The following is a 230,686-nucleotide window of genomic DNA, read 5'->3' as shown; positions in this document are numbered from 1 at the left end:
GCACCAACCTCGTGTGCACGGTAGTAGGCCAGGACATTCCCAACCTCAAAGCGGGTGCTCTACGGGATGCGCAGGACATCGTGCGCAACTCCGAGCAGCTGCGCAGCTTGATCAAGTCCTACAACAAGAGTGAGCGCATCTACGAGTTTCACAATGGCTCGCTGATGGAGTTCAAGAGCTACGATGACTTTCAGGATGCTAAGTCAGGTAAGCGCGACTACCTCTTCGTGAATGAGGCCAACGGCATTGCCTACGCCGTGGTGAAGGAACTGATGCTGCGCACGCGCATTCGCACTTTCATCGACTACAACCCCAATGCTGAGTTCTGGGCCCACGAGAAGCTGCATGGCCAGCCCGATGTGCAGCTCATCATCAGCGACCACCGCCATAACCCGTTCCTCTCGCAGCTGACCCGCGACAAGATCGAGGCCTTGAAGACGGAAGATTTGGAGCTGTGGCGCGTGTATGCCCGCGGTAAGACCGGTAAGATTGAAGGCCTCGTGCTGCGCAACTGGAGCACCTGCCCTGAGATTCCCGAGGGAGCCAAGTACCTAGGCACGGGCATGGACTTTGGCTTTACCAACGACCCCACCACCGCCATTGACCTGTACTTGCAGAACGGGGAGCTGTGGGCTGATGAGCTGATTTACTCGACAGGCCTTACCAATCCGGATATCCATAAAGCGCTGCTGGCCATTGGGGCAGGCCGGCGCTATGATGTCGTAGCCGACTCGGCCGAGCCCAAGAGCATCGAAGAGCTACGGCGCCTAGGCCTGCCCATCGAAGGAGCGCAGAAAGGCCCGGACAGCATCAACGCCAGCATAGATGCCCTGAAGCGCTACCACCTCAATGTAACGCTGCGCTCCACCAACCTGCGCAAGGAGCTCAGCAACTACAAGTGGAAGCAGGACCGCAAGACGGGCCTCACCACGAACGTGCCCGTCGATGCTTTCAACCACACCATTGATGCCCTGCGCTACGTGGCCCTGAACCGGTTGCAGAAGCCCGCCCCGGCTCCCATCACCGTCTCCCAACACTTCGGCCCCAGCCGCCGCCCTCGCTAAGCCTATGCTCCCTCTCCACACACTACCAACCAACTGGGGTGACGTTACCCTAGGCCAAGCTGCGAAGCTGGAAGCCCTGGGGGAAGCCAGTATACAGGACTGCCTAGCCCTGCTGCTCGACTGCAGCATACCTGACCTGCTGCAACTGCGCGGGCCTGAGCTGGGCGCGGCCCTGCACCAGGTACTGTTCCTGGCTGGTGAGGAGAAGCCCGACTTCACGGCCTTCGTGCGGCCTACGGTTATCCGTTTGGGTGGCTCCATTGCGAGTGTTGAAGTACCCGTGCTCGACACCCTCGAAGACCTGAGCTTCGGGCAGGCCGCGGATATCGGGGCCCTGATGCAGGAGCTGGGCAGTGACATTCCCCAGCTACGCCTGCAGGTGCTGGCCACTATCCTACAGCCCGCTTACGATGGCACCGCCTACGACTCGGATCGGGTAGCCGTGCTGGAAGTGCTGTGCGCCGATATCAAGCTACGGGACGCGCTGCCACTGACGGATTTTTTTTTGCCGAGTACGACCGCATCCGCCGGGGCCACGCCGCCCAGCTCAAGCGCATCCCCCTCAGCCGTGCCGAGCAGGCTGCCAACATCGGCCGCTTTAGCGAAGAGTGGGATACCCTAGCCGTGGTCGATGCCTTGGCCGGGGGCGATAAGACCCGCTGGAACTACTTCTACCAGCTCAGCTGGGCCGAGGTCAACACCATGATTGAGCTGGAAAACCACAAAGCCTACTACCGTTACCAGGTGCACCTCAAGCAGGAGCAGCTACAGAAACGATAGGGCTAGTCATTAGTCAAGTGGCCGAATAGGTACAGCCATAAGAGCGCTGCCGCTGCTATGCCCGCAAATATCAGCAGAAGCACCAGTGCTAACCTCAATGTAATCACGACTACAGCAAGTAATACCTGGCGCATGCGCCCAAGATAGGAACCCTATGCAATATCCCATTCCAGCCCTACGCGCCGCTGCTCTGCTGGCCATTCCCGGCTGCCACTTCGCCCATGGCGAAAAGGAGGAAGAGAACATCCACCTCGATAAGCTCAAGTTCTCGGAAACGGTAGTGCTAGTGGAGCCCAAGATGCTCGTGGTGCCCACCGTCAACAAGTTTGGGGTACGCACCACGACCACGTTTCAGGCCACTATCAGCGTGCTAGCCTACGCCAAGCTTACCGATCAGGCGGATGTGCGTCTGGAGCGCATGAATGAGCTGCTGACGGCTGCCTATGCGCTGCTCAGCGCCCTGGAAAAGTCGGATGCCCTGGCCAAGGTGACGGCCCGCAACATCGTCTCATCCTACAATCAGTTCGACGCCAACCTCGATGGGGTGGTGATGCAGCTGGACATTACGCCTGCCGAGCGGGCTAGACTATGCTAACCATGAACCTAGCCCAGCTGCTGAAAACCGAAATCACCCGCACCCAGCAAGAGCTAGGCGACAGCATCACGGCCTCTGGCCAGCGGGCTACGGGCCGCACCATTGCCGCGCTGCGCAATGAGTCGGCGCCTGAACTGGCTAGACTCTACGGCCCAGCGCACCTCGGTGCCCTGGAAGAAGGCTCCGGCCCGGCTGCCGACCCCAAGGCCAAGCCCGGCCGGGCCATGATTGCCGACATCACCGCCTGGCTGCAAGCCCGCGGCTACGATGCTTCACCCTGGGCTGTGGCCACCTCCATTCTGCGCAAGGGTACCCGCCTGCACCGCAATCAGGACCCGCGCTTCGCTCGGCCTACGGGTACGCTACGGGACGTGCTAGCTGCCAGCCGCGCCCGCCTGCGCACCGATCTGGCCGCGGAGGTGCGCCGCTCCCTGCGCTCGGAGCTCTTCGCTGACTTCACCTCGAAAACCGCTTACTAATGCCCGCTCTCGATAGCCTCACCATTGGCCTGCAACATACCTGCCTGACGTCCGGGGGCGGGGCGGAGCTGCGCGTTACCCTACGCAGCACGGCTGCCGCCGATGGCTCGGAGTATGCCTACCTGAGCTGCACCATCAGCAATGACAAGGGTTTCAGTGATCAGCAGTCACTAGAAGGGCAGTTCACCAACACCTTCCGCTTTTCGCCCGTGCCTGATGGCATGTATACCATCACGGCCACCGATCAGGCCGGGCGGGAGGCGCTGAAGGAAAACTACGAGGTGGCCTGTGGCAGCCTTGGCACCGCCGATAGCTGCGACCTGAGCGTAACGGATCTGCGCGTATTTCAGCCCACCCAGGCAGGCGCCGCAGGCAGCCTGAGCGTGCAGGTGGCCACCTCGGCGCCCAGCTACACGGTATCGGTCACGCGCCTCTCCGATAACTTCACCGAGCAACTGGCCCCCGTGTATACTCCGGGCTTGTTTCAGCTCGGAGCCGTGAAAGCAGGCAGCTATCGGTTCAATTTCAAGGATGCCAAGGGCTGTACTGCCTCAGTGGATGTAACCATCAACGCGGCCCCCGCGCCACCGGTCGTCGTAGCGCCGCCACCGGTTTCCCTCTGGTTTGCGGTGGGTGGCTTGCAGCCCAGGCCCGCGCTGCTGGCTACGCCGGTCAGCGGCCTGCATGATCTCAACTTTGCCGCGCGGGTAGGCCTGCACGTGGTCGTAGAGCTACGGCGTCCTGAGCAGCCTGCCGGTGACTACTTCGCCCGTCTGCGCAAGACAGTGCGCCGCGAAGCCGAGCAGGTCGATATCTCCCAGGCCCTGCACACGCAGCTGCGGCCCGAGGCCCGCTACCCAGTAGGCCTTGTGGCGCATGATCAAGATGCTACGCTGGCCTTTCGGGCCCGGTACCGGGAAGTAGATCAGCAGGGCGCGGGCGAGTGGCAGGAAGAAGACGTGGTGCACTATGCCGTGCTTTCGGCCGTGCCCGCCCAGCTGCCAACGCGCACCTACCTGGCCGATGCCGCTAGCCCTGCGAAGCCCCTGAGTGCCTTTGCCAGTGGGCAAGCCGTGCATTGGGCGGGCCTGCCCTTAGACCTCACCGTGTGGCTGCCGGAGCGCGCGGCTGACGAGGTGTGGTATGCGGAGTTCCTCTACCGCAATGGCTTCCATCAGGAGCTGGAAATACGCTCGGTGGCGTTGCCTGCCTCGCTACGGCCTGGGGTAACGCGCATTCCCTTGCCGGACAAGCCCCCAGCCCAGGCCACGACGGTCACCGTCACGCTGCGCAACCCCTCGCGGCCCAACTCCGGTGGGGAGCCGCTGCCCACCACGCAGCCCAAGCACGATTTTAAGATTCCCGACTTCAACGATAACGACCTCCGCTAATGGCCTCGACCATTTCTCAAGTACAGAGCGAGCTGAGCCAGCTCAGCCAGGATATTACCAATACCCTGCAGACCGGGGCGGATGTATCTGGCCCACGACTAGCCGCGTTACTCGTGCGGCAAATAGCCCTCACCAACGATCTGGCCTCCCTGCAGGGGGCTGGTGCTTCTGCCTTACGTTATGGCGCCGGCCCACCCGCCAACAGTTTGGGCAGCAACAATGATATCTACCGTGACACGCAGACAGGCGACGAATACCAGAAGGTGGCCGGCAGTTATGTACTACGCCAAAACCTGAAGGGCAACCCTGGCTACACTCCGCAGAAGGGCAAGGATTACGTCGATGGCAACGATGGGCTCGATGGCAATGAGATTGTCGATAAGACCTACGCCCCTACGGCTGAAGACAACGCTGGCTACAAGGAAGGCGACCAGTGGTTTTACACCAAGAGCCTAGGCATCTATGAGCGGTATGCCCACATCAATGGGCAGTGGCGCCTAGTTTTTCGGAAAGCTGAGACAACGACGCCGCCTGTTTCAGCCGATACGCAGGCACCGAATCTCACCTTCACAGCCCCCGCCTCGGGCGCTACCGTGCCAGTCGGCACCCAGCTCACGCTCACGGCCACGGCGACCGATAACGTGGCCGTGACAGCCGTAGAGTTCCTGAATGGGGCTACGGGGGCAAGCCTAGGCCAGGGTGCGAAGAATGGCAACACCTATACGCTGCCGTACACCGTCACTACGGCTGGGCCACTCACCCTGCAGGCGAAGGCCAGCGATGCAGCAGGCAATGTGCAAATAGCTTCAGTGAGCATTACCGTGCAGGCACCTGCTGGCAATGTATTGCCCGTAGCTAATGCGGGCTCGGATGTGACACTGCAGCTACCCACCAATCAGGTAGCGTTGATGGGCACCGGCACAGATTCGGATGGCACCATCACGGCCTACGCATGGTCCCAGATCACTGGGCCAAACAATGCCACAGGCATACCGGCTACAAGCCAGAATGTGGTGGTAAGCGGGCTAGTCGCTGGTATCTACCAGTTCCGGTTGACGGTTACCGATGATAAGAATGGCCAGAAGTCGGATGACGTGCTGGTGACCGTCAATGCAGTTGCGGGCGAAGGTGTACTGAAGCTGTCCCAGCAGCCTGGCATATATCCGGCTGATGCCTCGCTCGGCAGCAAGCAATACGGCACCGACTCCACGGCCGGTCTCAATACATTATTTGCCAACAGCTCTGGTGCCCCCTTGGTGGTAGACTGGGACACGGATGTGTCGTTTTCGCACATCGTTATTGGTAGCAACGTCACCATTAACGCAGTAGCTAAGCCGGGCACCACTCGCAACTACGGCTTTATCCTGCGGGAGCAGAGCAACGGGTTTGCCGTGCGCAATGCCAACCCAGTGGGCATGAATGGTAGCAGCCTGGGTACTATCGTTGATAGCAATATCAACATCGGCCGCATTTACTGTAACCTCAATGCCTTCGATGTGGCAACAGGGGCCGAGTTGCAGCAGCGCGAAGCGGCGGTCGGGCCGAATGGTGAGATTATCTGGACCATTGGGTTCCGGCTGGCGGGTATTAAGAATTCCAGCTTTAACATGGAGGTGGTGAACCAGCGCACCTTCAGCTCCTACATTTCCAACTTCCAGAACATTTCCTGCCCGACCATTTCGGCCTTTGCGTACGTTTCTCCTAGTGGAGAGCTGGCCCGCAACTCGGATGGGTTTAAGTTCCACGCCGGTACCGGTCTGACCGTGGGCACCGTGTTCGGGCAAACAGGGGATGATTTGATCTCACTGGTAGGCCACGACATCTTCTTCCCGCAGTATCCGGCCCCCGTGGCTGGCCCCTCCGGGCAGACCGGCTATGACCCTTGGGCCGTCTACGGGAAGATAAGCAACGTGCGGATTGATACCATTGATTCGCGCAACTGCAAATACCTGCTTCGCTTGCTGGCCTCCGGTGGGCTGGAAGGGGCAGTGGATGACATCGTTATCAAGCGCATCATCGGCACGGTGCAGCAGCAGGGTATGCTACTCGACAACTACGCCGAGTCGCCTAACGACATCTTCACGGGTGGCAGCAATAAAACGGGCATCATCGGTTCCGTACGGGTGGACGAGTACACGGTGGAAATGACCACTACCGGCTCGTATAAGCCAGCCAACATGATGCTCGATTGCACCATACGCAACCTAAGCATAGGCCTGCTACGGCGTAACAACTATACCGGCAGCATTCATCCTACTGTACTCTATGGACCAAATGCCGTGGTGGATAACGCCACATTTGACCGGATTGAGGCTACCCCTAATAGTGCTGATAACCGCTCTATCATTGATATTCAGGGACGCGGCACAACGCTCACTATCAACGGGGGCACCATGAATCGCAGTGCGCACACTAGAGGGCCGGCACCTGTCGTTCGCTTCGCGCTCAGTCCAAACGGGCAAGATAACGGGCAGCTTGCGAATGTAAATTTTCCCGTCGAGTACAATGCTACCAACCTCAATAATGTGGTAGAGAACTACTATGGCAAGCTGAACAACTTCACCTTCGCAGCAATCAAAGCATCCGGCACCTTCACAATTTATGTTGGCGCGGGCAAAACGGTTACAAATGGCACCTCCAGCAACTCCGTAGGCATTGCGGGAGTTATGGATACTGCTGGCACTGGCACGGTAACCAATAAAATCGGTAACGACTGGGGCGGGGGAACAACACCCCCGCCTGCTGGTGGTACGGAAGGCTTTGAGGCTTGGGCAACCCGTGTAGCCGCCGATGGCGGTAGCGTGTCTGCCAGCGTTAAGAATGCGGGTGTGGCGCTTGAAACAACGCTACGCAATGCGGGTATCTGGAGCCGCCTGCGCACACTGTATGCGTTTGCCGGGGGTACGTTGGCAACTGCCAAGTACAATATTCTCAACAATCAGGACACGAACGCCGCTTACCGACTGGCTTTCTCGGGTAATTGGATGGTGGATAGTGTAGGTGTCAAGCCGGATGGGCAGGTTGGCACCCAGGCCAGAACTTTCTATCTGCCCTACGGTAAAACACCTGATACGACAGGTGCCCGTCACTTTGCGTTCTTCTCGTGTGAGGACATTGCCACCGGGCGGGATTTCGGCTACCTAACGCCTGGCACTTTTGGGGGAGATGGTATCAACCGGGGCGACAACTTGCACCTGGAATATACGGATGGCAACACCTACTGGGCCAGCGGTAAAGGCTCCAGCTCGGTAGCGGCGGGCAACACGAAGGCGTTGTATATCATCAACCGTACCCCTGATTATAAGGTAGCTATCTGGCGTTCCGTAGCTGGTCAACCTGCTGTCTTCCTCAAAGATTACCTGGAGCAGGAGGATAACAGCAACGGGGAATACTTCTTCGGTGACATCAACATCGTGGGCGGAGAAACGCCGGAAGTAACGCACCTGCCTTCTAGCCGAAAAGTAGGCTTTAGCACCACGGGCGAGCACTTCCGCACCGAGGCCGAACTCAATACTTACTGCACGGCGGTACATGAATTCATGGCCGCCAAAGGGTACCAGGCTTAGCCGGTTTCTTCTTTATTTTATTTAGTAGCTTGCCAATCTTCAGCCACGTTATTTAAGCAGGCAAGAACTAATAACACGTTGATTTTTCACGCGTAACCCTATGGAAGACAATTCAAGCGAAAGCACCTCACCACGGCCTACTAGAGCACCCCGCACGGTCTTCAATCCTTTTGGCCCTTCCGAGGTTGATAAGGAAATAGAAATGGGGGCACCATACGATCCTGTGATAGAACGCGCTTTGCTGCAAAGCAATAAGTTTGCAGGTTTCAAGGAGTTCACCAAAGCCATCGGCCCCGCTGTACTGGAATACTTGAAAGCCTCTGGCTTTTTAGACCCGACACAGATACGAGCTGATCTATTTGCTACCTCACTTGCCCTGCATCTTCAAAAAGAGGCAGAGATAACAAATAAAATCTTGAAGGAGACGCCTGAAGAACGAGAGGCCAGAAGGCAAGCTGAGAAACAGAGAGATATTCCCTACGAATAAGTGTTAATAAAAAGACCCTGCCACAATTGACAGGGTCTTTTTATTTGCATGTGTGGTTATTGCAGTAACTAAATTATTTTAATTAAATGGGGAAGCAAGCTAATATTTCATCGCACTCTGAGAAGCACTCAGTTTGCCCTTCGAAATAAAGTTTGGGCTTATAAGCGAGATGGGCAAATGTTTCAAGAATACTTTTTTCCCAATCATATACCGCCCCTGCATTAGTGGATTTATATTCGGCAAGAACTTCGTATTGATAAGGCATACGGTGTTTTTGACGAAAACGCTCCTTTACACTATGCGTTGTTATTCCAACCTTATAAAATTCTTCCTCCTCGGAAAATATCCTTAATAGATAAAGGGTGCTTTCCCTATTGCCTACCATTTCAATCCAGCTTGAACGCCCAGTAATCCAGCCACAGGCGCGGCAACCGTAGCCAGTTAAATGATTAGCAGGAGTCTGTTTAAAAACCCCGTGTATAGGGCAAATTATTTCAACCTTTACTGAGGCACGTTGATAATCTACAAGACTGTAATCGAATTTTTCCCCGTGCACAGCTTGAGCATCCGCAATAAAGGCTTCTAAACTTTTTATTTGCGAGGGCCGGTTTAATAGGCTGCATGCTGGACAGCCGACCCCTTTTATGTGGGAGTCAGGTGTTTGGCTAAATACCCCATGCTCAGGACATATAATATCGACCTTGTTAACGCCGAGTGTGTACACCACCTGCGAGTAGTCATATTTATTTTCATGTGCAGCCCTTGCCCTAGCCAAGAAGATTTCTTTGCCCAAATGCTTCTTCTTTGCTGCTGAAGTAATTCCGCATAGTCTGCATCCATTACCGAATGTATGTGCAGTTGCTTGCTGGGTAAAAGCCCCGTGCTCAGGACAAATAATTGTCACCTTGGCAAGCGCACTTTTATAAACGACTTGCGAGTAGTCGTATTTATTGTCGTGTACCTCTTGGGCTTTGGCTATAAATTCAGCGGTAGTCAACTTGGCTGTGCCTGCGCACTTCCGACAACCTTGTCCGCCTAAGTGGCCGTTAGGGGTCTGCTCAAAGGCACCATGTTCAGGGCATATGATAAGGACTTTGCTAGAATTATTCTGGTATACCACCTGCGAATAATCGTATTTATTTCCGTGAAGGGAACAAGACCTTTTTATAAAGTCCGCCTCAGTAGTCCTTTTATTTATAATAGCACAAGCAGCGCACCCGCGGCCTCTTAGATGTCCGTTGGACTCCTGTTCAAATAGCCCATGTTCAGGACATATAATATTTACCTTGGTTACTCTATTGATATACACCGTTTGCGAGTAGTCATATTTATCTCCATGCACGGCCTGCGCCCTGGCTATAAATTCCTCTGTGGTTATAAGCTTTCTTCTACACGTATCGCATCCCTTTCCATCTAAATGCCCGTTAGGCTTTTGAGTAAAAGCCCCATGCTTGGGGCATATAATTTCTACCTTATCCTTGTTGCTTGTGTACTCGACTTGCGAGTAGTCGTATTTATTGCCGTGTATTGCGCGGGCTTTGGCTATAAACTCAGTGGTAGTCAGCTTAATTGTTCCCGCACACACACGGCATCCTCTCCCCCATAAATGACTGCTGGGAATCTGCTCAAACGCACCATGTTCAGGGCATATTATAATGACTTTGCTAGAGCTGGTTTGATACGCAACCTGCGAGTAGTTATACTTTTCGCCATGTAGTGCTTGCGCCTTGGCTATGAATTCCTCTGCGTTTGATTGCTTACCCATTACCCTATCTCTTTCCCGTTAAATACAACATCTAATATACTGCGGTGGTAGGTACCCACCTTCCCGTATCGAGCATCTGACACCGCGCCCACGGCAACACCGCGTAGGCGGCTTAATTCCGCTGCCCGCCGCCCGTAGTGCTGAGCTAACACCCCCGGCAACGCAACCTTCTGCAAGGTCGCGTATCCCATAATCGAGAAGTAGTCACTATCCGACGTGACAATGTGCGCGGCTAGTTCGGCCACCTGCCCTTCCAGGGCCAATATCCGCCCCTCGTTAGCAACGTTTTGTTGCGCCAGCATCAGTATCAGCTCCGAAGGGGATGAAGGCAAGGCAGGTGCGTTTCGGGCCTGTCGTTCGCACTCTATGAAGTAGCGCCGGGCCTGCCTGCCTTTCTCATTATTTTCCACCATTGCCAGCTCCTTCGCTGTGTCCAGCGTGAGAGCGTAATCGGTTGTCTGTCTGTTGGCTTCGCTTCTCCCTAAAATTATGGAGAAGTCTACACCCTCCTGAAAGTCATACTTTTCTAGTCGAGCCTTTGCCCACGTAGTAAAATCTTGCCGACTTTCTAAAAAGCCATGTAAGAGGCGGGCCGAAACGACCGGCCCGCCCTCACTTTGGTTAATTGGAATTAGCTGTTCCATCTTGCGTAACGTGCTTAAGAATGAAAGTCTGTTTAGGTAGCAGGGCTAGAATAGCCGCCGCATCGGTAAAGCATTCGGTATGGCCCGCGAAGGGCAGCAAAGGCTGATAAGTCTGAGCAGCTAAGGCAGTGTGTAGCCGCTTCTCTAAGTCCCATACTTGCCCCGCATTGTAGGAGCTAAAGCGGGCGAAGGTGCGCAGGGCGTAAGGCAGACTGAGTCGTGTAAAGCGAGAGGAAAAGCAGAACGTAATGCCCACCTTGTAGAAGGTTTCCCCGTTGCCTGTGAGGCGCACGACATACAGAGTCGCTTTTCTGCCTTTCTGTTGTGCTACCCACGCCGCCCGGCCTACGCCACGCGGGGCGCAGGCCGGGGTGTTGGTGGTAGGCATCCTAGCGAGCCGGAATGCTGTTGTAATGCGTTACCCGATACAGGGCAAAGCCGGGATTTTCCCACTCAAACACGCAGACAATGCCGTTCGCTCGATTATCCAATGTGAGCAGTAGTCCGTCGCCAGTGCCGGAGTGAGCCCGTTCTAGCCTCCCAACGTGCCACTCCCCACAAGGTCGGGACCAGATATATACACCAGCGGGAAATGAATCACCTTGCGGATGCCTGTCTATCACCACAGAGCAGCCAGCCGGAAAGCGCGGGGCCATTGCGGTAGTGTGAAATTCCACAAGGGTCTTTACTCGAACGTCCTCATATGACAGCGTTCGGGTAACCCACGGTAAGCCGGGTTCAGTCCAATAGCGTTCATCGTTGGGCGTATAGCCAAAGAGTGTAGCCGGGTAGCCTGCTTGTTTGGCGGCTTGTTCGTTTGGCGTAGGCTCCGCCTGAGAAGCCCCCGTAGGGGCTTCCTGATTGTGCAGATTCTCCATCTAATAGCAGGCTTAGGCGGTGGCTACTGACAGTTGGATATAGCTACCATCGGCAAAGCCAAGCTGTAGCGAGCCTTCGCGCTCCTGATACACACGGTACACATTACGGAACCAACGCTGTAGCTGTGGAATGCTTTCGCACTGATACACGCTGTCATTGGTCAACAGACGCTCTGTGTCGGTGAACAAATGCGGGTCAGATACTAGGCCTGTGATGTTGGCCCGCATAGCCTGCAAGGCGGCCTGCTGTTCGGCGGCGGCGGCTTTTACTTCTGCCTGCCGCTTGAGGAAGTTTGCCAGCGGGCCGGTGTAGGCGGAGAGGTGGGCGGCAACCGTTGCCGTGGTTGCTTTGGTGGTGGTTGCAGTTTGCATACCTTTGTAGTGTAGTTTAAGAAATAGCCCTTGCCGGGGCTGTTTTGGAAATCGGAGGTCAGCCCTTGCCGGGGCTGGCCTCTTTTGCTTTGTTGATGAATCAAATATAAGGCATTTTCTTATATAAGAAAATATACAAGACAATTATTTCTTATTTATTTTCTTACACATGGTAATGCATATGATATTTATATCTTTGCCTCACTATGGAAGATCAACCAAAGAAGGCAGGCCGCCCTACCAAAGACAAGTCACGACTGAAAAAAGGCCGTAGTTTGTCTTTTACTGATGCTGAGTATGCCGAACTGGGCAAGCAGGCGGCGGCGGCTAGCCTGGGTTTGAGCGAATACATTGTAGAGAAGCTTAATCTCAAGCAACGCCCCAACCTCTAAAAGCCTTATTACTCGCATTAGGCTCGCTGGCTAAGTAGCTATATTACCCGTATATAAAATGCAGCTGCGCACGGGCGAAATCAGTGTAATTAACTGATAAACAAATGTATATAACGGTTTCCATCCACCACCTAGTGGTGGTTTTCCTTCTTAATTTACAAAGAGGCACTACGCCAAAGAATTAACTTGACAATAAAATACTTTCTGATTATCACGCGCGTTTCCTTATTCTACTGTCTACGGATAATGCTACCCTTTTCGTGAATTGATTCAACTTTTTTAACCGCAGGCTTGTTATCGCCGTACACGTCTGTAACTTTACAGTCTGAAATCGCAACAGGCTTTTTCCTAAACCCACACGCTTTGACACCCAGTCAAAGCCCCATAACCGCCCCAATTATGCCTCCTGTAATTGACATACAGAAAGCCACCGAGCGCGTTAAAAATGGTACCGATGTTATCAGTAACATTTTGCGCATGAAGAAAGAAGCTCGTCAAGCCATTATCAATGGCAGCACGGAGCAACTGGGTGAGGCTGGCTTTAAAGTTGTTCCCTTCAATGCCCCAGCCGTATAGTATAACGGACAAACAGGGCATCGCTTATTTCACAGCTGACAATCAAGCAATCTACAAAGCCCTCTTTCTGCAAGTTTCGTTTTCGGGCGAACCGCAGCTAGAGGGCTTTATTGTTGACTTTAGTTTCGACAGAGATATAACGAACTGCCCCGATACAACACGTAGGGCAAAAGATGGCTCTTTCAAAAAAAGAGTTGGAAATAAGGACGAGAGGATACAGGCAACAGTTAAGCAAATCGTAAGTAGCTTTTTTGAGAGTAACCCCTATCACGTAGTTTACTTTACCTGCGAATCCATTGATAGCAAACATAGAGGTAGAATACATATGTTTGAGGAGTGGTATCGGGAACACCAGGACACATTCACTAAAGTGCCTTTTATTATTCCTGGAGGCATAGTAGACGAAGAGATAACACCGGATACGTATGGTGGTGCCATTTTCATGAAGTCGCATCCCTTACATGAGCTGATCTACAACTTTGTTAATAGTGAAGTTTTAGTCTACACTTCATCGAAATCCATGATGTTTAATTCCTAATAGGTAAACGCAAGCTGTAAAAGCAAAAGCCCCGGCTCACGTCGGGGCTTTTTCGTGCCCGCTAGTTAATCTGCGCGATGTAGCGCGCTAGCCGCGCAGATTAACGCGTAGAAAAAGACTTGCCGACTAGGCAGCTACACTGCAACAAAAGACCCACCTAACTAAGTGGGTCTTTTGTGTTTTTTCGCAGTTTTAAGAACCCTGTTTGGGGCGTTGCAACAAAGGTTAGTGCTATTCAGTGATACCTAGAATGTGTGCTGGTACCTTCACTGAGTCCTAAATACTTTCCTTCTTCTCTCCCATTCACCACACTCATGCAATGGTACTGGTATACCCCGATTCGGGAGGTTATTGCGACGTTGGCACTAACCAATCTGACCAATGCCAAGCAGTTGCTCTACGATGCTATTACCTGGGCCAACGCTGACCCAGCCGTTGATAATGCGGAAGTGATCAGCAAGGATGGCAAGTTCCGGTGCACGCAGTACGTAGCCTCAGCAGGTGGTATTCTGGGGGCAGTGCTCGCAGGTGGTACCGATCCTACGCCTACCGTTGCCGAGCTGGTAGCGCCATTCGCCATTGAGGAGATGACATCCTTATCGGATGGCAGTCCTGCAATGAAATTTACGGGCCCTTGGGATCCCCAAGGAGGGAATCCTGATTTCTCAAGTGGTGCGGCTAAACTTATCCATTCAGCAGGTGGGCTTACAATCCCATTCCGATCAACCACCACCGACCCCTTCCAATGGTTCTCGGTTGTAAATCCTGACCTAGGTCAAGCCGAGGGTCGCATGGATGGAGGTGCGTGGGTGCCAATTAGCTACGCCAATGCCTCTGCCGTTCGGGACAAGAAGATTTATGATTCTGGTCCCCTTACTGTCGGCAACCACACCTTTGAGCTGCGCTGGGTATCGGGTTACATCATTGCCGACCGGGCCCAGGTAGGCACCACGGTAGTTACTCCCGACCCACCCACTGGTGGCACCTTCTCCCCCGCCCAGACCCGTGGTCTGCATACCTATTTCAGCTACAAGCAAGGGGTAAACTTCGCTTCTAACGGAATAGATGTACTCTCCTGGCAGGCGGCGGCGGGCAACCGGACTATGACGCTCAATGCCGACAGGACCACAGCTGTAACCGCCGTGCCTAACAAAGGAATGCTCTTACAAGGGCAGGAGTTTTCCATGCCTTCTGTGTGGACGGGTGCGCAGGCCCGCACGCTGGTAGTCGTGTACGAAGACGACACCATAACAGGCGAGTTTGTGCACAGCATTGCCGGGCAGTCTGATTCCGGTGCAAACAACGGGACGTGGTTCATGCTGCAAAAGCGCACCCGCTACGTGGTGGGCGACCCCTATGTAGCGGGCTACGGCGCTGATGCAGGGGGCGGCAAAACAGCGCCTACCGCTGGTCGCAAGTTTGCTGCCGCTACCTACGATGGTACCACGCTACGCCTGTATGGCACGGTGGGGGGCACGGTTACGCTGCTAGATTCTAGCCAGGTAACACTCAATACAACGGGCACTCTTTTCCGAGTTGGTCGGGATGTGCAGCATGGGACCAACGACCCAGCGGGAGGCGTGTTCAACACCGCCATGCAGGGGTATGTGCCTTACGTTGTCAATACAACCGAAGCCAATACCCTAGCCGAACTACAGCAGCTAGCCGACTTCTTCGCTGCTAATTGAAAACTTGAAAGCCCTGCCCATCCGGCGGGGCTTTTTTGTGCCTGCCACCAACCTAGTTACGTTTTCAGCAGCCGAGTTGCGTTTTGAGCCGAGCGCGTTTGCGGGCCTAGGGTAAGGGTCAGACCTTCAAGGCATGCAAATCTTCTCCCAGGCGTTTGTCTTGCAACTACAACCCGCTTGCCCAGGCCAGGGCGTGTACCTGCGCTGGCTGTCACCCCTAGGCAACTGGGAAGGCTGGCTGTTCGAAGGCGACATAGACCACACCACGACGCCCGAGGCGGGCAGCGTGTTCCGCCCCGCAGGCAGTGCGGCCCAGGTGCTGCAGCGGCCCGGCATACAGAAGCAGCTGCTCCGGGCGGGCAACCTGCTGCCTGGTCAGTGGGATGGACTAAGTACGCTGCTCACCAGCCCGCAGGTGTACAGGCAGGATGAGACCGGCACGCTGACGCCCGTAACGGTCATCGCCGGCCCGGCTACGCGCAGCTCATCGGAGACGCGCACCGAGTTTGATGTTGAGCTTGACCTAGGAGCACTCAACCCGCTAACGCGCATCTGATGGCGGCTTCTTTGATATTAGCCGATGGCCAGCGCTTGCCAGTTGCCGCGGATAGCCGGGTAGGCTTGACGGTGCAGGCCAATGATATTCTGAAAACTAGCTCGGTACAGTCGGACTACAGCAACACGCTCACCCTGGCTGACACGCCTGAAGTGCGCGCGGCAATGGAGCAAGCCCAGCACGGCATGAGCCTATCGGAGGTGCCCTATGCTCAACTGCCTTGTACCTTGGAAACCAGCGCCACCGAGGTGCTGCCCAACGCGGTGGCCATCGTGGAGCAGCATGAAACCGGCAAGGGCTTCGAAGCGCAGGTACTAGGGGGCAATAAGAATTTCTACGCGGCCATCGAGGGCAAGAAGCTGCGGGAGCTGGCTTTCAACTACAACACCGAGCACGACTGGGTGCTGCAGGCTGCGGTAGTAGGTGCAGGCCATAGTGATTACAGCCACGTCTACATCTACGACCTCTACGACCGGGGCAAGGGTGGCACTGCCGACAGCGATACCGTGCGCCTGTGGGAAGATGAGCTATTGCCCAGCGTGTACGCGCGGGCCGTGTGGCAGCAGATATTTGATGAAGCCCGCTTCAAGTGGGCTGGCCCCATGCCCAGCCTGTTTGACCGGTTAGTGCTGCCTACAGCCTCAGCGCTGGGCTACAGTGAAGACTTCCGAAAGTCGCGTAGGCTGCTGGCGGGCATCGATCACGCCGGCGGCAAGAACACTGACAGTGGCCGGCCCTACGAAGGCCGGCCCGAGGTGCAACGGGTGGTGCCGTTTGATTACACGGCCGCCCGCTACGGCTACGTGGCGCCGACGGCTGCGCTGGTCTGGAATCCTCAAGCCCATAGCTGGAAGGCCTTGGAGCCCTGCTACGTGAACGTGTCGGGCAGTGTGACCGTGAACCTGCAAAACCCCTATGGCAGCTCCCAGGCCCAGCTCTTTACCTACGTCAATGGCCAGGAGATTGGCGGCGGGCCGATTGTGGAGAGTAAGAAGGGCGCGGATAGCACCTATGTTACAGCCACCACTAATGCCAGCAAGCTGCTACTCAAGGCAGGCGATACCATCACGCTCAAGATCAAGCTCAACAAGGCCAAGGCTGGCATCTACGGTACCCACAAGTGGGGCTATGAGATGTTTACGGGGGCCGTGTATGTCATGGAAGGCAACCCCTTGCCACTGGATTCTTTCAGCGTAGAGGTGCTGGCTGACTTTCCACCTGGGGGCCGGGTACGGGTGCAGGATCTGCTGCCCGATATGACCCAAAAGGACTTCGTGAAAGGCCTCATTGGCCTGTTTGGCCTGACCCAGCAGACCGACCCGTACACGCGCCTGATCACCTTCACGCCTACGGGGCCCGCGCTGCAGCAGAATGCCCCAAATGCGCCTGATTGGAGCCATAAACTAGACAGCAGCCAGCCTGCGCCACGGCTGTTTCACCTCTCCGGACAGGCCCAGCAGAACTGGTTCCGCTGGAAAGAGGATGATACCAACCCAGAATCGGCCAAAGAGCTTGGCGATGGCATGCTGCCGTGTGCCGATAGCACCTTAGAGGCCAAGCGGGATGCCTTGGTGTTGCCGTGGGCAGCCACGACCACCGGCCCCAATGGTTTGCTCTTACTGCCCGTGTACAAAGCTCGAGTGGGCACCGTCTCGGTAGAGCAGCAATTCGATAAGCAGAGCCCCGCGCCCAGGCTCGTGGTGCAGACTGGCCAAACCCGACTAGTGAAGCTCACCGACGGGAAGACTACCGAAACCATCCGGCCGCTCATTACCACGTTCGGCGGGCTGGATTTTGCCAGTTCACTGCTGCCCGCCTACTACACGCACTTGGCTGCGGCCTACCGACGGCCTCTGGTGCTGAAGCCCTCGGTGCACCTACTGCCCCCTGAGGTAACGGACTTCAACCAGCTGCAGCCCGTGTGGCTGGAAGCCGAGGGTGCCATTTTTTACGCAAATAAACTCGATAACTGGGAGGAAGATCAGGCCTCTACGGTGGTCGAACTCATTCGCCTGACCTACTAAGCCATGGCCGACCAAACTGAAAAGGTCTTATTTGAAATCCGGCTGGGGGCCGAGCAGCTCAAAGCCGAGAGCGATGCCGTCCGGAAGAAGCAGGCCGAACTGGCTACGGCCATTGCCGCAACGCGCACTGAGCAGAAGCTGCTGGTGCAGGACTTCAAGACGGGCACCAAGAGCGAAGAGGAGTACGGCGTAGCGGCCCAAGCCCTGAGCGAACGGCTACGCGCCCAGACCAAAGAGCAGGCCGCCGCCACCAAGCAGCTCGAAAGCCTAACCAAGGTGGGCAACGAAGCCGAGGGCTCTATCAACCAACTGCGGGCTGAGCTGGCTCTTACTACCGCGTCCTACAATGCCCTCAGCAAAGAGGAGCGGGAAAACTCGGAAGCGGGTAAGGCCCTGCAGCTGCGCACCCGTGCTATCAGTGATGAGCTGAAAGAGCTGGAATCGGCTGTTGGGGACAACCGCCGTAACGTAGGCAACTACTCGGGCAGCCTGCAGCAGCTGGTAAAGGAGATGGTCAAGCTCCAGGCTCAGGAAAAGAACCTGGCGGAAGGCTCTAAGGAACTAGCTCAGAATCAGCAGCGCCAAATCGGCTTCCAGATTGCCGCGCAGAAGGCAGCGGCCCAGGCAGGTCAATCATACGAGGAAGCCGAGAAGACCATTACCAACTACGCCAAGGCTATCCGCCCGGCTGTAGAGAACCTGGTAGCTTTGGAGTCTGAGCAGGCCCGCATCGTAGAAACCGGCGACCAGTCATCAGAAGCTTACCGTAAGATTGGCTTTCAGATTGCTGCAGCCAACCAGAAGCTACAGGAAGCCAAGCCGGCTACTGAGTCGTTCACTGGTGCTCTGGTAGAAGCTGCTGGGGAAACTGAACTGTTAGGCGGTGCTGTGCAGAAGGCTACAGGAATTCAGGAAAAATACGTGCAGGTGCAGAACCTAGTACGCTTGGCCATGGGCGCCAGCACGGGGGCAGCCAAGATTCTGAAAGTGGCGTTGGCAGCTACTGGAATAGGGCTAATACTAGTAGCGCTTACCGCATTAGTTACTTACTTCACCCAGACCGCTGAGGGTGGGCGCATTCTGGAGCAATCATTAGCTCAAGTAGGCGCTACTATCGACGTGCTGACCGACCGTATCGGTACGTTCGGTAAGGCCGTGTTTCAATTCTTCAGTGGCGACTTCGAGCAGGCAGCCCAAACGGCGAAGGCTAGCTTCCGAGGCGTAGGCGACGAAATTCAGCGGGAAACTAAGCTAGCCCTCGATCTATCGAAAGCCCGGCAGCAGTTGGAGCGCGACCAGGCCAACAACATTGCTACCAATAAGCGTCTGCTCAACGATGTGGAGCGGCTGAAAAACATCCGCGATGATGAGAATAACAGCTTGGCCGTGCGCAACAAGGCCAATGATGATGCTTACAAAATTGAGCTGAAGCGGCAGAACACGCTGGCGGATCTGGCTAAGCGCAACCTCGACATCATTAAGCAGGATATCGAGCGACGGGGTGGCGATGCCAAGGCTACCGTAGAGCAGCTACGGCAACGTGGAGAGGCCGAAAACGAGTACTACGATATTCTGGAGGATAGTGCGGGGAAGCAAAACGAGCTCATCACCAACCGCTTTGCTTTGCAAAAGGAAGCTGAGGAGAAGCTACGCAAGCTGCGGCAGGACTTCCTGAATCTGGAAATAGCGCAGATCGATGCGCGCCTGGCGAAGGTCGTAGTTGGCAGCAATCAGGAGCTTGCTCTAGAGAAAGATAAGTTAGCCAAGCAACGGGCCCTGGCTCTGTCGGAAGCAGACCTGACGGCCAGCCAGAAAAAGGCCATTGAGGTCAAGTATCGTAGTGATATTGAGCAACTCGATCGGGAGCACTTGCAGAAGCTACGTCAGCAAGCTGCTGCGGCTCAGCAGACCGCCGTAGCTACCCAGCTAGCCCGCGCCCGCGAAGGCAGCCAGGAAGAGTTTGCGCTGAAGGCGGAAGCAGTACAGGCCCAGCTCACGGTAGCCATTGCGGGCATTGATACCCGCCAGAGCAAAGAAGATCAGGCCGCGGCGGAAGACAAGCTCCGGGCCGAGGCTACGAAGCAAACGGCTGAGTTGGAGTTTCAGCAGTCGCTGGCCAACCTCGACACGTTCCTCGCCCAGCAGCGCACCCTGACCAATCAACAGTACGCCGATGGGCAGCTCACCAAGGCCCAGCACGAAGCGGCCCTTGCTGCTATTGAACGGGCCGGGCAGGAAAGCCGCATTGTGACCTTGCAGGACTACGGCCGCACCACCACGAGCGAAGAGGAAGCTCAGAGCCAGCAGCGGGTGCAGGCAGCCGAAACCGAGGTAGAACGCAAGCGGGCTATTGCCGACCAGGAAGTGCAGGTGCGCCTGGCCGTAGTCGATGCCGTGCAGGACGGGACCGATACTATCATCAGCCTGTTTGGCGAAGAAAGCGCAGCCGGGCAAGCGGCGCTGGCCTTGAAGAAAGCCGCGGCCATTGCCGAGATCGAAATCAACCTGATGAAGGAAATTTCGGCTATCAATGCCAATGCCGCCGCTAACCCGCTCAACATTCCCACGGCTGGTATTGCCGGCATTTCCCAGTCCGCTCTTCTCACGGGTATTGCCATTGCCAAGGCTGCTTTTGCTACGGCCAAGGTGCTGGCCTTCGCCGAAGGCGGCGTGCTCTCGGGCCCCAGCCACGGGCAGGGTGGCATTCCGTTTACGGTGGCTGGGCGCCCTGGCTTCGAAGCCGAGGGCGACGAAATCATTCTCACCAAGGGCGTGCACCGCAATCCCGTACTGCGGCCATTTGCCAGCCTGCTCAATATGCTGGGGGGAGGTAAGCCCTTGTACCGCGACCCGATGCCGACACAGCTAATGGCCCGTTATGCTGAGGGTGGCGTAGTGCGCTACGATGCCAGCTATATGGCCGCGATGGCTGGGCGTAGTGGTGGTAGTCAGATTGATTATCAGGAGTTAGCACGTTCGGTAGCTCAGGAGTTGGGACCAGTTTTCTATGAGGCTAATAAAGCTTTGCCCCGTCCTGTGACTGTGCTTTCCGAACTCCGAGAGAAACAAGATAAAGTAGCTAGAAACGAAGCCCGCGCCGACTCATGAGAGTAATCGACATTCTGAATAAACTAGAAGAGGGAGGCCATCTAACCTCCCTCTACCAAGCTGGGGTAATCAACCTCAAGGCCTTTAGCCAGCGGGATATTTACCTGCGCTGGCAGACCCTGAAAGCCTCTCTTCGCTTCAGCCAAGACAATGCCGGCGCCGTGCGCAAAGTCGCGGAGGAAATGGAGGTGTCCGTTCCCTCTGTGTACCGGGCCATTGCGGGCATGGAAAAGGCCGCGGCCTAGGCTACAGCTTCACCTGCACTTGCATGGCTACGTGCGGCTTCGTACCCTTCTGCTCACCCCAGTAATGCAGAGGCGTGAAGCTTGTTTGATCGGCCCGCACTTTGCCGACGCTTTTGCCATCCGCGAAAATTTCTGCTTCTAAGTACTCCCCTGGTTGTGGTAGCGGATACAGGTTTTGTGCCCCGGAGTTGTAGTTGACGACCAAGTAGTACGTCTGCCCATCTTCCAAGGGGCCCAAGTTGTAGCGTTGCGTACCTGGCTCCATATCCTTGCGCCAATAAATGCTCTTGTGTCGAGCCTTGGCCGTTTCGTAAATAGAGTAGTCAAGCAAAAAGGCAGTACACTCGCCCGGCCCTTTCCCCACATTCGTCGTTTGAATTTCTACGGGAATCAGCTTGCGCGCTATGGGTGCCTGTTTGGCCGTGGTGGCACAGCCGTTGAGTAGCAGTAGGCCTGCCAGAGCAGCCAGTTGGAAGTAGGATTGCATCGGGCTAAGAATAGGCTAAGTAGTAAAACGCCCTTAAGATAACTTCCTGTATCAGAATGGTGATACAATAGCCCAACTTTCGCGGAATAGTCCTAGCACCTTCGTGGCATGTCCGAAGCGAAGGTTCTTATTAGCGGTCCGATTGTAGGCAGTGCCAGTGAGGCGGGTAATACCTACCCCTATACCATGCTGGAAGATGTCATCATGCAGCTCGAATGGCAGAAGCCATTTGACTCGGTGCGAGTGACCATCAATTCCGAAGGTGGGCGGGTAGATAAAGGCCTGGGCATTTATGACCACTTACGTAGCCTGGGCCCGGACATCACGGTAACTACCGAGGCCATTGGCCAGTGCTCCAGCATTGCCACCATTATCCTGCTGGCGGGTTCGCGCCGCTTAATTCACGAGCATACCGAGTGCCTGATTCACTTGCCCCGTGGTGGGTGCGACTGGGCTACCGCTGCCGAGGCGCAGCAGTGGGCCAACGACATGGCCGCTTGTCAGCAGCAACTGATTGATATAAGCGCCGAACGCACGGGCCAGCCTGCCGACGTGATTGCGGCCCGCATGGCCGAAGAAAAGCTGGTAACGCCCGAAGATATGGTGGCCCTCGGCTTTGCCACACTGGTGCTCAAGCCAGTAACGGCCCTTGCTACGCTGCCGATCAAGGCGGCTTCCTCTGCTTCCTCTGCTTCTTCTTCCACCGATGATACGCCCAACTGGGCGCAAACCCTCATGTCTAAATTTAACGCGGCCCTCGCCTTGATGACTGCTGCCGTTTCTGGTGCCAGCAAACCCGCCATCGCCCAAGCTTCTACTACCGCACCTGTTGCCCTCGCAGTAGAGTCTGATAAAGGTGAGCTCACCATTGACACTGGTGATCGGGATGCCTACCAAGTAGGCGACAAAGTAACGGGTGCAGATTCGCCCAACGACCCGATTGCCGATGGTGACTACGTGCTGACCGATGGCAACACCATCACCGTAGCCGCGGAGCTTATTACTGTCATCACCCCCACAGTGGATGCCAGTGCTACCGCCTCTGCTGATCAGGACGCTGCCATGACGCAAGTGCTGACGGCTATCACCAATCTGGCCAATGAGGTGAAGACGATCAAGGAAACCCAGGCCAGCACCGCCCGCCGCATTAACACCATTGCCGCTGCTACAGGTAGCCAGGGTGTGGTAGAGCCCGACACCGTCATCACGGCTTCCCAGCAGGGCAAAATGCAGATCATAGCTACCGGCCAGTCAGCGGCTGACCGCCGGGCCGAAAAGCAAAAGCAAAACCGTCGCCTGTAATCCAGGCCCGCTTCTTTCAACCTCTTATTTCACACGACTACAGCCATGGCTGACAAGATTCTGGATTACGCCTGGGTGACGGGTAACGCGCCCTTCTACGGCCCGGAAGAGTTCCGTGCCTTCATTCTCAAGTTCATTCAGGAAGATCCTGAGCTCAACGCCATCATGGTGATTGAGGATGGCATCAAAGCCAAGATGGACGTGCCCTTCGTGGGCCGCTTCGAGAAGGTAACGCACCTCGACCCCGGTTGCGGCGCGCAGCCTACCACGCCCCGTATTCCCTTCGACAAGCTGACCTGGGACCCCATGCCCATGCTGGCCTGGATCAAGGAATGCGCCACCGACCTGGACCGCACCTTCATGGCCTGGGGTCTGGATGTAGGCTACAAACGAGATGATCTGCAAAATGCGCTCATCAAGATCAAAACCGGCAACCTGGTACCAGGCGACGCCGGTACTGAGCAGACGGTAGACTACTGGAATGAGTTCGTGCAGGATATGTTCATTAGCGCTATCCGCCGCGACATCTACCGCTTCGCCCTGCTGGGCAATAAGGCCATCACGGCAGCTCAGCTCACGAAGGGCGCCGATGACGTGAAAAACTACAACGCCGTAGATGGCGCTTTCACCCAGGTGATTGCTGCCGGTGCGGAGAACCGCGCCTACGAAATCACGGCTAACCAGTCGGCTGATCAGGAGCTGCCCGCCGGCGAGTCCTACAAAATTTTCAAGGCGCTCGACAACGCGGCCGAAGGCGATCTGGAAGACGCTGACGATAAGGTGTTGCTGGTCACCAGCTCCATTGCCAAGAACTGGCAGGACTACCGCGAGTCGAATGACAAGGTTCAGGTGAGCTGGGAGCTGCAGGAGGGCCGCTTGGTGGCGCCCACCTTCCGCGACATTCCGATCATCAAGATCAAGGACCTTGACAAGCTTCTGAAGTCTGACTTCAAGCTGAACGGCAAAATCGACTTGCCCCACCGGGCCATCCTGACCACGCGCCGCAACCTGCGCGCGGGCTTCGATAGCTACGATGCCGCTACGGAGGTCGATGCCTTCTATGACCGCAAAGACCGCGAAACGCACCTGCGCGCCATGTTCAAGATGGACGTGAAGGTGATGAGCTCGGACTTGATGCTGGCTGCCTACTAAGCCTATCCTAGATGAAAACGCCCCGGCCACTTAGGTCGGGGCCATTCTTCACACTCATTTCATAGGAGACTCGACATATGGCATCCTGCCGTCAACTCAAAAAAGGCATGGCTGGCGCCTGCGAAACCGGTGTTGCCGGTATCAAGCCACTAGCCGTAATCATTCGCAAGGCCGATCTGGCTGGTGTTCAGCGTGACTCGACCTTGAAAAAGGCCGTTACGTTCACGCTGGCCGCGGGCAAGAAGGGTTTCTTGTTCGAAGGCATGGGCGACAGCAACGCCGCCCGTGCGGAACTGGTGCCTGGTCGCTACGGCCCCAGCTACAAGCATGAATTCGACACCGTGGCCTTCGACCCGGGCCCAGCCGGTGCCGAAACGATGGAAGATTTAGCCGCTGATACGGAAGGTGTTGTGACGGTTACGCCGGACAACAACGGCTACTACAAAGTACTGGGCCTCAACAACGGCCTGCGCCCTTCCGCCATGAAAAAGGATTCAGCAGATGCTGACCTCGGGGGCGCTATTTCTACCACGCTTTCTTCTGATAAAGAGAAGGGCCTGGAAGACTACTTCATGGTGCTGACAGATGGCGTCTACGATGCCGCCGCTACCAAAACTGCCTTCGAGGCGCTGTACACAGCATGAGCCAGATGAAGGGGGAGTGGGTGGATAGGGCTCGTCAGATCAAACTGGCGGGCCTGAGCCGCACCGAATCTTCCGAACTGGCCGCCGTACACGCCGCCCTATACCCAGCAGCGGAACCCGTGCGGGTGAGCTGCTATAAGTGCGTGGCAGAAGCCTTCCAGGCTATTCTGCGCTACCTGCGCACCACTTCAACGGATTCCTCCACTTCATTTCCTACTGTTATGTCCACTGCCACGCCCAGCGCAGAGCGCAAGTACTCGTTTACCGACAAGAGCAAAACCTACCGCCCGCACAACTCGCCAGTGGTCTTCTCCAATGAGAACCTGACGGATGCCCGCGTGGCCATGATCCTGAAGGCTGACCCCGCCGCCGCCGTGCACTTCGGTATTTCCGAAGACGAGGGCCAGGCATTCGTAGCGGAGCAAGCTGCGGCAGTAGAAGCGCTGAAGGTTGCCACTGAGTCAACGGGTACTGGCACCACCACTACCACGGTAACGACGACGGTGAACCCGCTGGCCAATGAGCAGAGCGACGAATACAAAGCCGAGTATGCCAAGCTAGATGGCCTCAAGCGGGAAGAGCTGGATGCGCTCTACACCGATGAGGTGAAGGAAGGCGACGCTAAGAGCTTCCCCAACAAAGGCGAGCTCATCAAAGCCTTGCTAGCCTTCCGCGCCAAGTAAGCCCCAGCTTCTTCTAAAGCCCGAAAAGGCCCGCACCGCACTTCGGGGCGGGCCTTTTTGCTACCCTCTGCCTACTTCTCTTCACTGTGTCCACTGCTTCTGAAACTCTTGCTCCCCTTGCCCAGGCTCAGCGGCAGGTGATTAAAGCCCAGGCACCCCTGCGGCCCGACATCATCACGCTCACAACCCCGACTGATTACCCCAAGTGGGGTGATGACAACCAGTATCCGCAGCGCCTACTAGCTGCCTATGCGGGCAGCGGCACGGCCACGGTATGTGCCGAGCGCAAGTCGCAGTTTATTGAGGGCAACGGCTTTACGGATCAGACCTTTTACCGGGCCGTGATTGACCGGGCCGGGGGCACTGTCGATGCGCTGCTGCAGCCCGTAGCCAACAATACGGGCTATCTGGAAGGCTGGGCGGTGCGCGTGAACATCAACGCCAACGGCTACCCCTGCGAGGTGCTGCACCAGCCGAAAGAGCAGGTGCGGCCATATTATCCGGATGCCGATGGCGTGACCCGCTGGGCGGGTCTGGTGCGCAATCCGGCGGCCGTGGCCCGGCGGGGTGCTACCTATGCCAGCCGTTCTGGGCTACAGAAGGTGCCCGTGTACAACCCGCGGGAAAAACCAGAAGCTCGCCTAGAGCGGGCCATCAACTGGCAGAATGAGAAGGGCGAAGTGGTGGGCCTGAAAGGCTACCCCGGCGAAATCTATTACTGGTTTCAGAAGCGCACGGGCGCTTACCTGCACCCCAGGCCGCTGATTGATGCCGTGCTCGATGACGTGTACTCGGAGCCCAACTTGAAGCGCAGCCGCGCCCGGGACCTGGATTCGGGTTACTCCGCTCAAGTCATGATTACCGAATATGGGAATGCTAATCCATCTGCGGAGATTTTAGAAGCTAATGGAGTCAAGTACGGGGTGTTTGTAGGCCCTGATGGTGGCCGTATTCTGGTGCAGTACGCTGCTTCCAAAGACTTAAAGCCCGATGTAGACACGCTTCAGGCCCCAGACGCCAGCAAGCGCTACGTGACGGATGAGGATGCCATTAAGCAGAATATCCGCGAAGCCATGCAGATGCCGGGGGTACTGCTAGGCCGTGAAATCTCGGGCAAGCTGGGTAGTCTACAGGAGCTGCAAGATGCGGTGCTCTACGTGCAAACGCTGGTGGTCAACTCGGCCCAGCGCGCCATTGAACGCGGCTTCGAAGCCGTGTTCCGCGACTTCCAGCGGGCTGATGGCTCTTTCCCCTTTCGCGACCTGAAGGATTTCTCGATTCAAAACCTGACGCTGGAGCAAGCGGCCAAGCTGGCCGGGGGCACCGCTGAACCTGCCCCGAACAATGGAACACCTGCTGTTTAGCCGCGATGATTTCGCTCCTTACCAGGAGCTACCCGAACTAGATGAAGGCCGCTTGGAGCCGCACATGCATGAAGCCCAGCGGCGCCTGAAAAAGGCCCTGGGTGAGCAGTTGTATGCCGAGCTGGTGCGCCTGCACAAGGCAGAAGAGTTAGGCAATGATTGGCTAGAACTGCATAGTCATGCGCTACCCGTGCTTGTGTATGGGGCGCTGGCTCAGTTCTGGCCTTTCTCGCAAACTTCGCTTACCCGCGCGGGCCTGCGGCAGAAAAATAGCGACTACTCCACATCTGTCGATGCGCGCACGCTGGCCAGCCAGGTAAGCATCTTCGATGGCCGCGCGCTGAGCTACGAGGTAGAGCTCCGCAGCTGGCTCATTGCCCACGCTTCCAGCTTTGCCGGCTTCTATCCGGACCGCGCCCACTGCGGCGACTCGCAGCCCGCCCTGCGCACGGCCTCGGTCGTGGTGCAGGCCATTGGCCGACCCGCCTACCGCCGCTAATTCTCGACCTGCCCAACACCTAGTGCCCCACTGTGCCCGCTTACCAACGCCTGCACTATGACCTATTCGATCTGCCTGCCTCGCTATGCCCCTCGGTACCCACTGCTCTGGCCTCCGCCCAGCTGGCAACAGGTGGTAGCCGGCTTCCCTCTTCTCCCAACCCCGTTTCTAGCTGCCTGTATCGCCGTGCTTCCTACTTATACCCTCTCTGTTGTGCTGCTGGATGCTGCGTTGGCCGTGCCGAACGTGGTAGTGGGGGGATTCATCACCGTGAGCCTAGCCTTCGTGCTGTGGTTCATCAACCGCAACCAGGCCACGACGGACGCCACCAACAAGGACACCAAGGAAGCGGTGCTGGCCCTGACCAAACTGGTGACGGAAATGCGGATGGAGCGCAAGGAAGACCGGGTTGTCGTCGACTACCTGAAAGAGCGGCAGGACAAGCTGGAAGAAGAAAATGAAGTCCTACGCAAAAGCGTGCATGCCTTTGATGTCTTCATCGAAGTGCAGAAGGCCAGTGGAAAATTCAAACCTAATCACTAATACACTATGCAACCCTCTCTTTTTAAGCGCCTCATCAGCTCGCTACGTAGCAACTGGCTCACCTTCGCTATCTTCTTCGCCATCGGCCTAGGCGTACTCTATGGCCAACAGGTACTGCTGCAGGTAACGGCAGCACTCAATGGCGTCGACCTGCACCAAGTAGCGCAGAAAGCCCCCGACAACATGACCAGTGCCGAGGTGGACACGGTGAAGCAGGCCAGCGGCTGGGTACCCGCCGGCACAGGCAGCAAATTTCTGTTCGCTGCTGGCTACTTCTTTCTGTTTATTGGCCTGGTGTGGCTGGCTCAGAGCATCACAGCAAAGCCTGCTAAGCGTTGGGCAAAGAAATATTATGCCCGCGAGTTCGGCTATCTAAGCGAGTACGAACGGTTCAAGGAATATCAGCAAGGCCGCTGGCAGCTCATTGCTTTGGCCTGCGCTTCCATCATTGCTGCTGCTCTCATTGTCTAAGGGTATGCGCATGATACTGGCAGATCATCACCGTTTTATATGGCGTGTGCTAGGCTTCTGGCTGTTCTACTCCTTGGTGGCGGTGTGGGCTGCTCAGGCCCAGCCCAGCCGAGTGGTGCAAGCGCAGAATGCAACCTGTACCACCAAGTGGCTCACTGCCAACCTATGGATACGTGAGGCCACCGGCCGCAACGATGGCCCAGCCGTTACCCGAATTATTCTGGAAAACGGCGGGGTGCGCGGCAATGAGTGGTGCGGCTTCACCCAGGCCGAAGCCCAGAAGCGTTGCGGGCTGCCTAGGCCTAAAGGTGCCGGCGGTTCCTACAACTGGTTCCTCGACTCGAAGCGCAACGTGCTTAAGGGCAAAGTAGGCAGCTTTGATAGCGTGCAGGTAGGCCACAAAATAGGCATTTACTCTGCCAGCCGGGGGCGCATTGCGCACATCACGGCCTGCGTGGAACTGGCCCGAGCCGTGCGCAAGGGCCGGCCTGCGCGCGGGGCTTGGTGCATTGGGGGTAATGAAGGGCGGGGCACCAATGCCGGTATGCATCGCACGTTTTACGCTGCTACTGACATCTACGCGGCGGCTAACTGGAATTACTAAGATGGATACACCTAAACTCAACGGCTACGGCCGCTTACTGCTACTCATTGTGGTGGGCATTCTTCTTCTCGGCTTTGGCCTTGGAATAGCTATTGGCCTAAGCAGCTGCGCCAGTGGTCGAAATGTAGCAACCGACACTGTGTCAGATGCAAGCTCGGAGGATACCACCAAGTACGTACGCGACCAGCCGTATAAGGCCGCTAACTACCAGAATCAGGTGGCCAAGTCTCTAAGCCCCCAACTGCCCAAGACCGCCGCCGGTAAAGTGCTAGCCAAGGTATTCGGCGGCTCGGGTAAGCAGAAGGTAAAGAACAGTACCATTATCTACCAGGTAGGCGAAGGCAACATGGCCGCCGTGCCTAGTAAGACCGAAGCCCCAGTGCAGCTGGGTGAGCAGAACAAGGCCACCGACAACCGGGAAGCCGGCGCTGATGGTGGAGCCGCGGGTATCGGCAAGGGCAACACGCCGACGGTCAGCACGAAAGAAGCGGGCCCGCCCTGGTACGTGTATGCTGGGCTGGTGCTGGCCAGCGCTACCGGTGGCTGGATACTACGCAATCGTGCCAGCAAGTGGGCCTGGGTACCGGCCCGCTGGAAGCTGGCCTAACAACATCACTGGCCCCGTTTTCATGGTGGCGACGTAGGCCAGGATACCTCTGCGGGAACGCACGCCCGCGCCCGAGGGTATATTCGGAGGGAAGCCGGGACTGCAGCCCGGCTTCTTCGTGTTAATATGTTGGTAAATTGTGGATAAATATACTGATTATCAATAGATTAACCCAATGATTATGCGTATATTTATACATGAGCAACGCCGTTCAAGTAGCCAAGATTGTAGAAGCCGCATTAGCTGGTGACACGCAAAAAGTGGTAGGCTATGCCGCCCTTATAGCCACGCATTTCGACCAAGAAGGGGACGCTAGGGCTGCACGAATTGTAAGGCGTTCTTATGGGGTGGAACCCACTGGCAATCCTGTTTGCTTAGACGCGCCGCCTGTTGTTGTTGATGCTTCAGGCGCAACTAGCAATCAAAGAAAAGGAGGTGTAATGCGTGAGGCATCGGCCTCTCTTTGGGATAACCCCAACCCGTGGCTGGCTACCTGTGGCGTGTGCCTTATGGTGGAGGACTTAGGTAAAGGCGTATTGATTCTGCCTGACCAATTAACTAATAAGGGCTGGGCAAACACAGGGCGCTTTGGGTATGTATGCCCTGGCTGCCAGAAGATTATGAAGCAACCAATTCTTACTACTAACACATAAGTATGGAGCAAATACTTCTGCACTTGTTGGGCGACTACGTGTTGCAAAACGATTGGATGGCACAGAACAAGACAAAAGCCCATTGGCCCGCCTTTGTTCACGCTCTGCTGTACGCGCTGCCTTTTACCCTAATTGCACCTTCGCCGCTGGCTTGGGCTGTCATATTTGGCACACACTTCCTGATTGACCGCTATCGGTTGGCGTTGTATTGGATACGAATATATAATCGGATTGAGGTAGTGGGGCCTTTTGGATATGCCGAAAGTAAGCCGCCCTACATGGCGTTCTGGCTTATGGTAATCATTGATAATACCCTGCATTTAACAATCAACTACGCAGCTATGCGCTGGCTGTAGCCCCCTTTTAGAATCAGACAAAGTAAGCTATGGACGACCACGACGATTACCTAGAAGGCTTAGTTGATGGCTTCCTGCTGTTCTTCAACCCCACCACGAAACTAGGCTGGCTTACCTATACAGTGATAGCCATTGCAGCTATCTGGTATTTTTGGTAACCTTACTCTCCCTTACCATAACGACAACAGAAAGCCCTGGCTACCCCAAGTAGCCAGGGCTTTTTCGTTACGCGCTTACTGCTTCCTTCACTAGGTACTCCTTAATTCCTTTTTTAAGCGATACTTTGGCATTCCACTCAGGAATGGTAGACCACACCTTATCGTAGTTCAGGAGTAAGACTGGCATGCTCTCGTCTCTGGTTTCCAGCGTACCGAGGGCGGGCGTGGCATCCTGCTCGAACAGGCCGAACAGCAGCTGCGCTACGTCAGCCATCTTAAACCGCTCTCCATTGCTGGCATTGTAGATACCAGCGGGGTAGCTGCCCGTTACAATAATATCCACCAAGCTAGCTACGTCGGTGGCGTGAATGTACTCGCGCACCTGCTGGCCTGCCGAGAGTTTCGGGGTGGTGCCTTCCTGTAGGCTGCGGATGATGTAAGGGATGAAGCGGTTCGGGTTTTCCCGCACCCCGTAGATCGTTGGTAGAATCAGGTGGTAGGCCAGCACCCCAACACTAGGCAGGGCGATGTACTGCGAGAGCATTCGTTTGGACTCGCAATACAGATTCGGCACGGGCCGCTCACTGCGTACTATTTCTTCCTCCGTGAAGCCGCGCATTTCCTCGTTGGTGCCAATCTCCCAAAAGGAACCGAAGCTAATCCACTTGCCCTGCCACTTGTGCTCTTCCAAGTAGGCCAGCAGACGAATCGGCAGCACGGCGTTTACTTCCTGGGTGATACTTTTCTCCTCGGGTGTTTTAGCCTGCACTCCCGCCGCGGCGCAGTAGATCACCACGTCTTGACCTAGTAAGGTAGCCGGGTCTAAGGGTTGCTCAGGTACGGAGAACGGCACGAACGCATGGCCGACCCCTGGGGTGGTGCGGCTAAACAAAGTGAGGGTATGGCCCTGGCCAAGGGTATCGATGAGATAGGAGGCTAGAAAGCTGGAAGCGCCGATGATAGCAATTTTCATAGAAGAAGTGTAGAATGGGCAGGCAATATACGCTATACCTGTTACCCCTAGACCGCTAGCCAGTCGTGCACCCGTTCCTGATCTCCCTAACTGAAGCCAATAAAAAGCCCGGGGCTTTTACATGCCATTCCACGCCGAGCGTAGCTCATCCTCAAAGTATACATCCCAGTACTCGTTATCCAGCCTGTACACGGGCCGACGGATACGGTCAGCACACAGGAGGGAGCCGCGCCACGTCACTTGCCACGCGTGCTTTGGGTCACTCGTCACCCGCACGACACTGCGCACCTCATACTGATAGCGAACAAAGGGAGGCATACTAGCTCAGTGCTACTCCCTCATCCGCTAGTGCTTGCCCGTTCGGGTCGCGTGGCGTCCAAGGTGCCGAAGCCGGCTGCCAGTAGCGCAGTAAATCAGCTAGACTGCTGTAGGGGTGGCCCTGCCTTCCCTCTTCACTGAGCCAGTACATTTCATTCTGGATAGAAACAGTCGTGCTGTATACCTCCCCTTGGTGAAAGTCCCCAGTTGTGGGCCCGATGTAGCGTAGATTTTCAGTCATGCTTTTCTATAATCGGCAGTAAAACTGGCAGTAGAAAACAAAAATCCCGCTCTACGGTAGCGTAAAGCGGGATTCAGTGGAGCTGCAGGGATTCGAACCCTGGTCCAGACAAGGAAGCCGTCGAGCTTTCTACGTGTGTATCTATGCTTGAATTTTCGAGACATCCCAGGCGCACATCAGGCCCTTGGTTTGTCCTTATCTGCTTGAGTTTCGCCTTGGAGTCGCAGCGCCCCCAAGACTATCCTACTACTTACGACGCCCCGAACTCACCCGTGAGAAGGAGGACGGATGCGGGACGATGGCATTTACCTAATACCTAGATTAGGCAGCCATGGCGTAGCTATACTCGCCGGTTGTTGTTTGGACGACTTTTTAACGGGAGATTCATCCAACTCCCGACACGCTTACTCGCGACCTGCACAAGCTGTCAATTCCGGTCAGCCCCAATTGGTAAAGAACGATTTCCGCCACAAATAGCGGGGTGCGAATGTACGCACATCAGGGAGAAAACGTTGCTTTTGCCCTAAAATGTTCCCGCTAGGCCAGTCTGTTTAGCGATAAGGCAGTAGACGGGAGTGACCTACAATCAGCGTATAACCTCAAGAGAAAGTACGTACTACTGAACTGGTCAAAGCATCTCTACCGCTGACTACTGACTGGCCTAGCGAAGCGGTAGAGATGCTTCGCCCTAACTAAACGTCGGCTACTTCATGGCGGCGCTTTTTGGCTGGAAACCGGGTTGTCCAGTTTGCCATAAGCTAAAGGCTAGCAGGTCGGCCATGGTCTCGAACTGCTTTTGCTTGGAGTCGCCGATGCCGTGGCCGGCTTCGTAGTCGGTGAAGAACAGGACAGGCTTGCCCGATGTGGTACTGGCCTGCAAGCGGGCGGCAAACTTGGCGGGCTGCCAGGCAATTACGCGCGGGTCGTTCATGCCGGCCGTTACCAGCGTAGCCGGGTACTTGGTGCCGGACACTAAGTGGTAGTAGGCATCCATTTCCAGCAGAGCCTTGCACTCATCGTCCTTCTGCACGGTGCCAAACTCGGGCGTATTCGCGGGGCCATTGGGGGAGTTTTCCATTCGAACGGCGTTCAGGCAGCCTACTTCCGGAATGGCGGCGGCAAACAAATCGGGACGCTCCGTCATGGCCCGGCCAATGAGGATGCCGCCGGCGCTGCCCCCGTTGATGGCAATCTTGCCTAGGCCAGTATACTGTTTCTGCACTAAGTAGTCGGCGCAGGCAATGAGGTCTTTCCAGGTATTAGGCTTGGTAGTTTTCTGCCCGGCTTTGTGCCAGGCCTCCCCTAGCTCACCGCCGCCACGCACGTGCGGCACGGCTAGCACACCGCCCTGCAGAGCCCAAAGCAAATAAGGTGGGTAGAAAAATGGCCCCGTAGACTTGGAATAGGCACCGTAACCTACCATCAGGGCCGGAGCAGAGCCATTGCGCGGCGTGCCCTTCTTATACACCAATGATAGCGGTACCATCACCCCATCATGCGAGGGTACCATTAGCTCCTCAACGGTGAAGTCGGCAAACTCAGGATACTCTACCTCCGTCGACAGGGGCTCAGAGGTGAACTGCCGGGTAGCCGGCGTGTAGCGGTAACGCTTCCGGTCGGTAGTCCAGCCCACCATATTCACCCACAAGTCCGACGACTGCGCGTTTTTGCCCTGCAGGGTGAGCGTACCCACGGTTTGGGGTAGCTTAATTTCCTGCACCGTTTTACTGCCCTTAGCCACAAAATACAGCTTGGCTTCAACGCCGTTGCGAGTGCGCACAAAATAGAGCCCGTCCTTAGTTGCTTTCAGTTCGCTGTCGTTGATGGCTTCGTTGGGGCTTTCGGGCACTAGCAGCTCCGCCGTGGCTACATCGGGCTTGGCGGCGGGCATGCGCATAATTTTCTCGCGCGGGGTATTCTTGGAGGTGGTGAAATAGATGTACTGCTGGTCTGAGACAAAATTGGTCACCTCCTGCTCGGGTTTGAAGAGCGGCTGCCACGGAATGGTGGGCTTGGTAAGAGTAGCGGCGGGGGCGTAGTAGCCGTACAGGTAGCGGTCAACGGTATACAAAACTCCGTAGGCCAGTTTCGTGTCGCGGTCCACGCCAGCGTAGGCGTACTCAGCCGGTTTGATGTTCAACTTCGGGTAAAGCTTAGCCGAGAAGATGGCCTGGTCCTGGCTTTGGGGCGTGCCCACGCGGTGCAGGTAGGCTTGCGTGTTGAGGCGGGCCGCCGGGTCTTTAACATCGGCGCTGTTGAGGGGCGTGTAGGTAAAGCTGGCGTTGTCTGGCAGCCACTCGCCACTGCCCCAGGGTCGCTCAATTACTTCTGGATACAGCTGCTGAGTTTTCACATCCAGAATGCGCACCACCCCTATTTCGCTGCCCTTTTCACTTAGCGCAAACGCCACCTTGCTGCCATCATGGGCGGCTGAAAACTCATTGATGGTATACACCTTGCCCGCCTCAAAATTTTCCGGATCGAAGAGCAGCTTTTCGGTGCCCCGGTATCCTTCGCGGTAGTAGAGCTTGGGCTGCTGGTCTTGGGGCCGGGTTTTAAGGTAGAAGTATCGGTCGTTGTCGGCAATGAACACCTGCCGGCCTACTACCGAAGCCTTGCGCTGGTCGAAGTCCTGCATCTTCTCAATGAGGCCTTGCCGGCCCGGTAAAGCATCCAGTATCTGGCGGGCGTAGGCGGCCTGGGCTTTCATCCAGGTTTGCACGGCGGGGTCGGTGAGGTTTTCCAGGTTACGATACGGGTCCGTCACCTTTACCCCAAAGTATGTGTCGGTGGCGGGTACCGATGGCGCGGCGGGCTGGCCTAGCGCGGCCGTGGCGGCCAGCAGAAGCGCCGGCACAAAACGTAGAGAGGGAAGCATAGCAGTTAAGTAGAAGTGAAGGGAAAGCGGCAGAGGTGGGCACCAGCGGCGGCAACGAGGTAAGGGTATTCTCTTGCGTGCCAGCTACTTCTTTCAAAACTACACGCTGCTATCATTCAGAAAATGAGTAATATTACCTATGCCCTATTCTTTATAAACCGTCACTGTTAGCCTTTCCTGCGCTGCCATGTTTCGTCTTCGCACCGCCGATTTTCTGCGTCTGAACCGGGCTATTGCCCTCGTCTATGCCGAGCCAGAGTCCGCTAGCTTGTTCGACCGACTTTCGGAGGCGGCGGCCTTGGCCATTGGGGGCGAAACGGCGTGCTTTGACGGGCATGACCCCAGCGGACGCGTAGGCCACCTAGGTGCTTTTCCGGAAGCCATGTTCTCCGCACTAGCTTTTCCGATGCTGGCCGCGCATTTGCCAGAGCATCCGTTGTTTCCGGCCATCATTGGGCAACACTACAACCAGCCCCTGCGCACCTCCGATGCGGGGCCGCTCCAACGCTTTCAGGGCACAGCACTGCATTATGAGTTCTACCGGCCACTGGCCATTACTCACCAGCTGATAGTCGGCTTGCCGGTGGTGCACTACGGCTGGATTACTTGCGCCGTTAACCGCTCCCACCACGACTTTACCCCAGCCGACCAGACGCTGTTGCAATTGCTGGTGCCTCACTTCCAGGCCGCCGTGCGCCTGCACCACACGTTGCAAGAGCTGCGCCACCCTCAACCCGCCGCAGCCCCGGCCGCTACCCAGAGGCTTACCCCACGCGAAACCGTGATTCTAGGCCACCTCATGCACGGGCTGGCGGATAAGGAAATTAGCCGCGCCTGTGGTATCAGCCCCCGCACCGTGCAGAACCATCTGCAGAAAATTTATGCAAAGCTGGAGGTAGACAACCGTACCGCGGCACTATGCCGGGTATTGGGGGTGGCGGGGCAATAAGGCACCGGCCTGGCTTCCAAACCCCGGCTTTTAGGGGTATCTTTGTAGCCAGGACTTATGGAGAATTTCGTTGTTTCGGCCCGGAAATACCGTCCCGCTACGTTTCGCAGCGTAGTTGGGCAGCAGCACGTTACCACCACGTTGCAGAACGCTATTGCTAGCCAGCATCTGGCGCAAGCGTTCTTGTTTTGTGGTCCGCGCGGAGTGGGCAAAACCACCTGCGCGCGTATTCTAGCTAAGACCATTAACTGCGAGTTTGTAGAGGAGCACGTGCGCAAAGGCCGGCCGGTTTCAGAGCTGTTGCAAGCTCAGCCTGAAATTGTGCCCGAGGTGCTGCAGCAGGCTGCCGACCCCGACAACACGCCCTTCGAGCTGGAAGCCTGCGGCAAGTGCAGCTCCTGCCGAGCCTTCCAGGAAAATGCCTCCTTCAACGTGCACGAGCTGGATGCAGCTTCTAACAACTCCGTGGAAGACATCCGGAGCTTGGTGGAACAGGTGCGCTACGCCCCGCAGCAGGGCCGCTTCAAGGTGTACATCATCGACGAGGTGCATATGCTCTCGAATGCGGCCTTCAACGCCTTCCTAAAAACCCTGGAAGAGCCGCCAAGCTACGCCATTTTTATTCTGGCTACCACCGAGCGGCATAAGATCATCCCGACCATTCTTTCGCGCTGCCAGATCTTCGACTTCAACCGGATTCGGGTGGAGGACATCCGGGGGCACCTGCGCTATGTGGCCACTCAGGAGCACATCAAGGCCGAGGACGACGCCCTACACCTGCTGGCCCAGAAGGCAGATGGTGGCCTACGCGACGCGCTGAGCATGTTCGACCAGATGGTGACCTTCTCAGGCCACGATCTGCGCTATAAAGACGTGGTGCAAAACCTGCACATTCTGGATTATGAGTATTACTTCCGGCTGGTTGATGCCCTGCTGACGGAGAACCTGTCGCAGACGCTGCTACTGCTGGAGGAAGTGGTGCAAAACGGCTTTGATCTGCACAACTTTGTGGTGGGCGCCGCCGAGCACCTGCGGGGCCTACTGGTGTGCAAAGACCCCGTGACAGTACAGCTGCTGGAGGTATCCGACAACATTCGGGCGCGCTACGTGCAGCAGGCCCAGGCTGCGCCGCTAGCCTTCCTGCTGTCGGCCCTAAACTTGGTAAGCCAATGTGACCGGGAGTTCAAGCAGGCCAAAAACCAACGCCTGCACGTGGAGCTGATGCTGATGAAGCTGGCCTACCTAAACGGCGCCGTGCAGTTTGCCCGCGACATGGGTGCCGGCCCCGCCTCAGCCAGCAACGGCGAGGCTAAAAAAAAAAGTAGCGTAGCCCCAGCGGCCGCCACTTCAACGCCTACAGATAGCCAGCTGATAGCCGATGGCACTGCTGAAGCTCCCGCTGCTTACGCCCGCCCCAGCGCACCCGCGCCAGCTCCGCCTACCAGCAATCAGCAACCAGCAACTAACAATCAACTAGCTCACGCCCCCGCCGACCCCGAGCCTATTGTGCCCGTGGAAAGTGGCGTGGAGGAGTTGCACAGCACCCCCAGCATAGAGAACGAGGAAGCCACCGTGGTACCTCCTACCCCAATGCCACGCGACACCGTGCCGCACGTGGAAATTGGTAAGCCCAGCGTAGCGGGCCACGAGCCCGGGCAAGTTCCGGTAACAGCCGCTCCTCTGCCGCCACCCCGCCCCGGCATGCCCACGGGTAAACCACTAGGCCTAGGCAGCAAAATTCCGGGCTTGGGCAGCCTCAACGCCCTGAAGGCACAATTGGAGCAGCAGGCCGCTGGTAAGGCCGCCGCGGTTGAGACGGAGCCGAGCGGCCCCACTACTGGCCTAGCGCCCGTGAACGATGCCGTATTACAGCGCGTGTGGGCCGAGTTGCTGGAAGAGCGTAAGCAAAGCAGCATGAGCGAGTACAGCGTGCTCAATCGCCCCGTGCAGGCCAACGAGCAGCATGTAATTCTGCTCCGCGTGGATAACCCCGTGCAGGAAGACCAGTTCAACGAGTTCAGGGCTGGTTTCTTGGGGGAACTGCGCCGCCGCACCGGTTACCCTCGCCTCAACGTGCAGGTAGAAGTAAACGAGCGTGTGGATACTGGCCGGAAGCTGTACACCTCCTCCGACAAGCTGGAGTACCTAATGGAGAAATACCCCATGCTCTCGGAAATGAAGCAGCGCCTAGGCCTCGACGCCGATTTCTAGGCCACTTAGCCGCGCTTACCTGCAACAGAATTTCCTTCTTCACGAGCCCACCTCTTGACCTAGTGGTGGGCTTGTTTATTAGAGCCACTACACCCCCTAATTACGCCTGTTTCTCATACGCAAAATTTCGCACTTCAGGGGCGTGGCGCCTTGGCCAGGCTTTTTATTCCAGGATGGGCCGCCTATCTTTGATTCCTTTATTCCTAGGCCCTGCTTGTTGCGTCCGCGTATATTGTGAAAAAACCCCTCCTGCTTTTCCTCCCCGCTTTCGCGGCGCTCAGTCTCACTCAATGCCAGACCAGCAAGCCTGCCGCTACTACTGCCACTACTGCTCCGGCCGCCGCTAGCGCCACTCCTGCGCAGAAGGAATACAAGTACCAAACCGTAGAAGGCGACCCGCTTAAAGCGCGCATCTACACCCTGGATAACGGCCTGACCGTTTACCTTTCCGACTACGACGACGCTCCCCGCATTCAGACCTACATGGCCGTGCGTGCTGGCTCCAAGAACGATCCGCACAACGCCACTGGCCTAGCGCACTACCTAGAGCACATGGTGTTCAAGGGCACTTCCCGGCTAGGTACCCAGAACTGGGCCGCCGAGAAAGTTGAGCTGGATAAGATTGAAGCGCTCTACGAACAGTACCGTGCCCAAACTGACCCTGCGCGCCGCAAAAAGCTTTACCACCAGATCGACTCGGTATCGAGCGTGGCGGCCAAGTACGCAGTAGCGAATGAGTACGACAAGGTGATGGGCGCCATCGGGGCTAAGGGCTCTAATGCGTACACCTCGGTGGAGCAGACGGTCTACCAAGAGGACATTCCGAGCAACCAGATTGAGAAGTGGGCCGCCATTCAGAGCGAGCGGCTGGGCGAGATGGTGCCACGCCTGTTCCATACGGAGCTAGAAGCAGTGTACGAGGAGAAAAACCGCGGCCTCGACAGTGACTTCCGCAAGGAGCTGGAGATGCTGAACCGCAACCTCTTTCAGAAGCACGAGTACGGTACGCAGACGACCATCGGGACGATTGAGCACTTGCAGAATCCGTCCATCACGGAAATCAAGAAGTATTTCGGGCAGTACTACGTGCCCAACAACGTAGCCCTGTGCCTCTCCGGCGACCTGGATTACGACCATACCATCCGCATCATCGACCAGTATTTTGGCAAGCTCCCCAGCAAGCCGGTACCGGCCTTTACGCCTGCCAAGGAGGCTCCCATTACGGCTCCGATCGTGAAGGAAGTAATTGGCCCCGATGCAGAAAACGTAATGATTGGGTACCGCTTCCCTGGCACGGCAACGCGCGATGCGCTGGTGCTGCGGATGCTGGACAAGATCCTGACCAACGGCCAGGCTGGCCTCATCGACCTGAACCTGAACCAGAAGCAGGTGGTACTGAGCGCCGCCTCGTTCACAGATATCAACAACGACTACTCTTCCCACATTCTGTACGCGACGCCGCGGCAGGGCCAGAAGCTGGAGCAGGTGCGTGACCTGCTGCTAGGCCAGTTAGAGAAGGTGAAAAAGGGTGACTTTCCGGAGTGGTTGATTCCGGCCATTATCAACAACGAGCAACTGCAGCGTACCAAAAGCTACGAGAGCAATGAGGCCCGCGCCGGCGCCTTCGTGGAGGCTTTTGTTGCTCGTGAGGATTGGAAAGACTATCTGAAGCAGTTCGACGACTTCTCTACCATCACAAAGGAGGAAGTAGTGCGCGTGGCCAACCAGTACTATGGCCCCGGCTACGTGGCCGTGTACAAGCGCACCGGCCAAGACCCCAACAAGGTGAAAGTGGTGAAGCCGGCCATTACCCCGGTGCCCGTGAACCGCGAGGTAGCCTCCGACTTCTACAAGCAGGTCACCAGCATGACCTCGCCGGAGTTGCAGCCGGTGTTCCTCGACTACAAGAAGGATATTCAGGAAACAAAGCTGACCTCGGACGTGCCAGTGTTCTACACCCGCAACGCCGAGAACAACCTGTTCAACCTGTATTACGTGCTCGATATGGGCACGAACAACGACCCGCGCCTGGGCTTGGCCGCCGATTACCTGCAGTACCTGGGTACCGGCAAGTACAACGCCGAGCAGCTCCAGCAGGAGTTCTACAAATTGGGTTGCTCCTTTGCCGTGAGCAGCGGCCAGGACCGTATTTTTGTGAGCTTGAGTGGCCTAGACAGCAACTTCGAGCCGGCGCTGCAGCTATTCGAAAGCCTGCTGAACGCTCCTAAGCCCGATGCTGCGGCTCTGCAGAACATGGTGGCCGGTGAGCTGAAGTCGCGTCAGGATGCTAAGCTCAACAAAGGCGTGATTCTGAATCAGGCCATGCTGAACTACGCGAAGTATGGCGCGAAGAACCCCTTCACCAGCCGCTTGAGCGAGAAAGAGCTGAAAGCCCTGAAGCCGGAGCAACTTACTTCACTCATCAAGCAGATTCCGACCTACCAGCACCGCGTGCTGTACTACGGTCCGCGCCCGGCTACTGGCCTAGTAACTACCCTGAACGCCGACCACAAAGTACCTGCCACGCTCAAGCCCGTTCCGGCCAATAAAGACTTCGCCGAGCAACCCATGAATGCGCGCAAAGTCTATTGGGTAGACTACAACATGGTGCAGGCCGAAATCCTGTTCCTGACGAAGGGCGACGTGTATGACCGCAATATTGTGCCGACGGTGAGCCTTTACAACGAGTATTTCGGGGGTAGCATGGGCAGCATTGTGTTCCAGGAGCTGCGCGAGTCGAAGGCGCTGGCCTACTCGGCTTCTTCGCGCTACGCTAATGCCGACAAGCTGGGCCGCAGCAGCTACAACCTTAGCTACATCGGCACCCAGAGCGACAAGCTGCCTGAGGCCATGGCCGGCATGGAAGCCCTGCTGAACGACATGCCCGTGGCCGAAGCCAACCTGCAGATTGCCAAGAACGCCATCCGCAACAGCATTGCTACGGAGCGCATCACCAAGTCGGACGTGCTGTTCAACTACGAGCGCGCCAAGCGCCTAGGCCTCGACTACGATGTGCGCCGCGACGTGTACGAGAAGACGCAGAACATGAGCTTCTCAGACCTGCAGAAGTTTCAGCAGGCTAAGGTGAAGGGTCAGAACCAGACCATTCTGGTTATTGGCTCCAAAGACCGCCTCAATTTCAAGGAACTGGCCAAGTATGGTCAGGTCCAGCAACTCACGCTGAAAGAAATTTTCGGCTATTAAGACCTATTCGCCGGTGGCCTTCTGGCTAACCGCGCGATACCACCAAACCCACAACTCCTAAAATAACTGTCACGTAACACCTGACATCTTTTTCCAATGGCAGAGAAAATCACGATCAAAAACGGCAAGCTGAACGTTCCAGACCAACCCGTTATTCCCTTCATTGAGGGCGACGGTACGGGTCCGGACATTTGGGCGGCTTCCGTGCGAGTATTTGACGCGGCAGTAGCGAAAGCCTACGGCGGGTCGCGGAAGCTAGTGTGGAAAGAGGTATTGGCTGGTGAAAAATCTTTCAAGCAGACGGGCAACTGGCTGCCCAACGAAACCCTGGATGCTTTCCGCGACTACCTGGTGGGCATCAAAGGCCCCCTGACTACTCCCGTGGGCGGTGGCATCCGGAGCCTGAACGTGGCCCTGCGCCAGGAATTAGACCTATACGCCTGCGTGCGCCCCGTGCGGTGGTTTGAGGGCGTGCCTTCGCCCGTGAAGCACCCCGAGCTGACCGACATGGTTATCTTCCGCGAGAACACCGAGGATATCTACGCCGGCATTGAGTACATGAACGGCACGCCTCAGGCCCAGAAAATGCTGGAATTCCTGCAGGACGAGATGGGTGTAAAGAAAATCCGCTTCCCTGAGACATCTTCGTTCGGCATTAAGCCTGTGTCAAAGGAAGGCACGGAGCGGCTGGTGCGCGCAGCCATTGAGTACGCCATTTCGCACAACAAGCCTTCGGTGACGCTGGTGCACAAGGGCAACATCATGAAGTTCACCGAGGGTGCCTTCAAAACCTGGGGTTACGAGCTAGCTGAGCGTGAGTTCGGCGACAAAGTATACACCTGGGCTCAATATGATAAAGTGCTGGCCAAGCAGGGCCAGGAAGTAGCCGACGCCCAGCAGAAAGCCGCGCTGGATGGTGGCAAAATCCTCATCAAGGACAGCATTGCCGATGCCTTCCTGCAGCAGATTCTGCTCCGCCCCGCCGAGTACTCGGTAGTGGCTACCCTGAACCTGAACGGCGACTATATCTCCGACGCCCTGGCCGCCATTGTGGGTGGTATTGGCATCGCGCCTGGTGCCAACATCAACTACCTGACTGGTCACGCCATCTTCGAAGCTACCCACGGCACCGCCCCCAAGTACGCCAATCAGGACAAGGTTAACCCCGGCTCAGTTATCCTCTCAGGCGCCATGATGTTCGAGCACTTGGGCTGGCAGGAAGCCGCTGACCTGATCTACAAAGGCCTCGAAGCTGCCATTGCCTCCAAGCGCGTTACCTACGACTTCGAGCGTCTGATGGAAGGCGCCACCTTGCTGAAGTGCAGTGAGTTCGCCGACGAGATTATCAACCGGATGTAGTGGCTTGGCAGTAGCCAATTAAACACAAGAAACCCCGCGTTGGCTGTAAGGCCGGCGCGGGGTTTTGTTTTGAAGTGATTGGTGCCGTGGTTAATGTAGCGTCATGCGCAGCAGCAAAAATCATCTGTCATGATTTCTATCGGCAAATATTACTTTAGCTCATTACCATCATTGCTTGATGCTTTTCATTCAAAAGCTGTTCGGCCGAAAAAAGCCTACTATTCACTCCCTGGTATTCGAAACGTTTGGCTGGTCAGAGCGCCAAGCTAGTGCAGAGTTGCGCGAATGGCAGCATCCGTCTATACCAGCTTTATTGTCACTGCATTTTTTCGACATACCCCCTGATTTACCGCCTGCTGCCGACGAGGTAAAGTTGCGCCAAAAGTACCGTCAGAGCCTAATCCAACAAGAGGGCGGCATATTGGAAGTGACACGTAGTGCAATAGAGGGTGCACCACTAATTCGAACGCTATTCAAGCTACCAACAAATTCTAATGGTGTGCTGTACGCTGGTTCACTTACAATTCCTTTCAAGAGTTGCAGTTATGTAATCAAAGTACAAGCCCGCGAGAGTGGTGTTACCGGCATGCGCGAAGCTGTGGTAGCCAACATGCTGCTGGGCACAGACCAACTAAAGATCGGTGATGATGGCTTTATTGGCTGGGCCGCTGATCCATATGAACCAACCTTCACCGCAGGGAAACTTATGAACTTGGCTGAGAGGCCTGAATATGACATCCAATTTCCTAACCATCCACTCACCTTGGTTCGGCAAACACTACGGGCTATAGAAACTCAGATACATCTACCACCTGAACGAATAGAAGCACTTCCATTCGTTTAGTTCAGCTTTACCAACTATTGGGGTGTGCTAGATTGCCCCGCTCCCTAAAGTTCCGGTTGTTCTTGCAGCCGGAGCTTTGTCTTTTCAAACGACTCGTTGTTAGGCTGACAACCGTACGGATGGGGTATTGGGGAAGTCCATCGACAAACAGAGCGCCCTGCTTAGGGCGCTCTGTGAGGTTTAAGCCAATTGTAAGGGTAGGCGCTAAGTATTAAAAACCAGTTCCCCTCCTCATCTGAGGAGGGGAACTGGCCTTAGCTTCGTACGTGGCCGTCAATTAGGGGCTTTCAGTATACCAATTCTGGCCTAGGTTTCTCGGCGCCGAAGCATTTGAGAGGCCTAGGCCAGATAGGTTTTCGAAGATTTAGCATTGGCATCTGCTGGCTTCTTCGGCAGGCTATTTCGCCTGTGTCTTTTTCAGATAGGCGGCAGCAGCGGTGTTTTTCGGGTTGAGCGCCAAGGCCCGCTTGTAGTTTTGAGTGGCAAGGTCCTGGTTGCCCAAGTCGGCGTAGGTTTCGGCGAGGCTGTCGTAGGTGTTGGCGCTTTGGGGGTAGAGGCTAACGTTGAGCTTAAACACTTCCACGGCCTCCCGCGCCATATTCTGCCGGAGCAGGGCGTAGCCCCAAGCGTTTACCTCATTCTCGGGCAACTGATAGGCGGCATTTTTCTTTTTCTCCTGTTTCACCAGCGCCGAAGCTTGCGCAAAGCCCCGCTTGCGGAGCTCGGTGTGCAGGGCCCGGATGGTGGGTGGCAGTCCAAACCCGGCCACGGCGCGCATATCGGGGAGGTAGTGGCCGGCTATTTCATCGATGAACAGGTCGGGGTTAGCCCCAATGAGGTTGGTCAAGACCACGATGGCCAAGTCGTTCTCGGGGTAGATGAACAGAGCAGAGCGCCCCCCTCCTACCGGCGCTACCGCGCGGTGCTCAGGGCGCGTTACGGTAGGCCAGCCCAGGGCGTAGCCGTTCAGCATCTGGCTGAAACCTCGCTGGGTACCGTTGTTGAGGTTGCCGGGTGTCCAGAGAACGGGGAGGCTGGCGGGTTTCAGCAACTGGCCCTGCTGCAGGGCAATGATCCAGCGAGCCACTTCCTCAGCGGTGGAGCTCATGCCGGCGGCCGTGCGCAGCATGGGCGGGAACGTCTCGAAGGTGTTGCGCAGCTGGTTGCCGCGCTGCATCCGGCCGTTGATGTTGTGGTAGTAGGTGTAGCCACGGGCGCCGTGGGGTAGCACGTCGTGGGCATCGCCGAAAGTCGTGCGGGTCATGCCTACTACTTTCAGCTGGCGCTGTTGAATAAACTCAATGAACGGCTGACCGCTGAGCGTATCAATAATTTTGCCCAGCAGCAGGTAATTGGTTTGATTGTAGGCGAACTTCTCGCCGGGCACGAAATCCATGGGCTGAGTTTGCACCTTAGCCCACGCCGCGCTTTCATTTTCCTCGGTCACCATCTCGTCGTCGGGCATAATGTCGGGCAGGCCGGAGGTGTGGGTGAGCAGTTGCCGGACGGTAACAGGTTGCCAAGCTGCGGGTAGGCCACTCATGTAACGCGACACGGGTGCTGTCAGATCCAGCTTGCCGGCTTCTACCAACTGCATCACCGCCACGCCCACAAACGCCTTGGTGATAGAGTTGATGGTAAACCGCGTCTGGTTGGTTACCGGTACCGAGTCCTGCACGTTGGCCAGCCCGTAGTGCGCCGTTTTGATGATGTTGCCATGCCGAATAACCGCCAGCTGCAAGCCCGGAATCCGGAGTTGGCGCATTTTGGCGGTCAGGAATAAGTCGAGGCTATCGGCGGGAGCTTGGGCGTTGGCGTGGCCGAAGCCGCTCAGCAGCAGAAGCAGCACTCCTGCGGCACGACTCAGCCAGGTGAGTTGGGATTTCATGACGATGAGAAAGTTGGGAGAGAAGGAATTTAGTGGCCTAGCGCCTGCAAGCGGCACGGGCCTTTAGTCAGACAGATGCGCCCACCTAGTATAGGGTTGCCTGAATACTATGCTTCTTTCCTACCCGCTCGCTAGGCCAGTTAGCCACGCTATAGAGTATCTTGCGGGCTCATACTACCATTTCTTGCGTGCAGACTTTATTGGGGCGCTTACGGGCTGTTGGAATCTTGGAAGGTATATCCTTTCTGGTGCTGTTGGGTATTGCGATGCCGCTGAAATACATGTTTGAGGAGCCAGCAGCCGTGCGCATTGTGGGCATGGCCCACGGGGTGCTATTCGTACTGTATGTGCTCTTGGTGCTGCAGGCTAGCCTTACCTATAGCTGGTCGTGGCGGAAGGTGCTGCTAGCGCTGATAGTTTCGGTGGTGCCGTTTGGCACTTTCTGGGCCGATAAGAAACTGTTTCGGGAGTAACACGGAGCCGAAGTGGCCTAGCGCAGTAAGTAAAGTCATGCCCTGGCTACATCTTGGTAGTAGGCCACATACTGTCTACTATCTAGGGTGGTGTGGGCTTGTTTTATTCTCATCCAACGAGTTGGACTTTTCAACTATCTAGGCCACCTGCTACCCTACTGCGAGTTAGATGTGCCTACAGCTCCGCTATTGCACAAAAGGCAGGGTATAGCATATAAGTTGCAGCATCTCTAGGGCATTACTTAGTGAGCTTTGCTGGCTGCGTTGGTATAGGTAAGTAGGGGGCTGGCAGTAATCTGCAATGACGTTTACGGATGAGGAATTTGCTAAAAGCAGGTGCAAATGGGCTATTGTCCTGTAGCTAACAGGCAGCTTTATATTAATTATCACACTATTAGTCATTTGAACATTTCCAATTATGTTATACCAACATATATCATTGTACTATTTTACTAATATTTATCCATTAGCCATAATTATTAACAATTTGGCAATAGTCAAGTCCTATAATCAGGCTAATTTTGCATTTCCGTAAGCCCTGATAATCAGCCCGGAACTAGTTCTCACGTTTTTTTCTTGCTGGTGTATGCCAAAATCTCTACGACGTGCTCTGCACTGTTGGTTGCTCCTGCCATGTCTGGCGCTTCATCCGCTGCTGGCCGCGGCCGATGTTCAAGAAACCTTTGACACTGGCAGCAAGCCAGATTATCCGACGGGCACAGTGGCCTTATCTACTGGCACCTGGACGCTGAACGACGCGGTGTTGGGCAGCTCTGAGGCAGACCGTAAGAATGGAGCCCAGGCCGTACGTCTACAGAAAAATGGCCGCCTGACCATGGATTTTTTTGCACTCAACGGAGCCTCAACCGTTACCGTGCAGCATGCCATTTACGGCTCCGATGCCAGTAGCAGCTGGGAGCTCTGGGCTCAGCCTGAGGCCTGCAACTGCAATAAGTGGACAAAAGTGGGCAGCACGGTTTTTACCACTAGCACCACCCTCCAAACGGCCGCCTTTACCGTGAATATTTCCGGCAAGGTCAAGTTCGAAATCCGCAAGACTTCCGGCGGCGTGGCTCGCCTGGACATCGACGATTTCAAGGTGGCGGATTACGGTATTGTACCGCCCACCACCGACAATGTCAACCTAGCCCTGGGTAACCCCAGCGGCGCCATTACCGACATCAACTTCCCCAATAACTATCTGCTCGTGAAGCCCCAGTATGTAGTGGGCTACAACCGCGACCAGGGCAAGCCCAACTGGGTGAGCTGGCACTTAGACGCCGCAGACCGCGGCGGCATCGACCGGCAGGACGACTTCCGCAACGACGCCTCTCTGCCGGCCGGGTGGTACCAGGTGACGGATAGAAGCTACAGCGGCTCGGGCTTCGACCGGGGCCATAACTGCCCTTCCGCCGACCGCACTTCGAGCATAGAGAACAACTCGGCGACGTTCCTGATGACGAACATGATGCCTCAGGCCCCGGATAACAACCAGGGTCCCTGGGCTAATCTGGAGAATTACGCCCGCACATTCCTGCCCTCTAATGAGGTATACATTGTGTGTGGCAGCTACGGCGTAGGCGGCACGGGTAGCAATGGCTTTGCTCAGACAATTGACGAAGGCCGTGTTACGGTACCTAACCGCACTTGGAAGGTGATGGTTATTCTGCCCGTGGGCGACAATGATGTGTCGCGCATTTCGGCTACCACCCGCGTCATTGCCATCGACATGCCGAACACCAACGGCATCCGCAATACCGATTGGGGCACCTACCGCACCAGCGTAGACGCTATTGAGGCTGCTACCGGTTACGACCTGCTCTCGGCTCTGCCCGTGGAAGTACAGGCGGCTATTGAATCGAAAGTTGATGCGGGCCCCACGAACTAGGCTTCGCTCTCAGTCTTACTTCTCCATCGGTTTTTGCGGCATTGCTGTCATCATATGAACAATACTTCTAATCAGTCTTCCCTCTTCGGGCGAACTAGAAAGCTGATTACCGGGCTCCTAACTGGCCTAGCCACTACGGGGCTTGTAGCTTCCTCGCTTTCTGCGCAAGCTCAGGGTCCTACTCCGCTGTCACTAACCAGCGCCACCCCCGTTACAGAAAACTTCAATGGCCTGGGCACCGTTTTAGGTGCCCAAGTGCCAAAAGGATTTGTGTTGGCCGTTAGCACTACCGCTAGCCCTAGCGTTACGTACGCTAACCCCGCTAACACAACAGCTACTACCCGCATAGGTGGCACTTCTGGCACCAATGCCATGAACAGCTCCTCGGCTGGTGGCGTCTACAACTTTGCCGATGGCGTTGCGGCCAGTGCAACTGACCGGGCCCTGGGCTTTTTGTCGAGTGGCTCGTTTGCTGCGCCCCGCCACCTGCTGCTGGCTTTGCAGAACAACACGGGTGCTACCATCACGGATCTAACAGTGGCCTACGATATTGAGAAGTATCGTAGCGGCACTACGGCCTTTGAGTGGCAGTTCTTCACGAGTTCTGATGGCGTTACCTGGACCCAGGATGCTAGTGCCACCGAGAAATACGTGGATGCCACCACGGCCTTGGTTACGCCTGTTAATTCAGTTACCAAGAACCGGGTTATCACTGGGCTAAACTTGCCCGCTGGTGCTACTACCTATCTACGCTGGTCTTACGTAGGGGCTGGCAATACCAATGCGGCCGGACTGGGCCTCGACAACCTCAGCATCACGCCTACCCTTTCCGGGAATCAGCCGCCAGCTCCCACGGCTACTATCACAACGGGTAGCGTATCTGCGGCTTCGTTCTGCGTGAGCCCTACGGCGGGCAGCGCGCCTTTTGAGGTGGCCTACACCAGCACGGGCACCTTTACGGGTACCTACAAAGTGCAGCTTTCTGATGCTACTGGGGTATTTGCGAGCAGCTCTACTGCCAACATCATCGGCAGCGGCTCCTCCTCTCCTATCTCGGCCTCTATTCCGGCGGGTACGGCCAGCGGCACCCAATACCGGGTGCGGGTCCTGAACGATGCTCCCGCGACGGTGGGCTCCACCAGCAGCTCCGCCCTGACGGTGAACCTCACCTCGGCCAGCAGCCCAGTTTCGGTTTCGCCTTCCTCCCCTCAAACCATTACCACTACGGGTAGCGGCGCCACGCTCAACGCTACTGCAGCAGCGGGCTCTACCATTGAGTGGCTGTATGGCACTAGCGACACCGGTACGTTTACCGCTATTAGCGGTGCTACTACTGCTTCCTATCAACTGAAAGGTGCCGATTTCCCTGGCGCTGGCACATACTACTTGGTAGCCCGGGCTACTACCTCCACAGCTTGTGGCAATATTGCGGGCCAAAGCAGCCCCATTATGGTAACGGTTGCTGCACCGGCCCCCTCCCCCGTACTTACGGTTTCGCAGAGCTCCTTGCCCAGCTTTGGCAATGTGGCGGTAGGCGAAGGTGGCTCGGCCAAAAGCTTTGTTGTAAGCGGCACCAGCCTAACTGGCAACGTCACCATTACACCTCCAGCGGGCTTTGAAATCCGGACGGGCACCAGCCCCTTTGCATGCTGCTCTATTGTGCTCTCGCCCGTGAATGGCGTAGTTCCGAACACCACTATTGATGTGCGGTTTGCTCCCTCGGATGCCCAAGCCGCCCAGGCCAGCATTCCCGTAACCACCACTGGCTCGGCCGATCAGGCCGTAGCTGTGAGTGGCACCGGCGTGGCTCCCGTGTACCCCGCTACCCTGGTTACCGCCGCCGTAACGAACCTTACGCCCACCAGCGCTACCACCGGCGGCACTATTGCTGATGATGGCGGCAGCGCAGTAACGGCCCGCGGCGTGGTATGGAGCAAAACCACCAACCCCACGCTAGGCACCACCCGCACGGCAGATGGCGCCGGCTCGGGTGAGTTCAGCAGCACCATTACGGGCCTGTTGCCCGGCACTACCTACTACGTGCGCGCCTATGCTACTAACGGTACCAGCACAGCCTACGGCGACGAGCTAACGTTTACCACGGTAGCCGTGCCATTGGCCCCAGAGCCCACCACTCCGGCTGCTCTCACGGCCAGTGCCGTCACTACTACCTCGCTCCAGCTAAACCTGACCGGCGGCAACGGCACGACCAAATACTTGGTAGTAGGCCACTTGGCGGCCCCCGTTGACGCTGAACCTACCGATGCCACCACTTACACTGCTGATGCAGCTTTTGGAAAAGGCAGCGTGCTAGGGAAAGGTAATTACGTGGTGTACAACAGCAACGGCTCTAGCGTAACGGTTACCAACCTGCGCGCCAACACGCCCTACTACTTCACTGTTTTTGCCTTCAACGACAACGACACGCCCTTTGCCGAAAACTACCTGACGACTACGCCTGGTACGCTGACGCAAACCACTGAGGCCGCAGCAATTGCGCTGCTGGTGGAAGAAAACTTCGAGTACTCAACTGGCACACTCCTGACGGCGAATAACTGGACGGCGCACAGCGGCACGGGTACTAAATCGGTGGCGGTAGTGGCCAAGCCGCTTTCTTACCAAGGCTACAGCGCCAACAGCGGCAACGCGGCCGCACTGACCGCTAGTGGCGAAGATGTGAACCGCACCTTCAGCCCGGTATACAGCCGCACGCCTGTGTACGCTTCGTTCCTGGTAAATGTGTCCAATGTTACCACCAGCGGCGACTACTTCTTCCACCTGGGTCCGCAGACGATTGGCAGCACGTTCCGCGGCCGGGTATTTGTGCGGAAAGATGCCAGCAACAAACTGCAGTTTGGCGTAAGCAGTGGCTCCGGTACAGCTGACTACACGCCCGCCCAGTATGACCTGAACACGACGTATCTGGTAGTGCTGAAGTACTCGTTTGACGAACTGGGCAACAGCGCCCAACTCTTCATCAACCCCACTACCACCAACCAGGAGCCGGCTACCCCTTCGGCTAGTGCTACAGAAACCGGCACCACGCCTGCCGCTCCGAACGACAACATTGGCTCGGTAGCGCTGCGCCAGGGCTCGGCTTCGCCCGTGCTGACGGTGGATGGCATTCGGGTGGGCAATACGTACCGGGTGGTGCGCACGGGCCTCACCTGCCTCGATCCGGTGCTGACGGTTCCGACCATTGCTACGGTTAGCACGTCGGCTGACCAGTGCGGGGCCTCCGTAGCATTTGCTGCCACGGCCACTGGCACCCCTGCGCCGGCCATTACTTACACCATCGTGAAAGATGGTGTGGTTACGCCCATCACCTCGCCTTACCTTTTCCCGGTGGGTACTACCACGGTTACGGCCAGCGCAACCAATGCCTGCAGCACCGATACGAAGACCTTCACGGTAATTGTAGAAGACAAGCAAGCTCCCATCGTGCTGACGCAACCTCTGACGGTGGCGCTGAGCAACGGCACGGCCACCATTACGGCGGCCCAAGTAGACAAAGGCAGCACCGACGCGTGCGGTATTGCTTCGCTGAGCCTGGACCGGACCACCTTTAGCTGCGAGAACATCGGGGACAACACCGTGACGCTCACTGTTACTGACATCCATGGCAACACGGCCTCGGCTACAGCCACCGTTACGGTAACGGGCGAAATTCCCAAGCCAGCCATTACAGTCACGCCTACTTCCAACGTGTACACGGGCGGCGTAGCCACCACCCTGTACTTAGGCTACGGACCGAAGAGCGCTACTCTTACCGCTACGGGCGGAGTGGCCTACAGCTGGACTCCGGCGGCGGGCCTCAGCAATGCCACGGTTGCCAACCCCGTCTTCACGCCTACCACGCCCGGTACCTTCACGTTCACGGTTACCGTAACCAGCGCCTCGGGCTGCACCGCCACAGAGAGCGTAACGCTAACGGTGATTGACGTACGCTGCGGCAACAAAGGCAATAAGGTAACAGTGTGCCACAAGGGCAATGCGCTGTGCATTGGTGCTGACGATGTAGCTGACCACCTGAAGCACGGCGACCAACTTGGCGACTGCCTGAAGAGCACCTCGCAGCAGAGCGCTGTGCTGGCAGGCGAGGCTACCCAGGCGCCGGTATTCGATGCTTACCCCAACCCCTTCACGGAGCGGACGGTAGTGCACTTCCGCGCGGCCGCAACGGGCGCTGCACAACTGCAGCTTTATAACTCGCTAGGCCAGGTAGTGAAGACCCTGTACAGCGGAGTAGCCCAGGCGGGCCAAGAGTATGAGTTTACGCTGGAAGGCGCTGGCTTACCGGCGGGTCTCTATACCGGCCGCCTCCTCCTCGATGGGCAAGTGCACACCCTACGCCTGGTGCTGAATAAGTAAGCGGCATTAACCTACAAGCAGAAAGCGGCGCCAGATAATTGGCGCCGCTTTTTTTATTATCACTTATTAGATAGCACACAATCCACTAATCTTACCCCTTATCAACCACTTAGCTACACTCACTATGCCTACCACCTCGCAGAAAGACAAGGGCGCCCAGCTCATATTCGTTATAGCTATTTGCTTGGTGGCTAGCGCCCCCCTCCCAATGTGGTTTAAGGGGCTGTTCGTGGAAGATTCCGGCAACTTCTCCATCGGCGTTACCGGCGTAGTGCTCTTGACGATGGGCATGCTGCGCCGCTGGCGCCCAGCCAGGAGTATTCTGCTGGGACTAACAATTCTATATCTATGCGTGGATGTGGTGGCCTTCACCCTTTCGCCCGATAAAGTAGGGTTTCTGCTCATCGGGCCACTGCACTTGCTGGCATTGTGTCTGCTGGCTTTCTCGCGCGATGTGCGCCAGTACGTTGAAGAGCCGGCTACTACTGCCTAAGCAGTGGCCTAGCCGCTTCTCGTAAATAAAAAAGAGCCCCGTGTCAGGGGCTCTTTCGGTTTTCAGTAAAGCCAGACTGGCCTAGGTATTCAGCACCTCACCTCCGTTGGGATGAATGGCCTGTCCCGTGATGTATGAAGCATCTTCCGAAGCCAAGAATACGTAGGCCGGAGCTACTTCCGAAGGTTGGCCGGGGCGCTTCATGGTGGTGTCTTTGCCGAACGCAGCTACCTTATCTGGTGGGAAGCTGGCGGGGATGAGGGGCGTCCAGATCGGGCCCGGCGCCACAGTGTTGGCGCGGATCTTCTTCTCGGCTAGCTGCTGGGCAATAGAGCGCGTGTAGGCCGTAATGGCTCCCTTGGTGGAAGAGTAATCGACGAGCTGCTGATTGCCACGGTAGGCATTGATGGACGACGTGTTGACGATGGAGTCGCCTTCCTTCATGTGAGGTAAAGCGGCCTGGGTCACGCGCACAAAGGAGAAGAAATTGACCTGGAAGGTGTCTTCAAACTGCGAGTAAGGTAGCTCGGCCACATCGGTGCTGGGGAACTGCTCGGCGGCGTTATTTACCAGCACGTTCAGGCCACCCAGTTCTTCCACGGTCTGGCTCACGATGTTCTTGCAGTAGTCATGGTCGCGCAGGTCGCCGGGCAGAGTGAGGCAGCGGCGGCCTTCGGCCTCTACCAGCTGGCGGGTTTCGTAAGCGTCCTGCTCCTCGTGGGGCATGTAGGTAATAGCCACGTCGGCGCCCTCGCGGGCAAAGTGTACGGCCACGGCGCGCCCGATGCCGGAGTCGCCGCCTGTAATGAGGGCCACTTTATCCTGGAGCTTACCGCTGCCTTTATAACCCGGCCGGATGTATTCCGGCTTCGGGGTCATTTCTTGTTCAATGCCCGGTTGTTGATCTTGGTGTTGAGGTGGCAGGGAGGTTGGTTTATTTTCCATAGCGTTTGGTAAAGATTGAGTCTTTACCAACGCGAGGCCGGCGCCGGGGTTACGGTTGAGCAGCCTAAACAGCAGGCCTACAGCACTCTTAGGCTAGCTAGTTTACTCCCGCTCTAAGGCAGAAAACTCCGCCAGTATTCGGGTTACAAACTGTTTGCCGCTCTCGGTGAAGGGCGTCAGCTTAGTCAGTACAGCCTGCCATCTTTCCAGCCTTTCCGCGTCCGTCAGGTCGTAGCTCCGTTGGTAGTTGCCCTCCTTCTCTACGAACTTGTAGGAGTTCTTGCGCCACACGTAATCCAGCAGAATCTCGTCGTTGCGTAGGCGCGACAGGCCGGTTCCGTCGTCTCCTATTTCGGCATAAAGAAAGGCCCCGTGGTAGTAGCACAGCACCCGGTAGCCTTCCTTGTCAGAAGAGGACATGGCGAATTCTCCGCTTTTCAACTTCTTAAGCAGCAATTGCTGGCACTCCACAATGGTAGACGCCTCAGGCCCGATAGGTGGTACTTGCACGGAAGGAACGGGGTGTTTCGACGGGGTAAAAATAGAGACCAGCCGCTGCCACATACGCATACGCTAGCGTAGGGCACTCTGCGCCACCCGCGCCGTTACCAGCAACTGGCCTACGTGCCGCGTGGTGTGCTCGGTGGCGTGGGTCAGCAACCCGATTACCGTGCTGGGCAGCCCTTGCCGCCCCACCGGCCGAAACTCAGGCAGCGTGGCTTCGGGGGTGGCGCGCAGTGTGCGCAGCATCTGCTCTACCGCCTCGTGGAAGCGCTGGACCAACGTTGCGGTAGTATCGGGGGTGCCGGGCACTACGGGGCCATCCTTCTCGGCGGCGAGGTACTGAAATTGAGCTTCAGAAAGAGGCTCGTGGCGGGCGTAGGCCTGCATCCGGTCGAGCACCCCAGCTAGGTGGCGCAGATGAAACCCCACGGACGCCACACCGGCCGGACGCGCCGCTAGCAGCTCGTCGGGGAAGTGGCCTAGGGCCGTAGCAACTTCATCGCGGGCTTGCAGTAGGGCGTGAGCTAGGGGCTGGAGCAGCGGTGGCACGTCGGGCAGCGGTCCGCGCAGCCAAACTTCGGGGAGAGTAGCGGGTGTCATGCAGCAGTAACCGCCAGACTGGCCTAGAGTTGTAGAGGGCAGTAATTCTAGATGGAGAAGCGGGCAGGTTACTGGCCTAGTGGCTGATTCAACGTCCTTGCCTTGCGTATAATGCGAGGTTAGAAATTGTAAGATTTCCGGCAGTGGTATCTGATTCTAAGCGGCCCAACCTAACTTTAAGGCCATGCTCCAACTTTCGCAGCGGGGCGTGGCCTTGCCCGCCTCCCCTTACCGCAAACTCAGCCCCTACGCCGATGCCGCTCGTCAGCGCGGCATCATCGTGCATCCCCTCAATATTGGGCAGCCCGATATAGAAACGCCTCCGGCCATGCTGGCGGCGGTGCAGCAAGCGGATATCCGGGTGCTGGAATACGGCCCTACGGCGGGCACGGTGAGCTACCGCCAAAAGCTGGCCGGCTACTATCAAAACCTGGGGCTCGACGTAACGGCCGATGATATTCTGGTAACTACCGGCGGCAGCGAGTCCATTTCCTTTGCCCTGCTGGCTTGCCTCAATCCCGGCGACGAGTTTATTGTGCCGGAGCCTTTCTACGGGCCTTACAACGCCTTCGCCATTGCTACCGGCACCAAGGTGGTAGCCGTGGCTTCGCACATTGAAAACGACTTTGCCCTGCCGCCCATCGAGGAGTTTGAGCGCAAGATTACCCCACGCACCAAAGCCATTCTGATCTGCAGCCCCAACAACCCTACCGGCTACGTGTACAGCCGCGAGGAGCTGGAGCAGATCAAGGACCTGTGCGTGCGCCACAACCTGTTTCTGCTCTCTGATGAGGCCTACCGGGAGTTTTGCTACGATGCCAGTTTCACCAGCGCCCTGCACCTACAAGGCGCCGACGACCACATTGTGCTGCTCGACACCATCTCGAAGCGCTACAGTGCCTGCGGAGCCCGCATTGGGGCGTTGGTTACGAAAAATAAAGCCCTGCGCGACGTGGTGTTCAAGCTGGCCCAACTACGGGTATGCCCCCCTGGCCTAGGCCAGCTGCTGGCCGAAGCCGCCGCCGACCTGCCCGAGGATTACTTCGACCACACCAAAGCCGAGTACCTGGCCCGCCGCAACTTGATGGTGAGCCGCCTCCAGGCCATGCCCGGCGTGCGGTGCCCCCTGCCGCGCGGCGCCTTCTACGTACTCTGCCACCTGCCCGTAGACGATGCCGACCGGTTTGCGAAGTGGCTGCTAGAGGAATTTACGTACCGCAACGAAACCCTCATGGTGTCGCCGGCCTCAGGTTTTTACGCCACTCCTGGCCTAGGCCGCCAGCAGATGCGCATGGCCTACGTGGTCAACCAAGACGTCATCAACCGCGCCATGGATTGCCTGGAAGTAGCCCTACGCGAGTACCCCGGCCGGCAGGTGTAATGAAAGAGAACGTCATGCTGAGCGGAGTCGAAGCATCTCTACCGCTTCTCTAGGCCAGTGGTTAGCCAGAGGTAGAAATGCTTCGACTCCGCTCAGCATGACGTTCTGTAAAACTTCTTATCTTCTGGGCTGATTATTGCCTTTCCTCGCCCATGAAGTGCTTTCTCCCTCTCCTCTTCTTACCGCTGCTGGGCGCAGCGACGGGTTCGGCCCGTCAGGATTCCAGTTCGGTGCGGCTGCTGACGCTGCGAATAAACGGGCAGGCGGTGGCCACCGACACCATCAGCTCCCGCTTTTTCCTGAGCGACACCCGTACGCTGCGCCTTAATATCATCCGCCGCGACGACCCCGATGGGGAAGGTCTCACCATCCTGATCGACCGGTTTCCAATTCAGGCGGGCACTTACAGCTTCCAAGAAATCCTGAGTGGGCGCAACCGCGACGCCTCCTACCGCTTCGGCAACACGGCCGCTTACTCCAAATCGTGCCCTGACAATCCCGGCTCCGTGACCATTACGGCCGTGAATGGCGAGAAGCATTGGCTGGCCGGCTCCTACCGCTGCACCGTCTGCGAATCGGGCCGCGGCGGCAAGCGGTTCACCATGGAGGGCACATTCCGATACCCGGTAGAGAAAGAGTAGCTGCTCACATGCAACGTATTACCCGCGGGCGGCCTCTTCCTAGCATGCGGCTATTCTACTCTTTACTTCAGACGGCGGGGGCCATGGGTGCCTGCGGTATGCTACTCACTGGCTGTTGCTGGGATGTACCCCGGGAAAGCACTGGTTTCGTGACCTTTCAGTTTGATACCGACACCACCGCTACTGGTCGGGGCTTCCGCAAGCAAGAGGTGCAGTCGGCATACGTGGTGCTCTACCTAGGTGCTGGCCTCACCCAGCCGACCGACACCATGCGCCAGATGCCCGGCAACCGCACGCTCAACCCCAATATTCTCACCATTTTCAACAATCCGCCCAACAGCCTGCAGCTCTCTTTCCGAGAAGCTGGCACGGGCGGATATCTATCGTACCGAATTGTGGTACCGGCCAGCCAGCGCAGCTTCGACATCGCGGATGGCGCGCTGGACCTCAAGGAGAATAATGACCGCTGCAAAAGCGTGTACGTGCAGCAGATACGTTTCACCCTGGATGGTCAGCCCCTTGAGCGCAAGCCATATGGTGAGCCCGTGGTACTAAGCAAGTAGCAGTTCACGCGGGCAGCCGGATTAATTTGGCACTTGGATGAAAAGGAATAGACGGGAGTCTGACTGTCGGCTATTAGCTTTAAGCTTTTCTGACGCGGCCATCACAGGCCGACAGCTTCTCTTTTTCTCTTTATGAATTTCTCCTTTCTCCGGACTGGCCTAGTGGCGAGTGGCCTCTTACTGGGCGTGATGGCGCAGGCTCAGAATACCTCAACCACCAATCAGTTCGTTACTGACAGCCTCGACAGCTACATCCGGCGCGGCATGCGCCAATGGCAAGTTCCGGGGCTGGCCATAGTAGTGGTGAAAGACGGAAAAGTGGTGGTGCAAAAAGGCTACGGCGTGCGCGAAGTGGGCAAGCCTGAGCCCGTGGATGCCAATACGCTGTTCATGATTGCCTCTAACACCAAGCTCTTCACGGGCACGGCACTGGCGAAGCTTGATGGGGAAAAGAAGATCAACCTTGATGAGAAAGTAACCAAGTACCTGCCCGATTACCGGCTTTACGACTCGGTGGCCTCGCAAATGGTAACGGTGCGCGACCTGATGAGCCACCACTTCGGCTTCAAGACTTTTCAGGGCGACTTCAGCTTCTTCAAGTCCAACCTGGAGCGCGGTGAAATCGTGCGCCGCATGCGCCTGATGAAGCCTGGTGGCCAGTTCCGGCGCGAATACGGCTATAGCAACTCAGGTTTTGTGGCGGCCGGCGAAGTGATACCCGCCGCAACGGGTGGTACCTCTTGGGAAAACTACGTGCAGCAGAATTTTCTGCAGCCGCTGGGCATGAGCAACACATACGTATCAGTAACGGGCTTTGCCCAACGCTCTAACATCGCGTATGCGTATTCCAACACGTTTGGGCCGCTGGCGAAAGTGCCGTTTGACAACTGGGACAACATAGCCCCGTGCGGCGGCATGGCATCTAATGTAACAGACTTGGGCAAGTGGCTGCGCTTCCAGCTGGATAGTGGCCGCTACGAAGGCCGGCAGGTGGTGCCGTGGGCGGCGCTGCGCGAAACCCGCGACGCTAACACCGTTGTCAGAAGCCGCAAATCAGCAGTGTTTCCTACGAATTTCGTAACCTACGGGCTGGGCCTGGTAGCGGCGGACTACAATGGAAAACAAATTTTCTGGCATACAGGCGGGGCTTCAGGGCAGGTCAGCAACGTGTGCTTTGTGCCCGAAGCTGGCCTAGGCATTGCCATTCTGACCAACAACGATAACCAGAGCTTCTACGAGCTGTTGCGCTACCAGCTCCTCGACAGCTACCTGGGCGTACCGTACGTAGACCGTAGCGCCCAGGGCTTAAAGCGTAAGCAACAGTATGAAGCCACTCAGGTTGATCCAACCAAGGCGCTGGCGGACCGGGTTGCCAAAAAGAATAAGCCGGCTTTGCCCCTGAACGCCTACGTGGGCGAGTTTGAAAACAAGCTATTCGGGCACATTACCATCAGCCAGAAAGGCAAGCAGCTGCTGATTCAATTCCCCACCCACCCAGGCCTCACCGCCACCCTCGACTACATGGATGGCCAGGAGTTCCGCACCACGTATTCTGACCTAGTTTTTGGGGTGATGCCGGCCAAGTTTGAGGTGGAAGGCAACAAGGTGAAAAGCGTAGAGCTCCGCGTAAACGACTACGTAGAGTACGACCCCTACGTGTTCGGGAAGCTGTAGCAATACAGGATGATATAGCACCAAAAAGCCCCTCACGCTTCGTACTTGAAGCATGAGGGGCTTTTTGATTACAGCTAAACCTAATTAGTGGCCTACCTAGTCCACTAGGCCACTAGGCCACTTAAATCGTAGCCAGATCTAGCACGAAACGGTACTTCACATCAGACTTGAGCATGCGCTCATAGGCCTCGTTGATGTAGTTCATGGGGATTACCTCCACGTCGGACATCACGTTGTGCTCGGCGCAGAAATCCAGCATTTCCTGGGTTTCCTGAATGCCGCCGATGAGCGAGCCGGCAATGCGGCGGCGCTTGGAAATGAGGTTAAAAGCGTGCAGTTGCGGTGCTTCTGGTGGCACGCCCAGCAGTACCATGGTGCCATCGAGGCGCAGGGTGCTGATGTAGGGCGTCAGGTCCATGGTGGCCGACACGGTGTTAATGATCAGGTCAAAGTAGTTCGATACCGATTTCATCGACTCCTTGTCCTTGCTTACCACGAATTTGTGGGCACCCAGGGCACGGGCATCAGCCTCTTTATTGGGCGAGGTGCTGAACACGGTTACCTCACAGCCCAGAGCGGCGGCAAATTTCACGGCCATGTGGCCTAGGCCACCCAAGCCCATTACGGCTACCCGGTCGCCGGCCTTGGCGTTCCACTGGCGCAGCGGCGACCACGTGGTGATGCCAGCGCATAGCAGCGGAGCCACGCGGGCCAGATCGAGCTTTTCAGACACGTGTAGCACGAACTTCTCGGTTACCACCACTTGGTTGGAGTAGCCGCCGTAGGTCACGGTGCCGTCGCGGTCAATGGCGCCATAGGTACCCACGAAACCTTCGTCGCAGTACTGCTCCAGGCCCTCGTTGCACTCGGGGCAATGCTGGCAGGAGTTTACCATGCAGCCCACGCCGGCCAGGTCGCCGGCCTTGAAGCTTTTCACGTGCGAGCCTACTTCCACCACGCGGCCCACAATCTCGTGGCCGGGTACCATGGGGAAGATAGAGCCTCCCCACTCGTCGCGCACCTGGTGCAGATCAGAGTGGCACACGCCGCAGTAGAGAATCTCGATGCGCACATCGTGGGCGCCCACATCGCGGCGCTGGAAATCGAAAGGAATGAGGGGCTCGTTTACGGCCGGAGCTGCGTAGCCTTTAGCGTCAGTCATACTGGTTGGTTGTAGAGGGGCAAAAAATGAGTGCGAAGCCTCTAAACTGGCTCAAGGGCCGTAAGGTTTGCGCAGCCCTGCAACCTTGGCGGCCGAACGGTTGTGTTTACCGCGCATAACATGCCTTTATCCTGTACCTTACCCCGCTCTGCCACTCCCCTCATTTTCTGATCTATGACTCCGCAAACCGAACAAGCGACGCCCACCACTGGCCTGAAACGCAATTCCCTGGGCCTACGCATCTGGCACTGGTCAAACTCAGCGCTGGTAATGGCTCAGCTGCTAACTATTTTGTTCCTGTCGGTGATTGTCAGGACCAAAACGCTGGCTCCTGAGTTCAGCAAGGTACTCGCCGAGAAAGGTGTGCAGATGAGCCCGGCCGATCTGCGCGGGCTCTCGCGCATTGTATCGCACCGCATCTGGGACTGGCACATCTGGCTTGGCCTGGCGCTGGCGGTGTTACTGGCCTACCGGGTGCTGGTGAGTTTCCGGCAGCGGGGCGGGCAGCGCACCGCCGCCAAGCTGGCCCGCCTAAAAGCCCGCACCGCCCAGGGCGACCCTACCGTGGGACTGGGTGTGTGGGTGCGCTACTCATACCGCGCCTTTTACCTAGTGCTGGCTGTGATGGTGGTTACGGGCCTGATTCTCGTCTTCGAGGATTACTTCCGTAGCATCGAGCACACGGCCAAGGAAATCCATAATGTCTCTATGTACATCGTCATTGCCTTTGTGGTGGCCCACATCCTGGGAGTATTCCGCGCCGAGGTAACGCACGAGCCCGGCATCACCTCCGACATGATTCATGGCGGCCGCCCCGTAGAGAACGACTAGCTCCTCCTGGCCTAGCGCCTGCTACCAGCCCACGGTCTGCCCCAGCGGGTGGCCGTGGGCTTCTTTCTTTTCCGTTGCTTTGTCTAGGCCACCTCTTTTGGCCGATAAGAATTCATGCAGGCACCTTCTTCAGCCGCACCCAATGCCTGGCGGGCCATTCTGCTGGGTACTCTGGGAGCTTGCTTCTTCTCCTCCACCTTTCTGCTGAACCGACTCATGGCCACCAGCGGCGGCCCCTGGATCTGGACGGCTGTGCTGCGCTATGGCTACATGGCCGCGCTGCTCACGGGGTGGCTGCTGGTGCGCGGGCAGTGGCCGGCATTTTGGCGTTTCTGGCGCAGCACCTGGCCTACGTGGGTGCGGTGGGGCACCATCGGCATTGGGCTCTTCTACTCGTTGGTGGCCGTGGCGGCGCAGTTTAGTCCGGCCTGGCTGGTGGCGGGCTCGTTCCAGTTGGTGCTGCTCTCGGGCCTGCTGATTACGCCTTTCGTGTACCCCGACCACCGCGCCCCGCTCAACTTCCGGGCCCTGCGGTTGGCCTCGCTGGTAGTGGTGGGCATTGTGCTGATGCAGGCAGACAACCTCCGCCAGGGGTTCTCGGCAGGTGCACTCTTCGGGTTCGTGCTGACGGTAATTTCCACATTTCTGTACCCATTGGCCAACCGCAAAATTCTGGTGTTTCTGGAGACCCAGCCGGTGCGCCTGAATGCGGGTCAGATGGTACTGGGCCTCACGCTCGGCAGCTTGCCTTTTTGGGCGGTGCTGTCGGCTATAGGCCTAGCTACGGGGCCGGGCCCCACTCCAGAGCAGTGGCGCTACACGTTCATTATTGCCCTACTGGCCGGAGTGCTGGCCACCAGTTTGTTCTACTACGCCCTGGCGTTGGTGGGCAACAATGCACCTTTGCTCGGGGCAGTGGAGGCTACCCAATCAGTAGAGCTGCTGGCTACGGTGGCTCTGGAGGTAACGCTGTTGGGGGCACCCCTCCCCTCCCCCGTCAGTTGGCTGGGCATGGGGCTAGTGGTGCTGGGTATTGGGCTGTACGCGCGGCTACGGTAGCAGCAGGAGTGGCCTAGAGGTGGGTTGGCGCTAGAATGTAAATCCATCACAGCCCGTCATGTCGAGCTGGTCGAGACATCTGGCGTGCTGACGCCGAAATGCTAACCAGACGGTGCGAGCGAGATGTCTCGACCAGCTCGACATGACGTTCTTGATTTCTAGCTTTAACTGTCTGCTCAGCCTAGGAAGTGGCTTTATCCATTTGCTCCTGCGCATCTTTTTGCGAAGCGGCTTGTTGCACAGGCGGGGCTTCCTGGGTGTCGGGCGTCTGCCACCCTTTCTGCAGCATCTCCTCCACCTGCGCCCGCAGCCGCTTCATCGACTGCCGCGCGAACCGCTTCTGGAGCATGCGCCCAAATAGCCGGAAACCAATCCAGTAGAATGGGTTGCGAATACGGCCGGTTTGAGAGTAAGAGTGAATGTGAAACACCACGCGGCCCGTGGTGAGGTTCTTATGGATGGTGAAGTCAATTTGTCCGCGCTCAAAATGGCCTTCCAGGGTGCGGTAGTTGTAGCCCCACACCTGCTCAGTTTCGCCGTTGGGCAGCGTGCGCTGCTCATCGGTAACGCCCCCGATGCGCACCCCAAACCAAAACGTAAAAAACAGGAATCGGCCCCGCAGCACCATTACGCGCTGCTCTAGGGGCTGATCGGGCAGAAATATGCCGGTGATGAGGTCGGGTGGCGGGAAAGTGTAGTTGCGCAGCACCTCACGGGCGGCGGCCCAGGAGCCGTGCTGCTCTGGCGGGCCAAGCCGCTCGGCGGGTAGCTCGGTTTCATTGTCGTCTATGCGCCAGCCATTTTCAGTGGTGTAGTCGGCGGCTCGCTCCAGGTCGAAGTTGACGCCAGCATTGGCATAGGCCTGTAGGCGGGCTTTTTGGCGCTCGGAGAGCGGAATGGGGTTAGGCATCGCGTGAGACGTTGGTTTCCGAATCAGACTGCTTTACCGTCTCTACGTGCACCGGGCCCAACAGGAGGCCCCCGCTTTTCTCGCCTACGCGCTGGCAGAAGGTTTCCCAGGTTTGCTGCTGCACACGCTTGCCCATGCCCAGCGTATCGTAGGTGAAGGCCACCAGGCCGTCGCGGGAGCGGGCCCAGGAGTGAATCTCGAAGCGAACGGTATCGGGCAAGGAAGGGTGCGGCACCAGCGAAAACCGGATGCGGCCCGCCTCAGGGTGGTTTTTCAGCGTCACCAGCTCAAAGTAGTCGGCCCCAATTTCCGACACGCGCACGTCGCCGTTCCAGGGGCCCAGAATCTTGATGCTGAATTCGTCATCCACGTTCAGCTCGTGCGCTTGGCCTTTCTCCTTATTGAAGTCGGCCAGCAGATCAGGAGAGTACTCCGGGATGTTGTCCTTAACGTGCTGAAACAGCTCCGGGGCCGACTGGCGCGGGTGCTGCACATCAATCCAGTAGCGGCGCTCAAAGAAGGGGCCGCTGCCGGTGTGGGCGGGTTGCTCGGGTTTGTTCATAGCGGGGAGAGTGCAGAGAGTCTGTAGGCCACTAACGTAGCCGCCCAAGCGGGGGTTAAGGCCCGGCTAGTGGGCAACGTGGCCTAGCGCCCGTTTCTAGTTAGGGCTAGGCCACTTTCTTAAAACCGACGAGCTATAGGAAGAACCTGCGCGGCCTTCTACGAGTACACTTCTACTCTCCTCATTCCGTGCCGCTATGCCCTACTTCCGCCCTTACACTCCCCCCGCCGACCCCACCATCGTCCGAGACCTCACGCGCCTGCAGGAAGACATGCGCAGCCGGGTGCACCAAGAGCCGCTGGCCAATGAGCCCACGCTTATTGCCGGCTGCGACTCGTCGTTTCCCACGCCCGAAACCATCCTGTCGGTGTTTGTATTACTGCGGTTTCCTTCGCTGGAAATCGTGGAGAAAGTCTATTCTACCAGCGTAGTAGAGCTGCCGTACATTCCGGGGCTGCTGTCGTTTCGGGAGGCGCCCAACGTGGTACTGGCCTACGAGAAGCTGCAGCAAAAGCCCGATGTAATAATGGTGGATGGCCACGGCATTGCGCACCCGCGCCGCATGGGTATTGCGGCCCACTTGGGCGTATTACTCAACAAACCCACCTTCGGAGTAGCCAAGCAAAAGCTCACCGGCAACTACGTGGAGCCTGGCCTCACCAAAGGCAGCACCTCACCCCTCACCGATAAAAATGGCGACCTGCTAGGCGAAGTCATCCGCAGCAAAGACAAGGTGAACCCGCTGTTTGTGAGCCCGGGCCACCGCTGCGACCAAGCCACGGCCACCCGGCTCACCCTAGCCTGCCTGCGCGGCTACAAACTCCCCGAGCCCACTCGCCTCGCCGACCACTGGGCCGAGGAATTCAAAAAAGAACTGCGCTAGCTATATCAACGCACCCCTGTTGGCCAGCCTGAAAAAGTAAAGCTCGTCATGTCGAGCTTGCCGCGACATCTCGCGTGCTGATGTTGTGATGGTAATCAAACCGGCTGAGAGCACTATTACAGCACATCATCCTGAGGGCAGCGAAGGATGATGTGCTGTATATGGAGTTACTATTCCAACGTCAGCAAGCAAGATGTCTCGGCAAGCTCGACATGACGACCTCCTAATATTACTTGCCAACAGAGCCAGCGGCCGGAGCACCGAGGGCTTTCAGACGCTGCGTGGCATTGATGTTTTGTGGCTTTAGCTCCAAGGAACGACGATAGTGTGCAATGGCCGAAGTGGTATCCTGGTTCTGCTCATCGGCCTCCGCCAGGCTATCGAAGAGATTGAAGCTGCCGGGATACACCTCAGTGCCGAAGCGGAAGATGGCTAGAGCAGCTGGCAGGTCGTGGACGTCGCGCATTAGCTGATAGCCCCAGGTGTTGATGGCCCCTTCAGGAAGAGCAAACGAGGCATTCTGCTGTTGCATGCGGCGGTAAATTTCCAACGCGTGCCCGAAGCCCTCTTTGGCCAGCGCAGCCGCAAAGCCCGCCTGCGTGGGTGCCGGTTCTTGCTGGGCAGGTAAGTGGTACTGGCGGGCCATATGGGCCGGCACGCCATTCTGCGCGGGCGTGCGGTCAAGAAACTGGCGGCCGTTGGCATCGCCTTTTATGTTGGCGTTCAGAAACTCCAGCGTGTAGCGGCAGGTCCAGTAGTAAGCCTTTTCCACTTCGGCTCTGGAGTACTCATTGGCTGGTTGGGGCTGAGCTACGCGCAGGCCTAACGACATAAAGTCGGGGTGCTCCATTGGGTTCATTACCACATGGTAGAGGTCAGCGTACTTGGCCTCGTTGAGTAGAATAGAAGAGGTTTCCATCCCGTTGGCGCTCAGTTCCCGCACCGATTCAGGACGGCGCTGTACGTACAGCCACGGCACGTTGAGTTGCGTACGGGATACTGCCTTGGCAAATTCCCGTTGCTGGGTACCGTCGAAGCTGACCAGTGCCTTGATGCGAGAATCGCGGGAGGCGGCCAAGGCATTGGCTAGGCCACCCCAGCTCCAGCCGGTGGCAGCTACATGGGCCATATCGGCCTGGGGCAGGGTTTGGGCATATGCCAGCAGAAACTCAATGTCGCGGGCAGTGCTTTCAAGGCCTTCCTCGTCGATATTTATGTTGCGGGTGCGGGTACCTAGGTTGCGGCTGGCCAGCACCAGGTAGCCGTGGCTGGCCAGGTATTCGCACAGGTCGGCATTTTCGTGCGCGGCCCCGCCACCCCCGGCCGCGTAAATAATCACCGGAAATTTACCTGCTACGGCAGGGGCATTGCGTACAGCCCACATGCGCTGGTCGAGCAGGGTCTGCGCTTGTTTTGGACCCACCTTAGCGCTAAACCATTGGCGTTTGCTGGCTAGAAACGCATCTGCTTGGGCTTCGGTAAGGGTAAAGTTTTCGTCGGTGGCTTCTGAGCGTACATACTCAGCATACCGAACAGGGGCCCCTCCTTTCTGGGCAGGATACCATACCAGTGTTTGCATAGGCCGTGCCCGCTCCCCCGTTGTTGGCTTTCCCGTAACCAGATCGGTGTTGCCTTTATACCCCCGCGCGTAGTCATACTGCTGCACAATGCGCACGCCCACGTGGTGCGGCCCCGGCGCTAGGCCTGCAAAGCCAGATTCAGCCTGAGCAGCATAGCCTACGCTGCATAGTAGAAAAAGCAAAACCATCCGGACTACAGAGGAGGTAATCATAGCGGTAAAGAAAGATGGGCTGGTGAGCCGTTAAACGTTCAATGAGCTAAATGTACGAGCACTACTATGCAAAACAAGGTACTGTATATACTATATTTTTATGGCTTCAAATGCCTCACCACACGTTGTTGATGTCCAGACCGATACAGTATTAAGCTCCATACTATCTAGGTATTCAGCCTCAGCCAAGAAGCCCTAGGCCATCTTGAAGGCCTTGCAAGGACTTACCCGCCTGCACCGACAGGCCTAGCAGTCGGGCAACGGCGGCGTACACCACCTGTGGGCCGCTGGCCTCCTCAACTATACCGCGCTGGTGGCCCGCCTGGGTTGATTTTGACAGCTTCTGCCCTTGCTCATCTAGCAGCAAGCCGTGGTGCAGGAACTGCGTCTGGTGAAACTGCTGTGCTTGTGGTAGGTACTGGCCTAGCCAGAGTTGAGCGGCTGTGCTGGGCAGCAGATCAAGCCCCCGCACAATAAACGTGATGCCCAGCCGCACATCATCCAGCACCGAGGCTACCTGGTAGGCGGCCGCACCATCTTTTTTGCGCACTACAAAATCGCCGAGCACCTGGTCTAGCGGCACGGTTACGGGGCCTTGCCAGAGGTCGGGGAAGGTGATGGAGGTGGTTTCCGGCACATGGGCGCGCCAAGCCGTATCGGGGGCATCGGCGGGCAAGGCCACGGGGCGACAGGTACCGGGGTAGCGGCCATCGGGCAGGGCTTGGCGGGCCAGCTCGGTGCGGGAGCAACGGCAGGTGTAGAACAGGCCAGGATGTGAGGCCAGCGTTGCCTGCAAGGCGGTTTCATACTGGCCTAGGAAATGCCGTTGCGAGTAGTGCCGCTCGAAGTCATCGGGGCCAGTGGGGCCGTGGTCGTAGTCGAGGCCCAGCCACTGCAGGGTGCGGAAGATGTTCTCCAGATAGGCCGGCCGAAACCGAGCGCGGTCGAGGTCATCGATGCGCAGGTGCAACTGGCCCTTTGCGCGGCGAACCAGCAGCCAGGTCAGGGTAAAGTTGACGGCGTTGCCCAGGTGCAGAAAGCCGCTGGGCGTGGGCGCCAGGCGCGATACAACGGGAGCAGCGGGAAACATCATGGGCAGGAGGGGTCCGGCAGGGCCATTCAGCAGGCAAAGCTACTCTTTGAAGGTCAGCTAGGCATGCAGGCATAGCAGAAGCTTACCAGAAAAGACGCCGCTGGTGGCCGCTAAAACATAGTATATATTCAATGTTATTTAAACCTAGTTGAGCCTCACTCGTCAAGGCCTAAACTTCGCTATATGCACAAACCGCTACTCTCCTTTTTCCTAGCCTTGCTGCTGGTGCTGGTGGCCGCCCCCAGCCGGGCGCAAACGGCGCTATACTTTCCGCCTAGCCCGGCGGACGGCACCTGGGCTACCACTTCGCCCCAGAGCCTGGGCTGGTGCCAGCCTCAGCTCGATTCGCTGCTGAGCTTCCTGGGGCGGCGTAATACCAAAAGCTTTCTAGTGCTGAAAGATGGCCGCCTGGTGGTAGAGCGCTACTACGGCACCTATACCGCCGACTCAATCTGGTACTGGGCCTCAGCGGGCAAGTCACTGACGGCAGTCCTGATAGGCCTAGCCCAGCAAGATGGCCTGCTTCGGCTCTCCGATAGTACCTCCCGCACCCTGGGCCGCGGCTGGACCTCGGCGCCCTTGGCCAAGGAGCGGCTGATTACGGTGCGCCACCAGCTCACCATGACTACTGGCCTCACCGACACCCCGCCCCCACCCTGCGACAACGAAAGCACGGCGGCCGCCTGCCTCACCTACCGCGCCGATGCCGGCACGCGCTGGGCCTACCATACTGGCCCTTACCGTTTGCTACAAGATGTAGTGGCGCGCGCCAGTGGCCTCACCCTGAATCAATTTTCTACCCAAAAGCTCACCAGCCGTTTGGGCATGAGCGGACTGTGGGTGAACGATGTGTACTACAGCCGGGCCCGCGACATGGCCCGGTTTGGGCTGTTCGTGCTGGCCCGTGGGCAGTGGAACGGCACCCCCATCCTGACCGATACCAGCTACTTCCGCCAGATGACCACGCCTTCCCAGAGCCTCAACCGCAGCTACGGCTATTTGTGGTGGCTCAATGGGCAGCCCTCCCATAAGCTGCCGGGCCCGCAGCAAACCACCTTCCAGGGGCCCATCATCCCCACCGCCCCCGCCGACCTGATTGCGGCCCTCGGCAAAAACGACCAGAAGATTTACGTGGTACCCAACCTGAGGCTGGTAGTGGTGCGGCAGGGCAAAGATGCCGGCAACCCCACGCTGGCCGTTTCCTCCTTCGACACCGACCTGTGGCGCTACCTCATGGCCGTAGTAAACTGCCGACCACTAGCTGCTAGGCCTGTCGTACCCCCGAGCGCCTGGCAAGTTTACCCCAACCCGGCCGCGGGTGTTGCGCAAGTGTTACTACCAGCTACTGCCCCCGCGGGTTCTCAGTTGCGCGTGCTGGATATGCTGGGCCGCGAACGATGGAAACAGCCGGCTGCTGGCGGTACCCCGAATGCCTTACCGCTGACTGGCCTAGCTTCGGGTGCATATGTAGTCCAATGGCTCGACCAAGCCGGCCGCATCCTGAGCACGAAACGACTGGTAGTAGCTGCACAGTAACAAGTTCAACTAAAAGCCCCATTAGTTTAAACCAAGGGCTTTTTCGTACGCTTTGCTCCTTCCTCTCCCTATCAGATATTGACCGTTATGGAAAGCATATATAAGAGAAGAGCGAACTTTTGACATCTAACCTATGTATGTACATATATTATTCGTATCTTTGACTCATTGATACTGGCCTAGGCCACTTTTCAACTCGCCATGCAAACCCTCCTTCATACCGCCAACTCGCGCGGACACGCCAATCACGGTTGGCTTAATTCTTACCACACCTTCAGCTTTGCCGGCTACAACAACCCGCAACGGGTGCACTTTGGCGTGCTGCGGGTGCTGAACGATGACATCGTGGCCGGTGGCATGGGCTTCGGCACCCACCCCCACGACAATATGGAAATCATCAGCATTCCGCTGTCGGGCACGCTGGAGCACAAGGATAACGCCGGCAACCACGGCATCATCCGCCACGGCGACGTGCAGGTGATGAGCGCCGGTACGGGCATTGCTCACAGCGAGAAAAACCACAGCCAGACCGAGGAGGTGAAGTTCCTGCAGATCTGGGTGTTCCCAAACAAGCGCAACGTGCAGCCTCGCTACGACCAGCAGACCTTCGAGGCCGCTGACCGCCGCAACAAGTTCCAGCAGGTGCTCTCCCCTAACCCCGACGACGCGGGCGTGTGGATTCACCAGGATGCCTGGTTCCACCTGGCCGACTTCGACGCGGGCTTTGGAGCCGAATACCAGGTGAAGAAGCCCGGCAACGGCGTGTATGTGTTCGTGCTGGAAGGCGACGCTACCGTGGCCGGCCAGTCCCTGCACCGCCGCGACGGTTTCGGAGTGTGGGATACAGCTTCCTTCTCGGTAAAAGGCGACTCCAACACCCGCCTGCTGCTGATGGAAGTACCCATGGACCTGCGCTAACCAGCGGTCCGCGGTTTGTTGTTTGGGCTAGGACAGTTGGCGCCGATGAATCGCGCCGAAACATTTAGGCCGGCTTTCGGGTGATGATACCGCTGTTCATGCACCCGCTACTTTTCACTGACTTTACTTGCTTCATTCCCGCTCTGGCCGGCTAGGCCAGGGCGCTGGAATGTTCTTCATCCCATGAAAGACGCCACCACTTCGTATCCCGTACAGGAGAACATCCGCAAGCGCTGGAGCCCCCGCTCCTTTGCCAACAAGCCCGTTGAGCAGGAAGCCCTAAATCAACTATTCGAGGCTGCCTCTTGGGCTGCCAGCGCCATGAATGAGCAGCCTTGGCGCTACATCTACGCCCACCGCTCCGACGAGGAAACTTTCCAGAAACTGGTCGACTGCCTGCTGCCCGGCAACCAGCCCTGGGCTAAAAATGCTCCCGTGCTCATCCTGTCATTGGCCAAAACTCACTACGACAACGGTACCCCCAACGGAGCCGCCCTGCACGACGTAGGTATGGCCAACGCCAACCTTATCACCGAAGCCACGGCACTAGGCCTGTACGGCCACTTCATGGGCGGCTTCGATCAGGCCAAAGCGCGGGAGGCGTTTAACCTGCCCGAAGGTTTGCAGCCCGTGGTAATTATTGCGCTGGGTTACATTGGCGAGGCCGAGCAGTTGGCCGAGCCTTTCCTTAGCCGCGAGAAAGCGCCGCGTGCCCGCAAGCACCACGCCGATATTGCCTTCCACCACCAACTGCCCGCTTAAGCTATGCCCTTCCGCATCACTTCCGCCGCCGACCGCGGCCTCAAAGACATTGGCTGGCTGCAAAGCAATTTCTCGTTGAGCTTCGGCCCCTACGCCAACCCCGAGCGCGCAGGCTTCGGGCTGCTGCGCGTATTCAACGATGATTTCGTGAAGCCGGGCAACGGGTTTGGCCTGCACGCCCACGCCAACATGGAAATCATCAGCATCATGCTGGCCGGCAGCATGAACCACATCGACTCCCTCGGCTATAAGGAAGTGGTGCACCAGGATTGGGTGCAGATTATGAGCGCCGGTAGTGGCCTACGCCACGAAGAGCACAACGTGGGCGAGGACGAGGTAAACTTCCTGCAGATTTGGATTGAGCCCAAGCTGCAGAACGTAACGCCCCGCTACCAGCGCCGCCACTTCCCGCGCGAGAAGCGCCGCAACCAGCTTACCACCGTGGTGAGCAATGAGGAAGGCACCGCACACTGCTGGATCAACCAGAACGCGAAGCTTTCCCTAGGCCACTATGATGCCGGCCAGAGCCTGGAGTACACCCTGAACGCGCTCAATAAGTGCGTGTTCATCTTTGTGATGGAAGGCCAGTTGACGGTAAATGGCCAAGCCGTAAACCGACGCGAAAGCATCGGGCTGTGGGAAACTGGTCACCTTGCCATTCAGTGCGAAGCCGAAAGCCAGTTCATCGTAATTGAAGCCCCCATCAACCACTAGTGGGTTGCGGAAATAACTCAGTAGAAAGCCTTTCCCTTACCGGAAAGGCTTTTTTGTATTCAGCCCGTATGCCACAAACCAGCCGCTTGGGGTGCAACTAGCTGATAGGTTGTAAGTATTAGTAGAAAATTTGGGGCAATGTTCCGTCCTTTGTGTAGGATTCTCGCTTGCTTCCCGAATTGACTCTATGAAAATACTTCTCCTCACAGTGGCTTTAAGCGGTGCTCTTGCTGGCGTGGCCCAGGCCCAGGAACTGCCTTACCAAATGCCTCCCCGCGCCATTGCCAACCTGGTAGACGCCGCTCCCATTCCGCGGGTAAGCTTTGCCTCGAATGGCCAGTGGATGCTGCTGCAGGACGTACAGGCCATGCCTGCCATTGCCGATGTGTCGCAGCCGGAGCTACGGCTGGCGGGCTTGCGCATTAATCCGCGCACCAATGGCAGCAGCCGCGTGAGCTACTCCACCAACTTGCGCCTGCGCAAGCTGCCCGATGGCAAAGAGCTCCTGGTGCAAGGCCTTCCGGCCAAAGCGCGCATCAGCGAAGTGCAGTGGTCGCCAGACAACACCAAGATTGCTTTTACCCACACCACCGACAACCACATTGAGCTGTGGCTGGTGGATGTTGCTACGGCCTCGGCCCGTTTGGTGCCCAACCTGTTTCTGAACGGCATCTTCGGCTCAAGCTACGAGTGGACTTCCGATAGCAAAACCATTATTGCCCGCGCGGTAGTAGGTGGCCGCGGCGAGGCCCCGAGCACCACAGCTACTCCCGCCGGCCCCGTAATTCAGGAAAACTCAGGCAAAGCTGCCGGAGCCCGGACGTACCAAGACTTGCTGCGCACCCCCGTAGATGAGCGCCTGTTCGACTACTATGGCCTAGCCCAGGTAGTGAAGGTAGGTCTCGATGGCCGGATGGCACCGCTAGGCCAGCCCGGCATTGTGCAGCAGGCCTCGCCCTCGCCCAACGGCCGCTTCATTCTGGTAAAGAAGCGCCACCGGCCCTACTCCTACACCCTGCCAGTGAGCAGCTTCCCCATGCGGGTAGAAATCTTGAACTTGGAAGGGCTGGTAGTGAAAGAGCTAGCGGAGCTGCCCCTAGCGGATAACGTGCCCACCAGCTTTGACGCCGTACCCACTGGGCAGCGCCGCCACGGCTGGCGCGAAGATGCTCCTAACACCGTGTTCTGGGTGGAAGCCCAGGACGGTGGCGACCCAAAAACGGCGGCGCCCGTGCGCGACCGAATCTACGCCCTGCCGGCGCCCTTCGATGGGCAGCCCCAAGAGCTGGCCGCCCTGCCCTTGCGCTTCCAGGACATTCACTGGGGCACCGATAAGCTAGCCCTGGTAGAAGGTAGCCGCTGGTCGGACCGCCACGAGACAATGTGGACGCTGGACCTGGCTACCAAGACCTCGCTCACCCCACTCTTCGACCGCTCAACCCAGGATACCTACGCCGACCCTGGCACCCCATATATGCAGCGCAATGCGCTGGGCCGCTACGTATTGGCTACCGATGCCACTAGCGAAACGGTGTATCTGCTCGGAAACGGTGCTTCTGCCGAGGGCGACCGCCCATTTGTGGATGAGCTAAACGTACGCACCAAGAAGAGCCAGCGCTGGTGGCGCTCCGAAGCCCCCTACTACGAGGTGCCTGTAGCCATCCTGGACCCCAACAAGCGCCAGTTTGTGACCCGTCGCGAGTCGGTTCAGGAGGCGCCCAACTATGTACTGCGCGACGCGCGCAGCACCAAAGTGACGCCCCTCACGAAATTTGGTAACCCCTACGCCAGCTTGGGTAACCTGCAGAAGCAGGTGCTGAAGTACAAGCGCGCCGATGGCGTGGAACTCACGGCTAACCTTTACCTGCCCCCCAACTACAAGAAGGAAGACGGCCCCCTGCCTACGCTGATGGAGGCCTACCCCGTGGAGTTTAAAAACAAGAAAGACGCCGGCCAGGTGAAAGGCTCGCCCTACACCTTTACCCGCCTAAGCTGGGGCTCGCCCGTGTTCTGGGTGACGCAGGGCTACGCCGTGTTGCAGGGCACCAGTATTCCAATTGTAGGAGAAGGCACTAAGGAGCCCAACGATACCTACGTGGAGCAGCTGACGGCCTCGGCCAAAGCTGCTATTGACGAGGGAGCCCGCCTGGGCGTGGTGGACACCAAGCGTGTAGCCGTAATGGGCCACAGCTACGGCGCGTTTATGACCGCCAACCTACTCGCGCACACCAATCTGTTTAAGGCGGGCATTGCCCGTAGCGGTGCCTACAACCGCACCCTCACGCCCTTCGGCTTTCAGGGTGAGGAGCGCACGTACTGGGAAGCGCCCGAGGTATACAACCAGATGTCGCCGTTCAACTTCGCCAACAAAATCAAGACCCCGATTCTGCTGATTCACGGCGAGGCTGACAACAACTCCGGTACGTTCCCCATTCAGAGCGAGCGGTTTTACAATGCCCTGAAGGGTCATGGTGCCACTGTGCGGTACGTAGTGTTGCCAGCCGAATCGCACAGCTACGCGGCGCGGGAGTCCATCATGCACATGCTGTGGGAGATGAACACCTGGCTTGATAAATACGTGAAGAGCCCCACTCCCCCGGCCGCCACGCCCGAGGCCAGCGCCGCCCCAATGAAATAAACCTGATCTGCTGCTTTTGCAAAGCCCCCGAACCTCTCCGGTTCGGGGGCTTTTGTTTGGCCCAGTGGCCTACAACTGCCTAACCAGTAGCCTGTCTACGGTTTCGGGCACTAACCGCAACCTGGACACTAGCACCTTCGTTTTAAGGCTAAAGTACCTTTTCTCCCTCTCAAAAACTCTCACGTTATGAAGACGTTCAAAGGATATATCGCCATGTTTTCGGCCGTTTTACTGTTAGGTGCTACTGCCGCTCCGCAAACCGCCGATGCCCAGACTACTCCTAAGAAAGGCTGGAGTAAAAAAGCGAAAGGGGCCGCCATCGGTGGCGGTGCAGGTGCCGTAACGGGCGCCGTAGTAGGTGGTGGTAAAGGCGCCGTAGTAGGTGGCCTAGTAGGTGCCGCCGCTGGTGGCGTAGTAGGCCGCAACAAAGACAAAAAGAAAGACCCCGCTCGTTACCAGTCGTACAAAAAGTAAGCTGAGTATCGACCACAACAAAATGCCGCTGACTGTTGTCAGCGGCTTTTTTGTTATTAACTACATATTCTGTAAGCTACCATGACGTGAACATCTTCCAAAAGAATTAAAAGGCACTAATATGAGATTTATTAATATTTGTTTATCGATACTAACACTTTCACTATTTACATGTTCTCAAAACAAGGACAATCTATTGTTAAATAAAGGTAACAGCCATTGGAATGTTCTGGTGTACAAACGTTGCAACAAGGATGTTCATGGAATGAAAATAATAGAGAAATGGATATTTAAAAATGATAAATATGAGATATATATCAGAAACAGAAAAAACAAATATGTCTTGTTAAGCTCTTTCAACCGCGATGTTATAGAGGAATATAAATGGCATTACAGCAAAGACACACTTTGTCTAAATAGAACTAAATTCTATGTAGAAAAAATAAACGCTGATTCATTAATCATTGTAAATAACAGTGATATGTGTACGAATTACAGAACTCTAGAACAAGATGATGCACCTATGCAAAGTGTTTATATAATGTCTAGACATAATAGATAAATACAATCTTCAATTTTCGATACTTTATTTGGCTTGTAATTTTAAGAACTATGTTAACTCAACATTAGTGCACGATATGTCACAACCAGTTCGAATCAACGGTCTAGATTTTCCTCAGAATGAAACCGCTTTAGTGGCTTAGCAGCCACAGGAAACGGCATCGGCAGAGCCAGTGCTATCCGAAGCCGGCGCGGGGCCGCAGGGGAACAGGCCAAAGTGCTGGTCTTTGTTGCCGAGAACTTTGAAGTGGGCACCATAACGTGTAAGGCTGACCATGTCGGCGGTGTTGCCGCATACTAGCATGGGGCGGCCGGTTTCAAAGCGGTGATGGTCGTCGAGCTCAAAAGCGTGGGGCTGGCCGGGTACGGTGCCTTGGTAGATGGCTACTTGGCCGTAGTCCTCACACTTGTCTTCGAGGTCGAGCTTGAAGGCCCGGACCGTGAGCGAGTAAAACTTAATGTTGCCGACTTTAGCCTCGATTTCAGGGTTGCCGATGCTGAGGCGGCGCTGGGCGGTGAGGCGGTAGTCGCGGATACCCAGGTTCAGGAGCAGGCGGCGGAAGTCATCAATGTAGAGCGCGCCGCTGAGGCACTCGCCATACAGTACGGGGTCTTGGCGCAGGGCTTCCGGCACGCGGCGGTCGGCGAATACGTCGGAGATGTGCAGCTCGCCGCCGGGCTTCAGCACCCGGAAAATCTCACGATAGGTGGCTTCTTTATCGGTGCTGAGGTTGAGCACGCAGTTGCTTACTACCACGTCCACGCTATTGTCGGCGAGGTCTGCGGTGTGCAGGTCTTCGATATAGCCGTGGCGAAACTCCACGTTAGGCTGGCGGTAGCCAAACTTCTCAGTGTGGGCCTGCACGTGGCGGCGGGCCACATCCAGCTGCTCCTCGGTCATGTCAACGCCGATGACGTGGCCCTGCTCTCCCACCAGTTTGGAAAGCAGGTAGGCGTCGCGGCCACTGCCGCTGCCCAAATCGAGCACGGTACAGCCTTCTACCGCCGGGGGCACGCACACCCCGCATCCGTAGTATTTCTCCAGCACCTCCGACTCTAGCTGCGCCAGAATCAGCTTGTGCTCGGCCGGAATATCATCGGTGCAGCACGCGTTGGTTTTCAGGTCTTGGCTGGTGCGCAGTTGCTGGCCGTAGTAGTCTTGGACTTGCTGTTGAATTTGTTCTTCCATGGAGTTGAGGGGCGGAGGTTGCTGAGACAAGGTACGTACCAACGAGTTAGTTCGGATTAACCGCTACCCGCGTATTCTTAGGTTAGGATTTGCTGGGGTGGCCCGTGCAACCATCGGCCCGGTTACGGTAGTATGGGACATATGCGTCTGTTTGTCTACCCTACCCTTTCCGACTCGGCTCGTGCCTTGTTGCTTCAACAACTTCCCTCCGATGTGGTTGTCACATTCCGCCAAGATGTAGCGCCGGAGCAGCAGCAAGCCAGCTTTCAACAGGCCGAAGTGCTACTCGGCAACCCACCCGTTGAGTGGTTTGTCGTGCCCCCGAGTGGCCTACAGTTCTGGCAGATAGATTCGGCGGGCATTGAGCGGTACCGCGCGGTGCAGGTGACTTGTCCGGTGGCTAACGTGGGTGACTTCTTTGCCTGGCCCTGCGCCGAAAACTATGCTGGCAGGGCTGCTGGCCATATACCGGTGCATTCCGCAGCTGGCCGTGTGGCAAACGGAAAAGAAATGGGTAGGTGCCCCCGTCCGGCAGCAAACGGGCCTCCTGCGCAACAAGCGGGTAATTATTCTAGGTAGCGGCGCCATCGGGCAGGCCGTGGCCCAGCAACTCTCGGGCTTTACCAGCAACATTCAGTTTCTCGCCCGCACCGACCCCAAGGCTCAGTTGCACTCCAAAGAGGAACTGCAAGCGGCACTACCCGAAACGGATATTGTGGTGAACTGTCTGCCCGGCAGCGCCGAGGGCTTTTTCTCCGCGGAGCTCATCGAAGCCATGACGCCCACCAGCATTTACGCCAGCGTGGGCCGCGGCAACACCACCGACGAACCCGCCCTGATAGCCGCGCTACAAGCCGGCCGCCTCGGCGCCGCCGTACTCGACGTAACGGCCCAGGAGCCCCTTCCCACCGACAGCCCACTGTGGGCCATGTCCAACGTGCTGCTCACCCAACACAGCGGCGGCGGTCAGCCGGAAGAGGACGAAGGCAAAGTGCGGATTCTGCTGCGCAACCTGCAGAATCTGCAACAGCAGCGGCCGCTAGAAAACCAAGTAGAGCTAAGCCGCGGCTATTGAGCACTAACCACCAGAGAAACCCAAGAACGTCATGTCGAGCTGGTCGAGACATCTCGCTCGAATCGTTGGAGTGGCCTGGTTCCGTCAGCACGCCAGATGTCTCGACCAGCTCGACATGACGGGCAGTTAAGCGCTGCAGATTTCCTCAGCACATCATCATGACGAAGGATCTTCTCACGTTTGAGTAAGGTCGTATAGGCTTTCTTTTTTGGAAGGATGTCATGCTGAGCGAAGCCGAAGCATCTCTACCGCTGGCTAATCAATTGGCCTAGCACAGCAACGAAGCGGTAGAGATGCTTCGGCTCCGCTCAGCATGACCTTCTATGGTTGTAAAGGCTTGCTGGTAATGCCCGCTAGGCCACATCGTAGCTAATACCTGCTACCTCCACTACTTCCTCTTTTGGGCCGAGGCGCAGCGTAACCGTTTTGCCCAGCTTGGCACCCTGCACGGCGCGGGCAATGGGCGCTACGAAAGCAACTTTGCCTTCTGCTACGGACGCTTCATCAACGCCTACGATGGTAAACCGTCGCTCCATACCGGGCTTGCCGCCGCTCTTGGTCACGAGGGTAACCGTGGCCCCAAAGCGTACTTCCTTGGCCGGTTGAGTGCGTGAGTCTACTACTTTGGCGCTGGCAATGCGGGCGTTGAGGGCGGTAAGGCGGCCGTTGAGTAGGGTGAGCTGCCGGGTACGGTCGGCTTCGTTTTCGCGGTTGGCTTCGGCTGCAGTGCGCTCCGCTTCCAAGGTCACCAGCTCGGCCCGGAGCTGCCCTAGGCCAGTTGGCGTCACGTAGTTGGGTGAGCCGGGCGGTAGGGCCGGCCGCGGCGGAATTATGGGGGCTTCGAGAGAATCGTCTTCTTTGGTAAATGCGCGGCTCATACTGTGTTATAACGCAGCTTTGAGTGCAGAGTTAAGAAACTCTGGCAGTAGCTTTCCGTGGGAGTTCGGTTGCCCTTTAACTAGTATCACTCTTGTTCTGACTGGCCTAGGCCACTACTTCCCCTGCTTCTCCGTGCCATGAAACTAATCGACAAAATTGCCTGGCTGCACCTGGAAGACGGCAAGCTCCTCAGCACTCGCAGCCGCGGCAAAGACCGGTACTACATCCCCGGCGGTAAGCGAGAACCAGGCGAAACTGACACGCAAACCTTGCTGCGCGAAATCAAGGAAGAGCTAACCGTTGACCTTGAGCCTACCAGCCTAACCTACGCCGGCACTTTCGAAGCTCCTGCGCATGGCCACGCGCCCGATGTACTAGTGCGCATGACCTGTTACCGTGCCCACTACGTAGGCCACCTGCAACCCGCCGCCGAGATTGAGGAAGTCGTCTGGCTCACCTATCGAAACCGGCCCGAAGTATCGGCCGTCGATCAGCTGATCTTCGACTGGCTGAAAGAGCAAGGGCTGCTAGCTGATTAGCAGTGTTGTTTCGACCATAAGAAGGAATTTGAAGTATCCGCTAGGCCACTTACCCATATTCCTCCTTTCACTCGAAATGACAGTCCTAGCCCTGGCCTACCAACGCCTGCATCTGCTTGGCGTTGCCGATGGCGGAGGCATCGATATCGTTGTTGAAGTACACGTAGGCCTGTTTTACCTGTGGAGCGGCCTGCACTTCGGAGGCAATGCGCCGCAGAAACTCCTCGCTGTACGGCGACTTATACAGCTCCGGGGTACCGTGAAAACGATAGTACAGAAAGTCGGTGTTAGCCACTACCTCATCGGGCAGGTGCGGGTGGCTCTGGCCGGCAAAGGCAATCCGGCGGCGCGACAGTTCCAGAAACACCTGCCCCTCCCACCAGCTGGGGTGCCTGAACTCCAACACGTTTTGGTAGGCCGGGTCCAAGCTTTCCACAATGCGCAGAAGGCGCTCCTCAGAGAAGGTCATGCGCGGCGGCAGCTGAAACAGCACCGGACCAAGCTTCTCGCGCAAGCCTTCCTGCACCGTGCCGTAGAAGTCGGCGAGCAGTTGCGCAGTGTCGTGGAACTGCTTGTAGTGCGTAATCAGCCGGGGTGCTTTCACCGCAAAGCGAAACTCCGGGATGCTGTTTTGGTACCACGGCTCCAGAAACGAGAGCTGCGGGAAGCGGTAGAAGGTCACGTTCAGCTCCAGGGTCTGAAAGTGCTGGCTGTAAAACTCAAACCAGCGGCGCTGGGGCAGCTTTTCCGGGTAGAAAACGCCCTTCCAGTGTTTGTAGTGAAAGCCCGAACAGCCAATATGCCACATGAACGGTGAAGTGGTGAATGAGAGGATGAGTGAAGTAAGGATATGTGCAAGACGGGTCTGTTTCAACCCCTACATACGTCAGGCTCCCCCTTCCCCCGAGGACAAGGGCCCGGGGGGTAAGGCACCTACTAGAACGACTGGCCTAGGAGTTAACCTCGCCACGCACAGCAGTATCGTTGCGGCCGGCTCGGATGAAAGCCCAGCCCACCACGAGCTGCAGGACGCCGAGCGCCAGGAAGGCCAAGTCCCAGGGCAGTTTATTATCAGTGTACTCGTACACGTGGTGCAGGCCTAGCAACTCGTGGTCGATGATGCCCTCGATGACATTGAACAGGCCCCAGCCCAGCAGTAGGGCTCCGAAAAACGTGCGGCCCGACCACGGCACATCTCGGCGGTGACCTACGCGCCAGAGCACCGTCAGCCCGATGGCGGTCATCACCCACACGGCCGCGTGAAACATCCCGTCCCAGTACATATTTACCTTGGCGGCTACTAGGTTATCGGGCGGCATCTTGGCTGAGAGCATGTTGTGCCACTGCAGAATTTGATGGAGCACAATGCCATCTACAAAACCGCCCAAACCGGCGCCAATTAATAAGCCCGCTGAAATAAGCGGGCCGCGGTGTACTTGTTCAGCCATGAGCGGGAGAAGATGTAAGGCGCGTTTTAATGATGGGTGCATAGAACACGACCGCCGCTAATAGCAGCAACGCCCCAACCGGTAGCAACAGCGTAAGCAGATTAACGGTGTACTCAGGCGTGTGAATAGCCGCCTGCACCTTGGGCCGGCACACCCGGCACGCCAAGGCGACGGGGCCGATGAGCAGAAAGAGGGCAGTCAACAACCCAGCGGTTAGTGCTTTCATATCAAAGTGTAAGAGCAATCTATTTGAACGTCATGTCGAGCTGGTCGAGACATCTCGCGTGCTGACGGTGCCAGGCCACTCCAACGATTCGAGCGAGATGTCTCGACAAGCTCGACATGACAATACTCTAAGACCGTTCATATACCTCTGACCTACGACCTGTTACTTGCTGGGGTTGGTAATGCTGAGCTTGCACCCAAGCTCGTCTAGGCCACTCCAGTAGTGTCTCCCAGCAGCTTCCGCAGTTCGTAGGCGTTGAGCACGCCGGCCCCACCGATGCCATTGTTGAAGTAGATGTAGGCCTGTTTCACGCTCGGTGCGGCATGTATTTCGTCGGCAATGCGCTGCAAGAACTGCTCGCTGTACGACGACTTGTACAGCTCCGGCACGCCATGGAAACGGTAATAGACCACATCAGTATTGGTCACTACTTCATCGGGCAGGGGCATGGGGTGGCTCTGGCCCACGAAGCTGATGTGGTGGCGCGCGAGCTCCCGGTACACCTCCCCTTCCCACCAGCTGGGGTGCCGGAACTCTACCACATTGGTAAACTCTGGGTCGAGGTTGGCGAGGAGGCGCTCCATCAATTCTGCGGTGTACGCGGCTTTAGGCGGCAGCTGAAACAGTACCGGCCCAAGCTTTTCGCGCAGGCCTTCGCGCACGGTACTGTAAAAATCAGCCAGCACGGGCTCGGCCTCGGCGTTGAACTTCTTGTAGTGCGTAACGATGCGCGGGGCCTTCACGGCAAATTGGAAGCCTTCGGGGCTCTGGTCATACCAGTTCTCTAAGGCCTTCAGCTCGGGCATCTTATAGAAGGTAACGTTCAGCTCCAGCGTATTAAACTGAGTGCAGTAGTAGCCAAACCATTTGCGCGGAGGCAACTCTGGCGGATAAAACACGCCTTTCCAGTCGCGGTAATGAAATCCGGAGCAGCCGATGTGGATAGCGGGCATGGCAGAAGCATTGATAAGTCGGGTTCTTACGCAGCCCCTGGCCTAGCGGCTGCGGGTTTCGGGCTAGGCCACTTTCGCTCTACCTTTTCTCGCCGCGTTTCCCAACTTCACCCTTGCTGTTACGTAAACCAAAATCTGTGTCTAAACGGTAACGGTGCGGATTGACGCGTTTCTTTTCCAGTCCGCTGTAGCATCTGCGGCAATTATTACGACAACTCATTGGCGGGCTTGCTGAGCCCAGCTATCATCCTTTGTATTATGGCAGACGAGAAACCTGGAACACCTCCGGAAAACGCTGGCCACGACGGTAACCGTCGGGATTTTCTAAAAAAATCTACTCTTCTTACTGCCGTTGCTCTCACCCCCGGCCCTGTGGTGCATGCAGCCGAGGCCGCGTGGGATGAGAAAGTAGCCGCTGCTTTCGAGAAAGTACCCCTGAAGCTGGAAGTAAACGGCGTGAAGCATAAGCTCTCCGTGGAGCCCCGCACCACGCTGCTGGATTTGCTGCGCGAGCAGCTCCACCTCACCGGCACCAAAAAAGGCTGCGACTACGGCCAATGCGGCGCCTGCACGGTGCACGTAGATGGCGAGCGGGTGAACTCCTGCCTGCGCCTAGCCGTGATGGAAGACGGCAAGAAGGTTACTACCATCGAAGGCCTGGCTAACGGCGACAAGCTGCACCCCATGCAGGAGGCTTTCGTGAAGCACGACGGCTTCCAGTGCGGCTACTGCACGCCCGGCCAGATTATGTCGGCGGTGGCATGCATCCGGGAGGGCCATGCGGGCTCCGAGGGGGAGATTAAGGAGTACATGAGCGGCAACATTTGCCGCTGCGGCGCTTATTCCAACATTGTAGCGGCCATTCAGGACGTGAAAAACGGCGGTCAGAAAGTATGAACCAGTTCCAATACGTTCGCCCCACCAAGCAGAAAGCGGCTATTGATGCGCTAGCCAAGGACACCTCGGCTCAGTTCATTGCCGGCGGCACCAACTTGGTAGACCTGATGAAGCGGGGCGTGATGAACCCGCAAAAGCTGGTCGACATCAACAAGCTGCCCCTCAACAAGATTGAGAAGGAAAATGGCGGCCTCCGCATTGGCGCGCTGGCCTCCAACAAAGCCGTAGCCGAAGACAAGCTGGTGCTGGAAAAGCAGCCCCTGCTGGCCCAAGCCCTGGTAGCCGGAGCTTCGGCTCAGCTCCGGAACATGGCCACGGTAGGCGGCAATATGCTCCAGCGCACCCGTTGCTACTACTTCTACGACACGGCCATGCCTTGCAATAAGCGCGAGCCGGGCTCGGGCTGTGGTGCCCTCGAAGGCATCAACCGCATGCACGCTATCTTCGGCTTTTCGGATAAATGCATTGCCGTGCACCCCTCCGACATGAGCGTGGCCCTGGCTGCCCTCGATGCCACCGTGCTGGTTAGCGGCCCCCGCGGCGACCGGCGCATTCCGTTCGCCGACTTCCACCGCCTCCCCGGCGACACGCCCCAGAAGGACACCAACCTGGAGCAGGGCGAACTGATAACGGCCGTTGACATTCCCGACGGGCCTTTCACCAAAAATGTGCACTACCTAAAAGTGCGCGAGCGAGCTTCCTATGCCTTCGCCCTGCTGTCAGTAGCCGCGGCCTTACACCTCGACAACGGCACCATCAAGGACGCCCGCCTGGCCATGGGCGGCGTAGCCCACAAGCCCTGGCGCCTCAACGAGGCCGAGAAATTCCTGGTCGGCAAACCCGCCACGGAAGAGACGTTCCGCCAAGCCGCCGCCATTGCCATGCGCGACGCCAAGGCCTTCAAGCACAACGCCTACAAGCTAAAGCTGGGCCCCAACTCCATCGTACAAGCCCTGAAAAACGCCACCGCAGTGGCCTAGAAGCTATAAAGCTTAGAGCTAAGAAGCTAGTTCCCCTCCTCAGATGAGGAGGGGTTAGGGGTGGTTGACCAATTGTTGAACATCCACTAGCACCTAGTCTTAGCTCTAGACATCGTTATAGGCCGGTCAACCACCCCTAACCCCTCCTCATCTGAGGAGGGGAACTAGACTCTAGCTTTAGATATCCTAACCCCTCCATCACCCTTCCCATGCCCAAGCAACCTAAAGGAGTAGTCGGCGACCCGATGCACCGCGTGGACGGCCGGCTGAAAGTAACCGGCGCGGCCCGGTACGCGGCCGAGCACCCGGTAGCGGGCGTGAAGCATGGGGTGCTAGTGACAAGTACGGTGGCGCGGGGCCGCATCAAGCAATTAGATACAGCCGCAGCGGAGAAAGCACCGGGCGTATTGGCCGTGGTCACGTACCGAAACTCACCCAAGGTACCCGGCTATTCTGATGCTAAGGCCAGCAATAACCCGCGGGTAGAAGGCCAGGAAATCAAGATTTTCTACGACGACCAGATTCACTTCTACAACCAGCCCGTGGCCCTGGCCATTGCCGAGACGCTGGAGCAGGCCCGCTATGCCGCTTCCTTGGTACGAGTGGCCTACGAGCAGCAACCCCACCAAACCGACCTGGCGGCTAACCTCTCGAAGGGAACTGAGCCGAAGAAAGAGAAGGACTACTCTCGCGGACAGGCCTACGCCTACCGCACCGCTCCCACGCACCTGGAGCAGGAATACGGCACGCCCATTCAGGTGCACAATCCCTTGGAAATGCACGCCGCCATTGCGCTCTGGGAGGGCAATAAGCTGACGGTCTACAACAAAACGCAGGCGCCCAAACTGGCCCAGCAGGACCTGATGCGCATGTTTCAGCTGCCCGAGGAAAACGTGCTGGTGCACTCGCCTTTTGTGGGTGGAGCTTTTGGGGGTTCCTCGCGCATCTGGCCTCAGGAAACGGCCGCTATTCTCGGGGCCAAGCATGTAGGCCACCCAGTGAAGCTGATGCTGCGCCGCGAGCAGGAGTTTAACTTGGTGGGATACAGGCCTAGGTCGATGCAGAAGATGGGTTTGGGGGCTTCGGCGGATGGGGCCCTGGTGGGCGTCACCCACGAAGCGTTTGGCAACAGCTCGCAGTATGAGCAGTTTGCTGAGCGTATTGTGCACCCCACTAAGTCGGCGTACCGCACGCCCAACATGAATACGGTGTATAAGGTGGTGCCCCTGGACGTGAGCACGCCCTGCTGGACGCGCGGCCCCGGCGAATCGAGCGGCTCCTTTGCCCTGGAGTCGGCGATGGACGAACTGGCCTACGCGCTCAAGATGGACCCCGTGGCCCTACGCCTGCGCAACTACGCCGAAACCGACCCCGAGAACGACAAGCCCTGGGCCAGCAAACACCTGCGTGAGTGCTATGAGCGTGGCGCCGCTAGCTTCGGGTGGAGCAAGCGCAACCCCGCACCCCGCTCCACGCGGCAGGGCGACTGGCTGGTAGGCCAGGGCATGAGCTCGGGCATCTACAAATCAGAGCGGCAGGAGGCGACGGCTAAGGCCCGCCTGATGGCCGATGGCACCCTGCTCATCCAGAGCGCCACCGCCGATACCGGCCCCGGCACGGGCACCATCATGACCCAGATTGCCGCCGATGCCAGCGGTGTAGCGCCCGAGAAGATCCGGTTTGAACTCGGCGACTCGGCCCTGCCGCCGGCACCCATTCAGGCTGGTTCGCACACGGCTACGTCGGTGGGCTCGGTGGTGCACGATGTGTGCGTGGCGCTGCGCGAACAGCTCCAGAACCTGGCGCGCAATCAAATCGGCTCCGCGTTCAGCCAGGTGCCACCCACCGATTTGGTGGCGCTAAATGGGGAGCTACAGCTGGCGCAGGACAGCAGCAAGCGGCTTTCGTACGTGGACATTCTCAAGCAACAGAACCTGCCCATGCTGGAAGTTACGCGGCAGTCGAAGGGCGGGCCGGAGCTGAAGGAGCACTCGGGCAAGTCGTTTTGCGCCAACTTCGTGGAGGTACACGTGCATGCCCTTACCGGCGAGGTGCGTGTGCGCCGCGTGGTGTCGGTGGTGGATGCGGGGCGAGTGCTCAACCATACCACGGCCCGCAGCCAGGTGCTAGGCGCGGTAGTGTGGGGCATTGGGCAGGCCCTGATGGAGCAGGCCGTCATCGACCACCGCTACGGCAACTTCATCAACCACGACCTGGCTGAGTATCATGTGCCCGTCAACGCCGACATGCCGGAAATTGACGTGCAGTTCATTGATAAACCCGACCCCATCATCAGCCCCACGGGCGCCAAGGGCCTCGGCGAGATTGGCCTAGTAGGCTTCGCGGCTGCCGTGGCCAATGCCGTGTACCACGCTACCGGCACGCGCGTGCGGGAGCTTCCCATCACCCCCGATAAGCTGGTCTAGGCCAGTCGGTCACTTATTTCGCACTTCGTTTTTTATGGATACTACTCCCAAGAATAACATCGGCAAGCCCATGAACCGGGTGGATGGCCGGCTCAAGGTTATGGGCGCCGCCCTCTACTCCGCCGAGTACAACCTGCCCAACATGAGCTATGCCGTGCTCGTGGGCAGCTCCATTGCAAAGGGCCGAATCAAGAGTATTGATGCCCGCGCCGCCGAGCGCGCCCCCGGCGTGTTGGCCGTTATCACCCACTTCAACTCCCCCAAAGTCCCCGGCTTCACTCCCACCGGCAAAGACCCCTCGCAACCCCAGACCGTAGGCGGGCGGCTGAAGGTTTTTCACGACGACCTGGTCCGCTTCAATGACCAGCCCATTGCCGTGGTGGTGGCCGACACGCTGGAGCGCGCCCGCTACGCCGCCCGCTTAGTAAAAGCCCAGTACGAGCAAGACAAGCACGTAACCGACATGGGCGCGGGCATCGAGCAAGGCTTCGTGCCTACCCAAGCCAAGAAAAACCCCAAATCAGGAGTAGCCGACTACGTGCGCGGCACCGCTGATGCCTACAAAACGGGAGCAGTGAAGCTGGAATCGGAGTACGTTATCCCGACGGAAGTGCACCACCCGATGGAGCTGCAATCCATCATTGCGCACTGGGAAGCCCCCGACCGGCTGACGCTCTACGATAAGACGCAGGGCACCCTGGCTACGCGGCGCGACTTCGCCAAGGAGTGGAACTTGCCCGAAGAAAACGTGAAAGTCATTGCTACGTTCGTGGGCGGTGCCTTCGGTAATGCCTTGCACAGCTGGCCCCACGAGTCGGCCGCCATCATTGCGGCCCACAAGGTGAACCGGCCAGTAAAGCTGGTACTCACCCGCGAGCAAATGACCACGATGGTGGGCTACCGCCCCCATACCTGGCAGAAAGTGGGCATGAGTGCCACCCCCGACGGAAAAATCACGGCCATTACCCACGAAGCCGTGGGGCAGACTTCGAGCTACGAGGAATTCACGGAGTCGACGGTGCAGCAGACCCGCATGATGTACCAGTCGCCGAACGTTAATACCCGTTACCGCATTGCCGCCCTCGACGTGAGCACACCCATTTGGATGCGCGGCCCGGGCGAGGCCACGGGAGCCTTTGCGCTGGAGTCGGCTATGGATGAAATGGCCTACCTGCTCAACATAGACCCCATGGAGTTCCGGCTGCGCAACTACACCGACAAGGACCCGGAAAACGGCAAACCCTGGTCGAGCAAGTTCTTGAAGGAATGCTACCAAATGGGCTCCGAGCGCGTGGGCTGGAACAAGCGCCAGCTGAAGCCCGGCAGCCTCCGCGACGGAGACTGGCTGGTGGGCTACGGCATGGGCGTGGGCACCTTCGGGGCGCACCGCGGTTCCTCGAAAGCCAATATCCGGTTGCTGCCAAACGGGACCGTGCTGCTGCAAAGCGCCGTAACCGATATTGGCCCTGGCACCGGCACCGCCATGACCCAGATTGCCGCCGACACTCTAGGCCTGTCGCCGGATAAAATTAGGTTTGAGTGGGGCAACTCTGATTTCGCCCAGGCTCCTACCCAGGGTGGTTCGGCCATCGTGAACACCGTCGGGCCGGCGGTTCAAGAGGCCTGCTTGGCCCTGAAAGAGAAGTTGCGTACCATGGCCGCCACCAGCAACAACGCCTTTGCTTCGGCTAAGAAGGAAGATGTGGTGTTTGCGGATGGCTACGTGACCCTGAAGGGTAACACCGGTGCCCGCGCCAACTTCGCCGATCTGCTGAAGCAGACCGATGGAGGCTTTGTTACCGTGGAGTCGAAGCCTGAGGGCGACAACCAGAAGAACTACTCCATGTACTCGTTCTCGGTGCACTTTGCCGAGGTGCGGGTGCATCAGCTGACAGGTGAAGTACGCGTGAGCAAGCTGGTTTCCTGCGCCGATGCGGGCACCATCGTGAATGAGAAAACCGCCGGCAACCAGATGAAGGGCGGCGCCGTGGGTGGTATTGGCATGGCCTTGACTGAGCACGCCACCATCGACGACCGGTTCGGCCGCTACGTGACCAAAGACCTGGCCGAGTACCACGTGCCCGTCCACGCCGACGCGCCCGATGTGCAAGTGGCTTTCGTGAATCAGCCCGACCCCTATGTGAATTCGCTCGGTACCAAAGGCATCGGTGAAATTGCCATCATTGGGGTAGCCCCGGCCATTGCCAACGCCGTATTCAATGCCACCGGAAAGCGCGTGCGGGAATTGCCTATCACTCCCGATAAGCTTATCTAAGTGGCCTAGGCCACTCCTCACTACACTAGTTGCTTGTGGCAACCTTGCGGTGGCTGCCGCTGATAGAAATCTGTCAGCGGCAGCCATTTTGCTGTGTAAGCAGGTCGTCGGACAGTATCTGCTGCAACTTTCCTACCTGTTATCAGTCTAGTACTGCTGTGCTAAATGGCTTGCTTTTGCCTTGATTAAACATAACTCATGAATCTTACGCGTATCTCAGGGATATTAGCTCAATTACCCACGCGCCACCTCGCGCCTTCCCTCAAAACGGTGCTGTTGCTTGCCCTCTACTGGCTGCTTGTGCTTCCACTCACGGCTCAAACTTCTTCACCTGCGGCCGGGCGAGTGGTCGTCAAGACGCTTGACTCCAAGTTGCTGCGCGGTAACCCGGGCGGCGAAAACCCGCGCCGCCGGGTGAGCGTGTACTTGCCGGCTGACTATGAAACCCACCCGCAGCGGCGCTATCCGGTGGTGTACTACCTGCACGGCTTTACCTGGAACGACAGCCTGATTTTCAATCAGGATGGCATGAAAACCCTGCTCGACCAGGCCATTGCCGACCGTCAGATCCGGCCCTTCATCCTGGTGGTGCCTAATGAGCAAACGCTCTTTGGGGGCAGCTGGTACGTTAACTCTGCCACCAACGGCCCCTGGGCCGACTTCACGGCGCGGGAACTGGTGGAGTTTGTCGACAAGAACTTCCGGACGCTGGCCCGGCCAGGCAGCCGTGGCCTAGCCGGGCACTCCATGGGTGGGGGTGGTACCATTCGGCTGGCCATGCAGTTTCCCGGAACTTGGGCAGCCGCCTATGCCCTGAGCCCAGCCTTTCTGGGCGCGCACCCCAGCTACCTACCGGGCCCTGGCCTACCCATTGCGCTGCGAGCCAAAGGCCTTGCCGATGTGCAGGGCAGCCACGTAGCCAAGGCCACCGTATCCCTCTCCCGCGCCTTCTCAGCGGCTCCCAAAAACCAACCATTCGGCGCCGAGCTGCCCGGCTCTTTGGGTGCCGACAGCGTAGCCCGCCGTGATGCCGTGCTGGGGCGTTGGGTGGCAGCTACCCCCACCGCGCAGCTGCCCAACCGCATTGCGGCGCTACGCCAATTGCGGGCCCTGGCCTTCGACTGGGGTGCTCAGGATGAGGTACGCCATATCCCGCCCACCTGCTACACTTTCAGTTCCTGGCTCAATAGTTTTGGCTTGCGGCACACGGCCCAGGAGTACGAGGGCACCCACGGCAGCCGCATTATGGGCCGCACGGGCCGCGTGTATCAGCAGGTGTTACCGTTTTTCAATACCCACTTAGACTTCGAGTAGTAACCTACGGGCACCTTCCTAAGTAGGTAGGAAACCCCTTCCCTATTCCCCCTTCTACTCATGGATACTATCCGTTCTTTCTCCGCCGACACCGAAACCGCCTTGTGGCAGCAAGTAGCCGCCGACATGGCCCAGGAGCCTGACCTGCTGGAATACACCGCCGACTTGCACCAACAGGGCTACACCATCCGGCTGGATATTGACATTGACTTGGGTGGCGGCTTCGAGGGCGGCTTCGAGACGACTACTTTCACGGCCCCAGTGCCCGCCAGCGTGGAGCTGCGGTTCGCCCTGCACGAGCAAGACTGGATTCATGAAATTGGGAAGCTGCTAGGCCTTACCGATGTGCAGCTGGGCTACCCCGAACTGGACCCGGCCTACATCATCACCACCAACGACCCCGCCGCCCTGCAAGGCCTCCTCTCCGACCCGGCCATCCGGGAAACGCTGCAGAAATACCAGGAGCTGCGCCTGAGTCTGGCCCCCGTGCACCACGATAACGTTGATGAGCTATTTCTGACGCTAACCAAGGAACAGGCTATCGTTGAGCCCGCTCAGCTTCAGGAAATTTATCACATGCTGCTTAGCCTGCTCCAGCAGTTGGCTCCTGCGCCAGCGCCTTCCGTTTCGGCGGCTCCTCTTACCTAAATCGCCTAGGCCACTACCGCTGCACAATGGCAGCCATAGTGGCCTAGCGAACTAGCTTTCTTTCGCGGCCCTACCTAGGTAGGGCCGCGCTGTTTGTAGGCAGGAAATCTGGTACTGCCGGGAGTGGCTCACTTCCCCGGAATCACGCCCACCCAATGCAGCACCCAGCCTAGCAGGTACACCAGCGGAATAACCATCCCGTAGGCCCACCAGGGTAAATTACTCAGGCGTTGGCCCAACCCAACATAGCGTCTTGGTCTTGTTTCCATGGCCGTTTTCGGTATAACGTGTTGTATATCTGAATATACACAACGCATTCACCGAAAGCAATATACCTTAACAGCCAAGCAACCTAGCCCCTGATTACAATACTAACTGGGCGTGCAAACGAGTTAGCGTTTCTTCGGCATTCTCGCACATGCCGGGGTGCACGGGGGAGGTTTGCACAATAGTACTGCGCGTGGCCGTTAGCCAGCGGAACCGCGAGGCCAGCGGCAGTTGCCCAATGGGTCCGCCTTCTTTACGGCCGCGGCAAATGCGCTCGAAGGAGCGCAGCCGCTCCGTTAGCTCGGCCAGGTCTAGTTGGTCGCCGGCGAAGGCGCGCAGGCGGGCCTCGGGTACTTCAAACCGGGCCTGCAGAAAGCCTTGGGCGGAGCAGTACAGGATGACGCCGACGTTGAGAAACTCCTCGCGCTCTACGCGTGGTACCACGCGCAGCACGGCGTATTCATACAAGTGCTTTTCGGGCATTTTCGGCTTCCTGAACAAAGGTTTCGGAGGCGGCCAGACGCGTAGTCAGGAACCGCACATAATTCTCCCGTTGGGCTTCGGCTTCTACTCCAGACTCGGCCAGCCACTCAGCGGGCACCAGCGCCAGAATGGCCCGGATGCGCTCGGGCGTCAGGCGGGAGTGGCCTAGCGCATCGGCGGCGGCTAGCTCCTTGGCCTGGGACAGCAACACGTGGTCTTTCACCTGCGGAAACGGGCGGGGCTTGGGTTCGGCCCAGCCAGGGCCGGCGTGGTGCACGTATAGCGCCGCGCCATGGTCAATCAGCCACAGCTCCTTGTGCCACATGAGCAGGTTGGTATTGCGGGCCGTGCGGTCCACGTTCATCGTGAGGCAGTCGAGCCACACAATCAGAGAGGCTAGACTGGGCTCAATGGTATTTACCAAAGGGTCGAAGGTGCTGGCGCCAGAGAGGTAGTGCAGGGCCAGGTTGAGGCCGGTGCTGAAGCGCAGCAGGTCCTGGATTTCTTCGTCGGGCTCGGTGCGGCCAAAGGCTTCATCAAGCTGGCAGAACACCAGCTCTGGCACCCGGAGGCCTAGCGCGCGGGCCATTTCGCCCACTATCAGCTCGGCAATAAGGGCCTTCACGCCTTGGCCGGCACCCCGGAATTTCACCACGTACATAAACCCGTCGTCGGCCTCCACGAGGGCCGGCAAGGAGCCGCCTTCGCGCAGCGGGGTGACGTAGCGCGTGACGTCAACGGTTCTTAAAGAGAGGGCATCAGCCTGCATACAGCACGAACAAGTAAGGATAGGCCGCACAAAGGACGGACAATTCTGGAAGTTTCGGGTGGCTCCTTGCTCATGGCTAAGGTGGGCCGCCACCCAGCAGCTTACGGCAAAACGGCCCAGGCAGCGGTACTACTCTGTGTAACCATGTGGCCCCCTGCTAGTACAACCTACTACCAAACACTGGCCTAGCCCTTCACTTGCACCTACTTGTATGCCGTACATCGTCACGCTTACGCTGAACCCTACCGTTGATAAGAGCACCACTACCGGGCAAATCATTCCCGACCATAAGCTGCGGTGTGCACCGCCCAAGTTTGAGCCGGGTGGGGGTGGCATCAACGTGTCGCGGGCCCTGAAGCGGCTCGGCACTGAGTCGGTGGCGGTGTTTCCGGTGGGTGGTCCCGCGGGCCTGTTGCTGCAGGAGCTGCTCAGCAAGGAAGATATTCTGCAGCAGCCCGTGGTGACGGTAGGCCGCACCCGCGAGAATTTTATTGTGGTAGATGCCTCAACGGGCCACCAGTACCGTTTTGGGATGCCCGGCACGGAGCTGGCTGAAACCGAGCAGCAGCAGGTGCTCACGGCCCTCAAAAGCCTGCCCGGCAACCCCGATTTTCTGGTCATCAGCGGGAGCGTACCGCCCGGCGTCGAGCCCGAGTTTCTGGTGAAAATAGTGCAGGCCGCCAAAGCTCGCGGCGTGAAAGTGGTGGTTGATACCTCCGGGCCTGCCTTGTATCGGCTCCTGGAGGAGGGCGTGTACCTGGCCAAGCCCAACGTAGGCGAGCTGAGCCGCATGGCCAACATTGACGAGCTCGACAACGAAGCCGTGGCCCAAACCGCTCATGCATTGGTGCGGGATGGCAAATGCGAGATTGTAGTGACGTCATTAGGTCCGCAGGGCGCCTGCGTGGTCACCCGCGACTTGGTAGACCACGTGCCGGCCCCAGCCGTGAAGAAACGTAGCACCGTAGGCGCCGGCGACAGTATGGTGGCCGGCTTGGTGTATGGCCTTTCAACGGGGCTTTCGGTGCGCGAAACGGTACGCCTGGGCATAGCCTGCGGCTCGGCTGCCACTATGAACCCCGGTACCGAGCTGTTCCGCAAAGACGACGTTGACCGCCTGTATTCTTGGTTGTTGCAGAACACCATGCTGCCTTCAGCCGCCTAAGCAGTTCTTCTCCTGCTTCCGATTTGATGCTCCTGCCCAGGTAAACACCCGTTTGCCTGGGCTTTATTATAACTGGCTATTCGGTGCTAAATCGATTTGGAAGCACAGGTTAGCAGCCCGGTATTTCAACGCACAATTTCTGACATCTTACGAGCATAATTAGCACCTAAAAAACTTAATAATCCACCTGATTATAAGTATATTATATACACAATCAATCACCCTAATTTCTTTCAGCCATGAACGAACAAACCGCCTTAATTACCGGTGCCTCCAGCGGCATTGGGTTCGAGCTGGCTCGTTGCTTTGCACGCGACGATTACCGGGTTGTGCTTGTGGCCCGCCACTTAGAGGAGTTGCAGGAGGCGGCCCGCTTGCTGCACCAGGAGTTTATGGGCGTAGATATTCTGCTGCTACCCTTCGACCTGAGCCTCCCCGAAACACCCGCCCGGCTCTACGCGGCCACCACACAGCGGGGCTTGCGCATTGATGCTCTCGTGAATGATGCGGGCTTTGGCGAAACCGGCTTCTTCACCGACACCGACATTGCCACGGAGCTTCGCATGGTTCAGGTGAATGCGGCCTCGTTGATGCACCTTACCAAGCTGTATTTGCGCGACATGATGGAGCGCAATGAGGGCCGTATTTTGCAGGTGGGCTCGGTGGCCTCGTTCTCGCCAAGCCCATGCCAGGCCGTGTATGCCGCCACCAAGGCGTTTGTGCTCAGCTTTGCCGAAGCCGTGCAGCACGAGCTGAAACAGCAAAAATCGGCGGTAACCATGACCATCCTCTGCCCCCCGCCTACCGATACCAACTTCTTCCGCACCGCGCACGCCGAAAATACCCGCGCGGCTGCGCACACGGCCTCGGCCCGCGCCGTAGCCGAGGAAGGCTACGACGCCCTGATGGAAGGCGCCGCCCGCTCACTCCCGACCCTGGGCGCTAAAGTCAACTTCGTTTCCAGCCTGCTCCTGCCCGACTCTATGCTGGCCACCCTCATGAACACACAGCTGCACGCTACGGCGCGGTAAGCCAGCTTCCCTTTCTCTCCCCAACGCCTCCTTGCTGTGTTCCTGCGAAGAGGCGTTGCTATTTTATGTGGAGCTGTGTTCTGGTTGAGACATCTATCCCCGGCGGGGCGCGTACACCTAGGCCACCTTCCTGCCTTGCTATGCCTCCCATTCCGCAAAAACCTGAACTGCCCACCTGGGTCTTCCTGCTGTTGCGCTTCGGCTCGGTGGCACTAGTAATGGTCCTGGCCTGGTACCTGGTGCGCTGCCAGTCATGAGTATTACCCTACGCCCCCGAGATACTGCCCAACCAGCCCGGGGTGCTAGGCCAGTTGGCTTACTCGCCAGTATCGTTTTAGCCCTGCTATGATCATTCGGGAAACGCCTACCAGCTTTATCTACCTCACGCAGCACGACCACGCCCAGGTTTCGGGCAGACTAGCGGAGCAGTGGCAGCTTTCCTACTTTGAGGGGTTGGAGCGCCGGGCAGAGGTGTTGTTGGCCATCCGGGAGCATGACCGCGCCTGGATTCCCCTGGATGCCGCTCCCATCTGGAATGAGCAAACTCACGCTCCGCACTCTTTTCTCGACTACCCAACGGCGCCCAAAGTGCGGCATTATCAGCAAGGCATTGAGGAAGTGGAGCACTTAGCGCCCTACGCGGGCCTGCTATGCAGCCTGCACTACACCAGCTTCCCCGACCTAGCCAAAAGCCCCGCCGGCCAGCAATTCTTACGCACGGAAACGGAACGCCAAAACCGCCTTAAACAGCAGCTCCAACTCTTTGCCTCCACTGAATTAGCTACCCTAGAGTTTCACAAGCGCCTGTTGCGCTTCGCTGATAACCTCTCCCTCTACCTGTGCCTTAACGAGCCCGGCACCCCAAAGGCCCAGGGACACCCTTGGTACCGGGAGGGCATACCCTTCTCCGACTACTTTGCTTTCACTCAGCAGCAACTTGTGCAGGTAGAGTGGCCTAGCCGAAACGTTGTGCAAGTTCACCCCTCCCCTTTTGCGGAGAGCTTTGCCGTGACGTTACGCTATAAGGAGCTGCCGAAAGTCCGGCTGGCGGCGGTAGGCCTAGGCCAGTGTTATGCAGAGGCGCCGGTTGAGGAGCTAGAGGTTTGGGTGCATTCCTCACAAGTCTAGCACATCCGTCAAGCTCACTTACGCTAGGCTAGCGGCATCTCTGTGCTAATGGCAATGCGGTTCCAGGCGTTAATAACCACGATGGCCATTATTGCCTGGGCTAGGTAGTGGTCATCAAAGTGGGCCGCCGCTTGCTGATACGTAGCGTCTGTTACTCCCGCTTGGCCAATAAGCGTTACCTCCTCCGTGAGGGCCAGCAGGGCCTGCTCTTCAGGGGTGAATAGCTTGCTTTCGCGCCAAGCCGAGAGCAAATAGAGCCGCTGCTCCGTTTCGCCGTCTTTGCGGGCCTCTTGGGTGTGCATGTTTATGCAGAAAGCGCATTTGTTTACCTGAGAGGCGCGCACTTTTATCAGGTGTTTGTGCGTGGCGCTGAGCTTGGAAGCGCTCAGGTACTTCTCCAGCCCAAACATGGCCTTATAGGCCTCTGGCTCGATGGTTTGCATGGTGAGTCGCATCTTCAAAAGGGTTTTGGGTTGAAGGATGCGACAAAATTTGGCCCCGGCGGCCCAAGAAAACTTAATCTAGTTCAAGAAACACCGGCCGCTACCGGTGGCCTACTTTGGCTCTGATTTTACTTAAGAATTCCGGCGTAAAGCCCAGGTACGAGGCCAACATGTACTGGGGCACGCGCTGCACAAACCCCGGAAACCGGTCGTTGAAGTGATGGTAGCGGGCCTCCCCCGAAAGGGTATAGAGGAATTTCAGGCGAAACAGGGCTGCCGCCGCCGACTTCTGTAGCAACACCCGGAAGTACCGCTCTAGCTGCGGCAGTTGCCGAAATACTTCCTCCTGCACCCGCTGCTCCAGCACCACAACCTCCGTGTTCTCAATGGCCTGAATGTTAAACTGCGACGGCAGGTGATTATCGAGGCTGGCGTAGTCGGTGAGCCACCAGTTTTCAATCCCGAACTGAATGGTTTGCTCCGTACCTTTTTCAGTTACCAGGTAGGTGCGCAGGCAGCCTTGCCGCACAAAATAGTTGGCAGTGCACACGTGGCCTTCGGTTAGCAAATGCTCTTTACGGGCCACTGTTTGGTGGCCTAGGTACGGCTGCAGCAAGGTAGCGTCGGCGTCGCTAAACGGAACGTACTGGGCAATGTGTGCAAACAAGGCGGTATACATACCCAGGTGCGTAGCAAAATACAGAGGCCCAGCCACTAGCTTAGGGCCGCTTCAGACTCAGGCGTTCTACAGTTTCGCCCTCGAAATCAAACTCAATCAATATGGCGGCTTCATCCCCTACTACCCAGCCATCGTGGCCGGGTGCAATGGCTACCACCTGCGGCGCCACATACTCCTCCAGGCCACCATCAGCGTACTGAATAGCCAGCCGGCCCTGCGCCAGAAACCCAACGTGGGCGTGCTGGCACAGCTCCGTGCCCACCATTGGCTTCATGTCTTTCGACCAGCGGAAGCCCGCGGGGTACACCACTCGTTTCACGCGGGAGGTACCCGTGGTGCGGACTACATCTACTTGTACGCCGCCAATCTCGCGGCGCGTGGCATCTTTCAGGGGGCCGAGTAGGTCGGTGGGTTGCATAAGCCAGGCTAGTTAGGAAGACGATAGAACCTGCCTGAATATAGCAGTTCTGGCGTACATCGGGGTGGTTAGCCTTTCTGCTCCACTAGTGGCCTAGCAGCAGCTACACCTCACCACCTAGCGGGCGCTTCGGCCGTCGGCTTGAGCCTGCGTTACTATGCAATGCCCGCCGGCCGCAACTGCCGGTACAGCATTTCGGCGGCGGCTTGCAACAAGGGCAGGTCGGTGGTGCGCTCCTCGCAGCGCTGCATATCGTAATGGCACAGGGTGCCAAAAGCCTTACCGGCCGTGTCCCGGATCAGCACGCCGCAGTAGGAAATCACGGGCGACTCCACCACGCCTTTTACCCGCGCATCCGTGGTGGCATCCATAATTTGCAGGGGTGCTTCCTGCCGGCCCACCAGCGAGCAGTACGTGGCAATCATTGGCGCATCCTCCCCCTTCAGCAGCTCCGGATGATAACGGTCGAACAACACCTCATTGCGCAGCATGTCGCCATCGAAGCGGAAGACGCCGGTGTACTGGTGCGGCGTCCGGCTATTGAGATATTTGAGCGCCGCATGCACGCCCCGCTGCTGTAAAATGCTTTCAAACTCCCCTATCTCACGTGGCATAGCGGGGTGTTGGTCCTGGTTGGTAGTCATGGGGTGCAGATAGGGCGGCAAAAAGAACAGAGCAGAGTTGCGCTTTAGAGGCACAGTAGTAGCACAAGCAAAACTATCAATAGTCGAGCTTAAAGCTCTTCTGGCAGTGTGACAACGCTGGTTACTGGCACGGAAAACCACTCAACCACAACTTGCCTCACACTCTAGGTTTCGCATCTGCTCCTTAATGTTCTGCTTCGCTTTGGGTTAAACAAAATTTATGTGAATACGTTTGCAAACTTTGAAATACAAAGTACTTTTACACCACTCTCAGGCAAGCACTTTCTCACGTTCCTTAGCAGCTCCCATGGTTACAGCAGCAAACACACGAGGTCGTTGTAAGTGGCGCCTAGGGCTTGTGCTAGTGGCTTTGCTAGCTGTGGGCGCAGTGTTTCTGCTCAGCAAGTGGAAGGCAGCCTCAGACCAGGGCGGCCAGCTACCACGGGAACCGTTTCGCATTGCGGGCAACCTCTATTACGTGGGCACCCGCGACGTCACTTCCTTTCTGCTTACTGGCCCCGAGGGCCACGTCCTGATTGATGGAGGCTACCCCGGCACCGCCCCCATGATTCTCAAGAGCATTGCTGCCTTGGGCTTTAACATTCGGGATGTTAAGATTCTACTCAACTCCCATGCCCACATCGACCACGCCGGTGGCCTAGCGGAACTGCAACGAGCCTCGGGGGCGCAGCTGTGGGTGAGCGAAGCCGACGGCGACATTGTGGCCTCAGGTGGGGTTAGCGCCCGGAACATGGCCCCGGTGAATGGGCTGGTTTACCTCGGCATCATGCGGTACCCCGCGCCCCGCATCGACCACCAATTCCGGGATGGCGCTCAAATCAGGTTAGGACCTATTCGCCTCACGGCCCACGTAACTGCGGGCCACACGCCGGGCTGCACCACCTGGGCGTTTCCAGTTCAGGATAACGGCCGCGAGCTGTTGGTGGTAAACGTGGGCAGTCTCTCCTTACCAATGCCTACCTCCCTGTTTAATTGGAAGTATGATGCCACGCTACGGCAAGAGCTGGAGCGCAGCTATGTTACCCTGCGAAACCTGCCCGCCGACATCTACCTCTCTTCTCATGCCCGGCCCTTCAGCCTGAAACGCAAGTTTGAGGAGCGCGCCACCTCCCCCGACCCCGTAGTGCCTTTCCTCGACCGGGCGGGCTACCTGGAAGACATTCAAAAGGCAGAGGTGGCCTACCATAAAGCCCTTCAAGAGCAGCAATAGCAGCTGCGCCCACGTGCCCTTTGCTCAGTAATCATGCAGTACCTCAATGCACACCTGATATGAAAGCCGAAGTACTCCAGAACTTAGACAACCCCAGGCAGTTGGAAAAGCTCTACCGCGACAATCGAGCTGCATTCAAAAAGGAGTTTAACGCCCTGTACCCCAGCATTCAGGAGCAACCTGTTGCGCAGATCTGGAACGAGCGGCTCAATTTTGAAGGCGAGAATATTTCCTGGGGCTCGGGCCGGGAATTGCTGTTTGTGGTAGTTGCCGCTTTCATAGCTGGCCTCATTGCCAAAATCCCGCAACTGTTCGGGCTGAGCCCCGACTACTTCTACCCCCGAAATATTGCCTTTATCGTTTTCCCGCTGCTAACTGCCTACTTCGCCTGGAAGCAGAAACTGCCTACCAGAACCCTGGCTGTTGTGGCGCTGCTCCTGCTGGGGTCGGTTGTCTACATCAATGCGCTGCCCCGCAACGAGCAAAGCGACACGCTGCTGCTGGCCTGCATTCACTTGCCCTTGTTTCTGTGGGCGGTGCTGGGCTTTACCTACGTGGGCCCGGAGCCGGCCAGCGCTGCCCGGCGGCTAAGCTTCCTCCGCTACAACGGCGATTTGGTGGTAATGACGGCTATTATTCTGCTGGCGGGCGGCCTGATGACGGCCATTACCATCGGCCTATTCGGGCTTATTGGGCTGCGGATTGAGAACTTTTACATGCAGTACATCGGCGTGTGGGGAGCCGCCGCTGCGCCCATCGTCGGGACGTACTTGGTGCAGACCAACCCGCACTTGGTGAACAAGGTCTCGCCGGTAATTGCCAAAATATTTACGCCCTTGGTGCTGGTGATGCTGATTGTGTACCTGGGGGCCGTGTTCTACACCGGCAAAGACCCGTACAACAACCGGGATTTTTTACTGCTCTTCAATCTGCTGCTGATTGGCGTAATGGCACTCATTGCGTTTTCAGTTGCCGAAGCCTCCAAGAGCGCCAACCGGAAATTTGAGAACCTCTTACTGCTAGGCCTCTCTGGGGTTACCATTCTCGTGAATGGTGTGGCCCTATCGGCCATCCTGTTCCGCATTTCGGAGTGGGGAATCACGCCTAATCGGTTGGCGGTACTAGGGGGCAATGTATTGATTCTGCTTAACCTGCTGCTAGTGGCCTACCGGTTGTTTAAGACCGTGCAAGACCACCAAGAGCTTGCTGCGGTGGAAAATAGTATCGTTTCTTACCTGCCGGTGTATGGCATTTGGGCAGCAGTGGTCGTCTTTGTTTTCCCGTTAGCCTTTCATTTTATCTAGGCTTTTGCTTGTGGGTGGCAGCACGAGTATCAACCAAGCTGCTCTTGGGCCTCATCCTCATTGAAGTAACCACCCTCAGCGCTAGGCCACCGGAGTTAGCATGACAGGTCTTCTTTCAGAAGTTTCTAGCTCGATTACCTCCACACGAGCTTTTCTTTAAGCGCCGCATACCTGACTTAACAAAGGCTGAGCATACGCTTCATACACAAATTGCATCCCCTTACTTTGAAATACAAAGTTCTTTTGTTTACTTCGAGCACTCTCCTGATTGTACCCTTCCACACTCGCACAGGTCACCTTAACTGGTAGCTTGTGCAACAGTAGCCTAGGCCACTTCCGAGTGGATATCCGGCAGCGCAAGTCGTTACTTCCTGATTTCTGAAACGCACTCTTTCATTCTCAAACATCACCATCATGACACTCTCTCAAAGCATTCTGCGCGTGGCACTGGGCACTGGCCTACTGTTGCTTATTCCGTTGGCCGCCAAACTGTTTGTTCCCGGTATGCTTTGGAGCCCCGGCGACTTCCTGGCCGCCGGTATCATGCTCTTCGGCGCGGGCCTCACGTTCGTCCTGATTTCGCGAATGGGCGACAACACTGCCTATAAACTGGCCGCGGGCGTGGGCGTAGCGGCTGGGCTCCTGCTACTGTGGGCAAATCTGGCCGTAGGCCTAGTAGGCAGCGAGGATAACCCCGCTAACCTGCTCTACCTCGCGGTGCTAGCGGTGGCGCTCATCGGGTCCTTTGTGGCGCGTTTCCGGCCGCGGGGCATGTCGAATGTCATGTTTGCGGCGTCGCTTACCTACATCGTGGTTACGGCTATTGCGCTGTTCGTCTGGAAGCCCACAGGTGCGGCTGTTGAGCCCAACGTGCACCTCTTGAATGTACTGGTAGCCAACGGAGCATTTGCTGCCATCTGGGCGGTTTCGGGCTGGCTGTTCCGCCGCGCCAGTGCCCCGGGCTCCAACCTAAACCAGCGACTGGCCTAGGAACGCCGCGCACAAACCATCCACTTCTTTCTCACTACTCTCATGGCCATATCTCACGTTGTAATGGCAGGCATTCTAGTGCTGGTTCTAGGCCTGTTGTATCTGCTGATAGCCAGCCGAGGCCGCAGCGGCGCCTATAAACTGGCCGTGGGCGTGGCGGTGACAGCATCCCTCCTGCTGGTATGGGGCAACCTAGCCGTCGGCTTCATCGGCAGCGAAAACAACCCCATGAACCTACTATATGGCGCGGTGCTAGCCGTCGGCTTCATCGGGGCCATCCTAGCGAAACTCCAGCCCCTAGGCATGGCTCGCGCTATGTTTGCGGCAGCCGCAACTCAATTTGCCGTGCCTTTCGTGGCCTTGCTCATCAAGCAACCCGAGTTGACCATGGGCGTGCTGTGGGTAATTGTGCTGAACACCATCTTCGCCGGGCTGTGGGTAGTGGCTGGGTTGCTATTCCGGCGGGCGGGTCTGGCTAGTGTGGGTTTTAGCAGGTAGGCAGCTTAACAGTGTATAGCGCTATATTTACCTTATAATTGTTTGACAATCAATGATTAGCATATCATGTCTAACTATTTTTCAGCAACTAAGGTGGACGTCACATGGCGTAATTTATATAGCATTTAGAAAAAGATAGGCGTTCAGGTTTTCATGATTGCACCTTATCGATTCTTGTATAACTTGTCGTTTCTATTTAAGAGAAGAGCTTGTATTCTTACGATTATCTAGTAAGAAGTTAAGCTTTATGTTGTTGACAATTCAATCATAAATTCTAAAAAATGTCAGAGCAGAACAAATTTATTGAAGAACCAGCTATTGAGGACATTGAGGCTGTAATAGTAGAAGAGGAGGAGGAAGAGCAAAAAGAACACCCTATTGAATCGGCTTTAAATATCTATATAGATCATATTGACAGTCTCTTTAAAACGCTATTCCTAACAATGGTTACAATTGGAAAAACTTTAAAGAAAACTAAAGAATATGTAGATGAATTTGAGAAAAGAAATTGTGAAGTTTCCGGACCAGATGAACACGGAAATTACAAAGTAAAAGTTCATGAAAACTATTACAGAAGATGGAATAACTTACACAAGGAATTAAATCAAATTTCTTTATCAGGCAAATTAGTTCCGGCTAGTTTCTTAACATCTCTTATTAGCCAATACGACGCATTTTTAGGACAACTAATAAAAGCACTATTTGACTTAAATCCTGAAATTCTTAATTCCTCAGAGAGGAATTTATCTTATTCTCAATTATCTGAATTTGGCTCCATTGCAGACGCTCGTGCACATATAGTAGAGAAGGAAATTGAAACTGTATTACGCAAGAGCCATTCAGAACAGTTTGACTGGTTAGAAAAGAAGTTTGACTTGCCACTAAGAAAAGACTTATCCATTTGGCCTACCTTTATTGAAGTAACAGAAAGAAGAAATCTCTTTGTTCATACACGCGGAATAGTTTCGTCGCAGTATATCAAAGTATGTAAATTGCATGGAGTCAATTTACCTAATGATATCAAGGTTGGTGCAAAACTTGAAGCACCCGTCAATTACATGAAAGAAGCTTACTCATGTATATTTGATATGGGTATTCAACTAGCTCATGTTCTCTGGAGAAAAAAGGATCCAAAAAACAGAGAATTAGCAGATGAAAACTTAAATAATATTGCATTTGAACTATTATTAAATGAGAAATATAATCTTGCTATTAGGGTACTTGATTTTGCAGTTAATAATATTAAAAGATTTAGCTCAGAACAAATAAGAAGATTCATTATAATCAACAGAGCGTTAGCCTATAAGTGGTCAGGCAATTCAAAAATTGCAAGCAAGATAATTAATGCAGAAGATTGGACTGCAACTAGTGATGATTTTAAGCTTGCTGAGGCTGTAGTCTTGGAAGAATATGATAAAGCAGACACTATTGCTGAGAAAATAGGACCAAATGGATCTATAAATGCAACTGCTTATAGAGAATGGCCTTTATTTTTGAAATACCGTGAAAGGCCTGAGTTTAAGGAGCTCTTTAAGAAAATATTTAATGAAGATTTAGAAGTGCTAGAACAGTCTGTAGAAGAGGTTATAGAGGCTAATCAAGACGATGAGATTATCCATGACAATATTACATAATAATCAAATGGATAGATTTTAAATTATGTCAAAAAGTCATTAGAAGTCCTTTTGCACCCCGTTTGCTAAGCATCTCGTAGAACTTCCTAACCCGAAGCACCTACCTAGATCTTAGCGACCATGAACTTTAATAACTATACCATCAAGGCACAGGAGGCCGTGCAGAAGGCCACTGAAATTGCCGGGGGCAACCAGCAGCAGGCCATTGAAACCGGCCACCTGCTAAAGGGCCTCTTCCAAAGCGACGAGAATGTGCTGTCGTTTCTGGCTAAGAAGCTGGGCGTGAACCTCAACATCCTCACGCCCCGTCTCGATGCAGTAGTAACGGGCTACCCTAGAGTAAGCGGGGGCTCGCCTTACCTCTCCAACGAAGCCGCCGCCGCTCTGCAGCGCGCTACCGGCTTTCTGAAGGAGTTTGACGATGAATATGTGTCGGTGGAGCACCTGCTGCTGGGGCTGCTGGGCGGTAAAGACGCCGTGGCTACCCTAATGAAGGACGCCGGCTTCAACGAGAAAGACCTGAAAGCGGCCATTAAGGAGCTGCGCGGGGGCCGTAAGGTTACCTCGCAGACCGCCGAAGACCAGTACCAGAGCCTCAACCGCTACGCCCGCAACCTCAACGAGCAGGTGCGCACCGGCAAGATGGACCCGGTTATCGGCCGCGACGAGGAAATCCGCCGCGTGCTGCAGATTCTGAGCCGTCGCACCAAGAACAACCCCGTGCTGCTTGGTGAGCCCGGCGTTGGTAAGACCGCCATTGTGGAGGGCCTGGCCCAGCGTATTGTGGCCGGCGACGTGCCCGAAAACCTCAAGGACAAAATCATCATGTCCCTGGACATGGGTCTGCTCATTGCGGGTGCCAAGTACAAGGGCGAGTTTGAGGAGCGCTTGAAGTCCGTTATCAAGGAAGTAACCGACTCCGAAGGCCAGATCATCCTGTTCATCGACGAGATGCACACCCTGATTGGGGCCGGAGGCGGTGGTGAAGGCGCCATGGATGCGGCTAACCTGCTCAAGCCTGCCCTGGCCCGCGGCGAGTTGCACTCCATCGGGGCCACTACCCTCAAGGAGTACCAGAAGTACATTGAGAAGGACAAGGCCCTGGAGCGTCGTTTCCAGGCGGTGATGGTAGATGAGCCAAGCACGGAAGATGCCATCAGCATCATGCGCGGCATCAAGGAGAAGTACGAGCTGCATCACGGCGTACGCATTACCGACGACGCCGTAATTGCCGCCGTAGAGTTGTCAAGCCGCTACATCACCGACCGGTTCCTGCCCGACAAGGCCATCGACCTGATGGACGAGGCCGCCGCCAAGCTCCGCATCGAGCTAAACTCCATGCCCGTGGAGCTCGACGAGGCGCAACGCCGCATCATGCAGCTGGAAATTGAGCGTGAAGCCATCCGTCGCGAGGAAAACAAGGACCGCGAAACCGTGCTCAACAAGGAGTTGGCCGAGCTGACCGCCAAGCGCGACACCCTGAAAGCCCAGTGGGAAAATGAGAAATCAGCCCTCACCAGCATTCAGGAGCAGAAGGAAGCTATTGAGCGCTTTAAGCTGGAAGCCGACCAAGCCGAGCGCCAGGGCGACTATGGCCGCGTGGCGGAGCTGCGCTACGGCAAGATTCAGGAAGCTGAAGCCAAGCTGAAGGAGCTGCAAGCCCAGGCCGAAGCCGATAAAGGCAAGGACGGCGGCTCGATGCTGCAGGAAGTGGTAACCTCCGAGGATATTGCCGAGGTAGTAGCCAAGTGGACCGGTATTCCGGTAAGCAAGATGCTACAGTCGGACCGCGAGAAGCTGCTGAACCTGGAAGCGGAGCTAGGTCGCCGCGTGGCGGGCCAGAGCGAAGCCATTGCGGCCATTTCCGATGCCGTGCGCCGCTCCCGGGCTGGCCTACAGGACCCCAAGCGGCCGATTGGTTCGTTTATCTTCCTGGGTACTACTGGCGTGGGTAAAACCGAGCTGGCGAAGGCCCTGGCCGAGTACTTGTTCAACGATGAAAACGCCATGGTGCGCATCGACATGAGCGAGTACCAGGAGCGCCACGCCGTGTCGCGCCTGATCGGGGCACCTCCCGGCTACGTGGGCTACGATGAAGGTGGGCAGCTGACAGAGGCCGTGCGTCGCAAGCCGTACTCCGTGATTCTGCTCGACGAAATTGAGAAGGCCCACCCCGACGTGTTCAACATCTTGCTGCAGGTGCTCGATGACGGCCGCCTCACCGACAACAAAGGTCGGGTGGCGAACTTCAAGAACACCATCATCATCATGACCTCGAACACGGGCGCCGACATCATTCAGAAGAACTTCAAGGAGCTGAATGAGTACAACCATGAGGAAGTGGTAGACCGCACCCGCGAAGAGGTGATTGAGCGCCTGAAGGGCCATATGCGCCCCGAGTTCCTGAACCGCATCGACGAGATTGTGATGTTCCAGCCGCTGAAGCGTCGCGAAATCCGCAAGATCGTGGACATCCAGTTCAAGCAGATTCAGCAGCGCCTAGAGGAAGCCGGCATCCGCCTGGAAGCCACCGAAGAGGTACTCGACTACCTCGGCGAGCAAGGCTTCGACCCTCAGTTTGGAGCTAGGCCCCTCAAGCGCGTGCTGCAACGCCTGGTGCTCAACGAGCTGTCGAAGGACATTCTTGCCGGCCGCGTTAGTAAAGACGCTGTGGTAGAAGCGGTGCTGGAAGACGGCCAGATCCGCTTTGTGAACGTGGACGTGGAAATTCCGGGCGTGTAAGAGCGCTGCCTATCTATGGAAAGCCCCGCTGGCAATACGCCGGCGGGGCTTTTTAATGTCGATTTAATATTTGCAACATTGTTTCATATATACATTTGCGCATCATTCATCCAGTTATCAGGACTTCGTCCCTATGAAAACAGTAACCCGTACCCTCCTTTATCCGGCAGTTGCCCTACTCTTTGTTGGCGCCTTGTCTTCCTGCGACAAAAACGACTCGGAGAACTCAGCACCCGACAAAGTAGAGAACCAGCATGTGCGCCTGCTGGTAGCAGACCAGGCCAGCACGGCCGTTACCCTGATTACTCCTGCAAAAAAAGCACAGGAGAGCTTCCAAAGCAGCTTTGGTGGTGCCACACTCTATCCTACGGGTAGCGGGCGCTTTGCCGCGTTTGTGTACGGCTCTCAAAATGCCGTGGAGTTTTTTGATAGTGGCCTAGAGGCGCACGGCGACCATGTTCACACGAAGGGCACGCCTAAATGGGCTCTTACAAAATCAGCCGCCATCAAGCCCGCGCATTTCAGCGTGCAGTGAAGCAGCATTGCTATCTTCGGCGACGGGGATGGCAACCTACACCTTACTGATGAATCATTGTTGCATTCCTCAGCCAATACCACCGCGGTACCAGTGGGCTCTGCGCACCACGGGGCAGTGGTTACCCTCCAGAACAACACCTACGCCGTTTCCGATAAAGCCGCAACCGGTGCCACGCCGTGGCGAGTGAAGCTAGTCAACTCGAAAGGCCAAGAGGTAGGCGCGGCTTCTTCAATTGCCGTAACCAATATCCATGGCAACGCCACCGATGGCTCTATCGCGCTGTTTGGTACGCCACAGGGGATTTTGCGCGTTCAAACGGGTGGCCAACAGGAGCTGCTACCCTACCCCGCGGCCTTCGGCGCGAACTGGCTGTCGAGCCTGAGTTATGGAGCCGCGGCGAAAACCTTCCTGGGTATGAGCGCTACTGCCGGACTGCACCTGGTTAACCCAAACACCAAAACATTCACGAGCGTAGGTGGCATTACGCAGTACACGCGCGCCCTATACGATGCAGCCGGCCAGGATATTATAGTGCTCCAACCCGACGGCAAACTGCTGGTATTTGACGGGGTTTCGGGCTCCAAAAAAGCCGACAAATCTGTTTCAAACCTGATTCCTGATGTAGCTGCGGCCGCTCCGTACCTTGCAACTACCCAGAAGTACGTGTACATCACTAATGCTCCACAGGGCAAGGTACACATGCTGGATAAGGGTACGCTAGAGGAAAAGCACACGTTTAACATCACTGGCAAACCTTCCCGCATCGTGATGATTGGCGCTGACCTGAACGGAGAGGGGGAACACTAGGCCTAGTGCATCGGTGACAATTTCATCCTCTTGACACGTTTTGATAAATAGCCTCGCCCAGTAGAATGGGCCGCTAGGCCACTATCAAACAACAAAGCCCCGCTGACAGCTTGCCAGCGGGGCTTTGTCATAATGCCGCTCAGCCCTCGGCATTGCTAGTTGAATGCCTTAGCAAACAGGCCTAGCGAAGCAACACAAGATGCAAGACCTATTCCTACACATTTGTCCGCGCAACTCTATTGCGTGTTAAACGCTACTTCACCAGTCGGCGTAGGTGGCGGCGAAGTGGGCGTTGCACATGATGTGGCAAGGTTTGTCGCTGTTCAATTAAGGCTACCGCCTCACGCTCGCGTGCTTCCGTATGTCGGCTCCAGGTATCTATGCCAAAAGCAGCTAGACCAATTCCAGCCAACCCATTTATAATAGCCACAAGCCCGTATGCTGCCTCCTGTCCGTCCATCGACGGCGAGCTTATGCCCACGATATTAATGTTGGCAGATAGCTGTGAGCCCGCGTAAACTGCCGTACCAAGCACAGAAAAATTAGCGCAGGTAATTTGATCAACACCTGCGCTCAAGCCTTAAACACCCTCCCTTAGTAAGGCTAGGTGCTAATGAACTACTAGTATTACTTCTTTCTACGTTGCCCGTGTTTGTATACCAAGGGCACCCAGGCGGCTACATCAGGTGGTAGTGGCTGCCCTCGGTCTAAGTCGGCCAGCACCTGCCGTTCGCGCTTCCGACTAAAACGCACCATAGTGATAGTCCCGAAAGCAAGGGCATTAGCCCCAAGGGCCAAGTCTCCCCCCGTTGTCCAGTTATCATAGCGCCTGGCGATATACTCGACTCGCTGACCTAACGTGGCGTTGCTTGGGTTTGGAGCTGTTCCCGCGCCATCTGCTGGCGCAATGCTTCGCGGATGTAAGCTGCCTCAGCAAAGTGAGCGGCATTGAGCCGACGGCGGTACTTAGCTGGGATGGGTGTGCCGGCCGCGTAAGCCACGTCTACTGCGCGCAAGTGAGCCTTGTTGAGCATGCTAGCGTGCAATATGAAGCGGACTACTGTGCCGCCCAAAATAACTGTACCCAGAGGTGGTGAAATAGCCTCCTCGGCCACGGTTGTATGTCCATAGCTGTCGGTGGAGGAAATAGGCAGGGCGAGAGACATACCCACGATAAACGGCACGGTGTAGAGCCAGCCGGCCGTGCGCCGCCGCCGAAACATAGAAAGCAGGGCACCAGTAGTATCGGCCTCAGCGCCTTTCGGCTCAAACTTTGGCAAGTACCACCCATTGAATACTAGCACGGCCCCCGCCTCAGCGGCATTTGGTGGGGCTGGCAACGCCGGAGCTTGGGCGAAGCTGGAGGTAGTGCACAGCAACAGCAGCCCCAGTAACAGGCCTAGAGGTTTAAACATAGAGAAAAGCTCTTCTACTTGACGGGTGTAACGGGAACAGGTGTGTACAGAATAATAGGCTGATTGAAGAACCGAGGCTTCAGCTTCCGGCGCAGACTCTTGGGTAATGACTGACCCGCCGCGTAGGCTGTGAGAGTTCTCTCTAGCTTACCGTTGCCATAGTGCAACAGCTTAGCTACTCCATATGCCAGGGTGGGAGTAGCCAACAAAAATGCCGCTCCCGGGTAAGGGTCTTGTTGTATTACATAGCCGCCCCCTATGGTGGTAGTGCTGCCGCTGGCCGTAGCCAAGCGCACCGCTCCTATTCCGGAGCCAAGTATCCAGCTGGCACCGCCCGCTTGGCGCCGCCCATACAGGTTAATAATAGCCTGGGCCGTGTCGTTGTGTAGGTACTGCGCCCGTAGGTGCTGCTTGAATGTCTCTGAGGGCAGTTTAGTAGTGGAGGTTTGCGCAAACGCGCTACTGGTAAACAGGCCTAGCAGGCCACTAAGGAGTAGAGGTTCAATCATATAACGCATTTTCACTGTGGGATAAAATCATCTACAAGGTAGCTGGATTTAAAGCTCTACAGTTACCCTCCCTTCCTATAATTCAAAAACACGCAGATCTATTTTGCACATAGTGCAACTGCAGTTAGCCGCCTAGCATCAGCTAGGGCGGCACAGCAACTCAGTGTTGCATTTCGGCTACGGCTTACTTTCCGAGTGCAAGGCCTATTCGGAACTCACCTACCCCATAAATTGCGCTTCTCCAGCTGTAGTACTGCCTGGGATAACGAGCCAGAAAGATCATGTCGGTTGCCAGCCCTAGATTTCCATCTACGAAGCCGTAGCGCCCCAAACGGCGCTGCAACCCATAGCGCACACTGAATTGGGGCACCTCAACTAGGTATTCCTTAGGGTCACCCCCGGAATATGTGTTGTTATGCGTATTCCGTGGGATATAAGCGCCATTGGTCTTGATACTGGCCGACAGGTAATCGGCCGAGAAGTTGTTTGCGCTTTTACCCTTACGTATCCGCTTATTAAGATTGTAATAGTAACGGCCTGCTATTTGGGCTCCTAAGTTTAAGTAACGCGTTTTTTCTAGGCCACCTATATTGGTATTGGGGTCATAAATGTAGCGGTAGCCGGGTTGGGCCGTGGGGTTTAGCTCACCCAACACGGAGAAAGATGTCCGGAGCTTACGCTCGTAAATCAAGTAAATGCCATAGCGGAACCGGCCAAAGTCGAAGCCGACATCATTCAGTCCAAGCTTCCACAATTGCGTTTCCTCGACTTTAGAACGCACTAAATAATTATAGCGCTCTTTCAAGTTGAAATCAGATTGGGCTTCTTCTTCCTCGTAGCTGACCCGTGAGGAGTCGGCCGTGATGACTTGGCCTAGGCCAGTGTGGTTCATAAGGTTCAGAAGCAGTATAAGCAGGCCCAATAGGCCTAGCCGGGAAAGTGCGTTAGTATGCATCAGGATAGGATTAGCGACGTAACAATAAGGGGTTGACCTGCAGCGTAACAGGCGCATAGGAAGTATTAATGCGGATCAGCGGATCGGCTTTGCGATATTGAACTTGGAAGAAGGTGCGGGTATTAACTACTCCAGGCGAGAAGGTAGAATTAGCAGGCAATTTAATGCTGCCGTGCACAGTAGTAAACTCGTAGCTGAACAAATCCATCTGAGGCACTAATACAGTTACCTCAGTGCGCGCGGCCGTTACTTGTACGCCAGTAAGGCCGGCGGTGGGCTCCAGCTGAATACTGCCGTACGTGTTGTGGATGGTGTAGCGACCCGCAATACCAGAAAGTCGGATGGCGGCTTTGTCGGCGCGGCAGCTAAATGCCAGGTCCAGGTTGCGGGCCGTGATGTCGGCGTACTTGCTGGTGATGGTAAGCTGACCCTGCAGATCCTGCAGCTTAATCTGCCCGAATTCCTGGTTGATTTCCTGCAGACCAGTGAGGGCTGTCAGATCGGTTTCGCCGTAGGCATTTGCGATGTGCAAGGGGGTTTTGGCTGGTAACCAGAGAGTGTACTCCGCTCGCAAATTGCTTTGCAAGGTAGTGCCGGCCGCCAAGCTAAAGAAGTTGCGCAGGGTAAGGTCGTTGCCGTTTTGCTCAATACGATACTGCAGCGCCTGCAAGTCTTTTTCGGCAACAGTGCGGGAGGGGTGTTTGGCTACCAGGCGCAGTACCAGGCGAGCCGTGGGCTTGTCCCAGCCCAGAATCTGGACCGTGGCCTTCTCTCCCTGCACGTACACCTTGGTGGCGGGTGTGAGCGTGAGGGTTTTCTCCACCGTTCGGGTTACTACCTGCACTTTCGACTGGGCCTGTGCTGTGGCACACAGACCAGTTAGCAGCAGGGCCAACACGCAGTGCAGTAGGTGAAGTTTACGTAAACTATATGAACACATCATCAGGATATAAGTAGTTGAATAAGCTCTTTCGTGACGGTAGCTTTCATGGTGGTGACGCGGGTTTGGTACCGGATGAGCTCAGGGTTGTTGCCGAAGCGCTGCACTTCCCGCTGCAACCGCTTTTCTTCGGCGTCCAGCTCCGCCATCTGCTGTTTCAGGTTCTGGAATTCCGGCGACTGGCAGCCCACTGGCACTTTGCTGCATTGCGCGTTGATGAAGGCCATGCCCTCATGTTCCTGGGCGGCATCATTGGGCAGCGGTAGCGGCTCCTCGGTAGTGGCGGCAGTGGGCACGGTTTCTACGGTGTAGCTGATGCGCTCCTGCGCCACAATCCGTTGGGGCGTAGCTGAGGGCCAGTAGTGCCAAGCTAATAGCACCAGCAGCCAGCTAGCGGCAATAGCACCTACGCGCAGCACTTGGCTAGGCCACATGCGACGCACTACAGGAGCGGCGGCTGGTGGTACGGCAGCTGGCTCCGGCTGGTCTAAACGGGCCATGATGCCGTCCCACACCAACTCATCGGGCTCGTGTTCAGGCAGCTCGGGGGGGGCCTGGCCTAGCAGGGTGGTCAGGTTAAGTTGCTGCTCAATCTGCGTCCAGGTGTGCTCATCAGGCTCGTGGCTGGGTAAGTTGGCAATGGCTTTATGTAAGTGAGGGCGACCCAACTCGGGGCCTTCTTCCGGAGTTTCTTTCATCGGCGTAGTTCCTGCAGCTTTCCTTGCAGCAGGCGTTTGGCGTGGTACAGCTGCGACTTACTGGTTCCTTCCGAAATGCTCAGCATTTCGGCCACTTCACGGTGGGCGTAGCCTTCTACCTCAATCAGGCAGAAAACGGTGCGGTACCCAGTGGGTAATGCTTGAATGGCTTTCTCCAGCAACTCGCCGGTTAAACCATCGTGCCAGCTAATGCTGGGTTCGGGGTGACGCTGCTGGTCGTATACTTCCATGCGCTGCTCCCGCTGCTGAATCAGGAGGGAGCGGCGTACCACTATCGTCCGGATCCAGGCGCCCAAGGCCGCGTCTTGCCGGAAGGAGCCCAGGTTGCGAAACACATCCACGAAGGCATCCTGCAAGGCATCCTGGGCTAGGTCCCGGTCGTTCAAGATCCGGAGGGCGCAGGAGAACATGGCTTTTTTGTACCGGTCATAGAGCTGACGCTGGGCAACCCGGTTCTGTGCCAGGCACGCAGCCAGCAGCTGTTGATCAACCAGGGTAGAATCGGTGGTAGGAATTGTCGACAAGCAGATCGTGCTATTTGTCTTAAGGTGGGGCTATCTGCCGGAAAGGTTGGTTGGCTTAGTAAAATGTTTTGCCAAGTATGCTGGAGTGGTCTAGGCACCGTTCTACCCCATGCGCAGCCCTAGCTACAGTAAGTGGGCACAACACGTATCCAGTATGCTCGCCGCAAGCTCCCGAAGCTATGATTAGAGGCACAACTAGTACTGCTCCTGGCCTGGCTCATTTTGCTAGCTACTGGCCCAGACGCATAAAAAAAGCCCCTGATTTGATCAGGGGCTTTTTTTACTTACCTATTGGTTACTGCACTGCTATTCTAGTCTTGCAGCATGATACGGGTGAAGTTGTTCTGCTTGCCCGAGGTCAGGCGCACGATGTATACGCCGGAGGCCAGCTTGCCGCGGTTGAAGTCATAGGAAAAACTTTCCCCGGCGTTGCCGGTGCCCTCGCCTACTACTGCCACCACAGAGCCCAGTGTGTTGATAACCTCCAGGCGGTAAGCGCCCTGCTGCGCCAGGGTAAACGACAGCTTGGTAATTGTGCTGGTGGGGTTAGGCGTAGCGGCTAGCTGCAGGTCGTTGGCCGCGCCCTCGTCAGCCAGCAGCCCCGAGGCCGAGGCGTTCTGGCAAGCCCCTACCATGTCGCCGTGGTTGAGGTGGTCGATAACGTCGGCAGCGCCAATGCACAGCACGTTTTTGCCTTTGTGGCACACCTGTACTTTATCATTCTTGTTGCCGCAACGCACATCAATTACGTTGATTTTTACCGTGGCGGTGCGGGTGCATTTGTCGCTGTTGACGGCCGTTACGGTGAAGGTGTACATCCCGGCTACCGTGGGTGTGAACACGGGGTTAGCTACTGTGGTGCTGCTCAGGCCCGTCGTAACTGGCCCTTCTACCGTCCAGGTGTAAGCGAAGGTTGGGTCGCCGCTGGCGGTCAGCGTTACGCTCTGCGCGCCATACCCGAGGTAGATGGTGTTGAGAGCAGCGCCAGCAAAACCTGCCGAAGTGGGCGTAACGGCAATGCTCGGGGCCGAGCAGGCGTACAGCGGAGGCATATCGAAGGCTTCTACCTGGTCGGTGCGGCTAGTGCTCAGGCCCTGCTTGGCGCTATAGCCTAGGCCTCGCTTGGCAAACGCGCGCCAGATCAGCTCTTGGTTAGCGCCACCGTTGTCTAGGCGGTCGGCCAGCAGAATAGCGTCACGACCATCCACAAACCCCGGACGACAGGGCTGCAGCTTCAGCCCGTCGATTACCAGTTGCATGGCCATGTTATTGCCGCCTTTACCGTGGTAGAGGTCGGCGTCGAAGCCATACTTGCCAATCAAATCCCAGGTCATGTCCCATAGCATGGTAGACCACACGAAGCCAATGCCGTGCGGGGCAGCCAGGGAGGTGTTGTTGGTAGCGCCGTAGGTGTAGGCGTTTACTTTAAAGTCAGTGGTATACGGGGCAGGGCGGATACCGCCACCGGTGGTAGGCTGACCCGAGGCGTAGGTACCAATACCGCGAATTTTGGTGGGTTGGTCGCCCTGCTTCATGGTCAGTATCAGCCCGAACCAGTCGCTCCAGCCCTCTCCCATTTGCTCGGCGTTGCCTAAGCAGCTAGTAGTCAGGCGGCCACCCGTTAGGCGGTTGGAGATGCCATGGCCGTACTCGTGGGCAATGATACCGTTGTCGAAGTCACCATCAAGTTCAACGGCCTCGCTTTTCAGAGCCACGGTTACTTCCTGCGAGGCATCCAACAGGGCCCGGATTTTAGCGCCGTCGGCCTGGCTGATCATCACGGCCGGAATGGTAATAGCAGGCGTAGCTACTGTAGGCGTGCCACCCATGGCAATGGGTGCACCGGGTGCATTGTTAATTACCACTACGGCAATGGCGCCAGCCAGCTGAGCAGTTTGGGCTTTATCAGCAAAGCCGCAGGTGCCCCGGTATACAACGGCAATGTTGCCGGCTACGGCAGCGGCATTGGTATAGGCCGAGCATCCTTCGGCGCTAACGGCACCCGAGGTTTGCGCCAGTACCAGCTTACCTGTTACGGGCGTAGCTGTCAGGCGCTTGCTAAAGGTACCTTCCATGGCGGGGTAGCTGCCAGCCGCCGTGCTAGGTGAGGTAATCCGGAACATGTCCTTGTCCGGAATAGCGTTCCACAGATACATCTGCATACGCGGCGCAAAACCATCGACGGGAGTCGAGAAGTTGGCGTTGTTACGCGTGGTTTGGCCGGGCGGCGGAATTGGAATGTTGCGGCTGTCCTGGGCTTCGGCCAACACGGGGTCGTTGGGGGAGCCTCCCTTGCCGAAGGTGTCGAACTGGAAGTTGCCGCTGGCTTCGTCGAACCCATACTGGTACCATACATCGTGCATGATGTTGTTCCAGTAGAACAGGTTAGTGGTAGCCGCATCCCGATAGGTTACGGGCTGCTTGGAGAAATCAATGGGGAAGTCAAACTTCAGCTCAGCACCCCCATCTGGGCTGTAGCTGGTGGTGTAGCTGTTCTTGTTGTCGGGGTCTTCGTAGGCGAATACGTTGTTGCCGCGCGTGGTCGTGAGCACACCATTGGGCGTGTGCTGCCAGCCTTTAGGCGAAGCGTCTTTATCGGCAGCGTCTAGGCCTACAAACACGCGGGGGCCGTGGCTGGGGCTTTCCGTTACCAGCGGGTAAATGTTGTAGCCGCTGGCATTGGTGGCCTCAATCATGGCCGTAGCAAAGTTGAACGGCTTGGTTTCCGTGGCGCGGGCAGCGCTAGAGGTTTCGCGCAAGGGCAGTCCACCGGGCCCGTCGTTATCGAACTCGCAGTGGGTTACCAGGTTGTCCTTGTCCAGCACTTCGCCGGTGTTAGCATCCAGGCGAACGTTCCACCAGTTGAGGGCGTCTTTTTCGTAGATAGATACCTCCCAGGCCAGGCGCAGGCTGCCATCTTCCAGGGGTTGGTACACCAGCTTGGCCGGAATGGGCTCGAGGGAAATACCGCCCGTAGAGAATAGCATTTCGTTGTCGTTGCCACCAGCTCGGCGCTGCACATCCAACGACTGCTTAAGCGAGAGGCCTAGGTGGCGCGCAGCCGTGCGCACAGAGGCGTCGGGCGTTACCTTGGCTTTGTTGGTTTTGATGCGCTTAGCCAGGTCCTTTTCAAAGCGGTTGGCAATGCTCAGCACCTGCCCATCTTTGGTCAGGTTGAGGGTAGTAATGGCGTTATGAATCTCAATACCCTGGTACAGCTGCTGCAAGTACAGGTGCCGCGTGCCATTTTTGGAGGTAGTTTCACTGCTCAACACGATGTCGGAGAGGTCCGCATCGGTGAGTTGCAGAGCTTGTCTGTTGGCTTTGAGATGCTGCAGGGCTAGCTGCGGCGCGGCCTTTTTCTCAGAAGAAGGAGTGCTCTGGCTGAATGATGAGTACCCTGCAAGCAGCAGCGCGCCCACCATTACCGGCCGAGCCAGTACTGGTAAGAATTTCGTCATGTGGTATAAGGTTGTGGAGATGAAAGGATTAGTAGAATTGAAGTTGATTCTTTGGTTGTGCAATTCCTATATTTTATTTCCCCATGACAATATTTTATACATAAAAAAAGCACAATATTCACACAAGCTTCATCTTGTATAATGTGCTCTGGCGTGCTGTAATGGCCCTGTTTCGACTATAACTGGTAACCTATAGACACAGAGCTACTCCTTTAATCACATTTTTTAACAGATAAGCCATAATACCACTCTCAACATAGTGCAACAACTTACTTATCAACTACTTATCATACACCTATTTCTCGCTATGAGCAATTTCATACTAGCCAGACAATCAACAGGTTAAAAGTGCTAATCATTGATGCTTCTTAATGTGGGGCCTACAGCGGCATAAGGTAAGCCGCAGCCAGCAGCAACTGCACCCAAATAGCAGGTTAGCAGGGGGTGGCTTTCTTATACTGGTGCGTAGGCCACTGGCTGCGGCGGCTAGCTTAGCAATTATTGTTGTTGGCTGCTGTGGTAGCAAACGCGAGCTAATTCCGCAGGTCGTGTAGATTTGCCCTATGTCGGTATTCCAAACGTATCTGCAGCTCGGGTTCTACCACATCTTCAACCTGGAGGCCTACGACCATATGGTGTTTCTGCTGGCCCTGTGCGCGCCCTTTGTGCTGCGCGACTGGAAACCGGTGGTGGCTCTGGTCACGAGCTTTACCGTAGGCCACTCCGTTACGCTGGCGCTGTCTACGCTAGGCGTGGTGGACTACTCGCCCAAGCTCATCGAAGTTCTAATTCCCATTACCATTATCATCACCTGCATAGCCAACCTGTTGCAGGCGGGCCGCCCCACCACGCGCATCAGCCCTAACCGCCGCGACACCGTGGGGCCAATTGTCCTGACCCTCCCTAACCTGCTGGCCGCAGTCTTCGGCCTGATTCACGGGCTAGGCTTTTCCAGCTACCTGCGTGAGTTGCTAGGCCACCAGAGCCGCCCCGTGCTGGAGCTGCTGTCGTTCAACATTGGCGTAGAGTTGGGCCAGTTGCTTATCGTAAGCATCATTCTGCTGCTGGGCCTGGTGGTACTGCGCATCTTCAACGCTGCCCGCCGCGACTGGCTGCTCGTGACCAGTGGCGCCGCGCTTGGCATCGCCTTGGTCCTGCTCCTAGGCCAGGTGGGGTGATAAGGTGATGGGGTAAGAAGGTGAGGAGCAAGTACGACTGGCCGCTCCGCGGCTTCGCCCCTGTTGCTTCTTCACTTCATCACCTCATTACCCCATCACCTTCTTATCCTATCACCTCATCACTTCCTGTGCAACGCGCAGGTCCTACTCGTGTCTTTCGCGGCACGCGAGGATATGAGGCGCTAGGCCAGTATCTTCGCTTCTTTCCGGCGTCATTCACTCCCCTTTTCATACCATGTTGAAACAACCTCTGCTGGCCGCTGGGCTGGTGGCTCTGCTAGCCGCTCCGGCCCTGGCGCAGAACACCAACTCCGGCACCGATAAATTTGCCCAGCTCGGCCAGGAGCTGCCCACGCCCAATACGTACCGCACGGCCTCGGGCGCGCCCGGCCGCGACTACTGGCAGCAGCGCGCCGACTACAATATCAAAGTGACGCTCAACGATGCCGACCAGAGCATCAGCGGCACTGAGGATATCACGTACACCAACCTCTCGCCCGACAAGCTCAGCTACCTGTGGCTGCAGCTCGACGCCAACATCTACGACCCCAAGTCGATGACGGCCTCGACGCAAACGGCGGAGCTGCGGGATAAAATGTCGTTCCAGACGCTGGAGTACCTGGAGCGCACCAGCTTCGATGGCTCATTTAAGATCGACGACATCCGGATAAAGGGCGGCAATAAGCAGTTGCCTCACACCATCAACTACACCATGATGCGCGTGGACCTGCCCCAGGCCCTGGCCCCCAAGCAGTCGGTGACGTTCACGGTGAAGTGGCATTACACCGTAAACGACCAGAAGAAGACGGGTGGCCGCTCGGGCTACGAGTACTTCGAGCAGGACAAGAACTATCTCTACGAAATTGCCCAGTTCTACCCCCGTATGGCCGTCTATGACGACGTGAACGGCTGGCAGCACAAGCAGTTTCTAGGCCAGGGTGAGTTCACGCTGCCCTTCGGCGACTACAAAGTAGCTATTACGGCTCCCGCCGACCACGTAGTAGGCGCCACCGGCACCCTGCAGAACCCCGACCAGGTGCTGACCTCTACCCAGCGTAAGCGCTTTGATCAGGCCAAATCCTCCTCGAAGCCGGTGGTTATCGTAACGCAGGATGAGGCCACTAAAGCCGAGCAGGGCCGCGCCAAAGGCACCAAAACCTGGGTGTACGACGCCAAAAACGTGCGTGACTTCGCCTGGGCTTCCTCGCGGAAATTTATTTGGGATGCTATGGGCTTGAAGGTAGAAGGCAAGCCCGTGGTGGCCATGTCGTACTATCCTAAGGAGGCTAACCCGCTGTGGGGGCAGTACTCCACGCAGGCCGTAGCGCACACGCTCAAGACCTACTCGAAGTTCACGATTCCCTACGAGTACCCGGTGGCTATTTCCGTGCACGGTCCCATCGGCGGCATGGAGTACCCCATGCTTTGCTTCAACGGCTACCGCCCCGAGGCGGATGGCACCTACTCTTCGGCCACGAAGTATGGCTTGATTTCGGTGGTTATCCACGAAGTAGGCCACAACTTCTTCCCGATGATTGTGAACTCCGATGAGCGCCAGTGGACCTGGATGGATGAAGGCCTGAACACTTTCATGCAGTACCTCACGGAGCAGGAATGGGAACGGGGTTACCCCTCGCGCCGCGGCGAGCCGGCTCAGATTGTGCCCTACATGGCCATGAACCCGAACCTGCAGAACCCCATCATGACCAACTCGGAGACGGTGCTGCAGCTGGGTAACAATGCCTACGGTAAGCCCGCCACCGCCCTGAACGTCCTGCGCGAAACGGTAATGGGTCGTCAGCTTTTCGACTACGCGTTCAAGACCTACGCTCAGCGTTGGGCCTACAAGCACCCCAAGCCCGCCGACTTCTTCCGGACCATGGAAGATGCCTCGGGCGTTGACCTCGACTGGTTCTGGCGCGGCTGGTTCTACGGCACCGAGCACACCGACCTGAGCATTGAGAACGTGCAGTGGTACAAAGTTGACTCGAAGAACCCCGACATTGAGAATGCTGCCCGCCGCGAGGAGCTGAACGCTGCTCCCAAGAGCCTCTCCCAGCAGCGCAACCTCCAGGACATCAAAAAGACGCTGGTAGACGAGAAGCCCGAGCTGAAGGACTTCTACAACAATTACGACCCACTGGCAGTGTCGGAAACCGATAAGGCCCGCTACCAGCAGTACGTGTCGAGGCTGAAGCCAGAGCAGCAGGAAATTCTGAAGAAGGGCCTGAACTACTATCAGGTTGATCTGAAGAACCTTGGTGGCCTAGTGATGCCAGTTATCATCCAGATGACCTATGCCGATGGCACGAACGAAGTGGTAAACATCCCCGCCGAAATCTGGCGCCGCAACAACGCCGAGGTAACCAAGGTGTTCATCACCGAAAAGCCCGTGGCCTCGTTCACCCTCGACCCCTATCTGCAAACCGCCGACACGGACCTCTCGAACAATGGCTTCCCGCGCAAGCTGGCGCCTTCTCGCTTCGAGCTGTTCCAGCAGCAACAGCAGGCCGCCCCGCAGAACCCCATGCAGCAGCGCAACGTCTCGTCGCAGCAGCCCAAGCAGAGCGGTGGTACTACTGGTGCTACCGGTGGTAACTAAGCTTACTTCCTATTAGATTTGAACAGCCGGGCCACATGGTCCGGCTGTTTTTGTTATGTACCTGTGCTATCAAGTTAAATATGGATGACACTTCTATTATTCTCTGTTTTTTCTTCTTACTAAATGCAGCAATTCTATGGTTAATGGTGAAGGTTCGGCAATATCGGACTCAGCTATTACAACGTTCACTGGCTGGCGAAATAACGGGCAAAGTTGTTGACAGGCGTAACTGGAATAACTTTTCCCTTCTTGTGAAGTGTGCCGATGGTACAACCGCAAGCATACCAATAACTGAGCAGGCCTACGACATTATCCATGACCATGACTTTTTACATAAGAAAGCTAATTCCGCTGCATTAACTATCAGCCGTAAAGGTGAAATCATTTTACAGACTTCTATTCGGCCACTTCCAGTCAGAAGGAAGAATCCAAAGATTAATTAAACAGCCGGGCTATTTAGTCTGGCTGTTTTTGCTTCTGTTAATGCAAGAGATATACGCTTCAAAAGCACGTCATCCTGAGCGGAGCGAAGGATCTTCTCACGTGAGCACGAGGCGCTAGGCTAGTCGTGTACATGTGAATAGATCCTTCGCTCCGCTCAGGATGACGTGTTAATTGAGGCATTCTAAATGACTCGCTTTAGGCCACATCAACTCTTCTTATCTCCTCTTTAATTAAGAAGACAGCTAGCCTTCTGAAACTATAAGCACTGCACCATCTGACCTAGACCACATAAAAAAGCGGCCGGCGAAACTCGCCGGCCGCTTTTCGTGCGGAGTAGTATTAGGTAGCGCTTAGTTGAAGATGTAGCGCACACCCAGCTGACCCTGCCAACGCGAGGTTAGGTTAGACACGTCCCAGGCATTGGTGCGGGTAGCAATGGTGCGGGGGAACGAGAACGTAGGCTGCACACCGTTGCCGGTCGCTTCTACGCGGAGCAGTTCGGTAGCATTGTTCTGTACTGAGTACTGACGGCCCCAGTCGTTGTTGAGCAGGTTGCCCACGTTGATAACATCGAAGGTTACCTGGATGGTGTTCTTCTTGCCACCAGCCTGGAAGTTGAAGTCCTGGGCTACGCGGATGTCTACTTGGTGCGTCCAGGGCAGACGAGCAGCAAAGCGCTCGGCGTACTGGCCCCGGTGGCTACGCAGGTAGGGGTCGTTGTTGATGAAGGCCTCCAGCTGATCCTGTACCTGCGCCAGAGTGCGGTTGTCGGTGGTTACCAGCTTGATTTCGTTGGCGTCGCGTACATCGCGGGGAATGTAGATCAGGTCGTTGCCGTTGTTACCGTCGCCGTTCAGGTCGGTGCTGTTGCCGTACACGTAGGTGAGTGGCTGGCCCGAGAGGCCTTCGTACACCGCCGAGATGGTAGTAGCCAGTTTGTCGCCGGCGTAGTGGAAGGTGTAACCAGCGGTAGCCAGCAAGCGGTGACGACGGTCGTTGAGCGAGTAGCTCAGCTCCGGGTTATTGGGGTCGGTGATGATCTGGTTGAAGCCGAAGTTCGACGAAGCAGTAGTGTTAAAGCCACTGTTCACGTCTTTCGACTTACCGTAGGTGTAGGCCACCATCGTGTTCAGCCCATCCGAGAACTGCTTCTGCAGCTGGCCCGTGAAGTTGTAGCGGAAACCCTTGTTGGTGTTCTGCAGCACGTACACGTTCGTGAAGTTCTGGTCTACCCGACGAGCATTGCCACCGGCGTACACGGGGCGCTGGTCGGGGCCGGCCAGCTTGCCAACGGGAGCCGCCAGGTTAGCGTCCTGGTAGTATATATCGTTGATAGTCTTCGAGTACACAGCCTCTAGGGTAGCCAGCACGTCGCCGGGCAGGCGGAAGTCCACGGCCAGGTTCGAGCGCCACACCTGGGGCAGCTTGAACTCCTTCGACAGCGTGTTGATCTGAGCCGTTTTGGCAGCACCCGAACTATAGGTAGTCGGGATGTTGCTGATGTTCGTCTCGATGGTCGAGAGGTAGCGTGGGGTGTTGGGGTTAGCCGAGTTGTACGAAGCGTTGTTGATATCGAGGTTGCCCTGAATCATACCGCTGTTGGTGTAGCTGTTGGCAATCCAAGTATAGGGCACGCGGCCCGTGAAGATACCCGTACCGCCGCGCACCTGCACTTTAGCATCGTTGTTCACGTCGTAGTTGAAGCCCAAGCGGGGCGCCCACAGCAGTTGGCCGTTCGGCATGTTCTCGGTGTTGATGTCGCCGTACTTGGCAAAGGCCGTCTGGCTAGCTACGCGCGGATTGTACACGGGCTTGTCGGTAAACACGGGCACGTCGAGGCGTAGGCCAGCGGTCAGGCGCAGGTTCTCGATAGGCGAGTACTGATCCTGCACGTAGAAGCCCAGCTGCATGGCTTTGAAAGCCGCAGCACCGTCGCCGGTGGTGGGGTAGGCCGCTTGTACGCGGGTTGCTTTGTCGTTGTAGAAGTTCTGCAGTGAGGAGAACGTGTAGGCGCCATTGCCATCGGCAATGAAAAGGTTGCGGAACTTGAAGGCTTCGTTGTGCGTGCCCACCGTGAGGGTGTGCTTACCGAAAGCAGCCGTCAGGTTGTCGGTTACTTCCACGATGTCCTGGTTCAGGCTATTGAGAGCCGAGCTCCGCTCCGTACCGAAGATGTAGGTGTTACCGTTGTCGGAGATGGTGAAGGAGGGCAGCAGGGTACCGCGGGTATCCCGACGGTCACGAATGCGGCTGTAGCTCAGCAACAGCTTGTTCGAGAAGCGGCCCAGGCGGCTGTTCAATTCCGCTACCGAGCTGTTGGTTACGTTGCTGAAACGGTAGCCATTGTTGCCAAAGCGGAAGTTGATAGAAGAGCGGGTCAGGTTGTCGGCGAAGGCCTCCACGTAGTTGTGGCGGATGGTCAGCTGGTGATTCTCCGAAAGGTTGAAGTCCAGACGACCGAAGATCTTGTTGCTTTCGGTGCGGTTGGTTACGCTGCCGTAGTTACCTACCTCATAGCCATAGCGCTGCTTGGCGTAAGCAGCCACACCGGCCAGCGTAGTCGGGTTGATACCCGAAGCCGAGGTACCGGGGTCGAAGCCTAGGGGTGTGCTGGCGCGGGCAATTTCACCATTCAGGAAGAAGAAAATCTTGTCTTTCACCAAAGCGCCACCCACGCGGGCACCGGTCTGGTAGTTGTAGAACTCATCGGCTTTGGTGCGGGGTTCGGTTACGCTCTTGCCAATGGTGTTCTGGTTGCGGCCAAAGCCGTAGATGGAGGCCGAGAAATCATTCGAGCCCGAGCGGGTAATGGCGTTGATACCGCCGCCAGTGAAGTTGCCCAGGGTTACGTCGTAGGGTGCAATAACCACCTGAATTTCCTGGATGGCGTCGAGGGCAATAGGCTGGGTGCCGGCTTGCCCGCCGGGGGTAGCGCTTGGCGCCAGACCAAACACGTCGTTGTTTACCGCACCGTCAATGGTGATGTTGTTGTAGCGGTTGTTGGCGCCGCCGATCGAGTTGCTAGTGCCACCGTTGGCCTGAGGCGTGAGGCGCGTGAAGTCGTTCAGGGAACGGTTCAGAGTGGGTAGGCGCTGCAGCTGCTCACGCGAGATGCGGGTTTCAGCACCGGTGCGGCTGGCGTTCATAATGCCATCACGACGGGTGCTTACGAGTACATCGGCTAGCTGTTCCGTGGCTTCGCTCAGGTTGATGTCGAGACGCTGGTTCTGGCCTAGGCTCAGGAAGATATTTTCCCGGGTTACATCCTTGTACCCGATGAACGTTACTCGTACGCTGTAGGGGCCACCTACCCGCATGTTCTGCAGGTTGAAACGGCCTTCAGAGTTAGTAGGAGCAATGTATTGGGTGTTGGTGGGGTTGTGCACCGCAATAATTGTTGCCCCCGGCAGGCCTGCGCCCGACTGGTCGGTAATTGTGCCGCTCATCGCGGCAGTGGTGTTCTGCGCCATGCCCAACCGCGCTGACAATAACGTCAGGATCAGCAACACCAAATGGCGTAAACGTAAGTTACTCATAGATAAACGTTTGTTGAAAAAAGCCCCTTTTTTAAAAGGGCCGCAAAGGTATGTCAGTTTTCAACAAATTGAATTATACCTATAAAATTAAAATACACTGTATGTTACTATAATGTTATGTATCAACGATTAACAGCAATTAAATTTATTAAAACAGGTTTAAAACAATCTTCTACCTAGTTATAATTGACGAATAGAATAATCAATAAATTATATTTTTCAAATATACCTTCAATAAATAACAGTATTACAACAAAAGAGCCACACTTTTAAAAATTCAATTTTCCTTATTGTTATTCTATCATTCAGTGTGGTTTACGTACAAGCGATTTTAAGCTCTATTCGCAAGCATATCTTGCACGTTGTTTGACAGGAGCGAATCAGGCTTCACGGCGGTTTTCTTATTAGTTTAAGGCATCCTTCTACCTCCTACCTTCTTCCTCCATGGGACTCCTTGATGCCATCCTCGGCAATGCCTCCGAAACCGACGCTCAACAAATTCAACTAGAGCTCAGCCAATTGTTGGCTCCGGGCGAACAGGTGCGCAACGCTTACGCCGTCATCCGCGACCTGCTGGTGTTTACTACCAAGCGCCTGATTTTAGTAGATAAGCAGGGCGTGACGGGTAAAAAGCGTGAATACCTGAGCCTCCCCTACCGCAGCATTGAGCGGTTCTCGATGGAAACCACTGGCCATTTCGATATGGATGCCGAATTGAAAATCTGGGTGCGCGGCCAGACAGAGCCCATCAGCAAAACCTTCCGCAACGACAAGCACATCTACGATGTGTACCGCGCCCTAAGCGAATTTGCGGTGTAGTGGGAGTGGCTTGCAACCTTGGCGCACTGAACTAGCTCTCCCCATTACCCACTAACCAATAGAGCTATGCGCCCTCTTTACTCCCTTTTCGCCGTAGGCCTATCTACGCTAGCAGTCTTGCTCACTGGCTGCGATAAAGAAGACTCTCCTTTCCCACTAAAATCTGCCAAGGGTATCGTAATTGGCCCTAGCTGTAACGGGCTGTTGATTGAATTGCTAGATGGCCCGCAGATTGGCAAGCCGCTCAACATTTACAACAGGCAATACCGCAACGTCTTCGGGGCCGCTGCCGCGCAACCAGAACTCACTGCCAAGTGGGGCATAGGTGATACCGTAACGTTCAGCGTCCGCAAACCCACGAAGCAAGATGCTGCGCCGCGTTTATGTCTAGCCATTTACGTGTCGTATGACGTGCCTCAACTAACTATTGACGCACCGCAATAAGCAGGAGTGGCCTAGGCTTATACCTAATAAGAAGCCCGCTACACAACTGTAGCGGGCTTTTTTGATTTCACTTAATTGATAGTTATTGGCCGCCAGCGGTGGCGCCACTGGCTTTTAGGTATTTGTCGTACCAGGCCAGGTACCGGTCGTAGCGGTCCTTCACGTAGCTGGGCTTGCTGATGCCGTGAAACTGGCCGGGGTAAATGATGAGCTGAGTAGGCACCTTCAGGCTCTGCAGGGCTTGGTACATCTGCTCGGTGTTCAGCAGGGGCACGTTGAAGTCCTTCTCCCCGCACAGAAACAGCGTGGGCGTGCTGATTTGGCCGGCATGGAAGAATGGATACGAAATACGCATCCATACATCGGTGTGTTCCCAAGGCGTGCCTAGCTCCGTTTCGTAGTCGCGGATGTATTGGTCGGTGCCATAGCCAGCCAGCACGTTGGCAATGCCGGCGCCGCTGGTTGCGGCTTTGAAGCGTTTGTCGCGGGCGATGAGGTGGTCGGTGAGGATACCGCCGTAGCTCCAGCCGCCTACACCCAGGCGGGCGGGGTCAGCAATGCCTTGCTGCACGGCGTAGTCTACTACCGACAGCGCATCTTCGGAGTCTTTGTTGCCCCAATCGGCGTAGATGGCGCGGCAATACTCCAGGCCCCTGCCCGAGCTACCGCGTGGGTTGCTAGCCACCACCGCGTAGCCGTGGCCCGCCAGCACCTGCCACTCCGGCGCGAAGCTGTACGCGAACTGAGACACCGGGCCGCCGTGAATCCGGAGCACCGTGGGGTACTTCTGGCCCGCCTGGTAGCCCACAGGCTTCACCAGGAAACCGCTCACCAGCGTACCATCCTTGCTATTAGCCTGAATAGGCTCTACGGCTCCCAGCTGCACGGTTTTCAGCCAGGCATCGTTTTGCTTGGAGAGCGGGCGCAGGTCTTTCTTCTCGAAGCCGAACACCTCTTTTGGCTGCAGCGGCTCACTGTTTACCACTACCACCTGGCCTTTGGGGCCCACTTCAAACTCTGAGATGTCGCGCTTGCCATCGAGCACCCGTTCTACCTTGCCACCACTGGCTGGCACGCGGGCCAGCACCTGAGCACGGTCGTCTTCCAGCAGGAAATAGATGCTCTTGCCATCCTTCGACCATTGGGGCTTGAGGGTGTTGCGGTCTAGGCCACTGGTGAGCAGCTTGGGCGTGCCGCCGGTAGCCGGAATTACGGCCAACTGGTGCAGGCCATAAACAAGCTGGTCTTTAGGAGCACCTTCCACAAAGGCAATCTGCTTGCCATCGGGGCTCCAGACGGGGCGGCCGCTCCAGTTGCTGGGGGCGCTATCGGCTACGTCGGTAGAGGTGAGCTGGCGTGCCTGGGCGCCGGGTGTGGCATCAATAGCGTACAGGTCGAAATTATCGTGGCGGTCGGGGTCGTCGCCGCGCTTACTTACAAATACCAGCTGCTTGCCATCGGGGCTCCAGGAGGGCGCAAACTCATCATACACGCCCGACGTGAGTTTGGACAGCTTGCGCGCCGTCACATCAAACACATACAGGTGCTGGCGCTGCTTGTTGAGGTAGCCATCCACGTCCTGCTTGAACTGGAAACGGTCTACCACAATTACCGGCGGCGTTTTCTTGCGGGCCTTCTGCACCGCCGTCAGGGAGTCAGGGTCAGCGTCGCGGATGATGAGGGCCAGACGCTTGCCATCGGGCGCCCACACGTAGTCTGATACGCTGCCTTTCAGCTTCGTTACTTTCTCGGCCTCGCCGCCGTTACGGTTCAGCAGCCAAAGCTGGGCGTGACCCTCCTCGCCCTCGCCCCTGCTAGATAGAAAGCTCAGGTAGAGGCCGTCGGGCGAAAAGCGCGGAGCAGTTTCGTTGTCGGGGCTGGTGGTTACGCGCAGGTTCCGGGTACCGTCGTAGCGGGCCATCCACACGTCGGCATTGCCTTTGTCGGCGGCCGTATCTGCCTGGCTTACCACGTAGGTTACCCACTGCCCGTCGGGCGAGAAGTGGGCGTCTTTCACGTCGCGGAGCTGCTGCAGGTCGCGGGCCGTGAGCGGGTGTGGCGTGGTAGTTTGGGCAGCTACACCGAGGGGCAGTAGCAGTCCCAAAAGAGGTAGTAAATGTTTCATCAACGGAAGGAAGTGAGAGCAAAAGACTGGCCTAGAGCCAGCGGGTTGCGCTTGAGCAAAGCTTGGCTTTCTAAAGATACTACCGGCAAAGCCCAGTATGCACAAAGAAATTTCGGCGCTGCAACTATTGAAAGTGCCACCGTTGCGCTTACTGGCCCATATTTGTGCTACTCCACTGGTGAGTCTAGCTAGGCCACCTTCGGTTTACACTTCCGTCACTACTTGCCCCTTGGTTTATGTCGTCTGTGCCTGTACCCGCTGATTGGAGTGAAATTGCCGTGTCTCAGGTGCGAGGTAAATCGGTGCTGACGGCGTGCCGCAACGTGCAGCCACTGAAGATCCTGAATCCGCGCGCCCCGGCGAGCAGCTGTCACGTGGTGCTTTCCAGCTACGGCGGCGGCATGGTGGCCGGCGACGTTATCCGGCTCCAGCTTACCGCCCACGCCGACACACGCCTGTTTCTGGGCACTCAGGCCAACACCAAAATTTTCCGCTCCGTGGATGGGCAGGTGGCGGAGCAGGTTATTGAAGGCGCCCTGGAACACAACGCCCTAGTTGCCGTGCTCCCCGACCCGGTGGTACTGCAGGAGCACAGCCGCTACCGCCAACGCCAGCATTGGCACCTGGCTTCCGGCGCAGTGCTGCTGCTGGCCGACTGGTTGCACTCGGGCCGCATGGATAATGGCGAGCAGTTTGCCTTCACTTCCTTTGAAACAGAGCTGCGCATCACTGTTGCGGGCCGCCTCACCGTCCTCGACCGGTTTGCCTTCCGGCCCGAAGAGCACATCGCCACCTCACCCGCCAACTTCGACCGTTACCAGACTACGCTCTCAGTGTACCTCGTAGGCCACCCCCACGACGACCGGTTTGCCCTACTGGCCCGCACCCTGCAGGAGCTACAAACCATTAGCCGCGAGGCCTTGCCGGAGGACTTGTCGGGACAGGAATTTGTGGTGGCAGTGGCGCCCGCCAAGCCGGGCGTGCTCGTGTTGCGGGCCTTGGGCACCAGTCGGCAGGCCCTCCAGCCCATTTATGAGCAACTAGGCCAGGCATTGAAACAGGATGAACTGCTGGCCCACCACCCCGGCCAGCGGAAGTACTAGCTCCTTGGCAAGTAGATACAAACGTAGCCGTATGTAGTATCTTTCCCTCTGTCTGAGGATTTTCTATCGCCGTTCAGCTCTATGCCTATTTCTACTTCTGCGGCTCTCTCCGGCGCTTTGCCTCCTACTACTGCCCGCACTAGCGGGCGGCTTCTCTCGCTTGACGTTTTCCGGGGCCTCACCATCGTGCTCATGCTGCTGGTAAATAGCCCCGGCGACTGGCATTTCTACTACGCCCCTATCACGCACGCCGCCTGGAACGGTTTCCAGTTGGCCGACCTCGTGTTTCCGGCTTTCGTGTTTATCATGGGTGTAGCGGTGGTCTATGGGTTAGCCGCCGTACGTGAGCAACCTGAGCAGCACCCTAGGGTGCTACGGCGCGTAGCGCGGCGTGTATTTGTAATGCTAGTGCTGGGACTGCTCATTGGCTTGCTTCCGAAGTTTTACTTCACTTCTTTCCGCATTCCGGGCGTTCTGCAGCGCTTGGCCCTTGTATATGGCCTCAGCGTTATTTGCTTTCTGAAGCTAAGCTGGCGCCAGCAAGCATGGTTGGCAGTAGTTCTACTGGCAGGCTATGCCTTGTTGCTACAAGCGGTGCCAGTGCCGGGCCTAGGCCACGCCAGCTTAGAGAAGGCTACAAACCTGGGTGCCTGGCTCGACCGCCTGCTCTTCACCAAAAACCATTTGTATGTCAATGAAGAAGGCTGGGACCCAGAATCGGTGCTGGGTCTTATTCCTTCGCTGGCCAGTGGCTTGCTGGGCGTGCTGACGGGCCAGTGGCTACGTGCTACCGGCCCCGATGGCCCTACTAAAACTGTTTGGCTGTTTGTGGTGAGCAGTGGTGCTCTGGTCCTAGGTCTAATCTGGGACGGCTGGTTTCCAATCAACAAGGCTCTCTGGAGCAGTTCCTTCGTGCTTTACGCGGGCGGTCTGTCGGGTTTGATTTTGGCGGCGCTTTACTTCCTTCTCGATGTACGGGGCATCCGTCCAACCTGGCTGTGGCTGCTGGTAGCGTGCGGCAGCAACACACTAGTGGTGTTTTTTGGAAGTGAAGCACTAGAGCGCATACTCACACGACTCAAGCTCCACCACGCCGATGGCTCCGTCTTCTACCCCCGTGACTGGCTCTACAACACACTGTGCCGGCCCTATCTCACCAATCCCTACCATGCTTCTCTGGCCTGGGCCCTTATTTACACTTGCCTGTGGGTTGGTCTACTGGCGGTGCTCTACCGGCGGCGAATATTCTTCACGGCGTAAGCGGCAGTGGCCTAGAGCCTCCTAGGCCACTACCGACTAGGTTGGCAGGAGCTTACCGCCGGTCTTCGCGCACCTGTTCCAGTGCCCGCGCTTTAGCCGCGTGGATGTGCGCAATAATTTCTTCTAGACCCAAACCGTGCAGGGCGCGGGCAAACAGAAAGGGGCCTTCGCCGCGCATCTTACGGGCGTCGCGGTCCATCACGCCTAAGTCGGCGCGTACCAGCTCAGCCAGGTCGGTTTTGTTGATGACCAATAGGTCAGATTGCGTGATGCCAGGGCCGCCCTTGCGCGGAATCTTGTCGCCGCCCGATACGTCGATGACGTATATGGAATAATCAACCAGCTCCCGGCTGAAGTGGGCGGCCAGGTTGTCGCCGCCGCTTTCCACAAACAGGTAATCGAGCTTGTTGTCGAAGCGCGTCATCAACCCTTCCAGCGCGTCCATGTTCAGGGAAATATCCTCCCGGATGGCGGCGTGCGGGCAGCCCCCGGTTTCTACACCCACAATCCGGTCTTCGCTCAGAGCGCTGTGCCGAATCAGAAACTCGGCATCTTCGCTGGTGAAGATGTCGTTGGTGACTACTCCCAACTCAAACTCGTGGCGTAGCCGCTCACACAGGGCCTTAAGCAGGGCTGTTTTGCCCGTGCCCACTGGTCCCCCAATGCCCACGGTAAAGGCGCGCTTGCGGAAGTTGCGGTAGGGGGGTAAGCGCCGGGTTTCGCGCTGGGTAAAGTCGCCGGGCGACTCGTATGATTCGTGAGCGTGACCGTGCAGCAGTAGTGCCAGCTTATCAATAAAGGCCATAGCAGCTAGTTTTGAAAAAGACGGGAATACACTTGCTCGTGCAGCATCTGGGCGGCATCAAGCAGGGTGGCCGAGCGCGCAGCCGTGCGGTAGTCGGTGGTGTGGGCTTCGGCCAGCAGGTGGTCAAACAGGGCGTAGAACTCGTGCTGCAATTGGTGCCCTTCCATGGGGCCCAAGCAGCCTAACCGGATGGCGGCACTTAGCTGGTCGCGCAGCATTAGGTGCAAGTAGAGCGTGTGCAGCTCCGGGCAACTGTACCCCAACCGGCGCAATGCCAGAGCCAGGACTGGCACGAAATGCAGCGGCAGGTTTTCTGCCCTAAACCACGCCTGAATGCTGGCTAGGCCACTCTCCGGGTAGAACGAGCACAGTAGCTTCAGCCAGTTTTTACTTTGGGCCAGGCTAGCCCGGTACAGGCCGGGCACCAAGAGCATGGCATCATATTCTTCCACTATGCCGCGCAGGTGCTGCGTCTCCGTAGGCCAGTCGGCCGAGAAGCAGGAACTCAGAAATGGTACGTCCAGGCTGAGCACTTGCTGCAGGTACGAGTACAGGTAGTTGCGCAGCCCCGCCGGATGCCGAATAAGCCCGAACGTGCGGCTGCTCTCCAGCCCATACGAATACGCAAACCCACCCGTCGGCAGCGCCGAATCAGCTAAGTGCAGCAAACGAGCAAGACGGGTAGACATACTTCAGAATATGGGCAAGCGATAGAGTAGGCTCCCTGCCAACCGTGTGCTCATTAAGTTAGCAGTCAATCAGGGCGCTAAAGACGAGCTTTTGAAAATACCCCTGCCGATAACACGTAATCCTTTTGGTTTACAAACCCAACGAGCACGCTCCGACGTCCCTGAAATGTACCAGAGAAGCTTCCATCAGCTGCTTGGGTTAAGATAGCCTCATCGTTATCAAATGGTGCTCCTTTGGGGTTAGCACTGTCATATAGTACAATGTCGGCTAGCTCGTACGCTGCTACAGGTTGCCCGCTCAGCTTATAGAAGTACAGCTTCAGGACCTCTGGCCCACTAGATGGCTGCGGAGAAGAGGTCAGGTGTATTTCCAGATAATCGTACCCGCCATTAGACTCATGAGTAGTGCTGACTTGACAATTTACCAGTTGGTCATTTATCTGGTAGCTAGCCGTTGGCTTAGGTTCTGCCTCCTCCTTTTTCGTGCAGCCCGCAACACTTAGTAGAAGCAATACATTGAGAAACAACAAAGTAAAATAGCGCAGGCGCATGTTCATAAGTAGATCAAGGTATGAGATATACAATTCTACGATTAATTGGATTTCATCCAGCTATATCGCCCAGATATAGTGGGTGAGTTGGACATTTTAAAACAAGTTGTACAGTTGGGTAAGCGGTAGCCGGGTAGCTGGCTCGCAGGTCAAGTGCACGCCATCAACGGTGACGCGGTACGTTTCGGGGTCCACGGCAATGTTAGGGAGGTAGTTGTTGAGGGCCATGTCCTTTTTGACCACACTGCGGCAGCCTTGCACGGCCACTACTACTTTCTTTAGCCCGTAAGTGGCGCGCACGTGCTTCAAGGAAGCAGCCGACACAAAGGCCATGGAAATAGGACCCGTGGCGCCGCCGTAGGCCCCAAACATAGGCCTAGAATAAGACGGCTGGGGCGTGGGGATGGAGGCATTGGCATCGCCCATCTGGGCCCGCACAATTACGCCACCCTTAATAACCATTTCAGCGCGTGAACCAAAAAACGCCGGTTTCCAGAGCACCAGGTCGGCCAGCTTGCCCGTCTCTACGGAGCCTATTTCCTGAGCAAAGCCGTGGGCCCGCGCCGGGTTGATGGTGTACTTGGCGATGTAGCGACGGGCCCGGAAGTTATCGGCACCGCGCTCCACGTCTTCGGGCAGCAGGCCGCGTTGCTCCTTCATTTTGTGGGCCGTTTGCCAGGTGCGCGTGAGCACCTCCCCCACCCGGCCCATGGCCTGAGAGTCGGAGGAAATAATGCTGAGCGCGCCCAAATCATGCAGAATATCTTCGGCGGCAATGGTCTCGCCCCGGATGCGGCTTTCAGCAAAGGCCACATCCTCAGGAATGTTCTTGTCGAGGTGGTGGCACACCATCAGCATATCCAAGTGCTCATCAATGGTGTTGATGGTGAAGGGCCGCGTGGGGTTCGTGGACGACGGAATGACGTTAGGCTCCCCGCAGATTTTAATGATGTCGGGGGCGTGGCCACCGCCGGCGCCTTCGGTGTGGTAAGCGTGAATGGTGCGACCCTTGAACGCCGCCGTGGATGTCTCCACGAAGCCGCTTTCGTTGAGCGTATCGGTATGGATGCACACCTGCACGTCGTAGTCTTCGGCCACGCTCAGGCACATATCAATAGCGGCGGGCGTGGTGCCCCAGTCCTCGTGCAGCTTGAAACCTACTGCGCCGGCCTCCAGCTGCTCGCGCAGACCTTCGGGCCGGGAGGTGTTGCCCTTGCCCAGGAAGCCGAAGTTGAGCGGAAATACATCCGTAGCTTTCAGCATCATCTCGATATAGAATGCGCCCGGCGTGCAGGTAGTAGCATTAGTGCCCGACGAAGGCCCGGTGCCCCCACCCAGCATGGTAGTGACGCCGGAAGCCAGCGCCTCCTCAATTTGCTGAGGGCAGATAAAGTGAATGTGGCAGTCGATGCCGCCCGCCGTCAGGATTTGGCCTTCGCCGGCTATTACCTCGGTGGTTACCCCCACCACCATGCCGGGCGTCACGTTGGGCATGATGTGCGGGTTACCCGCTTTCCCAATGCCCACAATCCGACCATTCTTGATGCCCACGTCGGCCTTATAAATGCCGGTGTAGTCGAGTACCAAGGCGTTGGTGATGAGCAAATCCAGGGCTTCAGCCTGCGGAATACCGGCCGCCTGTCCCATGCCATCGCGCAGCACCTTGCCGCCCCCGAACTTGCATTCCTCGCCATAGGTGCAGAAGTCCTTTTCCACTTCGACGATGAGGCCGGTATCACCCAGCCGCACCCGGTCGCCAGTAGTAGGTCCGTACATATCGGCGTACGCACGCCGGTCAAGGGAAAGAGGCATGTTTAAGTCTTTATTAATATCGATTTATACTTACTTTACTATTACTACCCATTTGTTTTTTATTAAGTAAATCGAATCCACTATCAACATTTTATATTTTTTATTTATAATTATTGAATCGATAGAACTATAGTTACTCAAGTCTCTATTATTAAACACAGCTAAATTCAGGCTATTATTTTTTGAGTTTTTAATATAATACGACCATCCATTCTTCCCCCATTGCGACATTCGACTACTATCACCTGGGGAAATCATTGTTTTCAAATAAAATTCGCGATTATTGGTATTAGAGTAATCAGGTAAGCTATCCTCGTAAACTTCTACTGCAATTTTTGTTGAAGTTTTGTTTACAACTAACAACCTACCATCCATTTCCTCACACGAAGTCAGCCAAATACACATTATGGAAATAAGCCTGAATATGATTCTTAATTTCATAATTCAGATTCATCAATCCACCTTACCATTAATCCGGCCGTTGCCGCCGTACACGATTCGCTCACCGGCCAGGGCTACTAGCTCTACCGGCTTTCGTTCGCCGGGCTCGAAGCGCACGGCCGTGCCGGCGGGGATGTTGAGGCGGAAGCCACGGGCCGCTTCCCGGTCAAATTCCAGGGCCTCATTGGTTTCGAAGAATGGGTAGTGAGAGCCGACTTGCACAGGCCGGTCGCCGCGGTTGAGGACTTCCATGGTTATGGTTTCGCGGCCTTCGTTCAGCGTGAGTGGTTCCGGGACCAGCAGGTATTCGCCGGGTATAGGCGCGGCAGTAGTTTCGGGAGTTACTGGCCTAGGCGCGCGGGTGAGGCCCGAACCGTATAAAGCCAGCTCCGGGGAGCCTTGCTCGCGGCAGATGGGATAGTGCACCGTTACGAGTTTGGTACCATCGGGGAAGGTGCCTTCAATCTGCACCTCTGCGAGCAGCACCGCCACGCCCGGCAACACATCCTGGTGGCCTAAAATCTGCTTGCCCTTGTTCATGAGCTCTGCCACACTTTCCCCGTCGCGGATAAACTCCAGCAGTTGCGTGGCGAGCAGAGAAACGGCCTCGGGGTAGTTCAGGGCCAGCCCCCGGGCATAGCGCTTTTGCGCTACCACGCCGGCTTGGTGTAGCACTAGCTTATCGAGGTCTTTGGGCGAGAGATGCATAGCTTTTAGAACTGAGATAGAAGAGCCTCGAGCTTATAAGTGGAAAAGGAAAGTAGCCTGAGCTGGGAGTACTAAAGTTGGAGCTGAACTGGTCTGAGTTCTCAAGTCTTTATCCTCCGTTCTAACTAAATTGCTATAGAGCATCCAGCCGCCGTAGCATATGCTCACCAGCGCCGAGGCTACTACCATGCCCACCCGTAGCGAATGACTGAAGCGCATGCGCTGAGTGAAGGGTACGCTCATCAGGCCCGTAGCACCCAGCATGCCTACCACCGAGCCCAACCCGAACAGCAGCAGGTACGCCAGGCCCAACCCAACACTCGGGATGCTGCCCATCACCAGCAAGACCAGCGCGCCGCTGCCAGCTAGTCCGTGCACGAGGCCTACGGCGTAGGCCGTGCTACGCCGGTACCGGGCCGGCATCGGCCCCTTGCGGTAATAGGCTTTGTTGGTCAGGCGGCTCAGGCCCATCAGTAGCAACATAGCCCCCACGGCTGCTTCAAAGTAGTTGGAATGAGCCAGCGTGAGGCGCGTGCCCAACAGTAGCCCACCAAATACCACCAGCGTAGTGGTGTGGCCTAGCCCCCAATACAGCCCGTCCTTTACTGCCAGCAAACGACTATCGTGGCGGGCAACCAGGGTGCTCACGGCAATCAGGTGGTCGGCTTCAAATGCGTGGCCCATCCCAACGAGGAAAGCAAAAGCAATGGGCAACAGGTTGTGCATTCGAAAAAGCGCCAGCTATGGTTTCGGCCGTTAATCTAAAGGCTTTTGTTTAGAAGTTATACACTATACTAGCTAACAGACCCCAAAAAATAGCCCCAACTTGCGGGTGGGGCTATATATTTTTGTCTATTAGGCCTGCGTTCGAGCAGGTTCCTGTATGGCGGGTGGCGTGGGATTATACTGCGGAGTTGAGTTCATGTGTTCCGCATTGGCCTTGCCTTTGTCGTCTTTGAAGTCACTGCGCTTGTAAGGCCGAATGATGAGGCGCAACGCCTTATCGGAGCTGAGGTAGCTGGTCGCCCAGTCTACGAAGGTTACCACTTTGTTGCGGAAGCCTACCAGCGTCATTAGGTGCACAAACAGCCAGGTCAACCACCCCAGGAATCCACCAAAGTGCTTCTCGCCAGGCAGGTCTACTACGGCGCGGTTGCGGCCCACAATGGCCATGCTGCCCTTATTCACATAGTGGAACGGCTTGAGGGCTTGGCCGCTGAGCATGCGCTTGAAGTTATGGGCCAGCTGCTCAGCTTGCTGAATGGCCACGGGCGCTAGCATGGGGTAGCCGCGGGGCATTTCCTCGGTAATCATGTTGGCCAGGTCACCGATGGCGTAGATGTTGTTGGCTCCCTGCACCCGGTTGAAGTGGTCGACGTTCACGCGCTTGTTGCGGGCCACCACTTCGGCGGGCAGGCCCGGTACGTCGGCACCGTTCACGCCGGCGGCCCAAATCACGTTTTCCGTCCGGATAAACTCGGTGTCGGAAGTATAGAGCTTGCAGTCCTCGAAGCGTTTGGCCGAGGTGTTGAGGCGGATATGGATGTTCATATCTTCCAGGTACTTCTTTGCCTTCTGCTGCGACTGTTTCGACATGGGACCCAGCACGGCGTCGCCAGCCTCTATCAAGTAGATTTCCATCTGCTTGAGGTCGAGCTCGGGGTAGTCTTTTGGCAGTACGTCTTTGCGCATCTCAGCTAGAGAGCCGCAAATTTCTACGCCAGTGGGGCCACCGCCCACTACCACCACGTTCATCAGGGCCTGCCGGGCCGCGGGGTCTTCCTTCAGCAGGGCCTTCTCGAAGTTCTGAAACAGGAAGCTACGCAGGTTCAAGGCGTTCGGGATGCTCTTGATCTGCATGGCGTTGCGCTCAATGCTTTCCAGCCCGAAGAAGTTGGTGAGTGAGCCGGTAGCCAGCACTAGGTGGTCGTAGCGGATGTCGCCGATGTTGGTGACAACCGTGTTGCTAGCCGGGTCGACGCGCTGCACATCGGCCATGCGGTAGAAGAAGTTGTGCTGCCCGGCAAAAATCTTGCGGATGGGGTAGGCAATATTATCGGCCTCCAGGGCCCCGGTAGCCACCTGGTACAGCAGGGGCTGAAAGTTGTGGTAATTATTACGGTCGATGACCACCACCTGCACCGGAGCATCGGCCAGTTCCTTGGCAAGCCGTAGCCCACCAAAGCCGCAGCCCACAATCACGATGCGGGGTTGAGAAGTAACGGGAAGATTGGTATCCATGACAGGAAAGCGCTTGCCGCACAGGCGCGGCGTGCTGTGGCAACAGTGCCATAATCCTGTACCGTAAAACGTGGGCGTAGGTTGTGGTTGAGCTTCTTGCTTTTAGGCTGATAACGTAATTACGATCAGGGCTAAGCACCCACACGACTGCATAGTTAACTCGCCCTAGCCTTTCTCAACATCCAGTTAACACAAAGCCCTTACCTCCTGAGCGGAGATAAGGGCTTCTTAGTTCTTTAAGACTTATGCGTACTCGTAAGAGCAGTGGCCTAGGCCTAGTAATCGACGCCTTCTTTCTTTTTAAACTCGCCGCTCTTTACTTGATTAATCAGCTGCAGCCAGCTAAAGGGGTTCAGGAGCGGGTTGTTGGTGTAGGGAGTGGGGGCCGTACCCATGCGCCGCGACTGGTCGTACTGCTGGTTCTGCATGGTCTGGCGGTAGTTGCCGGTGCTGGTTACGGGCAGGTTGTTGAACATGCGGCGCATCACCTGCTCACTTAGGTTCTCAGCTGCGCTGGAGCCCCGCTCTTTAGGCAGGTTCAGGGCCAGAAACGCCTTTTTAAACTCTTTTTCCGTGGCATACGGGAAAATCCTAACCTCCGGCAACACCGTGGCGTCTTCACGCAACGATACAATTACCGAGTAGCTCTGGCGCGGATAGTCCTCGGGAATAATGACGTACTGATTACGGTAACCCAGGCTCCGAATCACGATACTGTCGCCGGCTAGCACGGGTAGTGAGAAATAGCCATAGGAGTTGCTGGCAGTGCCGCGCCCGGCTTTGGGCACGAAGATGGCTGCACCGGGCACGCCCAGCAGGGAGTCGCCGGTGGCCACAATGCCGGTAAACTGCACCACGCGGCGCTGGCCCTGAGCCCGGGCACTAGCCGGCGCTAGCAACAGGCCTAGCGCCAGAAAAACCAGCAGCAGCAGGGCCGGTAGAGAAAAGAAACGAAATCGAACCACAGCAGACATACAGGGCGTTACAGAATACAAGTATACGGCTCTTTTGGGGGCCGCTGGTCGGTTTGGTGTAAATTCGGGCCAGCTCCCGCCAGCCTTTCCTCCTGCCCTTCCCCGCTAAAGATGCGCCTGAAACACTTTACCGTTGCATTTGGTCAGCAACTATTCAAAGCATTCGGCGACGAGAGCCGGGTGCGCATCCTGCATCTGCTCTGGCGCAACCAAGAAATGTGCATTTCTGATCTGGAACAAGTGCTGGACTTCACCCAAACGAAAACATCCCGGCAATTATCTTACCTGAAAAATGCGGGCTTAGTGAATTTTCGGCGGCTCGATAACTGGGTGTTCTACTTCATTAAGGATGAAGCGCAAGACTTCGTTCACCAACTGCTTGGGTACATGGAGCGCGACCCCCAACTGGTGCACGACCAGAAGATCTACCAAACGCTCTGGTCTAATCGGGAGCTGGCCGCGTATAAGCTGCAAAACCGCCGCTGGACGGGCCTGCCCGCTGAGCGCTAGGCCAGTTCCGTCTGCCTTTCTTTCCGTTAGTTTTTATCCCGTGAAATCAGCTTCCGCCGTTACCCGCCTGTTTGTTTGTACTGCCCAGAAAGACGAGGTGGGCAAGGATGTGGCAAAGGCGTTTAAAACTGAGCTCAAAAAACAAGGCTTGAAAAAGCTGCTCACGGGCAATGCCCCCAGCAAAGTGCGGGTACAAACCTGCAACTGCCTCGATTTGTGCAAGCATTGTAAAAAAGGCCCCGGGGCCGCCGTGGCCATCTACCCCGATAACGTTTTCTACGGCGACGTGAAGCCCAAAGACGCCGCCGACATTGTGCGAGAACACTTAGGGGATGGCCGGGTTGTAAAAAGACTGCTGCTAGATTGACAACACGTTGCTCTAGCTTTGGTAAACCTTTACCAGTTGTGTCGTTACCCTGCTGGTGTTGCCCATAGCATAGTACGCTTCAACCAGCACCAGTGCCTCATTACCATTCACCTGTCATCTCCTTGCTCACCTTGAAATACCGCCACCTTTTTTTCGACCTAGATCATACCCTGTGGGACTTTGAAGCCAACGCCGATGAAACGTTGCGCCACTTGTACGAGCAGTATGATCTGGCCCGCTACGGTACGTTCACGGTGGATGAGTTCATCAAGGTGTACTCCGATATCAACCACGGCTTGTGGCGGCTGTATCAAAACAATAAAATCACGCAGCAGCAGCTCCGGGCCAGCCGGTTTCCGCGCACGTTCGTGAAGCTAGGCCTGTCGGAAAGTGATTCGCCGGAGAATATCTCGGAGCAGTTCACCGATATTCTGCCCCTGAAGTCGGCGGTGTTTCCCTACACCCACGAGGTGCTCAATTACCTCCGCGACAAGGGCTACGTGCTGCACCTCATCACGAACGGCTTCAAGGATATTCAGCACGTGAAGCTGAAATCGTCTAACCTGACGCACTACTTCCAGGAAATCATCACCTCGGAGTGCTGCGGCCACCTCAAGCCCGACAGCCGCATTTTCCAGCACGCTCTGGAGCGCACCGGCGCCACCGCCCCGGAAAGCCTTATGATTGGCGACAACCTGGAGTGCGACGTGCTGGGTGCCTACAACGCTGGCCTCGACCAAGTGTATTTCAACCCCGAGAAGCGCCGCCACTTCACCCAAACTACCTACGAAATTGCGTGCCTCAGTGAGCTAAAGGATATTCTCTAGGCCACTTACTCCAGAGCAACCACCGTTTGTACGGCACCGGCATATTCTATTAGCTCGGGAGTCAGTCGGAAGCTACGGCCACCTATAACTTTACCATAGAGCTCCATATCTACGGGCTGGCTGGTTCCCCAACTACCATTGCTAGCTTCCTCGCCTACTTTCTCTTCCACCTGCAGCACGGCGCCTCGCTTCTGGCCTAGGCCAGCGCATAGCTTGTCGGCCGCTTTCAGGGAGTTACGCATGGCAATTAGGGTAGCCTCCCGGTGTAGGCTATCGGCTTGAGTGTGGGAATAACTCAAATGCCGGATGCTGCTGATGCGGGTTCCTAGCAAGGCCTCCATAAAGGGTTCCAAACGCTTCAGGTCGGCCAGCCTTATCGTCAGCGACTGCGTGGCCTGGAAGCCCGTGAATATCTCTTTGTTGTTACGATAGTCGTAAGCCTTGTTGGTTGATACAGTACTAGTACGCAGATCTTGCTCCGTTTTGACGAACGGCTTTATCACACCATTCACCTGCGCAATAACGGTTTGTACCTCTGCCGCGGCTTCCTTCAGCTTAGGCTTGGTAAATGACACTTCCACAGTAATTTCTGCTTGATCAGGATATGCCGACACCTTTCCGTAACCAACCACCGTGACTTGCCGGGGCGGCGTAGTGGTTGAGGAGGTAGGCGTGCAGCCAAATAACAGCAGGGGCAGACAGGCCAGGATAAGTCGTGGCATAGAGAAATAGAAATACTGCGTAACCAAGAATAGGAGGCAAGTATAGCGCTTTGGGTGCTAACCGGCGCATCCTGGCTACCTTTGCGGCCATGATAAAGTTGATTGGCTTTTCGGGGCGCCGTGGCAGCGGCAAAGACACCATTGCCCGCCTAATTCAGCAACTACAGCCCGAGCGTCGCTGGCACATCCGCTCGGTCGGGGAGCCCATTAAGGCGGTGTGCGCCGCGCTGGCCGGAGAAGGTACCGCCCCTTACTTTTCGCAGCAGGGCAAAAAAGAAGTGCTACCTGCATTCGGCCGGACCCGCGGCGAAATGCTGCAGCAAGTAGGCCTAGCCCTGCGCCACTGGGAGCCCGATATCTGGGTGCAAGCCTTTTTCTCGCAACTCCCCCCTGAGCAGTTTACCCTTATCCCCGACGTGCGCTTCCCCAACGAGGCTGACCTTATCCGCAGCCGCGGTGGCCTCATGTTCCGGGTGGAAGGCGACCCGCTCCACCAACGCGGCGACGGCACCCGCGACGACGAGCACCTCAGCGAAACCGCCCTCGACCAGTACTCCCATTTCACTGCCATCATGCACAACAAAGGCTCCTTTAAAGATTTGGAACAGCAGGTGCAGCAGTTGCTAGCTCAGCTGTAGACAGTTGCCAAGAGGGCTCATTGCATAAGCTCAGCAAGGATATATAGAAGCTGAGCTACCGAAAAAATCTAAGCAAAACCGTCTCCCTTATTAACCTATACTAGCTAAACCAGTAGGAGCGTTGTAGTGGTAAGAAAACACGCCTGGCCTACACCGCTAGGTCACCCCTTACCTTTTTGTAGTTCTTGCATGCGTAAACGCATCTGATTTCTCTTCCACTCAGCTGCAGCGAATGGGCTTATTCCTCGCCTGCTGTCTTAGCTTTCTGCGCGCCGACGCTGGAAGCCTCCTCTTCTCTCTAAGCAGCAGCTGCATGGTTCGTCTGCTGCTAGCCGCATTTTTTGCGTGATTTATTAGCTGCTTCTCTAATTCGCCATCAGGCTTCCATTGCTGCACTTGACGTAGTAAGGTGGCCTAGCTACCCCATTGTGCACTTCGGCTTCTCATGAAGTTCCTGCCACTTCTCGTTCTCTCCCTTTTCTCGAACCTCTCGCAAGCCTCGGCCCCCGCGCCCTCTCGCGTCGCCTGGACCGATGTACGCACCACCCCTACCCTGCTGCAGCAAATCAATAATTACCGCCGCCAGGCTGGCCTGCCTCCTCTGGTACTAAGCGAAACGGCCTGCCGAGCTGCCCGGCTGCAGGCGGCCTACAACTTGGCCAATCATACCCACGGGCATTACCACCCACAATACGCGACGCCACGGGCGCGACTGCTGGCCGTAGGCCACCGCTTCGAGAAAACAGCTGGCTACATTAGCTACGGCTTCGAGAACTGTGTGCGGTTCCGGGGCATGCGCGCCAAAGACCTGCGCAGTATTGAAGATCAAATTCTGCGAGCCTACCAACACTCACCCAAGCATAACGCCGCCTTGCTTGACCCTACTCCTACCAAAGTAGGTATTGCCACGCTCTACGACGGCGACGAGCTGCAGAACTCCATCGTGTTCTGTATTTGACACCGTAAACGTGGAATAGACTTAGCCTCAAGTAGTGCCAGCCAACTTATGTTTCATTTGGGACTATGCCTATTCCACATCTTGCAGAGCCAGTTCAGCTCTTATTGAGAGCTACCACTGGCGCCGGCTGTTTCCTAAACGACGGTGTGCCGCCAGTCACCAGTCTAGGCCACCCATCCACGTACTCAAGGCGGTCCAGCAACATCACGCGGCGCGAGTAGCCCTGGTCGGCATCGATGGCATCAAAGGTGGGCTGGCGGGGGTCGATGGCGTGGTAGGCCAGCCAATCATGGTCGGCGGCATCGGTGATGACGCAATTATGACCGGGAGCACGCCAGTGCTTATTGCCTTCTAGCAGCATTCGGTAAGGGTCGTCGGTAGCTTCCGCTAATGTTTCAAAAGGTCCCGTTGCGGAGCGCGACCGAGCCACCAGCACCCCGTAGTGGGCATCGTCGCCGCAGCAGTTATTGCCGGAGTAGAACAAGTAGTACCAGCCGTTGCGCAGTATCACCCAGCTGCCTTCTACTAGCTGGTCGTAGCGCTTAGGGTCGCCGGCCCCGGCGGGGTAAATGAGTTTGCGGGTTTTGCTATTCGGAGCAAACGATATCCGGTCATCGGCTAGCTCCCGCACCATCAGGGGTCCAAAACCCGATCCCCAGTACAGGAGTTTCTTGCCAGTAGTTGGGTCGTCGAAAGCCATGGGGTCAATGTTGAGAAAGCCAGGGCCACACTGCAGCGGAGTGCCGATATCAGTAAATGGCCCGGCCGGAGAATCGGCTACGGCTACGGCCAGACATAGTCCCCGCTTGGTGTTGTGCTTGGCCGAGTAGTAGAGGTAGTAGTGGCCAGCGTGCTCGCTCACATGCGGAGCCCATATTTTCTGAGTCTTGCTGGCCCAAACGGGCTTTTCCGGCAGCCCTTCACCCAGGTAGTCCCAATGCACCAAGTCGGTAGAGCGCGCTACCTGCAGGTTGATAATGACCCCTTCTCGCTTGGTTTGGGTGCCGTAGGCGTAGTAGAAGCCATCTTCGGCTCGGATAATGGTGGGGTCCGGAAAGTCGTCGTTCCAGATAGGATTGGTATAAGTTGCGCTGGTTAAAGCAGACATAGGCTATAGGTAAGTAGGCTATTAGATGAAACTATATCTACGGACAGGCTGCCTACTTGATGCTTTATCTTATCATTTGCTAGGCCTAGCTACCTTTGCCCTACCACCCCGTTCACCATTTCACTAGCACCCTAATCTCTGCCTCCCTATGGCCACCGGATTTTTCAACGTCCCTACCCCCATCAACGAGCCCGTAAAAGGCTACGCCCCGGGCTCTCCCGAGCGCATTGAACTGCTCAAGACCCTCAAAGAGCTCAAGCAAGTAGAGCGAGACATTCCCATGTACATTGGTGGGCAGCAGGTACGAACCGGCAGCACTCAGCGCATCTCGCCTCCCCACGACCACCAGCACACGCTAGGCCACTTCCACGAGGGTGATGCCTCCCACGTACACCAGGCCATTGAGGCCGCGCTGGCCGCCCGCACCCAGTGGGCTGAGCTGCCCTGGGAGCACCGCGCTTCTATTTTCCTGAAAGCCGCCGAGCTGCTGGCGGGTCCCTACCGTGCCCGCATGAACGCGGCCACCATGCTCGGCCAAAGCAAAAACGCTTTCCAGGCTGAAATTGACGCGGCTTGTGAGCTGATCGACTTCTTCCGCTTCAATGCCTACTTCATGCAGGAAATCTACCGGCAGCAGCCCGAGTCGATGCCCGGCATGTGGAACCGCCTGGAGCAGCGCCCCCTCGAAGGCTTTGTGTTTGCCCTCACGCCCTTCAACTTCACCTCCATTGCCGGTAACCTGCCTACCTCAGTAGCCATGATGGGCAATACGGTGGTGTGGAAGCCTGCTTACACCCAGATCTACTCGGCTCAAGTGCTGATGGAGCTGTTCCAGGAAGCTGGCGTACCTGATGGCGTTATCAACCTGATTTATGTAGACGGCCCCGTTGCCGGCGACATTATTTTCTCTCACCCCGACTTCGCGGGTATCCACTTCACCGGCTCTACCGGCGTGTTCCAGAACATCTGGAAGACCATCGGCCAGAACATTCACCAGTACCGCAGCTACCCCCGCATTGTGGGCGAAACCGGCGGCAAGGACTTTATCCTCGCCCACCACTCGGCGCACCCTCGTCAGGTGGCTACGGCCATTACCCGCGGCGCCTTTGAGTTCCAAGGTCAGAAGTGCTCGGCGGCCAGCCGCGCCTATATCCCTAGCAACATTTGGGATGAAGTAAAAGGCTACCTGCAAGCCGATCTGAAATCCATCAAGATGGGGGACGTGGAAGACTTCTCGAACTTCGTTAATGCCGTTATCAGCGAGGTTTCTTTCGACAAGTTGGCCCGTTACATTGATGCCGCCAAGCAGGACGAATCGGTAGAAATCATTGCGGGCGGCGGCCACGACAAGTCAAAAGGCTACTTCATTGAGCCTACGGTTATCGTGACCAAAGACCCCAAGTACGTGACGATGTGCGACGAGCTGTTCGGCCCCGTTATTACCATCTACGTCTACGATTCACAGGAATTCGAGAAGATTCTGGACGTAGTAGATGGCACCTCGCCCTACGCTCTCACCGGCGCCATCTTCTCCCAAGACCGCTACGCCATTGACTTGGCTTCGAAGAAGCTGGTGCACGCGGCCGGCAACTTCTACATCAACGATAAGCCCACCGGCGCCGTGGTAGGTCAGCAGCCCTTTGGTGGGGCCCGCGCCTCCGGCACCAACGACAAAGCTGGCTCCATGCTGAACCTGCTCCGCTGGGTGTCGCCGCGCGCCATCAAGGAAACCTTCGTGCCGCCCGTTGATTACCGCTACCCCTTCCTGGGCGTAGAAACCGGCGAGAACCTGAACGCTACGGGTCAAGGAGGCTTCTAGGCCTCTCTTTAGCTAAGCAAAAACGCCACTCCAGTTTCCTGGAGTGGCGTTTTTGTTTTTGCCGTTACTACTATCCTCAACCAATGTGTGCTACTACCAACTGGTTAGTTCTTCTAGCTCTGCGTTGCAAGATGCAGACAGACTGCTAAGGCCTTTCCACTGCTGCCGTGTTTCACCTTTGTTCCCGGCGCTTTTCGCGTTACCTTTGCCTTCCATGCCGTTGCTAAGCGGCCTTTATCTGTCGACGCCTATGCTTCTCGCAGTTCCAACTAATTACCAGCCTTCTGATTTTCTGCCGATTATCGTGCAGTTTGTACTGGCCATTGCTTTCGTGGCTTTTGCCATGGTGGTGTCTCACCTCGTAGGTCCGCGCCGCAAGAGCGTGGTGAAGGACGAAGCCTTTGAGTGCGGTATCGAATCGGTGGGCAATGCCCGCACCCCGATTTCGGTTAAGTACTTCCTCACGGCTATCCTGTTCGTGCTCTTCGACGTGGAAGTTATCTTCATGTACCCCTGGGCCGTGAACTTCCGCGCCCTAGGCCAGACTGGCTTTATTGAGATGATTGTGTTCCTGGCCCTGCTAATGGCTGGTTTCACGTATGTCATCAAAAAAGGCGTACTGCGCTGGAATGAAGCCTAATACAGGCAAACTTTTAGCCTCTGGCTGGTGTTCGAAAAAGTGGAGTATTCCACTTTCTAAACTGACCTTCTCTCATGGATAATAGAGTTCCTGATATCAAAATGGTGGATGCACCAGATGGCCTAGAGGGCGCTGGTTTCTTCGCCACCTCGCTGGAGAAAGTAGTGGGTATTGCCCGCGCAAACTCGCTCTGGCCGCTGCCCTTCGCTACCTCGTGCTGTGGTATTGAGTTCATGGCCACCATGGGCTCGCACTACGATATCTCCCGCTTCGGCTCGGAGCGTCCCAGCTTTTCGCCTCGTCAGGCCGACTTGCTGATGGTGATGGGCACTATTGCTAAGAAGATGGCTCCTATCGTGAAGCAAGTGTATGAGCAGATGGCTGAGCCCCGCTGGGTGCTGGCCATGGGTGCCTGCGCTTCTTCGGGTGGTATTTTTGATACCTATTCCGTGCTGCAGGGCATCGACCGTATCATCCCGGTTGACGTGTATGTGCCCGGTTGCCCGCCCCGCCCCGAGCAGGTACTGGATGGCCTGATGCGCGTACAGGACCTAGCTAAAAACGAATCGCTCCGTCGCCGCAACTCGCCCGAGTATCAGGCGCTGCTGGCATCTTATAACATCAAGTAAGGAGCCTATCGACAGGAGCTAGAAGGTTAGAAACCTTTCTTGCACCTTCTAGCTCCTGCCTTCATCTCCTAGCTTCTTCACACCAGAATGGCTGAACAGAACGAAGAATCCCCGGCGGCTCAGGAAACTGCGGCAGCCCTCGACCCAGCAGCGCAGAAGAATGCGCAGTTGCTTGATCTGCTTAACCGCCTGTTCGGAGCTGACACCTTCACCGATGTGGAGGAGCCCTATGGCCTATTGACCGTCACCACGACGCGAGAGCGTATCCACGACATCATCAGTGGTCTACAGCAGGACCAGGAGCTTCAGCTGAATTTCCTGACTACCATGTGCGGCATCCATTACCCCGAGAACGAGGGTAAGGAGCTGGGCATGATCTATCACCTGCACAGTCTGATCAATAACATCCGGCTGCGCATCAAGATCTTCTTCCCGATTGCCGACCCAGTAGTGCCCACAATGACCGACCTCTACTCCACCGCCAACTGGATGGAGCGCGAGGCTTTCGACTTCTACGGCATTATCTTCTCGGGGCACCCCAACCTCATCCGCATTCTGAATGTGGAAGACATGGACTACCACCCCATGCGTCGGGAGTACGCCCTGGAAGACGGCACCCGCGAAGACAAAACCGACCTTTTCTTCGGCCGCTAGGCCCCTGATTCCTTATCATGGCAGTAAACGACACGCTGGAAGGCACCCATAAAATCATCGAAGAAGCCCGGGCGCAGCAATCGAAGCTCAACCCGCTGGCTCCTACAGTAAACGATTTCAACCAGGAGCTCACGACCCTTAATCTGGGTCCGACGCACCCGGCCACGCACGGCATTTTCCAGAACATCCTGCAAATGGATGGTGAGCGGATTGTGTCGGGCGTACCCACCATCGGTTATATCCACCGGGCCTTTGAAAAAATTGCCGAACGTCGGCCGTTCTATCAAATTACGCCCCTCACCGACCGGATGAACTACTGTTCGTCGCCCATCAACAACATGGGCTGGCACATGACGGTAGAGAAGCTGCTCGGCGTGACGGTTCCGAAGCGCGCGCAGTACATGCGCGTGATTCTCATGGAGCTGGCTCGCATCACCGACCACCTCATCTGCAACGGCATTCTGGGGGTAGATACCGGCGCCTTCACTGGCTTCCTCTACCTCATGGAAGAGCGTGAAAAGGTGTATGAAATCTACGAGGAAGTAAGCGGCGCCCGCCTCACTACCAACATGGGTCGTGTGGGTGGTATGGAGCGCGACTTCACTGACGTGGCTATCCAGAAGCTGCGCAAGTGGTTGAAGGAATTCCCGGCCGTGATGGCGGAGTTTGAGAAGATGTTCAACCGCAACCGCATCTTCATGGACCGCGTGGTCGATGTAGGTGGCATTTCGGCTGAGCGCGCGCTGAATTACGGCTTCACAGGCCCGAACCTGCGTGCTGCTGGCGTTGATTATGACGTGCGGGTGATGAACCCCTACTCTAGCTACGAGGACTTCGAATTTGAAATTCCGGTGGGCACCAAGGGCGACACATATGACCGCTTTATGGTGCGCAACGAGGAGATTTGGCAGAGCCTGCGCATCATCAACCAGGCGCTGGAAAACCTGCCCGAAGGCCCGTACCACGCCGATGCTCCGCATTACTATCTGCCGCCCAAGCAGGCTGTGTACAAAAACATGGAGGCCCTCATCTACCACTTCAAAATCGTGATGGGCGAGATTGAAGCTCCTGTAGGGGAAGTGTACCACTCTGTGGAAGGTGGCAATGGCGAGTTGGGCTTCTACCTGATTTCTGACGGAGGCCGCACGCCATACCGCCTGCACTTCCGCCGTCCTTGCTTCATCTACTACCAGGCTTACACCGAAATGGTAACCGGTCAGACGCTTTCCGACGCCATCGTAACGCTGTCGTCGATGAACGTTATTGCCGGCGAGCTGGACGCGTAGTTTTTTGCTGAATTTGACTTTTATGGAGACGACTGCCGTCAAGCCGCAATTTTCTGAAGCCGCGCAGGCTGAAATCAAGCGTCTGCTCACCCACTACCCCGACGAGCGTCGGAAATCAGCTTTACTGCCGGTGCTGCACATTGCCCAGGCAGAGTTTGGTGGCTGGGTAAGCCCCGAAGTACAGGACCTGGTAGCAGCAACCCTCGGGTTGAAGCCTATTGAGGTGTATGAGGTTTCTTCCTTCTACACTATGTTCAACCTGAAGCCGGTAGGCAAGCACGTGTTGGAAATCTGCCGCACGGGTCCTTGCATGCTACGCGGCTCCGATGAGCTGACTGCTCACTTGGAGCGCATTACCGGTGCCAAAGTAGGTGGCCCTGCTTCGGAAGACGGCCTGTTCACTTTGAAGGAAGTGGAGTGCTTAGCGGCTTGCGGCTTCGCCCCTATCGTGCAGGTGCGCGAGAAGTACTATGAGCAGTTGGATACGCCGGAAGCGGTAGATGCCATGCTCACGGAGCTGCGCAACCAAGTGCACCGCCCGGCCCTGCCGTGGGAAGAAACTGGCCTACCAAACGCACTGGCCAACAACTAACGTCTTTCAGCTCTGAACCTATGGGACGCAAACTGCTGACCGAACATATTAACGTTGAAGGCATCGATACCTTTGAGGTCTACCGCAAACACGGCGGTTACCGCTCGGTGGAGAAAGCCATCAAGACCATGACCCCCGACGAGGTGGTGGAAGAAGTGAAGAAGTCGGGCCTGCGGGGCCGCGGCGGCGCTGGCTTCCCCACCGGTATGAAGTGGAGCTTCTTGGCGAAGCCGGAAGGCGTGCCGCGCTACCTCGTCTGCAACGCCGACGAATCGGAGCCCGGTACCTTCAAGGACCGCCAGCTCATGTCGAAGCTGCCTCACTTGCTCATCGAGGGTATGATTACGAGCTCGTACGCGCTCGGCGCTAACACCTCGTACATCTACATCCGCGGCGAGCTGTTGTACGTGCTGCGCATCCTGGAAAAGGCGATTGCAGAGGCCTACGCCAATGGCTTCCTCGGCAAGAACATTCTGGGCTCAGGTTACGACCTCGACTTGCACGTGCACCCCGGTGGTGGCGCCTACATCTGCGGTGAAGAAACTGCCTTGCTGGAGTCTTTGGAAGGCAAGCGTGGCAACCCGCGTAACAAGCCCCCATTCCCAGCTGTGCAGGGCCTCTATGCCCGCCCCACGGTAGTTAATAACGTGGAGTCTATTGCGGCGGTAGTTCCCATCATCAACGAGGGTGGCGACGAGTATGCTAAAATCGGGGTAGGTCGGAGCACGGGCACCAAGCTGTTCTCCGCTTGCGGCCACCTCAACAAGCCCGGCATCTACGAAATCGAGCTAGGCCTGCCCGTTGAAGAGTTCATTTACTCTGATGAGTACTGCGGTGGTATCTGGAAAGGCCGGAACCTGAAGGCTGTAGTAGCCGGTGGGTCCTCTGTGCCGATTCTGCCAACCGAGTTGATTCTGAAGACTGCTGCCGGTGAAAACCGCCTTATGACTTATGAGTCGCTTTCTGATGGTGGTTTCGTGACGGGTACTATGTTGGGCTCGGGTGGCTTTATTGCCATGGATGAGACTACCTGCATTGTGCGCAACACCTGGAACTTCTCGCGCTTCTATCACCACGAGTCGTGCGGGCAATGCTCGCCTTGCCGTGAGGGAACGGGCTGGCTGGAGAAGGTGCTGCACCGCCTTGAGCATGGCCATGGCCACATGGAAGACATTGACTTGCTGGTAAGCGTAGCCAAGCAGATTGAAGGCAACACCATTTGTCCACTGGGTGAGGCTGCTGCTTGGCCGGTTGCCGCTGCCGTGCGCCACTTCCGCGACGAGTTTGAATGGCACGTGACGCACGCGAAGCAAGCCGCTCAGCCTGGTGCTGTTTTCCCTGGCAAAGCGGTGCTGGTTTAATTTCTAGTAATGACTTTCTCTTCCTATCCGGAAGCTCTGAATAATGGCTAAAATAACCTTTGATGGCGTTGAGGTAGAAGTTCCAGATGGAACCACTATCCTGAATGCAGCCCGCCAAATTGGGGGCAGCATCGTTCCTCCGGCCATGTGCTACTACACGCCGCTGAAAGGCTCGGGTGGTAAATGCCGCGCCTGCCTTGTGCGGGTGGCTGCTGGCTCGGCCAAAGACCCGCGTCCGATGCCCAAGCTGGTAGCATCGTGCGTGACGCCTGTACAGGACGGCATGGTAGTCGAGAATACAACTTCTGAGCAGGTGCTAAACGTGCGCAAGGGTATCGTAGAAATGCTGCTCATCAACCACCCTCTGGATTGCCCCGTGTGCGACCAAGCCGGTGAGTGTGACCTGCAGAACTTTGCCTTTGAGCATGGTGTGTCCACGACTCGCTACCAGGAGGAGCGCCGCACCTTCGAGAAGATTGATATCGGACCGCTGATTCAGCTGCACATGACGCGCTGCATTCTGTGCTACCGTTGCGTGTATACCGCCGATCAGATTGCCAAAGGCGACCGGGTACACGGTGTACTGGGCCGCGGCGATGCTGCTGAAATCGGTACCTATATCGAGAACATTATCGACAACGATTTCTCCGGCAACGTAATTGACGTGTGCCCGGTAGGTGCTCTTACTGACAAGACGTTCCGCTTCAAACAGCGCGTGTGGTTCACCAAGCCAGTGAATGCGCACCGCGACTGCCCCAAGTGCTCCGGCAACGTGGTACTGTGGTATAAAGGCAAAGATGTACTGCGCGTAACCGCCCGCAAGGACGAGTACGGCGAGGTGAAAGAATGGATCTGCAACGAGTGCCGCTTTGAGAAGAAGGAAACGGCGGACTGGACCATCGAAGGCCCAGCCCACATTGACCGCTCTTCGGTAATCTCGGCTAACCATTACGAGTTGCCCGTGCTAAACCAGAGTGTAGTTGCTGACCTGCCCGAAAGCACGCAGCGCGAACTGGCTAAGAATCCTCCGCTTAAGCTCGGTTAACTAAACAAACGTTGTGCGGAGCTAAGCAAAGCATAACGGAAGCCTTCTAGCTATCAACCTTTCCAATGATTGAACTACCCGCACTAGGCTGGCAATCCATTGTCATCTTCGTTGTATTCGCAGTTTCGCTGCTGATTGCGACCTATTGCACTTACGCTGAGCGCGTGATTGCGGCGTTCCTGCAGGACCGCGTAGGCCCCGACCGGGCTGGTCCCTATGGCCTAGCCCAGCCCTTGGCCGACGCCGTGAAGATGTTTACCAAGGAAGAGTTCTTCCCCGGCGGCGCTAACAAGGCCCTGTTTGTCTTCGGTCCTTGCCTGGCCATGATTACTGCGCTGATGTCTTCGGCCGTAATTCCGTTTGGCAACAACCTCACCTTCGGCAACAACGCCTTCTTCCTGCAAGGCATTGAAGTGAACATCGGGATGCTGTGGATCTTCGGCGTGGTCTCGCTGGGGGTGTATGGCGTAATGATCGGTGGCTGGGCTTCTAACAATAAGTTCTCTTTGTTGGGTGCCGTGCGCGCCGCTTCGCAAAACATCAGTTACGAACTGGCCATGGGCATGGCCTTGATTGCGGTGTTGATGATGTCGGGCACGCTGTCGTTGCGCGAAATCACGCTGCAGCAGTCGGTAGCCGGCGAGTGGCATTTCTGGAACATTGTGAAGCAGCCGCTGGGCTTTATTATCTTCTGCGTGTGCGCTTTCGCCGAAACCAACCGTACTCCCTTCGACTTGCCTGAATGCGAAACGGAGCTGGTAGGTGGTTACCACACGGAGTACTCTTCGATGAAGCTAGGCCTCTACCTGTTCGCGGAGTACGTGAACATCTTCGTGGTTTCGGCCGTGATGAGTGTGCTGTATTTCGGTGGCTTCAACTTCCCCTTCCAATATGAGCTACGCGACTGGTTCGTGAATAGTCAGGGTTGGGAGCTGACCTCGGCTCAAAACCTGATTACCATCTTGGGTACTCTAGGCCTGTTCGCCAAGATCTTCGGCTTCATTTTCTTCTTCATGTGGATTCGTTGGACTCTCCCACGCTTCCGCTATGACCAACTGATGCGCCTGGGCTGGACCATTCTGATTCCGCTGGCCGTTATCAACATCCTCATCACCGGCGGGCTCATCCTGTTCGGGGTGATTCAGTAACATCCACTACTTTGCCAGCTTCCCTAACGGAGGCTGGCAAAAGGACTATCTATATGCAACTCACCAACCGAGCCAAGAAACTAGAGAAGAAGCCCATGACGCTGGCTGAGCGGGCTTACCTGCCAGCTATCTTTCAAGGGCTTTCTATCACGATGCGGCACTTCTTCATGAAGAAGGCCACCATTCGTTATCCTGAGGAGACACGCCCATTCTCGCCTGTATTCCGCGGCTTGCATGTGCTCAAGCGCGACGAGCAGGGCCGCGAGCGTTGCACAGCCTGTGGCCTGTGCGCCGTAGCCTGCCCCGCCGAAGCTATTACTATGGTAGCCGGTGAGCGGAAGAAAGGCGAAGAAGGTCTCTACCGTGAGGAGAAGTACGCTGTCAGCTACGAAATCAACATGCTGCGCTGCATCTTCTGCGGACTCTGCGAAGAAGCCTGCCCGAAAGCAGCCGTGTACCTGCAGCCCGATAAGATGGCGCCCCCACGCTTTGAGCGCGACGAGTTTATCTACGGCAAAGACCGCTTGGTTGAGCCAGTTTCGCCAGACCAGCGCTCTGTACGGGGCATTCAGCTGACACCTGAACAAGCTGATACCCTGCGCAACAAGATGGCAGCTCAATCGGCTTAATACTTATCCTGCCTTTCTAAGCAGAGCGCGGTTCCTAGTACACAGCCTAGAGGCTGCCCTAGGTGCCTCGCTTTGCCCGGAATGACAACATCAACTTCGTAGTATGTCTCCACTCTTCCTCTTTCTGTCGTTTGTGGCGCTCATTAGCGCGCTGGGCGTAGTATTCGCTAAAAACCCAGTGCACAGCGTGTTGTTCCTGATTCTGACGTTCTTCTCGCTATCAGGGCACTACCTGTTGCTAAATGCCCAGTTCCTGGCCGCCGTGAACATCATCGTGTACGCCGGTGCCATCATGGTACTGTTCCTGTTCGTGATTATGTTCCTAAACCTGAACGTGGACACAGAGCCTCACAAGCCTGCGCTAGCCAAGATTGCCGCGGCTGTAGCTGGTGGCTCCTTGCTGCTAATCATGGTGGCTGCCATGCGCGACGTGCAGCCTGTAGGCTACGACGCTGCTACGTTCAACTCTCAGATTGGCATGGTAGACCAGCTAGGCTTAGTGCTTTACCGCCAATACCTGCTGCCATTTGAGCTAGCCTCCGTGCTATTCTTAGTTGCCATGGTAGGTGCTGTGATGCTTGGCAAACGCGAAGTAGGAGAGCGACACTTCTAGGCAGCTATTACTTTCTGATAAAAGCAAGACCGGCCGCTGATAAATCAGCGGCCGGTCTTGCTTTTATAGTATTTGAGCCGTTTGCAGGCTTTCGTTTAATAGCGCGAGAATACTAGTGCTCTAAGCACGTTAATGTTCCTTGGAAAAATTAAATTTCTTCTACGCATCTGCTAACGCAATTCTCAGAATTATATAATAAAATTGCTGTAACAGCTGAGCCGCACACGGAGCATAATCAGCTTGGTTCACTCACTCTTACAGCAAGTTGGTTCTGTGAAGAAACTGCTGGCCTTTTTGCTAGGCCTAATTGCTTTTCCGGCTTTAGCACAAACAGGAGTATCTACTCCAGAGCTAGCCTCGTGCGATGCCGTGGTGCAGAAGTTTATGGAGCGCTGGAAGATTCCTGGTGCTACGGTAGCCATTAGCCGACAAGGCAAGCTAGTATACTCGCGCGGCTTTGGCTACGCCGATCTAGGCCAGTCGCACCCCATGGAGCCTTCCAACTTGCTACGGGTAGCCAGCGTCTCGAAACCGGTAACCTCTATCGCCATTATGAAACTGATGGAAGAAGGCCGACTGGAGCTGCAACACAAAGCATTTGGTCCTGATGGCTACCTCGACGATGCTTACTACACTAGCGTCATTGAGGACAAGCGCATTTACGATATCACGGTTCAACAACTGCTAGAGCACTCCGCCGGCTGGAATCGTAATGCTGGCGTCGATGGCTTCGAGGGCTCCGACCCCATTGACTTTCCACTGCACGTAGCGCAGGTAATGCACGTACCTAACCCGGTGGGCGATTCTACCCTGGTGCGTTTTCTGCTTAGCAAGGGCCTCAACTTCAAGCCCGGCTCTCGATTTTCGTATTCCAACATTGGGTACTTGGTTTTAGGAAAGATCATTCAGAAAATTACCGGACAGCAGTATGAGTCGTGGGTACGGCAAAATGTATTGCAGCCCAGCGGAGTGCTGGAAGCTCATCTAGGCCACAATCTGCTGGCCGATAAGTTGGAACGCGAGGCCGAGTACTTCTGCCCCGCCACCAAGAAATCGTGTTACGGTACGGGCAAGAAGGTACCCTATGCGTATGGTGGGGCGAACCTGGAGGCTATGAACGCTCATGGTGGCTGGCTCTTCACGGCCCGCGACCTCTTGCGCCTGCTACTGGCCGTGGATGGCTCCCCTACTCGCCCCGACATTATGCTGCCCTCTACCCTCGACACCATGACGGCTCCCTCACAGGCAACTAAACGCTACGCAAAGGGCTGGATGGTGAACAAGCGGAGCGTGTGGTGGCACACAGGCTGCCTCAATGGATCTACTAGCATATTGGCCCGCAACTCCGAGGGGTATACCTGGGCCATTCTGCTAAACTCCTGCCCCAACACCAACCGCTTCTGGAATGATGTAGAAGCCTTAGGGTGGGACTGCATCAATAGCACCAACACTTGGCCTACGCACGATCTGTTTCCGCCGGAAGAAAACGCCAGTTCCTTGCGCGTAGTGGCGGCTACAACGGGCACTGCCAAGCTGAGCTGGATTAACGGCAACGGTACCCACCGTTTGGTGCTGCTGCGCGAAGACCACCCAGTGAATGCTTTCCCAAACGATGGCCACACTTACGCCAGCGGACGAATTTTCGGGCAGGGTGATATGCTCGGCACGGGCAACATGGTTGTATCGGCGGGCTCCGACAGTACGGTTACGGTGAGAGGCCTACGGCCCGGGCATACGTATTATGCGCGGGTCGTAGAGTACAAGCTAGGTGAGGAGACCAGCCATCAGCCTGTGTACACCTTGGAGGGTAACCCGGTACTGCAATTCCGGACGGCCGTTGCGCAGTCGGTGGCTAAAGCCAAACGCAGCACCAAGCCAGTAGCAAGCAAAGGGCGGACAACTAAACAAGCCAAGAAATCTACACCTGCCCCAGCTAAATCTGAATCCTTACAGCCAGTAGATCAGACTGCTCACTCTGCTTCTCCCCTACTGCACTTACGGAACTTACTAAACTGGCGCAAAGGATAAGCCTAGGCTAGTGCCCTGTTAAGGCTTCAAGTTATACAAAACAAAGCCCTCACCACTTACTGGTGAGGGCTTTGTTTTAAGAGTTAGACTAGCGGCTGAGATTCTTCTGCGGCTCTACGGCGCATCCAAGCTGGTCCGCAGGCGCCCTGCATCTTCTGCCGGAATTTCTCCTGCTCCTCGGGTGTGAGGCTGGCCATGCGGGCTTCCATCTTGTTGCGCCAGGCACGGCGGTGGCGGCTCCATGCACCGGGCCGGCCACCGCGGAAGCTGCCGAACAGAATACGTGTGAGCACCAATAGGCCTAGCGTTTGCGGGAATGTGATGAATGGCCCGTGGAAGAGGTCAGGTACCAACCAGTTCCACAGCGTCATGGTGAGGTAGCCGGCAGCAGCTATAAACAGCGCCGCAAAAAGGACAAACTTGAGGCCGCGCAGCAGCCAAAAAGAGCGGTTCATATGGGTAAGAAACTAAATGAGTGGGAGAGATGATGCTGAAAATGGAATTCAGGAAGTTGATCCGCTAGGCCAGTCTTTACGAGCAAAGCATTGCGCAATCAACTTGTCAGCATCAGTCGGTGAATAGTTCGGTGTAGAGGGTTTGCAGGCGCTTGCGCAGGTGTTGTACGGCGTAGTGCTTGCGTGAAATGAGCGTTTTGAGTGGCACGCCGGTTTCTTCCTCCATCTCGCGGAAGGTTTTTTCCTCCAGCTCGTGCCAGATAAACACCTCCCGCTGGGCCGCCGGCAGCTCGGCCAGGGCATCGGTGAGAGCTTCCATCAGCGTTTCGCGCAGCAGACGATTCTCCGGAGCATCGTCGGGGGCGGGCAGGATGTCGGCCAGCAGCAGGGAGTTTTCCTCGTCGCCTAGGCCAGTGGGTAGCAACTCATCCTCCAGGGAAGTAGGCTTTTTCTTGCGGTAGAGGTCAGTGATTTTGTTACGGGCCACCCGAAACAGCCACGCCGCCGCTTGTTCTACCGGTTTCAGCATGCGGTAGCTTTCCACCAGCTCCGCAAAGACGTCCTGCAGTACGTCTTCGGCCTCGGCCGGATCAGGAATGCGGCGGCGGATGAACTGCAGCAGCCGGCCGCGCTGCGCCCGCACGGCTTCCTGAATCTGCTGGTCCTGATAGCCTGCCGTCATAGGGCGCGATGCGTCGAGCGCGAGAGTGAGAGGGTGCGTTTCCATTCTGCAAGGGCAGACGGATAGGCGCCGAAATTACTTGATGTGTACCCAACATTTTCTTTCATGCCACGCAGCGGAGAGGCATAGGGCACAGTCGATAGAAGTTGAGAAGCATAATTCAGCCTCGTTAAAGTTAGTGGCCCACCACTAGGCAGCGACTCTTCGCCTACAATAGCACCGGCAACCAGTGCATTTTAAGGTGGCGTTTTCCAATTTTCAGGATACCTTTGCCAGCTAATTAACGAGTAGCTGAGCTTCCGCCACCTACTTACTTTCGCTGTCAGCCCTACCGCATGGACCAGAACATACCGCAGGTTATCCAAACGGTTCCTCTCCAGTATTACGTCTTCTTCGCCACCGCCCTGTTTTCAATCGGCGTGGTTGGGGTTCTCACCCGACGTAATGCCATCATCATTTTTATGTGCGTAGAGCTGATGCTCAACGCCGTAAACGTGCTGCTGACGGCCTTCTCGGCCTACCGCGCCGACCCTAACGGGCAAATTTTCGTGTTTTTCATCATGGCAGTGGCCGCGGCGGAAGTAGCTGTAGGCCTAGCCATCATCGTGATGATCTACCGAAACCTCCAGAATACCGACGTCAATCTGCTAAACCGGTTGAAGTTCTGATTTTACCCCTGCTATCCTGAGCTTTCGCGGGGGCTTATCAGGCTGAACACGTGGTTCGTCGCTGATAAAAACTTCGCTGCGCTCAAGATGCCAGGTGTACCTCTGCATCCTGACTTATGCAAGAACAAGTAACGCAAGTAATTCCCGCTGCCGGCGCGCCGTACTCTACGCTGCTGTATGTGCTGATTCCGCTGCTGCCTTTCCTGGGTTTTCTGGTGAACGGCCTGCTCAACAAGCGGCTTTCCGGCACGGTAGCCGGCATTATCGGTAGCGCCACGGTGTTGGGCTCCTTCCTGATTTCGGCGATGCTGTTCGCCAACTTCAGCTACCCCTACACTGTCACGCTGTTCGACTGGATTTCGGTCGGCACGATGCAGATTCCTTTCTCCTATCAGATCGACCAGCTCAGCCTCATTATGCTGCTGCTCGTGACGGGCGTAGGTTTCCTGATTCACGTGTACAGCATCGGCTACATGCACCACGATGAGAACGTGGGCAAGTTCTTTGCCTTTCTGAACCTCTTCGTTTTCTCGATGCTGGTGCTAGTGCTGGGTGCCAACTTCGTGATTCTATTCATCGGCTGGGAAGGTGTAGGCCTCTGCTCTTACCTGCTCATCGGCTTCTGGAACAAGGAAACGCACAACAATAACGCCGCCAAGAAAGCCTTCATAATTAACCGCGTAGGTGACTTGGGCTTCCTACTAGGTATCTTCCTGATTTACCTCACTTTTGGCTCGGTACAATATGCCGAGGTATTCCAGAAAGCCTCGCTAGGCCAGTTTGGCACCTATGGTGTGGGCGTAGTGACGGTGATTACACTACTGCTGTTCGTAGGTGCTTCCGGTAAATCGGCGCAAATTCCGCTCTATACCTGGCTGCCCGATGCTATGGCCGGCCCGACCCCAGTTTCGGCTCTGATTCACGCCGCAACCATGGTAACGGCAGGTATCTACATGATCATCCGGGCCAACGTGCTGTTCACGCTGGCTCCCGAAACGCTCGAAGTTATTGCTGTTATAGGAGCCGCTACGGCCCTGTTTGCTGCCACCATTGGTCTGGCGCAGAACGATATTAAGAAGGTACTGGCATACTCTACGGTTTCGCAGCTGGGCTACATGTTCCTGGCTCTGGGCGTGATGGGCTACAGCACCTCGCTGTTCCACGTGCTGACCCACGCTTTCTTCAAGGCCCTGATGTTCCTTGGCGCGGGTTCGGTAATTCACGCCATGAGCAACGAGCAGGACATCCGCCGCATGGGTGGCCTACGGAAGGCACTGCCCATTACGTTTATCACCTTCCTGATTGGCTGCTTAGCCATTTCGGGCATCCCGCCCTTTGCCGGCTTCTTCTCGAAAGATGAAATTCTGACTCACGTATATGAGCACAGCAAAGTGCTGTACGTGGTAGGCCTGTTCACCGCCTTCCTGACGGCGTTCTACATGTTCCGTCTGCTATTCCTCACCTTCTTCGGCGAGTTCCGCGGTACTGAGGAACAGAAGCATCACCTACACGAGTCGCCGGTTTCTATGACGCTGCCGCTCATCGTGCTGGCTATTCTGGCCGCCGTGGGTGGTTTCATGGGTGCACCCATGTTCCTGGGCAAGCACTACCTCGCCGATTACCTCGCGCCGCTCTTCACCTACTCGCAGAAGATCAACCCTGAGGCATTTGCTGGTGAGGTTGACCACGGCACGGAGCTGATGCTAATTGGCCTTTCCGTAGGTGCTGGTCTGCTGGGTATCATCCTGGCCTACGTGCAGTACGTGAGCCGTGGTGCCCGCCCAGCCGAGGACAACGCGCAACGCTCCGCTCCCGAGAACGTGGTGTACCATAAGTATTACATCGACGAGCTGTACAACTCCCTGTTCGTGCGCCCCATCATGGGTCTTTCGAAAGGCCTGTACCGCTTCGTGGAGAATGGCATCATTGATCCGGTAGTGAATGGCCTGGGCCGCATCACGATGGGTGGCGGACAGCTGCTGCGCTACGTGCAAACCGGCTCCGTGGAAACCTACCTCATCCTGATGGTAGTAGGCATCGTGCTGGTGCTGGCGCTGAACTACGTGAAGTTTTAAAGGTGGCTATATGCTTGGCGTGCTGCTTTTAGCCGGGGATATTGCGGCTCCTGTTTCATGGATTATCTCTATGATAGGAATATCAGGCTACTTTCTGCCATCAGTTATTGGCCGCGACCAACAAAATGCCCGTGCTATACTGCTCTTAAATCTGCTTTTGGGCTGGACTATCATCGGATGGTTTTTTGCTCTTCATCTTGCGCTCAAATTGTCGTCTGCTGATATGGAAGCTGCTACTTCCTTTCGCTTCGGACGCCGTCGGAATAACCTGATTAGCTAATGCTGACTGTCCTTCTCCTACTCTGGCCCGTGGCGGCCGCCCTGCTGCTGCATTTCTTTAAAGGCGGCGCTGCCCGGGTGGCGGCGTTTGGCGCGGCGCTGGTCGAACTCGTGCTGGCGGCTTACGCGGCCCTGACCTTCAACGTCAACCACACCGGGCAATTCTCCTACAACCACGAGTGGATTGCTTCCGCCGGAATCAACTTCCATGTGGGCATGGACGGCCTCAGCCTACTGCTGGTGCTCCTGACGACGTTCCTGGTGCCGATTATCCTACTGGCTGCCTACCGTCGCAACATCGAAAACGAGTCTGTATTCTACGCGCTGGTGCTGTTCATGGAGACTGGCCTAGTGGGCGTGTTCACGGCCCAGGATGCGTTCCTGTTCTACTTTATGTGGGAAGTAGCCCTGATTCCGATCTATTTCCTGGCTGGTGTGTGGGGTGGTGCTAACCGCGCAAAGGTTACGTTCAAGTTTTTCCTTTACACCATTGTTGGCTCGCTGTTCATGCTGGCTGCCTTCGTGTATCTCTACTTCCAGACCGGCCCGGCCGCTAGTGGCCTAGCCGCTCACAACTCCGACATTGCCTCGTTCTACAACCTGAACCTGAGCGTGCAGGAGCAGTCGTGGTTGTTCTGGCTGATTTTCGCGGCCTTCGCCGTGAAGATGCCTATCTTCCCCTTCCACACTTGGCAGCCCGACACCTACACTGAGTCGCCGGCACCGGCTACCATGCTGCTTTCGGGCATCATGCTGAAAATGGGTATCTACGGTTGCATGCGCTGGTTGCTGCCGGTGGTGCCCTCGGGCGTCAGCCAGTGGCAGAACCTAGTGCTTATCCTCGCTATTATCGGCATTATCTACGGCGCTATCATTGCCATCCGTCAGCAGGATGTGAAGCGCCTGATTGCGTACTCTTCCCTTTCGCACGTGGGCCTGATGGCTGCGGGCGTTTTCTCGCTCACGCAGATCGGCCTACAGGGTGCCAGCATCCAGATGCTAGCGCACGGCGTGAACGTGGTGGGTATGTTCTTCATTGCGGATGCCATTGAGCGCCGCACCGGTACCCGCACCATTGCCGACCTCGGTGGCCTAACGCGCCAAGCGCCGGTTCTGACGGTTTGCTTCCTAGTACTGCTGCTGGGTACGGTGGCGCTGCCACTCACCAACGGCTTCGTGGGTGAGTTCTTGCTGCTGGCTGGCGTTTATGAGTACAACGCCTGGATGGGCGCCGTAGCGGGCGTTACGATTATCCTGGCCGCTGTGTATCTGCTCCGCATGTTCCAGCGCGTGATGCTGGGCCCTGACTCTTCTTTCACCGCGACGTTCACCGACCTAACCGGTGCCGAGCTGGCCGTACTGGTTCCGCTTATCGTGCTGGTTTTCTGGATTGGCTTGTTCCCCAACATGTTCCTGCACCTGTCGGAAGGCAGCGTGATGGGCATTTTGAACGAGGTGGTAAAACGCTAAACAGCTGGTAGAGCAAGGCTTTCGCCACGCGCTCCTATTGAGACGACATGAATTCAATCATCCTGCTATCTGTTCTCGGCCTCGGCAACCTGTTCCTCGGGTTCCTGCGCTCTAATCGGCTGCTGCTGCCCGCCGCCATGCTCATGCTGGCGCTGGTGTTCGGCATCAACCTGATCGACTGGAATGAGGGCGCCCAGTCATACTTCAACAACATGCTGGTCATCGATAACTTCTCGGTGGCGTTTACTGGTGTTGTAGTCCTGACGACGTTCTTGCTTATCCCCTTCTCGCAAAAGTTTGTGCGCGATGGCGCAGCTAACTTAGCTGAGTATTACTCACTGTTGCTGTTCTCGCTGGTAGGGGCCGTGATGATGGTGGCCTACAACCACTTACTCATCCTGTTCGTGGGCATCGAGACGCTGAGCATCGCCATGTACGTGCTAGCCGGCTCCGATAAGCGTAACTTGCGCTCCAATGAGGCCGCTCTGAAGTACTTCCTGATGGGTTCCTTCACCACTGGCATTCTGCTGTTCGGCATTGCCTTGGTGTATGGCGCTACGGGCACGTTCCAGTTATCCGACATCAGCTTTGCGGTGCAAAACCCCATCAATGATTCGCTGCAGCCCATGCTATATATCGGCATGCTGCTGATGCTGGTGGGCATGGGCTTTAAAGTATCGGCGGCCCCCTTCCACTTCTGGACGCCCGACGTGTATGAAGGCACGCCTACCTTCTTCGCGGCCTTCATGAGCACGGTGGTGAAAGCCGCTGGATTCGCAGCCTTCCTGAAGCTGATGGTGCAGGTGTTCCCTGCCGCTTCGGCGCAGGGAGTGTGGCTGCCCACGCTTACCGCCATGTGCGCCCTCACGCTACTGCTCGGCAACGTAGGTGCCGTAGCGCAAACTAGCGTGAAGCGCATGCTCGCCTACTCTAGCGTTTCGCATGCCGGCTACCTACTGATTGGCCTAGTAGCCTTCAATGGCCAACTGGAAGGCGCTTCGGCCAACGGTATCTTTTTCTATTCCCTGGCTTACTCAGTGGCCACGGTAGCCGCCTTCGGGGTGCTGAAGCTAGTAGCTGATCAGCGCCAGCGTGAGGATTACAACGGCTTGAATGGCCTAGCCAAAACCAACCCGCTGCTGGCTTTCGTGATGACGGTAGCTATGCTGTCGTTAGCCGGTATTCCGCTCACGGGTGGCTTCTTCGGGAAGTTCTTCATCTTCTCGGCGGCGGTAGAAAATGGCTACATCGGCCTCGTGGTATTTGCCGTAGTGATGTCGATGGTAAGCATTTATTACTACCTGCGCCCCATCATTGCCATGTACATGCGCGACACCGATGTGACAACGGATGAGCCGATTCAGGTAACGTCGTTTCAGTCGGCAGCCTTGTTTGTGCTGGCTCTACTGACGGTAGTGCTGGGAGTACTGCCCGGACTGATAAGCGGCATTCTGTAGGCCACTTATTGGTTATAGAGATACAAAAAGAGCGGCCCGTGGGCCGCTCTTTTTCATTGATACTATTTCTTAATCACGCGGAGGCTAACGCGCCGGTTCATGGCCCGCCCCTCAGGGGTAGTATTGGTGGTCAGAAAGAATTTTCCTCCGTAGCCCTTAGACTCAATTCGGTTTATATCGATGCCGATACTGCTTAGTGCCAGCATGGCTGCTTTAGCTCGGCTTTCGCTGAGCTGAAAATTTTTCAGCGGGTTGCCCGTGCTATCGGTGTAGCCCCCAAACTTGATGCGCGCTGTTGGGAAGGCTCGCAAAATGCTAGCAATATTGCGCAGCTGCTCCCCCGAGCCTTCGGTTAAAATAGCTTGACTAGGCTCGAAGTAGATTCGGTCGCAATTAATCCACCCTTTCGTACGATTCACAGAATCCACCTGCATGGCAGGGTTGCTGAGGAAACGGTATAACTGGCTTTCCGTGGAGTTGGCCCCTGTCCTGAGCGTGGTGCCACCGGCCAGCTGCAGCGTGGTAGGCGGGCCCGTATCATAAATAAAAGTGTCGGTAGTGGGGTCGTAGCGGCCGGGTGCCAGGGCGGTAGCAGGAGCCGTTGAAGTGGTAGCTGCGGGAGCAGGCGGGGTAACAGGCGGTTCTGCCGGACTTATGAGCGCCACTGTAGACGCCGGGCTTTCCGCTTCAGCCTTCGTAATTGGAGGCTCCGAATCATCATGGCCAATCACGTAGCCTAGCCCAATGGCAACCGCCAATAACCCGGCTAATTGCCAGTGCAGCAGGTGCTGGGGCTTGTCTTGCATAGCCTTGCCAAAAGGAGCCTGGGCAGCAAACCCTCTTCTACTAATGACTGCGCTTTGGGCAGCCAGCTCCAGCGGCTGGCCTACTGGCCTAGTATCTGGCAGAGTGTCGAGGGCCAAAGGCGCTTGCTTGACTACTTGTTGAGTGGCAGGCACCCGGCTATACGCTGGCACTGCTTGCAGTATTTCACCCTCCTGGGCCTGCACCCAATGCAATAGCTCAAAATCCGTTAGTTGACGCTGGTTGGCATAGTTGCCCAACGCTCCCAGGGCAAAAGCCAGCGTGTAGCCCAGAATAGTAGTGTTTTCGACGGGCCGGATGCCGGTGGCAGCAGAGAGGCAGTGCAGGGTCATGCCATACGCAGGGCCTAGTGCCTCGTGCATCAGGGCTGAGCAGCGGGCAGCCCAATCGGTGGTATGCAGCACTTCGGTGTTTTCGGGCAGACCGGCAGCCGCTGCCTCCCGAGCCAGATGTCCTACGACGTCGGTGGAGCCGTTCTGCTTGCCTAGTTCTAGCAGACTATGCACCGCGAGTGGTATAGTCTGGCGCAGCGCTTGCGTAACTTTCTCTTCTTCTACACCGAATGTCTTGCTCAACAATATACTAGCATCCTTGGAGAAGCAGCTCCTCACTACGTCCAACACATTGTGCTCCATCATAACATCACAGTAAGTGGATGATACACACAAGGTACCTACTTCTATAAAGTAATACTATTCCTCTAATTATTATTACGAAAGCAAAATCATCTCCGGAGGTATAAGAGCAGTTATGTTGATCATAACCTGCAGCCTACGTGGGCGCATTGTTGGATCTTGCCAGACAAGTATTCGCGCTCTAGTACACTAGCTCACACAACTCCCCGCGCAGCAATCAGCTACGACCAGCCGATACCTACGCGGGGAGTACGGGGTGAAAGCGGAGCTATGCCCGCTTGCTAATACAGTAGATATACTCTAGGCCAGTGCCGGGGTATTGTTCAGGCAAAGGCCAACCAGAGTAATAAGAAGTTGGCGTCGAGGTTTGCTCATAGCAGTATGGGATGTGGTGATTGTAAGAGAGCCCAGAACTACCCAACTGCGCAGCTAGGAGCACCAAACCCTTCAGGATATAAATATCAATAATTATTCTTTAATTAACAACATGCACCTAGTTTCAGCTTCAAAAGGTAACTATCTACCTATGTGCAGTTTACTTTAGGTATCACGTTTGAAGCTTCCTTAGGTGGCTCCTCGGCACTGTCTGAATGATTGGTGCACCACATGCTAGTAACCTAACCGGGCTCATGACTCTACTCGAAGCATCAGCCTTCTCACACAACCCCAGTCATTTTTCTCTGCTGCCGATATAGCCAATAGGAGTAAACATAAGCAACAAGTGCAGTGCCTAGTACCCCACTCAAAAGGGTCACAATAGCTACTTCACCCGGCCACACTAGGCCTAGCGCTACACTCAGCAGGCCGGTAACGAAAAACAAGCGGCCCGCCAGCCGGTGCGTACGCGCCCAGTTGTCCGGAAACTCCAGGGCCCACGGCGTCCGGATGCCAACAAAATAATTAGGTGGCACTGTGGTTAGATAATTACCAATTAGAGCGAAAAACAGGCCTAGCACTAGTACCAAGAGCTGACCTGGATGTTTCTGCGGGTGCAAAGCGGTGTACAAGCTGAGCATATTCAGGCTAGCGGTAAGCCCTACCAGCGCTAGCGTGAGCTTCTGAAAATTAGCGCTTTCGGTAGCTAAGCGGTGCTTGGGGTCTAGGCGAGGCAACAGCAGGAGTAGTAGGTATAGGCCTAGCGGCAGCGCAATGCAGGGCAGCCACATATGCTGCTTGGCCGTGAACCCATTGGCTTGTCCGTCGGCCCCGAAATGCGTGGGAATCTGGTTGGGCAGTGCCGGCCAGGTGTAAGCCAGGTATAGACCTGGTAGCACAACAACAGCCAGCGTGAGGAGTTGCCAGGGGGAAAAGGTAAGTTTCATTGGGGAGCGTCTGACGACGGCTTGAACTGTAGCAGCCATCCAAGCAGCTCGTCCATCACCGTCATGTTAAGAGTATAGGTCACAAACTGGCCCTGTTTGTCACTGGTCACCAGATCGGCCTGCCGAAGCAAATCGAGGTGGTGGCTGATGGTGGGCTTGGAAAACGTAAAGTGGTCGGCAATTTCTCCGGCCGTAAGGGGCCGCTCACGCAGCAGCTCCAGCATGGCCCGGCGGGTTGGGTCGTTGAGGGCTTTAAAGAGAGTATTCAATGCATTTCGGTATTTAGATAAATATCTAAATACTTGATCTGAAATCCCAGAAGAATTGCTGATTATTCTACTCGCAATTTTCTGAATGCTAGCGGCATGCGCTACTTCTTTCGCTCTAATCAGGCTTGTGTAGACACGCCATTAGGGCGCATAATTCATTTTAATTTCTTTTTAACGTCTATAAATCAATTAGTTACACAAAATAATTAGGCATTAGAATCTAGCTGTTCAGGTCGGCTCGTAAGCCTCGATATAATCAAGACACTTTCCAATACCATGAAGCAGATCTTTCTTAACAATGCTCGTTTAGTCGCTTTACTACTCGGAACGGCCGGTGCCCTTACCGCCTGTGATGATGACTCAGACGATGTTTCTACTCCCAAGAGTGACTTGGTATTTCAGGCGCTTTCCGACAACAACCAGCTGTTGCAGATGAACGCCAATAACGTTGGCAGCGCACCTACGCCAGTAGCCATTACCGGGCTGCAGAGTGGGGAGAAGATTATGAGCATTGATTATCGACCGGCTACTGGGCAGTTGTACGGCTTAGGAAGCACCAGCCGCTTGTATGTCATCAACCCAACTACCGGGGCGGCCCGCATGATTGGCTCGGGGGCCTTTACACCCGCCATCAACGGTACAACTGCTACCATTGACTTCAACCCTACCGTTGACCGCATTCGGTTAGTGACCAGCTCGGGCCAGAACCTGCGTCTGAATCCTGAAACCGGCACTGTAGCCGCCACAGACGGCAGCATCAATGGCGTTGCCAACGCTACGGTTTCGGCGGTGGCCTACACTAACTCTATGGCCGGAGCCAGTTCCACTACCCTCTTCGATATTGACCCCGCCACCGATAAGCTCTACCGGCAAGACCCACCCAACGATGGCACGCTCGTGCCGATAGGCGACCTGGGAGTAAACGCCACTGGCATGGCGGGTTTTGACATCGGGGGTAATGGCAACGAAGCATTTGCGGCCCTGACGGTCGATAACCGTTCCGGCTTGTATAAAATTGACCTAGCCTCGGGCCGAGCCACGCGCTACGATGACTTCTCCAGCAATATCATTGGGGTAGCTATTCCGACCCAAGCAGTGGCCTACGGTATCGACACCGACAACAATTTCATTGCCTTCAACCCTACCAGCCCAGGTATGCAGGTGGCTAAGCCTATTACGGGCGTGCAGAGCGGTGAGCGAATTGTGGGTATCGACATGCGCCCTGTCAATGGGCAGCTGTACGGCCTGGGCAGCACCAACCGCCTCTACACTATCAACCTCTCCTCAGGAGCAGCTACGGCAGTGGGCGCGGGCTTGCCGCTACCCTTAACTGGTACCGACTTCGGCTTCGATTTCAACCCCACCGTTGACCGCATCCGCATTGTGAGCAATACGGGCATTAACCTGCGCGTGAACCCCGCCGACGGTGTAGCTATTGTGGATGGCCCGCTGAACCCCAGCACGCCCAACGTAACGGCCGCCGCGTACACCAACAACTTTGCCGGTGCCACCTCCACGGTTCTGTTTGATATCGACTCGAACACCGATATGCTCTACCGCCAAGACCCACCAAACGCAGGCACCTTGGTATCAGTTGGTGCATTAGGCGCTAATGTGACGGGCGTAAACGGCTTCGATATTGGCGGCACCAGCGGCACTGGCTTCGCCGTCCTGACGGTGGGTTCTACGGCTAGCGTGTACACTATTAACCTAACCAGCGGCGCCGCCACTAAAGGTGCTGATCTGCCCAAGCCCCTGCAAGCTATGGCCGTTGGCCTAGGCTTCTAGAGAAAAGTAATCTGCAAAACCGAGAAACTTAGTTTTCTAAACAAAAGCGGCGCCTGATGCATCAGGCGCCGCTTTTTTCATACACTGATATATTCATTATGAGGAGCCTCACCTACATAATAGACGAGTTCACACTTGCCGAATATCAATAAGGTTCCCTCTGTATAAGCGTTGAGTTTATTTATAGCTGATCTAGCAGACATCATTTGTCCGTCTATTGATCGATCTACAGAAATAATGTAACCACTAACATCGACAGGCATCATTGCTAACCTTTTTGTTAAAAGCATCTCTAGGCCAGAATCAACTTTCATGAATTTGCTTTTATCAATATCACGACCATGATAAAGCATTTTGAGGAAAGTGCTGCGGCGTTTTGGGTTACTAATAAAGCCTATGTATCGCTGTCGCTTGTTCTTTATCACACACTTGTTGATAAAGGTTATTTCTAGATCTAAATCCATAGGTGTAGGCCTTGAAAACTAGAAAGCGGCGCTTGATGCATCAGGCGCCGCTTTCTAGTTTATGCCAACTTATCTACTTAGCTACCACATCGGTCTTGATGCTTAACTCCTTCAGCTGAGCATCCGAAATTTGAGCGGGCGAGTCGATCATTACGTCGCGGCCGGAGTTGTTTTTCGGGAAGGCGATGAAGTCGCGGATGGAGTCAGCGCCACCGAAGAGGCTGCAGAGGCGGTCGAAGCCGAAGGCGATACCGCCGTGGGGTGGTGCGCCGTACTCAAAGGCGTCGAGCAGGAAGCCGAACTGCGCTTTGGCTTCCTCGTCGGAGAAGCCCAGCAAAGAGAACATGCGGGCCTGCACGGCGCGGTCGTGAATACGGATGGAGCCGCCGCCCACTTCTACACCGTTGATTACCATGTCGTAGGCGTTGGCGCGTACTTCCCCGATGGTTTCGGGGTTGTCGAGCAGGGCCACGTCCTCAGGTTTCGGCGAGGTGAAGGGGTGGTGCATGGCGAAGTAGCGTCCCTCCTCTTCGATGTACTCGAGCAGGGGGAAATCAACGACCCACAACGCAGAGAAGGTGTCTTTATCGCGCAAACCCATACGCTGGCCCATTTCCAGGCGCAGCTCCGAGAGAGCCTTACGGGTTTTGTTGGGCTCGCCGGCCAGCACCAGCAGCAAGTCGCCGGGCTGGGCATTGAAGGCGGCTTTCCACTGCTGCAGCGCTTCCTGCGAGTAAAACTTATCTACCGACGACTTTACGGAGCCATCGGCCTCGATGCGAGCGTACACTAGGCCAGTAGCACCAACTTGGGGGCGCTTCACAAACTCGGTCAGCTCATCGAGCTGCTTGCGGGTGTACACAGCCGAGTTGAAGGCGTTGATACCCACTACTAGGCCAGCATTGTCGAAGACGGGGAAGTTGTGGCCTTTCACTACGTCGTTCAGCTCCACGAACTTCATCTCGAAGCGCGTATCGGGCTTGTCGTTTCCGTAGTAGCGCATAGCGTCGGCGTAGGTCATGCGGGGCAGCGTCCCGATTTCCAGGCCTTTCACTTCGCGGAACAGGTACTGCACCAGCCCTTCGAACGTGCTCAGAATGTCTTCCTGCTCTACAAACGACATTTCGCAGTCGATTTGAGTAAACTCGGGCTGACGGTCGGCGCGTAGGTCTTCGTCGCGGAAGCACTTCACGATCTGGAAGTAGCGGTCGAAGCCCGACACCATTAGGAGCTGCTTGAACGTCTGGGGCGACTGGGGCAGGGCGTAGAACTCGCCGGGGTTCATGCGGGAGGGCACCACAAAGTCACGGGCACCTTCGGGCGTGCTCTTAATGAGCACGGGCGTTTCTACTTCAATAAAAGCTTGGCCGTCGAGGTAGCGACGGGTGGCCTGGGCCACGCGGTGGCGCAGCATCAGGTTCTGGCGCACGGGGTTGCGGCGCAGGTCGAGGTAGCGGTACTTCATCCGCAGGTCGTCGCCGCCGTCGGTTTCGTCCTCGATCAGGAAGGGCGGCAGCTTGGCGGGGTTCAGCACCTCCAGCTTCTCCACCCGAATCTCGATGTCGCCGGTGGGCATCTTGTCGTTTTTGGAGTAGCGCTCGGCCACTTTACCCGTCACGCAAATCACAAACTCGCGGCCCAACTGGCGGGCCTGCTCGCGCACTTCCGCCGACTCAACGCCTTCCTCTAGTGCCAACTGCGTGAGACCGTACCGGTCGCGCAGCACAATCCAGAAGATGCCGCCCGCGTCGCGGGTGCGCTGCACCCAGCCGCACAGGGTTACGGTTTGACCAACGTGTTCGGCGCGCAGTTCGCCGCAGGTATGAGAACGGAGCATAAGTCTATTTTTTGACGAAGATACTAGAAGATGCCAACGGATTTCCCGCAAATCTGCTACGGCAAGTGGGTAGGCCTTCCAGCTATAGGGACAGTAAAATAAATGCACGTCATGCTGAGCGGAGTCGAAGCATCTCTCCCTCTGGCTATCGACTGGCCTAGGCCTATTGCAACGAAGTGGTAGAGATGCTTCGGCTGCGCTCAGCATGACGGTCTTATTTCCGAAAACACTGACTGTGCAAGCATAATCGTGTAGGCCACTCTTCCCGGGAAACTTCGCTCGAAAGCCCGTTGTCCCTCCCTGAAGCCGGGTTGGTTGAAAAGCGGAAGCTGTTCATACCCCTTTTTCTATGTTTGAGATGGGTCATTCTGCCAATACTGTGGCTCTCCTATTCATCTGTCAACCATCCTCTTTCGCCCTGCTCTCATGGAACTGGCTATTGAACACCTCTCCAAAACATACCCCAACGGCACCCGCGCCCTTAATAATGTATCGTTGCGCATTGCGCCGGGCATGTTTGGCTTGCTAGGCCCCAACGGTGCCGGCAAGTCGTCGTTGATGCGGACTATTTCTACGCTGCAGGAAGCCGACTCGGGCAGCATCAAGCTAGGTGACTTGGATGTATTGCGCCAGCCGGAGCAGGTGCGCCAGGTGCTGGGCTATCTGCCGCAGGAGTTTGGCGTGTACCCTAAAGTATCGGCGGCCGAGCTACTAGAGCATTTTGCGGTGCTGAAGGGCATTAGCAACAAGCGGGAGCGGCGGGAGGTGGTAGATGCGCTGCTACACCAGACCAACCTCTGGGAAGCCCGCAACAAGAACCTGGGTGGCTACTCGGGGGGCATGAAGCAGCGCTTTGGCATTGCCCAGGCTCTGCTCGGCGACCCGAAGCTCATTATTGTGGATGAGCCTACCGCCGGCCTCGACCCCACCGAGCGCAACCGCTTCCATAACCTACTGGCCGAAATTGGCGAGAACCGCATCGTGATTCTCAGCACGCACATTGTGTCGGATGTGTCGGACCTGTGCCGGCAGTTCGCCATCATCAACAAAGGCCAGGTGCTGTACACCGGCGACCCGCTGGTGGCCATTGAGGAAATGCGTGGGCAAATCTGGCGACGCAGCGTGAGCAAAGACGAGCTAGGCCAGTATCAGCAGCAGTTCTCCGTGATTTCGTCGCGCCTGTTTGCGGGCCAGACCATCATTCACGTGCACAGCCTCGCGCAGCCTGGCAACGGCTTTGAGGCCGTGGAGCCCACGCTGGAGGACGTGTATTTCGCCCGCATTCACGCGGCCGAGCAAGTAGCCGCGGAAGCTATAAAAGGCTAACTGGCTTTACCCCACCCCAACCCCTCCCCTCCGGGAGAGGGGCTCTAGCTGTAGCTTACTAGAAACTATAGCTCTAGAACTAGAGCCCCTCTCCCGGAGGGGTTGGGGTGGGGTTACACTAGCTCCTACACTCCAAAACACACTGACTATGTTTCGAGAGATATTCCTTTTTGAGATTCGCTACCGCCTGAAGCGGCCGGCTACCTACATCTACTTCTTCCTGCTGACGGTCATGGCCTTCCTGCTCATGCTGGCGGTGGGCGGCGTGTTTGGCGCCAACGTAACCGTGGGTGGTGGCGGCGGCCGGGTGCTGGCTAACTCGCCATATCAGGTTACGGCCATTTTGCTGGTCATGAGCCTATTCGGGAGCTTCATCACTTCCTCCATGATGGGCACGCCGGTGTACCGCGACTTTGAGCACCGCACCCACTCGCTCTACTACACTACGCCTATCAGTAAATTTGGCTACCTCGGCGGGCGCTTTCTGGGCTCGTTTGTCGTGACGGTGGGCATTTTTCTGGGTGCGGCGCTAGGCCTATGGCTGGCCACCTACTGGCCTACGATGCTGCCGGGTAAGCTGGGGCCGAACCATCTGGCTACCTACCTGCAGCCCTACCTGCTCATTGTTATTCCCAACCTATTTCTGACGGGCGCTATTTTCTTCACGGGCGCCACGCTATCGAGGTCGGCGTTGGCTATTTACCTGGGTGGCGTGCTGTTCTTGGTGCTGTATACTATTAGCGCCAACATCAAGCAGAACCTGGATAGTGAAACGCTGAAGAACCTGATAGACCCCCTGGGCGCCGGCGCCCTCGACCTAACGCAGCGCTACTGGACGGTGGCCGAGCGCAACACCAAGCTACTGTCGTGGTCTAGCTATTTGGTGCAGAACCGGCTCTTGTGGGGCGCGGTAGGCCTCCTGACGCTGGTAGCGTGCTACATCTTCTTCCAGTTCTCCTTTGCCAACAAAGGCGTTTCCGGCTCGCGGCCTAAAGCGGCGCTGGGGGCGGTTGCGGCCCCCACCTCGTTGCAACTGCCCACCATCACGCCACGCTTCACCCCTGGCCTAGCGTGGGCTCAGTTGGGCCGACTGCTCCGGTTGGAGTTTTTCAGCACCATCCGGAGTGTGTACTTCATTGGTATTCTGGGAGCGGGCCTGCTGTTTTTGCTGATTTCCGGGCTGCAGGTCGGGAAGATTTATGGCACGAACACCTACCCGGTTACGCCAGTGGTAGTACAGCTGCTGGTGGGCACCTTCGCCTTGTTTCAGCTCATCATTATCACCTTCTACTCGGGTGAGCTGGTGTGGCGCGAGCGGGACTCCAACATCCATCAGATTTATGATGCCATGCCCATGCCCAGCTGGGTGCCCTTCGTGGCCAAGCTGGGGGCGCTGATGCTGATTCAGGTGGGGTTGCTGGCGCTGGTAATGCTCTGCGGAATTTTGCTGCAAACCGGCATGGGCTATTTCCGCTACGAGCTGGATGTGTACGTGAAGGAGCTGTTCGGCTTTCAGCTGATCAATATGCTGCTGATGTGCGTGCTGGCCATGCTGGTGCAGGTGCTGGTGAACAACAAGTTCATGGGGCACTTCATCATGATTGTGTACTACCTGTTCAACATTTTCAAGGGGCAGCTAGGCCTAGAGCACAACCTCTACAGCTACGCCTCCGACCCCGGCGCGCAGTACTCGGCCATGAATGGTTACGGCCACTTTGTGCTGCCCTACTTCACCTTTAAGCTGTACTGGGCGGTATTTGCGGTGCTGCTGGCGCTAGGCAGCAGCTTGCTGTGGCCTAGAGGCACCGAAACCCGCTTTTCGTGGCGCTGGCAGCAGTTTAAGAGCAGCTTCTCGCCGGGTTTGCGCGTGTTGGCGGGCGTGGCGCTGGTGGCCTTTGCGGGTCTGGGGGCCTACATCTATTACAACACCAACGTACTGAATACCTACCGCACCACCGCGCAACAGCAGTCGCTGCAGGCCAAGTACGAGAAAACGTACAAGCACTACGCCAACCGGCCGCAGCCGCGCGTGGTGGCCGTAAACGTGGCGGTAGATATGTTCCCAGAGAAGCGCGACATTCGGTACCGCGGCTCCTATTGGCTGCTAAACCGTAGTAAGCAGCCCATCGACTCAGTGCAGATTCTCAGCAATGGCAAGGCCGAGATTAAGCAGCTGGCATTGGCGCGCCCCGGCCAAGAAGTGCTCCACGATAAGCTAGATGAGCTGGACTTCCGGATTGTGCGCCTCGCCCAACCCCTGCAGCCCGGTGACTCCGTGCAGCTGAACTTCGACCTGGCCTACACCAATCCCGGCTTCGAGAATAGCGGCTCCAACACCAGCGTGGTGTACAACGGCACGTTCGTGAACAACTCCCAGCTGCCCCGCATCGGCTACCAGGAGGGGTATGAGCTCGGTGACGATGATGTGCGCAAAGAGCAGGGCCTGCAACCCAAGCCGCGCATGGCCTCCGTAAACGACTCGGCGGCCCGTATGCGAACCTACATCAGCGGCGACGGTGACTGGATCCGGTTTGAGGCCACGCTTAGCACTTCCCCCGACCAGATTGCCATTGCGCCTGGCTACCTACAGAAAGAGTGGACGAAAGATGGCCGCCGCTACTTCCACTACAAGATGGACGCGCCCATCCTGAACTTTTACTCCTTCCTCTCGGCCCGCTACGCGGTGTATAAGGACCACTGGAACAACGTACCGATTGAGATTTACTACCAGCCCGGCCATGAGTACAACCTTAAGCGCATGGCCTTGGGTGTGAAGAAGGCCCTGGAGTACTACACGGCTAACTTTGGCCCGTACCAGCACCGGCAGGTACGCATTTTGGAGTTCCCCGGCTACAGCAGCTTCGCCCAGAGCTTCCCCAACACCATTCCGTTCTCCGAGAGCATCGGCTTCGTGGCCCACGTTGACTCCCTGGACCCCGATGATATCGACTATCCGCTCTACGTGACGGCCCACGAGGTGGCGCACCAGTGGTTTGGTCATCAGATTGTAAGCGGCAACGTGCAGGGTGGCACGCTTATGTCGGAAACGCTGAGCCAGTACGGTGCTCTCATGGTGATGAAGCACATCTACGGCGAGGAGAAAATGAAGCGCTTCCTCAAATTTGAGCTCAACTCCTACCTCTCGGGGCGTACCACGGAGCGCAAAAAGGAAGTGCCGCTGTATCTGGTGGAAAATCAGCCCTACATCCATTACCGCAAAGGCTCTTTGGTAATGTATGCCCTGCAGGATTACCTGGGCGAAGCAGCCGTAAACAACGCCCTCAAGGAATACCACGATAAAGTGGCCTACCAGCGCCCACCCTTCACCAACTCGGTGGAGTTTGTGGACGTGATGCGCAAGCACACGCCCGACTCCCTGCAATATGTGGTTACCGACCTGTTTGAGCGCATCACGCTCTATGAGAACAAAGTCGACTCGGCTACCTACCGCAAGCTCCCGAACGGACAATACCGCGTGCAGTTCACCGTGGATACCAAGAAGCTCTACGCCGACTCCGTGGGCAACGAAACCGCCGACCTAAAAGCCCGCGACTTTATTGACGTGGGTATTATGGGTCGCAAAAAGATTAACGGAAAGTCGAAGACAGTGCCGCTACTGATGCAGAAGCGCCGACTTGCTCCTGGCCGCAACCGCCTGGAGTTTACAGTACCCGAGAAGCCCGACCGCGTCGGCATCGACCCGTATAACAAGCTCATCGACCGCAACCCCAACGACAACGTGAAGGCGCCAGAAGAGAAGAAGGTGTAAATACAAATGCACTTTCTAAGTGGCCTAGAACATAAGCCCAGCCGTTACTGGCTGGGCTTTTTATTGGGAAAAGACCAACTACAGCTTTGCTACCTTTGTGGCCAGAAACTGTTGCGACTCTAGGCCACTAAATTTGGCCCGGAATCTGCAATGCGCCTTCTCAACACTGCTTTTCCGCTACTCTGCCTGTCTTCTTCTGAATATGAAACGTATCCTTTTCTTTGCTGCCGCTGTGCTGACTTTTTCTACCGCGCAGGCTCAGACATCTCCCACCAAGGTTAAAACCAAAACCAAGACTGCCAACGGCACGGAAATCAAAACCAAGTCAGAGGCGGCGGCTGAGCCGGTTACGCTGAATGGCCCCATCAAGCGGGTAGAGACCCTCTCGGGAATTGACATTTTCCCGACTTCTGATGGGCAGCGCATCATGCTCAGCTTCACGCAGCAATTTACAGTACCCGGCACGCTGGTGATGACCAACTATAAGAAGGTACCGGTGTATACCACGGCCCTCGATCCACAGAACAACACGGGTGAGCCAGTAGACCTGGGCCGCATTCCGGCAGGTTCTTACCTGGTAGAAGCCAAAACCGGCAACTACGTATACTGGAAGAAGGTGAACATCAAGTATCCTTCCACGGCGGTATCTAAGAAGCGTCGCTAGGCCACTCTTGGCACCATCTGCAGCTCCGAAATCGTTCTGGTTTCGGAGCTTTGCTTTATTGCCCGCCGCCCAGGTGGCTAGGGTTTCTTCTGAATCTTGTTACCTCCTTTTTGATGAAAGTATTGCAGTTTTTCCGAGCCGCGCCTCTTCTGCTGGTGCTAGGTGCTTTGCTGGCTTTTGCTGGCCCCAAGCTGAAAAAGACGGCCGTTTCCAAGAATATTTCGGTGGGCGTGCCCGAAGGTTTCCAGCCTCTCCCCGATGATGGCATTGCGGCCAAATATCCGGCGCCGCGCAAACCGCTGGCTGTGTTCAGCAACCCCAATGGCCGCGTCGACCTAAGCGTGGCTCAGAAACCCACTACCTTCAGCAACCGCGACTATCCCCTGCTGCTCAAGATTTACAAAGCCAGCATTCAGAACATGTATTCTAAGGTGGAGTTTCTGAAGGAGGAGGTGCGCACCGTGAACAAGCGCGAGTTTGTGATGCTGGAGTTTGTCTCGACGGTAACTGATAACCGCCGCGGCAGCAACCTGGCCCCTATCCGCAAGTACCAAATGGTGCAATACGCCATTGAGGGCGGCCAACTGTTCGTGTTCACCTTCGACGCCCCTGCTGAAGAGCAGCGCCAGTGGCAACCCGTAGCCCAGCAGGTAATGGCCAGTGTTGTTATGAAGTGATAAGGTAAATAGTGATGAAGTTACAGCGTTAGTTAGCTAACTCGCCATCAACCCGTCACGGTTAACTTCTCCTTAGGCCCAACCTCATCACCTCATCACCACCTAACTTCATTACCAACAATGACTCTTTCCCTGTATTCTGACGAACAGTACATGCGGGAGGCGCTCAAGCAGGCCCGGTATGCGTTCGAGGAAGACGAAATTCCGATTGGGGCCGTGGTGGTGATGGACCGGCAGATTATTGCGCGGGCCTACAACCAAACCGAAAAGCTCCGCGACGTGACGGCCCACGCTGAAATGCTAGCTCTCACGGCCGCCGCCAACCACCTCGGCAACAAATACTTGCAGGAGTGCACCCTCTACGTAACCGTGGAGCCCTGCGTGATGTGCGCGGGCGCCACGGCCTGGGCCCAGGTGCGGCGCGTGGTATATGGTACCCATGAGCCAAAGTTTGGCTTTCGGCGCCACGGCAACTTGCTTCACCCAAAGTCTGAACTGGTCACGGGTATTCTGGCGGATGAGTGCGGCAACCTGATGCAGGATTTTTTTGCTCGAAAGCGGAGATAACCGGTAATCGGCTACTTTTGGCCGCGTTCGTAACCCTAACCGGGTTGCGGAGGTTATATCCTGACACTGGGCCTGAGCCTTTCTAAGTTCTAGGCCTGTTGTCAGGAGACTGTCTCTCATCCACCTTAAAAACACATTCCAATCATGGCTTTCGAACTGCCCCAACTGCCCTACGCCTACAATGCTCTGGAGCCGCACATTGATGCGCAGACGATGGAAATCCATCACACCAAGCACCACCAGGCCTACGTAACCAACCTCAACAATGCCATTGCGGGCACTGAGTTGGAAGGTAAGTCGCTGGAGGAGCTGATGCACAACATTGCGGCTGCCCCGGCTGCAGTGCGCAACAACGGTGGTGGCCACTGGAACCACTCTTTGTTCTGGACCATCCTGGGCCCCAACGGCGGCGGTGAGCCTACCGGCGCTATTGGCGAGGCCATCACGAAGGCATTCGGCAGCTACGAGAAGTTCAAGGAAGAATTCACCAAGGCCGCTACTACCCGCTTCGGTTCGGGCTGGGCGTGGTTGTGCAAGCAGCCCGATGGCTCGGTGCAGATCTGCTCGACGCCTAACCAGGATAACCCTCTGATGCCCGACACTGGCTGCAAAGGCATTCCGGTACTGGGTCTCGACGTGTGGGAGCACGCCTACTACCTGAAGTACCAAAACCGCCGCCCCGACTACATCGCGGCCTTCTACAACGCTATCAACTGGGACGAGGTAAACCGTCGCTTCTCGGAAGCTAGCTAGCCGTTAGCATTTCCTTATTTACACAAAAGCCCTTTTGCTTCACGCAGAAGGGCTTTTTGTTTACCCAAGCTTCTTCACTTATGCCTAGCCGCATGGCTAGGCCACCCAGGAGTACGCCCCGACTAGCCTAGGCGCTTAGCCGGGCAGAAATCTTGTATCTTTAGGTTCGAAATTCTGTCCCCCCTCATTTCCAACCGAGTTTTACATGAGTACGAAGCTGCGTCTCATTATTCTGAGCTTTTTACAGTTTTTCATCTGGGGCTCATGGCTGATAACCATCGGGGCCTACTGGTTCCAGACCAAGCAATGGTCAGGGGCGCAGTTCGGAGCCATTTTCTCCACCATGGGCATTGCCTCCATCTTTATGCCCTCCCTGATGGGCATTGTGGCCGATAAGTGGATGAATGCCGAAAAGCTCTACGGCCTGCTGCACATTCTGGGCGGCGTGGTGCTCCTCACCATTCCCATGGTAGCCGACCCCGGCATGTTCTTCTGGGTGATTCTGCTGAACATGATCTTCTACATGCCCACGCTGGCGCTGTCCATTGCCGTGTCCTACTCGGTGCTGAAGCGTGAGGGGTTTAACATTGTGAAAGACTATCCACCGATTCGGGTGTGGGGTACCATTGGCTTTATTGTGGCCATGTGGACGGTGAGCTTGCTGGGTTTCGAGAAGTCGGCCAGTCAGTTCTACGTAGCCGCCGCCGCCGCCATCCTGCTAGGCTTCTACTCTTTCACGCTGCCCAAGTGCCCCCCTACCGCCAAGGATACGCCTAGCCGCTCCCTGGTGGATGTACTGGGCCTCAAGTCGTTTGCCCTGCTGCGCGACACCAAAATGCTCACCTTCTTCTTGTTTGCCCTGCTACTGGGCGCGGCCCTGCAGCTCACCAATGCCTACGGCGACACCTTCCTGCACGATTTTGACAAAGTACCGGCTTACCAAGATTCTTTCGCGGTGAAGTACCCGGCCATTATCATGTCTATCTCGCAGATTTCCGAGACGCTGTTCATCCTGGCTATTCCGTTCTTCTTGCGCCGCTTTGGCATCAAGCAGGTAATGCTGTTTAGCATGCTGGCCTGGGTACTGCGCTTCGGGCTACTGGCCTACGGCACCCCCGATAGCCCCGGCATCTGGCTGATTGTGCTTTCCTGCATTGTGTACGGTATGGCCTTCGACTTCTTCAATATCTCCGGTTCATTGTTCGTCGAAACCCAAACCGCTTCCTCCATCCGGGCCAGTGCCCAGGGCTTGTTCATGATGATGACCAACGGCTTTGGCGCCGTGCTAGGCAGCTCAGTAAGCGGTATTGTTATCGAGAAGTACTTCACAGCCGCCGATGGTATCACGAAGGACTGGCACAGCATCTGGCTGGCATTTGCCGCCTACGCCTTGGTTATTGCGGTACTCTTCGTGGTGCTCTTCAAGCATAAGCATAGCCCTCAGGAGCAGGACGATGCCGAGCCTTCGGAGCAGTTGCTGTCGGTAAACCAAGCCTAGGCCTGTCGCCCACCGTTCAACTAGTATCGCGCCGCTCGCGCCGTCCTTTGGGCGGTACGAGCGGCGCATTTTTTTACTTTCTTTAATAGTATATGACGTCAGAAATACCCGCTTTCGCGGCTGTAGCACCCAGCCGTACCAACGTATTTGATAGCAGCCACTACTTCCTACCGCTGGCATGGTTTCACCAGCACTTCGGGGTGTTGCCGCGCAAGCTCATTTTTCAGCTGGCCAACGCCGACGCCCGCGCCACCGTGCTGCAGGCCTTGGCGGCCCGTTACAACTTAGAGCAAGCCACCGTGGCCCACTCCGTTTACATTGAAAAGGTAGGCCAGGAGCCTGAGCTAAACGTATGGGCGCTGCATTTGGCCCCGCACCTGCTCCTGCTCGTCGGCGACCGTGATGTGTACACTGAGCGGGGTGTGCAGGTGTTTTATTCCCCCGCCACCGATGCCGCTGAGCTAGCTACCCTGCGCGAGCTGCTAATGGCCCACGTTGGCTCTGGGCAGCAAGAGCGTCAGCGCATTCATGCCCTGCGCCTGGCCTACAACGACCTGGAGTTTACTCCGCTGGAGATAAAGATTCCGGCGCTGGACCTGAGCACTCATTACAACGATGACCTGCTGCCCGCCCACGAAACGATTGTGCGGCGCCTACAACAGCCCCAGGATAAGGGCATCGTTATTCTGCACGGGCCGCCTGGCACCGGCAAAACAAGCTACATCCGCCACCTCTGTGGCCTCACCGACAAGCCCAAGCTATTTATCCCGCCTAACCTAGCCGCCCGCATTGCCGACCCCGAGTTTATCAACCTGCTCCACGACAATACCAACTCTATTCTCATTATCGAGGATGCGGAAGAGCTGCTGACCAAGCGCGATGCAACGGGCGGGGGACCAAGTGCCGTCAGTAACTTACTTAACATCTCCGACGGACTGCTGGCCGACTGCTTCCACATCCAGATTGTCTGCACCTTCAACACCGACCTTTCGCGCATTGACAGCGCCCTGCTGCGGAAGGGCCGCCTGATTGCCGCCTACCATTTCCAACCCCTCAGCGAGGCAAAGTCCGAGGCCCTTGCCGCCAGTCTAGGCCATAATACAGCGTTAGGCGCACCTACCTCGCTTGCCGATATTTATAATCGGGAAGAACAGGAGTTTACAGTATCTAAAACCGCTAAGCGCATCGGCTTTGGCGCCCGTGAGTGAGCCATAAAGTATAAAACTAGTATAAACCCAGTCTAAAAGTAGTAAAAGCAAAAAGCCGCTCTGCATATTGCAGAGCGGCTTTTTGTGCAATATAAGTGACTTTAGCAATTAAAACTGCTCGTCAGCCGAGAAGAAGAAGTCACCTTCGATCTGCGCGTTTTCGTCGGAGTCGGAACCGTGCACGGCATTGGCTTCGATGCTCTTAGCGTACTTCTTGCGGATAGTACCTTCAGCAGCTTGAGCAGGATTGGTAGCACCAATCAGGGTGCGGAAATCAGCTACAGCGTTGTCTTTCTCCAGGATAGCTGCCACGATAGGGCCCGACGACATGTACTTCACTAGGTCGCCGTAGAAGGGACGCTCAGCGTGTACTTCGTAGAATTTGCCGGCACGCTCAGGCGTCAGACGTACTTTTTTCAGCGACACGATGCGGAAACCGCCCTCTTCGATCATGCTCAGGATACCACCAATGTGGTTTTCCTGGGTAGCGTCGGGCTTAATCATCGTGAACGTGCGGTTGGTGGCCATACTATAGGGGCTAAAGTTGAAGTTGAAATGAACTCGTGAGGGGCCGCAAAACAAGAAGTTTGCGGCGGCAAAAGTAGCCGTTTTATTTGGTGTGGTGAAGCCTAGGCCAATTTCCTCTGGGGCGCGGCACGGTAAGCAAAGCCTAGACTATGTGCTAACCGCTCAGATTATTGAACCTTCTCGCGGCGCTACTGCTTCTGCCTTTTACGCAGAGGGTAACGCCAGCATCTGCTAGGCCAAGCCGTTACGGAGTTAACAACCAGCTAAATGCACCAATCTAAGGCTGGTTTTGTTGATACCCGGATTATTTCCGACTTTTGCCGTCTTTGTACGCGGCCTAACCGACCGAATTTCAGTCACCTACCCCGTAGGCAATGTCCACAATATCTGAGTTGAAGGAGCTGCTAGCGCAGCCCCGGCAGATCTTCATCACCACACACCACAAGCCCGACGCCGACGCGCTAGGCTCTTCCCTAGGCCTAGCGGGCTACCTACGCAAGAAGGGCCACTCCGTTACGGTGGTTACACCGTCGGACTATCCGAGCTTTCTGGCTTGGATGCCTGGCAACGACGACGTGGTAGTGTATGAGCCGCGCAAAAATGATGCGCAGGTGCGGGAAATTATTGGCACGGCCGAAGTGCTGTTTTGCCTCGATTTCTCTTGCCTGGGTCGCATTAGCGAGCTGGGCGAGTACGTGCGGCAGGCCCCCGGCACCAAGGTCCTCATCGACCATCACCAGGAGCCTGAGCAGTTCGCCGACCTCGATTACTCTAACTCTAAAGCAGCCGCTACGGCTGAGCTGGTGTTTGAGGTAATCCGCGACCTAGGCGACCAAGACCTCATTGATACTGGAATTGGCGAATGCCTGTACGCCGGTATCATGACGGATACGGGTTCGTTCCGCCACCCCAGCACCTCCCGCAATGTGCACCTAATTATTGCCGAGTTGCTCAACGCCGGCATAAACCTCTCCGACGTGCACCGCCGCATCTACGACTCCCACTCTGAAGAGCGCCTGCGCTTTTTGGGTTTCGTGCTGAAGGATAAGCTGGTGGTGCTGCGCGAGTACAACACGGCTTACATTGCTATTACGGCCGATGAATTACGCCAGTACCACTCTAAAACCGGCGACACGGAGGGCTTAGTGAACTTTGCGCTGAGCATTGAGGGTATTGTATTTGCGGCGGTGTTTATTGACCGCAGCCAGGCCATCAAAATTTCCTTCCGCTCGGTGGGCGACTTCTCCGTGAGTGAGTTCTCGCGCCGTCACTTTGAGGGCGGAGGCCACCATAATGCAGCCGGTGGCATTAGCCATATCCCGCTTGATAACACGGTAGACCGCTTTTTGAGCCTGCTGCCGCAATACCAGGCCGATCTGGTTACGGCCCCGTTGGCGGTGGTGCCGCCATCGGCATAATTCAGCGTAACTTGGCCGCATAGTTTGTCTAACTTCCTAACCCCTTTCATGCTCTTCCAACGCAACTTTCTGAGCCTGGCCCTCGCTGCCGGTGTTCTGGGCCTCGCTTCCTGCAACAAAGGCGGCGGCGACTTCGCCAAAACCAAGTCGGGCATCGAGTACAAAGTATTCAAAAACGAAGGCGGCAAGTACAACTCCCGCGACATTAATGCCGACGGTGACGCCACCTACAAAGACCGGATTGGCAAGATCATGGCGCTGCACGTGGAGTACCGCACCGGCAAAGACTCGGTGCTGTTCAACTCGCGCAAGCAGCAGTTGGGCTTTCCCGTACGCGTGCCGCTTGATTCCGTACGCAAAGCCCAGAAGGGTGGCCTAGAGGAAGCAATTTCGTTGCTGCAGCCCGGCGACTCGGCTGTGTTCCGCTTCAACGTAGATACCATCTTCGCTAAGTCGTTCCGTCAGCCAGTGCCCCCTTTCATGAAGAAGGCCGGCAAAACCATGACCATGTTTGTGAAAGTGGACAAAGTCCAAACTCGCGACGAGGCCATGGCTGATGTGCAGAAAATGCAGGTGGAGCAGCAGCAGAAAATGCAGGTGTACGCCAAGCAGCAGCTCAAGAAAGACGACGTTGTACTGCAAGACTACATCAAGAAGAACAACCTGAACGCCCAGAAAGACACTTCTGGCGTGTACTATGTAGTAACGCAGCCTGGTACGGGTGCTAAGCCCAAAGCTGGTCAGATTGTATCGGTACAGTACAAAGGCACACTGCTTGATGGCAAAGAGTTCGACTCTTCGGCCAAAGGCAACGGTGGCAAACCCATTGAATTCCCGATTGGCGTAGGCCAGGTAATTCCGGGGTGGGATAAGGCCATTCCGCTCCTGAACAAGGGCTCGAAGGCTACCATCCTGATTCCTTCTTCATTGGCCTACGGGCAGCGTGGCGCCGGCGCTAACATCCCGGCCGATGCCGTACTGCGCTTTGATGTGGAGCTGGTAGACGTGAAAAATGCGCCCACACAGCCTGCCGGCCCCAGCCAAGCCGACATTCAGCGGCAGATAGAGCAAATGCAGCAGCAACAACAGCAGCAGGGTCGATAGAGGCCTGACTAGCTTGTCTAACATTACCCCCGGTCCGGTGCAACCGGGCTGGGGGTTTTTGTATCTCCATTCCTGATAGCCCCTTTTTGTATGCGTAAGCCCCTATTGTTTTCCCGTTTACGGCCGGCTCTCCTGCTCGTGCTGTTTTTCTCGCTCACCTCGCCCGTGTTGTTTTCCTGCATGAAAAACAACGATCCGGCTTTGGACACAACCGATTACTCGGCCCGCGACGAGGAGATTCTCAAGGCCTACATTACCGCTAACAACCTCACCGCCCAGCGCCAAGCATCGGGCTTGTACGTGGTAATGACCCAGGCCGGCACGGGCGCCCTCCCAACCAAAGGCCAAACCGTTTCGGTACTTTACACCGGTACCACTCTCGACGGGAAAGTTTTTGATTCGACTACCAATCGTGGCAACAAACCTTTTGAGTTTCCCATTGGCCAAGGCGCAGTAATTCCGGGCTGGGATGAGGGCATTGCCCTGCTGAACAAAGGAGCCAAAGCTACCTTGCTTATTCCTTCGGGTTTGGCCTACGGTGCTTACGGCGTGGGGCCCATCCCGCCAAACACAGTGCTGCGCTTTGACGTGGAGCTGACAGATATTAAGTAATTTCAGGACGCCGGAACCGTTCTATAGTTCTGCTTCCATTTTCTTGCTTTACCCATGCGTAACGTATTTCTCCTGACCCGTCCTACTCTACTGCTCCGCCTGGCGGCTCTGCTGCTGGTTGCTGCCCCGGTTCTTTCCGGTTGCGACTCCAAAGGCAGCATTGCTAAGCAAACTGAAAAGCTCATTGAGCAGCAAAAAGCAGCTGATGAAGCTACTATTCAGGCCTATCTGACCCGGCACAATATCAACGGTTCTAATTATACCCGTACCGCCGATGGCTTGTACCTGATCAACGTGAAAGAAGGCGCCTCCTCGGAGCCTCTCATTGTGGCAGGCAAGCGGGTAACCACTGTGTATGTAGGCAAATACATTGGCGAAGCCAATGATGGGCAGGAGTTTGATAATTCCAGCAACAACCGGACAGCTTGCGGATGTCTCAACTTTACTGTGGGAGCAAACAGCGTAATTCAGGGCTGGGAAAAGGCTGTTCTCACGATGCGTAAAGGTGACCGTAAGCTGCTGCTAGTTCCCTCTAACTTGGCGTACGGCCAAGCAGGAAATACTAGCATTGCGCCTAATACGCCCTTGCTGTTCGATATGGAAATAATCGACGTAAAATAAACCTAAGATGGCCTACAGCTCTCAAACTTGGCTTCTGCGCCTCTCTCTGCTTGTAGCAGCTGGAAGAGCTATGAGCCCAGTGCTAGGCCAGCAGGCTCTTCCTACCACCCCGCTTCAGGCCTCCCCCGATAGCTTACTGGCGCGGGCCACGCAAACTACCTCGGGGCTGCGGTATACAGTGCGTCAACCAGGTAAAGGCCCCACGGCCCACTCCGGCGATAAGGTAACGGTACACTACACCGGTTTCCTGCCTAATGGTCACGTCTTCGACGCTTCTGTAAAGCAGGGTGGCCCGCTGAAAGTACGCGTAGGCCGCGGCGAGGTCATTAAAGGCTGGGATGAAGCGCTGCAGCTCTTGCCAGAAGGTACGCGGGCCCGCCTCTGGATTCCGGCCCGACTGGCCTACGCGGCCAAGGGCGTTCGGGACCCCGATGATGACCGCCGCTACCTGGTCCCGCCGCAGACAGATCTGGTGTTCGAAGTTGAGATTCTACGGGTAAAATAGTTTGCTGAAGACCTGGCCCCGCTACTCTGTATCACGCAGACGGCGGGGCCAGTTTTTATAATGTCTGAACAGGCCTAGGCCGGTGTCATCTGTTTTCTCGCCTTGCGCCAAGCGTTACTACCCACAAGCTGGCGCATCATTCCATTAGCATGTTCCTTTCTCGTATGTATGCCGCGTGGCCCGCTTTGTTGGGCATGGCGGGCCTCATGTCCTTTCAGGGCGACCCTTCCAGCTTCAACCGGTTGCGCTCCGGCGTAGAATACCGCATTTATCACCGGGAAAACGGTAAATATGTACGTCGCCCGGCGCAAGCGCCCACCGGTGACCCAACCTACACTAGCCGCATCGGGCAGATTATTAGCCTGCACATGGAGTTCCGGACTGGGCGTGACTCGGTGCTGATGAACTCCCGTCAGCAGTCCGGGGGGCAGCCAGCCCGGGTCCCGCTTGATACTATCCGTAGCAGCCAACGGGGAGGCATTGAGGAAGCCGTATCGTTACTGCAGCCCGGCGACTCCGCTGTGTTCCGCTTCAATGCCGACTCGGTTTTTGCCAAATCATTCCGACAGCCGGTGCCTCCCTTCATCCGGAAGGCGGGCAATACCCTCGTGGTAGTGGCTAAAGTAGATAAAATCCAGACCCAGGAGGCGGCCATGCAGGAGGTGCAGGAGCTAATGCGCCAAGCCCAGGAGAAAGAAAAGCAGCAGGCCGCTCAACGCCTCGTGCAGGAAGACGCTCGTATTCAGGCCTACCTCAAGCAGAACAAGCTGAAGGGCGTGAAAGCGCCCGGGGGAGTGTACTACGTAATTACCAAACCTAGCACGGGCGCCAAGCCTCAGGCCGGTCAAACGGTTTCGGTACTCTACAAAGGCATGCTGCTTGACGGAAAGGTATTTGACTCTTCGGAGCGCAATGGAAACCAGCCCATTGAATTTCCGCTAGGCCAGGGCCGTGTTATTCCTGGCTGGGACCAAGGCATTGCCCTACTCAATAAGGGCAGCAAGGCCATACTTCTTATTCCCTCGTCCCTGGCCTACGGTTCCCGCGGTGCCGGCGCCGATATTCCCCCGAATGCTATTCTGCGCTTCGATGTAGAATTAGTAAACATCAAGTAGTCACAACTAACTAAACGGCCCTGCTGAACAATGCTCAGCAGGGCCGTTTAGTTAGTTGTGAAGCTTGGTACGTGCGTTAAAGCTCGGCCAGCACCTCCGATAGCACAGAAAGGGAGCGGACGTCGCCGAGGCGCTCTACGTGCAGCTGGTAATAACGAATGAGCACGCCCAGCAGCTCCCGCCGCACGCGGCCATTAGGAATTTGTGCCGCGTCAGGAGTGCGGAGCAAGTCATCAAAGTGCTGTTCGAATTCCTGGAAGCGCAGCGCCGTGGGACCGTGCCCCATGGTTGCGCCCGGCGCTTCGGCCCCAAAGGCCACCTGAGAAGTTATTTGTTCGCCTGTTTCGGGGCCGAAACCCAGGTACTGGCTCAGTTGCAGCAGAAAGATCAGGGCAAAATTCTCAAAGCCTTCTTCCTGCCGGTCAAATGCCAAGATAGAGTCGTGCAGGAAGTTGAAGAGCGGCTCATTTTCTTCTTCTTCGAGCAGCACCCGGCTTACTACTTCTGAGAGAAATAACGCTATACTACTCTTGCGCACATCGTAAGGGAGCGTTCGAAAGGGCTCCGCGCACCGGTACTCCGAGAGGCGCGTAATGCCGCCTTGGCGCGAAGTGTAGGCCACTAAGTCCAGCATCGTGAAGGGCTGAAACAGCGCAATACGGCCCGGTGGCTTGGCCTTGCGAACCCCGTTTACGAGGTAGCTCTGCAACCCCAAGCGTTCCGTATAAATCCGGGCGATAATGCTGGTTTCGCGGTAGCGGATGAAGTTGAGAACGATACCGCGGGTCTTGATTAACATGCAAAGAGAGCTGAGGTGGCGTCTTGAATACGTTGAGGCGGACAGATTGGCTATTTGGCCAGACTACTGGCCTAGCACATAAGAACAAGCGGTACTAACTCGCCCGTTCCCGAAAATCAGCCCCTAGGCCACTATTTCAAGGTAGCGGGCTATTTTTCTACCACGGCCACTTTGCTGATGCAGCCGTTTTTCCCATCCGCATCCGACGAGAGCACCAGGTATACCCCCGACTGCACTTTGCGCCCATTATAGTCAGCTAGGTTCCAGATAACGGTGCCGCCATTGGCCCGGGTCTGGTACACCAACTTACCCGTCACGTCCGTGATTTTTACCTGGGCGTTGTTGGCTAGGCCTGAAATGCCCACCTGCCCGGTAAAGTTGGTCCGAACCGGGTTTGGCGACACTTTTGCGCAGCTGGGCTTGCCTTCTGTGATGGTAGCGGAGCCGCGGTAGGCCACTACCCCTGCATCGGTAGCCACGAAAACTTCGCCGGTTTTATCGTTCACATCCACATCTACGATGCGGTCGGAGGGCAAGGGGCTGTTGGCGGTGGTGAAATGCTCCAGGGCTTCGGTCGCATCTTCATTGAACAGCCACAGGCCCCGGTCGGTGGCAAACCACTTGCGGTTCGCGCCATCTACGGCAATAGCCCGTACGGCTTCCCCACCCAGTGCCACAAAGCCGGTGCCTTCCCCGCGCCGCACATAGGGCGTTTGAAAGCCTAGGCCAGTGCTGGGGTCGAAGGCCGAAACGGGGTCGTTGAAGACGGCTGGCCCCTTAATAGTAGCCACCCAGATGTCACCTTGCCGGTCTTTCACAATATCATAAATCTCACCCGAGGGCAGGCCGTCGCTTTCGGAAAAAGAGCGGATAGCGCGGCTCTCTTGATTATAGGCCACCAGGCCTAGCTGGGTCCCGACTGGTGCGCGGGCTCTCGATAGCCAGACGCCGCCCACATCATCGAGGGCAATACGCTCCAGGTTTTCGCTGCCGCTGAAGTACGGAATGGCTGCCCAGGTAGTAGCGATAGGGTCGAATGTGAATACACCCGAAAGGCCCGGTATCTGGTGGCGGTTAACCACCCACACCTTGCCGTCTGAGTCAGTAGTAATATCCGTTACCCGGGTATAGGTTACGTCGGCAATTGGGCTACGCAGGGGGTTAGGCAAGCCCGAGGTGGGGTTAAACAATCGGAAATTACCAGGTCCCTTCCACTCCAACACTCCATTGCCGTAGCTGGCCACGTAGAGGGTGCCATCGGGGGTACGAGTGCCGCGGACCGGATCAAGCAGGTTGGGATACTGCGCGGCCGAGAGCAAAGTAGAATTAGTATTCTGCCACTGCCCCTTGGCGTACTCGTAAAAGCCCAGCTGGCTACGTTCCTGCAGGTACCGGTCGCCGTAAGCGCCGCTGAAGACATCCACCGTGTTGGTACGAGCATCGGCTAGCACACTGTATGACTTGGTACTGGCAGGGGCATTGGTAAGGAACTGTTCTGCCTGTTGTCCGTTGGCCGACACGCGCAACAACCCGTTAGTGAAGTCGGCCAGAAAATAATTGCCGTCTTTACTCCGCACGGTGGCTCGCGGGTTCTGGAGCAGGGCCGGGCGTAGCGTAGTTGTCACCACCCCGGTAACCGGGTTCAGCACCGATATCTTCTGATTATCGGTTACGAGCAAGCCTGCCCGCGAAGACGTGAGCTGGCGAAACTCCACACCCGTTACGCCCTGCACGGGCCGCCAGCCTTGCGCTGGCTGACCAGGGTTATATCCATACAGCCGGTCACCGTTGATACCGAGGTACACCACGCCGTTGTGCGCCCCCAGCGCTTGGAAAGGATTACCGGGGCGCGCCGCAAAATCAACCGTCCAGGCACGGTAATCGAGTAGGTTATCGGTGAGACGGGCACGCAGTACGCCGGCAGAAGTGGCCGCAAACAGCACACCGTTGGCGGCAGCCGTGGAGTATACCTCTACCACGGTACCACCCGGCCCAATATTGGTGTACGAGTCCCGAATTTCTAGCTTGCCTAAATCGACCGCCACAATGCCAAAGCTGCAGGCCAGGTAGGCAATTTTGTTGCTGATGCTAATGTGGTTGATTGTTTTACTCCCCTGAATTTCCTTACGCGCAATATCATTCAGGTTGAGAATGGCTCCGTCGGACAGGCGCAGAATATCGAGGTTGGTGGAGCGGTAGGCCACTACCACCTGCTGACTCACGGAGTCGTAGGCTAGGGTGTTGACGCCTACATCGTGCAGCCCGTCGCGCCGCGAGAGCAGCCGGGTGGTGTTGAGCTGCTTGTCGAAGTAGAAAAAGGCGTCTTCCGTAGCTACATACACCCGGTTGCCCACATCGGCCAGAGCCTTGGCCCGGTTGATGGGCAGGTGCAACTGCCAGTCGCCGAAGCCCGCCGTTGACTGGCCTAGCGCCGCAGGAAGCATGAACAGCAGAAAACCGAGGCTAAACACGGCCCGGCGCAGGCGTACTAGTAGTGTCATCGGCAGGAAGTTGCGACGCGAAGTAGGAACCGGCAAAGTAACGAGGAGCGCTAGGCTTTAGTGCAGTAGCTCGCACTGAGGTATAGTAGGCCACGCTGGTCGTTAGGAGCTGCAAGGCTACCTCAGCACTGGCCTAGCGCACGGCCGCTTTGCTAACGGGCTCTGCGGTTTTCTCCTTCATTCCTTCCTGAAAGCAGTAGCGGCAGCGGGCCTCATACGCATCCGTTTCTCCCAGCAAGATCTTGTCTTCCGAAGCAGCAACGCGAAAGGAGTAGGAAGCAATTTCTCCGCAGCACACGCAAATGGCGTGTACTTTCGTCACGAATTCCGCTACGGCCATTAGTGCGGGCATGGGCCCGAATGGCTTACCCAGAAAGTCCATGTCAAGGCCGGCCACAATTACACGAGTGCCTTGGTTGGCCAGCTGCACGCACACCTCCACCAAGGACTCATCAAAGAACTGAGCTTCGTCGATGCCTACTACGTCGCAGCCCCCGGCCAGCAGGAGCATTTCCTGCGCAATGGGCACGGGCGTGGAGCGGATGCTGTTGGCATTGTGCGACACCACATCCTCCACGTGGTAACGGGTATCGAGGGCGGGCTTGAAAATTTCAACCCGCTGCCGGGCAATTTTAGCACGATTTAGCCGCCGAATCAGCTCCTCCGTTTTACCCGAAAACATGGAGCCGCACACAACCTCAATCCAGCCCCGGCGAGCTACGCCCGGACCCGTACCAACGCGGGGTTCTATAAACACAAACTTGTCAGTTAGCAGTGGGCAAGGGTCAGGATCCTGACAACCTTGGGAACCTCTAAAGTACAGCTTTCGGCCGCTAGCCTCAAAGCCAAGGCGGCCATTTTCCGCGAGCCTCCAGCGGCCTAGTCAGCTATGGTCTACACCAAACCGTTTGCTATCAATCGGATACGGCGCCCCCTTGTGGCCTAGTTACTTTTACCCGGGCCGCTAGTACCAAGCCCTTACGGTTGGTCGTTGAGGTAGGTCACGTGCGGGAACTGCACGGGCTCGGGCACCCGACCTATCACGTCGCCGGCAGGTAGCCGCGTTTGGCAGGTAAGCCGCTCGGTGGGCAACAGGCGGCCCAGCGCCCGGTAGCGTAACTCGGCGTCGGAATGCGGCGTTAGGAGGTCGGCTCCGTGTAATACGTGCAGCCGGCAGGTAGTGCAGCGCCCCTTGGCGCCACAGGCATGCATCCAGTCGTGGCCGGCGGCTTGCAGCGCGGCCAGCAGCGTGGCGCCGGGCGGCACCGAAACCGGAGCCGCAGGCAGATTTTGAACCGTTAGAGTGGGCATCTTTCCCTAAATTGCCCGTTGAATCAGGCTTTCAATGAACAACAAATATAGCCTCGCCAAGCGCGAACATTACGGGCGGCTATTGGCCGCTTTGCTCTGCGACCAGCACTTCGGGGCCCGCCCCACGGCCACGCTCGATGGTCCGGCCGTACTGCGCTTTACACCCATCCGGCAGGTAAACCTGTTTGTGGTGCAGCAACTGCTAGGCCAGTGGATGGCGGAAATGGGCAACCTGCGCAGCCCGTACTTTGATTTTGAGGACGCGGAAGTACGCCAGGCCCTCACGCAATTCATGAACGTACTGTCGCGCCGCATCAAGCTAAGCCGGCCCGTGTTCGAACCCTTGCTGGCCCAGGCTATCTGCGACACGCTCCTGGGCGGCATCGACCCTGCCGAAACCTTCGGGCAGAAACTACTCGGAGAACAAGCAAACACCTCCCCGGAGAAGCTGCGCGATACGCTGCGCTACCTGGATATAAACAAACCCCTCTTTGCGGGCTTTCTCGACACCCTTCCGGCCGAGGAAGTGCAGGAGCGGGACTATTTACTGAGCCGTTTCCGCCTCTACGTTAAGTCGAACGGGCAGGATCAGCACCCGCTGGCTAGTCTTGTGCAGGAGTTTAATGCGTTGCTACCGCTCACGGAGGCTGACTTATTTGAAGAGGCAGCACCCAGCCCAACCACAGCCCAGCCAGCAGCAGCTGCCCCTGAGAAGACCGCCTCTGTTGATGCTCCTGCGCCCGTGGCGGTAGCCCCCCCACCGCCTGCCTCAGAGCCAAAAGTCCCAGCCGCATCGCCTCCAGCAACAGAGGGCAATAATGCGACAGCACCAGAAACGCCAGCTACTGGCGTGCCGCTCTATGCCAAATTAAAAGCCGAGCAGCCCGCTGCTCCTTCCCTCAGCGAAACCCTGCGCCAAGAGCGCCCCGCCGCGGCTACGCTGGCCGAAAAAGCCCCCAAAGTGGAATCGTTGCGGGAGGCTATTTCTATCAACCAGCGGTTTAGCTTCATCAATGAGCTTTTCAATGGGGAGAATATGGAGTACCACTCCGTTATTCAGTACCTGGATACCCTGCCTAACGCAGAATCAGCTAAGCGCTATGTGACGGAAAACTTGTCGGCGCAGTACAACTGGTCGCGCAAGGAAGAGCACGTGAATAAGCTTCTGAAGCTTATTGACCGTAAGTTCGCCTAAGTCAGCGCGTAATCTGCTGCTACACAAAAGGCCCCTGATGTGCACCGGTTTAGTAGTGCACACCAGGGGCCTTTTGTGTGGTAGCCTAGGCCTATCAGTTTGAAGATTTACTATGCTGATAGGCCTAGGAGGCTAAGTTCGTTGGCTTGTTAGCGTTCCAGATCCTGCTTGCGGTAGGCATCAATAGCTAGGAGAATAAACAGCAACGTGGTAAACGACCACAGCGAGGAGCCTCCGTAGCTGAAAAAGGGCAGTGGAATACCCACCACGGGCGCTAGGCCTATCGTCATCCCGATGTTGACGCAGAAGTGGAAAAAGATAATACTGGCCACGCAGTATCCGTACGTGCGCCCAAAAACTGATTTCTGGCGCTCCGCCACATACAGGATTCGCCCGAGCAAGGTCATGAACAGGATGATGACCACCATGGTCCCAACCCAGCCCCACTCCTCCCCTACCGTGCAGAAGATAAAGTCGGTGCTTTGCTCGGGCACGAAGTCGAACTTGGTTTGAGTTCCTTGTAGAAAGCCCTTGCCCGCGAACCCACCCGAACCAATAGCAATCTTGGACTGCGTCACGTTCCAGCCCACGCCCAGGGGGTCGGCGGAGGGGTTAATGAGAACTTCGATCCGCTTGCGCTGGTGCGCCTGCAGCACGTTGTTGAAGAAAAAGTCTACCCCAAACACCATCCCAACTACTACTGCCCACACTGACAGCGCCAACACCAGATGATGCCGGAATACTCGGGGGTTAAAAGCAAATACCAGCCCCAGCAAAACGGTAAATGAGCCTACCAGCCACAGCTTGGGCACCAGCAAAGAGAGAATAAGTACCGCGCCGGCCGCAGCTAAAATCAACAGGATAAGCGGCGACATCCCCTCCCGAAAGTACGCCAGCAGGAAAGCTCCAAACACCAAGGCCTGGCCCGTCTCGTTGGCCGCAATGATGAGCAGTGGTGGTAGCAAAGTAAGCCCAGCCAGCACCAGCTGGTCGCGGAAGTTTTGCTGGCGCAGGTTGATGCCTGCCATATAGCGCGATACGGCCAGGGCCGTAATAAACTTGGCAAACTCGGCGGGCTGCAGGCGCACCGGGCCCAGTTCCAGCCAAGAGCGGGAGCCCGCAATAGGCCTAGCAATGAAGGGCGTAACGATTAGCAGCAGAATCATGGCCCCGTAAAGCACAAACGCGAAGGTGTCGTAGGCTTTATAGTCGATTACGAGTAGTACCACAATGAGCACCACCGCCGTCCCAATCCACAGAATCTGCTTGAACCAGTTGAAAGCCATGAGTTCCTGAAAGCTCAAGTGACTGAACGGGTTGGCCGGTGCATCGGGGGAGTAGCTGGCGGCATACACGCTCAGCCAGCCAACGCCCACCATCAGCAGGTAGAGCAGAACCGTCACCCAATCAATGCTACGCGAATATCTGGCCGGAGAAGTGGGCATATGGGTATTATTCAGGGCGAGACACTACCTCTGGCTTGGCGGTTAGGCCAGGGGTCAGAAGTCTACCTTCGCCTGCTTACCAGAATTAGTGGTGTCTAACAAATCGTTCGGCTGGCCCTGGCAGCCAGTTTTCCCAGCGCTTACGCCAGGGGGCTACGTTACCGCGCAGATACTTTTCCATGACCAGGGCGGCCAAGGGCGCTGCTGAGCTACCCCCGAACCCCGCATTTTCGATAAACACAGCAATGGCAATCTTGGGGTCCTCGGCGGGGGCAAAAGCGGCGAAGGTAGCGTGGTCGTCGCCGTGGGGGTTTTGCACGGTACCAGTTTTCCCGGCCACTGATATTCCCACGTCCAAGAGGCTGGCATTGCTACCCGTACCACCGCGCCCATCTACTACGCCCTGCATACCCGGGATTATCTCGTCGAAGTGAATGGGGTCGACGCCGACGGTGTGCCGCACAGTGTATTGGGGTAGCGGCCCGCCCTGCCCAATGCCTTTCACAAAGTGCGGCGTGTAGTACCAGCCCCGGTTGGCGATGGTGGCCATAATGTTGGCCATCTGGAGACCCGTAATACCAATTTCGCCCTGACCAATGCTAAGCGAGTACACGGTGCGGTAACTCCAGCGGTGGTATCCGTTGCGCTTGTCGTAGAAATCAGGCGAAGGAATCAGGCCCTTCTTTTCCTGCGACAGGTCGACGCCCAGCTTTTCGCCTAAGCCAAACTGCATCACCTTACGGCGCCACTCGCCCAGGCCTAGCCGGGCATCCTCAAACTTATTGGCTGAGCGTCCGCGCAGCACGGCCGCCCGCATTACTTGGTAGAAATAGGGGTTGCAGCTGTTTTTGATGGCAATACCTACGTTGCTCGGGTGCTCGTGGCGGTGGGTGCAGCGCACTAGCTTCCAGTTACACGCAAACCCGGTTTGAGGCGTTACCACTCCCATTTGCAGGGCCACCAGCTCATTGACCAACTTGAAGGTAGAGCCTGGAGGATAAGTGGCCATCAGGGGGCGGTTGAACAGAGGGCGCTCGGGGTTGTTGAGCAGCTCCATGTAGCGGTTCCCCATCCCCTTGCCGGAAAGTGTAGCCGGGTCAAACATCGGCGCCGATACGAAGGCCAATATTTCGCCCGTTTTAGGGTCAAGCGCTACCACCGAGCCGCGCTTACCGGCCATCAGCTGCTCAGCGTAGGCCTGCAGGTCAGAGTCGATGCTCAGGTGCAGGTCTTGGCCGGCAATGGACAGTGTATCAAACTCGCCGCCCCGGAACGCACCTTTCTCAATGCCGCGCACATTTACCATGCGGTACTGCACGCCCCGCCGCCCCATGAGCTGGGTCTCGTAGAACGACTCTAGGCCAGTAATTCCGAGAAACTCGCCGGCCATATATTTTGAATACTTAGGCTTTTCTAGGAAAGCAGGCGTAATAGCTCCCACGTAGCCCAGGGCGTGGGCCATGGTTTTGGTGTTGTAGGAGCGTGCCATCCGGGCCTTGATGCTGAAGCCCGGAAAGTCGATCAGGTTGTCTTGAATGGCGGCTAGTTCGGCGGCGCTCAGGTTCTGCACCAACGGCGAAGCCTTCACGCGGCTGTACGCGCGGGCCGCCTTCATGCTCTCCCGCACTTCCTCAACGGGTAGTTGCAGCAGCTGGCAAAAACGCACGGTATCGAGCTTTTTCACCTCCCGCGGCACCATCATCAGGTCATACACGGGCGTGTTTTGTACCAGAATCTGGTCCTTGCGGTCATAAATTAAGCCCCGGTACGGCGCCTGCACAATGCGCTGTAAGGTATTGCGGTCGGCGGCAAGCTTATAGCTGCCGTCCAGCACCTGAATGTAGAAAAGGCGTGACGCGAAAAGCAGCGCCACGGCCAGAAAAATGGCGTGGACCACGTATTTGCGGCCTTCGAGGTATTGCAAAGCGGTGGATTCTGAGAAGTAAGCACTTACGGCCCGGCGGCCGGATTTGCAAAGGTACAACGAATGCCCGCCTCTACTAGTCTATCCCCTTAGAAAGAGCAGCCACCCCCACCAACCCACAGCAGTAAGCCAAGGTAAGCTTGACACTCGCCTGACCGCACAACTCCGTACGGCGGAGCTTATGAAAGGCATTCTGGCAGCCTCTGAGTTCCCATGCCTACCGGGTTCGGCGGCGCGTAGGAAAGAATACCAGCTGGATGATCATGAAAACCAAGCTGGTATACAGCGTGCTCACCAGAATTTTAACCAGGGTGAGGCCTAGCACCTGAAAGCTTCCGAGCTCCAGCAGGAAAAAAGCGGCATGGTGGATAGCTACCAGCAGCAACAGGTACACAATAACCCACTGCCCCCCCATCTGATGGATATTCACGGAATCTTGGGCGTCGTAGCCGTCGCGGGGGGTAAGCAGGCGTAGCACCCAGGGCCGAAGATAGGCCACTAGCACAGCCGCGGCCGCGTGCACGCCGCCCGAGTCAAAAAACACGTCCATGGTATAGCCCAACACAAACCCCAGCACTAGTTGCAACACAATAGGTGTGCTGATGGGCAGAAACAGCAGGAACCCTAAATAGAAAAAGCACCACCCCAGATCGAAGAGCACAAAATCGGGGCCACTGATCAGCAGCACATACAGGCCTACGTAGAGCGCAAACCGCAACACTTGCACCAGAATGGTTCCTACTCCGCTCATGGCTGATCGTCGGTTTCGGGTTTCACGCCAGCGTGGGCCTCTAGGGTATCGCGCTCAATTTTGGGGCGGCTGCTTACCACGTACACGTAAACCAGCTTAGAGAAATTCACGGCCAGCCGCACCTTAATCGTCCAGAAGTTTTTATCTGGCTCCCGCACGAACGACTCAATTGTGCCCACCATAATCCCCTCCGGGAAAACGGCATTGTAGCCTGACGTCACTACCGTATCGCCACGCACCAATTTATTCTGCCGCGGAATGTTATCGAGCAGCACATAAGCGGGGTCTTCACCCAGCCACCGGATGGTGCCAATGGTACTATCGCGCTGAATACGGGACGAAATAGCCGTTTTAGAATGCAGGACCGACGTAATGGTGGCATAATGCTCACTGGTAACCAGTACCCGGCCTACCACGCCAGCCGCAGCCACCACGCCCATTCCCGGCCGTACCCCGTCTACAGCGCCTACGTTCAGCGTCATAAAGTTATCTACCCGCCGCTGGGTGCTGCTTACTACCCGGGCCGGGATTAGGGGATAATCTGGGTCGCGGGTGGGGAGCGCGCGGAGGCCTAGCAGCAACGAGTCGGGGTGGCCTAGGCGAGCTAAGCGGGCTTGCGTAAGGCTATCCTGCTTCACGGGCAACGTGCCAGCTTCGCGCCCACTTAAGTCGGGGCGGTATAGTTGCTGGCGCAGCAGGGCGTTTTCCTTTACCAACTCATGATTTACTTCTACCAGCCGGAAGTAGTCGTAGATGCGCGTGCGCAGATCCAGCACCTGGCCTACGTAGCTATTCGCGGAGTTGAAAAAGGCAGCTCGCTGATAGGAGCTATTACGAATCAGCAGAAACAAGCTCAGCACTTCCAGCAGCGCAAACACGAGGATACCCCGGTAGCGAAACAGAAAGGCGAACAGGTTACCCATGGAAGAAGCGAGGAGTCAGAAGCCAGAAGTGAGGAGCGAGGAGCCAGAATGCAACTGTTTGTCATTCTACCTCCTGGCTCCTCACTTCTGGCTTCAACAAATAGTATTAGGTCAGCAGTACTCCGCGGAAGCCGAGGATGTTTTTGATAGCAGCACCCGTGCCGCGCACTACCGCCCGCAAGGGGTCTTCGGCAATGTGAATGGGCAGCTTGGTTTTCACGGCCAAGCGCTTGTCTAGGCCACGCAGCAGAGCGCCACCGCCGGTCAGGTGGATGCCGTTTTCGTAAATATCAGCCGACAGCTCAGGTGGGCTGATTTCCAGAGCCTTTAGTACAGCTTCCTCAATTTTGGCTACCGACTTATCCAGGGCAATGGCAATTTCTGCCGAGGTCACCTTGATAACTTTCGGAATGCCGGTCATCAGGTCGCGTCCACGTACTTCAAAGTCGGGCGGGGTTATTTCTAGCTCCGTGAGGGCAGCCCCCACTTCAATCTTAATACGCTCGGCGCTACGCTCCCCAATCAGCAGGTTGTGCTGACGGCGCATGTAGTCGAGAATATCCTGGTTAAATACGTCACCAGCTGTTTTAATCGACTGGTCGCAGACGATACCCGACAGGGCGATTACGGCAATTTCGGTGGTTCCGCCCCCGATGTCGATAATCATGGAGCCCACCGGCTGCTCCACATCAATGCCGATGCCGATAGCTGCCGCCATGGGTTCCTGAATCATCCAAACCTCCTTGGCTCCGGCGTGCTCCGCGGAGTCGCGTACGGCGCGCTTTTCTACTTCCGTAATGCCCGAGGGAATGCAGATGACCATGCGGTGCGAGGGCTGAAACAGCCGCGTGCGTGTGTCAATCATCTTGATCATGCCCTTGATCATTTCCTCGGCGGCGTGGAAATCAGCAATAACCCCGTCCTTCAGCGGGCGGATGGTTTTGATGTTGTCGTGGGTCTTTTCATGCATTTGCTGCGCTTGCCGGCCCACGGCAATTACCTTATTGGTAGTACGGTCTTTCGCGATAATGCTCGGCTCATCCACCACAATTTTATCGTTGTGAATGATGAGCGTGTTGGCCGTGCCCAGGTCTATGGCAATGTCGCTGGTCAGAAAATTGAAGAAACCCATCGAGTAACGGCAAGTGAATGAGAACAGGCTGGTTGCGCCCGTCAAAAGTGGGGCAAAAGTAAGCAAGTTTCAGCGAAGCCCGGCATGTCGGCTCAGCATTGTGAGCCCGAAACCCGGCCAGACCATCTCTGGCTAAACCAGGGGCCAAATAATGTGCAGCTCCCAACGACCGGAACGGCATTTCATTGTGAGGCCGACAAGATAACACGTGCTTTCGCTTGTTCAGCTTGGCTGAATACAGCAGCCCCCGCCATGTAGGTTGATGGCGGGGGCTGCTTTAAAATCAGAATGTTAACTAGACCGAAGGGTGAACTGGCCTAGCCCATATGTACTCCAGATTTTTTAGTGCTTGAAGTGACGCACGCCAGTCATGACCATAGCCATGCCCAGCCGGTTGCAGGCGGCAATGCTGTCGGCATCTTTAATGGAGCCCCCAGGCTGCACCACGGCCCGGATACCAGCCTCGCCCGCAATTTCCACGCAGTCGGGGAAGGGGAAGAAGGCATCGGAAGCCATTACGGCACCCTTCAGGTCGAAGCCGAAGGCGCGGGCCTTCTCAATGGCCTGCTTGAGCGCATCCACGCGGGAGGTTTGCCCAACGCCCGAGGCCAGCAGCTGCCCGGCCTTGGCCAGCACAATAGTGTTGCTCTTGGTGTGTTTGCACACTTTAATGGCAAACTCCAGGGCCTCTACTTCCTCCGCCGTGGGGGCCGACTCAGTAACGGTGCGGAATTCCTGAGCACCCTCAATTACGCGGTCGAAATCTTGCTCAATTAGTCCGTTGAGCAAGGTTTTTACTTGCTTAGCCGGGAAAGTAACGGGCTTCTGCCGGAGCAGAATGCGGTTTTTCTTGCTCTGTAGAATAGGCAGCGCATCGGCGGCAAACTCGGGTGCAATCAGCACCTCAAAGAACAGCTTATTCAGCTCCTCGGCCGTGGCAGCATCAACCGGCTGGTTTACAATGATTACTCCCCCGAAAGCCGAAATTGGGTCGCAGGCCAGGGCGTTCAGGTAGGCCTCTTGCAGCGTTGCGGCCTGCGCTACCCCACAGGCGTTGGTGTGCTTCAGGATGGCGCAGGCGGCAGGCCCCTCGGCAAATTCCTGCATCAGCAGCACGGCCGCGTCCACATCAACCAGGTTGTTGTAGCTAAGCTGCTTGCCGTGAAGCTGGTCGAAAAGAGCCGACAGGTCGCCGTAGAAGGTACCTGCTTGGTGGGGGTTCTCGCCGTACCGCAGCGGGGTGGCAGGCTTCTCGCTTATTTTCAGTGCCCCGCCGCTTAGCTCCGTTCCCTGGGCCATATAGCGGAAAATCTGGGTGTCGTAGTGCGAAGTGGCCTCGAAGGCAGCGGCGGCGTAGTGGCGCCGGTCTTCCAGGTCAGTGGCGCAATTTTTAGCCGTCAGCAGCTCCGTTACGGCGGCATACTGGTCGCGGCTGCTTACTACCAGCACGTCGCGGAAGTTTTTAGCAGCAGCCCGCAGCAGGGAGATGCCCCCAATGTCAATCTTCTCGATAACGTCCTGCTCGGGGGCGCCAGAGGCTACCGTTTCTTCAAACGGATAAAGGTCCACCACCACTAGGTCGATGGGCGGAATCTGGTGCTGCTCGGCCTCGGCCAAGTCGCTGGCCTCGTGGCGGCGGTGCAAAATGCCCCCAAACACGGTGGGGTGCAGAGTTTTTACGCGGCCACCAAATACCGCCGGAAAGCCCGTCAGGCTTTCTACGGCCGTTACCGGTGCCCCCTGCTCTTCAATAAACTGCTGAGTACCTCCGGTAGAATATATCGTCACGCCGTGCTGCTTAAGCAGAGCTACTAATGGCTCTAGGCGGTCTTTGTAATAGACAGAAACAAGAGCGGAGCGAATGGGCTGCGAAGGCATGGCAAAGAAGCTTGAGTGAAGGCGAAATGCGCCGCGAAGGTAGGCACCCCTGCGGCGTGCTGCCACCCAGCTATGTTACCGAATTGTTACGTCCTATCCGCTTAGATGCCAATTTTAGTGGCCTAGCGTCTCGTGAGACGCGATTTTATGGGTAGTGGGCAGCACCAAATTTTCTTACGGTCCAGTTTTACTCCTTCCCGTATAGGTGATGTAGCTCCTCTGTATATGTGGGCCGCGTATCTCAGTTGTGCTGCTAGGCCTACCGTTGCTTGATGCTTGAATTGTTGTCCGTTATGTCTAAGACATTAACCAGTACCCCTTCTATTGCCCTGCGCCCGCAGGCAGTAGTTTCTTTATCTTCCGAGGCACTATCCGTCTCCGCTGAGCGTGTAGTAGAGGCGGCAGTGGCCCTGGCTCCACGCCTATTTGCTCAAGCGGCCCAGTCTGATCAGGAAGGAGGCTTCCCTGCCGAAGAATTTACGTGGATACGCGAAGTCGGCTTACTGGTCGCCGCCTTGCCTCCGGCGCTTGGCGGCAGTGGCCTAGGCCACCCTTCTCAGGCCCTGCCTCTGCTCCAGACCCTGCAGCACATTGGGCGGGGCAATCTGGCCGTGGGCCGGGTCTATGAGGGGCACGTAAATGCCTTGCTCCTGCTGCAACGCTTCGGCCGACCAGAGCAGATTGCGGCGTGGGCAGCGGCGGCGCACGCTGGGCATCTGTTTGGGGTTTGGAATACGGAGGCACATGACGGCGTGAAACTAGAGCCCCTACCCGACGGCCGCTACCGGCTGCGGGGCAGTAAAACGTTTGGCTCGGGGGCGGGGCATGTTACGAGGCCGCTGCTCACGGCCGAACTGCCCGATGGCGGTTGGCAGATGCTGATTTTACCCGCCGACGAGCAGCAGCCAGCCCTTAACACTTCGTTCTGGCGGCCCCTAGGCATGCGGGCCACGGCCAGCTTTCGGGTTGACTTTACTGGCCTAGAGATTACGGCGGAGGAGTTGCTAGGCCACCCCGGCGACTATTACCGACAGCCGTGGTTTAGCGGGGGAGCCACGCGTTTTGCCGCGGTACAGCTAGGCGGTGCCGAGGCCATCTTCGATGAGACCCGTCGCTTTTTGCGCAACCTGGGTCGCACCGACGACCCTTACCAGCGGCAGCGCTTGGGTGAAATGGCCCTGCTGGTAGAAAGCGGGAACCACTGGGTGCGAGCAGCAGCGGAATACGAAGCCCGGGCCACTGCCACGGCCGAATCAGTGGTAGCGCACGCCAACATGGTGCGCACCGCAATTGAAGAGATTTGCCTGCGAGTGCTGCCCTTGGCCGAGCGTTGCGTAGGGGCCCGCGGCCTGCTGCGCCCCGAACCATTCGAGCGCCTGCACCGCGACCTTATTCACTACCTGCGCCAACCCGCCCCCGATGCCGCCCAAGCTGATGCGGGGCGTTTTGTACTGGAAAACAACCGTCCGGCTTACCGCTTGTGGCATGACTGATTCCTTGGTTTCCGCACCGCAACTGTTTGAGAGCCTCCCCCTCTTCCCTGCCGAATACGTGCAATCATTCGGACCAACGGTGGTGGTAGCCCCCCATCCCGATGATGAGTCGTTGGGCTGTGGCGGGCTGCTGGCTTTGTTGCGACGGGTGGGGCTACCCGCTTGGTGCGTTCTAGTCAGCGACGGTACCATGTCGCACCCGCATTCTGAAAAGTATCCGGCCCCAGCGCGTCAAGCCCTACGTGAGCAGGAGCTTCGGGAAGCGCTAGGCCTGCTAGGCCTATCGGACCAAGATTTGCTTACTCTAGGCTTACCCGATGGTGCCGTACCCGGCCCCGACGCCCCAATGGGTGCCACTGCGGTTAGCCAGCTGCAGAATTTTCTTTCTGCTACCCAGCCCCAGACGGTGGTAGTGCCGTGGCGCCGAGACCCTCACCCCGACCATCGAGCCACCAGCCTGCTAGTGCAGGCAGCCTTAGCCGGGCTGCCAAGTCCGCCCCGCTTGCTAGAGTACGTGGTGTGGGCCTGGGAGCGAGCAGCCCCCACCGACCTGCCCCAGCCAACCGAGGCCCATGGGTTTCAGCTCGACATCAGCTCGGTGCTTAGTCTTAAGCAGCAGGCCATTGCCGCGCACCGCTCTCAACTCACCGGCGGCCCCATCGACGACGACCCCACCGGCTTTACCCTGGCGCCTTCTATGCTGGCGCACTTCGCTAGGCCAGTGGAAGTATTCTTTCATCTGACGTCCTAAGTTCTGCCCAAATCCAGTGAGCGGGTTTACTCTATTTAAGTATGTCTGATATTCGCCCTAACCCCAATCAGCCTCATACATTGCCGCCCGATTACTTCGATGCGGTATATAAGGCTAATGCCGATCCGTGGGGCTTCGAAACCAGCCCCTACGAGCAGCAGAAATACGCCACCACGCTGGCAGCCTTGCCCCGCACGCAGTATGCGCAAGCATTTGAAATTGGCTGCTCACTAGGCGTTCTTACCCAGCAGCTAGCTACCCGCTGTGGACACTTGCTAGCCGTTGATGTAGCCCAAGCAGCCCTTGATAAAGCCCGGCAGCGTTGCGCTCATTTGCCCCAGGTGGAATTCCAGCAGCTTCGGTTGCCCGAAGAGTACCCCCTAAACAGCTCATTCGACCTAATACTGGTCTCGGAAGTAGGATATTATTGGAGCCCTGCCGACCTGCGGCGCGCCAGCCAGCAGATAACGGATACCCTACGCCCAGGAGGGCACCTGCTACTTGTTCACTGGACCCCACCCGTGCACGATTACCCCCTCACCGGCGACGATGTGCACGAGTTTTTCTTAGAGCTTGCTGCTCCTGGTGGTCCATTGCGTCACCTGAAAAATGAGCGTCACAAAACCTACCGCCTCGACTTGTTCGAGCACCAATTACCTGATTCTGTGCAGGATTAAGGCTTTGCCTCTTAGCATGGCACTTCTACATCACTGAGGCTAGGCGGCACTTTTGAGGTTAAGCCCTAGCCCTAGGCCAGTCAAGCGGGGCTTCATGGCTTGCGTTGTGCTTCTTTGGCAGATCGTGGATTACCAACTCGCGGCGCAGATGGGCAATAGCATCCTGAAGGGCAACGGGGGGCCACTGAGCTTCCCAGCGGCCGTGCTTGGCCCAGTACGCGCGCACCCAGCTCCACAACTGCCCAAAGGTTCCGCAACCATGCAGCTGTTTCGTGAGGGTCTTGAGAGGGAGGCCTAGTGCAGTTGCCAGGGCTGGCAGGGTTTCGGCTACGGTACGGGCAGGCTTGCCTTGCCACAGCGCGCGCAAGGCGCAACGAGCTTTCCACTCTACCGCTAACCGGGCCGGGCTTTCTACTAACGGTGCCTGCTGCGATTGTTCCAGCTGAGCCCACTGTCGCAGTTGCCAGGAGAGGCCTACCGCTACCCGGCCCACCTGCCGGTCGGAGGTGTATACGCGCACTTGCGGGCAGTGGCGGAGCTGTAAGTCGTGGCGTAACAGGGCTTGGTACAGCGCTTCATCTTCCAGATAGGGTACTTCCGGCAGCCCCCCCACACGGCGGTAGGCAGCTGGAGTAAGGGCCAAGCTGGCCCCAAAGTGCTGATGATGCCGGGGCCACGGGTCTGAATCAGTCGGGTCGAGCACCGTTTCTAACCGGGCCCGCAATAGTTGGTAAGTGGCGTCCTGCAGCTGATAGCGCCTGACGGAGCCAGTAGCCGGGTACGCTGGTGTCCGCATCAGAATTCGCCCGCCTACGGCATCGGCCCCGCGCGCTAGGGCCGCTTGTGTAGCAGCTAGCCAAGTAGGTGAAACCAGCGTATCGGCATCGGTGCTGGCAATAAAGCTGTCAGCATTATTCACTAGCTCCAGCCGGCGGCAGGCCTCGTCCATGAGCAGGCGACGAGCCTTACCAATGTGCGCTTCTGACCGTGACAACTCTACCTCCAGCACGTGTATTGCCACCGTCGGATGGCACGCAGCAAACGCTCGGGCTACCGTGGCCGTTTGGTCTTGGCAGTTATTGGCCAGCACCAGTATTTCGTATTCCGCGGGGTTGAGCGGTTGCCCAGCCAAGGTAGTTTGGTTGACCAAGGCAGCCAAAGTGGCCGGTAAGTTCTCAGCCTCATTCTTGGCCGGAATAATAACCACCATACGCAGGCTAGTGGCCGGTGGCCTAGGCACCCGCACATTAGCAACCAAGGCCGGACCCGCCGATGCTTCCTGCACCGCATGGAATCGAGAGGGGAGTAAGGAGCTCATAGCCCCCTTTTACGTAGCTGAACAGTATAAATACTGTTCAGTTTTTTGGGCAATTTATCAGGACTTAAAGCTCCTCTGAACCCACATGCCACGTTTGCGGTAGGCCTAAACACAAAACAGGCCTTCCCGTGTGGAAAGGCCTGTTTTGCGTAAGATTGATTAGGTTAAAAGGCTTCGCCCACGGCGAAGATGATACCGGAGTTGCCGCCGGAGCCCACGCCATAATCCAGGCGAATATTGAGTCGGTCGCGGCGATTAAAGCGGAAGCGGGCACCTACCCCACCCGCAAACTTGGTATCCTCAAAGGTGTAGTCGCCCAGGCGAGGTGCTACCTGGCCTACGGCGCCAAATACTACCCCATCAAAACGCCAAAACAGCTTCTGTCGAATTTCAGCCTGCGCAGTAGTAAACTGACGGTCACGGAAACGAGCCTCGTAAATGCCGCGCATCAGATATGCGTTGTTGTATAGGGAGCCACCCAGCGTAGCGCCCATGCCACCCAGCTCCCGGAACGGAACACTGCCAGTATGGTACTGCCCTAGAAATTGCAGGGCCAAAATGGTATTGTTGGTTCCGAACAGCGGATTGAAATGGCGAGCGTCTACCATGTAGCGCGTGAACTTATAGTCGCTACCGAGGGCCCCGCCATTGAACAGAATGTGCGCATCTACGAAGTTACCCGTGTAGGTTGCCAGTACGTTGTCGCGGCCATCGTATAGTATGGCCGGACCGATACCCGAAGTGCGGTAACCGGCTCGCTGAGAGGCCGGAATGTTGTAGTATTGGGTGGCCGGGTTGTTAACCGGGTCTTGCGGGTCCTTTAGCTCTACATTACCCAAGTCGGTGAGCCGGTAGCGGACCCCCACGAACAAGTTAGGAACTACTTTCGTCAGCACCTTTTCATCAAACACCCACAATGGGTATTTGATCTGCGTTTCGTCGCTCTTGCGGGTATTGTTCCCGATGCCGTAATAGTTGAATACGAGGTCGTAATAGCTCAACTCACCTGAGAAGAAGAATTTTTCTTCGGGCGTAAAAATGGTGTGTGTGAGCTGCACCGTGGTTTGCTTCTTTTGCGAAATCCAGGCAATCAAACGGGCGTTTGATTTGCGCACCGTGGTATCTTGCCCAAAGCGCCACACCGGCAAAATGGCTAGGCCACCTGCAAACCCAGTCTCTTGCTGATAGAAAGCAATAGGTACCGGAATAAAGCTGGGCTTATTGGGGTCGGAGGGCGTGAGTTTGATGGGAGCGGGTGTTAGAGCCCGGTTTAGCCCCACAGGGGCGCCCTCAGCAGAGGCTTCAGTAGAAGCAGGAGTTACCGATGATGCCCACAGCGTGGTAGAATCGGGAGTAGCAGGGGCCGACTGCGCCAGAGCAGCGGGGGCGGCCAGCGTGCTTAGCGCTAACAGCGAGTACAGAAAGCGCATACGTGGATGGCTTAGGAAGAAGTGAAGGGGATAGGCCTAGGCCCATGGGTTGCAGCTAATCAAGCTGGAGCCCAGAACCGAACTTCTCAGCTAACGCAACAGTAGCCTCTGCGGTTTTACCCTACTAGCAGCATGGAGAGAACTCCCGCCAACATCACCAGCTTACACCCAGTGCTTAACTGCGCAAAATGCCGACGGCGGTCGGCCCGTCGCAGTTGCACGGCCATCCATCCTAGTGGCACCAGCACCAGCAAGAACAACCACCCCGCCAGGGCCCATTGCTCGGTTTCGACAAGCACTTTTTCTACGCCGATAATCAGGACCCCTAGGCAAGCCAGGAAGAAAGCTGCCACCCATTTGGTGCGGGGCACGCCTACTACCAAGGGTAGCGTGTGGCAATCATGCTCGGCATCGCCGCGCATGTCTTCAATATCCTTTAGTATTTCGCGCACCACCGTCAGTAGAAAGGCGGCCAACGCATAGAGCCACACGGGCTTGGTTCCTACACGCAGCTGCAGCTCTGGCAGCAGCACTAGCGCGGCCGTAAGGGCGGCAATACTAACGTTGCCCACCAAGGCCACCCGCTTGAACCGCACAGAATACCCCCACAGCAACAACGCCGAACCCAGATTGACCAGGCCCAGCAACGGCGACAACGCCCCACTTACCAGTACCCCTAACCCCGAAAGCAGCAAATGGGCAACCATGGCATGCCGTCGGTTTACCCCCTTGCCCACCACCAACCGGTCGGGACGGTTGATAGCATCAATTTTTACGTCGTAGTAATCGTTGATTATATAGCCGGCCGCCGCTATGCTCAGGGCGGCCAGCGCCAGCAACGCAAACGAGGGAGCAAGTACCTGAGCCCAGCTGGCCTGAGGTAGCAACAGCGCTTTCCGAACCAGCAGCAGGCACAAGGCCATAATCAGCAGGTTGGGCAGCCGCACCAAGAGGGCTAGCCGCCGCAACGGCCCAGGTTCCGCCATAGGCGGCTGGTTGGAGCGGGGAAGGTCAGGGGCAGCCATCGGAAAAGGAACAATACTGGTAATGGCTGCAAAGATGCACCCAGCTAAATTGAAAGACGGCTAAACCGCCCTAAGCTCAACCAGTAGAACTGGCCTAGCAATAGAAAGCCCCTCCCGGAAGCGGGAGGGGCTTTGCTCAGTTGTTACAATCATCTGAGCAGACCGAAGTCTACACTTTCTTCACATTCACCGCATTAACACCTTTGCGGCCTTCCTGCGTCTCAAACTCAACGCGGTCGTTCTGCTGGATCTGGCCCCCGTTAAGGCCGGTAATGTGGACGAAGAAGTCTTCCTTCGAGCCGTCTTCCGTAATGAAGCCGTAGCCCTTCGACTCATTAAAGAATTTTACGGTTCCTGTTTTCATGAAATAAAAAGAAATGGTGTGAATGATTGGTGGGTAAATATAGAGGGATTTTGGAAAAGCACAACCCCGCCTGAACAGGACGGGGTTGTGCTTTTCTACTGCTAATGTTGCGGCGGAGAATAGGCCGCTTGGCTAGGCCTACCAGGTTTTCTGGGTACGCATAACGTCTTCAATCAACTCCCGAACGGCCCCGTGGCCACCGCGTAACTCGGCGGTATAGTTGCTGATTTCGCGCACGTCGCGGGCCGCATCGGCGGGGCAGGCAGCCACGGCGCAACGGCGCATTACTTCGGCATCAGGCACGTCGTCGCCCATGTAGGCAATGTGGGCGGGGTCGAGGCGGTAGGTATTGATGTAGTTGTTGAAGATCTTCATCTTATCATCTACCCCCAAGAAAATGTCGCGAATATCCAACGACTCCAGCCGCTTCCGGACGCCTTCCTCCTCTCGCCCCGAGATTACCGCAATGCGGTAACCCTGGCGCAATGCATGCCGAATAGCATACCCGTCGCGGATATGAAAGGCGCGCGCTTGCTCACCGGAGTTGAAAGCCAGCAGGGTACCGTCGGTTAGTACTCCGTCGACATCCAACACAAAAGCCTTGATAACTGATAAGTCAAGCGTAGTACTATGTCCACTCATACTGATGACAAATAGGTATTCTGCCGCCGGAGCGGGCCAAAGGTAGCTCAGCAGGCGCCGAGGCGGTGCTAGGCCAGTACCTTATTGATTATCGCGCCACTCGTATACCCACTTAGCCTGAATTTGCTCCAGGTGGCCTTCCGTAGCCTGCTCACGGGTACCCTCAAAGTTGGGCAACGTCAGAACCCATTCTAGCAGGTCGGTGAAGCGGATGCGGTAGATTTTAGCCTCGTTGAAGTCGTCACCGAACTTCTCGTACAGCGCCATGGCAATATCTTCATGGTCGCTCCACTTAATGGGTGGCTCAAAGTGATTCATTGGAATTCGGGGGTGAGTTAGCAGGTATCAGCCTAGAGTTGCCGGGTGGCCAGGGCCATAAGTTGCTTACGACAACAATCAGGCAACGCACAGCTGAGAATTAGTGGCCTAGGAAGTTCTGGGGCGGAATCATTACCACCACATCCTGATTGCCTTGCACAACACACTGGCAACCAAGACGAGAATTGATACGTGGATCTACGGCCCGGTCAATGAAGTCCTCTTCCTTGTCGCTGATTTCTGGGAGGTCTTCTTCTCCTTGCAGAATGTATACGTGGCAAGTACTGCAACCACACACGCCGCCGCAGTTGTGCTGCAGCTGAATGTCGTTGTTGAGGGCAACGTCGAGTACAGATTCGCCCTGGGCGGCCACATGAGTTTGATCGGGCTGGCCGTCCTGAAACTTAAAGGTGATATTAACGACTTTCACGAGTAGCGCGTTGAAGCGGGCAAAATGCGGGCACGAAGGTACATACCCCTCCCCCGGAATCAAAGCTAAAAAGCCCCTTCGTTGTTTTGCGCTTCGTTGCTCGCTTGCCGCTGAATGCTGTCTGACAACATTTTATATAAAATTTGCCACTCCGGATAGGCTGCCAGCGCAGCTTCGTGGCGAGCTAGCGTAGTCTGGTCGTGACGGGCCGCTGGGCCAGTTTGCACTTGGAAGGGTGGCTCCACCAGGGCCTTATCAATGGTTTCACGCACCAAGGGCGCAAGCAGATCTACCGGCAGCGCATCGTGGGTTAAAAGCGCGTGGCTGATGCCCAGCAAATGATTGGTAAAGTTGCAGGCAAACACAGCCGCAATATGTAGGCGCAACCGTTGCGGGGTAGTTACCAAGCGCACGTCGGCGCTTAGCGTGTTGGCTAGGCCTAGTAATGTGGCTTCCCCTGCTATATCAGCGGCTTCCACGCACAGTGGCACGGTTTGCCATTCTATTGTGCGGCCCGGGCTAAACGTTTGAACCGGGTATAGCACACCGCCCCTCACGCTAGGCCACTGTTCAAATACACTGAGCGGTAGAGCGCCAGCCGTGTGCACCACCAATGCCCCCGCCGGGAAATGCGCCGCTCCCACAACGGCAGGCACGGCCGCATCGGGCACGGCTACGATGTACAGGTCGGCGGCGGCCAGAGCGGTGCTATCGGTAATAGCGGCGGTTTCCGGCAGTTGGCGAGCTACGGCTTCAGCGGAGCTGAGCGTTCGGCTCCAGACCTGCAGCACTGTGTGTCCGGCTTGGTGCAGGGCAGTAGCCAAGTGCTGCGCCACCCGGCCGGCGCCGAGCAAAACGATGCGCAATTTCCCGACCTCGGGTGGCTCAATTAATGAATTTGACATTCGTAAGGTTTGGCGTTAAACATTGCGCAGTCACAAGGAATAAGCAGGATTTTTTAGCAGAAATTTAAGACCTTGTCACTTTAGAGTGTGCTCTTAACAGTCATGCTCATTCGTCTGATATTTCATCCTCTTTCATCCTTTTTTGCTTGCATGAGAAACTCGTACACAACAAGGTTTATAGCACCCTGGCGTAAAGTCCTACTTGCGGCTTTCCTAGGCTCAGGTGCCACGGCGGTGCATGCTCAAACCTTAAATTATCCGTTAGCGTCTGCTAGCAATGTAGCAGGAACTTACACCGACTTAGGCAGCACCGGTACAATTATCGCTACGGCCAATACAGATGATGCTAATTCAGCAGCACAACCTATTGGTTTTACCTTCAACTACAATGGCCAAAGCTTCACGGACTTTGTCCTGAACACGAACGGCTATATAAAGCTGGGCACTGCAGCACCAGCCGCGCCGTACTATTACAATGGCCCGCAAGTTACCACGGGTGGCCCAATCAATACGGCCGCTGAAACTAATCTGCTGCTGCCTTTCAACGTGGATTTAGAATCGGCCACGAGTGCTACGGCGGAGTACCGGGTAGCTACTTCTGGCACCGCCCCCAACCGGGTCTGCACTATTCAGTGGAAGAACGTAAGTGACAAGCTTTCCGGCAGCATCGGCAAGCAGCTTGATAATTTTCAGTTTCAAGTTAAGCTCTACGAAACGCTCAACCGGATTGAGTTTGTGTACGGTAGTGCAACAGCTGGTCCGGGCGCTGATACCTTTAAATCCGTAGGGGTTGGCATTAAAGGCTCTGGCACCAGTACTACCCAGCTCATCTCGGTCACCAAAGGATCTACGCAAGCTTGGAGCCTCGCTAGCTTCGTACCCGGCCTTTACACGGGCAATGCGCACAACATCCGAAAGGCTGCTTTGCCAGATGCTGGTCGTACGTATCGGTTTGAGCCTCAGAAAGCAAATGATGCCAGCATACTGGCTGTCTATAGCCTAGGTAAACTTCCGCTCGCTTCTGCTACTCCGCACGTTATCAGAGCATATGTGCGCAATGAAGGCTTCAGTGACATGGCGAATGTGCGGGTTACGCTCACGGTAACCGGCGCAAATAGCTTCACGAATAGCAAGATTATTCCTTCGCTGTCAGTAGGGCTCGAAGGCATTTTGTCGTTTGACGCGTTTACCCCTACTGCTCAAGGGAATAACACTATCAGTGTCAGCGTTGACAATGATGATAACAACTCTAACAATACCGCTACCTATAGGCAGCAGGTAACTACGGACACCTATTCAGTAGCCGAAGCTGGCGTGCCTTCTTTAGGTGGCCTAGGCCGGACTGTTACGCTAGGGGGAATTTTTGCAGTGCGTTACAACACGAATACTACACGCGTTGTAACTGCGGTGAATGCGCAGCTCTCCGACGCAAATTCTGTGGGCCGCACGGTTTACGGGGTGGTGATGGACAACAGTGGCGCTATTTTGGCCCGCAGCGCAGACTATGTGGTTACTACCGCTGATCTGAATGCGTACAAGACGTTTACGTTCCCCGCGCCGGTTGTCGTTTCACCCGGTAACTTTCACGTGGGTTTGGCCCAGGCCGTAGCTCCTGCTGGCACTACCGCCTTTTACCCAATGGCGCTGCAGACCGAGGTTCCAACCCGACCCGGCACTTTTTTCACCACTGATCTGCAAGGCGGCATCACTGATGCAAATGATGTCAGCTCCCGAAGCTTTGGTCGCTTTATGATTGAAGCGGTTACGGGCGCCCCGCCAACGTGCTTTCAGCCTTCCGCGGTTTCGGTAAGCAATGCCTCCGCCACTACAGCAGTTGTCAGCATCACGGGCCCGGCCAATGCAACCGGCTACACCCTCATTTATGGTCCCCGCGGCTTCAACCCGGCCAGCGGGGGCACTACCGTAACGGCCCCGTCCTCGCCGTTTACTTTAACCGGCCTTACTGCTTCCACCACGTACGACTTGTACGTGCGAAGCACCTGCGGTACCACTGATCAGAGTACCCTGGTAGGACCTACTGCTTTCACTACGCTTTGCACGCCGCCCGTTATCAGTGCTTTCCCATATGCTGAAGATTTCGGCACGGTGGCCGTTGGACTACAATTGCCCTGCGGCATCACAGTGGCCGACATCAACGCCGATAATAATACCTGGAAAACGCCTACTGCTGCTAGTGGCAACATCACACAGGCCAATGCCATGGTGTATAGCTACAATAGCACCGACGCAACCAAAGGCGCCGACGACTGGTTTTTCACCCCGGCTTTAGCATTGCGGGCAGGCTCGCGCTACCAGCTGTCGTTTAAGTATAAGACCGATGCCACCACCTTCGCAACTGCTGAAAAGCTGGAGGTGAAGTACGGTGCTACCACAACCCCGGCTGGACAAACAAACTTGCTGTGGAGAAACGAGAATATCACCAACACCGCCCTAGTTACTACTACGGGCGGCACCAGCGCTAACCAGGTTCTGCCAATCACACCCGCCGCCGATGGTACCGTATACATTGGTTTCCATGCGTACAGCGCCCCCGATCAGTTTAACCTGTACGTCGATGACGTTGCTATCAACTCAGTAGTGACGGGCGTATCTGATGCCCTAGTACGGGCGGTGAATGTGTATCCCAACCCATCAGCTGGCCTGTTCACGGTGGAAGTACGTGGGGCTAAGGCTAAAGGAGCCATGCAGGTGGAAGTAACGAACCTGCTAGGCCAGCGCGTGCACACCGCCACCATCCGCGACAACTCCGAGAATCGGCTTGACCTCTCTTCCCTGGCCAACGGCATGTACACTCTAAAAGTGTTGTCAGGCAGCGACTACATGATTCGCAATATTGTAGTGCAGAAGTAATTCGGCTTATTACACCGAGCATAAAAAAGGGCGCTGATTAGCGCCCTTTTTTATGCTCTAGTATTATCGTACACACTTTCAGAAGTTGACCTTGTTTAACTCCACGCCGCTTACTGTATAGAAAGTGTTACCCTGAAGCCTGCTTTACACCTACTGGCCTAGAGCATAGCTCAGCACTGTGGTTACGACATTCCTACGCGATGCATTGGGCGTCTAGGCCACTTCATTGACTCTATAAGCAAACAGCCCCGGCAACTTTCGTAGCCGGGACTGTTTGCTTATAGAGTACTTCGGGTTACAACCTTAAGCGGCTTGGCGCTTCTTCTGAATAGGCCGGGGCCGCGGGGCAGCATCCGACTCGGGTTGCGTGGGCTTCAAAGCCACGTCCACGTCGCGCCGACGCTTGTAGATGGCCATCCCGAAGCCAACCGCCATAAGTAGTGTACCGCTCCAAAGCAGGTTGATGAAGGGCTTTTCAACTGCTTTCAGGATGATGTAGTCCTTCTGCGTGGTGCTCACCCCAAAAGTAAACTTGCCCTTAGTGGGGTCTACGTTCAGGAAGCTTAGGCGCAAGCCCAGGTCATCTACTTCGTCTGGTACGCGGCCAATCATACGGTTGCGTACCACAAACACTGGGTGCACATGGTACTGCCGATTTTCGCCAAACACCAGGAAGTCGCCTTGAATAGCCAAATCACCTTTTGCGAGGCCTAAGCCAGCCGTTTGGTGCGCAGGCTCCACTCCCCGGAACACAGCGAAGTAGTCATTCAGGAAAATCGTGTCGCCTACGCTCAACACGTGCTCTTTCACCTCACTCCAGTCCTTCTCCTTATCGGGCGGGGGCACTGCGCTGATGTGCGAGTAAATGTCGTGGTCGAGGAATTTCTTGATGTCGGGCGAAGCCAGTAGGCCACCCATCTGCTCGTTCACCTGGCCGCGCGGATAAAGCACGAAGGCTTCTCCGGTTTTGCGGTCTTTATATTCTACCCGGTAATACGTGTTTTCGGGCTGAATCTCCACCGTATCACCAGCCTTGTAATACACCTTGTCACCGCGCTTAATGTCGGCACGGGCCAGGGCTTTGTATTCGTCGGCGGTCTGGAACAGCAGCTGCTTGTCTATGTAGCCGGGGACTTTATCAGCCTCTAGGTACTGACCGGTATAGCTCACATCGTACTTGCCCATGGGCGCCTTGTCGTTGCGCCACAGCAACACGTTGTCGCGGTTGGTTTCCTCGGGGAACTCACGAGAGTACAGCAGCCCGGATACATTTTGCGAAATGATCTTGGAATAGCCCGCCGAAGCCAGGATACCCAATAGCATCAACGCAATACCGATGTGAGCCACGCCCCCACCTGACAGGCTCACCTTCCGGCGCATCAGTGTAAGTACCATGCTCAGGTTGGCTAGCACCCCAAACATGCCGGTAGTGAGCAGCACGATGTAGGTCAGGTTCATCGTCATGCCGAAGTACTGCACCAGCAAAATAACGAGGGCAGCGCTGAGCAGGCTTAGAATACCGGGTACCGTCAGAGAGTTGGTCAGCGAAGACTTATCGTTCTTCTGCCACCACATAATCTGCGCTAGGCCAGAGAAGAAGGCTACGCCTACTCCCATCCACAGCTGAATCTTGGTGTAGTGTTGAATCTGATCGGCGGGCAATGCCAGGTTAGATTTAACGCCGATGAAGCCTAGGAAGGCATTGTATACCGGGATGCTAGTCGTCACCAATACCTGGAAAGCCCCCAAGCACAATACAGTAGCGCCTACAAACACCCACAACTCGGGGTTGTAAGTAGTCAGCTCTTTCTCAGAAATCGGAATCTGCTTCCAATGGTAAGCCAGCAACGCAATAGCCAATACCACGAAAGCACCCAGGTAAATAATCAGCTGCCCCGAGAGGCCTAGGTCGGTGAATGAGTGCACGGAGGCATTGCCCAGTACGCCGCTCCGAGTCAGGAAGGTAGCGTAGAGTACCAGCAGGAAAGTAGCAATGACCAGCACAAAAGAAGTGCGCAGGGCCGTGCGGCTCCGCTGCCATAGCACAAGGCCATGCAAGGAGGCTACCAGCACTAACCATGGAATGTACACGGCATTTTCTACCGGGTCCCAGTTCCAATAGCCGCCGAAGTTCAACGTTTCGTACGCCCAGTAGGCACCCATCATGATACCTACGCCCAGCACTAGGCCACCTACCAGCGTCCAGCGCAAAGCAGGTCGTACCCACTTCGTATACTCACCTTTCCAGAGGCCCGCAATGGCGAAGGCAAACGGTACCAACGTAAGCGCGAAACCCAAGAACAGCGTGGGAGGGTGAATTACCATCCAGTAGTTCTGCAGCAGGGCATTCAGGCCAGTGCCATCTTTAGGTATAAAGTTGGGGTTGGTCTTGAAAACGGGAATGTCAAGGAAGTCGCGCAGCAGAATAAACGGCGAAGAGCCAATTTTTACACCGCCCAACACTACGCCCAGAATCATAGACGTGAGGAAGAGCTGCACGCCGGCAAAAATGGCCATTACGGGTGCCTCCCAGCGCTTATTGAAGCGCATGATGCAGAAGCCCAACACTACTTGCCAGAATATCCAGAGCAAGAAAGACCCCTCCTGCCCTTCCCAGAAGCAGGAAATCATGTAATGCACCGGCAGGTGGTTGCTGCTGTGGCTCCAGGCGTAGTAATACTCGTAGCGGTGGGTGTAAATAATGGTAAACAGACACGCAATGACTGATACCACCGCTACGCCATGCAGCAAGAAAGCTCCGCGCCCGATCCGCAGCCAGGAGGCATCGGTTTCGCCCAGGGGCTGGTTGCGCGACGCCATGTAGTAGGAATACGCCGCTACCGTGGCTGCCACAAAAGCAACGATGACACTCAGGTGCCCGGCGTCGCCGATGAAGGTGTTTAGCATGAGAATCGTGGTTCTGATGTTACTGGGAAGAAGATGGGGCCGGCACCACAAGTGTCAGCTCATCTGAAGTAGGAGGTTGGCCGGGGCCATAGGTTTGAGTAATTCGGACCCGCACCTTCTGCACTCCTTGCTGCTGCAAAAGTACAACCGGCAGCAGGCTGATTTGCTCAATCTTTTTCTGTTTGATAATCTGACGGTTTCCCATCACCCGGCCCGAGGCCGCATCAGTAGCTACTACCGATAGTTTAGCCCCGGCTTTGTACTGGCCTAGCGGCACCTGCAAGTAACGCAACGCGGTGTCGCGCTGCATGGGCATAAGGTGACTGTAGGCCACCCACCGCTGCTGCACCAACACCGGCGGCTGGCTATCGGTGCCCTCCGCAACAATTTGGTAGAGGTAGCGCCCCGGCTTATCCAAAGTTTCTTGATATGTGTAGGCCACTCCGGCAGCTCCGTACGTGGTACGTCGCACGGGCTGAGTATTCCGCTCCGCAGACCGAAACTCCGTTAACTCCCGCCGCAACACCCGAAACTGACTGGTTCCAACCAAAGAATCTGGTAGCGTCCATTGCAGATTAACAATGGGGCTAACAGTAGGCACCACGCTGGCCACATTGGGTGGCACGAGGGCTGGCACGCCCTGCGGCTTGTCGCTCACTGTGAGCTGGAAAGAGCAGTAGTCGTGCAGGTAGCCATCCACATTCAGCAGGTAGCGTTGCCCGGCCCGAAGTCCATCGAGCGTCACAAACACATCATCCTGACTGCCCAACGAAGCACAGGTTAGTACCTGATAAGTTTTTGGCTGACACGGTTCACCCGTCAGAACGACGAGTTGCACCCCGCGCGTGTCGCGGCAACGTTGCGCACTAATGTTAACGAAGTAGTGGCCCGTAACCGTGGGGATAACTTCAAACCATTGGTCGTTGTGGTACTCAATGCACTTCCCCGTCAGGCGCTCATCAACGCACTTCCATTGTACCGTGCAGCCGGCTGTAGAGGACGTAATTGGCTCATTAAGGTGCAAGACCCGCCGCCGCTCAATGTCATCATTCGGGACGGGTGCTTGGGCCGCAACAAGTACTATACTGTTAGCCATGACTAGCAGAGTAACTACCACGCGTCGCCACCAACCAGAAGAGGCTTGGTTTACTTGGCGCGGTGAGTACTCCTTCGTCATAGCATGTAGTTAGTTGACGGAAGCAGTAGCGCCTTTGATATCCTTCTCAACGTACTTAGAAGGGCACTTCAGCAGAATTTTATCGGCCACAAACACGTTGTTACGCATGGCGCCGGTAATTACAACCTGCTCCGACTTATCAAAGTCTTGGGGCTTAGGGTTGAAATAGACCACGCGCTGAGCAATCCGGTTCGTGTCTACTAATGTGAAAGCGAAGTAGTTCGGGTCGAGCGTAGGGTTATACTCTAAGCCCATAATGTTCTGCCGACCATCGCGCGGCAAGCGGCCTACTACGTGCACCTTGGTCAGGTTGCCCTCGGCGGCCCGCTCGCGGGCTTCGCGGAATGAGACGTACACGCTGGCATCACCGGCGGCGCTCATAATTATGCCAATGGCCATTGCAATGACGGTAATGGCAAGGATGTGTGCTTTTTTCATGTTCGGTGCAACAGGACGACCCTACACAGGTCGATAATCGGAACAATAAAGAAGTCAGCAAAGGTCCACAGAAATCCACTGCTTGGGCATGATTTATATCAGCCTTCCTTCGCGTGAGTATTTGATTCTAGGCCTATTCCTTTACTTCCTTTTCCAAGCGGCTCAGCTTCCGGTCAAGCGAGATGAGGAAGAAAAGCAACCCGGCTAGAACTACCGTAATCACGGCCACCACCACGTATATTTTGCCATCGTGACGCAGAGTATCGGCCATCTCAGGTTCAGAAGTGGCCTGGGCAGCGGCGCGCAGCACAGGTAGTACTAGCCCCAGCAGGAGCAATAGCACAGGGCGTAGCTTAGGCAAGCTGTTTTTCATATACTTTCTGTTTTAGAAGCGAAAGGCGGCTAGCTACCTGTGCCAGCCAGAAGGCCAGCAGCGTCCAGCCAATGACGGCCGGGTAAAATACCAACCGCATGTTGCTATCGAGGTCGTACTTGGCAAACGCCGGGTTGCCGCCCGCACCCGGGTGCAGCGAATCGGTGAGACGCGGCAAAATGTAGAACAGCGGCATGGCTGTAGCGAAGGCGAAGATGTTGTAGATGGCCGATATCCGGGCCCGCTGCTGCTCATCCGTGAAAGAAGACCGCAGCACCAAATACGCTCCGTAGATGAGCATGGCAATGGCTGCCCCGTTCAACTTCGGATCATTGGTCCACCACGCCCCCCACGTATAGCGCGCCCAAATACTGCCAGTGGCTAGGCCTACCACGCCCATCAGAATACCTGTTTTGGCCGATTCGTGGGCCAGAATGTCTAGCTCGGGCGTAGGAGTACGCAGGTAGCGCACGGAGTAATACACGGAAGCTACCAGGATGAATGTCATCCCAAACCACATGGGCACGTGGAAGTACAGGTTCCGGATGCTCTCGTTTAGGATAGCCAGCCGGGGTACCGGCATCAGTAGCCCCGCTACGGCCACGTAGAGCAGGAGTACCACCGCTAAGGCCTTCCACCAGTTCTTTTTCATGAGAAGCGCGTAGTTAAAAAATGACTGCTGCAGAACGAGAAGCCAGCCGGTTGCAGCGCCACTTCAGCATAACAGCTAGCCCGGTTGAAGTATTCCGAGGCCATAACATTATTTTCCAGGCTACTTACAACCAGCTGTTTGCACCCTTTTTCCATCAGCTTCGCCACAAAAAAGGAAACAATAAGTACGATACTGCCCCCACAATCATGTTGAGGGCCACTAGCGTAAGCAATGAGCTTTGGCTGGCCTCAAACTCTAGGCCGTCCAGCGCATTTTTAGATACCTTGATGAGGAGCAGCAGCATAGGCACCATCAGTGGGAAGCCTAGCACCGCCATCAGGGTACTGCTGTTGGTTGCTTTGGCGGCAATGCCTGAAACCAGGGTAAGCGTACTAGCAAAACCTACGGCCCCTAGCAGCACATTGCCTACAAACAGCCCTACGTTTTGCACGGGGTTGCCGAGTACTAGGGCATAAAGCGAAAAGGCCACTAACGCTAACCCCAGCAGTAATAGTGCGTTATAGCTGATTTTGGCCAGAATCACGGCTTGGGGCCGCACTACAGTATAGTAGTAGAGCATGCGCCCCCGGCTTTCCTGCAAAAAGCCTTTTGCTACGGCATTTACCGCCGAAAACAGCAACACAATCCAGAAGAGGGCATTCCAGGCAGGTGCCGGCAGTTGGCCACCGCGTAAAGAAAAGCTGAGGTAGCACACGAATACGGTGCTGCCCACGTACAGCAGCATCCCGTTCAGGGCGGCACGCTGCCGCCATTCTAAGCGGAAATCCTTCTGCATCAAATACCAAATCTCGCGGAGGAGCTGCACGGCAACAGGGCTGGTGAACAGGACCGCAAAGATACAACCCAACTCTCGGATTAGCGGCTCTTCACTCCGGAATAGCACAACCCTTCCTTCTGGAAGCCCGTTTAACGGCTCTTTTCATTTTGCGCTATACACCAAAACGGCCCTCTACTTCCAAAGCAGAGGGCCGTTTCGGCTTTTGTGGGCGATTCTAGTTTCTAGAAGTCATACCCCAAGGTCAGGTAGAACTTAGGTCCTTTTTCGGTGTAGTCTTCCCGGCCCCAGGCCACATCTCCTTTGGCGTAGAAACCAAGGATGGTGCTGCGTATACCTGCCCCGTAGCCATAGAGCAACGGGTTACGGAAGTTCACAACTGTAGCCGTGAACGGGTTGCCCGCTCCCCCCGTAACCTGGGTGTTGAAGGAGTTATTTTCGTTGAACGGGTTAGAGCCAGCATATGTGGTGCCCATATCGCCAAAAGCAGTAAGCTGCAGATTGCGGAAGAAACCCGATTCCACCGGCTTGCGTGACAAGTACTGAATAATTGGCAAACGCAGCTCAGAGTTGAACAGCACATACTTGGGGCCTGTGCGCTTGTTGTAATTAAAGCCGCGCAGGTTGGTCACGAACTGCTGATAGAAAATCTGAGTAGGATCTTGCAAATCAGTAGGGCGCCCTCCTTCATAGTCATTATTGAGCCAGTTATCCATGCCACCCAAACGGTACTCAGGCCGCACATTTCCGCCACCGATAAACTGCCCGAAGCTGGCTCGGTTAGCCCATATCAATTGCCGGTGAATCTTCTGATAGTGGCGCAGGTCAATGGCAACCTTTCCGAAATTGGGGGTACTATTATTCAAGGAGTTCAGCTTAGTGTAGCTGATCTTCATTCGGGTGCCTTCCAGCATATTTACGCCAGTAGCAATGGAATTGTCGAAAATCAATTCCCCGGCGGCGCCTAAGTAGCTCCGGTTGATATCACTGGTATTGCTGAGGTCCCCGAACACCTGCCGGCTCACATTTACAAAGCGTGGCCCTAGCCTTACGCTGATGTTATGGGTGAGCGGGTAGGCCAGGGTCGGCGACACCTCATGACGCCCGTAACGGGTCCGACCTTGGTTGTCGTCAAAAAAGTAGGCCTGCTTCTGATACCCCAAGCTCCAGTCGTAGCGGTGCTTCAGGTTGGTGTACTGCGCAGTAATGTTACTGGTCCGCAAGTCGGTGAGGGCAAAAATGCCCGCCTGAATCCGGTGGTCCTCAAACAGGTCGGCCATGTTAACCTGGCCTACTACGCCAAAGCCCAGCAGCGGATCCACGTATAGCGACGACACCACATTGTCGATGCTGAAGCGCGTATCGTACCGGAAAGGACCATTCACTCCCATATTTGGCGCCGGAGCCGCCTGCGGTAAGGCTACTGCCGTGGCGGGTCGGGTCCGCCGGGGGGCACTGCCGCGCGAGGCCGGAATGTCTTCGTCGAACTCGTAGTCAGTGGTATTTACGCGACCGTCCGTCCGCCGAGGGGCAGTAGGCTGCGCGCTGGTATCCGGCTGGGTCTGATTTTGCTCTTGCGCGTTGGCAATGGTAGGAGCAGTTGGGCTTGGCGGGGGCGTTGCCTTGGCCGGCGCTGGCTTAGAGCGGTCTTCCAGTGTTTCCTGACGAGCCGTTTTGTACAGCGTCAGGTTGGCAGGCAGGGCATAGTTGGGGTACACGTACATGTAGTCACGTGCATCCTCAGCAGCCACAAAGCCCAGGGTACCCGTTGTGGGGTTGTAGTCATACTGCTTGATGTTTGGCAAAAAGCTGGTAACCGGTAAGTACTGCTTGGTTGCCAACGAGAGCCGATACAGGCTGCGCACGCCGCTCTCTTCCCCAATAAACAGCACCTCCGAATCGGAAATAGCCCGGGGGCTACCTTCGTTAGAAATAGTGCTTACCAATGGTTCAACCGGCTGAGCCCGCCCATCTAAGTGGTACAGGAACAGGTCATAGTTGTTGACAATGGTATTGAAACTGCCCCGCGCCGTGCCGGCCGAATCAAGCCACCGGTTGGAGCTAAACACAATACCGGCTCCACCGGGCAAGAAGGCTGGGTCAACATCGTCGAAGATGTCGTTCGTTATTTTTTCCGGGGTGCGGTTCCCAGCTTTTAGCAGATACAGGTCCGTTTGCCCGTTACGCACGCCGCTAAACACCAGCGCCTTGCCATCGGGCGAGTAGCTTAGGTTGTTGATCTGGGAGTAGGGCGAGAAAATTGAAGTGGTCTTGCCAAAGGTGGGCAACAGCGACTTCAGGCGGCTAGCCATGCTGGCTAGGCCACCTTCTGCACTCCGCAGTTGCAGGGTCATGTCGCCCTTCATCATTTCGGCTACGGCTACCTGCCCGTTGCCACGCCAAGCCAGTACTGGCAGGCGAGTTTCCACTTCCTGGTCAGGGGTTTTGTAGCCACCGCGGTGAATTACGTCGCGGCCCTTGCCATCCTTATTCACCACCATCACGCGGTAGCGGCCCCGGTCGTTCTGCACGTAGGCCAGTCGCTGCCCGTTCGGGCTAACCACTGGCTGCGAGTATAACACGCCCTTTCGGTTGTTGCGGGCTACCCGCCGAGCCTCGTCGGGCTCCACGTATGGGGTTTGGGGCTGGGCGTTGAGTTGCCGGTAATAGTTGAGCCAGTCTTTCAGGAACACCTTGTAGGGCACGTTCAAGGAAGAACTAATGCCTACCTCCACGTCGCGGGTGATGCGCGTGAGGTTGAGAATGTTCTGGATGCTGGTGTAGCCGTAGCGTTCCGCAATGTAATTCCATACGCTTTGGCCAGCCAGCTCTGGGTTGCGCAAGAAGAAAGGAGCCGTCCGGTTATTGTCGTGCGCCTTGGTCATGGTGCGCATGTACTCGTCCATCTCCACGCTCCAGCCCTGGGAAGCATAGGCGGAAGCCCCGCTGATAAACCAGTTTGGCAGCTGTAGTAGGTAGGTGCTCTGGATGACTTCCTTCAGCGAGCCGCCATACATCATGTCATTGAGCAGAACCTGGGTAATCCGGTTGCTCAAATCCTGCTTAAACCTAGTCTGCTGGCCCTCGAAGGCAATCTGCACTTTAGTCAGGCGGGTAAGGGAAGTCTCCCCCCCGGTCTGGTACTTGTCGGAATCCAGGCCAATGTTGCTCTGCCGCAGGTCGCCCACGGAGTTGTAGAGCATAATGGTGGTCTTGGAATACGGGTAGTACCCAATGAGGCCAGTAATGCGCTGGAGCTCCTTTTCGGCGTACTCGGCCGCGTGGCGGGCGTTGCCTTCGCCACCAGCATAATAATAAATAGTGAAGTTCTGGGTACTAAGCTGCAGCCAGTTGAACTCCTTATACTGTATTCGGACCCGCCCAAAGGGTTCCTGGGCCGTTTGGGCCAGGGCTGCACTTCCAGGAAGCAGGAGGCCTAGCACTACAACTGCTAGGCCAGCCGGCCGACCGTAGCCGCGCCGTGATAGTAAGGACAAGTGCTTCATATACGAAAGCTAAAACGCTAAGAGCGAGAATCAAGAGCCGGCGCCCGCCGCTGCAGGTGCCGGAGAATATAACGCAGAATATCGCCGGATATTGACTTCGGGCCACAGCTCAACGTCATTTTCCAGCCAGTCAGCCATGAGAGCGGCCAAACGCGGCGCCATCATCACTCCTTTAGAACCGAAACCATTAAAAATATGCACGTTCGGCACCACTGGGTGAGTCCCTAGTAGCGGCTTCCGGTCGCGCACAGCGGGCCGCACACCAGCCCGCTGCTCCGTTATCAGGAACGGCTGGTCGGTCATGGCTTTCAGGCGCTGGCTCAGCTCCTGACGGGCATCGGGAGTGATGCCCACCGCGAAAGGAGGCCAACGGTAGGTGGCGCCCACCCGGAACTGCCCGTTGCCGAGCGGCACCACGTAGGCCCCTTTATTCAGAACATATTGGTCAGAAAGCCCCGGGCATTCAACCGTCAGCACCTCGCCCTGATTAGGGGTGAGAGGCAGCCACTGAAAGTACGGATTTTGAACGGCCGCAGCTCCTTCACAACACACAACGTGTTCGGCCCGCACACGGTTTGCGTACATGAAGCCACTTTGCCCGTCCGAAGCCGGAACAAGCAGGTCCCAGGCAAAAGTTTCGTGCTGCAGCCAGCCCTCCGTAATTCCTTCGGCGGCTAGTGCAGCTAGTACTTCCCGCACCAAAACGTGGCCTCCGCGCTCAATACGCAGCCCCCCAAAATCATTGCGCAGTCCCGGCACCGGGGGCAAAGCCTCGTCAGGGTTGGGCACAAAATTTCCCCATGGGTGGTCGGCGCTGCGGGCCAGCACCGTATTCTGCTCCCCCACCGAGGAAAACAGCTTCAGAATAGGGGCTTCATAGAAAAACAGCTGCTGAAAACGGGTTTCCAGCTCCCGGTAAAATTGAGTGGCTGCGGGCAGCAATTCTTCAGCGCGCCAGGCCAAGGCGTAGCGCTTACCAGCCACCGGGTTCATGAGGCCCGCTGCTACATTCGAGGCCGAGTTGGGCTGGAGGGTATCAAGCACCAACACGCTGCGGCCCCGCCGGCGCAACTCCTGCGCCAGCGTAGCCCCTGCAATGCCATGCCCAATAATCAGGTATTCCACACGTTTCATGAGCGGCAAGGTAAGTGAGGTTCGGTGAACTCCGCACCCGCTTGGCGTAAAACCCTAGCGCCGCTAGGCCAGGGCGTTTGTCCCTACTTGCGTAACTTACCCGCTTCATTGCGCCTGACCTGCTCTAGGCCTGTACCCTCTGCCGTATGACCGTTTCCGGATTCACCTTCAACGCGTTTTCCGAAAATACTTACCTCCTGCATGATACCACTGGCCAGTGCGTGGTTATCGACCCTGGCTGCTACGAGCGGGCCGAGCAGGAGGCGTTACGCTCCTTCATTGCCGACAGTGGCCTGGAAGTGGTATTACTGCTCAATACCCATTGCCATATCGACCATGTGTTCGGCAATAAATTTATTGTAGATACTTATAAGGTGCCTTTTCTCATTCACGAAGGTGACCTGAGCACTTTGCGCGCTGTGCCTACCTATGCGCCTAACTATGGCTTTCCGCGCTTCGAAACAGTTGAGCCCACCGGCTTCCTGACGGCTGACCAGCCCGTGCGCTTTGGTGAAACGAAGCTAGAGGTACGCTTTGCCCCCGGTCATGCTCCGGGCCACGTGGTTTTCTACCACGAGCCCACGCAAACCGTAATCGGCGGTGATGTGCTATTCAAAGGCAGCATTGGCCGCACCGACTTACCCGGCGGCGACTATGCCACGCTCATCGAAAGCATCCGAACCCAACTGCTGACGCTACCCGATGCCGTGACGGTTTACCCCGGCCACGGCCCGGCCACTACCATTGGGGCCGAGCGTCGCGCGAATCCCTTCCTGCAATAACCGCTATTTTTCGGCCGCTAGGCCACTCCCCTATCTGCTTTCTACTTACTCGCAGCTTACTTGAAAAAGCATCTTCCCAACGCCATTACCTGCCTCAACTTATTCTCCGGCTGCCTGGCTCTCACGCAAATCTTCTCCTCCGACGGCAATCTGGTTTACGCTTCTTACTTCGTTGTGCTGGCTGCCGTATTTGATTTCTTCGACGGACTGCTGGCCCGGGCGCTGCACGTGTCGTCGCCCATTGGCAAAGACCTCGATTCGTTGGCTGATGTAGTGTCCTTCGGAGTAGTGCCAGGCGCTATGCTTTACAAGCTCCTGCAAGGTGGCCTAGACCAAACTGATGTTCCGGCTTACCTAGCCTACGCGGGCTTTATCGTCACCATTTTCTCGGCCCTCCGGCTAGCCAAATTCAATAATGATACCCGCCAGTCTGATTCCTTTATTGGGCTACCTACTCCGGCCTGCACATTGGTGGTGGCTTCCCTACCACTTATTCTGCACCACGATTCATTTGGCCTCACGTCCACCATCCTAAACCCGTGGTTGCTGCTGGCGCTGGCAGTGGTTTTATCAGGACTTTTGGTAGCCGAGTTGCCGCTATTTGCTCTCAAGTTCAAAAACCTACGGTGGCAGGATAACTCTGTTCGCTTTATCTTTCTATTGCTAAGCCTATGCCTATTAATTGGACTGGGCGTAGCGGCCATTCCGCTCATCATTTTACTGTACGTGTTGCTTTCTTTGGTACGTCCGGCCAAGGCCTAATATTTCTCTATTTGGAGGCCACAATATTTCCAGTATCCGACAGTTAAGAAAGCGGGTTGCTCTGAACTGTAGGCCTGCCGGGGCTGTTGGCAGCAAAAGTCCCTGTCCTCTATTTTCTCTGTGTATGGGAATTGTTTATGCGCCTCTTTACTAACTGGATTCTGGCCTGCCTGGCCGTTCTAGGGTTAGTAGCTCCGGCGGCAGCTCAATCCGCGGAACAACTTGTTCAGAATACTATCACCTGGAGCGGTACTGCCGAGGTTCTCGTGCGCGGTCAGCAGCGCCGAGTGCCCACATTTCAGGGGGCAGTATACCGCTTCGGCGACCAAGTCGGCACCTTTCAGCGCCGCCTCGAAGGCAACGTAGCCGATGGGCAATTGCGCGATGCTGTATATGTGGCGGTGACACCCTTGGAGGCCCGGCAACTTGATTTAGCCTCACTGCCTACTCTGCCGGTACTTGCGCTCTTCCGTGGCACCGAACAGCACCAGCCTGTTACGCTGCTTACAGTGCAGCCGCTACGCCGCAACCCCCAAACGGGCCAGGCGGAAAAGCTCACCTCGTTCTCCTACGCCTACACTCTTGCCACCGATGCTCAGCGGGGCACCCAGGGCCGCACGTATGCGCGCAGTTCTGTACTCAGTACCGGCGAGTGGTTCAAGATTGGAGTTCCGGCCAATGGAGTGTACAAGCTTGATAAGCCCACCCTGCGGACGCTAGGTCTCAATGTACAAAGCCTGGACCCTAGCCGCCTGCGGCTGTATGGCAATGCGATGGGCACCCTTCCCCAGGCCAATAGCGTGTACCGCCCCGACGACCTAGCCGAAAACGCCCTGCAGTTTGTTGGCGATGGGAATGCCTCCTTCGATGACAACGAGTATTTCTTGTTTTATGCCCGCGGGCCGCATACTTGGCGGCAAGACGGGACCAATCTTCGCTTCCGCCACCAGCTCAACCCCTACGCCGATACGGCTTATTACTTTCTCACGGCTGGGCCGGCAGTAGGCCGCCGCGTAATTACGGCCCCGGCTGTGAGTGGCGCCGCTTCGGCCCGCATCACCACCTTCACCGACCGGCAGTTCTACGAGCGAGAGTTGTTTAATCTGCTCAAGTCGGGGCGGGTGTGGCTGGGAGAGTCATTTTCTGGGGGGAGCCAAAATACATTCTCCTTCCCGGTTACAGATTTGGTGCCGGGTACCACCGCGCAGGTTACCAGTTCTGTGGTTGCCTCCTCATTGGCAGCCACATTCTTTCAGGCTACCATCAACTCTCAGTCGGCGGGCAACCAAGTGGTCAGTGCCATCAGCAACTATCCGAGCTCCTACCCTGAGGTGGCGAATACCAACCTGACGACGTTTACGTACCCAATACCGGCTGCCACCCCTTCCGAAATAAAAGTAGGCCTAGCCTATAACAGCAGTTCTGACCCCAGCGCCAAAGGCTACCTCGACTACCTGGAGCTGAACGCGCAACGCCAACTTCGTTTTACGGGCAGCTCGCTGGAGTTTCGCTCTTTTGATAATATCAAGCCCAATGCAATCAGCCAGTTTGAGCTGAGCAACGCTACGGGCGTCACCGTCTGGGACGTTACGAACCCTCGGGTGCCAGCAGCATTAGCGCTTACGGGCAACAGTTTCTTGGCCCGCACCGATACTCTCCGCGAATTTGTGGCCTTTACGCCCAGCGCCAACTTTCCCTCCCCTCGCACGTTCGGGCGCGTGCCAACGCAAAACCTGCACGCTCTGAATCTCGATGGCAAGCTGGATTTGGTTATCATTACCCACCCCACGTTCTTGGCTCAGGCGGAGGAACTGGCTGATCATCGTCGTAAGCACGACGGTCTCACGACTCAGGTAGTCACCACCAGTCAGGTTTATAACGAGTTTAGCTCTGGTGGGCAGGATGTAACGGCCATTCGCGACCTAATGAAAATGGTGTATGACCGCTCCGCTGGTAATCGGCAGTTGTACTTGCTCCTGTTCGGCGACGCGTCTTACGATTATAAGTCCGACCCTACGAACGACAAAACCCAGCTGCCTACGTGGTGGAAAGACCGACTGCCAAGTGGTGGAGACCAGCTTGCCCAGAACTACGTGCCAGTGTACGAGTCGCAGGAAAGCTTTGATCCTGTGCAGGGCAGCCGCCCCAACGCGCAGGGCATCAGCTACTCCTCCGACGACTACTACGGGCTGCTGGATGACAACGAAGGGGCATGGTTACCGGGCACTAGCTCCGAGATGCTTGATATTGGCATTGGCCGCCTACCAGTACGTTCCCCTGTAGGCCAGTATGGCAATGCTGAGCAGGCTAAGTTGGTGGTGGCGAAGCTGAAAAGCTACGATGCACCGGCGGCGTACGGCAAGTGGCGCAACCGCCTCACCTTTGTTACCGACGACGGCGACCAGAACCTCTTCGACCTCAAGGGAGCTGAGCCACTGGCAAATATGATTGAGGCCAAAGAGCCCGATTATAATATCCGGAAGGTATATCTGGATATGTACCCGCAGACAATAGTTGCGGCCGGCCAACGCTCTCCCCAAGCTGAAAAAGCAGTTGACGAGTCGTTCGAACAAGGGTCATTGCTTATTACCTACACGGGGCATGGCAGCCCCAAACAATGGGCCGATGAGCAGATTCTAGTCACGGCTTCCTTACTGCGCTTGCAAAACAACAACCGCTTGGCGTTTCTATTCACGGGCACCTGCGACTTCAGCACCTACGATAATCCGGAGTTTACCTCTGCCGGCGAACAAGGCTTGACCGACACGCAAGGCGGTGCTATCGGTTTGTTTACCACTACGCGAGTGGTCTATGCTTCCAACAATCAGTTTCTGGCCACAGAATTTCTAAACGACGTATTGCGCCGCCGCCCCGATGGTACCATGCCTCGTTTAGGAGAAGTTATCAAAATGGCTAAAAATGCGGCCTTAACCGGCGACGGTAACCGCAACTACGCTCTACTCGGTGACCCATCCATGCGCCTGGCCTACCCCGAGCAGCAAGTAGTATTGACCGAGCTAAATGGTAAACCTGTAACTGCCGCGCAAACGGATACACTTAGTGCGCTCAGCCCCGTAGTGCTCCGCGGCGAATTGCGCCTGAATGGGCAACGCAACACCAACTTCACTGGTACCGCGCAGGTTACGGTGTACGAGAAGCCAGCCCTCGTTTCAACGCTAGGCAACGAGCCCTCGGATACCAACCAACGATTTGCGGTTCGTGAGAATGTTATCTACGATGGTCAGGCCACGGTTACCAACGGGCAGTTTACTGCCAATTTTGTCGTACCGAAGGATATCAACTATGGCCTAGGCCTAGGTAAGATTAGCTTGTACGCTTACAGTGAAGGGCTACGTCAAGATGCCCACGGCTCCCGGTTAGTGCCTGTAGGCGGCGCTGCTTCGTCAGCTCTGCGTGACACCTTGCCCCCAGATATCCGCTTGTTTATGGATAACGAGCAATTTGTATTTGGTGGCCTCACGGGTACCACCACCACCTTGCTCGGAAAACTCAAAGATGATAGCGGCATCAATACCGCGGGCTCCGGCATCGGCCACGATATTACCGCTACCCTCGACAATGATGCCAGCAAGGTGACCGTGCTTAACACGTTCTACACGTCGGAGCTGAATGATTTCAAAAGCGGGCAGGTAAAGTATCTGTTCAAAGATTTAACTACCGGCCCTCACGTGCTGCGAGTCAAAGCCTGGGACACCTACAATAATTCAGCGGAAAAAAGCATTGAGTTTATTGCTGCTGCCACAGATAAGCTGGCATTGCAACACGTGCTCAATTACCCCAACCCGTTCTCAACTACCACCACTTTCCACTTCGATCATAACCGCAGCGGAGACGAGCTAGAAATACAAGTGCAGATTTTTACCGTATCTGGCAAACTCGTCCGCACACTACAGGGCACCTCTCTTGGGGCCAGTGGTTCTCACATTGCGGCCATTAGCTGGGATGGCCGCGATGAATACCACGATCAGCTGGCCCGCGGCGTGTATGTTTACCGCGTGAGCGTACGCTCGCAACGAGATAACGCAACGGCATCTAAGTACGAAAAACTTGTCATCCTCAACTAAAACTGCGGCTTTTCGCCTACCTTCCGCCACAACCTTTCTGCTGTCCATGAATTTGACAAAGCTGCCCCTGCGTTTAGCACTCCTTCCTGGCCTGATAGGCCTAGCTGCCACCGCTCAGGCTCAAACGCAGTCCAACGCCATCACTACGGCTGTTCCTATTCTCACCGTTAGCCCCGATGCGCGTTCCGCGGCTCTAGGAGAAGCCGGCGTAGCCATCAGCCCCGATGCAAATTCCGGGTATCACAACCCAGGTAAGCTTGGCTTTGTGCGCTATAAGTACAGTTTCTCCCCTTCCTATACTCCTTGGCAGCAGAACCTAGCCAACGACATGGGTTTGGCGTATCTGGGCTCCACTTACAAGATTGGGGAACGCTCAGGCTTGTCAGCTACCCTGATGTACTTTGATCTAGGCCAGATCCAGTACCGTAACGCGCAAAATATTCCGGGCCCTACCTTCAACCCCAAAGAGTATTCCCTAGCGGTAGGCTACGGACTGAAGCTCAGCGACAACTTCGGCGTTGGTCTGAATGCTCGCTACATCCGCTCTAACCTCACGGGTGGCCTAGCAGATACCAAGCCCGGCCAAGCAGTAGCCGTTGACCTCGGCGCCTACTATACTAAGGACCTGACTATCGGCGGTGGCGAGTATAATCTGGCTCTTGGCGGCACTGTTTCTAACATTGGTAATAAGATGTCTTATACCGATGCTGCGCAACCAGACTTTCTGCCCATGAATCTGAAGTTGGGCACAGCTATTACCAAGGAACTGGACCCCTACAATAGAATCACGCTGGCGTTTGATGCCAGCAAGCTGCTAGTACCTACTCCGTTTTACGATGTCAATGACCCCACGAACATTGGCAAGCAATCAGTACTCGATGAGAATGCCCGTCGTGCACAGAAAGGCATTGTACCCGCCATTTTAGGGTCATTCAGTGATGCTCCCGGTGGCTTCAAGGAAGAAATGCGCGAAATTAACTTAGCTACTGGCCTAGAGTATACTTACAACGATCTGCTCATGGCCCGTGTTGGTTACTTCTATGAGCACCAATACAAAGGGTATCGCCAATATTTGAGCTTTGGAGCTGGCATACGCTACAATGTATTGGGAGTGGATGCCGCTTATCTGGTTCCAAATGAGAAGAACAACCCTTTGTCTAACACAATCCGTATCTCTCTTCACTTCAACGTAAATGCGCTTGAAGAAGCCTTTGGCACCTCCGATACAGCGCCTACCAACTAACATACCACTGAATGCTCGACCGTAAAGTCGCTCCTCCCGTTCAGCCGCTGGCCAGCATCACGCTGCCCGCGGCTGACGTGCTTTTGCTCCCTAATGGAGCTCGTCTACATATTCTTCGCAACGCAGCTCAGCCAGTTATCCGGTTGCAGGCGGTCTTCAAAGCGGGTAAATGGTATGAGACTGCTCCTAGCGTCTCCTTGCTAACTGCCCGGATGCTGTTAGAAGGAACTCGAACACGCACTGCTCGTCAGATTGCCGATGAAGTAGCTTTCTATGGAGCTTCACTTGAATGTGAGCAAGGCTTCGATCGGGCTACACTTACGCTTTATTGCTTAAGCCGTCATCTGGAGAACTTACTGCCCCTGTTTCTGGATGTACTTACGGAGCCTACTTTCCCGGAGGTAGAGCTTGCTCAATTAAAAGCTCGCACCATTCAAAATGTGCGAATAGAGCGCCAGAAAACCAGCTACCTCGCAGCCGAGCAGTTCTCACGCAACCTGTACGGGCCTACCTTCCCTTATGGCACTGTCTTCGACGAAGGTAAGTTTCAGGCCGTGTCCGCTGAACAAGTAAGAGCTTTTCATCACGAGTTCTATCAACTGTCCGGCGCGGAAGTTTTCCTGTGTGGCGATGTACTTCCACAGCATGAGCAAGCACTGCAGCAAACGCTAGGTGTAACCCAAGCTGTCGGAACCACGCCAACACCAATCGTAAATTCTACGGCAAGTGCCCCTTCCCACGACTACGTAACAGTCCCGGGTAGTTTGCAGGCATCCTTACGCATTGGCCGCTTGTGGCCGGCAAATAGCCATGCAAAGACCCACCAGCTACAAGTACTAGTAAAGGTGCTAGGTGGATACTTTGGCTCGCGCCTGATGAAAAACATACGCGAGGATAAGGGATTCACCTATGGCATCTATGCCAGCGTAGGCCCTCGTGAGCACGCTACAAGCTTTGTCATCGGTTCTGATGTAAATGCAGCTAGCGCCGATGCTGCCATTAAGGAAGTACACCACGAGTTGCGGAAGTTACAAGACGAGTTGATTCCGGCTGATGAGCTACAGACGGTTAAGAACTACATGACTGGCAAATTCGCCAATGAGCTAAGTACTGTATTTGAACAGTGTGATAAATACAAGAGCATCGTGTTCTTCAACCTACCACCCGATTTTTACTCAGATTTTATCAAGCAGACGCAGGCGGTAGATGCTGCAACACTTAGACTACTCGCGCAAGAGTATCTGTCACCAGAGTATATGATCGAGGTAGTAGCAGGCCCGCAGAAATAAACTGATACTTACAGCATAAAGAGAGGCCTAGCACGCATGTGCTAGGCCTCTCTTTATGATTAGTGGTTTGCATATAGTTTAAAGTTAACTAGCTACTTCAAACTCATATAAGATACAGAAATACTAAGTCACAGTTAATTGCTCTGTGTATAAACGGAAAGAGGCCCAACACTCGGAGTGCTGGGCCTCTTCTATCATATCCTCTGGCCAATTTATTCACCATGGCTAGGGGACTTAAAACGCCACTGAGCCGCTCCTCCCCCGGCGGCGCATCCTCGCGGACTAGGTCCGGGACGCAGCTCGCCCGCTAGGAAAAGCGGCTCAGCAGTCAGTAAGGTTGGCGGCGACCTACTCTCCCGCCGGTGAAGGCAGTACCATGGGCGCTCCGGGGCTTAACGGCTCTGTTCGGAATGGGAAGAGGTGAACACCCGGGCTAAAGCCACCATTACTGGTGT

At 56.3% G+C, this 230,686-nt stretch carries 208 protein-coding genes, 1 rRNA gene and 1 other RNA gene (1 of these 210 cut by a window edge); 124 read left to right on the top strand and 86 right to left on the bottom strand.

What is annotated here, in order from left to right; genetic code table 11:
* The 8 genes from EU556_RS08180 to EU556_RS08150 form a co-directional block, all read left to right on the top strand.
* A protein-coding gene (locus EU556_RS08180) for a PBSX family phage terminase large subunit (RefSeq protein ID WP_135433069.1) crosses the window boundary here: on the top strand, nt 1–1,064 show its 3' portion. Its footprint begins 199 nt before the window's first position; only the last 1,064 of its 1,263 coding nucleotides appear in the window; its start codon lies off the left edge, out of view; its stop codon occupies nt 1,062–1,064.
* Nucleotides 1,065–1,068: 4 nt separating this feature from the next.
* Nucleotides 1,069–1,686, top strand: a complete 618-nt coding sequence (locus EU556_RS08175) for a hypothetical protein (protein WP_135433067.1) — start codon at nt 1,069–1,071, stop codon at nt 1,684–1,686.
* A 2-nt stretch (nt 1,687–1,688) separates the two neighbouring features.
* A complete protein-coding gene (locus tag EU556_RS26015) occupies nt 1,689–1,844 on the top strand; it encodes a hypothetical protein (RefSeq protein WP_167855505.1) in 156 nt (51 codons plus the stop codon).
* Between the two features lie 154 nt (nt 1,845–1,998).
* Nucleotides 1,999–2,439 (top strand): hypothetical protein, encoded by a 441-nt coding sequence (locus EU556_RS08170; protein WP_135433065.1) that lies wholly within the window; start codon nt 1,999–2,001, stop codon nt 2,437–2,439.
* A 2-nt stretch (nt 2,440–2,441) separates the two neighbouring features.
* On the top strand, nt 2,442–2,918 hold the full coding sequence (locus EU556_RS08165) for a hypothetical protein (RefSeq protein ID WP_135433063.1): 477 nt from the start codon (nt 2,442–2,444) through the stop codon (nt 2,916–2,918).
* Nucleotides 2,918–4,309 (top strand): hypothetical protein, encoded by a 1,392-nt coding sequence (locus EU556_RS08160; RefSeq protein ID WP_135433061.1) that lies wholly within the window; start codon nt 2,918–2,920, stop codon nt 4,307–4,309. The genes EU556_RS08165 and EU556_RS08160 overlap by 1 nt, the downstream gene beginning before the upstream one ends.
* Nucleotides 4,309–7,875 (top strand): PKD domain-containing protein, encoded by a 3,567-nt coding sequence (locus EU556_RS08155; protein WP_135433059.1) that lies wholly within the window; start codon nt 4,309–4,311, stop codon nt 7,873–7,875. The genes EU556_RS08160 and EU556_RS08155 overlap by 1 nt, the downstream gene beginning before the upstream one ends.
* A gap of 100 nt (nt 7,876–7,975) precedes the next feature.
* Entirely contained in the window at nt 7,976–8,362 is a 387-nt protein-coding gene (locus tag EU556_RS08150) for a hypothetical protein (RefSeq protein WP_135433057.1), read from the top strand.
* 82 nt (nt 8,363–8,444) lie between these two features.
* Here the strand turns inward: EU556_RS08150 and EU556_RS08145 are convergent, their stop codons facing one another.
* The 4 genes from EU556_RS08145 to EU556_RS08130 form a co-directional block, all read right to left on the bottom strand.
* Nucleotides 8,445–10,127 (bottom strand): GIY-YIG nuclease family protein, encoded by a 1,683-nt coding sequence (locus EU556_RS08145; RefSeq protein WP_135433055.1) that lies wholly within the window; start codon nt 10,125–10,127, stop codon nt 8,445–8,447.
* On the bottom strand, nt 10,127–10,771 hold the full coding sequence (locus EU556_RS08140) for an antA/AntB antirepressor family protein (protein WP_135433053.1): 645 nt from the start codon (nt 10,769–10,771) through the stop codon (nt 10,127–10,129). The genes EU556_RS08145 and EU556_RS08140 overlap by 1 nt, the downstream gene beginning before the upstream one ends.
* A complete protein-coding gene (locus tag EU556_RS08135) occupies nt 10,749–11,159 on the bottom strand; it encodes a GIY-YIG nuclease family protein (RefSeq protein WP_135433051.1) in 411 nt (136 codons plus the stop codon). Before EU556_RS08135 ends, EU556_RS08140 begins: the two co-directional genes overlap by 23 nt.
* A 502-nt stretch (nt 11,160–11,661) precedes the next feature.
* On the bottom strand, nt 11,662–12,021 hold the full coding sequence (locus EU556_RS08130; RefSeq protein ID WP_135433049.1) for a hypothetical protein: 360 nt from the start codon (nt 12,019–12,021) through the stop codon (nt 11,662–11,664).
* A gap of 206 nt (nt 12,022–12,227) precedes the next feature.
* Here EU556_RS08130 and EU556_RS08125 point away from each other — a divergent pair, with 206 nt between their 5' ends.
* From EU556_RS08125 to EU556_RS08095, 8 genes are all read left to right on the top strand, one after another.
* Nucleotides 12,228–12,413 (top strand): hypothetical protein, encoded by a 186-nt coding sequence (locus tag EU556_RS08125; RefSeq protein WP_135433047.1) that lies wholly within the window; start codon nt 12,228–12,230, stop codon nt 12,411–12,413.
* Between the two features lie 399 nt (nt 12,414–12,812).
* A complete protein-coding gene (locus EU556_RS26010) occupies nt 12,813–12,989 on the top strand; it encodes a hypothetical protein (RefSeq protein ID WP_167855504.1) in 177 nt (58 codons plus the stop codon).
* Nucleotides 12,973–13,527: a DUF6169 family protein gene (locus EU556_RS08120; protein WP_135433045.1), complete on the top strand. Its 555-nt coding sequence runs from the start codon at nt 12,973–12,975 to the stop codon at nt 13,525–13,527. Before EU556_RS26010 ends, EU556_RS08120 begins: the two co-directional genes overlap by 17 nt.
* 314 nt (nt 13,528–13,841) lie before the next feature.
* Nucleotides 13,842–15,215, top strand: coding sequence for a hypothetical protein (locus EU556_RS08115; RefSeq protein ID WP_135433043.1), 1,374 nt, complete (start codon nt 13,842–13,844; stop codon nt 15,213–15,215).
* A 133-nt stretch (nt 15,216–15,348) separates the two neighbouring features.
* Complete coding sequence (locus tag EU556_RS08110; protein WP_135433041.1) at nt 15,349–15,771, top strand: hypothetical protein; 423 nt, start codon at nt 15,349–15,351, stop codon at nt 15,769–15,771.
* Entirely contained in the window at nt 15,771–17,795 is a 2,025-nt protein-coding gene (locus EU556_RS08105; RefSeq protein WP_135433039.1) for a hypothetical protein, read from the top strand. The genes EU556_RS08110 and EU556_RS08105 overlap by 1 nt, the downstream gene beginning before the upstream one ends.
* Before the next feature lie 3 nt (nt 17,796–17,798).
* Entirely contained in the window at nt 17,799–20,903 is a 3,105-nt protein-coding gene (locus EU556_RS08100) for a coiled-coil domain-containing protein (protein WP_135433037.1), read from the top strand.
* Nucleotides 20,900–21,148, top strand: coding sequence for a hypothetical protein (locus EU556_RS08095; RefSeq protein ID WP_135433035.1), 249 nt, complete (start codon nt 20,900–20,902; stop codon nt 21,146–21,148). Before EU556_RS08100 ends, EU556_RS08095 begins: the two co-directional genes overlap by 4 nt.
* A 1-nt stretch (nt 21,149) precedes the next feature.
* Here the strand turns inward: EU556_RS08095 and EU556_RS08090 are convergent, their stop codons facing one another.
* Nucleotides 21,150–21,635 carry a hypothetical protein gene (locus EU556_RS08090; RefSeq protein ID WP_135433033.1) on the bottom strand — a complete coding sequence of 162 codons (486 nt, stop codon included), beginning with the start codon at nt 21,633–21,635 and terminating at the stop codon, nt 21,150–21,152.
* 108 nt (nt 21,636–21,743) lie between these two features.
* Between EU556_RS08090 and EU556_RS08085 the strand changes: the two genes are divergently transcribed.
* From EU556_RS08085 to EU556_RS26630, 13 genes are all read left to right on the top strand, one after another.
* Nucleotides 21,744–22,937, top strand: coding sequence for a ClpP family protease (locus EU556_RS08085; protein ID WP_135433031.1), 1,194 nt, complete (start codon nt 21,744–21,746; stop codon nt 22,935–22,937).
* Nucleotides 22,938–22,982: 45 nt separating this feature from the next.
* A complete protein-coding gene (locus tag EU556_RS08080) occupies nt 22,983–24,089 on the top strand; it encodes a hypothetical protein (protein ID WP_135433029.1) in 1,107 nt (368 codons plus the stop codon).
* 77 nt (nt 24,090–24,166) lie between these two features.
* A complete protein-coding gene (locus EU556_RS08075) occupies nt 24,167–24,733 on the top strand; it encodes a hypothetical protein (RefSeq protein WP_135433027.1) in 567 nt (188 codons plus the stop codon).
* Nucleotides 24,730–25,416, top strand: coding sequence for a hypothetical protein (locus tag EU556_RS08070; RefSeq protein WP_135433025.1), 687 nt, complete (start codon nt 24,730–24,732; stop codon nt 25,414–25,416). Before EU556_RS08075 ends, EU556_RS08070 begins: the two co-directional genes overlap by 4 nt.
* 86 nt (nt 25,417–25,502) lie before the next feature.
* A complete protein-coding gene (locus tag EU556_RS08065) occupies nt 25,503–26,780 on the top strand; it encodes a hypothetical protein (RefSeq protein WP_135433023.1) in 1,278 nt (425 codons plus the stop codon).
* On the top strand, nt 26,761–27,279 hold the full coding sequence (locus EU556_RS08060; protein WP_135433021.1) for a DUF6712 family protein: 519 nt from the start codon (nt 26,761–26,763) through the stop codon (nt 27,277–27,279). The genes EU556_RS08065 and EU556_RS08060 overlap by 20 nt, the downstream gene beginning before the upstream one ends.
* 186 nt (nt 27,280–27,465) lie before the next feature.
* Nucleotides 27,466–27,822, top strand: coding sequence for a hypothetical protein (locus tag EU556_RS08055; RefSeq protein WP_135433019.1), 357 nt, complete (start codon nt 27,466–27,468; stop codon nt 27,820–27,822).
* A gap of 6 nt (nt 27,823–27,828) precedes the next feature.
* Nucleotides 27,829–28,293, top strand: a complete 465-nt coding sequence (locus EU556_RS08050; protein WP_135433017.1) for a hypothetical protein — start codon at nt 27,829–27,831, stop codon at nt 28,291–28,293.
* Between the two features lie 4 nt (nt 28,294–28,297).
* On the top strand, nt 28,298–28,897 hold the full coding sequence (locus EU556_RS08045; RefSeq protein WP_135433015.1) for a hypothetical protein: 600 nt from the start codon (nt 28,298–28,300) through the stop codon (nt 28,895–28,897).
* Between the two features lies 1 nt (nt 28,898).
* On the top strand, nt 28,899–29,504 hold the full coding sequence (locus tag EU556_RS08040) for a hypothetical protein (RefSeq protein ID WP_135433013.1): 606 nt from the start codon (nt 28,899–28,901) through the stop codon (nt 29,502–29,504).
* 197 nt (nt 29,505–29,701) lie between these two features.
* Entirely contained in the window at nt 29,702–30,157 is a 456-nt protein-coding gene (locus EU556_RS08035) for a hypothetical protein (RefSeq protein ID WP_135433011.1), read from the top strand.
* Nucleotides 30,158–30,159: 2 nt separating this feature from the next.
* Nucleotides 30,160–30,513: a DUF3307 domain-containing protein gene (locus EU556_RS08030; RefSeq protein ID WP_135433009.1), complete on the top strand. Its 354-nt coding sequence runs from the start codon at nt 30,160–30,162 to the stop codon at nt 30,511–30,513.
* Between the two features lie 29 nt (nt 30,514–30,542).
* Nucleotides 30,543–30,671 carry a hypothetical protein gene (locus EU556_RS26630; RefSeq protein ID WP_262709644.1) on the top strand — a complete coding sequence of 43 codons (129 nt, stop codon included), beginning with the start codon at nt 30,543–30,545 and terminating at the stop codon, nt 30,669–30,671.
* 67 nt (nt 30,672–30,738) lie between these two features.
* Here the strand turns inward: EU556_RS26630 and EU556_RS08025 are convergent, their stop codons facing one another.
* The 5 genes from EU556_RS08025 to EU556_RS08005 form a co-directional block, all read right to left on the bottom strand.
* Nucleotides 30,739–31,644, bottom strand: coding sequence for an NAD-dependent epimerase/dehydratase family protein (locus EU556_RS08025; protein ID WP_135433007.1), 906 nt, complete (start codon nt 31,642–31,644; stop codon nt 30,739–30,741).
* 117 nt (nt 31,645–31,761) lie between these two features.
* On the bottom strand, nt 31,762–31,962 hold the full coding sequence (locus tag EU556_RS08020; RefSeq protein WP_135433005.1) for a hypothetical protein: 201 nt from the start codon (nt 31,960–31,962) through the stop codon (nt 31,762–31,764).
* 1 nt (nt 31,963) lies between these two features.
* Nucleotides 31,964–32,203 (bottom strand): hypothetical protein, encoded by a 240-nt coding sequence (locus EU556_RS26290; protein ID WP_135433003.1) that lies wholly within the window; start codon nt 32,201–32,203, stop codon nt 31,964–31,966.
* A 74-nt stretch (nt 32,204–32,277) separates the two neighbouring features.
* Nucleotides 32,278–32,648: a transfer-messenger RNA gene (gene ssrA, locus EU556_RS08010) on the bottom strand.
* Nucleotides 32,649–32,906: 258 nt separating this feature from the next.
* A complete protein-coding gene (locus EU556_RS08005; RefSeq protein WP_135433001.1) occupies nt 32,907–35,081 on the bottom strand; it encodes a prolyl oligopeptidase family serine peptidase in 2,175 nt (724 codons plus the stop codon).
* A gap of 187 nt (nt 35,082–35,268) precedes the next feature.
* Here EU556_RS08005 and EU556_RS08000 point away from each other — a divergent pair, with 187 nt between their 5' ends.
* The 5 genes from EU556_RS08000 to EU556_RS07980 all read left to right on the top strand — a co-directional run bounded on the left by EU556_RS08000 (nt 35,269) and on the right by EU556_RS07980 (nt 43,648).
* Nucleotides 35,269–36,030 carry a helix-turn-helix transcriptional regulator gene (locus EU556_RS08000; protein WP_135432999.1) on the top strand — a complete coding sequence of 254 codons (762 nt, stop codon included), beginning with the start codon at nt 35,269–35,271 and terminating at the stop codon, nt 36,028–36,030.
* A 57-nt stretch (nt 36,031–36,087) separates the two neighbouring features.
* Nucleotides 36,088–38,241 (top strand): DNA polymerase III subunit gamma/tau, encoded by a 2,154-nt coding sequence (gene dnaX, locus EU556_RS07995; protein WP_135432997.1) that lies wholly within the window; start codon nt 36,088–36,090, stop codon nt 38,239–38,241.
* A 234-nt stretch (nt 38,242–38,475) separates the two neighbouring features.
* The gene (locus EU556_RS07990) at nt 38,476–41,445 is read left to right on the top strand and encodes a M16 family metallopeptidase (protein ID WP_245327527.1); all 2,970 of its coding nucleotides are present in this window, start codon (nt 38,476–38,478) and stop codon (nt 41,443–41,445) included.
* A 96-nt stretch (nt 41,446–41,541) separates the two neighbouring features.
* Entirely contained in the window at nt 41,542–42,804 is a 1,263-nt protein-coding gene (gene icd / locus EU556_RS07985) for an NADP-dependent isocitrate dehydrogenase (protein WP_135432995.1), read from the top strand.
* 178 nt (nt 42,805–42,982) lie between these two features.
* Nucleotides 42,983–43,648, top strand: coding sequence for a hypothetical protein (locus tag EU556_RS07980; protein WP_135432993.1), 666 nt, complete (start codon nt 42,983–42,985; stop codon nt 43,646–43,648).
* 397 nt (nt 43,649–44,045) lie between these two features.
* Here the strand turns inward: EU556_RS07980 and EU556_RS07975 are convergent, their stop codons facing one another.
* Nucleotides 44,046–45,536 (bottom strand): serine hydrolase, encoded by a 1,491-nt coding sequence (locus EU556_RS07975; RefSeq protein WP_135432991.1) that lies wholly within the window; start codon nt 45,534–45,536, stop codon nt 44,046–44,048.
* Nucleotides 45,537–45,724: 188 nt separating this feature from the next.
* On the opposite strand from EU556_RS07975, the gene EU556_RS07970 reads away from it, so the two are divergent.
* The 4 genes from EU556_RS07970 (at nt 45,725) to EU556_RS07955 (ending at nt 52,761) form a co-directional block, all read left to right on the top strand.
* Entirely contained in the window at nt 45,725–46,009 is a 285-nt protein-coding gene (locus EU556_RS07970) for a DUF3817 domain-containing protein (protein WP_210116243.1), read from the top strand.
* Nucleotides 46,010–46,595: 586 nt separating this feature from the next.
* On the top strand, nt 46,596–47,897 hold the full coding sequence (locus tag EU556_RS07965; protein WP_135432989.1) for a DNA/RNA non-specific endonuclease: 1,302 nt from the start codon (nt 46,596–46,598) through the stop codon (nt 47,895–47,897).
* Nucleotides 47,898–47,951: 54 nt separating this feature from the next.
* The gene (locus EU556_RS07960; protein WP_135432987.1) at nt 47,952–52,268 is read left to right on the top strand and encodes a T9SS type A sorting domain-containing protein; all 4,317 of its coding nucleotides are present in this window, start codon (nt 47,952–47,954) and stop codon (nt 52,266–52,268) included.
* Between the two features lie 124 nt (nt 52,269–52,392).
* Nucleotides 52,393–52,761: a hypothetical protein gene (locus EU556_RS07955; protein ID WP_135432985.1), complete on the top strand. Its 369-nt coding sequence runs from the start codon at nt 52,393–52,395 to the stop codon at nt 52,759–52,761.
* Nucleotides 52,762–52,842: 81 nt separating this feature from the next.
* Here EU556_RS07955 and EU556_RS07950 read toward each other — a convergent pair whose 3' ends face one another.
* The 3 genes from EU556_RS07950 to EU556_RS07940 all read right to left on the bottom strand — a co-directional run bounded on the left by EU556_RS07950 (nt 52,843) and on the right by EU556_RS07940 (nt 54,810).
* Entirely contained in the window at nt 52,843–53,706 is an 864-nt protein-coding gene (locus EU556_RS07950) for an SDR family oxidoreductase (protein WP_135432983.1), read from the bottom strand.
* 102 nt (nt 53,707–53,808) lie between these two features.
* Nucleotides 53,809–54,216, bottom strand: coding sequence for a hypothetical protein (locus tag EU556_RS07945; protein ID WP_135432981.1), 408 nt, complete (start codon nt 54,214–54,216; stop codon nt 53,809–53,811).
* A gap of 63 nt (nt 54,217–54,279) precedes the next feature.
* Entirely contained in the window at nt 54,280–54,810 is a 531-nt protein-coding gene (locus tag EU556_RS07940) for a DinB family protein (RefSeq protein ID WP_135432979.1), read from the bottom strand.
* Between the two features lie 184 nt (nt 54,811–54,994).
* On the opposite strand from EU556_RS07940, the gene EU556_RS07935 reads away from it, so the two are divergent.
* The 4 genes from EU556_RS07935 to EU556_RS07920 all read left to right on the top strand — a co-directional run bounded on the left by EU556_RS07935 (nt 54,995) and on the right by EU556_RS07920 (nt 59,069).
* Nucleotides 54,995–56,191, top strand: coding sequence for a pyridoxal phosphate-dependent aminotransferase (locus EU556_RS07935; protein WP_135432977.1), 1,197 nt, complete (start codon nt 54,995–54,997; stop codon nt 56,189–56,191).
* 152 nt (nt 56,192–56,343) lie between these two features.
* Nucleotides 56,344–56,832: a hypothetical protein gene (locus EU556_RS07930; protein ID WP_135432975.1), complete on the top strand. Its 489-nt coding sequence runs from the start codon at nt 56,344–56,346 to the stop codon at nt 56,830–56,832.
* 8 nt (nt 56,833–56,840) lie between these two features.
* Nucleotides 56,841–57,395 carry a hypothetical protein gene (locus tag EU556_RS07925; protein ID WP_135432973.1) on the top strand — a complete coding sequence of 185 codons (555 nt, stop codon included), beginning with the start codon at nt 56,841–56,843 and terminating at the stop codon, nt 57,393–57,395.
* Nucleotides 57,396–57,527: 132 nt separating this feature from the next.
* Nucleotides 57,528–59,069, top strand: a complete 1,542-nt coding sequence (locus EU556_RS07920; RefSeq protein WP_135432971.1) for a serine hydrolase — start codon at nt 57,528–57,530, stop codon at nt 59,067–59,069.
* A gap of 121 nt (nt 59,070–59,190) precedes the next feature.
* Here the strand turns inward: EU556_RS07920 and EU556_RS07915 are convergent, their stop codons facing one another.
* Complete coding sequence (locus EU556_RS07915; RefSeq protein WP_135432969.1) at nt 59,191–60,231, bottom strand: NAD(P)-dependent alcohol dehydrogenase; 1,041 nt, start codon at nt 60,229–60,231, stop codon at nt 59,191–59,193.
* Between the two features lie 174 nt (nt 60,232–60,405).
* Here EU556_RS07915 and EU556_RS07910 point away from each other — a divergent pair, with 174 nt between their 5' ends.
* Nucleotides 60,406–61,062 (top strand): cytochrome b/b6 domain-containing protein, encoded by a 657-nt coding sequence (locus EU556_RS07910; RefSeq protein WP_135432967.1) that lies wholly within the window; start codon nt 60,406–60,408, stop codon nt 61,060–61,062.
* A gap of 114 nt (nt 61,063–61,176) precedes the next feature.
* Complete coding sequence (locus tag EU556_RS07905) at nt 61,177–62,121, top strand: multidrug resistance efflux transporter family protein (protein ID WP_135432965.1); 945 nt, start codon at nt 61,177–61,179, stop codon at nt 62,119–62,121.
* A 181-nt stretch (nt 62,122–62,302) separates the two neighbouring features.
* Here the strand turns inward: EU556_RS07905 and EU556_RS07900 are convergent, their stop codons facing one another.
* Together EU556_RS07900 and EU556_RS07895 are read right to left on the bottom strand one after the other, a co-directional pair.
* Nucleotides 62,303–63,031 (bottom strand): DUF1990 domain-containing protein, encoded by a 729-nt coding sequence (locus EU556_RS07900; protein WP_135432963.1) that lies wholly within the window; start codon nt 63,029–63,031, stop codon nt 62,303–62,305.
* Nucleotides 63,024–63,593, bottom strand: a complete 570-nt coding sequence (locus tag EU556_RS07895) for a DUF1990 family protein (RefSeq protein ID WP_135432961.1) — start codon at nt 63,591–63,593, stop codon at nt 63,024–63,026. The genes EU556_RS07900 and EU556_RS07895 overlap by 8 nt, the downstream gene beginning before the upstream one ends.
* A gap of 196 nt (nt 63,594–63,789) precedes the next feature.
* Here EU556_RS07895 and nfi point away from each other — a divergent pair, with 196 nt between their 5' ends.
* Entirely contained in the window at nt 63,790–64,476 is a 687-nt protein-coding gene (gene nfi / locus EU556_RS07890) for a deoxyribonuclease V (RefSeq protein ID WP_135432959.1), read from the top strand.
* Nucleotides 64,477–64,705: 229 nt separating this feature from the next.
* Here nfi and EU556_RS07885 read toward each other — a convergent pair whose 3' ends face one another.
* Nucleotides 64,706–66,268, bottom strand: a complete 1,563-nt coding sequence (locus EU556_RS07885; RefSeq protein ID WP_135432957.1) for a dienelactone hydrolase family protein — start codon at nt 66,266–66,268, stop codon at nt 64,706–64,708.
* 181 nt (nt 66,269–66,449) lie between these two features.
* Nucleotides 66,450–67,361, bottom strand: coding sequence for a glutamate--tRNA ligase family protein (locus EU556_RS07880; RefSeq protein ID WP_135432955.1), 912 nt, complete (start codon nt 67,359–67,361; stop codon nt 66,450–66,452).
* Nucleotides 67,362–67,544: 183 nt separating this feature from the next.
* On the opposite strand from EU556_RS07880, the gene EU556_RS07875 reads away from it, so the two are divergent.
* The 6 genes from EU556_RS07875 to EU556_RS07850 all read left to right on the top strand — a co-directional run bounded on the left by EU556_RS07875 (nt 67,545) and on the right by EU556_RS07850 (nt 74,403).
* Nucleotides 67,545–68,897, top strand: a complete 1,353-nt coding sequence (locus EU556_RS07875) for a serine hydrolase (protein ID WP_135432953.1) — start codon at nt 67,545–67,547, stop codon at nt 68,895–68,897.
* Between the two features lie 201 nt (nt 68,898–69,098).
* Nucleotides 69,099–69,815, top strand: coding sequence for a pirin family protein (locus tag EU556_RS07870; RefSeq protein WP_135432951.1), 717 nt, complete (start codon nt 69,099–69,101; stop codon nt 69,813–69,815).
* Nucleotides 69,816–69,998: 183 nt separating this feature from the next.
* Entirely contained in the window at nt 69,999–70,577 is a 579-nt protein-coding gene (locus tag EU556_RS07865; RefSeq protein ID WP_135432949.1) for a nitroreductase family protein, read from the top strand.
* 3 nt (nt 70,578–70,580) lie between these two features.
* Nucleotides 70,581–71,291 (top strand): pirin family protein, encoded by a 711-nt coding sequence (locus EU556_RS07860; RefSeq protein WP_135432947.1) that lies wholly within the window; start codon nt 70,581–70,583, stop codon nt 71,289–71,291.
* Between the two features lie 187 nt (nt 71,292–71,478).
* Nucleotides 71,479–73,929, top strand: coding sequence for an alpha/beta hydrolase family protein (locus EU556_RS07855; protein WP_135432945.1), 2,451 nt, complete (start codon nt 71,479–71,481; stop codon nt 73,927–73,929).
* A gap of 186 nt (nt 73,930–74,115) precedes the next feature.
* Entirely contained in the window at nt 74,116–74,403 is a 288-nt protein-coding gene (locus EU556_RS07850) for a YMGG-like glycine zipper-containing protein (protein ID WP_135432943.1), read from the top strand.
* Nucleotides 74,404–75,103: 700 nt separating this feature from the next.
* On the opposite strand, the gene EU556_RS07845 is transcribed toward EU556_RS07850, so the two are convergent.
* Entirely contained in the window at nt 75,104–76,153 is a 1,050-nt protein-coding gene (locus tag EU556_RS07845; protein ID WP_135434710.1) for a methyltransferase domain-containing protein, read from the bottom strand.
* Between the two features lie 442 nt (nt 76,154–76,595).
* Here EU556_RS07845 and EU556_RS07840 point away from each other — a divergent pair, with 442 nt between their 5' ends.
* The gene (locus EU556_RS07840) at nt 76,596–77,228 is read left to right on the top strand and encodes an NAD(P)-dependent oxidoreductase (protein ID WP_317128707.1); all 633 of its coding nucleotides are present in this window, start codon (nt 76,596–76,598) and stop codon (nt 77,226–77,228) included.
* Nucleotides 77,229–77,581: 353 nt separating this feature from the next.
* On the opposite strand, the gene EU556_RS07835 is transcribed toward EU556_RS07840, so the two are convergent.
* On the bottom strand, nt 77,582–78,106 hold the full coding sequence (locus EU556_RS07835) for a GreA/GreB family elongation factor (RefSeq protein WP_135432941.1): 525 nt from the start codon (nt 78,104–78,106) through the stop codon (nt 77,582–77,584).
* Between the two features lie 138 nt (nt 78,107–78,244).
* Here EU556_RS07835 and EU556_RS07830 point away from each other — a divergent pair, with 138 nt between their 5' ends.
* Nucleotides 78,245–78,646: an NUDIX hydrolase gene (locus EU556_RS07830; RefSeq protein WP_135432939.1), complete on the top strand. Its 402-nt coding sequence runs from the start codon at nt 78,245–78,247 to the stop codon at nt 78,644–78,646.
* An 85-nt stretch (nt 78,647–78,731) separates the two neighbouring features.
* Here the strand turns inward: EU556_RS07830 and EU556_RS07825 are convergent, their stop codons facing one another.
* The 4 genes from EU556_RS07825 to EU556_RS07810 form a co-directional block, all read right to left on the bottom strand.
* Complete coding sequence (locus EU556_RS07825; RefSeq protein WP_135432937.1) at nt 78,732–79,454, bottom strand: DUF72 domain-containing protein; 723 nt, start codon at nt 79,452–79,454, stop codon at nt 78,732–78,734.
* Between the two features lie 142 nt (nt 79,455–79,596).
* Nucleotides 79,597–80,094 (bottom strand): DUF2243 domain-containing protein, encoded by a 498-nt coding sequence (locus tag EU556_RS07820; RefSeq protein ID WP_135432935.1) that lies wholly within the window; start codon nt 80,092–80,094, stop codon nt 79,597–79,599.
* Nucleotides 80,087–80,320, bottom strand: coding sequence for a hypothetical protein (locus EU556_RS07815; protein WP_135432933.1), 234 nt, complete (start codon nt 80,318–80,320; stop codon nt 80,087–80,089). The genes EU556_RS07820 and EU556_RS07815 overlap by 8 nt, the downstream gene beginning before the upstream one ends.
* Before the next feature lie 206 nt (nt 80,321–80,526).
* Nucleotides 80,527–81,273, bottom strand: a complete 747-nt coding sequence (locus EU556_RS07810) for a DUF72 domain-containing protein (RefSeq protein WP_135432931.1) — start codon at nt 81,271–81,273, stop codon at nt 80,527–80,529.
* Nucleotides 81,274–81,531: 258 nt separating this feature from the next.
* On the opposite strand from EU556_RS07810, the gene EU556_RS07805 reads away from it, so the two are divergent.
* The 6 genes from EU556_RS07805 (at nt 81,532) to EU556_RS07780 (ending at nt 89,813) form a co-directional block, all read left to right on the top strand.
* Nucleotides 81,532–82,170: a 2Fe-2S iron-sulfur cluster-binding protein gene (locus EU556_RS07805; RefSeq protein ID WP_135432929.1), complete on the top strand. Its 639-nt coding sequence runs from the start codon at nt 81,532–81,534 to the stop codon at nt 82,168–82,170.
* The gene (locus EU556_RS07800) at nt 82,167–83,150 is read left to right on the top strand and encodes an FAD binding domain-containing protein (RefSeq protein WP_135432927.1); all 984 of its coding nucleotides are present in this window, start codon (nt 82,167–82,169) and stop codon (nt 83,148–83,150) included. The genes EU556_RS07805 and EU556_RS07800 overlap by 4 nt, the downstream gene beginning before the upstream one ends.
* A gap of 209 nt (nt 83,151–83,359) precedes the next feature.
* Nucleotides 83,360–85,576 carry a xanthine dehydrogenase family protein molybdopterin-binding subunit gene (locus EU556_RS07795; protein WP_135432925.1) on the top strand — a complete coding sequence of 739 codons (2,217 nt, stop codon included), beginning with the start codon at nt 83,360–83,362 and terminating at the stop codon, nt 85,574–85,576.
* 34 nt (nt 85,577–85,610) lie between these two features.
* Nucleotides 85,611–87,851, top strand: coding sequence for a xanthine dehydrogenase family protein molybdopterin-binding subunit (locus EU556_RS07790; protein WP_135432923.1), 2,241 nt, complete (start codon nt 85,611–85,613; stop codon nt 87,849–87,851).
* 198 nt (nt 87,852–88,049) lie between these two features.
* Nucleotides 88,050–89,165 carry an alpha/beta hydrolase gene (locus tag EU556_RS07785; protein ID WP_135432921.1) on the top strand — a complete coding sequence of 372 codons (1,116 nt, stop codon included), beginning with the start codon at nt 88,050–88,052 and terminating at the stop codon, nt 89,163–89,165.
* 60 nt (nt 89,166–89,225) lie between these two features.
* A complete protein-coding gene (locus EU556_RS07780; RefSeq protein WP_135432920.1) occupies nt 89,226–89,813 on the top strand; it encodes a hypothetical protein in 588 nt (195 codons plus the stop codon).
* A 128-nt stretch (nt 89,814–89,941) separates the two neighbouring features.
* Here EU556_RS07780 and EU556_RS26005 read toward each other — a convergent pair whose 3' ends face one another.
* From EU556_RS26005 to EU556_RS07770, 3 genes are all read right to left on the bottom strand, one after another.
* Nucleotides 89,942–90,082 carry a hypothetical protein gene (locus EU556_RS26005; RefSeq protein WP_167855503.1) on the bottom strand — a complete coding sequence of 47 codons (141 nt, stop codon included), beginning with the start codon at nt 90,080–90,082 and terminating at the stop codon, nt 89,942–89,944.
* Nucleotides 90,083–90,176: 94 nt separating this feature from the next.
* Nucleotides 90,177–90,563, bottom strand: coding sequence for a DUF3037 domain-containing protein (locus tag EU556_RS07775; RefSeq protein ID WP_135432918.1), 387 nt, complete (start codon nt 90,561–90,563; stop codon nt 90,177–90,179).
* Entirely contained in the window at nt 90,541–91,332 is a 792-nt protein-coding gene (locus tag EU556_RS07770; RefSeq protein WP_135432916.1) for a HipA family kinase, read from the bottom strand. The genes EU556_RS07775 and EU556_RS07770 overlap by 23 nt, the downstream gene beginning before the upstream one ends.
* 211 nt (nt 91,333–91,543) lie before the next feature.
* Between EU556_RS07770 and EU556_RS07765 the strand changes: the two genes are divergently transcribed.
* From EU556_RS07765 to EU556_RS07755, 3 genes are all read left to right on the top strand, one after another.
* Entirely contained in the window at nt 91,544–92,497 is a 954-nt protein-coding gene (locus EU556_RS07765) for a 1-phosphofructokinase family hexose kinase (RefSeq protein WP_135432914.1), read from the top strand.
* Between the two features lie 239 nt (nt 92,498–92,736).
* Complete coding sequence (locus EU556_RS07760; protein ID WP_135432912.1) at nt 92,737–93,528, top strand: SDR family NAD(P)-dependent oxidoreductase; 792 nt, start codon at nt 92,737–92,739, stop codon at nt 93,526–93,528.
* A gap of 345 nt (nt 93,529–93,873) precedes the next feature.
* Nucleotides 93,874–94,656: a DUF3891 family protein gene (locus EU556_RS07755; RefSeq protein ID WP_135432910.1), complete on the top strand. Its 783-nt coding sequence runs from the start codon at nt 93,874–93,876 to the stop codon at nt 94,654–94,656.
* A 23-nt stretch (nt 94,657–94,679) separates the two neighbouring features.
* Here EU556_RS07755 and EU556_RS07750 read toward each other — a convergent pair whose 3' ends face one another.
* The 4 genes from EU556_RS07750 to EU556_RS07735 all read right to left on the bottom strand — a co-directional run bounded on the left by EU556_RS07750 (nt 94,680) and on the right by EU556_RS07735 (nt 96,840).
* A complete protein-coding gene (locus EU556_RS07750) occupies nt 94,680–95,111 on the bottom strand; it encodes a carboxymuconolactone decarboxylase family protein (protein WP_317128706.1) in 432 nt (143 codons plus the stop codon).
* A gap of 88 nt (nt 95,112–95,199) precedes the next feature.
* On the bottom strand, nt 95,200–95,778 hold the full coding sequence (locus EU556_RS07745) for a Crp/Fnr family transcriptional regulator (protein WP_135432906.1): 579 nt from the start codon (nt 95,776–95,778) through the stop codon (nt 95,200–95,202).
* A 40-nt stretch (nt 95,779–95,818) separates the two neighbouring features.
* The gene (locus EU556_RS07740) at nt 95,819–96,196 is read right to left on the bottom strand and encodes a cupin domain-containing protein (RefSeq protein ID WP_135432904.1); all 378 of its coding nucleotides are present in this window, start codon (nt 96,194–96,196) and stop codon (nt 95,819–95,821) included.
* Nucleotides 96,197–96,351: 155 nt separating this feature from the next.
* Nucleotides 96,352–96,840 carry a hypothetical protein gene (locus EU556_RS07735; RefSeq protein ID WP_135432902.1) on the bottom strand — a complete coding sequence of 163 codons (489 nt, stop codon included), beginning with the start codon at nt 96,838–96,840 and terminating at the stop codon, nt 96,352–96,354.
* A gap of 364 nt (nt 96,841–97,204) precedes the next feature.
* Here EU556_RS07735 and bla point away from each other — a divergent pair, with 364 nt between their 5' ends.
* From bla to EU556_RS07695, 8 genes are all read left to right on the top strand, one after another.
* On the top strand, nt 97,205–98,071 hold the full coding sequence (bla, locus tag EU556_RS07730; protein WP_210116242.1) for a subclass B3 metallo-beta-lactamase: 867 nt from the start codon (nt 97,205–97,207) through the stop codon (nt 98,069–98,071).
* 59 nt (nt 98,072–98,130) lie between these two features.
* Nucleotides 98,131–99,375 carry a DUF4153 domain-containing protein gene (locus EU556_RS07725; protein ID WP_135432899.1) on the top strand — a complete coding sequence of 415 codons (1,245 nt, stop codon included), beginning with the start codon at nt 98,131–98,133 and terminating at the stop codon, nt 99,373–99,375.
* Between the two features lie 414 nt (nt 99,376–99,789).
* Nucleotides 99,790–100,365 (top strand): hypothetical protein, encoded by a 576-nt coding sequence (locus EU556_RS07720; RefSeq protein ID WP_135432897.1) that lies wholly within the window; start codon nt 99,790–99,792, stop codon nt 100,363–100,365.
* A gap of 42 nt (nt 100,366–100,407) precedes the next feature.
* Nucleotides 100,408–100,863 carry a hypothetical protein gene (locus EU556_RS07715; RefSeq protein ID WP_135432895.1) on the top strand — a complete coding sequence of 152 codons (456 nt, stop codon included), beginning with the start codon at nt 100,408–100,410 and terminating at the stop codon, nt 100,861–100,863.
* Between the two features lie 281 nt (nt 100,864–101,144).
* A complete protein-coding gene (locus EU556_RS07710; RefSeq protein ID WP_135432893.1) occupies nt 101,145–102,497 on the top strand; it encodes a hypothetical protein in 1,353 nt (450 codons plus the stop codon).
* A 120-nt stretch (nt 102,498–102,617) separates the two neighbouring features.
* Complete coding sequence (gene clpB, locus EU556_RS07705) at nt 102,618–105,239, top strand: ATP-dependent chaperone ClpB (RefSeq protein WP_135432891.1); 2,622 nt, start codon at nt 102,618–102,620, stop codon at nt 105,237–105,239.
* Between the two features lie 133 nt (nt 105,240–105,372).
* Nucleotides 105,373–105,774 (top strand): hypothetical protein, encoded by a 402-nt coding sequence (locus EU556_RS07700; protein WP_135432889.1) that lies wholly within the window; start codon nt 105,373–105,375, stop codon nt 105,772–105,774.
* A 57-nt stretch (nt 105,775–105,831) separates the two neighbouring features.
* Complete coding sequence (locus tag EU556_RS07695; protein WP_135432887.1) at nt 105,832–106,584, top strand: hypothetical protein; 753 nt, start codon at nt 105,832–105,834, stop codon at nt 106,582–106,584.
* A gap of 854 nt (nt 106,585–107,438) precedes the next feature.
* Here the strand turns inward: EU556_RS07695 and EU556_RS07690 are convergent.
* The 7 genes from EU556_RS07690 to EU556_RS07660 all read right to left on the bottom strand — a co-directional run bounded on the left by EU556_RS07690 (nt 107,439) and on the right by EU556_RS07660 (nt 115,107).
* Nucleotides 107,439–107,999 carry a hypothetical protein gene (locus EU556_RS07690; protein ID WP_135432885.1) on the bottom strand — a complete coding sequence of 187 codons (561 nt, stop codon included), beginning with the start codon at nt 107,997–107,999 and terminating at the stop codon, nt 107,439–107,441.
* Nucleotides 108,000–108,013: 14 nt separating this feature from the next.
* Nucleotides 108,014–108,508, bottom strand: a complete 495-nt coding sequence (locus tag EU556_RS07685; protein WP_135432883.1) for a hypothetical protein — start codon at nt 108,506–108,508, stop codon at nt 108,014–108,016.
* A gap of 184 nt (nt 108,509–108,692) precedes the next feature.
* The gene (locus EU556_RS07680; RefSeq protein WP_167855502.1) at nt 108,693–109,400 is read right to left on the bottom strand and encodes a hypothetical protein; all 708 of its coding nucleotides are present in this window, start codon (nt 109,398–109,400) and stop codon (nt 108,693–108,695) included.
* Between the two features lie 73 nt (nt 109,401–109,473).
* Nucleotides 109,474–110,361 (bottom strand): DUF4097 family beta strand repeat-containing protein, encoded by an 888-nt coding sequence (locus EU556_RS07675; RefSeq protein WP_135432879.1) that lies wholly within the window; start codon nt 110,359–110,361, stop codon nt 109,474–109,476.
* Nucleotides 110,362–110,405: 44 nt separating this feature from the next.
* On the bottom strand, nt 110,406–111,101 hold the full coding sequence (locus EU556_RS07670) for a hypothetical protein (RefSeq protein WP_135432877.1): 696 nt from the start codon (nt 111,099–111,101) through the stop codon (nt 110,406–110,408).
* Nucleotides 111,098–111,646 (bottom strand): RNA polymerase sigma factor, encoded by a 549-nt coding sequence (locus tag EU556_RS07665; protein ID WP_245327524.1) that lies wholly within the window; start codon nt 111,644–111,646, stop codon nt 111,098–111,100. The genes EU556_RS07670 and EU556_RS07665 overlap by 4 nt, the downstream gene beginning before the upstream one ends.
* Before the next feature lie 311 nt (nt 111,647–111,957).
* A complete protein-coding gene (locus EU556_RS07660) occupies nt 111,958–115,107 on the bottom strand; it encodes a T9SS-dependent M36 family metallopeptidase (protein WP_135432875.1) in 3,150 nt (1,049 codons plus the stop codon).
* 563 nt (nt 115,108–115,670) lie between these two features.
* Here EU556_RS07660 and EU556_RS07655 point away from each other — a divergent pair.
* From EU556_RS07655 to EU556_RS07645, 3 genes are all read left to right on the top strand, one after another.
* Nucleotides 115,671–116,285 (top strand): HupE/UreJ family protein, encoded by a 615-nt coding sequence (locus tag EU556_RS07655; protein ID WP_135432873.1) that lies wholly within the window; start codon nt 115,671–115,673, stop codon nt 116,283–116,285.
* Nucleotides 116,286–116,520: 235 nt separating this feature from the next.
* Entirely contained in the window at nt 116,521–118,887 is a 2,367-nt protein-coding gene (locus EU556_RS07650; protein WP_135432871.1) for a M1 family metallopeptidase, read from the top strand.
* Nucleotides 118,888–118,967: 80 nt separating this feature from the next.
* Nucleotides 118,968–119,330 carry a hypothetical protein gene (locus EU556_RS07645; RefSeq protein WP_135432869.1) on the top strand — a complete coding sequence of 121 codons (363 nt, stop codon included), beginning with the start codon at nt 118,968–118,970 and terminating at the stop codon, nt 119,328–119,330.
* A gap of 351 nt (nt 119,331–119,681) precedes the next feature.
* Here EU556_RS07645 and EU556_RS07640 read toward each other — a convergent pair whose 3' ends face one another.
* A complete protein-coding gene (locus EU556_RS07640) occupies nt 119,682–122,867 on the bottom strand; it encodes a TonB-dependent receptor (protein WP_135432867.1) in 3,186 nt (1,061 codons plus the stop codon).
* 444 nt (nt 122,868–123,311) lie between these two features.
* On the opposite strand from EU556_RS07640, the gene EU556_RS07635 reads away from it, so the two are divergent.
* Nucleotides 123,312–123,686 (top strand): PH domain-containing protein, encoded by a 375-nt coding sequence (locus tag EU556_RS07635; RefSeq protein ID WP_135432865.1) that lies wholly within the window; start codon nt 123,312–123,314, stop codon nt 123,684–123,686.
* 66 nt (nt 123,687–123,752) lie between these two features.
* The gene (locus tag EU556_RS07630) at nt 123,753–124,130 is read left to right on the top strand and encodes a hypothetical protein (protein WP_135432863.1); all 378 of its coding nucleotides are present in this window, start codon (nt 123,753–123,755) and stop codon (nt 124,128–124,130) included.
* Between the two features lie 82 nt (nt 124,131–124,212).
* Here EU556_RS07630 and EU556_RS07625 read toward each other — a convergent pair whose 3' ends face one another.
* Nucleotides 124,213–126,255: an alpha/beta hydrolase family protein gene (locus EU556_RS07625; protein WP_135432861.1), complete on the bottom strand. Its 2,043-nt coding sequence runs from the start codon at nt 126,253–126,255 to the stop codon at nt 124,213–124,215.
* A 236-nt stretch (nt 126,256–126,491) separates the two neighbouring features.
* Here EU556_RS07625 and EU556_RS07620 point away from each other — a divergent pair, with 236 nt between their 5' ends.
* Together EU556_RS07620 and EU556_RS07615 are read left to right on the top strand one after the other, a co-directional pair.
* Nucleotides 126,492–127,358 carry an urease accessory protein UreD gene (locus tag EU556_RS07620; RefSeq protein WP_135432859.1) on the top strand — a complete coding sequence of 289 codons (867 nt, stop codon included), beginning with the start codon at nt 126,492–126,494 and terminating at the stop codon, nt 127,356–127,358.
* Nucleotides 127,359–127,439: 81 nt separating this feature from the next.
* Nucleotides 127,440–128,618, top strand: a complete 1,179-nt coding sequence (locus EU556_RS07615) for an acyltransferase family protein (RefSeq protein ID WP_135432857.1) — start codon at nt 127,440–127,442, stop codon at nt 128,616–128,618.
* A gap of 52 nt (nt 128,619–128,670) precedes the next feature.
* Here EU556_RS07615 and ureG read toward each other — a convergent pair whose 3' ends face one another.
* The 8 genes from ureG to EU556_RS07575 all read right to left on the bottom strand — a co-directional run bounded on the left by ureG (nt 128,671) and on the right by EU556_RS07575 (nt 136,839).
* Nucleotides 128,671–129,423, bottom strand: a complete 753-nt coding sequence (gene ureG, locus EU556_RS07610) for an urease accessory protein UreG (RefSeq protein ID WP_135432855.1) — start codon at nt 129,421–129,423, stop codon at nt 128,671–128,673.
* Nucleotides 129,424–129,428: 5 nt separating this feature from the next.
* Nucleotides 129,429–130,112: an urease accessory protein UreF gene (locus EU556_RS07605; protein WP_135432853.1), complete on the bottom strand. Its 684-nt coding sequence runs from the start codon at nt 130,110–130,112 to the stop codon at nt 129,429–129,431.
* A 77-nt stretch (nt 130,113–130,189) separates the two neighbouring features.
* Entirely contained in the window at nt 130,190–130,669 is a 480-nt protein-coding gene (locus EU556_RS07600; RefSeq protein ID WP_135432851.1) for a hypothetical protein, read from the bottom strand.
* A 90-nt stretch (nt 130,670–130,759) separates the two neighbouring features.
* Entirely contained in the window at nt 130,760–132,475 is a 1,716-nt protein-coding gene (ureC, locus tag EU556_RS07595; RefSeq protein ID WP_135432849.1) for an urease subunit alpha, read from the bottom strand.
* A gap of 453 nt (nt 132,476–132,928) precedes the next feature.
* Nucleotides 132,929–133,624 (bottom strand): urease subunit beta, encoded by a 696-nt coding sequence (locus EU556_RS07590; RefSeq protein ID WP_135432847.1) that lies wholly within the window; start codon nt 133,622–133,624, stop codon nt 132,929–132,931.
* A 33-nt stretch (nt 133,625–133,657) separates the two neighbouring features.
* A complete protein-coding gene (locus EU556_RS07585; protein ID WP_135432845.1) occupies nt 133,658–134,350 on the bottom strand; it encodes an urease accessory protein in 693 nt (230 codons plus the stop codon).
* A gap of 129 nt (nt 134,351–134,479) precedes the next feature.
* On the bottom strand, nt 134,480–135,865 hold the full coding sequence (locus tag EU556_RS07580) for an NAD(P)/FAD-dependent oxidoreductase (protein WP_135432843.1): 1,386 nt from the start codon (nt 135,863–135,865) through the stop codon (nt 134,480–134,482).
* Nucleotides 135,866–136,140: 275 nt separating this feature from the next.
* Nucleotides 136,141–136,839, bottom strand: coding sequence for a peptidase associated/transthyretin-like domain-containing protein (locus EU556_RS07575; RefSeq protein WP_135432841.1), 699 nt, complete (start codon nt 136,837–136,839; stop codon nt 136,141–136,143).
* A gap of 111 nt (nt 136,840–136,950) precedes the next feature.
* On the opposite strand from EU556_RS07575, the gene EU556_RS07570 reads away from it, so the two are divergent.
* The 3 genes from EU556_RS07570 (at nt 136,951) to EU556_RS07560 (ending at nt 138,543) form a co-directional block, all read left to right on the top strand.
* Entirely contained in the window at nt 136,951–137,349 is a 399-nt protein-coding gene (locus EU556_RS07570; RefSeq protein ID WP_135432839.1) for an ArsR/SmtB family transcription factor, read from the top strand.
* 40 nt (nt 137,350–137,389) lie between these two features.
* Nucleotides 137,390–137,716 (top strand): (2Fe-2S) ferredoxin domain-containing protein, encoded by a 327-nt coding sequence (locus EU556_RS07565; protein WP_135432837.1) that lies wholly within the window; start codon nt 137,390–137,392, stop codon nt 137,714–137,716.
* A 122-nt stretch (nt 137,717–137,838) separates the two neighbouring features.
* Nucleotides 137,839–138,543: a YjjG family noncanonical pyrimidine nucleotidase gene (locus EU556_RS07560; RefSeq protein WP_245327522.1), complete on the top strand. Its 705-nt coding sequence runs from the start codon at nt 137,839–137,841 to the stop codon at nt 138,541–138,543.
* 5 nt (nt 138,544–138,548) lie between these two features.
* On the opposite strand, the gene EU556_RS07555 is transcribed toward EU556_RS07560, so the two are convergent.
* Nucleotides 138,549–139,265: an SIMPL domain-containing protein gene (locus tag EU556_RS07555; protein WP_135432835.1), complete on the bottom strand. Its 717-nt coding sequence runs from the start codon at nt 139,263–139,265 to the stop codon at nt 138,549–138,551.
* Between the two features lie 89 nt (nt 139,266–139,354).
* On the opposite strand from EU556_RS07555, the gene EU556_RS07550 reads away from it, so the two are divergent.
* Both EU556_RS07550 and EU556_RS07545 read left to right on the top strand, forming a co-directional pair.
* On the top strand, nt 139,355–139,903 hold the full coding sequence (locus tag EU556_RS07550) for a hypothetical protein (RefSeq protein ID WP_135432833.1): 549 nt from the start codon (nt 139,355–139,357) through the stop codon (nt 139,901–139,903).
* Nucleotides 139,904–140,348: 445 nt separating this feature from the next.
* Nucleotides 140,349–140,861: a CAP domain-containing protein gene (locus EU556_RS07545; protein WP_135432831.1), complete on the top strand. Its 513-nt coding sequence runs from the start codon at nt 140,349–140,351 to the stop codon at nt 140,859–140,861.
* Between the two features lie 94 nt (nt 140,862–140,955).
* On the opposite strand, the gene EU556_RS07540 is transcribed toward EU556_RS07545, so the two are convergent.
* A complete protein-coding gene (locus EU556_RS07540; RefSeq protein WP_135432829.1) occupies nt 140,956–141,969 on the bottom strand; it encodes a glycoside hydrolase family 43 protein in 1,014 nt (337 codons plus the stop codon).
* 148 nt (nt 141,970–142,117) lie between these two features.
* Here EU556_RS07540 and pruA point away from each other — a divergent pair, with 148 nt between their 5' ends.
* The 12 genes from pruA to EU556_RS07480 all read left to right on the top strand — a co-directional run bounded on the left by pruA (nt 142,118) and on the right by EU556_RS07480 (nt 154,413).
* A complete protein-coding gene (gene pruA, locus EU556_RS07535; RefSeq protein ID WP_135432827.1) occupies nt 142,118–143,788 on the top strand; it encodes an L-glutamate gamma-semialdehyde dehydrogenase in 1,671 nt (556 codons plus the stop codon).
* A 250-nt stretch (nt 143,789–144,038) separates the two neighbouring features.
* Entirely contained in the window at nt 144,039–144,428 is a 390-nt protein-coding gene (locus EU556_RS07530; RefSeq protein ID WP_135432825.1) for an NADH-quinone oxidoreductase subunit A, read from the top strand.
* Nucleotides 144,429–144,502: 74 nt separating this feature from the next.
* A complete protein-coding gene (locus EU556_RS07525) occupies nt 144,503–145,057 on the top strand; it encodes an NADH-quinone oxidoreductase subunit B (RefSeq protein ID WP_135432823.1) in 555 nt (184 codons plus the stop codon).
* Between the two features lie 87 nt (nt 145,058–145,144).
* Complete coding sequence (locus tag EU556_RS07520) at nt 145,145–145,711, top strand: NADH-quinone oxidoreductase subunit C (RefSeq protein WP_135432821.1); 567 nt, start codon at nt 145,145–145,147, stop codon at nt 145,709–145,711.
* Nucleotides 145,712–145,728: 17 nt separating this feature from the next.
* A complete protein-coding gene (locus EU556_RS07515; protein WP_135432819.1) occupies nt 145,729–146,997 on the top strand; it encodes an NADH-quinone oxidoreductase subunit D in 1,269 nt (422 codons plus the stop codon).
* Between the two features lie 22 nt (nt 146,998–147,019).
* A complete protein-coding gene (locus EU556_RS07510) occupies nt 147,020–147,589 on the top strand; it encodes an NADH-quinone oxidoreductase subunit NuoE family protein (RefSeq protein WP_135432817.1) in 570 nt (189 codons plus the stop codon).
* A gap of 20 nt (nt 147,590–147,609) precedes the next feature.
* Nucleotides 147,610–148,950 carry an NADH-quinone oxidoreductase subunit NuoF gene (nuoF, locus tag EU556_RS07505; protein ID WP_135432815.1) on the top strand — a complete coding sequence of 447 codons (1,341 nt, stop codon included), beginning with the start codon at nt 147,610–147,612 and terminating at the stop codon, nt 148,948–148,950.
* A gap of 43 nt (nt 148,951–148,993) precedes the next feature.
* Nucleotides 148,994–149,995 (top strand): 2Fe-2S iron-sulfur cluster-binding protein, encoded by a 1,002-nt coding sequence (locus tag EU556_RS07500; protein ID WP_135432813.1) that lies wholly within the window; start codon nt 148,994–148,996, stop codon nt 149,993–149,995.
* A gap of 65 nt (nt 149,996–150,060) precedes the next feature.
* On the top strand, nt 150,061–151,143 hold the full coding sequence (gene nuoH / locus EU556_RS07495) for an NADH-quinone oxidoreductase subunit NuoH (protein WP_135432811.1): 1,083 nt from the start codon (nt 150,061–150,063) through the stop codon (nt 151,141–151,143).
* A gap of 53 nt (nt 151,144–151,196) precedes the next feature.
* The gene (locus EU556_RS07490; protein WP_135432809.1) at nt 151,197–151,772 is read left to right on the top strand and encodes a NuoI/complex I 23 kDa subunit family protein; all 576 of its coding nucleotides are present in this window, start codon (nt 151,197–151,199) and stop codon (nt 151,770–151,772) included.
* Nucleotides 151,773–151,875: 103 nt separating this feature from the next.
* Nucleotides 151,876–152,385 (top strand): NADH-quinone oxidoreductase subunit J family protein, encoded by a 510-nt coding sequence (locus tag EU556_RS07485; RefSeq protein ID WP_135432807.1) that lies wholly within the window; start codon nt 151,876–151,878, stop codon nt 152,383–152,385.
* A 273-nt stretch (nt 152,386–152,658) separates the two neighbouring features.
* Nucleotides 152,659–154,413 carry a serine hydrolase domain-containing protein gene (locus EU556_RS07480; RefSeq protein ID WP_135432805.1) on the top strand — a complete coding sequence of 585 codons (1,755 nt, stop codon included), beginning with the start codon at nt 152,659–152,661 and terminating at the stop codon, nt 154,411–154,413.
* 83 nt (nt 154,414–154,496) lie between these two features.
* Here the strand turns inward: EU556_RS07480 and EU556_RS07475 are convergent, their stop codons facing one another.
* Together EU556_RS07475 and EU556_RS07470 are read right to left on the bottom strand one after the other, a co-directional pair.
* Complete coding sequence (locus EU556_RS07475) at nt 154,497–154,868, bottom strand: hypothetical protein (RefSeq protein ID WP_135432803.1); 372 nt, start codon at nt 154,866–154,868, stop codon at nt 154,497–154,499.
* A gap of 112 nt (nt 154,869–154,980) precedes the next feature.
* Nucleotides 154,981–155,595 (bottom strand): RNA polymerase sigma factor, encoded by a 615-nt coding sequence (locus EU556_RS07470; RefSeq protein ID WP_245327521.1) that lies wholly within the window; start codon nt 155,593–155,595, stop codon nt 154,981–154,983.
* Between the two features lie 290 nt (nt 155,596–155,885).
* Between EU556_RS07470 and nuoK the strand changes: the two genes are divergently transcribed.
* From nuoK to EU556_RS07445, 5 genes are all read left to right on the top strand, one after another.
* On the top strand, nt 155,886–156,218 hold the full coding sequence (gene nuoK / locus EU556_RS07465; protein ID WP_135432801.1) for an NADH-quinone oxidoreductase subunit NuoK: 333 nt from the start codon (nt 155,886–155,888) through the stop codon (nt 156,216–156,218).
* Nucleotides 156,219–156,334: 116 nt separating this feature from the next.
* Nucleotides 156,335–158,293 carry an NADH-quinone oxidoreductase subunit L gene (gene nuoL / locus EU556_RS07460; protein WP_135432799.1) on the top strand — a complete coding sequence of 653 codons (1,959 nt, stop codon included), beginning with the start codon at nt 156,335–156,337 and terminating at the stop codon, nt 158,291–158,293.
* Nucleotides 158,294–158,303: 10 nt separating this feature from the next.
* Entirely contained in the window at nt 158,304–158,573 is a 270-nt protein-coding gene (locus EU556_RS07455; RefSeq protein ID WP_135432797.1) for a superinfection immunity protein, read from the top strand.
* Nucleotides 158,573–160,042, top strand: coding sequence for a complex I subunit 4 family protein (locus tag EU556_RS07450; protein ID WP_135432795.1), 1,470 nt, complete (start codon nt 158,573–158,575; stop codon nt 160,040–160,042). The genes EU556_RS07455 and EU556_RS07450 overlap by 1 nt, the downstream gene beginning before the upstream one ends.
* A gap of 47 nt (nt 160,043–160,089) precedes the next feature.
* Nucleotides 160,090–161,499, top strand: coding sequence for an NADH-quinone oxidoreductase subunit N (locus tag EU556_RS07445; protein WP_135432793.1), 1,410 nt, complete (start codon nt 160,090–160,092; stop codon nt 161,497–161,499).
* A 62-nt stretch (nt 161,500–161,561) separates the two neighbouring features.
* Here the strand turns inward: EU556_RS07445 and EU556_RS07440 are convergent, their stop codons facing one another.
* The 3 genes from EU556_RS07440 to EU556_RS07430 form a co-directional block, all read right to left on the bottom strand.
* Nucleotides 161,562–162,899 (bottom strand): OmpA family protein, encoded by a 1,338-nt coding sequence (locus EU556_RS07440; RefSeq protein WP_167855500.1) that lies wholly within the window; start codon nt 162,897–162,899, stop codon nt 161,562–161,564.
* 716 nt (nt 162,900–163,615) lie between these two features.
* Nucleotides 163,616–164,281, bottom strand: coding sequence for an SdpI family protein (locus tag EU556_RS07435; RefSeq protein ID WP_167855499.1), 666 nt, complete (start codon nt 164,279–164,281; stop codon nt 163,616–163,618).
* A complete protein-coding gene (locus EU556_RS07430) occupies nt 164,278–164,550 on the bottom strand; it encodes an autorepressor SdpR family transcription factor (RefSeq protein ID WP_135432787.1) in 273 nt (90 codons plus the stop codon). Before EU556_RS07430 ends, EU556_RS07435 begins: the two co-directional genes overlap by 4 nt.
* 276 nt (nt 164,551–164,826) lie before the next feature.
* On the opposite strand from EU556_RS07430, the gene EU556_RS07425 reads away from it, so the two are divergent.
* Nucleotides 164,827–166,338 (top strand): DUF4394 domain-containing protein, encoded by a 1,512-nt coding sequence (locus EU556_RS07425; RefSeq protein ID WP_135432785.1) that lies wholly within the window; start codon nt 164,827–164,829, stop codon nt 166,336–166,338.
* A gap of 77 nt (nt 166,339–166,415) precedes the next feature.
* Here EU556_RS07425 and EU556_RS07420 read toward each other — a convergent pair whose 3' ends face one another.
* Together EU556_RS07420 and aspS are read right to left on the bottom strand one after the other, a co-directional pair.
* Nucleotides 166,416–166,802 (bottom strand): hypothetical protein, encoded by a 387-nt coding sequence (locus EU556_RS07420; protein WP_135432783.1) that lies wholly within the window; start codon nt 166,800–166,802, stop codon nt 166,416–166,418.
* A 73-nt stretch (nt 166,803–166,875) separates the two neighbouring features.
* Nucleotides 166,876–168,639, bottom strand: coding sequence for an aspartate--tRNA ligase (aspS, locus tag EU556_RS07415; RefSeq protein ID WP_135432781.1), 1,764 nt, complete (start codon nt 168,637–168,639; stop codon nt 166,876–166,878).
* A 426-nt stretch (nt 168,640–169,065) separates the two neighbouring features.
* Between aspS and EU556_RS07410 the strand changes: the two genes are divergently transcribed.
* From EU556_RS07410 to EU556_RS07375, 8 genes are all read left to right on the top strand, one after another.
* Entirely contained in the window at nt 169,066–169,965 is a 900-nt protein-coding gene (locus EU556_RS07410) for an ABC transporter ATP-binding protein (protein WP_135432779.1), read from the top strand.
* 148 nt (nt 169,966–170,113) lie between these two features.
* Complete coding sequence (locus EU556_RS07405) at nt 170,114–173,734, top strand: ABC transporter permease/M1 family aminopeptidase (protein WP_135432776.1); 3,621 nt, start codon at nt 170,114–170,116, stop codon at nt 173,732–173,734.
* A gap of 202 nt (nt 173,735–173,936) precedes the next feature.
* Nucleotides 173,937–174,398, top strand: a complete 462-nt coding sequence (locus EU556_RS07400; protein ID WP_135432774.1) for a hypothetical protein — start codon at nt 173,937–173,939, stop codon at nt 174,396–174,398.
* 113 nt (nt 174,399–174,511) lie between these two features.
* The gene (locus EU556_RS07395; RefSeq protein ID WP_135432772.1) at nt 174,512–175,075 is read left to right on the top strand and encodes a hypothetical protein; all 564 of its coding nucleotides are present in this window, start codon (nt 174,512–174,514) and stop codon (nt 175,073–175,075) included.
* Nucleotides 175,076–175,195: 120 nt separating this feature from the next.
* On the top strand, nt 175,196–175,642 hold the full coding sequence (locus EU556_RS07390; protein ID WP_135432770.1) for a nucleoside deaminase: 447 nt from the start codon (nt 175,196–175,198) through the stop codon (nt 175,640–175,642).
* Between the two features lie 144 nt (nt 175,643–175,786).
* Nucleotides 175,787–176,395 carry a superoxide dismutase gene (locus EU556_RS07385; RefSeq protein WP_135432768.1) on the top strand — a complete coding sequence of 203 codons (609 nt, stop codon included), beginning with the start codon at nt 175,787–175,789 and terminating at the stop codon, nt 176,393–176,395.
* Nucleotides 176,396–176,600: 205 nt separating this feature from the next.
* Complete coding sequence (locus EU556_RS07380) at nt 176,601–177,893, top strand: nucleoside permease (RefSeq protein WP_135432766.1); 1,293 nt, start codon at nt 176,601–176,603, stop codon at nt 177,891–177,893.
* Nucleotides 177,894–177,985: 92 nt separating this feature from the next.
* Nucleotides 177,986–179,101, top strand: a complete 1,116-nt coding sequence (locus tag EU556_RS07375; RefSeq protein ID WP_135432764.1) for an AAA family ATPase — start codon at nt 177,986–177,988, stop codon at nt 179,099–179,101.
* A 108-nt stretch (nt 179,102–179,209) separates the two neighbouring features.
* Here EU556_RS07375 and EU556_RS07370 read toward each other — a convergent pair whose 3' ends face one another.
* Entirely contained in the window at nt 179,210–179,629 is a 420-nt protein-coding gene (locus tag EU556_RS07370; RefSeq protein WP_135432762.1) for a nucleoside-diphosphate kinase, read from the bottom strand.
* 374 nt (nt 179,630–180,003) lie between these two features.
* Between EU556_RS07370 and EU556_RS07365 the strand changes: the two genes are divergently transcribed.
* The 6 genes from EU556_RS07365 (at nt 180,004) to EU556_RS07340 (ending at nt 185,004) form a co-directional block, all read left to right on the top strand.
* Complete coding sequence (locus tag EU556_RS07365) at nt 180,004–181,047, top strand: DHH family phosphoesterase (protein ID WP_135432760.1); 1,044 nt, start codon at nt 180,004–180,006, stop codon at nt 181,045–181,047.
* A gap of 48 nt (nt 181,048–181,095) precedes the next feature.
* Nucleotides 181,096–182,151, top strand: a complete 1,056-nt coding sequence (locus tag EU556_RS07360) for an FKBP-type peptidyl-prolyl cis-trans isomerase (protein ID WP_135432758.1) — start codon at nt 181,096–181,098, stop codon at nt 182,149–182,151.
* Between the two features lie 90 nt (nt 182,152–182,241).
* The gene (locus EU556_RS07355) at nt 182,242–182,763 is read left to right on the top strand and encodes an FKBP-type peptidyl-prolyl cis-trans isomerase (RefSeq protein WP_135432756.1); all 522 of its coding nucleotides are present in this window, start codon (nt 182,242–182,244) and stop codon (nt 182,761–182,763) included.
* A 54-nt stretch (nt 182,764–182,817) separates the two neighbouring features.
* On the top strand, nt 182,818–183,384 hold the full coding sequence (locus EU556_RS07350; RefSeq protein WP_135432754.1) for an FKBP-type peptidyl-prolyl cis-trans isomerase: 567 nt from the start codon (nt 182,818–182,820) through the stop codon (nt 183,382–183,384).
* Nucleotides 183,385–183,454: 70 nt separating this feature from the next.
* Nucleotides 183,455–183,889 (top strand): FKBP-type peptidyl-prolyl cis-trans isomerase, encoded by a 435-nt coding sequence (locus EU556_RS07345; protein ID WP_167855498.1) that lies wholly within the window; start codon nt 183,455–183,457, stop codon nt 183,887–183,889.
* 149 nt (nt 183,890–184,038) lie between these two features.
* Nucleotides 184,039–185,004, top strand: coding sequence for an FKBP-type peptidyl-prolyl cis-trans isomerase (locus EU556_RS07340; protein WP_245327520.1), 966 nt, complete (start codon nt 184,039–184,041; stop codon nt 185,002–185,004).
* A 76-nt stretch (nt 185,005–185,080) separates the two neighbouring features.
* Here EU556_RS07340 and recO read toward each other — a convergent pair whose 3' ends face one another.
* The 4 genes from recO to EU556_RS07320 form a co-directional block, all read right to left on the bottom strand.
* On the bottom strand, nt 185,081–185,803 hold the full coding sequence (gene recO / locus EU556_RS07335) for a DNA repair protein RecO (RefSeq protein WP_135432750.1): 723 nt from the start codon (nt 185,801–185,803) through the stop codon (nt 185,081–185,083).
* A 149-nt stretch (nt 185,804–185,952) separates the two neighbouring features.
* On the bottom strand, nt 185,953–188,304 hold the full coding sequence (gene porZ, locus EU556_RS07330) for a type IX secretion system anionic LPS delivery protein PorZ (protein ID WP_135432748.1): 2,352 nt from the start codon (nt 188,302–188,304) through the stop codon (nt 185,953–185,955).
* A gap of 133 nt (nt 188,305–188,437) precedes the next feature.
* Nucleotides 188,438–189,061, bottom strand: a complete 624-nt coding sequence (locus EU556_RS07325) for a thymidine kinase (RefSeq protein WP_135432746.1) — start codon at nt 189,059–189,061, stop codon at nt 188,438–188,440.
* A gap of 221 nt (nt 189,062–189,282) precedes the next feature.
* Nucleotides 189,283–189,615: a 2Fe-2S iron-sulfur cluster-binding protein gene (locus EU556_RS07320; RefSeq protein WP_135432744.1), complete on the bottom strand. Its 333-nt coding sequence runs from the start codon at nt 189,613–189,615 to the stop codon at nt 189,283–189,285.
* Between the two features lie 34 nt (nt 189,616–189,649).
* Between EU556_RS07320 and EU556_RS07315 the strand changes: the two genes are divergently transcribed.
* Complete coding sequence (locus tag EU556_RS07315; protein WP_135432742.1) at nt 189,650–190,810, top strand: hypothetical protein; 1,161 nt, start codon at nt 189,650–189,652, stop codon at nt 190,808–190,810.
* A gap of 149 nt (nt 190,811–190,959) precedes the next feature.
* On the opposite strand, the gene rodA is transcribed toward EU556_RS07315, so the two are convergent.
* The 6 genes from rodA to purH form a co-directional block, all read right to left on the bottom strand.
* The gene (gene rodA / locus EU556_RS07310) at nt 190,960–192,255 is read right to left on the bottom strand and encodes a rod shape-determining protein RodA (RefSeq protein ID WP_135432740.1); all 1,296 of its coding nucleotides are present in this window, start codon (nt 192,253–192,255) and stop codon (nt 190,960–190,962) included.
* Between the two features lie 85 nt (nt 192,256–192,340).
* The gene (mrdA, locus tag EU556_RS07305; RefSeq protein ID WP_135432738.1) at nt 192,341–194,179 is read right to left on the bottom strand and encodes a penicillin-binding protein 2; all 1,839 of its coding nucleotides are present in this window, start codon (nt 194,177–194,179) and stop codon (nt 192,341–192,343) included.
* A gap of 217 nt (nt 194,180–194,396) precedes the next feature.
* A complete protein-coding gene (locus EU556_RS07300; RefSeq protein WP_135432736.1) occupies nt 194,397–194,930 on the bottom strand; it encodes a hypothetical protein in 534 nt (177 codons plus the stop codon).
* Nucleotides 194,927–195,853 (bottom strand): rod shape-determining protein MreC, encoded by a 927-nt coding sequence (gene mreC / locus EU556_RS07295; protein ID WP_135432734.1) that lies wholly within the window; start codon nt 195,851–195,853, stop codon nt 194,927–194,929. Before mreC ends, EU556_RS07300 begins: the two co-directional genes overlap by 4 nt.
* A gap of 106 nt (nt 195,854–195,959) precedes the next feature.
* Entirely contained in the window at nt 195,960–196,985 is a 1,026-nt protein-coding gene (locus EU556_RS07290) for a rod shape-determining protein (protein ID WP_135432732.1), read from the bottom strand.
* Nucleotides 196,986–197,327: 342 nt separating this feature from the next.
* On the bottom strand, nt 197,328–198,863 hold the full coding sequence (gene purH, locus EU556_RS07285) for a bifunctional phosphoribosylaminoimidazolecarboxamide formyltransferase/IMP cyclohydrolase (protein WP_135432730.1): 1,536 nt from the start codon (nt 198,861–198,863) through the stop codon (nt 197,328–197,330).
* Between the two features lie 293 nt (nt 198,864–199,156).
* Here purH and EU556_RS07280 point away from each other — a divergent pair, with 293 nt between their 5' ends.
* From EU556_RS07280 to EU556_RS07270, 3 genes are read left to right on the top strand one after another with little or no spacing between them, the layout of a single operon-like run.
* Nucleotides 199,157–200,356 carry an acyl-CoA dehydrogenase family protein gene (locus EU556_RS07280; RefSeq protein ID WP_135432728.1) on the top strand — a complete coding sequence of 400 codons (1,200 nt, stop codon included), beginning with the start codon at nt 199,157–199,159 and terminating at the stop codon, nt 200,354–200,356.
* Nucleotides 200,349–201,107, top strand: coding sequence for a PIG-L deacetylase family protein (locus tag EU556_RS07275; protein WP_135432726.1), 759 nt, complete (start codon nt 200,349–200,351; stop codon nt 201,105–201,107). The genes EU556_RS07280 and EU556_RS07275 overlap by 8 nt, the downstream gene beginning before the upstream one ends.
* Nucleotides 201,108–201,148: 41 nt before the next feature.
* Nucleotides 201,149–201,784, top strand: a complete 636-nt coding sequence (locus EU556_RS07270; RefSeq protein ID WP_135432724.1) for a class I SAM-dependent DNA methyltransferase — start codon at nt 201,149–201,151, stop codon at nt 201,782–201,784.
* A gap of 58 nt (nt 201,785–201,842) precedes the next feature.
* Here the strand turns inward: EU556_RS07270 and EU556_RS07265 are convergent, their stop codons facing one another.
* The 8 genes from EU556_RS07265 to EU556_RS07230 all read right to left on the bottom strand — a co-directional run bounded on the left by EU556_RS07265 (nt 201,843) and on the right by EU556_RS07230 (nt 208,216).
* Entirely contained in the window at nt 201,843–203,102 is a 1,260-nt protein-coding gene (locus EU556_RS07265) for a glycosyltransferase (RefSeq protein WP_135432722.1), read from the bottom strand.
* 164 nt (nt 203,103–203,266) lie between these two features.
* A complete protein-coding gene (locus tag EU556_RS07260; protein WP_135432720.1) occupies nt 203,267–204,532 on the bottom strand; it encodes a BamA/TamA family outer membrane protein in 1,266 nt (421 codons plus the stop codon).
* Nucleotides 204,533–204,648: 116 nt separating this feature from the next.
* The gene (locus EU556_RS07255) at nt 204,649–205,557 is read right to left on the bottom strand and encodes a geranylgeranylglycerol-phosphate geranylgeranyltransferase (RefSeq protein WP_135432718.1); all 909 of its coding nucleotides are present in this window, start codon (nt 205,555–205,557) and stop codon (nt 204,649–204,651) included.
* Nucleotides 205,558–205,726: 169 nt separating this feature from the next.
* The gene (locus EU556_RS07250) at nt 205,727–205,921 is read right to left on the bottom strand and encodes a cold-shock protein (RefSeq protein WP_135432717.1); all 195 of its coding nucleotides are present in this window, start codon (nt 205,919–205,921) and stop codon (nt 205,727–205,729) included.
* 138 nt (nt 205,922–206,059) lie between these two features.
* On the bottom strand, nt 206,060–206,563 hold the full coding sequence (locus EU556_RS07245; RefSeq protein ID WP_135432715.1) for a KdsC family phosphatase: 504 nt from the start codon (nt 206,561–206,563) through the stop codon (nt 206,060–206,062).
* A gap of 81 nt (nt 206,564–206,644) precedes the next feature.
* Nucleotides 206,645–206,881, bottom strand: a complete 237-nt coding sequence (iscX, locus tag EU556_RS07240) for a Fe-S cluster assembly protein IscX (protein ID WP_135432713.1) — start codon at nt 206,879–206,881, stop codon at nt 206,645–206,647.
* A 100-nt stretch (nt 206,882–206,981) separates the two neighbouring features.
* A complete protein-coding gene (locus EU556_RS07235; protein ID WP_135432711.1) occupies nt 206,982–207,311 on the bottom strand; it encodes a 2Fe-2S iron-sulfur cluster-binding protein in 330 nt (109 codons plus the stop codon).
* Between the two features lie 65 nt (nt 207,312–207,376).
* Complete coding sequence (locus tag EU556_RS07230) at nt 207,377–208,216, bottom strand: Rossmann-like and DUF2520 domain-containing protein (protein ID WP_135432709.1); 840 nt, start codon at nt 208,214–208,216, stop codon at nt 207,377–207,379.
* A 234-nt stretch (nt 208,217–208,450) separates the two neighbouring features.
* Here EU556_RS07230 and EU556_RS07225 point away from each other — a divergent pair, with 234 nt between their 5' ends.
* Complete coding sequence (locus EU556_RS07225; protein ID WP_167855497.1) at nt 208,451–211,087, top strand: T9SS-dependent choice-of-anchor J family protein; 2,637 nt, start codon at nt 208,451–208,453, stop codon at nt 211,085–211,087.
* 303 nt (nt 211,088–211,390) lie between these two features.
* Here the strand turns inward: EU556_RS07225 and ccsA are convergent, their stop codons facing one another.
* The 8 genes from ccsA to EU556_RS07185 all read right to left on the bottom strand — a co-directional run bounded on the left by ccsA (nt 211,391) and on the right by EU556_RS07185 (nt 222,070).
* Nucleotides 211,391–213,994: a cytochrome c biogenesis protein CcsA gene (gene ccsA / locus EU556_RS07220; RefSeq protein WP_135432706.1), complete on the bottom strand. Its 2,604-nt coding sequence runs from the start codon at nt 213,992–213,994 to the stop codon at nt 211,391–211,393.
* A gap of 19 nt (nt 213,995–214,013) precedes the next feature.
* A complete protein-coding gene (locus EU556_RS07215) occupies nt 214,014–215,090 on the bottom strand; it encodes a hypothetical protein (protein WP_135432704.1) in 1,077 nt (358 codons plus the stop codon).
* A gap of 90 nt (nt 215,091–215,180) precedes the next feature.
* Nucleotides 215,181–215,609 carry a cytochrome c maturation protein CcmE domain-containing protein gene (locus tag EU556_RS07210; RefSeq protein WP_135432702.1) on the bottom strand — a complete coding sequence of 143 codons (429 nt, stop codon included), beginning with the start codon at nt 215,607–215,609 and terminating at the stop codon, nt 215,181–215,183.
* A 133-nt stretch (nt 215,610–215,742) separates the two neighbouring features.
* Complete coding sequence (locus tag EU556_RS07205) at nt 215,743–215,982, bottom strand: CcmD family protein (protein WP_210116241.1); 240 nt, start codon at nt 215,980–215,982, stop codon at nt 215,743–215,745.
* The gene (locus EU556_RS07200; RefSeq protein WP_262709654.1) at nt 215,963–216,667 is read right to left on the bottom strand and encodes a cytochrome c biogenesis protein; all 705 of its coding nucleotides are present in this window, start codon (nt 216,665–216,667) and stop codon (nt 215,963–215,965) included. Before EU556_RS07200 ends, EU556_RS07205 begins: the two co-directional genes overlap by 20 nt.
* A gap of 121 nt (nt 216,668–216,788) precedes the next feature.
* Entirely contained in the window at nt 216,789–217,430 is a 642-nt protein-coding gene (locus tag EU556_RS07195; protein ID WP_135434704.1) for a heme exporter protein CcmB, read from the bottom strand.
* A gap of 224 nt (nt 217,431–217,654) precedes the next feature.
* Complete coding sequence (locus tag EU556_RS07190; protein WP_135432698.1) at nt 217,655–220,936, bottom strand: PD40 domain-containing protein; 3,282 nt, start codon at nt 220,934–220,936, stop codon at nt 217,655–217,657.
* A gap of 30 nt (nt 220,937–220,966) precedes the next feature.
* The gene (locus EU556_RS07185; protein WP_135432696.1) at nt 220,967–222,070 is read right to left on the bottom strand and encodes an NAD(P)/FAD-dependent oxidoreductase; all 1,104 of its coding nucleotides are present in this window, start codon (nt 222,068–222,070) and stop codon (nt 220,967–220,969) included.
* A 146-nt stretch (nt 222,071–222,216) separates the two neighbouring features.
* Between EU556_RS07185 and EU556_RS07180 the strand changes: the two genes are divergently transcribed.
* From EU556_RS07180 to EU556_RS07160, 5 genes are all read left to right on the top strand, one after another.
* The gene (locus EU556_RS07180; protein ID WP_135432694.1) at nt 222,217–222,852 is read left to right on the top strand and encodes an MBL fold metallo-hydrolase; all 636 of its coding nucleotides are present in this window, start codon (nt 222,217–222,219) and stop codon (nt 222,850–222,852) included.
* 60 nt (nt 222,853–222,912) lie between these two features.
* A complete protein-coding gene (pssA, locus tag EU556_RS07175; protein ID WP_135432692.1) occupies nt 222,913–223,614 on the top strand; it encodes a CDP-diacylglycerol--serine O-phosphatidyltransferase in 702 nt (233 codons plus the stop codon).
* A gap of 137 nt (nt 223,615–223,751) precedes the next feature.
* Nucleotides 223,752–227,699 (top strand): type IX secretion system sortase PorU, encoded by a 3,948-nt coding sequence (gene porU, locus EU556_RS07170; RefSeq protein ID WP_135432690.1) that lies wholly within the window; start codon nt 223,752–223,754, stop codon nt 227,697–227,699.
* 46 nt (nt 227,700–227,745) lie between these two features.
* Nucleotides 227,746–228,942 carry a type IX secretion system outer membrane channel protein PorV gene (gene porV / locus EU556_RS07165; protein WP_135432688.1) on the top strand — a complete coding sequence of 399 codons (1,197 nt, stop codon included), beginning with the start codon at nt 227,746–227,748 and terminating at the stop codon, nt 228,940–228,942.
* A gap of 11 nt (nt 228,943–228,953) precedes the next feature.
* Nucleotides 228,954–230,231 (top strand): M16 family metallopeptidase, encoded by a 1,278-nt coding sequence (locus EU556_RS07160; protein WP_135432686.1) that lies wholly within the window; start codon nt 228,954–228,956, stop codon nt 230,229–230,231.
* Nucleotides 230,232–230,566: 335 nt separating this feature from the next.
* Here the strand turns inward: EU556_RS07160 and rrf are convergent.
* Nucleotides 230,567–230,678 (bottom strand): 5S ribosomal RNA (gene rrf / locus EU556_RS07155).
* Nucleotides 230,679–230,686 lie beyond the last annotated feature (8 nt).

The organism is Hymenobacter fodinae, from assembly GCF_004745825.1.
GTDB lineage: Bacteria > Bacteroidota > Bacteroidia > Cytophagales > Hymenobacteraceae > Hymenobacter > Hymenobacter fodinae.
This window is presented reverse-complemented; position numbering and strand designations above follow the sequence as displayed.

Coding starts and splice junctions, on each gene's coding strand:
- EU556_RS08175 (WP_135433067.1), top strand. CDS start 1,069: ATGCTCCCTCTCCACACACTACCAACCAACTGGGGTGACGTTACCCTA.
- EU556_RS08170 (WP_135433065.1), top strand. CDS start 1,999: ATGCAATATCCCATTCCAGCCCTACGCGCCGCTGCTCTGCTGGCCATT.
- EU556_RS08165 (WP_135433063.1), top strand. CDS start 2,442: ATGAACCTAGCCCAGCTGCTGAAAACCGAAATCACCCGCACCCAGCAA.
- EU556_RS08160 (WP_135433061.1), top strand. CDS start 2,918: ATGCCCGCTCTCGATAGCCTCACCATTGGCCTGCAACATACCTGCCTG.
- EU556_RS08155 (WP_135433059.1), top strand. CDS start 4,309: ATGGCCTCGACCATTTCTCAAGTACAGAGCGAGCTGAGCCAGCTCAGC.
- EU556_RS08150 (WP_135433057.1), top strand. CDS start 7,976: ATGGAAGACAATTCAAGCGAAAGCACCTCACCACGGCCTACTAGAGCA.
- EU556_RS08145 (WP_135433055.1), bottom strand. CDS start 10,127: ATGGGTAAGCAATCAAACGCAGAGGAATTCATAGCCAAGGCGCAAGCA.
- EU556_RS08140 (WP_135433053.1), bottom strand. CDS start 10,771: ATGGAACAGCTAATTCCAATTAACCAAAGTGAGGGCGGGCCGGTCGTT.
- EU556_RS08135 (WP_135433051.1), bottom strand. CDS start 11,159: ATGCCTACCACCAACACCCCGGCCTGCGCCCCGCGTGGCGTAGGCCGG.
- EU556_RS08130 (WP_135433049.1), bottom strand. CDS start 12,021: ATGCAAACTGCAACCACCACCAAAGCAACCACGGCAACGGTTGCCGCC.
- EU556_RS08125 (WP_135433047.1), top strand. CDS start 12,228: ATGGAAGATCAACCAAAGAAGGCAGGCCGCCCTACCAAAGACAAGTCA.
- EU556_RS26010 (WP_167855504.1), top strand. CDS start 12,813: ATGCCTCCTGTAATTGACATACAGAAAGCCACCGAGCGCGTTAAAAAT.
- EU556_RS08120 (WP_135433045.1), top strand. CDS start 12,973: ATGCCCCAGCCGTATAGTATAACGGACAAACAGGGCATCGCTTATTTC.
- EU556_RS08115 (WP_135433043.1), top strand. CDS start 13,842: ATGCAATGGTACTGGTATACCCCGATTCGGGAGGTTATTGCGACGTTG.
- EU556_RS08110 (WP_135433041.1), top strand. CDS start 15,349: ATGCAAATCTTCTCCCAGGCGTTTGTCTTGCAACTACAACCCGCTTGC.
- EU556_RS08105 (WP_135433039.1), top strand. CDS start 15,771: ATGGCGGCTTCTTTGATATTAGCCGATGGCCAGCGCTTGCCAGTTGCC.
- EU556_RS08100 (WP_135433037.1), top strand. CDS start 17,799: ATGGCCGACCAAACTGAAAAGGTCTTATTTGAAATCCGGCTGGGGGCC.
- EU556_RS08095 (WP_135433035.1), top strand. CDS start 20,900: ATGAGAGTAATCGACATTCTGAATAAACTAGAAGAGGGAGGCCATCTA.
- EU556_RS08090 (WP_135433033.1), bottom strand. CDS start 21,635: ATGCAATCCTACTTCCAACTGGCTGCTCTGGCAGGCCTACTGCTACTC.
- EU556_RS08085 (WP_135433031.1), top strand. CDS start 21,744: ATGTCCGAAGCGAAGGTTCTTATTAGCGGTCCGATTGTAGGCAGTGCC.
- EU556_RS08080 (WP_135433029.1), top strand. CDS start 22,983: ATGGCTGACAAGATTCTGGATTACGCCTGGGTGACGGGTAACGCGCCC.
- EU556_RS08075 (WP_135433027.1), top strand. CDS start 24,167: ATGGCATCCTGCCGTCAACTCAAAAAAGGCATGGCTGGCGCCTGCGAA.
- EU556_RS08070 (WP_135433025.1), top strand. CDS start 24,730: ATGAGCCAGATGAAGGGGGAGTGGGTGGATAGGGCTCGTCAGATCAAA.
- EU556_RS08060 (WP_135433021.1), top strand. CDS start 26,761: ATGGAACACCTGCTGTTTAGCCGCGATGATTTCGCTCCTTACCAGGAG.
- EU556_RS08050 (WP_135433017.1), top strand. CDS start 27,829: ATGCAACCCTCTCTTTTTAAGCGCCTCATCAGCTCGCTACGTAGCAAC.
- EU556_RS08045 (WP_135433015.1), top strand. CDS start 28,298: ATGCGCATGATACTGGCAGATCATCACCGTTTTATATGGCGTGTGCTA.
- EU556_RS08040 (WP_135433013.1), top strand. CDS start 28,899: ATGGATACACCTAAACTCAACGGCTACGGCCGCTTACTGCTACTCATT.
- EU556_RS08035 (WP_135433011.1), top strand. CDS start 29,702: ATGAGCAACGCCGTTCAAGTAGCCAAGATTGTAGAAGCCGCATTAGCT.
- EU556_RS08030 (WP_135433009.1), top strand. CDS start 30,160: ATGGAGCAAATACTTCTGCACTTGTTGGGCGACTACGTGTTGCAAAAC.
- EU556_RS26630 (WP_262709644.1), top strand. CDS start 30,543: ATGGACGACCACGACGATTACCTAGAAGGCTTAGTTGATGGCTTCCTG.
- EU556_RS08025 (WP_135433007.1), bottom strand. CDS start 31,644: ATGAAAATTGCTATCATCGGCGCTTCCAGCTTTCTAGCCTCCTATCTC.
- EU556_RS08020 (WP_135433005.1), bottom strand. CDS start 31,962: ATGCCTCCCTTTGTTCGCTATCAGTATGAGGTGCGCAGTGTCGTGCGG.
- EU556_RS26290 (WP_135433003.1), bottom strand. CDS start 32,203: ATGACTGAAAATCTACGCTACATCGGGCCCACAACTGGGGACTTTCAC.
- EU556_RS08005 (WP_135433001.1), bottom strand. CDS start 35,081: ATGCTTCCCTCTCTACGTTTTGTGCCGGCGCTTCTGCTGGCCGCCACG.
- EU556_RS08000 (WP_135432999.1), top strand. CDS start 35,269: ATGTTTCGTCTTCGCACCGCCGATTTTCTGCGTCTGAACCGGGCTATT.
- dnaX (WP_135432997.1), top strand. CDS start 36,088: ATGGAGAATTTCGTTGTTTCGGCCCGGAAATACCGTCCCGCTACGTTT.
- icd (WP_135432995.1), top strand. CDS start 41,542: ATGGCAGAGAAAATCACGATCAAAAACGGCAAGCTGAACGTTCCAGAC.
- EU556_RS07980 (WP_135432993.1), top strand. CDS start 42,983: ATGCTTTTCATTCAAAAGCTGTTCGGCCGAAAAAAGCCTACTATTCAC.
- EU556_RS07975 (WP_135432991.1), bottom strand. CDS start 45,536: ATGAAATCCCAACTCACCTGGCTGAGTCGTGCCGCAGGAGTGCTGCTT.
- EU556_RS07965 (WP_135432989.1), top strand. CDS start 46,596: ATGCCAAAATCTCTACGACGTGCTCTGCACTGTTGGTTGCTCCTGCCA.
- EU556_RS07960 (WP_135432987.1), top strand. CDS start 47,952: ATGAACAATACTTCTAATCAGTCTTCCCTCTTCGGGCGAACTAGAAAG.
- EU556_RS07955 (WP_135432985.1), top strand. CDS start 52,393: ATGCCTACCACCTCGCAGAAAGACAAGGGCGCCCAGCTCATATTCGTT.
- EU556_RS07950 (WP_135432983.1), bottom strand. CDS start 53,706: ATGGAAAATAAACCAACCTCCCTGCCACCTCAACACCAAGATCAACAA.
- EU556_RS07940 (WP_135432979.1), bottom strand. CDS start 54,810: ATGACACCCGCTACTCTCCCCGAAGTTTGGCTGCGCGGACCGCTGCCC.
- EU556_RS07935 (WP_135432977.1), top strand. CDS start 54,995: ATGCTCCAACTTTCGCAGCGGGGCGTGGCCTTGCCCGCCTCCCCTTAC.
- EU556_RS07930 (WP_135432975.1), top strand. CDS start 56,344: ATGAAGTGCTTTCTCCCTCTCCTCTTCTTACCGCTGCTGGGCGCAGCG.
- EU556_RS07925 (WP_135432973.1), top strand. CDS start 56,841: ATGCAACGTATTACCCGCGGGCGGCCTCTTCCTAGCATGCGGCTATTC.
- EU556_RS07920 (WP_135432971.1), top strand. CDS start 57,528: ATGAATTTCTCCTTTCTCCGGACTGGCCTAGTGGCGAGTGGCCTCTTA.
- EU556_RS07915 (WP_135432969.1), bottom strand. CDS start 60,231: ATGACTGACGCTAAAGGCTACGCAGCTCCGGCCGTAAACGAGCCCCTC.
- EU556_RS07910 (WP_135432967.1), top strand. CDS start 60,406: ATGACTCCGCAAACCGAACAAGCGACGCCCACCACTGGCCTGAAACGC.
- EU556_RS07905 (WP_135432965.1), top strand. CDS start 61,177: ATGCAGGCACCTTCTTCAGCCGCACCCAATGCCTGGCGGGCCATTCTG.
- EU556_RS07900 (WP_135432963.1), bottom strand. CDS start 63,031: ATGCCTAACCCCATTCCGCTCTCCGAGCGCCAAAAAGCCCGCCTACAG.
- EU556_RS07895 (WP_135432961.1), bottom strand. CDS start 63,593: ATGAACAAACCCGAGCAACCCGCCCACACCGGCAGCGGCCCCTTCTTT.
- nfi (WP_135432959.1), top strand. CDS start 63,790: ATGCCCTACTTCCGCCCTTACACTCCCCCCGCCGACCCCACCATCGTC.
- EU556_RS07885 (WP_135432957.1), bottom strand. CDS start 66,268: ATGATTACCTCCTCTGTAGTCCGGATGGTTTTGCTTTTTCTACTATGC.
- EU556_RS07880 (WP_135432955.1), bottom strand. CDS start 67,361: ATGATGTTTCCCGCTGCTCCCGTTGTATCGCGCCTGGCGCCCACGCCC.
- EU556_RS07875 (WP_135432953.1), top strand. CDS start 67,545: ATGCACAAACCGCTACTCTCCTTTTTCCTAGCCTTGCTGCTGGTGCTG.
- EU556_RS07870 (WP_135432951.1), top strand. CDS start 69,099: ATGCAAACCCTCCTTCATACCGCCAACTCGCGCGGACACGCCAATCAC.
- EU556_RS07865 (WP_135432949.1), top strand. CDS start 69,999: ATGAAAGACGCCACCACTTCGTATCCCGTACAGGAGAACATCCGCAAG.
- EU556_RS07860 (WP_135432947.1), top strand. CDS start 70,581: ATGCCCTTCCGCATCACTTCCGCCGCCGACCGCGGCCTCAAAGACATT.
- EU556_RS07855 (WP_135432945.1), top strand. CDS start 71,479: ATGAAAATACTTCTCCTCACAGTGGCTTTAAGCGGTGCTCTTGCTGGC.
- EU556_RS07850 (WP_135432943.1), top strand. CDS start 74,116: ATGAAGACGTTCAAAGGATATATCGCCATGTTTTCGGCCGTTTTACTG.
- EU556_RS07845 (WP_135434710.1), bottom strand. CDS start 76,153: ATGGAAGAACAAATTCAACAGCAAGTCCAAGACTACTACGGCCAGCAA.
- EU556_RS07840 (WP_317128707.1), top strand. CDS start 76,596: ATGCTGGCAGGGCTGCTGGCCATATACCGGTGCATTCCGCAGCTGGCC.
- EU556_RS07835 (WP_135432941.1), bottom strand. CDS start 78,106: ATGAGCCGCGCATTTACCAAAGAAGACGATTCTCTCGAAGCCCCCATA.
- EU556_RS07830 (WP_135432939.1), top strand. CDS start 78,245: ATGAAACTAATCGACAAAATTGCCTGGCTGCACCTGGAAGACGGCAAG.
- EU556_RS07825 (WP_135432937.1), bottom strand. CDS start 79,454: ATGTGGCATATTGGCTGTTCGGGCTTTCACTACAAACACTGGAAGGGC.
- EU556_RS07820 (WP_135432935.1), bottom strand. CDS start 80,094: ATGGCTGAACAAGTACACCGCGGCCCGCTTATTTCAGCGGGCTTATTA.
- EU556_RS07815 (WP_135432933.1), bottom strand. CDS start 80,320: ATGAAAGCACTAACCGCTGGGTTGTTGACTGCCCTCTTTCTGCTCATC.
- EU556_RS07810 (WP_135432931.1), bottom strand. CDS start 81,273: ATGCCCGCTATCCACATCGGCTGCTCCGGATTTCATTACCGCGACTGG.
- EU556_RS07805 (WP_135432929.1), top strand. CDS start 81,532: ATGGCAGACGAGAAACCTGGAACACCTCCGGAAAACGCTGGCCACGAC.
- EU556_RS07800 (WP_135432927.1), top strand. CDS start 82,167: ATGAACCAGTTCCAATACGTTCGCCCCACCAAGCAGAAAGCGGCTATT.
- EU556_RS07795 (WP_135432925.1), top strand. CDS start 83,360: ATGCCCAAGCAACCTAAAGGAGTAGTCGGCGACCCGATGCACCGCGTG.
- EU556_RS07790 (WP_135432923.1), top strand. CDS start 85,611: ATGGATACTACTCCCAAGAATAACATCGGCAAGCCCATGAACCGGGTG.
- EU556_RS07785 (WP_135432921.1), top strand. CDS start 88,050: ATGAATCTTACGCGTATCTCAGGGATATTAGCTCAATTACCCACGCGC.
- EU556_RS07780 (WP_135432920.1), top strand. CDS start 89,226: ATGGATACTATCCGTTCTTTCTCCGCCGACACCGAAACCGCCTTGTGG.
- EU556_RS26005 (WP_167855503.1), bottom strand. CDS start 90,082: ATGGAAACAAGACCAAGACGCTATGTTGGGTTGGGCCAACGCCTGAGT.
- EU556_RS07775 (WP_135432918.1), bottom strand. CDS start 90,563: ATGCCCGAAAAGCACTTGTATGAATACGCCGTGCTGCGCGTGGTACCA.
- EU556_RS07770 (WP_135432916.1), bottom strand. CDS start 91,332: ATGCAGGCTGATGCCCTCTCTTTAAGAACCGTTGACGTCACGCGCTAC.
- EU556_RS07765 (WP_135432914.1), top strand. CDS start 91,544: ATGCCGTACATCGTCACGCTTACGCTGAACCCTACCGTTGATAAGAGC.
- EU556_RS07760 (WP_135432912.1), top strand. CDS start 92,737: ATGAACGAACAAACCGCCTTAATTACCGGTGCCTCCAGCGGCATTGGG.
- EU556_RS07755 (WP_135432910.1), top strand. CDS start 93,874: ATGATCATTCGGGAAACGCCTACCAGCTTTATCTACCTCACGCAGCAC.
- EU556_RS07750 (WP_317128706.1), bottom strand. CDS start 95,111: ATGCGACTCACCATGCAAACCATCGAGCCAGAGGCCTATAAGGCCATG.
- EU556_RS07745 (WP_135432906.1), bottom strand. CDS start 95,778: ATGTATACCGCCTTGTTTGCACACATTGCCCAGTACGTTCCGTTTAGC.
- EU556_RS07740 (WP_135432904.1), bottom strand. CDS start 96,196: ATGCAACCCACCGACCTACTCGGCCCCCTGAAAGATGCCACGCGCCGC.
- EU556_RS07735 (WP_135432902.1), bottom strand. CDS start 96,840: ATGACTACCAACCAGGACCAACACCCCGCTATGCCACGTGAGATAGGG.
- EU556_RS07725 (WP_135432899.1), top strand. CDS start 98,131: ATGAAAGCCGAAGTACTCCAGAACTTAGACAACCCCAGGCAGTTGGAA.
- EU556_RS07720 (WP_135432897.1), top strand. CDS start 99,790: ATGACACTCTCTCAAAGCATTCTGCGCGTGGCACTGGGCACTGGCCTA.
- EU556_RS07715 (WP_135432895.1), top strand. CDS start 100,408: ATGGCCATATCTCACGTTGTAATGGCAGGCATTCTAGTGCTGGTTCTA.
- EU556_RS07710 (WP_135432893.1), top strand. CDS start 101,145: ATGTCAGAGCAGAACAAATTTATTGAAGAACCAGCTATTGAGGACATT.
- clpB (WP_135432891.1), top strand. CDS start 102,618: ATGAACTTTAATAACTATACCATCAAGGCACAGGAGGCCGTGCAGAAG.
- EU556_RS07700 (WP_135432889.1), top strand. CDS start 105,373: ATGAAAACAGTAACCCGTACCCTCCTTTATCCGGCAGTTGCCCTACTC.
- EU556_RS07690 (WP_135432885.1), bottom strand. CDS start 107,999: ATGTTTAAACCTCTAGGCCTGTTACTGGGGCTGCTGTTGCTGTGCACT.
- EU556_RS07685 (WP_135432883.1), bottom strand. CDS start 108,508: ATGATTGAACCTCTACTCCTTAGTGGCCTGCTAGGCCTGTTTACCAGT.
- EU556_RS07680 (WP_167855502.1), bottom strand. CDS start 109,400: ATGAACCACACTGGCCTAGGCCAAGTCATCACGGCCGACTCCTCACGG.
- EU556_RS07670 (WP_135432877.1), bottom strand. CDS start 111,101: ATGAAAGAAACTCCGGAAGAAGGCCCCGAGTTGGGTCGCCCTCACTTA.
- EU556_RS07660 (WP_135432875.1), bottom strand. CDS start 115,107: ATGACGAAATTCTTACCAGTACTGGCTCGGCCGGTAATGGTGGGCGCG.
- EU556_RS07655 (WP_135432873.1), top strand. CDS start 115,671: ATGTCGGTATTCCAAACGTATCTGCAGCTCGGGTTCTACCACATCTTC.
- EU556_RS07650 (WP_135432871.1), top strand. CDS start 116,521: ATGTTGAAACAACCTCTGCTGGCCGCTGGGCTGGTGGCTCTGCTAGCC.
- EU556_RS07645 (WP_135432869.1), top strand. CDS start 118,968: ATGGATGACACTTCTATTATTCTCTGTTTTTTCTTCTTACTAAATGCA.
- EU556_RS07640 (WP_135432867.1), bottom strand. CDS start 122,867: ATGAGTAACTTACGTTTACGCCATTTGGTGTTGCTGATCCTGACGTTA.
- EU556_RS07635 (WP_135432865.1), top strand. CDS start 123,312: ATGGGACTCCTTGATGCCATCCTCGGCAATGCCTCCGAAACCGACGCT.
- EU556_RS07630 (WP_135432863.1), top strand. CDS start 123,753: ATGCGCCCTCTTTACTCCCTTTTCGCCGTAGGCCTATCTACGCTAGCA.
- EU556_RS07625 (WP_135432861.1), bottom strand. CDS start 126,255: ATGAAACATTTACTACCTCTTTTGGGACTGCTACTGCCCCTCGGTGTA.
- EU556_RS07620 (WP_135432859.1), top strand. CDS start 126,492: ATGTCGTCTGTGCCTGTACCCGCTGATTGGAGTGAAATTGCCGTGTCT.
- EU556_RS07615 (WP_135432857.1), top strand. CDS start 127,440: ATGCCTATTTCTACTTCTGCGGCTCTCTCCGGCGCTTTGCCTCCTACT.
- ureG (WP_135432855.1), bottom strand. CDS start 129,423: ATGGCCTTTATTGATAAGCTGGCACTACTGCTGCACGGTCACGCTCAC.
- EU556_RS07605 (WP_135432853.1), bottom strand. CDS start 130,112: ATGTCTACCCGTCTTGCTCGTTTGCTGCACTTAGCTGATTCGGCGCTG.
- EU556_RS07600 (WP_135432851.1), bottom strand. CDS start 130,669: ATGAACATGCGCCTGCGCTATTTTACTTTGTTGTTTCTCAATGTATTG.
- ureC (WP_135432849.1), bottom strand. CDS start 132,475: ATGCCTCTTTCCCTTGACCGGCGTGCGTACGCCGATATGTACGGACCT.
- EU556_RS07590 (WP_135432847.1), bottom strand. CDS start 133,624: ATGCATCTCTCGCCCAAAGACCTCGATAAGCTAGTGCTACACCAAGCC.
- EU556_RS07585 (WP_135432845.1), bottom strand. CDS start 134,350: ATGCACAACCTGTTGCCCATTGCTTTTGCTTTCCTCGTTGGGATGGGC.
- EU556_RS07580 (WP_135432843.1), bottom strand. CDS start 135,865: ATGGATACCAATCTTCCCGTTACTTCTCAACCCCGCATCGTGATTGTG.
- EU556_RS07575 (WP_135432841.1), bottom strand. CDS start 136,839: ATGTCTGCTGTGGTTCGATTTCGTTTCTTTTCTCTACCGGCCCTGCTG.
- EU556_RS07570 (WP_135432839.1), top strand. CDS start 136,951: ATGCGCCTGAAACACTTTACCGTTGCATTTGGTCAGCAACTATTCAAA.
- EU556_RS07555 (WP_135432835.1), bottom strand. CDS start 139,265: ATGCCACGACTTATCCTGGCCTGTCTGCCCCTGCTGTTATTTGGCTGC.
- EU556_RS07550 (WP_135432833.1), top strand. CDS start 139,355: ATGATAAAGTTGATTGGCTTTTCGGGGCGCCGTGGCAGCGGCAAAGAC.
- EU556_RS07545 (WP_135432831.1), top strand. CDS start 140,349: ATGAAGTTCCTGCCACTTCTCGTTCTCTCCCTTTTCTCGAACCTCTCG.
- EU556_RS07540 (WP_135432829.1), bottom strand. CDS start 141,969: ATGTCTGCTTTAACCAGCGCAACTTATACCAATCCTATCTGGAACGAC.
- pruA (WP_135432827.1), top strand. CDS start 142,118: ATGGCCACCGGATTTTTCAACGTCCCTACCCCCATCAACGAGCCCGTA.
- EU556_RS07530 (WP_135432825.1), top strand. CDS start 144,039: ATGCTTCTCGCAGTTCCAACTAATTACCAGCCTTCTGATTTTCTGCCG.
- EU556_RS07525 (WP_135432823.1), top strand. CDS start 144,503: ATGGATAATAGAGTTCCTGATATCAAAATGGTGGATGCACCAGATGGC.
- EU556_RS07520 (WP_135432821.1), top strand. CDS start 145,145: ATGGCTGAACAGAACGAAGAATCCCCGGCGGCTCAGGAAACTGCGGCA.
- EU556_RS07515 (WP_135432819.1), top strand. CDS start 145,729: ATGGCAGTAAACGACACGCTGGAAGGCACCCATAAAATCATCGAAGAA.
- EU556_RS07510 (WP_135432817.1), top strand. CDS start 147,020: ATGGAGACGACTGCCGTCAAGCCGCAATTTTCTGAAGCCGCGCAGGCT.
- nuoF (WP_135432815.1), top strand. CDS start 147,610: ATGGGACGCAAACTGCTGACCGAACATATTAACGTTGAAGGCATCGAT.
- EU556_RS07500 (WP_135432813.1), top strand. CDS start 148,994: ATGGCTAAAATAACCTTTGATGGCGTTGAGGTAGAAGTTCCAGATGGA.
- nuoH (WP_135432811.1), top strand. CDS start 150,061: ATGATTGAACTACCCGCACTAGGCTGGCAATCCATTGTCATCTTCGTT.
- EU556_RS07490 (WP_135432809.1), top strand. CDS start 151,197: ATGCAACTCACCAACCGAGCCAAGAAACTAGAGAAGAAGCCCATGACG.
- EU556_RS07485 (WP_135432807.1), top strand. CDS start 151,876: ATGTCTCCACTCTTCCTCTTTCTGTCGTTTGTGGCGCTCATTAGCGCG.
- EU556_RS07475 (WP_135432803.1), bottom strand. CDS start 154,868: ATGAACCGCTCTTTTTGGCTGCTGCGCGGCCTCAAGTTTGTCCTTTTT.
- EU556_RS07470 (WP_245327521.1), bottom strand. CDS start 155,595: ATGGAAACGCACCCTCTCACTCTCGCGCTCGACGCATCGCGCCCTATG.
- nuoK (WP_135432801.1), top strand. CDS start 155,886: ATGGACCAGAACATACCGCAGGTTATCCAAACGGTTCCTCTCCAGTAT.
- nuoL (WP_135432799.1), top strand. CDS start 156,335: ATGCAAGAACAAGTAACGCAAGTAATTCCCGCTGCCGGCGCGCCGTAC.
- EU556_RS07455 (WP_135432797.1), top strand. CDS start 158,304: ATGCTTGGCGTGCTGCTTTTAGCCGGGGATATTGCGGCTCCTGTTTCA.
- EU556_RS07450 (WP_135432795.1), top strand. CDS start 158,573: ATGCTGACTGTCCTTCTCCTACTCTGGCCCGTGGCGGCCGCCCTGCTG.
- EU556_RS07445 (WP_135432793.1), top strand. CDS start 160,090: ATGAATTCAATCATCCTGCTATCTGTTCTCGGCCTCGGCAACCTGTTC.
- EU556_RS07435 (WP_167855499.1), bottom strand. CDS start 164,281: ATGAAACTTACCTTTTCCCCCTGGCAACTCCTCACGCTGGCTGTTGTT.
- EU556_RS07425 (WP_135432785.1), top strand. CDS start 164,827: ATGAAGCAGATCTTTCTTAACAATGCTCGTTTAGTCGCTTTACTACTC.
- EU556_RS07420 (WP_135432783.1), bottom strand. CDS start 166,802: ATGGATTTAGATCTAGAAATAACCTTTATCAACAAGTGTGTGATAAAG.
- aspS (WP_135432781.1), bottom strand. CDS start 168,639: ATGCTCCGTTCTCATACCTGCGGCGAACTGCGCGCCGAACACGTTGGT.
- EU556_RS07410 (WP_135432779.1), top strand. CDS start 169,066: ATGGAACTGGCTATTGAACACCTCTCCAAAACATACCCCAACGGCACC.
- EU556_RS07405 (WP_135432776.1), top strand. CDS start 170,114: ATGTTTCGAGAGATATTCCTTTTTGAGATTCGCTACCGCCTGAAGCGG.
- EU556_RS07400 (WP_135432774.1), top strand. CDS start 173,937: ATGAAACGTATCCTTTTCTTTGCTGCCGCTGTGCTGACTTTTTCTACC.
- EU556_RS07395 (WP_135432772.1), top strand. CDS start 174,512: ATGAAAGTATTGCAGTTTTTCCGAGCCGCGCCTCTTCTGCTGGTGCTA.
- EU556_RS07390 (WP_135432770.1), top strand. CDS start 175,196: ATGACTCTTTCCCTGTATTCTGACGAACAGTACATGCGGGAGGCGCTC.
- EU556_RS07385 (WP_135432768.1), top strand. CDS start 175,787: ATGGCTTTCGAACTGCCCCAACTGCCCTACGCCTACAATGCTCTGGAG.
- EU556_RS07380 (WP_135432766.1), top strand. CDS start 176,601: ATGAGTACGAAGCTGCGTCTCATTATTCTGAGCTTTTTACAGTTTTTC.
- EU556_RS07375 (WP_135432764.1), top strand. CDS start 177,986: ATGACGTCAGAAATACCCGCTTTCGCGGCTGTAGCACCCAGCCGTACC.
- EU556_RS07370 (WP_135432762.1), bottom strand. CDS start 179,629: ATGGCCACCAACCGCACGTTCACGATGATTAAGCCCGACGCTACCCAG.
- EU556_RS07365 (WP_135432760.1), top strand. CDS start 180,004: ATGTCCACAATATCTGAGTTGAAGGAGCTGCTAGCGCAGCCCCGGCAG.
- EU556_RS07360 (WP_135432758.1), top strand. CDS start 181,096: ATGCTCTTCCAACGCAACTTTCTGAGCCTGGCCCTCGCTGCCGGTGTT.
- EU556_RS07355 (WP_135432756.1), top strand. CDS start 182,242: ATGCGTAAGCCCCTATTGTTTTCCCGTTTACGGCCGGCTCTCCTGCTC.
- EU556_RS07350 (WP_135432754.1), top strand. CDS start 182,818: ATGCGTAACGTATTTCTCCTGACCCGTCCTACTCTACTGCTCCGCCTG.
- EU556_RS07345 (WP_167855498.1), top strand. CDS start 183,455: ATGAGCCCAGTGCTAGGCCAGCAGGCTCTTCCTACCACCCCGCTTCAG.
- EU556_RS07340 (WP_245327520.1), top strand. CDS start 184,039: ATGTTCCTTTCTCGTATGTATGCCGCGTGGCCCGCTTTGTTGGGCATG.
- recO (WP_135432750.1), bottom strand. CDS start 185,803: ATGTTAATCAAGACCCGCGGTATCGTTCTCAACTTCATCCGCTACCGC.
- porZ (WP_135432748.1), bottom strand. CDS start 188,304: ATGACACTACTAGTACGCCTGCGCCGGGCCGTGTTTAGCCTCGGTTTT.
- EU556_RS07320 (WP_135432744.1), bottom strand. CDS start 189,615: ATGCCCACTCTAACGGTTCAAAATCTGCCTGCGGCTCCGGTTTCGGTG.
- EU556_RS07315 (WP_135432742.1), top strand. CDS start 189,650: ATGAACAACAAATATAGCCTCGCCAAGCGCGAACATTACGGGCGGCTA.
- rodA (WP_135432740.1), bottom strand. CDS start 192,255: ATGCCCACTTCTCCGGCCAGATATTCGCGTAGCATTGATTGGGTGACG.
- EU556_RS07300 (WP_135432736.1), bottom strand. CDS start 194,930: ATGAGCGGAGTAGGAACCATTCTGGTGCAAGTGTTGCGGTTTGCGCTC.
- mreC (WP_135432734.1), bottom strand. CDS start 195,853: ATGGGTAACCTGTTCGCCTTTCTGTTTCGCTACCGGGGTATCCTCGTG.
- EU556_RS07290 (WP_135432732.1), bottom strand. CDS start 196,985: ATGGGTTTCTTCAATTTTCTGACCAGCGACATTGCCATAGACCTGGGC.
- purH (WP_135432730.1), bottom strand. CDS start 198,863: ATGCCTTCGCAGCCCATTCGCTCCGCTCTTGTTTCTGTCTATTACAAA.
- EU556_RS07280 (WP_135432728.1), top strand. CDS start 199,157: ATGTCTAAGACATTAACCAGTACCCCTTCTATTGCCCTGCGCCCGCAG.
- EU556_RS07275 (WP_135432726.1), top strand. CDS start 200,349: ATGACTGATTCCTTGGTTTCCGCACCGCAACTGTTTGAGAGCCTCCCC.
- EU556_RS07270 (WP_135432724.1), top strand. CDS start 201,149: ATGTCTGATATTCGCCCTAACCCCAATCAGCCTCATACATTGCCGCCC.
- EU556_RS07265 (WP_135432722.1), bottom strand. CDS start 203,102: ATGAGCTCCTTACTCCCCTCTCGATTCCATGCGGTGCAGGAAGCATCG.
- EU556_RS07260 (WP_135432720.1), bottom strand. CDS start 204,532: ATGCGCTTTCTGTACTCGCTGTTAGCGCTAAGCACGCTGGCCGCCCCC.
- EU556_RS07255 (WP_135432718.1), bottom strand. CDS start 205,557: ATGGCTGCCCCTGACCTTCCCCGCTCCAACCAGCCGCCTATGGCGGAA.
- EU556_RS07250 (WP_135432717.1), bottom strand. CDS start 205,921: ATGAAAACAGGAACCGTAAAATTCTTTAATGAGTCGAAGGGCTACGGC.
- EU556_RS07245 (WP_135432715.1), bottom strand. CDS start 206,563: ATGAGTGGACATAGTACTACGCTTGACTTATCAGTTATCAAGGCTTTT.
- iscX (WP_135432713.1), bottom strand. CDS start 206,881: ATGAATCACTTTGAGCCACCCATTAAGTGGAGCGACCATGAAGATATT.
- EU556_RS07230 (WP_135432709.1), bottom strand. CDS start 208,216: ATGTCAAATTCATTAATTGAGCCACCCGAGGTCGGGAAATTGCGCATC.
- ccsA (WP_135432706.1), bottom strand. CDS start 213,994: ATGCTAAACACCTTCATCGGCGACGCCGGGCACCTGAGTGTCATCGTT.
- EU556_RS07215 (WP_135432704.1), bottom strand. CDS start 215,090: ATGGCTAACAGTATAGTACTTGTTGCGGCCCAAGCACCCGTCCCGAAT.
- EU556_RS07210 (WP_135432702.1), bottom strand. CDS start 215,609: ATGAAAAAAGCACACATCCTTGCCATTACCGTCATTGCAATGGCCATT.
- EU556_RS07205 (WP_210116241.1), bottom strand. CDS start 215,982: ATGAAAAACAGCTTGCCTAAGCTACGCCCTGTGCTATTGCTCCTGCTG.
- EU556_RS07195 (WP_135434704.1), bottom strand. CDS start 217,430: ATGCAGAAGGATTTCCGCTTAGAATGGCGGCAGCGTGCCGCCCTGAAC.
- EU556_RS07190 (WP_135432698.1), bottom strand. CDS start 220,936: ATGAAGCACTTGTCCTTACTATCACGGCGCGGCTACGGTCGGCCGGCT.
- EU556_RS07185 (WP_135432696.1), bottom strand. CDS start 222,070: ATGAAACGTGTGGAATACCTGATTATTGGGCATGGCATTGCAGGGGCT.
- EU556_RS07180 (WP_135432694.1), top strand. CDS start 222,217: ATGACCGTTTCCGGATTCACCTTCAACGCGTTTTCCGAAAATACTTAC.
- porU (WP_135432690.1), top strand. CDS start 223,752: ATGCGCCTCTTTACTAACTGGATTCTGGCCTGCCTGGCCGTTCTAGGG.
- porV (WP_135432688.1), top strand. CDS start 227,746: ATGAATTTGACAAAGCTGCCCCTGCGTTTAGCACTCCTTCCTGGCCTG.
- EU556_RS07160 (WP_135432686.1), top strand. CDS start 228,954: ATGCTCGACCGTAAAGTCGCTCCTCCCGTTCAGCCGCTGGCCAGCATC.